Genomic DNA, 227387 nt, shown 5'->3' on the forward strand with positions numbered 1-227387 from the left:
CTGGCGTTGATTTTTGGCACGCTGTTGAGTTCTCAAGGAACGGTCGCTTCCTTTGTACTCACCCTCTCGGGCTTTCCTCCGGGCGCTTCCCTTCGGTCTTGCGTTTCCGACTCTATCAGATCTTTTTCTCGATCCGATTCCCTGTCGGCGGGTTGTCTGCGGGCCTTCTCGCTTTCGCTTGTCGGCCCTTCGACATTCACTACGTTAGCCCATTCCCTCGCGAGCTCATAATCGAACTTTCGCAAGTTCGAATTCAGGCATGCGGGCACGCCGAATTCGCCCCTGCTGAGGGGTGACCGTAGGTAGTGGTTTGGCCGCTTCCGGCTGCAGGCGATCGCCGTACCCGGTTCAAGCGGCTCGGGCTACATTACGCGCCTCCCCAAGACGCGTCAACTTCGCCTGCGCCGGGGGGTGTGGGCCCGGTAAGGGCTCACCGTGGGGTCGTCGGCGATCCAGAAGCGCCAGGGGTGGACCTCCCCGTCGCCGCCCTCGCCGGCCACACCGGTGCGCGGGCCGTTGCGCACCTGCTCAGGGGTGACCGGTGTGCCGTGCAGGATCCTCAGAGGTGTCTCCCCGGTGGCGCACGCGTCCGTGCCGTCCAGGGCCCGGTCCACGTCCAGGGCCGTGGCCAGGCGGGCCGGGCCTTTGGCCAATTCCTGATCGCTCCGGGCCGACAATCGACGTTTGCGGGCCTGTTCGGCGCCGTCGACGATCTCGCCGGCGCGCAGCAGGACCGCGCTCGCTGTGCCGTCCGGACCGCACACCAGGTTCATGCAGTGCCACATGCCGTAGGTGAAGTAGACGTACACATGTCCGGGCGGACCGAACATCACGCGATTGCGGGGCGTGCGGCCACGGTACGCGTGGGAGCCGGGGTCGTTCCGACCGTCGTAGGCCTCCACCTCTGTGAGGCGGAGGGTGATCGGACCGTCGGGGGTCGTACGGACGAGGTGGCGGCCGAGGAGGTCGGGGGCGACCTGGAGGACGGGCCGGTCGAAGAAGTCCCTCGGCAGGGGCGTACGGTCGGGGGTCGCGATCATGCTCTCCGAGCGTAATGCAGTCGGTGGGTGCGTCGGGGTGGTCAGAGCGCGTCCGGCTTGCCAGGGTGTGGGCGCGGAACCGGCCGCGTCCGGATCGCGTTGGTAGGGATCAAGGGACCACTCGCAAGGGTCCAGAGGACCAGTCGCACAGGTCGTAGAGGGAGAGTCATGGCGTTCAAGAAGCTGCTCGCGAGTCTGGGGGCCGGTGGCGCCTCGGTGGAGACGGTGCTGACGGAGGTCAACGTCGTCCCGGGCGGCGTCGTCCAGGGTGAGGTGCGGATCCAGGGCGGGTCCGTGAACCAGGCGATCGAGGGTCTCTCCGTGGGTCTTCAGGCGCGGGTGGAGGTCGAGACGCAGGACGGCGAGTACAAGCAGGACGTCGAGTTCACGAAGGTGTCGCTGGGCGGGGCCTTCGAGCTTCAGGCCGGTGCGGTGCACGCCGTGCCGTTCGGGCTGGAGATTCCGTGGGAGACGCCGATCACCATGATCGACGGCCAGGCGCTGCGCGGGATGAACATCGGGGTGACGACCGAGCTGGCGATCGCGCGGGCGGTGGACTCGTCGGACCTCGACCCGATCAATGTGCACCCGCTGCCGGCGCAGAAGGCGATTCTCGACGCCTTCGTGCGGCTGGGCTTCCGTTTCAAGAACGCGGACATGGAACGCGGTCACATCCGGGGTACGCGGCAGCGGCTGCCGTTCTACCAGGAGATCGAGTTCTTCCCGCCGTCGCAGTACCACGGGCTGAACCAGGTCGAGCTGAGCTTCGTCGCCGACGGCGACGCGATGGACGTGGTCCTGGAGATGGACAAGAAGCCGGGTCTGTTCAGCGAGGGCAGTGACACCTTCCGCTCGTTCCAGGTGGGGCTGCACGACTTCCACACGACCGACTGGGCGGCGTACCTCAACCAGTGGCTGTCCGAGGTCGGCAGCAAGCGCAACTGGTTCTAGGCTCGGTCCCGTACCGGACGCACCGATTCAGGAGGTACCGAGGTGACCGAGCTCAAGCGGCGGCCGCTCCCCCATGACTTCCATCCGCCCGTGCCGTCGTTCACGGTGACGAGCGAGGACATCGTGGAAGGGGCGACGCTCAAGGGCGACCAGGTCTACGCGCAGGGGAACGTCTCGCCGCAGCTGCGCTGGGAGGGTTTCCCGCCGGAGACCAAGAGCTTCGCCGTGACGTGCTACGACCCGGACGCGCCGACGGGCAGCGGGTTCTGGCACTGGGTCCTGTTCGACATCCCCGCCTCCGTGACGGAGTTGCCGGTGGGTGCGGGCAGCGGCAAGTTCGAGGGGCTGCCGGAAGGCGCCGTCCACGCGCGCAACGACTACGGGTCGAAGGACTTCGGCGGGGCCGCTCCGCCGCCCGGGGACGGGCCGCACCGGTACGTCTTCACGGTGTACGCGGTGGATCAGGAGAAGCTCGGTCCCGACGCCGACGCCTCTCCGGCCGTCGTGGGCTTCCATCTGCGGTTCCACGCGATCGCTCGCGCTCAGCTGATCGGGGAGTACGAGAATCCCGCAGAGGGATGAGTCATCTCATCGTTCACTGAACGTTTGCCCGTCTCTGGTCTTGGAAGTGATCAGGGGCGGGCATTTTTTATTGCGTTGTCCATCTCGGCGCGCCCGTCCAGAGTTGATCCAAGCCCGCCGGGGGGTGGGCAGACGCGCACGGGAGGTGGGCTGGTATGCGGGACACGCTGGTACTCAACGCGAGCTTCGAGCCGCTGTCGACGGTGACGCTGAACCGAGCCGTGGTTCTGGTGCTCCAGGACAAGGCCGTCGTCGAGCAGGCCCACCCCGAACTGCGGATGCGGGGCGCCGAGGTGGACATACCCGCGCCCCGGGTGATCAGGCTGTGCAGGTACGTACGGGTGCCGTTCCGAAGACAAGCTCCGTGGTCGCGGCGGGGGGTGCTGGTGCGGGACCGGCACCGGTGCGCGTACTGCGGCCGCAGGGCGACGACCGTGGACCATGTGGTGCCGAGGGCTCAGGGGGGTCAGGACACCTGGCTGAATACGGTGGCGTCGTGCGCGGAGGACAACCACCGTAAGGCGGACCGGACTCCGGAGCAGGCGGGGATGCCGTTGCTCCGGTTGCCGTTCGAGCCGACTCCCCAGGATGCGATGTTGCTGGCGCTGGGCCGGGACGACTTCGCCGCGCTGCCGGAGTGGTTGTCGGTGGAGGCGGCTTAGCGGTCGCCGGTGCGGGTTGTTCGTGGCTTGTCGCGCAGTTCCCCGCGCCCCTTTCCGGGGTGCGGGGAACGCTCGTTTTGAGGTCCCGTCAGTCGATGGACGGCTTCTCCCGGCGTTCCGTTCCCGGGTTGCCGTTGTTGCCGTTGTTGCCGCCGTTCGAACCGCCGCCCAGGGGGCCGAAGTTGCCCATGGCGCCGGAGAGGCCCTTGAGGGCGTCGCCGATCTCGCTGGGGACGATCCAGAGCTTGTTGGCGTCGCCCTCGGCGATCTTCGGGAGCATCTGAAGGTACTGGTAGGAGAGGAGCTTCTGGTCCGGGTCGCCGGCGTGGATCGCCTCGAAGACCGTGCGGACCGCTTGGGCCTCGCCCTCGGCGCGCAGGGCGGCGGCCTTGGCCTCGCCCTCGGCGCGCAGGATCTGGGACTGCTTCTCGCCCTCGGCCGTGAGGATGGCGGCCTGGCGGGTGCCTTCCGCGGTGAGGATCGCGGCGCGCTTGTCACGGTCGGCGCGCATCTGCTTCTCCATCGAGTCCTGGATGGAGGTCGGGGGCTCGATGGCCTTCAGCTCCACGCGGTTGACGCGGATGCCCCACTTGCCGGTGGCCTCGTCGAGGACGCCGCGCAGGGCCGCGTTGATCTCCTCGCGGGAGGTCAGGGTGCGCTCCAGGTCCATGCCGCCGATGATGTTGCGGAGGGTGGTGACGGTGAGCTGCTCGATGGCCTGGATGTAGCTGGCGACCTCGTAGGTCGCGGCGCGCGCGTCGGTCACCTGGTAGTAGATGACGGTGTCGATGTTGACGACCAGGTTGTCCTGGGTGATCACCGGCTGGGGCGGGAAGGGCACGACCTGTTCGCGCAGGTCGATGCGGTTGCGGATGGTGTCGATGAACGGGACGACGATGTTGAGCCCCGCGTTGAGTGTGCGAGTGTAGCGGCCGAAGCGCTCGACGATGGCCGCGCTGGCCTGTGGGATGACCTGGATCGTCTTGATCAGGGCGATGAAGACCAACACCACCAGAATGATCAAGACGATGATGACCGGTTCCATCGTGCTCCCCGTACCCTTCTCCGCCTCGGCGCTTTCGGAAGATCTTATGGTTGTTGAAGATCTTGCTGGTCGAGTCTGACAGACCGTCGTGCACCTCGGGGGGCGTTCCGGCGCAGTGCCGCGAACTGTCCGTCAAGTGTCCGTCGTGGAGCGTCACATGACGATCGCCGTGGCCCCCTCGATGTCCACGACATCGACCTCCTGGCCCGGTTCGTAGGCCTGGCCGCTGTCGAGCGCGCGTGCCGACCACACTTCCCCGGCGAGCTTGATGCGGCCACCCGAGCCGTCGACGCGTTCCAGGACGACGGCTTGTCTGCCTTTCAACGCGTCGATACCCGTGGCGAGTTGGGGCCGCTGTGAGCGGTGCCGGGTCGCGATGGGGCGTACGACGGCGATGAGGGCGACGGAGACGATGACGAAGACGAGCACCTGGGCGACGACGTCGAAGCCGAGTCCGGCGGCGACGGCAGCGGCGATGGCGCCCACCGCGAGCATGCCGAACTCGGGCATCGCGGTCACGACGAGCGGGATTCCGAGCGCGGCCGCGCCGACGAGCCACCACACCCATGCGTCGATGTCGTTCACACGGTCATGGTAGGACCGCGCGTCCTGCGCGGACAGGGCGCGACGGGGGCCTTCGGGGGCCGTTGGGGCCCTGGGCGGCCGGTCGCGGCGGGCGTCGGGGACCGGTCGGGGAGCGCGTCAGGACAGCGGCAGGCCCTGGGCGGTCCAGCGGTCGCCGACCTGCTCGACGACGAGCGGGAGGCCGAAGCAGTGGGAGAGGTTGCGGGAGGTGAGTTCGAGCTCGATGGGGCCGGCGGCGAGGACCTTGCCCTGACGGATCATGAGGACGTGGGTGAAGCCGGGGGCGATCTCCTCGACGTGGTGCGTGACCATGATCATCGAGGGGGCGATGGGGTCGCGGGCGAGGCGGCCGAGGCGGCGGACGAGGTCCTCACGGCCGCCGAGGTCGAGGCCCGCGGCAGGCTCGTCGAGGAGGAGGAGCTCGGGGTCGGTCATCAGGGCGCGGGCGATGAGGGTGCGCTTGCGCTCGCCCTCGGAGAGGGTGCCGAACTTGCGGTCCAGGTAGTCGGTCATGCCGAGGCGGTCGAGGAAGGCGCGGGCGCGCTGCTCGTCGACCTCCTCGTACTCCTCCTGCCAGCCGGCGGTCATGCCGTAGGCGGCGGTGAGCACGGTCTGCAGGACGGTCTGGCGCTTGGGGAGCTTCTCGGCCAGGGCGATGCCGGCCACGCCGATGCGGGGGCGCAGTTCGAAGACGTCGGTGCCGGGCTTGCCGAGGGTCTCGCCGAGGATCGTGGCGGTGCCCGTGCTGGGGTAGAGGTAGCTGGAGGCGACGTTGAGGAGGGTGGTCTTGCCGGCGCCGTTGGGGCCGAGGATGACCCAGCGCTCGCCTTCCTTCACCGACCAGGAGACCTGGTCCACCAGAGCCCGGCCCTCACGGACCACGGATACGTCCTGAAGCTCCAGAACATCGCTCATGAGCGCGTTGTCTCCCCTTGCAGTGTGGCCGGTCTCGGCTGTCGCGTACGCCTGTGGCTCGGTCCGCCGCGCCGGTGGGCACGGTCCTCAAGGAAATCTACGCCACCCGTCGGCCGGGCCGTTCCATCGGTCCGGTCCTTAGGGTGGGGGCATGCTCTCGGAACCGCGCTCTGGTCGCCTCGCCGCTTGGGGAAATGCCCTTTTGGCCGGACTTGTCTCTCCGGATGACGCCGTGCTCGCCATCGTCGGCGAGGACGCGGTGCATCGGGTGGAGGGTCTGCCCGGGGAATCCGCTCCCGTCGGACTGACGCTCGCGCTCGGGAGGTTGCGGGCGCTGGGCGTGGCCGGACTGCGGGTCGCGCTGCCCGCGCCGGGACATCCGCTGGGGCTGAGCGGGCCGCCGGACTTCAACGCGCGGGCGCTGGAGGCCGAGGAGGCGGTGATCTGTCACGGGGCGGCGCTGGGGCTGGTGCCCGAGGTGGACGAGGCCGGGCCCGAGGGCGATGTCCATGTCGAGGTGGTGTGGCACTGCCTCGCGGTACGGGAGGCGCCGCCCGCGGACGTGCCGTCGCTCGGGGAGGCGGAGCGGGAGCTCGCGGAGGCCCTGCGGGAGGCGACGGAGGTGCTGACGCGGCTGGACGTGGCGGGGTCGGGGCCGGTGGCCGCGGCGGCGATCGACGCGTACCGGGCTCGGGCCGAGCGGGGGCGGGAGGTGCTGGCGCCGGGGTATCCGCCGCGGGCGGTACGGGTGCTGGAGCTGGCGCAGCGGGTGGGGCTGTTGGTGTCGCTGGCCCAGCGCAAGGGTCATGGGGGTGCGGTCAGCTCCGCCGAGATCGCGGCTCGGTCCGAGGCGTTGCGGCCGGTGGAGCGGACGGCGCGCAGGGCTCAGGTGGCCGCGTACAACGCGTATGTGGAGGAGCGGGAGCGGGGCGCGCGGTGAGGCGATGCGGGCGCGGCCGGTGTCGCCGTGCCATGACGTAGGGCCCCGCCTGTCGTCGTCGACCTGCGGGGCCCTACGTCGTCCGGGAACGGGATCAGTCGTTGACGCCCGTGTTGCCGAAGGCCGGGTTCAGACCGGCGATGCCGTTGACCGTGTTGCCGACCACGTTGACCGGGATGTGGACCGGGACCTGGACGACGTTGCCCGAGCCGACGCCGGGGGACTTCACGGCCGCGCCCTCGGCACCCGCGTCGGCGACAGCGGCACCGGCGGAGGCGCCAGCGGCGATACCGGCGACGGTGAGGGCCACGGCGGCCTTCTTGGCGATGTTCATGAGAAGCGTTCCTCCTGCGTATGCGTACCGACCCGGCCGTGGGTCGTGTGCTTTTCAACGCGGGAGCGGTCATGAGCGGTACGGGAGACGACCGTAAGACAGCCCGTTCGGATCATTGGCGCGACAAACAGATCAGTGGTTGAGACCCAGGTTGCCGAAGGCCGGGTTCAGGACGCCGATGACGTTCACGCTGTTGCCGACCACGTTGACCGGGACGTGCACCGGGGCCTGGACCACGTTGCCCGAGGCGACGCCCGGAGAACCCTTGGCCTCACCGTGGGCCCACGCGCCGCCGTCGGTGGCGGAGGCCATCCCGGCTCCGGCGGCCATCAGTCCGCCGGCCACCATCGTCACGGCCGCCGCCCTCTTCAGGTTCTTCACTGTCCAACCCCTCCTCGTGATCACCGCGGCGGGTGCCGCGGTACGCACTGAAGAACGGCCCGGGCCGGCCGGGGTTGCGCCATCCGGGGGACATTCCCACGACGGTATGAATCTCCGACCAGCTGTTCTCAGCCGCTCACCCCATGGCGTACGGCCCACAGCGCGGCCTGGGTGCGGTCCGCCAGGTCGAGCTTCATCAGGATGTTCGAGACGTGGGTCTTGACCGTCTTCTCGGACAGCACCAGGGCGCGGGCGATCTCGCGGTTGGAGCGGCCGTCCGCGATCAGGCCCAGCACCTCCCGCTCCCGCTCCGTGAGGGAACCGGCCCTGCCCTGGCCGCCGCCGGTCTCCTCCTGCGACAACAGAGCGCCCGCGACCTCGGGTTGGAGCAGGACGTGCCCGGCGTGCACGGAGCGGATGGCGGCGGCGAGGGCGTCGGGGTCGACGTCCTTGTACACATAGCCGGCGGCGCCCGCGCGCAGGGCCGGCACGACGGTGCGCTGTTCGGTGAAGCTGGTGACGATCAGCACGCGCGCGGGGTTGTCGAGTTCGCGGAGTCGGCGCAGGGCGTCCACGCCGTCCATGCCGGGCATCTTGACGTCCATCAGGACGACGTCGGGCCGCAGCTCCTCGGCGCGGGCGACTCCCTCGGCGCCGTCGGCGGCCTCTCCGACGACCTCGATGTCGTCCTGGACCTCCAGGAAGGTGCGCAGGCCCCGGCGGACGACCTGGTGGTCGTCGACGAGCAGCACCTTGATTGCGTCAGCCACCGGGGACCTCCATCTCGATCGTGGTGCCCTTGCCGGGCGCCGATTCCACCGTCAGGGCGCCGCCGACCCCGCTGGCGCGGTCCCGCATGGAGACCAGGCCTAGGTGGCGTCCCGCGCTGCGTATCGCCTGGGGGTCGAAGCCGCTGCCGTCGTCCGTGACCCTCAGGACGGCGCCGGACCCGCGCTTGGCGAGGGTCACGTCGACGCGGGTCGCGCCGGAGTGGCGCAGGGCGTTGTGCAGGGCCTCCTGGGCGACGCGCAGCAGGGCCTCCTCCTGGGCGGCGGGAAGGGCGCGGACGCCTCTGCCGAGGAAGGTCACGCGCGCGGTGTGGGCGCGGTCGAGGACCTGGATCTGGGTGCGGAGGGTGGCGACGAGGCCGTCCTCGTCGAGGGCGGCGGGGCGCAGCTCGACGACGGCGGCGCGCAGTTCGTCGCTGGCCTCGGCGGCGAGGGCGGCGACCTGCTGGAGCTCGCCCTTCGCGCGCGTGGGGTCGCGGTCGACCAGGGCGGCGGCCGCCTGGGCCGTCAGGCGCAGGGAGAAGAGCTTCTGGCTCACCGCGTCGTGCAGTTCATGGGCGAGGCGGGAGCGCTCCTCGGCGATGGTCAGTTCGCGGCTGCGCTCGTACAGGCGGGCGTTGGTGAGGGCGATCGCGGCGTGCTGGGCGAGGATGGCGAGCAGCTCCTCGTCCTCCTCGGTGAAGCCGCAGCTGCCTTCCGGTTTCGCGCACCTCTTGTTGGCGAGGAACAGGGCGCCGATGGTCTCGTCGCCGTCGCGGATGGGCAGGCCCAGGAAGTCGGACATCTCGGGGTGGGCGGCGGGCCAGCCCTCGAAGCGGGGGTCCTTGCGGACGTCGGCCAGGCGCTCCGGCCTCGCCTCGTGCAGCATCGAGGCGAGGATGCCGTGCTGGCGGGGCAGGGGGCCGATGGCGCGCCACTGCTGCTCGCTGACGCCGTCGACCACGAACTGGGCGAAGCCGCCGTGGTCGTCGGGGACGCCCAGTGCGGCGTACTGGGCGTCGAGCAGCTCGCGGGCGGAGGCGACGATCGTCTTGAGGACGTCGCGCACCTCCAGATGCCTGCTCATGGCCAGCAGCGCGGAGCTCACCGCGGCGAGGCCGGACCGGGGACCTTGACTCATGCCCTCACGGTACCGGCGGCCGGTGACAGTCCGGATCGGACCGGTGACGGCACACCCCTGCGACCAGGGACCTAGGGCCGCGGGCCGGAGCCGGCCTAGGTCCCCGGTCCCGGGCGGACGGCGTAGGACGAAGGGACCCGGGGGGCTGGGGCTCGCGCCCGAGGTGGGGCTCGTCAGGGCGTTCCTACGGTGAGGGCACCGCCGGACGGAGGCGGTCGGGACGAGGGGACGGTTGTCATGCCGGTTGCGATCATCACGGGGGCTTCGAAGGGACTGGGCCGGGCGCTCGCCGAGGCGCTGGCCGCGCGCGGCTGGGATCTGGTGCTGGACGCCAGGGACGCCGGCCGGCTGAGGGAGGCGGCGCGGGAGCTCACGGTGTACGGGACGCGGGTGGCGGGCCTGCCCGGGGACGTCACGGACGCCGGCCACCGTGCCGAGCTGGTGGCGGCCGCCTGGCGGTTCGGGGGCGTCGATCTGCTGGTGCACAACGCCAGCGCGCTGGGCGCGGAGCCGCTGGTCCGGCTGGAGGGGCTGGCGCTGGACGGGCTGCGGCGGGCGCTGGAGGTGAACGTGGTGGCGGCGCTGGGGCTGGCCCAGGAGGCGCTGCCGCTGCTGCGGGCGGCACCGGCCGGCGCGGTGATCGCCGTCAGCTCGGACGCGGCCGTCGAGGCGTACGAGACGTGGGGCGGCTACGGGGCGTCCAAGGCGGCCCTGGACCAGCTGGCGGCGGTGCTGGGCGCGGAGGAGCCCGGGCTGCGGGTGTGGGCGGTCGATCCCGGGGACATGGCGACCGACCTGTACGCCACCGCCGTACCGGACGACGACGGTCCGCGGCCGGAGCCGGCCGGTGTGGTGCCGGCGTTCCTGCGCCTGCTGGACGAGCGCCCGGCGAGCGGACGGTACGGCGCTCCGGCCCTGCTGGAGTCGCGGTGACGGTGGCCATGGGGGTCCCCCGGCGCGAGCCTGTTCGAGCGTGGGGGAGGGTGCCTGAGGAGCTGTCGGCGCGCGTGCCGGCCGAGCAGCGCGGGGCCGGCCTGGACCGGGACGCCGTACGGCTGCTGGTGTCGCGCGGGACGGAGGTGGCGCATCACGCGTTCGGGGAGCTGCCGGGTCTGCTGCGGGCGGGGGACCTGCTGGTGGTGAACACCTCGCCGACGCTGGCCGCCGCGGTGGACGGGGTGATCGGGCACGCGCGTGTGGTGGTGCACTTCTCCACGCGGGGCGACGACGGGCGCTGGGCGGTGGAGCTGCGGGAGCCGGACGGACGGGGCACCACGCGTGCGCGTGCGGGCGGCCCGGCGGGGACGCGCGTGCGGCTGCCGGAGGGGCTGGGACTCGTCCTGGAGGAGCCGCTGAGCGGGCGGGGCGAGCGGTTGTGGTGGGCGAGGGTGTCGGGTGCCGCCGATGCCGGGCGGGGTGTGCTGCGGCTGCTTCAGGAGCACGGGCGGCCCATCCGCTACTCCTATACGGCGCGGGACCAGCCGCTGTCCGTCTATCAGACCGTGTTCGCCCTCCCCTCCCCCGACGGGTACGGCAGCGCGGAGATGCCGAGTGCCGCCCGGCCCTTCACGGCCCGACTGGTGGCGGAGCTGGTGAGCCGGGGCGTGCAGTTCGCGCCGGTCGTGCTGCATACCGGGGTGGCGTCGGCGGAGGCGCACGAGCCGCCGTATCCGGAGCGGTTCGCGGTCCCGGAGGCGTCGGCGCGGTCGATCAACGCGGTGCGGGCCGGAGGGGGGCGGGTGATCGCCGTGGGGACGACCGCCGTACGGGCGGTGGAGTCGGCGGCCGGTGCCGACGGGGTCGTGCGGGCGGCCGAGGGATGGACGGATCTCGTGGTGACGCCCGAGCGGGGGGTGCGGGCGGTGGACGGCCTGCTGACGGGTCTGCACGAGCCGGAGGCCTCGCATCTGCTGATGCTGGAGGCCGTGGCGGGGCGGGCGGCGATCGACCGGAGCTACGACGCTGCGCTGAGGGGGCTCTACCTGTGGCACGAGTTCGGCGACGTGCACCTCATCCTCCCGGACGAGGATCCTCACGCATCGCATTGCGCCCGCAACTCTTGGTGAGAGACCTATGGGGCTGATGTGAGGCCGCGCATAGGGCGCAGATCACGTACGAAGGTGGATAGGAGATAAAGCGGGCCCGTCCGAACGGGACAGACGGTGTGGTCTGTCCCGTTTTGCCCTTCCCCGATCCACTACCGGGCATCGTAGGTCACATCTTTGCCCGGTCATTTTGCGGCCGCTAAGAATGGCTTCCGTCGCTCAGCGCCGCGGGTCTCCACCCGCGGCGTTCGTGCCGCAAGCACCCCTGTCCCACTCGGACGACGGAGCGACCTCCGCGCTATTCGAAGAGGTCTATTCGCCATGCCCAAGAACACCCACAAGATCGCGATGGCCGGTGTCGCCGCGCTCGGTGCCACCGCCTTCGCCTTCTCGGTGGTGCCGGCCGACGCGCAGACGACCACGAGCGAGGCCGCCGCGTCGAACCGTGTGGCGTACAGCTCCGAGCAGCTCCACGGGGTCAGGGCCAGTGTGACCGACCGTCTCGCCGACGCCAGCGTCAAGATCGACGCCATCGAGGCGAAGAAGCAGGCCGCCGCGAACGCCGTCAAGAAGAAGGCCGAGGCCGCGCAGAAGGCCGCCGCCGAGGTCGCCGCGAAGAACGCGGCCGCGAAGAAGGCCGCGACCAACAAGGCCGCCGCGAAGAAGGCGGCCGCCAAGAAGGCCGCCGCGAAGCGGGCCGCCGCCGCGCGCAAGGCCAGGGAGGCCGCGAGCCGCTCCGCGAAGCGCGCCGCCATCAAGCGGGCCGCGGTCAAGAGCTACGCGAACAACCTCGACGGCTGGATCCGCGAGTCGCTCGACATCATGAAGAAGCACGGCATCCCGGGCAGCTACAACGGCATCTACCGCAACGTCATGCGGGAGTCCTCCGGCAACCCGATGGCGATCAACAACTGGGACATCAACGCCATCAACGGCATCCCGTCCAAGGGCCTGCTCCAGGTGATCCAGCCGACCTTCAACGCGTACCACGTGGCCGGCACGTCCTGGAACATCTACGACCCGGTCGCCAACATCACCGCCGCCTGCAACTACGCGGCCGACCGCTACGGCTCCATGGACAACGTCAACAGCGCCTACTGACCGACCCGGTCCTCCGAACACGAAGGGCGGCCCCCACCTGACCGGGGGCCGCCCTTCGGCGTCGTACGGAGAACGCTACTTGCGCATGACCTCGGGCTCGTGGCGGCGCAGGAAGCGGGCCACGAAGAAGCCGCAGATCACGCCGAGGACGATCAGGGCGGCCATGTCCATGCCCCAGGCGCCGACGGTGTGGTCCCACAGCGGGTCGGTGTCGCCACCGTCCTTCGGCGGGCTGATCTTGTTGAAGTCCAGCGTGGCGCCCGCGGCGGCCACCGCCCAGCGCGACGGCATCAGATACGAGAACTCGTTGACGCCGATCGAGCCGTTCAGGGTGAACAGGCAGCCCGTGAACACGACCTGGATGATCGCGAACATGACCAGCAGCGGCATGGTCTTCTCGGCGGTCTTCACCAGCGAGGAGATGATCAGGCCGAACATCATCGAGGTGAAGCCGAGCGCCATGATCGGGATGGAGAGCTCGACCAGCGTCGCGCCGCCGAGGACCAGGCCCTCGTCGGGGATCTCCCGGCTGGAGAAGCCGATGACGCCCACCAGCAGGCCCTGCGCCACGGTGATCAGGCCCAGCACGAACACCTTGGACATCAGATAGGCCGAGCGGGACAGCCCGGTCGCGCGCTCGCGCTCGTAGATGACCCGTTCCTTGATCAGCTCACGGACGGAGTTCGCCGCGCCCGCGAAGCAGGCGCCGACCGCGAGGATCAGCAGGACGGTGGTGGCCGTGCCGTTGGGGATGATCCGGCCGGTCTTCGGGTTGACCGGGTTGGGCAGCAGGCCGTTTCCGGAGTCGATGAGCAGGCTCACCGCGCCGAGGACGGCCGGCAGGATCACCATCAGGGCGAGGAAGCCCTTGTCGGAGACGATCACCGAGACGTAGCGGCGCACCAGGGTGACGAACTGCGACATCCAGCCCTGCGGCTTCGGCGGCTTCATCGCCTGCATGGGCGGCAGCTGTACGGACTGCGGCGCCACCGCGTCGATGTCCGCGGCGTACATCTGGTAGTGCTGCGAGCCCTTCCAGCGGCCCGCCCAGTCGTAGTCGCGGTAGTTCTCGAAGGCGGAGAAGACATCGGCCCAGGTGTCGTAGCCGAAGAAGTTCAGCGCCTCCTCCGGCGGGCCGAAGTACGCGACGGAACCGCCCGGAGCCATCACCAGGAGCTTGTCGCAGATCGCCAGTTCGGCCACGGAGTGGGTGACGACGAGGACCGTGCGGCCGTCGTCGGCGAGTCCGCGCAGCAGCTGCATGACGTCGCGGTCCATGCCCGGGTCGAGGCCCGAGGTCGGCTCGTCCAGGAAGATCAGGGACGGCTTGGTGAGCAGCTCCAGGGCCACGGAGACACGCTTGCGCTGGCCGCCGGAGAGGGAGGTGACCTTCTTCTCCTTGTGGATGTCCAGCTTCAGCTCGCGCAGCACCTCGTCGATGCGGGCCTCGCGCTCGGCGGCCGTGGTGTCGGCCGGGAAGCGCAGCTTGGCCGCGTACTTGAGGGCCTTCTTGACGGTCAGTTCCTTGTGCAGGATGTCGTCCTGCGGGACCAGACCGATGCGCTGGCGCAGCTCGGCGAACTGCTTGTACAGGTTGCGGTTGTCGTAGAGGACGTCGCCCTGGTTGGCGGGACGGTAGCCCGTCAGCGCCTTGAGCAGAGTCGACTTGCCGGAACCGGACGGTCCGATGACCGCGATCAGCGACTTCTCCGGGACGCCGAAGGAGACGTCCTTGAGGATCTGCTTGCCCCCGTCGACCGTGACGGTCAGATGGCGGGCGGAGAAGGACACCTCACCGGTGTCGACGAACTCCTCCAGGCGGTCGCCGACGATACGGAACGTCGAGTGACCGACGCCGACGATGTCGGCCGGGCCCAGCAGTTGCGATCCGCCCTTGGCGATCGGCATACCGTTGACGTACGTGCCGTTGTGCGAGCCGAGGTCGCGGATCTCCATGCGCCCGTCGGGCGTCGAGTGGAACTCCGCGTGGTGGCGCGAGACCTGCAGGTCGGAGACGACCAGCTCGTTCTCCAGGGCACGACCGATGCGCATGACGCGGCCGATCGAGAACTGGTGGAACGTGGTCGGGCTGCGGTCGCCGTAGACCGGCGGCGCCCCCGCGCCGACGCCGGGGCCCTGCTGCGGGATCTGCGCGGCCTGCTGCTGCGGCTGCGGCCAGCCGGCCTGCGGTGCCTGCGGCTGCGGCGCGGGAGCCTGCTGGGCCCAGCCCGCGTTCGCGGCCTGCGCGGCGAACGGCTGCTGCTGGGGCTGGGCGACCGCCGCGGCGGCGCCGGAGAGGTTCAGGCGCGGCCCGTCGGTGGCGTTGCCCAGGTGCAGAGCCGTGCCGGGCGCGAGTTCCAGCTGGTGGACGCGCTGCCCCTGCGCGAACGTGCCGTTGGTGCTGCCATGGTCCTCGATGACCCAACCGCGGCCGTTGAAACTGACCGTGGCGTGCCGCCAGGAGACCCTGGCGTCGTCGAAGACGATGTCGCCCTGCGGATCGCGTCCGAGGGTGTATGACCTGGACGGATCGAGCGTCCAGGTACGTCCGTTGAATTCCAGTACGAGTTCCGGCACTCCATGCCCCACTGAGTTGTCCCCCGAGTTACCCCCATCACAGGGAGTCTAGGGATGTCGAACATCGGGGGGAACTATTTCAGGAGCGGCCCCCTGACCGAAAGTCGGGCCTTGTGAAGGGAGCGCGGACACTCATCGGCCGTTCCCGTTGACGGGGTTGAAACCGGCCCGGAGAGTGGTAAACGCACGCGAGGGGGACATGAGCGGCCGTCCCGCACGGAGGACAGCCGCTTCGCCCCGCGGATCGGGGGGTCTGCATGAGTGCCGGCACGGGTGTTGAGGGCGTCGGAGCCGCGCGGCGCGGCCGGGGGGTGCCGTGGGCGGACGTACTGCTGTCCGCGATCGCCGCGGTGAGCTGGGCGTTGATCGGGATGGCGGGCACGGCGGCGCTGGGTCTGCATCTGCTGGAGGCCGACTCCGCGGGCTCGCTCGGGACGATGACCGCGGCGGTGGTGGCCCTGGGGGCCGGTGGTTCGGTGTCGCCGTCCGGCGATGTGTCGGCCTTCGGGCTGACGGGCGCGGAGGCGACCACCGCCATCGAGATCACGCCACTCGGGGTGAGCCTGGTCGGGGCGCTGCTGCTGTCGTGGTTCTTCCTACGATCCCTGCGCGCGACCGGAGTTGTCGTCGCACCGGCCGAAATCCTCGCGCGCGCGGGCGCGGTGGTCGCCGTCTTCGTGGCGACGCTGGGCGGGCTGGCGTGGGCGGGACACGATGTGATCACGATCGACGGGGGCTCACTGGGCCTGGGCGACCTGCCCGGTGGCGGTGGTGGCGGAGGAGGTGGAGGCGGTGGCATCGCGATCCCCGGGCTCGGCGACCTGGGGAACATCGGAGGGCTGCTGCCGGACCGGATCGGTGACCTCGTCGACGCGCGGGCGGCGGTCGGCTTCACCGTGGACACCGGGCCGACGCTGCTCGGGGGGCTCGGCTGGTCGGCCGGGGTGCTGCTGATCGCCCTGCTGGCCTCGCGCCGCACGCCGCTGCCGCGCGGCTGGGAGGCGGTGCACCGGGTCGTACGGCCGGCCGTGTCCGCGCTGGTGACCGTGGCGCTGGTCGCGGTGGCCGCCGGGGTCGCGGCGGCGGTGTACGCGGCGATCGGGGACGCGCACCCCAAGCGGATCGCGGGGGCGGCGCTGCTGGGGGCGCCGAACGGGGTGTGGCTCGGCATCGACGTGGGCCTGTTCGTGCCGTGGAACGGGCGGGCGACGGGCGTCCTGACACACCTGCTGCCGGATCCGCTGGACGACCTGCTGCACGCGGGCGACCACCAGTCGGTGACGCTCGGCAGACTGGCCGAACTGGACGGCCGGGTGTGGCTGTTGGGGGTCGCGGCGGCACTGATGATGCTGCTGGCGGGGGTGTTGACGGCGGTACGGACACCGGTGGCGACGGGGGTGGAGGGGGTGACGGGGGCCGATGTCGGTGCGGGTGGTCTACGGGGTGAGGGTGCCCTTCGTTTCGTTCGGCGGTGTGCGCTGCGGCTGGGGGTGGCGACGGCACTGGCCCTGCCGCTGCTGGCGTGGCTGACGGAGGTGTCGGTGGACGCGTCCCTGTCCGTACTGGGCTTCGACGCGTTCGGTGCGGGGGTGGAGCTGCGGGGGCGTCTCGGGGTGGCGCTGCTGTTGGGGGCTGTCTGGGGGGCGGGGGCGGGAGCGCTCGGGGCGGCACTGGCGTGGGCCTTCGGGGCGGCGGGGGCACGAGCCTCGGGGTTGGCACGGGGTGCCGTGGGGGTGGGGGCGGGCGGCGGAGCGGGGGTTGGTGGCCAGGCGGGCGGCGGGGCGGAGCGTGGTGGCCAGGCGGGCGGCGGACCGTACACGCCGGGCGTGCCGCATCGCCCCCCGAATCCGGCGACCAATCCCTATCTGCGGGTCCCCGAGGAACTACGGGAGCCGGAGGACGCCCGGCCGGGGGGTTACGGGCGGGGAAGTCAGGGGGCGGGAAGCCAGGGGCTGGGAAGCCAAGGGGCGGGTGGCTGGGGGCCGGGTGGCTGGGGACCGGGAGGTCACGGGCAGGTGGGCCAGGGGGCCGGAAGCCAAGGGGAGGTGGGCCAGGGGTCGGGTGGCCCGGGGCCGGGAGGTCACGGGCAGGGAGGCCAAGGGGCGGGAACCCAGGTGCCGGGAAGCCAAGGGTCGGGAGAGGTGTCGGGGGACGCGGGGGGCGAGGCGGGGGCGCCGGACGATGTGTACGGGGCTCCCACGGTGGTGCGGCCGCTCGGGGCGCCTCCCCGGTCGTGGCCGCGTCCCCCTCGACCTCGGCCGGGTGGTCGGTCCCGCCCCTCGGACGAGGGTCCGCCGCCTCCCCCGCCTCCCCCGCCGCCCGCACCGCCGCGGCGGCCGAAGGGGTCCGGGTGAGTCGACGAGGGCCGTCCGGCGGGAGCGATCCGGCAGGGACGGCGACGCGGCCCGCGCCCGCTGACGGGGGCCGGTAACCAGGAGACGGCCGTGCGGCCCGTGCTCCGGGCGCGTCGGTCCTCGGCCGCCGAGTCGTCACCTCGATGTCATCCACTGTTCCGTGTCCGCCAGTCGGACCTGACCGGCGGGAGGCACTGGGTGCCGGATACGGTGGTTACACCATGAGTGATTCGCAGACTGCGTCCTCCGACGTCCCTACTCTCCTTGTCAAGATCTTCGGCAAGGACAGGCCGGGCATCACGGCCGGCCTCTTCGACACCCTCGCGGCCTACTCCGTCGACGTGGTCGACATCGAGCAGGTCGTCACCCGGGGCCGGATGGTCCTGTGCGCGCTCGTGACCGAACCGGCACGCGGCCTGGAGGGTGAGCTGCGCTCGACCGTCCACAGCTGGGCGGAGTCCATGCGCATGCAGGCGGAGATCATCTCCGGTACGGGCGACAACCGTCCGCGCGGTCACGGACGGTCCCTGGTCACCGTGCTGGGGCACCCCCTCACCGCCGAGGCGACCGCCGCCATCGCCGCGAAGATCACCAAGGCCGGCGGCAACATCGACCGCATCTTCCGCCTGGCCAAGTATCCGGTCACGGCCGTCGAGTTCGCCGTCTCCGGTGTGGAGACCGAGCCGCTGCGCACCGCCCTGGTCACCGACGCGGCCGCCCTCGGGGTGGATGTCGCGGTGGTCGCGGCCGGTCTGCACCGGCGGGCCCAGCGGCTCGTCGTCATGGACGTCGACTCGACGCTGATCCAGGACGAGGTGATCGAGCTCTTCGCCGCGCACGCCGGCTGCGAGGACAAGGTCGCCGAGGTGACCGCGGCCGCGATGCGCGGGGAGCTCGACTTCGAGCAGTCGCTGCACGCGCGCGTGGCCCTGCTGGCGGGGCTGGACGCGTCGGTGGTCGACAAGGTCCGCAGCGAGGTGCGGCTGACGCCCGGCGCCCGGACCCTGATCCGTACGCTCAAGCGCCTCGGCTACCAAGTGGGGGTCGTCTCCGGCGGATTCACCCAGGTCACCGACGATCTGAAGGAGCGGCTGGGGCTGGACTTCGCCCAGGCCAACACCCTGGAGATCGTCGACGGGAAGCTGACCGGCCGGGTGACCGGCGAGATCGTGGACCGGGCCGGCAAGGCGCGGCTGCTGCGCCGGTTCGCGGCGGAGGCGGGCGTGCCGCTGTCGCAGACCGTGGCGATCGGTGACGGCGCCAACGATCTGGACATGCTGAACGCGGCCGGCCTCGGCGTCGCCTTCAACGCCAAGCCGGTGGTGCGCGAGGCGGCGCACACCGCGGTGAACGTGCCCTTCCTCGACACCGTGCTGTATCTGCTGGGCATCACCCGCGAAGAGGTCGAGGCGGCGGACACGCACGTCGAGCAGTGACGGTTCCCCGGAGTCCGGGCGTCGGACGCGGGACGTCCCAGGGCCCGGTGCCGCTGCCGGCGCCGGGCCCTTGTGTCGGTGCGTGGGTCAGTCGGCGGGGGCCCAGTAGTCGCGCAGCGTGGCGACGCCCGGCTCCAGGCTCTTCCAGGAGCCGTCGAAGGTGAGGACGGCGAAGGCGGCGGCCGGGAAGCCGCGGCGGCCCATCCGCTCGCCCGCCTCCTCGTCGGCCGAGCCGGAGAGGATGTCGGCGAGGCCGTGCACTCCGGGGTTGTGGCCGATCAGCAGGACGTTCCGCGCGTCGTCGGGGGTCTCGTTGAGCAGGGCGATCAGCTCGCCCGGGGATGCCTCGTAGATCCGCTCCTCGTAGACGGTTTTCGGCCGGTGCGGGAACTCGTGGACGGCGAGCTTCCAGGTCTCGCGGGTCCGCTGCGCTGTGGAGCACAGGGCCAGGTCGAAGGCGATGCCGGTGTCGACCAGCCTGCGTCCTGCTTCGGCGGCGTCCGTGCGGCCCCGATCGGCGAGCGGCCGCTCGTGGTCGGTCACCTGGGGCCAGTCGGCTTTCGCATGCCGGAAGAGGACGATCCTGCGGAGTTCTGCGACGCTCATGCCACCCAGCTTCGCATGAAACACGCCACTGGGCGCAGGGAGTTGACATGGGGTTTCACGGGCGGGCCGAGGTGCGTGGGGAGCGCGCGGTCATCGCCTGACCAGCTGCTGCACCCGCTCGAAGAGGTGGGTGATCGCCGGGTCGCCGGAGGCCGCGTGGGCGTCGGCGGGGTTGAGTATCAGCAGGAGCAGGGAGACGAAGGCGAGGGTCGGCAGGGCGAGTGCCCACCAGGGCAGCCGGGTGCCGACGCCGCCCGTGGAAGCCGGGTGGGGCCGGGTGTGCGTACGGGCCGACATGGGTGCCTCCGCTGCTTCGCGAGTGGTCCGTGGACCGCGCCGCGCGGCCACATCTCGAAGCTACGGAATCCCGGGCCGCCAACCCATCCGGTGATCCACCCACTTGACCCTGACCCTCACCCCCTAGGGGGTGGGGGGTTAACCCCACCCTGGGCCGTGGCTCAGGGCGAGGCGATCGTCGCGATGACGGCGATGATCACGAAGATGGCGAGGAACGCGCCGAAGATCAGCAGCATCTTCTTCTGGCCGTTCTGCGGGTTCGGGTCGAGCACTGGCATACGGCAAGTCTCGCACCCCGCCGCCCGGCCCGGTCCGCCGGGGTGGGACGGTTCCCGGGCCTGTCTCTAGCCCTGTCGCCGGCGGGCGACGGCCTCGTCCTCGATCGTGCGGTCGCGGCCGGCCAGGACGCCCACGGCCATCTGCGGCACCATCAGGGTCGCCATGAGCGCGATCGGCACGCCCCAGCCGCCGGTGTGCTGGTAGAGCACGCCCACCAGGAGGGGGCCCGGAATGGAGATCAGATAGCCGGTGCTCTGTGCGAAGGCCGACAGCTGGGCCACCCCCGCGCCGGTCCTGGCCCGCATGCCGACCATCGTGAGGGCCAGCGGGAACGCGCAGTTGGAGACGCCGAGCAGGAGGGCCCAGGCCCAGGCGCCGGCGGCCGGGGCGACGTACAGGCCGGCGTATCCGGCGAGGCCGCAGGTGCCGAGCGCGAGCACGATCGGGCCCTGCCTGGGCAGTCGGCCGGCCAGGCGCGGGATGACGAAGGCGAGGGGCACGCCCATCACCATGGTGACGGCGAGCAGCAGGCCCGCCGTACCGGCGGGCACCCCGGCGTCGCGGAAGATCTGCGCCATCCAGCCCATGGTGACGTAGGCGGCGGTGGCCTGGAGCCCGAAGAAGACGGCGAGCGCCCAGGCGGTACGGCTACGAGTGACCCGCACCCGCGCGGACACCGCCTGCGGGGCGGCCGCCGTAGGGACGGTGGCGGCGGGGACAGGACCGACCGGGCTCGGGCCTACGGAGACACGGGCACCCGCGGAGCCGGGGCCGCCTGTCGAGACCGGACCGCCAGGGAGGGAGCCGGCGGGGGCCGGATCGGCAGGGGCGGAGCCGGCGGGGACCGGGCCGCCCGGGACGGGGCCTGCCGAGTCGGCGTCGGTCTGTGGGTGCCTGTCACGCGTGTGGGCCAGCCACGGCAGGACGGCCAGGGCGGCCGGGAGTGACCAGAGGGCGAGGCCGGACTGCCAATTGCCGCCCAGCGCATCGGTCATGGGCACGGTGACGGCGGCCGCGAGGGACGTGCCCAGGGCGAGCGCCATGGAGTACAGGCCGGTCATGGAGCCGACGCGGTCCGGGAAGTGGCGCTTGACGATGACCGGCATCAGCACGTTGCTGACGGCGATGCCCATCAGGGCCAGCGCGCTGGCGGCGAGGAAGGCCGCCGTGCCGCCCGCGTAGGGCCGTATGAGCAGGCCGGCGGTGATGGCGGCCATGCCCGCGCACACCACCGCGCCCGCGCCGAAGCGGCGGGCCAGGCGCGGGGCGGTGATGCCGAAGACGGCGAAGCACAGCGGGGGCACGGAGGTGAGCAGGCCGGCCACGCTGCCGCTCATGCCGAGCCCGTCGCGGACCTCTTCGAGGAGGGCGCCGAGGCTGGTGATGGCGGGCCGGAGGTTGAGGGCGGCCAGGACGATGCCGAGGACGAGCAGCCGGGTGCGCCACACGCGCGTGCCGGACGGGCGGGGCTGACCGGCGTTCGAGGCGCGGGCGGCCGGCGCGGGCACCGGCGTCACCGACATCGATGGCCTGGGCGGTGTAGGCCGTGCGGGCGAACCCGCGCGGGTCTCCGCGGTCTCCTCGGTCGTGTCGGTCTTCTCTGTCGCCATGCCGCCCATCATAGAATCATAGGATGATTGGTTGTCCATCCCCGGGTGGCCCTCCCCCCGCCCGCTCGTGCGAAGGTGTGCCATGGCCCTGACCCACCCCCGCCGCTCGGCCCTGTCCGAGCAGGTCATCGCCGAGCTCCGCCAGCAGATCACCTCCGGCGAGTGGCCGGTCGGCTCGCGCATCCCGACGGAGCCGGAGCTGGTCGAACAGCTGGGCGTCGCCCGCAACACGGTCCGCGAGGCCGTCCGCGCGCTCGCGCACAACGGCCTGCTGGACATCCGCCAGGGCTCGGGCACCTACGTCGTGGCGACGAGCGAGCTGGCGGGTGTGATGCACCGCCGTTTCGCCGACGCCGACCCCCGGCACATCGCCGAACTGCGGGCCACGCTGGAGTCGAGCGGGGCCAGACTGGCCGCCGAGCGGCGCACCGAGAAGGACCTCAAGCAGCTGGACGCGCTGCTCCTACGGCGCGAGGAGGCGTGGGCGTCGGGCGACGCGGAGGCGTTCGTGGTGGCGGACGCGACCTTCCACCTGGCGGTGGTGTCGGCGTCCCACAACGACGTGATGACGGCGATGTACGCCGACCTGGGCGAGGTGCTGCGGGACTGGCTGCGCGAGGACGTCGGCCGGGAGCTGACGCCGGAGACGCACATGGACCACACGCGGCTGGTCGACGCGATCCGCGCGGGCGACGCGGACGCCGCCGCGGCGGAGGCGGCGAGCTATCCGTTCCTGTGCCGGCCCGGGCGGTTCACAGCCGCTCGTGACTGACCCAGGCCGAGCCGACCTCCTTCCAGCAGCGGCCGGTGAGCCGAACGGTCAGGGCGGGCCCCACGTCGACGGGGGCGCTGTCGGTGTCGAGGTCCCACCAGCGGGCGCACTCGACGTGCAGACGGACGCGGTCCGTGCCGGCGTAGGGGTTGTGGCAGTAGGCGACCACATGGGAGCCGCGCACAGCGGTGCGGCACTCCGAGCCGAAGGGGTCGGCCGCCTTCACGCGCGCGTGCGGCGTGGCGTCGTAGGGCAGGGACAGGACGAGGGCGACCGCGAGGGTCACCGGGGCCAGGCTGCGGGACAGGCGCACAAGGGGACCTCCTCGGCCGTACGGCTGCGGGGCGGTGCGGTCCTCCCAGCGTGCGCGTCGGCGCTGGTCACCGCCCGGCCGGAGGGGCCGAAAGGGTGACGCCCCGCGCCCCGCGCGCTGCGGGGAACGGGGCGTCGGGCGCCGTGGCGGGAACGGTCAGGCGCCGATGGCGTGCAGACCGCCGTCGACGTGGACGATCTCGCCCGTGGTCTTCGGGAACCAGTCGCTCAGCAGGGCGACGACGCCGCGGCCGGCCGGCTCCGGGTCGCTGAGGTCCCACTCCAGCGGGGAACGGGTGTCCCACACCGCGGCCAGGTCGCTGAAGCCCGGGATGGACTTGGCGGCCATCGAGCCGAGCGGGCCCGCGGAGACGAGGTTGCAGCGGATGTTCTGCTTGCCCAGGTCGCGGGCGATGTAACGGCTGGTGGCCTCCAGGGCGGCCTTGGCCGGGCCCATCCAGTCGTACTGCGGCCAGGCGAAGGAGGCGTCGAAGGTGAGGCCGACGACCGAGCCGCCGTTCTGCATCAGCGGCAGGCAGGCCATGGTCAGCGACTTCAGGGAGTACGCCGAGACGTGCATGGCCGTGGCGACGGACTCGAACGGCGTGTTGAGGAAGTTGCCGCCGAGGGCGTCCTGCGGGGCGAAGCCGATGGAGTGCACGACGCCGTCGAGGCCGCCGAGCTCCTCGCCGACGATGTCGGCCAGGCGGCCGAGGTGCTCGTCGTTGGTGACGTCGAGCTCGATGACCTTGGTGGGCTTCGGGAGCTTCTTGGCGATGCGCTCGGTCAGCGTGGGACGCGGGAACGCGGTCAGGATGACCTCGGCGCCCTGCTCCTGGGCCAGCTTCGCGGCGTGGAAGGCGATGGACGCCTCCGTGAGCACACCGGTGATGAGGATGCGCTTGCCGTCGAGAATTCCGCTCATGGTGATCAGTGACCCATTCCCAGTCCGCCGTCAACAGGGATGACGGCTCCAGTGATGTACGAGGCGTCGTCCGAGGCGAGGAACCGCACCGTCGCGGCGATCTCCTCCGGCTGCGCGTAGCGTCCGAGCGGCACCCCGGCGAGGATGCCGGTGCGCTGCTCGTCCGTGAGCACCTTGGTCATGTCGGTGTCGACGAAGCCGGGCGCGACGACGTTGAAAGTGATGTTGCGCGAGCCCAGCTCACGGGCGAGGGAGCGCGCGAAGCCGACGAGGGCGGCCTTGGAGGCGGCGTAGTTGGCCTGCCCCGGGGAGCCGTAGAGTCCGACGACCGAGGAGATGAGCACGACGCGGCCCTTCTTGGCGCGCAGCATGCCGCGGTTGGCGCGCTTGACCACGCGGAAGGTTCCGGTGAGGTTGGTGTCGATGACCGAGGTGAAGTCCTCCTCGGACATGCGCATCAGGAGCTGGTCCTTGGTGACGCCGGCGTTGGCGATCAGGACCTCGACGGGGCCGTGCTGGGCCTCGATCTCCTTGTAGGCCTGCTCCACCTGCTCGGGGTCGGTGATGTCGCACTTGACGGCGAGGAAGCCGGCCGGCGGCTCACCCGAGCGGTACGTGATCGCGACCTTGTCGCCGGCGTCGGCGAACGCGCGGGCGATGGCGAGGCCGATGCCCCGGTTGCCTCCGGTGACGAGAACCGAGCGGCTCAACGGATCACCCTTTCGATAGAGGTCAGACACATCCGCCCGAACACCTGGATGACAGGCGGCTTCATCAGAAACCTATCGGTCGGGCCGAGGCGGCGGACATTGGGGCACCGACAGTGGCTCACCGGAGTCGCTGTGGGATCCCTACAGAAAGTTTGCGCGCCCCGGTCGGAAACGTGTGGTCCGCACGGCCGCTCCCGCGAAATGATCGGAGCCGACAGGTGACAGACGCATCGGAGCCGTCAGGCGACGACGACAGGGAGACCTCCGTGCCCCATACGATCGATGAAGCCTTCACGGCGCTTCCCCTACGCGCCCTGGCCGACGCCGCGCTCGCACGCGCGCGTGCGCTCGGGGCCGAGCACGCGGACTTCCGGTTCGAGCGGGTGCGCAGCGCGTCCTGGCGGCTGCGGGACGCCAAGCCCGCCGGATCGTCGGACACGACCGACCTCGGGTACGCGGTGCGGGTCGTGCACGGCGGGACGTGGGGGTTCGCCTCGGGGGTGGACCTGACGATGGACGCCGCCGCGAAGGTCGCCTCCCAGGCGGTGGCGATGGCGAAGCTGTCCGCGCGGGTGATCAGCGCGGCCGGGTCGGACGAGCGGGTGGAGCTGGCCGACGAGCCGGTGCACGCGGAGCGGACCTGGATCTCGTCGTACGAGATCGATCCGTTCACCGTGCCGGACGAGGAGAAGACGGCGCTGCTCGCGGACTGGAGCAACCGGCTGCTGGCGGCGCGGGGCGTCAACCATGTCGACGCCTCGCTGCTGACCGTGCATGAGAACAAGTTCTACGCCGACACCGCGGGCACGGTGACCACCCAGCAGCGCGTACGGCTGCACCCGCAGCTCACCGCCGTGTCGGTCGACGAGTCGAGCGGCGAGTTCGACTCGATGCGCACCATCGCGCCGCCCGTGGGACGCGGCTGGGAGTACCTCACCGGCACCGGCTGGGACTGGGACGACGAGCTGGAGCGGATCCCCGACCTGCTCGCCGAGAAGATGCGCGCGCCCAGCGTCGAGCCGGGGCTGTACGACCTGGTCGTCGACCCGTCCAACCTGTGGCTGACGATCCACGAGTCCATCGGCCACGCCACCGAGCTGGACCGCGCCCTCGGCTACGAGGCGGCCTACGCCGGCACCTCCTTCGCCACGTTCGACCAGCTCGGCACGCTGCGGTACGGCTCGCAGCTGATGAACGTCACCGGCGACCGCACCGCCGAGCACGGCCTGGCCACCATCGGCTACGACGACGAGGGCGTGCAGGCGCAGTCCTGGGACCTGGTGAAGGACGGCACGCTCGTCGGGTACCAGCTGGACCGGCGGATCGCGCGCCTGACCGGGCTCGGCCGCTCCAACGGATGCGCGTACGCCGACTCGCCCGCGCACGTGCCCGTGCAGCGCATGGCGAACGTGTCGCTCCAGCCGGACCCGGCGGGGCTGTCGACGGAGGACCTGATCGGCGGGGTGGACCGCGGGATCTACGTCGTCGGCGACCGGTCCTGGTCGATCGACATGCAGCGCTACAACTTCCAGTTCACCGGGCAGCGGTTCTTCAGGATCGAGAACGGGCGGATCACCGGGCAGCTGCGGGACGTCGCCTACCAGGCCACCACCACCGACTTCTGGGGCTCCATGGCGGCGGTGGGCGGCCCGCAGACGTACGTCCTCGGGGGCGCCTTCAACTGCGGCAAGGCCCAGCCGGGGCAGGTCGCGGCCGTCTCGCACGGCTGCCCGTCGGCCCTGTTCAAGGGCGTCAACATTCTGAACACCACGCAGGAGGCCGGTCGATGAGCGCCCGTACCAGCAAGCCGCACGAGATCGTCGAGCGGGCCCTCGCCCTGTCCCGGGCCGACGGCTGTGTCGTCATCGCGGACGAGGAGTCGACCGCCAACCTGCGCTGGGCGGGCAACGCGCTCACCACGAACGGCGTCACGCGCGGGCGTACCCTCACGGTCGTCGCGACGGTCGACGGGAAGCAGGGGACGGCCGCCGGGGTGGTCTCGCGGGCCGCCGTGACCGCCGACGAGCTGGAGCCGCTCGTACGGGCCGCCGAGGCCGCCGCGCGCGGTGCCGGGCCCGCCGAGGACGCCCAGCCGCTGGTCGGCGGGGTGCCGGAGTCGCCCGACTTCACCGAGCCGCCCGTGGAGACCTCCTCCGCCGTGTTCGGCGACTTCGCGCCCGCCCTGGGCGAGGCGTTCGCACGCGCGCGTGCGGGCTCGCGGGAGCTGTACGGCTTCGCCAACCACGAGATGGTCTCGACGTACGTGGGCACGTCCACGGGGCTGCGGCTGCGGCACGACCAGCCGAACGGGACGCTGGAGCTGAACGCCAAGTCGCCGGACCGCACCCGCTCGGCCTGGGCCGGGCGCGCCACGCGGGACTTCAAGGACGTCGACCCGGCGGCGCTCGACGCCGAGCTGGCCGTACAGCTGGGCTGGGCGGAGCGGCGGGTCGAGCTGCCCGCCGGGCGGTACGAGACGCTGCTGCCGCCGACGGCCGTCGCGGACCTGCTGATCTACCAGATGTGGTCGGCGTCGGGCCGGGACGCGGCCGAGGGGCGCACGGTGTTCTCCAAGCCGGGCGGCGGCACGCGCCTGGGCGAGCGGCTGACCGAGCTGCCGCTGACCCTGCGCAGCGACCCGAACGAGCCGGGCCTGGAGTCGTCGCCCTTCGTCATCGCGCACTCCTCCGGCGACGACCAGTCGGTGTTCGACAACGGGCTGCCCGTGCACGCCACCGAGTGGGTCGGCGAGGGCGCGCTGAAGAACCTGGTCACCAGCAGGTTCACGGCCGGTCTGACCGGACTGGCGGTGGCGCCGGGCTTCGGCAACCTGATCCTGGACGGCGGTGACGACCGCTCCCTGGAGGAGATGGTCGCGGCCACCGAGCGGGGGCTGCTGCTGACGTGCCTGTGGTACATCCGCGAGGTGGACCCGGCCACGCTGCTGCTGACCGGCCTGACCCGGGACGGCGTCTATCTCGTGGAGAACGGCGAGGTCACGGGCGCGGTGAACAACTTCCGGTTCAACGAGTCGCCGGTCGATCTGCTCGGGCGGGCCACCGAGGCGGGGCGCACGGAGAAGACGCTGCCCCGGGAGTGGAGCGACTGGTTCACCCGGGCCGCGATGCCCGCGCTGCGGGTGCCGGACTTCAATATGAGCTCTGTCAGCCAGGGCGTATAACCTCGTACCTGATTAAGAGACCACTCAAGGAGACACGAGAACCGTGACGGACATCGTCGACGAGCTGAAGTGGCGCGGGCTGATCGCCGTGTCCACTGACGAGGACGCATTGCGCAAGGCGTTCGCGGACGGTCCCGTCACGTTCTATTGCGGCTTCGACCCGACCGCGCCCAGCCTGCACCTCGGCAACCTCGTGCAGATCCTGACGATGCGCCGGATCCAGCAGGCGGGCAACCGTCCGCTGGGCCTGGTCGGGGGCGCCACGGGCCTGATCGGCGACCCCAAGCCGACGGCCGAGCGCACGCTGAACGACCCCGAGGTGGTGGCCGGCTGGGTGGCGCGGCTGCGCGGCCAGATCGAGAGGTTCCTCGACTTCGAGGGGCCGAACGCCGCGACCATGGTCAACAACCTGGACTGGACGCAGGGCCTGTCCGCGATCAGCCTGCTGCGGGACATCGGCAAGCACTTCCGGGTCAACAAGATGATCGCCAAGGAGGCCGTCGCCCGGCGGCTCAACTCCGACGCGGGCATCAGCTACACCGAGTTCAGCTACCAGCTCCTCCAGGGCATGGACTTCCTGGAGCTGTACCGCAGGTACGGCTGCACGCTGCAGACCGGCGGCAGCGACCAGTGGGGCAACCTCACGGCGGGCGCCGACCTGATCCACAAGGTGGAGCCGCACGTCGCGGTGCACGCCCTGGCCACGCCGCTGATCACCAAGGCCGACGGCACGAAGTTCGGCAAGACGGAGTCCGGCACGGTCTGGCTCGACGCCGAGCTGACCACGCCGTACGCCTTCTACCAGTTCTGGCTGAACGCCGACGACCGGGACGTCCCGACGTACCTGCGCATCTTCAGCTTCAGGTCCCGTGAGGAGATCGAGGAGCTGGAGCGGCAGACCGCGGAGCGGCCGCAGGCGCGGGCGGCGCAGCGGGCGCTCGCCGAGGAGCTGACGACGCTGGTGCACGGCGCCGAGCAGACGGCTGCCGTGATCGCCGCGTCGAAGGCGCTGTTCGGGCAGGGCGAACTGGCGGAGCTGGACGAGCGCACGCTGGCCGCGGCGCTCTCCGAGGTGCCGAACGTCCAGGTGGCCGAGCTGGGTCCGGTCGTGGATCTGTTCGCCGAGGTGGGGCTCGTCGCCAGCAAGTCCGCCGCGCGGCGGACCGTGAAGGAGGGCGGGGCCTACGTGAACAACGTCAAGGTCACGGCCGAGGACGCGGTTCCCTCCCGGGAGGATCTGCTGCAGGGGCGGTGGCTGGTGCTGCGGCGGGGGAAGAAGAACCTGGCCGCCGTCGAGGTGACGGGCGCCTAGTCGCCGTAGGGGTGCGGGTGGTCTGCCGGGTGCCGCGTTCGTCGTGGTCGCTCGCGCGGTTCCCCGCGCCCCTCTCAGGCGCGCTGCTTCCTTTTGCCCAGGGTGGCCATGTACACCATGTCGCCCACCGCCACGATGATGATCGCTGCGATCAGCTGGAAGAAGTGGCGGCTCCAGTCGATGCCGCGGGTGGCTTCCACGCCGAACCCCCGGGCGATCGCGTTGCCGGCCATCGCGCCCAGCATGCCGAAGATCGTCGTGAGCCAGAGCGGGCTGTGCTGTTTGCCCGGGAGCAGCGCCTTCGCGATCAGGCCCAGCACGAACCCCACGATGATCGCCCACAACCAGCCCATGGCTGCCTCCTTGTACGGCCTGCGAGAACAGTGCCCCCAGTCTCGACGCGGGCCCGCTACGCCGCATGTCGTGCGGGGCCGTACGCGGTATGGCGCACGGCCGTCGCCCGACGGGGTGGCGACCCGGTCTCGAAGGCGGCGGAGCCGCGGCGTAACGTGGAGGTTGTGCGGATCCGCGCCCGCCAGGCGGGTGCGGACCGGTCGTGGACGGGGAGAGCGCCGAGCGGGCGGACGGTGGAATGTGATGCGGAAGCAGGGTGGGGGCGGCAACGCCCAGGTGTTCCGGATCACCGGGGCCCGGCAGGGGCTCCAGGAGGATGTGCGCGGGCGGCAGCGGCGCTACATCATCTCGATGACGGTCCGTACGCTCGCGGTGATCCTCGCGGCCACGCTGTGGAACGTGGAACGGCACGTCGCGGTGGTCGCGCTGGTGCTCGGGGCGGTGCTGCCGTACATCGCCGTGGTGATCGCCAACGCCGGTCGGGAGAACGTCCCTTCCCTGCCGTCGACGTTCGTGGGCGCGCCGACGCGGCCGATGATCATGCCGCCGCAGGCGGAGGAGCCGTACGCGGAATCGGTCCCGGAGGACCGGACCGGCGATCAGGCCGAGCGTCGGCCATGAGTCGTCTGTGCGCCAACCTCAAGAAATCCTCAGATCAACATGTTCTTTGACTGCCCTGCGGGTGGTCGCGCGTGACATACTGCCTAGGCGCTCCGCATCCCCCGTCGGAGCGACGGACCGACGCCGGGCAGCTCCCCCCGTGGCTGCTCGGCGTCGCCTTTTTGGGTGCGGGAGTTGTGGGACCGAGCTGTGAGTGACGAGACGCCGATCTGTTCTGCCAAGGGCTGCCGGGTCACCGCCGTGTGGGTGCTGGCCTGGAACAACCCGAAGATCCACACCCCGGACCGCCGCAAGACATGGCTGGCCTGCGACGAACACCGGGAGCATCTCTCCCAGTTCCTGGGCGTACGGGGCTTCCTGAAGGACGTCGTCCCGCTGGCCGAGTGGGAGTCCCCGGAGGGCTGAGCCGTCTAGCCGCCGATCGCCGACATCGGGCGGTCCGGCTGGACGAACGACGGGTCGTCCAGGCCCGCTCCCGCCTTCTTGCCCCACATCGCCAGGCGCCAGACGCGGGCTATCTCCTCGTCGGGGGCGCCGGAGCGCAGGGCTGTGCGCAGGTCCGTCTCCTCCTGGGCGAACAGACAGGTGCGAATCTGGCCGTCGGCGGTGAGGCGGGTGCGGTCGCAGGCCGCGCAGAACGGGCGGGTGACCGAGGCGATGACCCCCACGCGGTGCGGGCCGCCGTCGACGAGCCAGCGCTCCGCCGGTGCCGAGCCGCGCGCCTCGTCGCCCTCGGGGGTGAGGGTGAAGCGGGTGCGCAGGGAGGCGAGGATGTCTCCGGCCGTCACCATGCCCTCGCGCTTCCAGCCGTGTTGGGCGTCCAGCGGCATCTGCTCGATGAAGCGCAGTTCGTAGTCGTGCTCCATCGCCCAGGCGAGGAGGTCCGGGGCCTCGTCGTCGTTCAGTCCCGGCATCAGGACCGTGTTGACCTTCACCGGGGTCAGACCGGCCTCGCGGGCGGCCCGAAGGCCCTCCAGGACGTCCTTGTGGCGGTCGCGGCGGGTGAGGGTCTTGAAGACGTCCGGGCGGAGGGTGTCCAGCGAGACATTGACCCGGTCCAGGCCCGCGGCCTTCAGGGCCGCCGCGGTGCGCTTGAGGCCGATGCCGTTGGTCGTCAGGGACATGCGGGGGCGCGGCCGGAGTCCGGCGACGCGCTCCACGATGCCGACGAGGCCCGGGCGCAGCAGGGGCTCGCCGCCGGTGAAGCGGACCTCCTCGACACCGAGGACGCGGGCCGCGATGTCGATCAGGCGGACGATCTCGTCGTCCGTGAGGAGATCCGGTTTGGCCAGCCACTGCAGGCCCTCCTCGGGCATGCAGTACGTGCAGCGCAGATTGCAGCGGTCGGTCAGCGAGACTCTCAGGTCGGTGGCCACCCGGCCATAGGTGTCGATGAGCACGCGGGCCCCCTCCCTCGATACCTGATCAAAGGTCTTCCGTCACCTGCGAGCCTACGTGACGGCACCGACAGAGGCCGAGAGCCGATCCCACGACGTGGGACGGACCGCGTCGTAGGGAGCTACGACGCGGCCCGTCCGGAGGAACCTCTCAGTGCGCGCCGGTGCCGGTCAGCGAACGGACCTCCAGCTCGGCGTACTTCTCGGTGTCGGGCTCCTCCTTCGACAGAAGGGTGCCGAGGACGCCCAGGAGGAAGCCGACCGGGATGGAGATGATGCCGGGGTTCTCCAGCGGGAACCAGTGGAAGTCGACGTCGGGGAACATCGAGCTGGGCTTGCCGGAGACGACCGTCGAGAACAGCACCAGGCCGACCGCGGTGAACAGGCCGCCGTAGATCGACCACAGGGCGCCCTGGGTGGTGAACCGCTTCCAGAAGAGGCTGTAGAGGATGGTGGGGAGGTTGGCGGAGGCGGCGACCGCGAAGGCGAGGGCGACCAGGCCGGCGACGTTCAGGTCGCGGGCGAGGGCGCCGAGGACGATCGACACCGCGCCGATGCCGACGGTGGCCCAGCGGGCCGCGTTGATCTCCTGCTTCTCGTCGGCCTGGCCGCGCTTGATGACGTTGGCGTAGATGTCGTGCGCGAAGGACGAGGACGAGGCCAGGGTGAGGCCGGCGACGACCGCGAGGATCGTGGCGAAGGCGACCGCGGAGATGGTGGCCAGCAGGATCGCGCCCCAGGTGGAGTGCACGCCGCCGAGATGCAGGGCCAGCAGGGGTGCGGCGGTGTTGCCCGCCTTGTTGGAGGCGATGATCTCGTCCGGCTTGATCAGCGCGGCGGCGCCGAACCCGAGGGCGAGGGTCATCAGGTAGAAGCTGCCGATCAGGCCGATGGCCCAGATGACCGACTTACGGGCGGCCCTGGCGGTGGGGACCGTGTAGAAGCGGATCAGGATGTGCGGCAGGCCGGCGGTGCCGAGGACCAGGGCGAGGCCCAGGGAGATGAAGTCCAGCTTGGTGGTGCCGGTGGCGCCGTACTTCAGTCCGGGCTCCAGGAACGCCGAGCCCTTCGCGCTGTTGTCGGCGGCCGAACCGAGCAGGTCGGAGACGTTGAAGTCGAACTTCAGCAGGACCAGGAAGGTCAGCAGCAGGGCGCCGGTCATGAGGAGCACGGCCTTGACCATCTGGACCCAGGTGGTGCCCTTCATGCCGCCGATGGTGACGTAGAAGATCATCAGCACGCCGACCAGCGCCACGATGCCGATCTTGCCGCCGTCGCTGGTGATGCCGAGCAGCAGGGAGACGAGCACGCCCGCGCCCGCCATCTGGGCCAGCAGGTAGAAGATCGAGACCACGATGGTGGAGGTGCCGGCCGCCGTACGGACCGGGCGCTGGCGCATCCGGTAGGCGAGGACGTCGCCCATGGTGTAGCGGCCGGAGTTGCGCAGCGGCTCGGCGACGAGGAGGAGGGCGACGAGCCAGGCGACCAGGAAGCCGATGGAGTAGAGGAAGCCGTCGTAGCCGAAGAGGGCGATGGCGCCGGCGATGCCCAGGAAGGACGCGGCGGACATGTAGTCGCCGGAGACGGCGAGGCCGTTCTGGAAGCCGGTGAACTGCCGGCCGCCGGCGTAGAAGTCGGCGGCGTCCTTGGTCTGGCGGCCGGCCCAGACGGTGATGACGAGGGTGGCGACGACGAACACGGCGAACAGACTGATGATCAACGGGCGGTGCTCGCTGGCCTCGCCGGCGGCGAGCAGGGTGTGCTGTGCGGGGCTCATGCGCCGCCCTCCATCCGTGACTTGATCGCGTCGGCCTGCGGGTCGAGCGTGGCGGCGGCGCGCCGCGCGTACCACCAGGCGATGAGGAACGTGGTGAGGAACTGGGCGAGGCCGAGCACGAGGGCCACGTTGATGTTGCCGACGACCTGGGTGCCCATGAAGTCGCCCGCGTAGTTGGACAGCAGGACGTACAGCAGGTACCAGGCGATGAAGGCCAACGTCAGCGGGAAGGCGAACGACCGGTAGGAGCGGCGCAGTTCACCGAACTCGGGGCTCTCCTGCACCGCGACGAACTCCTCGGTGGTGGGGAGTTGGGCTGTCGATTTCGCGGGGGGCGGTGTCTCGGTGGCCACGGAGTCTCCTCGCGTTGCGGATGGCTGGAATGGGGGGCTCGATCGTCCTCGGGCTCCCTGCTCAACGTCACGGCGCCACGCGTGGACCGGTTCAACTCGTTCGGGTTCTTTCGGAAGCCGCCGCACGACATCTCGGCAAGTCATTGCTGGCCAGCGGGTTCGCGGGATAGCTTCGGGCGAGCAAAACCGTCATGTACCTGCCCGAGCACCACCTGTGTCTCGGGCTCGTTTCGTTTCCGGATGATGTGGAGACCCCATGGCTCATCTGCCTTCCAGACGCCGTCTCGGGCTCGCGGTGCCCGTCGTGCTGTCGCTGACCGCCTCGCTCGGCTTCCTGCCGGCGGCGGCCTCGGCGGCGCCGGCCACGACCTCCACCACGCAGACGGCCGACGCCGTGAACCTGGCGTATGTCGTCAACACGAAGGTGGACCACCGCACGATCGAGTCGGTGAAGAAGGCGATCGCCGCGGCCGACGGCACCGTCGTCGCCACGTACGAGCAGATCGGCGTGATCGTCGTGCACTCGGCGAACCCCGCTTTCGGCGCGCAGATACGCGCGGTGCACGGCGTGCAGTCGGCCGGCGCCACCCGCACCGGGGCGCTGGCCGCCGCGGGCACGACGGACGAGGGCGCGGTGCAGGTCCTGTCGGACGACCAGGCGGCGAAGATCGCGACCGCGTCCGCCGCGGCGGGCGAGAGCGAGCCGCTGGAGGCCGACCAGTGGGACCTGCGCGCGATCGGTGCCGACAAGGCCGCCGAGATCAACCCGGGCAGCAGCAAGGTGACCGTCGCCGTGATCGACACCGGCGTCGACGACACCCACCCCGACCTGGCGCCGAACTTCTCCGCGTCCCAGTCGGCGAACTGCGTCGGCGGTGTGGCGGACACGACGCCGGGCGCCTGGCGGCCGTACAACCCGGCCGAGGACTACCACGGCACGCACGTCGCCGGTGAGATCGCGGCGGCCCGCAACGGCATCGGTGTCGCGGGTGTCGCGCCCGGCGTGAAGGTCGCCGGCATCAAGGTGAGCGACCCCAAGGACGGCCTCTTCTACCCGGAGAACGTCGTCTGCGCCTTCGTGTTCGCCGCCGACCACGGCGTCGAGATCACGAACAACAGCTACTACGTCGACCCGTGGCTGTACAACTGCCTGGACGACCCGGACCAGAAGGCGATCGTCGACGCGGTCAACCGCGCCCAGCTGTACGCGCAGCACAAGGGCACGCTCAACCTGGCGTCGGCGGGCAACTCCGCCCACGACCTCGACTCGGACGCGATCGTCGACAACACCAGCCCCGATGACACCACGGCGGTCGAGCGCACGATCGACCCGCACACCTGCTTCGACGTGCCGACCATGCTGCCGGGCGTCGTCACGGTGAGCGCGACGGGTGTGAAGAACGTCAAGTCGTACTACTCCTCGTACGGTTACGGCGTCGTCGACATCGCCGCGCCGGGCGGTGACCGCAAGTTCCAGATCCCGACGGACACCCCGTCGCAGAACGGCCGCATCCTGTCGACCATGCCGGGTGGCGGGTACGGCTGGCTGCAGGGCACGTCGATGGCGTCGCCGCACGCCGCGGGCGTCGCCGCGCTGCTGAAGTCCAAGCACCCGTGGGCGACTCCGGCGCAGCTCCAGGCGCTGCTCAAGGTGCAGGCGGACAACCCCGGTTGCGCGGCGTACGACCAGGACGGCGACGGCACGCCGGAAGCGACGTGCGTGGGCAACCCGCGGTTCAACAGCTTCTACGGCTGGGGCGTCGTCAACGCGCTGAAGGCGGTCAAGTAGCGGTCATGTGATCGGCTTGATCTCTTGAGGGCCGGGCGGGAACAACCGCCCGGCCCTTCTTATATCGATTTACGTATTGATTCAATCAATAATGCATAGTGAAGTCATGACTGCAATCAAGTTCGCTTGGTCGGAACTGGGCGGCGACCCCGCCCTGCCGTCCCGCGTGTCGACCGTGCCCCGGGAGGGCGCGTTGCCGGCCCGGCTGCCCGTACGGGAGCTGGCGCGGGCCTGTGTCGGCGTGTGCGCGCTGGCCGCCGCCGAGCTCGGGGCGCTGCGGGCCGGGCTGTCCCGGGTGCCCGGGGTGCGGGTGGACGACGGTGCGGTGGCCACGGCGTTCGCGAGTGAGCGGCTGCTGCTGGTCGACGGGCGGGCGCCGGAGCTCTTCGCGCCCCTGTCGCGGTTCTGGCGGACCGCCGACGGCTGGGTGCGCACCCACGCCAACTATCCGCACCACCGGGCCCGGTTGCTGCGGACCCTGGGTGTCGCCGACGATCCGGGCGCCGTCGAGGCGGCACTGAGGGAGCGGTCCGCCGTGGAGGTGGAGGAGGCGGTGTACGGCGCCGGGGGGCTCGCCGTCGCGCTGCGCACGCCCGAGCAGTGGGCCGCCCACGGGCAGGCGACGGCGCTCGCCGGACGGCCGCTGGTCGAACGCGCGCGGGTGGACACGGCACGCGCGCGGGTGCTGCCGCCCCTGACCGGCACTCCCCTGCTGCCGGCCGCCGGAGTGCGCGTCCTGGATCTGACGCGGGTCCTCGCGGGCCCCGTCGCCACGCGCACGCTGGCGCTGCTCGGCGCGGACGTCCTGCGCGTGGACCCGCCGCGGTTGCCGGAGCTGCCCGACCAGCACGCGGACACCGGTTTCGGGAAGCGGTCGACGCGGCTCGACCTGGTGGCCGACCGGTCCGCGTTCGAGGAGCTCCTCGCGTCGACGGACGTGGTCGTCGTCGGCTACCGGCCCGGCGCGCTGGACCGGTTCGGCCTCTCCCCCGAGGCGCTGGCGGAGCGCAGGCCCGGGCTGGTCGTGGCGCAGGTCTCGGCGTGGGGGGCGGAAGGGCCCTGGGCGGGGCGGCGCGGCTTCGACAGCCTGGTGCAGGTCGCCACGGGCATCGCGGCGACCGAGGGCTCGCCCGACCGCCCCGGCGCCCTCCCGGCGCAGGCCCTCGACCACGGCACGGGCTATCTCCTGGCGGCCGCCGTGCTCCGGGCGCTGACCGAGCGGACGCGGGAAGGGCACGGGCGGGTCGTACGGCTGTCCCTGGCGCGTACGGCGGCGTGGCTGACGGACGCCACCTGGACGCGGGAGACCGGGGGCCGCCCGTACGACGGTCCGGGCGCGTGGCTCACCGAGACCGACAGCGCCCTCGGCCGGCTGCGGCACGCCCGGCCACCGGTCGCCTTCGACGACGGCCCGGCCGACTGGGCCCGCCCACCGGGCCGGTGGGGCGAGGACGAGGCCCGCTGGACCTGAGCCACACGACCGCGCCCCGGCGCCGGCGTCCTAGGCGGTGACGAGGACCTTCAGGGCCGTGCGTTCGTCCATGGCCTTGTAGCCCGCCGGGACTCCCTCGATGTCGACCGTCATGTCGAAGACCGGCGACGGGTCGATCGTGCCGTCGAGGACGTCGGGCAGGAGGTCGGGGATGTAGGCGCGGACCGGGGCGACGCCGCCGCGCAGGGCGATGTTGCGGTCGAACATGACGCCGAGGTCGAGGCCGGTGCCGCTGCCGTGCGGGACGCCGACGAAGCCGATGGCGCCGCCGTCGCGGGTGATGTCCACGGCGGTACGCATGGACTGTTCGGTGCCGACCGCCTCGACGACGGCGTGCGTGCCCTGGCCGCGGGTCAGCTCACGGACGGCCGCGACGGCCGCCTCCCCGCGCTCGGCGACCACGTCGGTGGCGCCGAAGCGGCGGGCGATGTCGGTGCGGACCTGGTGCCGGCCGAGCGCGATGATCCGCTCGGCGCCGAGCCGCTTGGCGGCGAGCACCGCGCAGAGGCCGACCGCGCCGTCGCCGACGACGGCGACCGTCGCGCCGGGGCGGGCGCCCGCGCCGAGGGCGGCGTGGTGACCGGTGCCCATGACGTCGGACAGGGTGAGCAGCGCGGACAGCAGACGCTCGTCGGAGGCGGCGTCCTTGGGCAGCTGGACGAGGGTGCCGTCGGCGAAGGGCACCCGCACGGCCTCGCCCTGGCCGCCGTCGTGGCCGACGGAGCCCCAGAAGCCGCCGTGCTCGCAGGAGGTCGTCAGGCCCTCGCGGCAGTAGTCGCAGACACCGTCGGACCACATGAAGGGCGCGACGACCAGGTCACCGCGCCGGACGCCGGTCACCTCGGAGCCGGTCTCCTCCACGACGCCGAGGAACTCGTGACCGATCCGCTGCCCCGGCTGACGGGCGGCCTCGCCGCGGTAGGCCCACAGGTCGCTGCCGCAGATGCAGGCGCGCAGCACCCGCACCACGGCGTCGGTGGGCAGCTGCACCACGGGCTCGGGAACGTCCTCCACACGCATGTCGTACGGAGCGTGGATGGTGGTGGCGCGCATGGTGGGTCCTTCTCTGTCACGCTGTTGGGTGCGCTCAGGGGGTGGTCGAGCGCACTTCAACGTAACGCGCGGCCGTGGCCCGCCGCGCGCCGAGGGTGCCGTGGGCCAGGAGGAACTGTCCTGCGACGTAGGTGAGCATGATCCAGAAGTCGGGGCGGGGCGGCTGCGGCCAGTCGGCGACGCCGGTGGCGATGAGGGTGTCGGAGAGCAGGAACAGCGCGCCGCCCGCACCGGCGACGCGTCCCAGCCGGGCTCCGGAGCTGAAGGCCATGGCGGTCAGGAGCGCGCTGTAGCCGGCGACCGGGACGCGGAGGTCGGCGGGCAGGTCCGGCCAGAGCAGGACCAGGGTGAGGACGAGGGCGATCAGGTAGCAGGACAGGAGGAGGCCGGCCCGCGCGCGCAGGGGGCCGCTGCGCGCGAACAGTACGAGGTAGCAGACGTGCCCCGCCGCGAAGGACGCCATGCCGGCGAGGAAGGCGGGGTCGGCGTCGGACAGCAGCAGGACGTCGCCGCCCCAGCCGCACAGCAGGGCGGCGATCAGCGTCCGGGGGGCGCCCCGCAGGCCGGCCCAGACGGCCAGCAGGGGCATCAGCAGGGGTTTCGCCAGCAGGTGGCCCGGCTCGAAGCCGGCCGCCAGGGACACCAGGTCCACGGCGGCGGCGCATCCGAGGGCGGCCAGGACGGGGCGCGGTCTCATGCCGCCACGGACTCCTCGGCCGGCTCGGTCGCGGGCGGCGCCGGCTGCCAGCCCGGTCCGCGGAACACACGTCCCGCGCGCTCGCGCCAGCTGCGTGCCGCCCTCAGGTCCCTACCGATGGCCCGGTACTCATGGGTGGCCACCTTGATCGGATTGAATGTGTTGATGTTCTTGGTCAACCCGTAGACGGGCCGGTCAACCTCGGGCACGAAGGACCCGAACAGCCGGTCCCAGACGATGAGGATGCCGCCGAAGTTCCGGTCGAGGTAGCCGCCCTGGGAGGCGTGGTGGACCCGGTGGTGGGAGGGCGTGTTGAACACGAACTCGAACCAGCGCGGCATCTTGTCGATTCGCTCGGTGTGGATCCAGAACTGGTAGACGAGGTTCGCCGACGAGCAGAAGGCCAGCGCGGCCGGGTGGACACCGGCGGCGACGAGCGGGACGTAGAACGGCCAGACGGTCAGGGACGTCCAGGGCTGGCGCAGGGCGGTCGTCAGGTTGAACTTCTCGCTGGAGTGGTGGACGACGTGACAGGCCCACAGGATGCGGATGACGTGGTGGCCGCGGTGGGACCAGTAGTAGAAGAAGTCCTGGGCGAGCAGCATCAGCGGAACCGTCCACCACAGGACGGGCACGCGCAGCGGCGTCAGTTCGTAGATCGCCGTGTAGATCGCGACGATCGGGATCTTCCAGAAGAAGTCGAAGACCAGACTGCCGAGCCCCATGGTGACGCTGGTGGCGGCGTCCTTGGCCTCGTATCCGGCCGCCTCCTCGTCGGGATGGATCCGGACGCTGATCACCTCGACCACGGTGAGCAGCACGAATGCGGGTATCGACCACAGCACGACATCGGGCAGGTTCGGCATGTGGGCACCGTAGAACCGCCCGTCGCCTGCGACTAGACGTTGTTACCGACAAGTATTACCGACGGTACGCGCTTGCTTGTTGGTGATCTCCGCCAACGGCCGGCCGACGGTCAGCAGCGGCCCGTCGGGGCGAGCGCGCGGATCTCGGTGTACGGGATACGGGTCAGGGCCCGCTCCGCCCCGGCCGCCCGGAGGGTCACGGCGTCCGCGTCGCCCAGCACCAGTTCGCCGCAGCGGGTGCCGGAGTCCGTGGTCACCGCGACGTACGAGCCGGGCTTCGCGGGTTCGTCCGGCACCGGGACCAGCCACGACACCCCGATCGCGGCGACGATCGCGCACAGCCCCGCGACGGCCAGGCGGCGGGCGCGGACCAGCGCGTTCTGCGTGCTGTCCACCTCGTCGAGGACGGCGGCGAGGAGCCGGTCGCCGGTCAGCCAGGTGCGCTCGCCGAGCTGGCCGTGCGCGGCCCGTACGGCACCCAGCGCGCCGGTGAGCAGCAGGGCGAAGGCGAGCACGAGCAGCAGGGCCGTCGTCCACCGCCAGGCGTCGGGCAGACCGGCGACGGACTCGCGGCCCTTGAGGACGAAGACCACACCGACGAGTCCGGTGAGCCCGGTCAGCCCGTTGCGCCACCCCTCGGCCTGACGGCGTACGGTGCCCAGCTGGTCGAGTTGCAGCTGCTGTCCGACCTGGGCGTAGCGCTTCTTGAGCAGGTCGGTCATGGCGCGGAGCCCCGCTCGGGCGGCACGGGGACGTCCCAGAAGGCGCCGCAGCCGGTGTCGGGGGACTCCGGGGGGCGTTCGGGATGGGGGTAGCCGCACTGGCAGTACACGGTGATGGCGCCGGTCAGCGGCTCGGGCCGGTCGCCGGGCCGCTCCCGGCGTTTGGGCGGGCCGAGGACGCCGTACGCGACGCGGAAGACGACGGCCGACCTACAGGTGGGGCACAGGCCGGTCGCCTTGTACCAGCGGCCGTCGTCGGAGCGTACGACGGCGAAGGGTTCGTCCGCGCGGGGCGCGGTCTCGTGCTCGCGGAACTCGCTCTGGACGTGATCGGGCATGGCTCCTCAGGTGGCTGTGCCGGGCCGGTAGGGCTCGGCGGGCGGCGTCGGGGCGGGTTCGGCGGGCAGGGCGGGGGGCAGGGTGAGGCCGAACAGCGGGGCGTACAGGGCGAGTCGGTCGTACACCCACCGGGTCGGCTGCTCCAGCTCGCGGGCGCAGACGGTGATGCGGTCGGCGCTCACCTCGCCGGTCAGCGCGGGGGCCCGGCCCGTGTACCGCTCGGTGAGGAGGATCAGGTCCTGCCAGACCGGAACGGTCTCGGAGTCCGGCCGCTCGGTCGGGATCCTCAGCCCGAACGGGCGGTAGAGCGCGAGGCGGTCCCAGGCGCGGGACAGGGTCCAGCCGAAGCGGGCGGCGACCCGCAGCAGTTCGAGCGGACCGACGGGCCCGTCACCGACGAGGTCGGAGCGGAACAGGGCACTGTCGTGTTCGGTGGGGCGGTGCTCGCGCCAGGCGTCGGGGCCGTCGGCGGGCTCCCGCCAGGCGGCGCCCAGGGGGGCGTAGCGGGCCAGGACGGCCAGGCTCTCGCCGAGAGTCCCCTCGGTGGAGCGGGCGTGGGCCACGAGGACGGCGGGGTCGGGGCGCGGACGCCAGCGCGCGATGCCGTCGGCGGTCTCGCAGCAGGCCAGCAGATCGGCCCGGGTGGGACGCAGATCCTGTGGCATCGCCCGCACCGCCGACTCCAAGGGGGCCGTGTCGAGGCCCACGAGGGGGCCGAGACGGATCAGGCATTCCGCCGCGGAGGTGAGCGGTGTGCGCGTCATCGCCGCGGCGAGGAAGGCGAAGAAGACGTCGAGGCCCTCCGTCACGGCGGCGGACCGTACGGCTCCCTCGATCCGGTAGACGCTCGACGTGCCGAGTCGGTCCAGGGCGTCGCGCACGGTCACCCGGTTCTTGTCCTTGCACAGGAGGAGTTCCCAGTCAGCGAGCGGCAGCGCGCGCCAGGAGTCGAGGAGCCCGGGGGCGCGAGCGTCCAGCAGTCCCCGGGCGGCGAGTTCGGCGACGCGCTCCGCCGCCACCGCCGGGTCCGCCTGGACCCGGTTCACCGTCTGCGCGGTCTCCACCAACGGGGCCGGGCAGGCCCTCCGGTCGTACACCCACGCGCCGTCGAAGAACTCGCCCAGACACGCCCCGAGAAGGTCGCTGTCGAGTCGGGTGAAGACGTGTTCGGCATCCTCTCCCATGTCGGGCACGCGCAGGGCCCGTCCCGCGAGCACATCGGCGTACTTGTCGCTCACCTGTGCCACGGACAGGCCGAGCATCCCCGACGCGCGCGCCATCTGCCGCGGGGACAGCTCGGTGTCGACGACGTGCTCGTGGATGCCGAAGCTCTCGGTGAACTCGTCGCGTTGCTCCCCGGTCCAGGACGCGGGCAGGCGCTGGATCTGCCGCGCCTGGTGGGGGGCGGGGTCGGTGGCGGCGACCGGTCCCTCCGGCGGCCAGCCGAGCCACGCGTAACGCCGCAGGACGTCGTCGTACACCTCCTGCGGAGGCGCCGTCCCCTCCCGCCCTCGGCCCTCGTCGTGGAACCGGGGGTGCCAGCGCAGTACGTCGAGGTCGCCCTGTTCGGCGATCGTGTCGTCCGGAGCGCTCGCGGCGCCGTCCGGCACCTCCAGCGGGAGGCCGGCAGCGGCGAAGCGCCGGGCCCTGGCCAGCGCCTCCCTGATCGGGAGCGCCATCCGCGTGCTGAAGCCCTCCAGCACCGCGAGCACGTCCCACGAGCTCCTGCCGAAGCCGTATGTGTCACGGAACAGTTCGAGGGTGGAGACGATCTCCCGGTCGGTGGCGTCGAGCAGCAGACGGTGAGCGGCGTCGGCGTCCGTGACAGCGGGGACGCTCAGGCCCGCGATGGCATAGCGGCGCAGCCATCCGAGGAACCGCCCCAGACCGGCCCCCTCGGACCGTGCCAGGGCGGCCCGTGTCAGCGCTTTGGACAGCCGGACCTCGTTCGGGTCGAGGGCGGCCTCCCATGCCTGGGGCTCCGGATAGCCGTCCACCCGGTCCGGCAGGGCCAGTTCGTCCCGCAGGCTGTCCTTGAGTTCGATGCCCAGAGTGCGCAGCACTCCCGCCCGCCAGGACACGAGACCGCAGTCGTCCGGCATGTATCCCGGGTTGGACAGGCTGTACCTGGAAAGGCGCGTCATCAGCGCGTCGTTCGGGAAGCACCCCACCCGGCGGAAGTCGAGCACCGTGGCACGGTCCCAGCCCGTTCTGCTGGTCATCCGTGCCCCCGCCGCCAGCAGCCGCCCGGTGACCTCGACCGCCGCCTCGGGGTGTACGTCGGCGAGCGCCCAGAGCCACTCCAGCGTGAGCCAGGGCGGCGCCTCGAACGTGCCCGCGGCGTCGAGGATCAGTTCGTCCGCCCAGTGTCTGTCGTACGAGAGGATCCTGGTCCGGTCGGTGCTGATGTCGGGTGCGCGCGCGCCGCGCAGGTCCAGGACGACACCGAAGGGATGACCGCCCCACTGGTGCCAGTCCGTCCGTGGTCCGTGGCGTCGCCTGATCCGGTCGGGCGACCCCAGCCAGGCCCGCGCGCTGGCGTCCTTCGTGGCGTCCATCGTCCCCGGGTCCACCAGGATCCCGTCCGCCAGCAGGCACCCGTTCCCCTCCACCCACCAGGCGTCGGGCCCCACGGCGACCGGCCCCTGTGCGTCCCCGAAGTAGTACAGCGCGCCGCTCTCCCAGGTGCGGCGCACCTTCCCGTCGCGCTCCACCCGCATGGCGAACTCGGATCGCCAGATCCGCTTGGCGAGTTCCGCCGCCACGTCGATGTCGTCCTTCTGGAGGTAGAGCCGCACCAGGGTGCCGCCCGGATGCCGGGCCTCCTCGCTGTCCCTGATGCGGAACAGGCTGCCGGTGGAGGCCACATCGACGCGCAGCCCGCCCGCCGGGTCCGCGCGGCCGTACTCGTCGGTGGCCCGGGTCCATACGCTGATCTCGTCGGCCAGCATGAAGTAGCTGAACACGCCCACGCCGAAACGGCTGTTGGGGTGGATGCGCAGGGTGGGGTCGGCGCGCCGCCAGCGGGCCTGTTCGCTGCGGTACTCCCGGGACTGCTCGAACCGGCGGCCGGCCCGCGAGAAGGTGCCGCGCAGGGTTCCGCGGTTCATGCCGACGCCGTTGTCCTCGCACTCGACGTAGGGCCGGCCGTCGGCGTCCGTGCCCTGCCGGAAGACGATCTCGCCCCGCCAGGTGTACGGGACGTTCCCGGCGACCTGGCCGTAGCGCAGCCGCGCCTGGCGGTAGCGGCAGGCGTCGAGAGCGTTCTGGTACAGCTCGCGCAGGGCGAGGGCCGGGTCGCCGTACAGCTGGGTGCCCATGAGGAGTTCGCGCATCTCGTCCTCGGCGAGGCCGAAGCGCATCAGCGGCAGTCCGTACGCGTCGCCCTTGGTGGAGCTGTCGTAGCGCGGGCGCAGCTTGCGGCAGGTGATCCGCTCGGGGAGGTGGGCGAGGAGCGCGGCGGGCTCGGACGGGGCGAGGTGCCGGCGGATGTTCTGCACGGCCTCGTCGGCCCAGCCGGTGAGGGTCTCCAGGGCCGCGTGCACGGCGGGGTGGGGGCAGGGCAGGTCCAGGTCGAGGGTCCGGTTCAGGCGGTCGCGCGCCCAGCGCAGTTCCCGTACGGTCGCCACGGCCTCGCCGGGCCGCAGCCCGTCGGTGATGCCGATGTTGTCGACGAGGACGCCGGGCAGCTGGCGGAGGTCGCCGCCGAGGAGTCCGGCGACGCCGAGCAGCCAGGACAGTTCGCGCGGGCGCCAGCGCTCCGCCCTGCCGTCGGCGCGGACGATCCCGTCGAGGCGCCAGTGGGTGTCGGCGGTCGTCCGCTCGCCCTGGTACGGCTCGGCCGGGGCGATGGCGACGTGGCGGCACACGCGCACGAGTTCGTCGGTGAGTTCCTCGCGTCGGTCGGTCGTGGCGGCGGGGCCGAGCAGCGCCTTCGCGATCGGGTCGAGCAGTTGCCGGGCGTAGGTGTCCCACAGCTGCTCCTTGGCGCTCACATGTCGGTGCAGCAGCCAGGCCGCGACGGCGCGGGCGTCCTCGGCGCGGTGCCGGCCCGCCAGTTCGCGCCCCTTGCGCCACAGCAGGGCGTGCGCGGCGAACGTGTGCTCCAGGTCGGCGCGTTCGGGTTCGCGGCCCAGCGGGCCGGTGTCCTTGTCGAGCCGGAACGGTTCGACGGCGAGCGTCTCCTTGACGCCCATCGCGTAGACGGCCTCACGGACGAAGGGGGCGGCCGCGAGCACGGCGAACTCCCCGGGGTCCAGCAGCGGTCCGCCCTGGGTCTGCGACGGCGCGAGCAGGGGGCGCAGACCCTGGGTGAGGACGCGCACGGGGTAGTCGTCGTCCGACCAGGGGTCGGGGACGTCGGCGAGGGCGGTGGCCCGCCACCGGGCGCACTCGCCGACCAACCGCAGCAGGGCGTCCTGGAGTTCGGCGCCGTCGGGGGCGTCGCCACGGGAAGCGCCGGCGGGCGAGGCGTCGCCGTGCGCGACGTCGCCGTAGGACGCGTCACCCTGGTGGGCGTCGCCGCGGTCCACGGCCGCCCACAGTTCCGGGTCGCGGACCGCGACCGCCCACTCCTCGTGCAGCGTCCGGCCCGCGCACAGTTCGACCGCGCGGACGGCGTCCGGGCCGCTCGGCGCGTAGTGCGGGGTGGGGGTCTGGGGCCGACCCGCGGCACGGGCGAACTCGGCGGTCCTGCGGACCGTGTGGGTGATGACGTCGGCGACCGTGCGGGGCGCGGTGTCCGCGCGCAGGGCGTCGGCGAGCGCGCGCGTGAAGTGGCTGCCCCGGTCGTCGTCGGAGCCGCAGGTCTGGCCGGGGCCGCAGCCGAACAGCACGGCGACGCGGTCCCGTCCGGCGGGGAAAATGGTCGCCGCCCCGCCGTGGGAGGCGCCGTCGGAGGCGGCGCTGTCGCGGCAGGCGTCGACCGTGAACAGGACGGTGCCCGCGCGGCAGCCGCGGAGCAGTTCGGCGAGGTCGAGACCGACGAGGCTGTCGAGCGCGACCTCCGGCGGCGAGGTGGCCCAGGTCAGCTGGGCGTCGGCGGGCACCAGATAGTCGGCGCCGTCGACGGAGAGCCCGTGGCCGGTGAAGTGGATGAGCACGGTGCCCTCTTCGGGTGCCGTGGCGCACACCCGGCTGACGGCGCTGCGGATCCTGGACCGCAGGGCCGGTTCGTCCGGTGTGGCGCCGAGGCGTTCGACGCTGTATCCGGACGACTGCAGGGCCTCGGTCATCAGCTCGACGTCACGACCGACGGTGTGCGTCAAGTCGGTGAAGCGGTCGGAGAGTTCGTACTGCGGGGCCGCGATGATCAGCGCCTGCCTGCTCGCCATGTCCGGTGGCCTCCCCCGTTGCTCCACGCGACGCAGGCCAGAATGGCACAGGCCACCGACAGTGGTCCGGAAACGGGGGAAAACGTGCCAGGGGCGGTCCGGGGCCCGCCTGGTGCGGGCGGGAGTGTCGGTCCCGGCCCGTATCCTCAGTGACCATGCTCGAAGACCGTACGACCGCAGCGCCCTCCCCGATGGAGTGGCCGGCCGCGTATCCGCAGGGGTACGCGGTCGTCGACGTGGAGACCACCGGCCTGGCCCGCGACGACCGGATCATCTCCGCGGCCGTGTACCGGCTGGACGCGCGCGGTGAGGTCGAGGACCACTGGTACACGCTGGTCAATCCGGAACGGGACCCGGGGCCGGTGTGGATCCACGGGCTGACGAGCGAGGCACTGGAGGGCGCGCCGCTGTTCGGGGAGGTCGCCGGGGAGTTCTCGGAGCGGCTCGCGGGCCGGGTGCTGGTCGCGCACAACGCGGTCTTCGACTGGCAGATGATCGCCCGGGAGTACGCGCGCGCGGAGCGCGAGGCACCGGTGCGGCAGCGGCTGTGCACGATCGCGCTCTCCAAGGAGCTGGGGCTGCCGCTGCCCAACCACAAGCTGGAGTCGCTTGCCGCGCACTTCGGTGTGGTCCAGCGGCGGGCGCACCACGCGCTGGACGACGCGCGCGTGCTGGCGGAGGCGTTCCGGCCGAGTCTGCGGGCCGCCGCGGCGGGCGGGGTGCGGCTGCCGCTGCACGAGTGCCGGCCGCTGACGGAGTGGCAGGACCGGCCGGTGCCGGCGCCGCGCGGCGGATCCGGGGGGTACGGCGGGTATCGGGCGACCAGTTGGCGCCCCTCCCGCAAAAGACCTGCATGCCCCTATCCCAATCCGGGTCGGTACGAAGAGGGCAAAAGGCTCAAGCAGGGCATGCGGGTCGCCTTCTCGGGTGACACCTCGGTGGAACGCGAACTGCTGGAGGACCGGGCGACCGAGGCGGGGCTGCATGTGGCGACGAGCCTGTCGCGGCTGACCAGCCTGCTCGTCACCAACGACCCCGACTCGGGCACGTCGAAGGTGGTCAAGGCGCGGCAGTTCGGCACGCCGGTCATGGACGAGGCCGCCTTCGGACAACTCCTGCGCGATGTCGAACCGGCGGACGAATGAGCCGTACCGGCGTGGGCCGTCCGGTCCGCGCGGATCCGCGAGCGAGCCGTCCCTCCGGGTGATTGACGCGCGACTCGCCCGCCGCCGCCTCGCCCGCCCCGCCGGGACGGCCCACCCTGTGGCGCATGGCGAGATGCGAAGTTTGCGGCAATGACTACGGCATGACCTTCGAGGTGCACGCGCAGGGCGCGGTGCACGTCTTCGACTGCTTCTCCTGTGCGATCCACCGCATGGCCCCCATCTGCGAGCACTGCCGGGTGCAGGTCATCGGGCAGGGCGTCGAGGTCGAGGGTCACTGGTACTGCGGGGCCCACTGCGCCCGCGCCGAGGGGAAGGCGGGCATCGTCGACCGCGTCTGACCGGCACCCGCCCGCTCACACCCCACGACCGGGTTGTACGGTCGTGGGGTGTACCGCTTCCTGTTGTCCCGGCAGTGGGTGATCCTCACGCTGGTCGCCCTCCTCCTGATCCCCACCATGATCAGGCTGGGCTTCTGGCAGATGCACCGCTACGACGAGCGCACCGCGCGCAACCAGCTCGTCGCCGACGCGCTCGGCGCCGACCCGGTGCCGGTGGAGCGGCTGACCTCGCCGGGACACACCGTCACCAGGGACGAGCGGTACCGCGGTGTCACCGCCCGGGGCCACTTCGACACCGCGCACGAGGTCGTCGTCCGGCGGCGCGTCAACGCCGAGGAGACGGTCGGCTTCCACGTCCTCACCCCGTTCGTCCTCACGGACGGCAAGGTGGTCCTGGTCAACCGCGGCTGGATCCCCGCCGACGGTCCCAGCCAGTCGGAGTTCCCGAAGATCCCCGCGCCGCCGCGCGGCGAGGTCACCGTCACCGGGCGGCTGATGCCCGACGAGACGACCGCGGCGAGCGGCATCAAGGACGTCAAGGGCCTGCCCGACCGGCAGATCATGCTGATCAGCAGCGAGCAGCAGGCGCGGCGCCTCGGTGCCCAGGTGCTCGGCGGCTATCTCGTGCTGACGGCACCGGAGCCCGCCGGCGGCAGCCCGCAGCTGATCGGCAAGCCCGGCAACGAGGACGCCGCGCTGAACTACGCCTACGCCATCCAGTGGTGGCTGTTCTCCGCGGGCGTCCCCGCCGGCTGGGTGATCATGGCCCGCCGCGAGGCCCGCGAACGCGCGGAGAAGGCACGCCAGGAGACGCCTGCCGAGGACACCGAACCGACCCCGGTGTCCTGACCCCGGCCCCGGCACTCCCCGACCGGCGTCCCGGCCGGCAGCGCGTACTTCACTCCCCCGGCCGCACGCCTGGATTGCCCCCACCCCAGGCCGGGAACCCGCTACACCGTGCACCCCCGTATCGAGGACTACGCCCTCATCGGCGACGAGCAGACCGCTGCCCTGGTCGGCAAGGACGGTTCCGTCGACTGGCTGTGCCTGCCCCGGTTCGACTCCGGCGCCTGCTTCGCCCGGCTGCTCGGCGGCAAGGACAACGGCCACTGGCGCATCGCCCCCAAGGGCGCCCACGGCTCCTGCACGCGCCGCGCCTACCGCCCCGACACCCTTGTCCTGGACACCGAGTGGGAGACCGCCGACGGCGCGATCCGGGTGACCGACCTGATGCCGCAGCGCGACCGGGCACCCGACCTCGTGCGGATCGTGACGGGGCTGCGCGGCCGGGTCACCGTCCGCGGCGAGCTGCGGCTGCGCTTCGACTACGGCTCGATCGTCCCGTGGATGCGCCGCTCGGACGGCCACCGCGTCGCCGTCGCCGGCCCCGACTCGGTGTGGCTGCGCAGCGAACCCGAGGTGCACACCTGGGGCGAGGACCTGGGCACCCACTCCGAGTTCACCGTCGCCGAGGGCGAGCAGGTCGCGTTCGTGCTCACCTGGCACCCCTCGCACGAGCGGCGCCCTCCGCTCGTCGACCCGTACGACGCGCTGCGCGTCAGCGTCGAGGACTGGCAGGAGTGGGCGGCCCGCTGCCGCTACGACGGTCCCCACCGGGAGGCCGTGGTCCGCTCCCTCATCACCCTCAAGGCCCTCACCTACCGCCCGACCGGAGGCATCGTCGCCGCCCCCACCACCTCCCTGCCCGAGGAGCTGGGCGGGGTGCGCAACTGGGACTACCGCTACTGCTGGCTGCGCGACTCCACCCTCACCCTGGGCGCCCTGCTCTCCGCCGGCTACCACGACGAGGCGGCCGCCTGGCGCGACTGGCTGCTGCGCGCCGTCGCCGGCGACCCCGCCGACCTGCAGATCATGTACGGCGTCGCGGGCGAGCGCCGGCTCCCCGAGGTGGAGCTGTCGTGGCTGTCCGGCTTCGCCGACTCCGCCCCCGTACGCACCGGAAACGGGGCCGTGAAACAGCTTCAGCTCGACGTCTACGGCGAGGTCATGGACTCCCTCGCGCTGGCCCGCCACGCCGGACTGCCGACAAAGCCGCATGTGTGGGCGATCCAGTCCGCGCTGATGAAGTGGCTGAGGAAGAACTGGGAGCAGCCGGACGAGGGCCTGTGGGAGGTGCGCGGCGGGCGGCGCCACTTCGTGCACTCCAAGGTGATGGTGTGGGTGGCCGCCGACCGTGCCGTGCGCGCGCTGGAGGAGTACCCGCGGCTGCACGGCGACCTCGACGGCTGGCGGGCGCTGCGCGACGAGGTGCACCGGCAGGTGTGCGAGCAGGGCTTCGACGCCGAACGCAACACCTTCACCCAGTTCTACGGCTCCCGCGAACTGGACGCCTCCCTGCTGCTCATCCCCCGCGTCGGTTTCCTGCCGCCGGACGACCCCCGGGTCATCGGCACCGTCGACGCGATCCGCGACGAGCTGACCCACGACGGGCTGGTGCGCCGGTACAGCACCGACGGCACCACCATCGACGGCCTGCCCGGCGACGAGGGCACCTTCCTGGTCTGCTCCTTCTGGCTCGCGGACGCCCTGTTCCTGACCGGGCGCGCGAAGGAGGCCCGGGAGCTGTTCGACCGGCTGGTGGGGCTGGCCAATGACGTGGGGCTGCTGTCGGAGGAGTACGACCCGGTGACCGACCGGCACCTGGGCAACTTCCCGCAGGCGTTCAGCCACATCGGGCTGGTCAACACCGCCCTCGCCCTGTTCGGGGACGAGGGGGCAGGATAGGGCCATGGATCTTGGGCTGAAGGACAAGGTGTACGTCGTCACCGGGGCCACGCGCGGTCTCGGCAACGCCGCCGCGCGCGAGCTGGTCGCGGACGGGGCGCGGGTGGTCATCACCGGGCGCGACGAGAAGCGGGTCGCCGACGCGGCGGCGGAACTGGGCGCGGGCGCCGTCGGCCTGGCCGTTGACAACGCCGACCCGGGGGCACCGCAGCAAGTCATCGCCGCCGCGCGGGAGGCGTTCGGCGGGTTCGACGGTGTGCTGGTCAGCGTGGGCGGGCCCGCGCCGGGCTTTGTCGCCGACAACACGGACGAGCAGTGGCAGGCGGCCTTCGAGTCGGTGTTCCTGGGGGCGGTCCGGCTGGCCCGGGCGGCCGTGGCCGAGCTGGAGGACGGCGGTGTCATCGGGTTCGTGCTGTCCGGGTCCGTGTACGAGCCGATCCCGGGGCTGACGATCTCCAACGGGCTGCGGCCCGGACTCGCCGGGTTCGCGAAGTCGCTCGCCGACGAGGTGGGGCCGCGGGGCATCCGGGTGGTGGGGCTGCTGCCGTCCCGCATCGACACGGATCGCGTGCGCGAGCTGGACGGCTTGTCCGCGGATCCCGAGGCGACCCGGGCCGCCAACGAGGCGCGGATTCCGTTGCGGAGGTACGGGACGCCGGAGGAGTTCGGGCGGACCGCGGCGTTCTTGCTGTCGCCGGCCGCGTCCTACCTGACCGGGATCATGGTGCCCGTCGACGGCGGGATGCGGCACGGCTTCTGACGCCGCGTCGTCGTGTCACGTCACCCGTTCCGCCTTGTGCTTGGCCGTTCTCAGGCGGACCTCCGACGGGAGGGACTCCAGGGCCGCCGAGTTCCTCGCGTGGTCGAGGGCCCCGGCCGTCAGCTCGCGCAGCGCGGTTCCCGGGTCCACGTGGGGTTCCAGCATCAGCCGCACCCTGGTCTCCGGGGCCGTCCTGCGGCCCGTGAGGTGGACGTGGGCGTGGGAGACCCCGTCCAACTGGGCGGCCTGGGACGCCAGTACGTGTTCCAGGGCCCGGCCTCGCAGCAGGGCGCCCGCGCCGTCGCCGGTGTCGATCAGGACCTCCCGCAGCCTGCGGCGGCGCAGGTTGGCCACGAGCCACCACAGGGCCAGCAGCACCACTACGGCCAGCGCGGCGATGACGGTCGGCCACCACCAGCTCTCGTCGCGCCAGCGGGTGCGTTCGGCGGTGGACAGCAGCACGTCGTGCGGGCCGTCGTGCAGCCACCAGGAGGGCGGGGGCGCGCCCAGTCCCACGGCGAGGACGGCGCCGCCCACGGCGACCAGCACGAGCCCGACCAGGGCCAGCAGCAGCCGGTTGACGGTCCGCAGCATCGCCCTCACCCCTTCTTCCCGGGTCGCCGTACGTGCACCGACAGCCTCGGCGGGTGGGCCAGGCCCAGGCCCGTCACCGTCTCGGCGAGCACCTCGTCCAGGTCCGCCTGTACGTCGTCCAGTTCACGGAAGTGGGAGAGCGCGCGCACGTCCGCCCGGTGGCGGCCCACCCGGACCCGGACCGACTGCACACCGGCGACCTCCATAGCCCGGTCGCGCAGCACCAGGGCGGCGGCGCGCCGGAGGAGGCCGGCCCGGACGTCGGGGTGGACCGGGCGCATCGGCAGGACGGAGCGCAGGCCGGGGGTGGCGGCCAGCAGGATCAGCCAGAGGCCGAGCGCGGCGGCGACGCCCGCGCCGACCAGGACCCAGGTGTCGTCGAGCGGGCGTTCGGCGAGTTGCCGGGCGAGTTCGCGGCGCCAGGCCATGGCGCGCCGGCCCGCCCGTACGGCGGCGATGTCGTAGAGGAAGGCTCCCGCGACGACCAGCAGCAGCACGGCGACGACGGTGGCCGGGACGCGGCGCGCGGACCAGAAGCGGTGGGCGTGGCCGGGGGGCGGCGCCTCGACGGCCGGTTCCGGTTCCTTCTCCAGGACCGGCAGCCGCTGTGTGGTGCGCTCGACGCCCCCGGCCCCCTCCGGGCCCTCGGTGCCCCGGGGTTCGCTCATCGCGTCCTCCCCTGTGTCGCGCCGTGGGCCGCCGTCAGGTGGAGGCGTTCCACGTGGACGGCGACCTCCGGGACTTCCATGGACACCAGGGCGCGTACCCGTTCCGTGACGTGCCGACGCACCGCGTGGCAGCGCGCGCCGAGGTCGCTGGGGTAGTCGAGTTCCAGGTGCACGCGCACGTGTGCCGCGTCGTGGTGGACGACGACCGTGGCGTGCGGGTGGGACGCGCCCGGCGGGAGTGCGCCGACCGCCTCGCGCGCCGCCTGGGCGGCGATCTTCGCGACGACGCGGTCGGCGATCCGGGTCGCGCCGCGTTCACCCGGCGGGACGACGGCCGCACGTCTGCCGAGCGCGCCGGTCCCTTCGCTCACCGGTCACCGCCGCCGGTCGTCGCGCGAGCGGAAGAGGTCACCGAGATCGAGGTCCCCCTCCAGGAACCGGCCGACGATGAAGCCGATGGCGCCGAGCGCCGCCACCAGCAGGAAGGCTCCGAACCCGCCGAAGTATCCGGCGAAGCCCAGCGCCATGCCGGCGATCATGCCGACCACGGCCATGCTCAAGGTGTGCTCCCCTCAGCCGTATGCCCGGCCGGTCACTGGATCCGGGGTTCCGGCTCCTCTTCCTCTTCCTCGGGCAGTTTGACGTCGCTCACGGCGATGTTGACCTCCACGACCTCCAGGCCGGTCATCCGCTCGACGGCGGCGACGACGTTCTCGCGCACGGCCCGGGCGACGTCGGCGATCGACACGCCGTAGTCGACGACGATCTCCAGGTCGAGCGCGGTCTGCACCTCGCCGACCTCGGCCTTCACACCCCGGGTGACGGATCTGTCCCCGCCGCCGGGGACCCGGTCCCGTACGGCGCCGAAGGTGCGGCTCAGTCCGCTGCCCATGGCGTGCACGCCGAGGACGTCACGGGCGGCCAGGCCGGCGATCTTCTCCACGACTCCGTCGGCGATGGTGGTGCGGCCCCGGGTACCGGGGTCACCGCCGCCTCGTCTGGTGGCCTTGCGGGTCTGTACCGGCGACTCGGTCTCGCCCTCGGGCGTCTGCGTGCGGTTCCGGTCCGTCATCTCGGTCATCACCGAACGTCCCTTCCGGTCGTCGTCCTTTCACCACCGTAAGCGCGGTTGCCGCCGAGCGCCCCAGGGATGCGGCAGGCTGGAGGAATGACGGCGGGACGGATGGAGTACGAGGGGCGGCGTTCGGCGCCGTCGCACGGAGCGACGGCGGGTGCCGGGCGGGCCGTACGGAGTGTTCTGGGGCTGGGGCGGCTGCTGCCGCTGGGCGGTGCGGGGGACGGGGCGTGGATCGCGGAGGACGCGGCGGCCGGTGTCCTGCGGGAGGTGGTACGAGGGGTGCGCGGGGTGCGGCTGGGCGAGTTGCGGCTGGCGTCGGCGGATCCGGAGGGCGGTGCCGAGCCGGTCGTACCGGCGCCGCCGAGCGCTCTGCCGCCCGGGCCGCTGCGGGTGACGGCGGATGTGGCGGCGGGGCCGTCGGAGCCGCTGCCGGAGGCGGCCGCACGCCTGCGGACCGCCCTCGCCGAGGCGGCCTCGCGGCACCTGGGTCTGACGGTGACCGAGATCGATCTACGGGTCACGGCACTGTTGGACGAGGCCGACGGGACGGACGCCGGGGAGGAGACACCGGCGGCATCTGGGCCGGAGCCCGGGCATGCGGAACCGTCCGTTCGGGGGAAGGCGCCTGGTGGGGGTGACGAGGTGCGGGTCGCCGCCGTCGTGCTGGGCGTTCCCGGGGTGCGCGGGCTGGCCGGTGTCTTCGGTGGGGTGGGGAGCGCGGTGCACATCGTCGAGCGCGGCCAGGCGGTCGCCCTGCCGCGCCGGCACGCGCGCGTGGAGATCGCGGTGCGCGCGGACCACCGGGCCCTGGACGTGGCCCGGGAGGTCCGCGCGGCGGTGTCGGCGGGGCTGCCCGATCATCCGACCGTGGCGGTGGTGGTGACGGCGGTCGGCTGAGGGTTCAGCTCATTCGCCGAGCCCGGCCAGGTCCCGCAGCCTCCGGGCCTGCGCGGCCCGTTCGGCGGCACGCTGCTCGTCGTAGGTCCGGTCGCAGGCGCCCCGCAGCAGCGCCTTGGTCTCGATCACGGCCTCCCGGGGCGCGGCCAGGATCGCCGTCGCCAGCTCCCGTACCGTCTCGTCGAGCTGGTCCACGGGTACGGCGATGTTCGCGAGGCCGCAGCTCACCGCCTCCTCGGCCTGGACGAACCGTCCGGTCAGGCACATCTCGACGGCGCGGCCGTAGCCCACGAGCGAGACCAGGGGGTGCGTGCCCGTGAGGTCGGGGACGAGCCCGAGGCCGGTCTCGCGCATGGCGAACTGCACGTCGTCGGCGACGACGCGGACATCGCAGGCGAGGGCGAGCTGGAACCCGGCTCCGATGGCATGGCCCTGGACGGCGGCGATGGACACGACGTCGTTGCGTCGCCACCAGGTGAAGCCCTGCTGGAACTCGGCGATGGCGGCGTCGAGTTCGGTGTCGCCGCTGCGCGCGAGGTCGATGAACGAGGGCTCGCCCTCGATCCCCTCGGGCGTGAACATCTGCCGGTCGAGCCCGGCGGAGAAGGACTTGCCCTCGCCGCGCAGCACGACGACACGGACGGAGCCCGGCAGGAGCCGGCCGACCTCGGCCAGCGTCCGCCACATCGCGGGGCTCTGCGCGTTGCGCTTGGCCGGGTTGGTCAGCGTCACCGTGGCGAGGGTGTCCTCGACGGTGAGCCGTACGCCGTCCTTGTCGAGCAGGGGAACCGAGTCGGCCATGGGGCGCCTCCGATGGGTGCGGTCACTGGATGCCGTACAGCGGCACAGAATGCCGTACGGCGGCACAGCTAAGTGACTGCACAGTAACCACCCGGCCGATCACTCGACCGACCGGGTGGCCACCATCGAAGCCGATGGGCCGCCCGGGCTCAGGCCGAGGCGGCCTTCTTGCCCCGCGTCGCCCCGCCACGCCCACGGAGCGTGACGCCCGACTCACTGAGCATCCGGTGTACGAAGCCATACGAGCGGCCGGTTTCCTCGGCCAGTGCCCGAATGCTCGCACCGGAGTCGTACTTCTTCTTCAGGTCTGCCGCGAGCTTGTCGCGCGCGGCGCCGGTCACCCGGCTGCCCTTCTTCAGAGTCTCGGCCACCCGTGCCTCCTCATGGGAAGTGCGCTCTGGTCCCCTCATGATCACCCCTCCGGGGCGGGTTGGCCACCCATTCGGCAAGGTCCGTGCGACACGGTTTTGACGACAGGAGCGCGTCCCCACAAACGGACGATGTGATTCCACACACAGCCGTCCGCACCATCGAACGGCTTCCCGCCGGAAGCAGCAGGTCAGGGACGCACGACGGCCGATCCCCCGGCGATGGGGGGATCGGCCGCGAAATCGATGTAGGACACACCCCGATACGAGGAGATCTCACACAGATGATGGATCACCGATCGGCCGAATGATCCATAGCCAGGGGATCACCCATTCGATCAAGCCAGGGCGACGAGATCCGCGTAATCGGAGCCCCACAGGTCCTCGACACCGTCGGGCAGCAGGATGATCCGCTCGGGCTGGAGCGCCTCCACGGCACCCTCGTCGTGGGTGACGAGGACCACCGCGCCCTTGTAGGTGCGCAGCGCGCCGAGGATCTCCTCGCGGCTGGCGGGGTCGAGGTTGTTGGTGGGCTCGTCCAGGAGCAGCACGTTCGCCGACGACACCACCAGGGTGGCGAGGGCGAGACGGGTCTTCTCACCACCGGAGAGGACACCGGCCGGCTTGTCGACGTCGTCGCCGGAGAAGAGGAAGGAGCCCAGCGTCTTGCGCACCTCGACGAGGTCGAGGTCGGGGGCCGCCGAGCGCATGTTCTCCAGGACCGTACGGTCCGGGTCGAGGGTCTCGTGCTCCTGGGCGTAGTAGCCGAGCTTGAGGCCGTGGCCGGGCACGACCGCGCCGGTGTCCGGCTGCTCGGTGCCGGCGAGCAGCCGCAGCAGGGTGGTCTTGCCCGCGCCGTTGAGGCCCAGGATGACCACGCGGGAGCCCTTGTCGATGGCCAGGTCGACGTCGGTGAAGATCTCCAGCGAGCCGTACGACTTCGACAGGCCCTCCGCCATCAGCGGGGTCTTGCCGCAGGGCGCGGGCTCGGGGAAGCGCAGCTTGGCGACCTTGTCCTGCTGGCGGACCGCCTCCAGGCCGGACAGGAGCTTGTCGGCGCGCTTGGCCATGTTCTGCGCGGCGACCGTCTTGGTGGCCTTGGCGCGCATCTTGTCGGCCTGCGAGTGCAGGGCGGCGGCCTTCTTCTCGGCGTTCTGCCGCTCGCGCTTCCTGCGCTTCTCGTCGGCCTCGCGCTGCTGCTGGTAGAGCTTCCAGCCCATGTTGTAGATGTCGATCTGGGAGCGGTTGGCGTCCAGGTAGAACACCTTGTTGACGACCGTCTCGACCAGGTCCACGTCGTGGGAGATGACGATGAAGCCGCCGCGGTAGGTCTTGAGGTAGTCGCGCAGCCAGACGATCGAGTCGGCGTCCAGGTGGTTCGTCGGCTCGTCGAGGAGCAGCGTGTCCGCGTCCGAGAACAGGATGCGGGCCAGCTCGATACGGCGGCGCTGACCGCCCGAGAGCGTGTGCAGGGGCTGGCCGAGCACCCGGTCGGGCAGGTTGAGCGCGGCGGCGATGGTGGCGGCCTCGGCCTCGGCCGCGTACCCGCCCTTCGTGAGGAACTCCGTCTCCTGGCGCTCGTACTGCTTGAGGGCCTTCTCCCGGGTCGCGCCCTGGCCGTTGGCGATCCGCTGTTCGTTGTCGCGCATCTTGCGGATCAGGACGTCGAGGCCGCGCGCGGAGAGGATGCGGTCGCGGGCGAGGACGTCGAGGTCGCCGGTGCGGGGGTCCTGCGGGAGATAGCCGACCTCGCCGGAGCGGGTGACGGTGCCCCCGGCGGGGATGCCCTCGCCGGCCAGGACCTTGGTGAGGGTGGTCTTGCCGGCGCCGTTGCGGCCGACCAGACCGATGCGGTCGCCCTTGGCGATGCGGAAGGAGGCGTTCTCGATGAGGATGCGGGCACCGGCGCGCAGCTCGATACCGGAGGCGGAGATCACGGACAGACTCCAGGGCGGATGGGTGGGCGGGACAGGCGGATGAGGACGTTCCCGCCGTCTAATGCGCGAGGAGAATGGCCATGGGGCCAGTCTAACGGGCCCGTGCAAGCAGTTTTTGTGGCTTCGGTGTTCGATCTCCGGCAGAGGGAGTGACCGGCATGACAGGCACGAACGGCACGGGCGGCGGGCGTCCGAGCATCTACCCGGCCCTGCGGTACGCCGACGCGAAGGCGGCCGTCCGGCAGCTCACCGAGGCGTTCGGCTTCACCGCGCTCGCGGTGCACGAGGACGAGGACGGCCTGGTGCGCCACGCCGAGCTGGCGCAGGGCAACGGAGCGGTGATGCTCGGCTCCAAGGGCCACGGCGGCGTCTTCGACACGGCGATGAAGGACGCGGGCGCCGCGGCGGTGTACGTCGTCGTGGACGACGTCGACGCACACCACCGGCGAGCCGTGGAGCACGGCGCGGAGATCCTGATGCCCCCGGCGGACCAGGACTACGGCTCGCGGGAGTACCTGGCCCGGGACATCGAGGGCAACGTCTGGAGCTTCGGCACGTACGCCCCCGAGCTGCGGGGCTGAGCCGAGCCGGCGGTCAGTTGCCGCCGGTGTGGACCTGGAACGCGGCCCGGCGGACGGCCTTGGCGAGCGCCGGATCGGGGTGCGCGGCGGCCAGCGCGACCAGGACCTGCACGGTGCGCGGGTGACCGACGGCGCGGACCTCCTCCAGCAGGGCGGGCACGGTCGGCTGGAGCGCGGACTCCAGGTGCCGCACCAGCATCGGGGCCTCCCCGTGGTCGGCGACGGCGGCCGCGGTGTCGACCCACAGCCAGGTGGCCTCCTCGCGGGTCAGCACCTCGTGCGCGTCCTCGGGGTCGACGCCGTCATGCTCCGCGAGCCAGAGCAGGGCGTACGGCCTGAGGGCGGGGTCCTCGACGACGGCCCGGACGTCCGCCTCGGCCGGGGCGCCGACCACCCGCAGCGCCTCGAAGGCGAGGCCGCGCAGCAGGGCGTCCTCGCCGCGGGCGGCGGCCAGCAGCTCCGTGACGGCGCTGCCGACGGGGCGGGCGGCGAGCCAGGCGCGGTATTCGGCGCGGGCCGCGTTGGGGCGCAGCTGGGCGCAGCCGCGCAGCATGTCCTCGGCCCCCTGCTCGATGTTGCCGGCGGGGCTCTGCGCGGCGACACAGATCTGCTCCAGCTTGACCCACACGGCCCAGCTGCCCAGGGGCGTGAGGGTGGCCTGGCCGTCACCGCAGGTGAGGGCGCCCACGGAGGCGAGCGCGTGCAGCGCCCAGTCCAGGAGCGGCGCCAGCTCGGCCGCCTGCGCGGGCTCCGCCGGGTCGGCGTCGGCGGAGCGTGCGGGGGTGGCGGGGGCGAGGTGGCGGGCGGGGGCGGTCGCCGTCGCTGCGGCGGTGTCGGTCGCAGCGGGGCCCGGCGGGGTGTGCGGGGACTCCGGGTCGTAGACGACTTCGCAGCGTTCCGTGCGGAGTTCCGTGACGCGTTGGCGCAGGAGGTCCAGGAGCTGCTCGACCGGTACGGGGCCGGCGGACAACTGGAGGAACGACAGGACCTGGGGCATGGCCGAGACGACCTCGGCGACCGCGGCGGGCTCCTGGTCGGCGGGCTCGGGGGTGGCGAGGGACCAGGCGTCGAAGAGGGCCACCCAGCCGCGCAGGACGGCGCTGTCGTCGCGGTTCCAGGCGCGCAGCCGCCAGCCGGGGCGGGCGCTGGCGCCGTGCACCTCGATGAGGCCGGCGAGGCGGGCGGTGTCCCAGTCGGCGCGGACCTGGGCCGGGGTCAGGCCCAGATCCCGGGCCGCCCGTTCGGCGGTCGCGTCGGACAGGGTGGCCTTGCCGTCGGAGTGCGCCGCGTCGCTGCCGGGGCCGAGCGCCGCGTCGGCCCAGCGGGCGACACGGGCCGCGGCGGCCAGACCTGAGCGCGCCATTCTGGCCAGCTCCGCCGGTGCCGGGGTGCCCTCCGGCGGGCGGGGCGCGGGGCGGCGTGGGCGCCGCTGGTTCACAGCTGAGGGGGCGGCGGCCAGGGGTCGCGGGCGGACGAGTCGAAGCCTGGAGTCGCGCGGGATACGGGACGTCACGGGTGCAGTCTTCCGGTTGACGGTCCGAAAACCCAAACGGAATGTCACGGGGGGCTACGGGACTGGCCAAGGCACGGCGTTGCGTGGGGCCTCAAGGCCGAAAACCGGTCAGTGGTCCAGCGCTAAACGGAAGCATGGCGACCGGGTCCGGCACGGGGTGGCGCGGCGGGGGCGGACCCGGTCTCCCGGCGGCGGTGACGGCTCGGCGGAGCGGGGTCAGACCAGGGGGGTGAGGAAGCGGCGGAGGGCCTCCTCGTAGACCCCGGGGTCGCGGTTCCACATGGCGCCGTGCGGGGCGCCGTCGACGCGGTGCAGGTTCACCAGGCCGGGGCGGCGGTCGGCGAGGCGCCGGGAGAGCCGCCAGGGGGCGACGGTGTCACCGGGACCGTGGAAGATCAGCGTCGGCACGGTGAGGCGGGCCGGGTCGACGGCGTCGGTGTCCTCGGCGGGGCCGCCGTGCAGCCCGGCGCGGCCCTGCGCGGCGCGGACCGCGAGGGGCAGCAGGGCGCCGGGGGTGTGCCGGGCGGCGGCGAGGGCGCGCAGGGTGGTCTGCCAGCTGAGCACCGGGGAGTCCAGGACGAGCCCGGCGACACGGTCGCGCGCGCCGGAGTCGACGGCGGCGCGCAGCGCCATGGCGGCGCCGGTGGACCAGCCGAGCAGGACGACGCGCTCGGCGCCATAGCGCACGGCGTAGCGGATCGCGGCGTCCAGGTCGCGCCACTCGGTCTCGCCGAGGTGGTTGAGGCCGTCCGGGGAGCGGGGTGCGCCGAGGTCGCCGCGGTAGGACAGGGCGAGGACGGGGACGTGGCGTCGGTGCAGGAAGCCCATCAGGTTCAGGGCGTGTTCCCGGGTGGTGCCCAGGCCGTGCACGGCGATCACCCAGGTGCGGCGGCTGCTGGGCACGAACCAGGCGGGCAGGGGGCCGAGCTCGCCGGGGATGTCGATGTCGGCGTGGTCGAGACCGAGGGCGGCGCTGGGGTTGCCGATGTACACGGTCGGGGTGAGCCAGACCGCGTCGCCGGGGGTGAGGGTGCCGTGGGTGACGCGTTCCAGGCGGCGTACGACCGCGTCGGCGGGGTGGGCCGCGTGGCCGAGGACGGGGCCGACGACCGCGTGGCTGCCGTCGCCGGCGAGGCCGTAGATGCCGGGGCGGAGGCTGGCCAGGTCGCGGGTGAGGGTGATCTGGCCGGCGGCGGTGCCGTGCACGGTGAGCCGGGGTTCGGTCGGCAGGGGGCGGCCGGGGGGCGCCTTGAGCGCGGCGTCGCTGGCCAGCCGGCCGGCGGCGACACCGGCCGCGCCGGCGGCCAGGGCTGCGGTGAGGGCGACTGCCGTCGCGGTGACAGGACGCACACGACCAGTCTCGTGTGGCGGGCCGGGGACGGCCAGTGCGGCGGGGGTTTCGGGTGACGGGGGTTCGAGCGGTGGGGTGCTTTGCGTGCGGGGGGTGCGGTGCACGCGGTGGGTGCGGTGGGTGCGGTGCGCCTGGCACCGCCGGACGGCCTCGCGGTGGTGGAGCGCCGTCGCGGCGGACACGAAGGGCTGGCGGAGATGAACGGACGGCGGAAATGAAGGGACGGCGGAGGGGAGAGCGCGGACGTGGGGGCTGAGCGAGGGGGCAGGCGAAGAAGCCGACGGCACAGCAGGCGAGCCGCCGGCGAACGGCCGGGGCGGGGGTGCCCCCTCACGCGCCTTGCCCGTGTCCCCCGCCTCGCCCGTGCCCCGGCTTTGCCCCTATCCCCGCCTCGCCCGTGCCCCGGCTTTGCCCCTATCCCCCGTCCTGCCCGTACCCCCGTAGCTTCTCCTGGGCCTCTGCCAGTTGGTGGGGGGTGAGGAGCGTGGGGGTCAGGTGGGGGTGGGAGGAGGCCGTCAGCCAGAGGCGGCACATCCACTCCAGCTGGGCCGTGCGGTCGTAGGCCTGGTCGAGGGTGGTGCCGTAGGTGACGGTGCCGTGGTTCTGGAGGAGGCAGCCGGTGCGTCCGTCCAGCGCGCGCAGCATGTTCTCGGCCAACTCCTCCGTGCCGTACAGCGCGTACGGGGCCACCCGGACGGGTCCGCCGAGCGCGCCCGTCACATAGTGCACCGCGGGCACCTCGGGGACGAGCAGGGAGACGGCCGTGGCGTGGACGGCGTGGGTGTGGACGACCGCGCCGGCGTCGGTGGCGCGGTAGACGGCGAGATGCATGGGCAGTTCGCTGGTCGGGATCAGTGAGCCGAGGACCTGTCGTCCGTCGAGGTCGACGCCCGTGATGTCGTCCGGGGCGAGGCGGTCATACGGCACGCCCGAGGGGGTGACCAGCACGGTGTCCCCGACCCGCACCGAGACGTTGCCGGAGGTGCCGACGACCAGTCCGTCGGCGACGGTGCGGCGCGCGGCCGCCACGAGCGCCTCCCAGGCCCGGGCCTCCGCCTCACCGCCCAGCCGCCTCACCCTCGCCTCCCGCTGCTCCCCCGCCGCCCCCGCGTCGTCCCGGTCGTCCCGGGCTTTCCGCCGTTCACCTCGGTCCTCAGCCATGCCGTGATCCTGCCAGGGGGCGGCCCGCCGCGCCGGTGCGTGCGGGCACTGTAGGGCGGAGGCCGGGCGTCCGGGAGGGCGCATGTCAGGAAACGTCATGGTCCGTCGGGATTGGCCTGGAATCGACCAGTGTTGGTTGATCTTTCAGTAATCTCTCGGCGGACGTGACGTGCACACAGCCATGACGCGCACAGAGCCGTTCCGGGGGGACGCATGGCCCATGCCCGATTCCGCACCCGAGTCACCGCCTCGGCGGCCGCCCTGCTCACGGCCGCCGTCACCACCCTCACCGCACACCCCGCCTCCGCCGCCCCCGCACCGAGAGGCCATGACGTCTCGGCGCACCAGAGGGATGTCGACTGGGCCGCCGCGCAGTCGAGGGGCGCCCGGTTCGTCTACGTCAAGGCGACCGAGTCCACCGCCTACCGCAACCCTTGGTTCGCCCGGCAGTACGACGGTGCCCGCGCCGCCGGCCTGGTCCGGGGCGCCTACCACTTCGCCCTGCCGGACCACGGCACCGCCACGGCGCAGGCCGCGTTCTTCGTCCGTAACGGCGGCGCCTGGACCGCGGACGGCTGGACGCTTCCGCCGGCGCTGGACATTGAATACAACCCGTACGATCGCGGGAAGAGGTGCTACGGCCTGAGCCCGGCGAGGATGGTGGCCTGGATCCGGGCCTTCAGCGACGAGGTACGCAGGCTGACGGGCCGCCGTCCGGTGATCTACACGACCACCCACTGGTGGAACCTCTGCACGGGCGCCAGCCCCGCATTCGCCGCGGAGCACCCCCTGTGGATCGCCCGGCACGGCTCGGCGGACGCCGGAGCCCTGCCCGCGGGATGGTCGGCGTGGACCTTCTGGCAGTACGACAACAGCGGCGATCTGCCGGGTGACCAGAATCTCTTCAACGGCTCCGCGGCCCGTCTGAGGACGTTCGCCGGAGGGCGATAGCCATGGGGCGCCTGGGCCGTTACTTCCCAGCAGTACGAAAGCCCTGACCTTCGGACACCATGACGCCTGCCCCAGTTCACCTTCCGTTCACCCAGGTTGCCTACGGTCAACCAGCCAATGACTTCGAACGATTGCCTGGGTAAATGGAAAACTTCTCGCTGATCCTCGCGATTGTGGTCGTAACCGCACTCGCGTTCGATTTCACGAACGGTTTTCACGACACCGCCAACGCGATGGCCACGACCATCTCGACCGGTGCGCTCAAGCCCAAGGTCGCGGTGGTCATGTCCGCCGCGCTCAACCTGGTGGGCGCTTTTCTCTCCGTGGAGGTCGCCAACACGATCTCCAAAGGTCTCGTCGACGAGACGGGCATCCGTCCCGAGGTCATCTTCGCCGCGCTGGTCGGTGCGATCCTCTGGAACCTGCTGACCTGGCTGGTAGGACTGCCCTCCAGTTCCTCGCACGCCCTCATGGGCGGTCTGATCGGCGCCACCGTCGCCTCCGCCGGCTGGGGCGCGGTGCACGGTGACGCGCTGGTCACCAAGGTGCTGATCCCGGCGATCGCCGCCCCGATCGTGGCCGGTGTCGCCGCGATGGTCGCGACCCGGCTGTCGTACACCCTCGGCAAGAAGGCCGACGGCAAGGCCGCCGACAAGGGCTACCGCGCCGGCCAGATCGCCTCCGCGGGCCTGGTCTCCCTGGCCCACGGCACCAACGACGCGCAGAAGACGATGGGCATCATCACCCTCGCCCTCGTCGCCGGCGGCTCCATCGCCCCCGACTCCGACCCTCCCACCTGGGTCATCCTCTCCGCGGGCCTGGCCATCGCGCTCGGCACCTACCTCGGCGGCTGGCGCATCATCCGCACCATGGGCAAGGGCCTGACCGACCTCCAGCCGCAGCAGGGCTTCGCCGCCCAGACCAGTGCGGCCACGGTCATCCTGGCCTCCTCCCACCTGGGCTTCTCACTCTCCACCACGCACTCGGTCTCCGGCTCCGTGATGGGTGCGGGCCTCGGCCGCAAGGGCGGTGTGGTCCGCTGGTCCACCGCGACCCGGATGTTCGTCGCCTGGGGTCTGACCCTGCCGGCCGCCGCGCTGGTCGGCGCGCTCGCCGAGAGCGTCACCGACCTCGGTGACTGGGGCACGGCCCTGGTCGCGGTCTTCCTGGTGGCCTCCAGCGCCGCCATCTGGAAGCGGTCCCGTCGGGAGGTCGTCGACCACACCAACGTCAACGCCGCCGAGGAGCCGGCCGGTGTCGTCACCACCGCGATCGCCATGGTGACCCCGCCGCCCGCGGGCACCGTGTCCGACGACCTCACGGCGACGATCCCGGCGCCGGCGCCCGTCACGGTCACCGCCACCGCCGATCCGACGGCGCCGGCGGCACCGCCGGCCGCCGCCGTCTGAGCCCCGCCCACCCGGTTACGAAGGAAGCATCACCATGAAGATCGACTGGGCGGCCCTGGGCTCCGTCTTCGGCGTCAGCCTCGGCGTCACCGTGGGCCTCGTGGCCCTGTTCACCCTCGGCGTCATGGGCCTCTCGCGCCGCGAGCGCGCCACGGCGCAGGGCGGCTCGGCGGCCCTCGCGGTCACCGGTGCGTACGTCTGCTTCACCGGATGCGCGGCGGCGGTGGCGTACGGGATCTCCCTGATCGTCGCCTGACGCGGCACGGCTCCACGACTCCGCCCTGCCGGACGTTCCCTCACCGGGACTTCCGGCAGGGCGGAGTCATGTCCGCCTGCGCGGGGACGTCCCGGAAGGCCGTGGTCAGGATGTCGCCCACGGTCAGGCTCTCCGGACCGAGCCGACCGCACAGCGGGCTGACCGCGCCCGCACGAAGGCGGTCGAGGTCGTAGGAGAGCAGGGGCCCGTAGTCGGTGAAGCCGCGCAGGACATGACCGTCGAAGGTCCAGTCGACGTTGGAGGTGTCCAGCACCGCCAGGCGCTCGCGCCGGGTGTCCTGCCACAGCTCGCCGACGCCGTTGTCCGTGCTGAGCAACAATCGCCCCGTCTCGTCGTACGGCCCCACCAGTGAGGCGTGGGGGGCGAGCGGGACCGGTCTGTGTCCCTCCGGCCGCCAGAGCTCGATCCCGGCGACCGTGTCCACGGCGACCGTGTCACCGTCCGACCGGAACACCGCGGCCGGCTCCGCGTCCTGCTCGGCGGAGCTGAAGCGCATGGGCTTGACGAGGTGCGCGTGACCGTCGTCCACCCGCCAGAGCGCGGCGGTCCCGTCGGCTCTCAGGACGAAGACCTGACCCTCGTGTCCGCGACCGGGACGGCCCAGCACCGCGACGCAGGCACGCGGGTCGTGCCTCGCCGTGCGCGCGCAGCCGACGCCGGCAAGCGCGAGGTGCGTTCCGTCGTCACCGTCGACCACCGAGACGCCGCCCCTTTCGAGCACCAGGAAGTCCCGGTCGCCGTACGGCTGCACATCCTCGACGTCGGCCCGCCGCCCGGGCCCCGGCACCGGTTTCTCACCCTTGCCGAGCGTGGCTGTGCGGTGCAGCTCCCAGCCGTCGGCGCGCCACACGAGCGCTCTCGTTCCGTCGCGGCTGAGCTGCACGTCCTCCGCTTCGTCGGCGGGCTTCATGGCGATCTTCGTCTGTCGTGCGCCGTGTGCGTCGAAGACGGCCAGGTGGTCGGCGGAGTCGGCGTCCGCCCAACCCGGACCCCGCGTGTAGATCACGGCCACCACATCGGCGTCCGAAGCGTGACGCACCGTGTTCTGGGAGCCGAGGGCGAAGCCGCCGAGGGGATGATCCGTCGTCGTGGCCCGCAGGACGAGAACGTCCCGGCCCTCCACGCAGGACAGGCTCAGATGCCCCGCCACCTCTCGTGCGGCACAGTTGTCCGGGAGGGAGAGAGCACCGGGAAGCACGAGGGAGAAACGCCGCCCCGTGGCCAGGTCCTGGAGCAGGACTCCGTCCGGGAGCTCCGATTCCACATCGTCGCTGCCCCCCGCGTCCGAGGTCGCGTAGCGGCCCGTCAGGTCGGTGGCGAAGTGCCGATCGCCGGGCCAGCGGCCCTTGGCCTCGGTGACGTGCGGGGTGCTCCGCCGCACCTTCCAGAAGGGCTCACCCCGCTCCTGCGTGGCCAGTGCCCGGCCTGCCGCACCGAACTCCGCGTCCGCCAGCTGCTCCTGGTCCGCTCCCTCGCGGCCGCCGCGCACGGCGGTCACGGGGGGAGATCTCGGGTCCGCGGACTCCCGGTGGACGACCACGGTCAGGTCGCCCGCGTCCGCGGAACTCAGCGCCACACCGTCCCCGCACTCCCCCGGCGCCAGCCAGTCGGCGGGCCTGATGCTGTGCGGGACGAGCCGCGTCCCGTCGATCTCGACCATGCCCACCAGTTCCGCCATGTCGTTGTCGACGCAGCCGTGCGTGGTCGACGGTTCGACGCCGTGCACGAGTCCCCGGCCGTCGGCCGAGAAGTCCAGGGCCGTCGTCGACGTGTCGGCGGTCTGGTCCGCGTGCCACGCCCACCGCAACGGGTTGTCGATCCCCCGCACCCGGTCCTTGGCCACGCCGACCGACCAGATCCGCACGTCCCCGTCCGGTGCCGCCGCCGCGACCCTCGTGCCGTCGTCGCTGATCGCCACCCGGTCCACCGCGTCCGGCCGGCCCCCGAGGTCCACTCTCTTCGGTCTGCCCGTGTCGAGCCCCAGCAGCAGGACCACCCGCTTGCCGCCCTGGAGGTCCTCGTGCAGCAGCGCCATCCGGGTCCCGTCCACCGAGGCCCCCGCCGACCTCACGTTCCCCGCCGGGAGGATGCGGTGCACCGACTCCAGTGAGGCCAGCGGCATCTCCTGGCGCAGGACTGCGGCCCGGGTCTGCGCGTTGTCGCTCGTCCCGCGGGCCGCCAGGGCCAGCAGAGCGGCGTCCACCGGGTCGGTGGACATCTTCTCCTCCGCCAACTCGACGAGTTTCCGCGCGGCCTCGTCCTTGCGGCTGCGGTCCTCGTCCCGGAAGAAGCCCCAGACGCCGTATCCCAGGCCGGCCACCATCAGGGCCAGGCACACCACCAGCGCCACCCCCGTCCGCCCGCGCCGCACCGACCGCCGCTGCTCCCGCCGGCTCAGCTCGATGAACTCGCGTTCGGGGCCGGACAGTTCCGTAGGCCGCAGCGCCGAGGTCGCCCTCGCCGCCGTCAACTCACGTCCTCGCAGCAGCAGATCGCCGTGCCGCTCGCCCTCCTCCCACTCCCGCATCCGCCCGCGCAGCTTCTCGTGCCAGGCCAGGAACGTCCGCGAGTCGTCCAACCACGCGCGCAGCGTGGGCCATTGCCGTACCAGCGCCTCATGGGCCAGCGCCACGGTCTCCCGGCCCGCGCTGTCCCGGGCGATCACCAGCAGTCGGGTGCCCGCCAATGCCTGGGCCGCCGCCCGCAGTTCGGGAGGCAGCTGGTCGAAGGCACGGGCCACGCGCGCGTATTCGTTCCCCTTGACCGGGCGGGCCAGGCGTTCGAAGAGGCGGCGGGCGACGGTCTCGTCCACTCCCGCGGCCCCCTTGCAGACCTGCGTCAGCTGCTGGTCGGCGTACCGGGACAGCGCGCCCTCCACCCCGCCGATCTCCCGGTACGCCGCGTGGGTGAGACGGCCGTTCTCCTGGCGTTCCCAGAGTTCCGCCAGGGCGAACTCGACCAGGGGCAGGGCTCCCGGTTCGCCGCCCGCGTCCGTGACGATCCGTTCGGCCAGGCCCGGTTCGAACTCCACGCCCGGAATCGCCGCGACCGGTCTGCGTACCACCTCGTCCAGCTGGTCGCGGGTCATCGGCGCGATCATCTGGACCGTTCCGCTCAGGGACTCCGCCCGGCCGTCCGTGACCAGTTCCTCCAGCGACGCCGAGCGCAGGGTGGCCAGGACGCGGAACCGGCGGCCCGAGGGGTGGACGGCACGGGTCATCGGGAGCAGGACGTCCAGGAGCGCGCGGGCGTCGGCGGGGCGGGCGCCCACCGTCTCCTCGAACTGGTCGAGCAGGACGACGTGTCCTTCGGGGCCGGCCCCGGCCAGCACCCGGGCGCCCAGGAGGACCGCGGTCGGCGTGCGGTCGGACGGGTCCACCAGCTCCCTGGCCAGGTCCCGCGCCGCCGGGAACTGCTCGCCGAGCGCCTCCGCGAGCGTACGGACCGGGTCCGTGTCCGGCTGGCCCGCGAAGTCGGTCACCGTGTACCCGGACGCGCGGAGCAGGGGCAGTACGCCGGCCCGCACCAGCGACGACTTGCCCACGCCCGACGCCCCGGCCACCGGTACGAAGGAGTGGTCGCGCAGGGCCCGGGCGATGCGCTCGCTGTCCGCCCGGCGCGCGAAGAAGACGCCCGCGTCCTGTTCCCGGAAAGGCTCCAGGCCCCGGAAGGGGGACGGGCGCAAGGCGGGGTCCAGGCCCAGGAGGTGGGCGGCGGGGATGAGGTAGGCGGTGGTCGCGCCGGCGCCGGTCTCCGCGGCCACCGTCATGCCGGCCACCCCGCCCTGGTCGGTGTCCCACACGGGGCTGCCGCTGAAGCCCTGGCCGATGGGCGGGCCGCCGGGCAGCGGACGGGCCTCCATCGAGGTCCAGCCCTTGCCGACGGGGGCCCGCAATCGGCCGTCGACCCACACCCCGTGGTCGTCGGTGCGCCGCGGGAAGCCGAGGACGCGGAAGGCGTGGTCCCAGACCGCGGCGGAGCCGGCGAAGCGGACCGGGGCGGTGCCGGGGACCGGCTCGGCCAGGGTGAGCAGAGCGATGTCGCCGCCGCCGTCGGGGGTGACCGGCACCCAGTGGGTGACCGCGGCCCGCAGCCGGGCGGAGGGTCGCGTCAACAGGGGGAAGTCGAGGGTGACGGGGTCGGCGGGCGGCGTCGCGGCCGTCTCGTCCGTGCCCAGCGCGCCGGCCACCACGTGCGCGCAGGTGCACAGGGTGCGGTCCGCGACGAGGAAGCCGCTGCCGGTGACCCGGCCGTCCCGGCTCCACAGGCGGGCGATGGCCCGTGGGAGGTCGTCGTCAGGAGGTGCCGTCGGCATCGCGCTGCCCCGGAACCGTCGCCTCGTCCGGACCCGGCCAGTGCATGCTCACGGTGAAGTGCGCCTCCGTCGTGCCCTTCGCGACCACGACGCCCGCCTCGGCGCTGAGCGTGATGCCGAACTCGACGGTCACCGAGCCGGGCGGTCTCGGCAGGGTCCGTGCCCCGTCGAGGACCGCGCCGAGGGCGGGGCGCACCCGGGCGAGGGCCTGCTGGAGGGTCTCGGCCGCGCCGGCCACCACGCCCCCTCGGGAGACGCGCTGGACGCCGGACGGGCCCTCTCCGGTGACCTCCAGAAGGACGATGTGCCCGTCGTCCAGCAGCATTTCACCCACGTACGCCACGTCGTGCCCCTCTCGCACCTGTCACACCCCGTATGAGGGTGTACGCGCCATTGCAGGTGCTCCTGTTCCGCGCGCGCAACCGGATGCGGGCGAGGACCGCCAACACGAGGGGAATTCACCGGGACGCCGTCCGGGTGTGCCGTCCGCCGTGGTAGGGGTGTGGGCTTGTGCACACTCCCCCTGCGCAGGTCAAAGGCAAGTTGACGGCCCTTCCGGGCCCGTGGTGGACTGCCGGGGCCATGTACGGCGGCAGAAGAGGAAGCCGGTGCGAATCCGGCGCGGTCCCGCCACTGTCACCGGGGTAGGAACCCCCGGGAGCCAGGAACTCTCGCCGCCGGTCTCGTCGAACCAGGGCGTGGACACCCTGAGTGAGGACATATCGCCATGCTCGGTGGGCCGTTGACACAGGCTCTGAGGTACTCCGCCGGATCGCTGTCCGACTCCGCGGCCGGCTGAGCCGATGGGTGCCGATCGCGTCTTCGCGTACGGCGCCGCCGCCGGCCTCCTCGGTGACCAGCTGCTCGGCGATCCCCGCCGGGGGCATCCGGTCGCCGCGTTCGGCCGGGCGGCCGCGGCCGTGGAGCGGGTGCTGTGGCGCGACCACCGCGGCTGGGGCGCCCTGCACACCGCCGTGTGCGCCGGTGGCGCCGTCGCCCTGGGTGCCGTCGCCGCGCGCTCCGTACGCCCCTCCGCCGCCGCGTCCGTCGCGCTGACCGCCGCCGCCACCTGGGCGGTCGTGGGCGGTACGTCGCTCGCGCGCGAGGCGCGGGCCGTCGGGCGCGCCCTGGAGGCGGGGGACGTGGCGGCGGCCCGGGCCCGGCTGCCGCATCTGTGCGGGCGGGATCCGCAGGCGCTGGACGCCGACGGGATCGCCCGGGCGGTCGTGGAGTCGGTCGCCGAGAACACCTCCGACGCCGTCGTGGGCGCCCTGGTGTGGGGAGCCGTCGGCGGGGTGCCGGGGCTGCTCGGGTTCCGGGCCGTCAACACGCTCGACGCCATGGTCGGCCACAAGTCGCCCCGCTACCGGCGGTTCGGGTGGGCGTCCGCGCGCCTCGACGACCTCGCCGGATGGCCGGGGGCGCGGCTGACCGCCGTACTCGCCGCCGTGGCCGGGGACGATCCGCGCGGGGCTGTACGGGCGTGGCGGGCGGACGCGGACCGGCATCCGAGCCCCAACGCCGGTCCTGTCGAGGCCTCGTTCGCGGGGGCGCTCGGGGTGCGGCTGGGCGGGACCCTGTCGTACGGCGGGCGGGTGGAGCACCGGCCCGTGCTCAACGGGGAGGCGGGGCGCGCCGTGCGGGTGCCGGACATCGAGCGGGCCGTGCGGCTGTCCCGGCGCGTCGGACTGCTCGCGCTCGGCGCCACCGTCGCCGCGCGCCTGATCGTGAAGGGACGTGGGAAGTGAGCGGGGGTCTTCTCGTCGCCGGCACCACCTCCGACGCAGGCAAGAGCGTCGTGACGGCGGGGATCTGCCGGTGGCTGGTCCGGCAGGGGGTCAAGGTCGCGCCCTTCAAGGCGCAGAACATGTCCCTCAACTCCTTTGTGACGCGGGAGGGTGCGGAGATCGGGCGGGCGCAGGCCATGCAGGCCCAGGCGTGCCGGGTCGAGCCGACGGCGCTGATGAATCCCGTGCTTCTCAAGCCGGGTGGTGAGCAGAGCAGCCAGGTGGTGCTGCTGGGCAAGCCGGTGGGTGAGCTCAGTGCGCGCGGCTACCACGGCGGGCGTCAGCAGAAGCTGCTCGGGACCGTGCTGGAGTGCCTCGCCGAGTTGCGGGGCACGTATGACGCGGTGATCTGTGAGGGGGCGGGCTCGCCGGCCGAGATCAATCTGCGGCGGACCGACATCGTCAACATGGGGATCGCCCGCAACGCCGGGCTTCCGGTGCTGGTGGTCGGTGACATCGATCGCGGTGGGGTCTTCGCCTCCTTCTTCGGGACGGTGGCGCTGCTGTCGCCCGAGGACCAGGCGCTGGTCGCCGGGTTCCTCGTCAACAAGTTCCGGGGGGACGTCTCCCTCCTCGAACCCGGGCTCGACATGCTGCACGGGCTCACCGGGCGGTCCACGTACGGCGTGCTGCCGTTTCGGCACGGGCTCGGGATCGACGAGGAGGACGGGCTGCGGGTGTCGTTGCGCGGGACCGTGCGGGAGTCGAACACCGCCCCGCCCGTCGGCGAGGACGTGCTGCGGGTCGCCGTCTGCGCGATCCCCCTGATGTCCAACTTCACCGACGTGGACGCGCTCGCCGCCGAACCTGGCGTGGTGGTGCGGTTCGTGGACCGGCCGGAGGAGCTGGCCGACGCGGACCTCGTGGTGATTCCGGGGACGCGCGGGACGGTCCGGGCGCTGGAGTGGCTGCGGGAGCGGGGGTTGGCCGCCGCGCTCGTCAGAAGGGCTGCGGAAGGGCGGCCGATCCTCGGCATCTGCGGCGGCTTCCAGATCCTCGGCGAGCACATCGAGGACGAGGTCGAGAGCCGGCAGGGGCATGTCGAAGGGCTCGGCCTGCTCCCCGTGCGGGTGCGTTTCGCCCGCGAGAAGACCCTCACCCGGCCCGTGGGCGAGGCCCTCGGCGAGCGGGTCGAGGGGTACGAGATCCATCACGGGGTCGTCGACGTCACAGGGGGCGAGACCTTCCTGGACGGCTGCCGGGTCGGCCAGACCTGGGGCACGCACTGGCACGGCTCGCTGGAGTCGGACGGCTTCCGGCGGGCGTTCCTGCGCGAGGTGGCGGCCGCCGCGGGGCGCCGTTTCGTGCCGGCCCCCGACACCTCGTTCGCCGCGCTGCGCGAGGAGCAGCTCGACCGGCTCGGCGACCTGATCGAACAGCACGCGGACACGGACGCGCTGTGGCGGCTCATCGAGTCGGGCGCGCCGCAAGGACTGCCTTTCATTCCACCGGGAGCGCCCGCATGAGCACAGTGTTGTTGTTGTCGACCGCCGACACCGATCTGCTGGCGGCCAGGGCCGCTTCCGGCGCCGACTACCGGATCGGCAACCCGACCCGCGTCGACGTCGCGCAGGAGCTGCCCGGTCTGCTGGACGGCGCCGACATCGTCGTCGTACGGCTGCTGGGCGGCAAGCGGGCCTGGGAGGACGGGCTGGCCGTTCTCAAGGCGTCCGGCGTGCCGACCGTGCTGCTGGGCGGGGAGGCCGTGCCGGACGCGGAACTGATGGCGGAGTCGTCGGTGCCGGCCGGCGTGGTGGCGGAGGCGCTGAAGTATCTCGTCGAGGGCGGGCCCGCCAACCTGACCGAACTCGCCCGGTTCCTGTCGGACACCGTGCTGCTGACCGGTGAGGGGTTCGTCGAGCCGCGGAAGATGCCCGAGTTCGGGGTCCACGGGGAGCGTCCCGTCGTCGAGGGGCGGCCCACCGTGGGCGTGCTCTTCTACCGGGCGCACGAGCTGAGCGGCAACACCGGCTTCGTGGACACGCTGTGCGACGCGATCGAGGCGCGCGGCGCCAACGCCCTTCCCGTGTACTGCGGTTCGCTGCGCGGCGCCGACGCGGGACTCTACGAGCTGCTGGCGCGGGCCGACGCCCTCGTGGCGACCGTGCTCGCCGCCGGCGGCACGCACGCCTCGCAGGCGTCGGCCGGGGGCGACGAGGAGGCGTGGGACATCGGGGCGCTCGCCGAGCTGGACATCCCGGTGCTGCAGGGGCTCTGCCTCACCTCGTCGCACGCCGCCTGGGACGAGTCGGACGCCGCGCTCTCCCCCATGGACGCGGCGATGCAGGTCGCGATCCCGGAGTTCGACGGGCGGCTGATCACCGTGCCGTTCTCCTTCAAGGAGCAGGGCCCGGACGAGGTCCCGGTCTACGTCGCCGACCCCGAGCGGGCCGCGCGGGTGGCCGGGATCGCCGTGCGGCACGCGGAGTTGAGGCACAAGCCGAACGCGGAGAAGCGGATCGCGCTGGTCTTCACGGCGTACCCGACCAAGCACTCGCGGGTCGGCAACGCGGTCGGTCTGGACACGCCCGCGTCGGCGGTACGGGTCCTGGACGCCCTCAAGGACGCCGGGTACGCCCTCACCGAATACCCCGACAACGGCGACGAGTTGATCCACCGGCTCATCGAGGCCGGCGGTCACGACGTCGAGTGGCTGACCGAGGAGCAGCTGGCCGCCGCGCCCGCGCGGGTGCCGCTCGCCGACTACCGGGCGTGGTTCGACAAGCTGGACCCGGAGCTCAGGGACGGGATGCTGGAGGCGTGGGGCGAGCCGCCGGGCTCCCTCTACGTCGACGGCGACGACATCGTGCTCGCCTCCCTGCGGTTCGGGAACGTCGTCGTGATGATCCAGCCGCCGCGCGGCTTCGGCGAGAACCCGATCGCGATCTACCACGACCCGGACATGCCGCCGTCGCACCACTACATGGCCGCCTACCGGTGGCTGGAGAACAGTTTCGGCGCCGACGCCGTGGTGCACATGGGCAAGCACGGCACGATGGAATGGCTGCCCGGCAAGGGACTCGGGCTCAGCGGCGGTTGCGCCCCGGACGCCGTCCTCGGCGAACTCCCCCTCATCTACCCGTTCATCGTCAACGACCCCGGCGAGGGCACCCAGGCCAAGCGGCGCGGGCACGCCACGGTCGTCGACCACCTCGTACCGCCGATGGCCCGTGCCGACACCTACGGCGACCTGGCCAAGCTGGAGCAGCTGCTCGACGAGTACGCCCTGGTGTCCGACCTGGACCCGACCAAGGCGCCGGCCGTGCGCGCGCAGATCTGGACGCTGGTCAAGGCGGCCGAGCTGCACCACGACCTGCATGTCGACGAGCAGCCGGACGACGACGACTTCGACGAGTTCGTCATGCACATCGACGGCTATCTGTGCGAGATCAAGGACGTGCAGATCCGCGACGGACTGCACATCCTCGGCGGCGGCCCGGTCGGCGAGCCGCGGGTGAACCTGGTGCTGGCCGTGCTGCGCGCCGCGCAGGTGTGGGGCGGGCAGGCGAACGCGCTGCCGGGACTGCGGGCCGCGCTGGCCGAGCACTTCGGGCTCGTCGAGAAGGAGCTGCTGGCGGAGCCGGGCGCGCCGGTGAAGGTGCCGGTGGAGCTGACGGACCTGGTCGAGGGCCCGGCGCGTACCGGCGCCGACGCGATCGACCTGCTGGAGCAGCTGTGCCGGCGGGTCGCGGAGGGCATGGAGGAGCGGGCGTGGGACGTCACCGCCGTCCCGGCCCTCGTCCGTGACGTCCTCGGCACCGAACTCCCGGACGCCGTGGCGGTGTTGGAGTTCGCTTGCACCGAGGTGGTCCCCCGCCTGGCCCGCACCACCGACGAGATCGGGCACATCCTGAAGGCTCTGGACGGCGGTTACGTCCCGGCGGGTCCGTCGGGCTCGCCGACGCGCGGGCTGGTCAACGTGCTGCCGACCGGCCGGAACTTCTATTCCGTCGACCCCAAGGCCATTCCGTCGCGGCTGAGCTGGGAGGTCGGGCAGTCGCTCGCGGACTCGCTGGTCGCGCGGTACCTCCAGGACACCGGCGAGTACCCGAAGTCGGTCGGCCTCACCGTGTGGGGCACGTCGGCGATGCGGACGCAGGGCGACGACATCGCCGAGATCCTGGCGCTGCTGGGCTGCCGTCCCGTGTGGGACGACGCCTCCCGCCGGGTGACGGGCTTCGAGGTCGTGCCCCTGGAGGAGCTGGGCCGCCCCCGCATCGACGTCACGGTGCGAATCTCCGGCTTCTTCCGGGACGCGTTCCCGCACGTGGTCGGGCTGATCGACGACGCCGTCCGGGCGGTCGCCGAGCTGGACGAGCCGGCCGACAGCAACTACGTCAAGGCGCACGCCGACGAGGACACCGCCGAGCACGGCGACCGGCGGCGCGCCACGGCCCGGGTCTTCGGCTCCAAGCCGGGGGCGTACGGCGCGGGTCTGCTGCCGTTGATCGACGCCCGCAACTGGCGCTCGGACGCCGACCTCGCCGAGGTGTACGCGGTGTGGGGCGGCTACGCCTACGGGCGCGGGCTCGACGGGCGGGCGGCGCGCGGGGACATGGAGACGGCGTTCCGGCGGATCGCCGTGGCCGCGAAGAACGTGGACACCCGCGAGCACGACCTGGTCGACGCGGACGACTACTTCCAGTACCACGGCGGCATGGTCGCCATGGTCCGGCATCTGACGGGCGCCAACCCCGAGGCGTACGTGGGCGACAGCGCCACCCCCGACCAGGTGAGGACCCGCACGCTCGGCGAGGAGACCCACCGTGTCTTCCGGGCCCGGGTGGTCAACCCGCGCTGGATGGCGGCCATGCGCCGGCACGGCTACAAGGGCGCCTTCGAGATGGCGGCGACCGTGGACTACCTCTTCGGCTACGACGCCACGGCGGGCGTGGTCGACGACTGGATGTACGAGAAGCTGTCGGCCGAGTACGTCTTCGACCCGGAGAACCGGGACTTCATGAAGCAGTCCAACCCGTGGGCGCTGCGCGGCATCACCGAGCGGCTGTTGGAGGCCGCCGACCGGGGGCTGTGGGCGGAGCCGGACGCGGACACGCTGGAGCGGCTGCGGGCCACCTATCTGGAGCTGGAAGGCGACCTGGAGGGCGACCAGTGACAACCCCCTTCCCTTTCACGGCCGTTGTCGGCCAGGACGATCTGCGGCTCGCGCTGCTGCTGAACGCCGTGTCCCCGGCCGTCGGCGGTGTGCTGGTACGCGGCGAGAAGGGCACCGCGAAGTCGACGGCGGTGCGCGCGCTGTCCGCGTTGCTGCCCGAGGTCGATGTCGTCGCCGGCTGCCGGTTCTCCTGTGACCCGGCCTCCCCCGACCCGGGGTGCCCGGACGGGCCGCACGAGCCGGGGCCCGGCGCCCAGCGGCCCGCGCGCATGGTCGAGCTGCCCGTCGGGGCGTCCGAGGACCGGCTGGTGGGCGCGCTGGACATCGAGCGGGCGCTGGCCGAGGGCGTGAAGGCGTTCGAGCCGGGCCTGCTGGCCGACGCCCATCGCGGCATCCTGTACGTCGACGAGGTCAACCTGCTCCATGACCACCTGGTCGACCTGTTGCTGGACGCGGCGGCGATGGGTGCCTCGTACGTCGAGCGCGAGGGTGTCTCGGTGCGGCACGCGGCCCGCTTCCTGCTCGTCGGCACGATGAACCCCGAGGAGGGCGAGCTGCGGCCGCAGCTCCTCGACCGGTTCGGGCTGACCGTCGAGGTCGCCGCCTCCCGGGAGCCCGACCAGCGGGTGGAGGTCGTACGGCGGCGGCTCGCGTACGACGACGATCCGGCCGGGTTCGCGGCGCGTTGGGCCGACGAGGAGGCCGCGGTACGGCAACGGATCGTCGCAGCACGGGAGTTGCTGCCGTCGGTGCGGCTGGGCGACGGGGCGTTGCGGCAGATCGCGGCGACCTGTGCCGCGTTCGAGGTGGACGGCATGCGCGCCGACATCGTGATGGCCCGCACCGCCACCGCGCTGGCCGCCTGGGCCGGGCGGACCGACGTGCTCGCCGAGGACGTACGGCAGGCGGCGCTGCTCGCGCTGCCGCACCGACGGCGCCGTAATCCCTTTGACGCGCCGGGACTCGACGAGGACAAGCTCGACCAGACGCTGGAGGAGTTCTCCGGCGAGTCCCCCGACGACGACCCGGACCCGGACCCGGGCGGTCCCGGCGGCGGCGGTGGGCAGCCGGCGCCGGACGCCGGTCCGCAGGGCGGGGACACCGGGGCGCGGCCCGAGGAGGGCGACGGCGGGCAGCCGCAGCCGTCCGGCGCTCAGGAGCAGCCGGCCGCGCGTGCGTCGGAGCCCTTTCGCACCAAGGTGCTGAGCGTGCCCGGGATCGGTGAGGGTGCCGCCGGGCGGCGTTCGCGGGCGCGGACCGAGCACGGGCGGACCACCGGGGCCCGGCGGCCCCGGGGCGCCCTGACCAAGCTGCACCTGGCGGCGACCGTGCAGGCCGCCGCGCCCCACCAGCGGGCGCGTGGCCGGTCCGGGACGGGGCTGGTGATCCGGCGGGACGATCTGCGGCAGGCGACGCGTGAGGGGCGCGAGGGCAATCTCGTGCTGTTCGTCGTCGACGCCTCCGGATCCATGGCGGCCCGGCAGCGGATGAGCGCCGTGAAGGGCGCCGTGCTGTCGCTGCTGCTCGACGCGTATCAGCGGCGGGACAAGGTGGGGCTGGTGACCTTCCGGGGTTCCGCCGCCGACGTGGCGCTGCCGCCGACCTCGTCCGTGGACGCCGCCGCCGCCCGGCTGGAGTCGTTGCCGACCGGTGGGCGTACGCCGCTGGCCGCCGGGCTGCTCAAGGCGCACGACGTGCTGCGCGTGGAGCGGCTGCGGGATCCGGCCCGGCGGGCGCTGGTGGTCGTGGTGACCGATGGGCGGGCGACGGGTGGGCCCGAGCCGGTGGCGCTGGCCGGGCGGGCCGCGCGGCTGTTCGCCGCCGAGCAGGTCGCCTCCGTCGTCGTCGACTGCGAGTCCGGGCCCGTGCGGCTGGGACTCGCCGGGCAGCTCGCGGGTGAGCTGGGCGGTACGGCGGTGACGCTGGACGAGCTGCGGGCCGACAGCATCGCCGGACTGGTGAAGGACGTACAGAGGAGGGCCGTGTAATGCCGCAGGGGCAACCGAGTGTGGTGCCGGACGACGGGCTGACGACGCGTCAGCGCCGCAACCGGCCGCTGGTCGTCGTGCACACCGGCGTCGGCAAGGGCAAGTCCACCGCCGCGTTCGGGCTCGCGCTGCGGGCCTGGAACCAGGGGTGGCCCATCGGGGTGTTCCAGTTCGTCAAGTCGGCGAAGTGGAAGGTCGGCGAGGAGAACGCGCTGCGGGTGCTCGGCGCCTCCGGCGAGGGCGGGACCGTCGACTGGCACAAGATGGGCGAGGGCTGGTCGTGGGTGCAGCGCGATCAGCAGATGGACAACGAGGAGAAGGCCCGGGAGGGCTGGGAGCAGGTCAAGCGGGACCTCGCCGCCGAGACGTACAAGCTGTACGTGCTCGACGAGTTCGCCTACCCGATGCACTGGGGGTGGGTGGACACGGACGAGGTGATCTCCGTGCTGCGCGACCGTCCCGGGACCCAGCACGTCGTCATCACCGGGCGGAACGCGCCCGAGAAGCTCGTCGACCTCGCCGATCTCGTCACCGACATGTCCAAGGTCAAGCACCCGATGGACGTGGGGCAGAAGGGGCAGAGGGGCATCGAGTGGTGATGTCTTCCGTCCCACGGCTGGTCATCGCCGCGCCGGCCTCCGGCAGCGGCAAGACCACCGTCGCCACGGGGTTGATGGCCGCGTTCGCCGCGCGGGGGCTCGCCGTGTCCCCGCACAAGGTGGGGCCGGACTACATCGATCCCGGGTACCACGCGCTCGCCACCGGGCGGGTGGGGCGGAATCTCGACGCCTATCTGTGCGGGCCGGAGCTGGTCGCTCCGCTGTTCCTGCACGGGGCGCGGGGGTGTGACCTCGCGGTCGTCGAGGGGGTGATGGGGCTGTACGACGGGGCCGCCGGGCAGGGTGAGCTGGCGTCCACCGCGCATGTCGCCAAGCTGCTGGGGGCGCCGGTCGTGCTCGTCGTGGACGCGTCGTCGCAGTCGCGGTCGGTGGCGGCGCTGGTGCACGGCTTCGCCTCGTGGGATCCGGAGGTACGGGTCGGGGGCGTGATCCTGAACAAGGTCGCGTCGGACCGGCACGAGGAGTTGCTGCGGGAGGCGTTGGACTCGGCGGGGGTGCCGGTACTGGGGGCTTTGCGGCGGGCGGCCCAGGTGGATACGCCTTCTCGGCATCTCGGGTTGGTTCCTGTTGCCGAACGGCAGGGGGCTGCGGTTGAGGCGGTTGCGGCGATGGCCGCCCAGGTGGCCCACGGGTGTGACCTCGCGGCGTTGGAGGAACTTGCCCGGAGTGCCGGTGCCGTACCAGGGGGCTCCGCCCCCTGGACCCCCGTCCTGCCCACCCACGGCCACCCGACTCGGTCAGTTGAGAGGTCGGCGCCCCGCGTTGCCGTTGCCGGTGGGCCCGCCTTCACCTTCTCCTATGCCGAGCACAGCGAGCTGCTTGCCGCCGCCGGCGCCGAAGTGGTCACCTTCGATCCGCTCCGGGACGAACACCTCCCGGAAGGCACCGCCGGTCTCGTCATCGGCGGCGGGTTCCCCGAGGTCTACGCCGCCGAGCTGTCCGCCAATGAGCCGCTGCGCAAGGCCGTCACCGAACTGGCCCTCGGCGGAGCCCCCGTCGCCGCCGAATGCGCCGGACTGCTCTATCTCTGCCGGGAATTGGACGGGCAGCCCATGTGCGGGGTGCTCGACGCCACCGCTCGGATGAGTGAGCGGCTCACGCTCGGGTATCGGGACGCCGTCGCCGTCGGTGACAGCGTGCTCGCCGTCGCCGGGACCCGGATGCGGGGGCACGAGTTCCATCGGACCGTCGTGGAGCCCGGTGCGGGGGACGCGCCCGCCTGGGGTGTGCTCACCCCCGAGCGGCGCGTCGAAGGATTCGTACAACACGGTGTGCACGCGAGTTATCTGCACACGCACTGGGCCTCCGCGCCCGGTGTCGCCCATCGGTTCGTGGAGAGGTGCCGGACGTCATGAGCAGCATCAGGTTGATCGGAGTCGGGGTGGGCCCGGGCGATCCCGAGCTGGTGACCGTCAAGGGCGTCAACGCCCTGCGCGCCGCCGATGTCGTCGTCGTGCCGGTCATGGACACCCTGGAGCGCGGGCGGGCCGAGGCGACCGTGCTGCACTACGTGCCCGGGGACAAGGTCGTCCGGGTGGTGTTCGCGCTGAACGAGCGCAGCGACCGGGGGCGGCGCGAGGCCGCCTGGGACGCGGCCGGGGGGCGGGTCGCCGAGCTGCTGAAGGAGCACGGGACCGTGGCCTTCGCGACCATCGGCGACCCCAACGTGTACTCCACCTTCACCTATCTCGCGCAGACCGTCGTGGAGCTGGTGCCGGGGACGGTCGTCGAGACCGTGCCCGGGATCACCGCCATGCAGGATCTCGCCGCCCGGTCGGGGGCCGTGCTGACGGAGGGGACCGAACCGCTCACGCTGGTGCCGGTCACCGCGGGGTCGGCGGTCCTCAGGGACGCCCTGCGGGGGCCCGGAACGGTCGTCGCGTACAAGTTCGGGCGGCAGGCCGGCGAGGTCGCCGACGCGCTGCGCGAGACGGGGCGGATCGACGACGCCGTGTGGGGGTCGGCGCTGGGGCTGGACGCCGAGTCCATCCGGCCGGCCGCCGAGCTGGACGGGGCGCCGCTGCCGTATCTCTCCACGCTGATCGCGCCCGCCCGGCGCGAGGGTGGACGGGGCGGCAAGCTGTGACCCGGTCAGCCGGAGATGCCCACGACCAGCCAGATGAACAGCACTCCCGTCACCGTGCACAGCAGGGTGGAGCGGGCGGGGTGCTCGTGGTGCGCCTCGGGGAGGATCTCGGCGGCGGCGAGGTAGAGCAGGACGCCGCCGAAGAGGCCGAGATAGCAGCCGAGCGCCTTCTCCGGGATCGTGAAGAACGCCGTGGACAGCGCGCCGAGGACCGGTGCGCAGGCGTCCGCCACCAGCATCGCCACGGCCTTGCGGCGCTGGTTGCCGTACAGGGTGGTGATGGTGAAGGTGTTGAAGCCGTCCGCGAAGTCGTGGGCGATCACGGCGAGCGCGACGGCCGTGCCCATGCCGCCGCCGACCTGGAAGGCCGCGCCGATCGCCACGCCGTCCATCGCGCTGTGGCCGACCATGGCCGCCGCGGCCGTCAGGCCGACCTCCGGCGCCCGGTGACCGTGCTCGGCGCCGCCGTGCGCGGCCTGGCGCGCGGCCAGCAGCCGTTCCACCAGATGGGCCAGCAGAAAGCCGGCCACGAACAGCAGCAGTGCGGCGGGCACGCCGAAGACCTCGCCGCCGGCCGCGTCCAGGGCCTCCGGCAGCAGGTCCAGGCCGACCACGCCGAGCATCAGGCCGCCGGCCAGGCCCAGCACCAGGTGGCGGCGGTCGGTGACACGCTGTGCCGTCCAGCCGCCGGCCAGCGTCATGAGGAACGCGCCGAGCGCGACGAAGACCGCCATGGGCTCTTCGTATCCGATGAACCCCCTGCCGCGCACATCCGGACCCCCCGCACCCCCTGAAGTGACCCGAAGATGAGAGGACCCGAACCCATGGCCGATGCCCCCGCCGGCAAGGTGACCTTCGTCGGTGCCGGCCCCGGCGCCGCCGATCTGCTGACGTTCCGCGCCGCGCGTGCCATCGCCGAGGCCGACGTCGTGATCTGGGCCGCGAGCCTGGTGCAGGCGGAGGTGCTGGAGCACGCGCGCGAGGGTGCGGAGATCCTCGACTCGGCGACGATGTCGCTGGAGGACGTGGTCGCCGTCTACGGGCGCGCCCGGGCCGAGGGCCTGCGGGTCGCCCGGATCCACTCCGGCGACCCGGCCCTGTGGGGCGGCACGCAGGAGCAGCTGGACCGGTGCCGGGAGATCGGCATCGAGACGGAGGTCGTCCCGGGTGTCTCCGCCTTCTCCGCCGTGGCCGCGCTCGCGCAGCGCGAGCTGACCATTCCCGAGGTGGCGCAGTCCGTGGTGCTCACCCGGCTGGGCGGCGGCAAGACGCCGATGCCGCCCGGCGAGGAGGTGCGCGAGTTCGCCCGGCACGGCACGACGATGGCGATCTTCCTGTCGGCGGCGCGCAGCGGGCAGCTGGTGCGGGAGCTGCTGGAGGGCGGCTATCCGACGTCGACGCCGGTCGTCGTGGCCCATCAGGCGACCTGGCCGGAGGAGCTGATCGTGCGGTGCACGATCGGCACGCTGGAGGAGACGGTCAAGGAGCACAAGCTCTGGAAGCACACGCTGTTCCTGGTGGGCCCGGCCCTCGGCGCGCACGGCACGCGCTCGCACCTGTACCACCCCGGTCACTTCCACGGCTTCCGCAAGGCCGACCCCGAGGCCCGGCGGGCGCTGCGCGAGCGGGGGGCCAGTACATGATCACCGTGGTGGGCACGGGCACGGGGACACCGGTCCCCGAGGACGTCCTCGCCGGGGCCGAGCTGGTCGTCGGCGGGCGCCGGCACCTGGACGCCGTACGGCTGCCGGAGTCGGCCGAGCGGATCGTCCTCGGGCCGCTGGCGCCCGCCCTGGACGCGATCGAGGAGTACGACGGCAAGGACCGGCCGGTGCTGGTGCTGGCGTCGGGCGATCCGGGGTTCTTCGGGATCGTGCGGGCGCTGGCCGAGCGGTGCGGGGCGGGGCGGCTGGACGTCCGGCCGGGAGTGTCCTCGGTGGCGGCGGCCTTCGCCCGGCTGGGGCTGACCTGGGACGACGCGGTGGTCGTCAGCGCGCACGGACGGGAGGTGCGCACGGCGGTGCAGCTGTGCCGGGCGCACCCCAAGGTCGCCGTGCTGACGGGGCCGGGCGCCGGTCCCGCCGAACTGGGCGCGGCCCTGGTGCGGTCCCGGTCCCGGCGCGTGCTCGTGGTGGCGTCGGCGCTGGGCGATCCGGAGCGCGAGCGGGTGGAGCGGGTCACGCCCGCCGAGGCCGCGGGCCGCGACTGGGGCACGGCGGTCAGTGTCGTCCTGAGCCTGGACGAGACGCGGGTGCTGGGTCCCGTACGGACGGTCGCGGGGCTGTCGGCGCGGCCCGGGTCCTGGGCCCTGGACGAGGACGCGTTCGCGCACCGCGACTCGATGATCACCAAGTTCGAGGTGCGGGCGCTGGCGCTGGCCCGGCTCGGGCCGGGGCCGGGCGACCTGGTGTGGGACGTCGGTTCCGGGTCGGGTTCCGTGGCGGTGGAGTGCGCGCGGCTGGGCGCCGCCGTGTCGGCCGTCGAGCGGACGGCGGACGGGGTGGAGCGGATCCGCGCCAACGCCGCCGCGCACGGGGTCGATGTCGACGTGGTGCACGGTACGGCCCCGGGGGCGCTCGCCGGACTCGACGATCCGGACGCGGTGTTCGTCGGGGGCGGCGGCCGTGAACTGGCGGACATCGTCGGCGCGTGCGCGCGGCGGGCCCGGCGGAGCGTGGTCGTGGCCATGGCCGCGCTCGACCGGGTGCCGGCGGCGCGGGCCGCGCTGACCGAGGCCGGCTTCGGCTGCGAGGGAGTGCTGCTCCAGTCGTCCCGGCTGGCACCGCTGCCCGGGGATGTGACCCGGCTCGCGGCGACCAATCCCGTTTTTCTGCTGTGGGGCACCAGAAGCCCTGTTTCTCACGAAGGAGTTGCTCAGTGATCGGCCTCATTTCCGCCACCGCGGCGGGGGCGGCGGCGCGGGACCGGCTGGCCGCGGCGTGGCCGGAGCGCACGCGCGTGTACGACGGGCCCGTGGCCGACGCCGTACGGCGGGCGTTCGCGGAGTGCGAGCAGCTCGTGTGCTTCCTGGCGACCGGCGCGGTGGTCCGGCTCGTGGCGCCCCTGCTCGGGGACAAGGCGGGCGACCCGGGTGTGGTGTGCGTCGACGAGGGCGGCCGGTTCGCCGTGTCGCTGCTCGGCGGGCACGGGGGCGGCGCCAATGAACTCGCCGTGCGGGTGGGCGAGTTGCTGGCGGCGGCGCCCGTGGTGACGACCGCGACGGACGCGGTGGGCCTGCCCGGTCTGGACACCCTCGGACTCCCCGTGGAGGGGGATGTCGCGGCGGTGTCCCGGGCTCTCCTCGACGGCGAACCGGTGGCGTTGCGGGCGGAGGTGGCCTGGCCGCTGCCGCCGCTGCCGGTCCGCGCCGACGGCGCGTACGCCATCCGGGTCACCGATCGTCTCGTCGAGCCCGCCGGACGCGAAGTGGTCCTGCGGCCGCCGTCCCTCGTCGTCGGGGTCGGGGCCTCCCAGGGCGCCCCCGTCGAGGAGGTGCTGGAGCTGATCGAGTCCTCGCTGCGCGAGGCGGGGCTCTCGGTCGCGTCCGTCGCCGAGCTCGCCACCGTCGACGCCAAGGCCGAGGAGCCCGGCATCGTCGAGGCCGCCCGGCGCCTCGGGGTGCCGCTGGTGACGCACTCCGCCGGGGAGCTGGCGCGGGTCGAGGTGCCCAACCCGTCCGACGCGCCCCTCGCCGCCGTCGGTACGCCGTCCGTCGCCGAGGCGGCCGCGCTGCTGCGCGGCGGCGAACTCCTCGTCCCCAAGCGCAAGTCGGCCGGACGCCCGGCCATGGCGACCTGTGCCGTCGTACGGCGTCCGGGGCGGGGGCGGCTCGCGGTGGTCGGGCTGGGCCCCGGCGCCCGGGACCTGCTCACGCCGCGCGCGAAGGAGGAGGTGCGGCGCGCCTCCGTGCTCGTCGGGCTCGACCAGTACGTCGACCAGATCCGCGATCTGCTGCGGCCGGGCACCCGGGTGCTGGAGTCGGGGCTCGGGGCCGAGGAGGAACGGGCCCGGACGGCCGTCGAGGAGGCCCGCAAGGGGCAGGCCGTCGCGCTGATCGGCAGCGGCGACGCGGGCGTGTACGCCATGGCCTCCCCGGCGCTCGCCGAGGCGTCCGACGACATCGACGTGGTCGGGGTGCCCGGGGTGACCGCGGCCCTGGCCGCCGGGGCGATCCTCGGCGCGCCGCTGGGCCACGACCATGTGTCGATCAGCCTGTCCGACCTGCACACGCCGTGGGAGGTCATCGAGCGGCGGGTGCGTGCGGCCGCCGAGGCGGATCTCGTCGTCACCTTCTACAACCCGCGTTCCCGGGGCCGCGACTGGCAGCTGCCCAAGGCGCTGGCGATCCTCGCCGAGCACCGGGAGCCGACGACACCGGTGGGTGTCGTGCGCAACGCCACGCGCCCCGACGAGTCGAGCCGGCTGACCACGCTGGGCGCGCTCGACCCGGCGTGGGTGGACATGATGACGGTCGTGACGGTGGGCAACACCGCGACCCGTGACATCGCGGGGCGCATGGTGACGCCGCGCGGCTACCGCTGGCAGACAGCGCAGGAGGGCGCCGAGTGAACCGCGTTGTCCACCCGATCGAGGAGGAGTCCTACCGGCGGCTGCGCGCCCGCCTGGACACCTCGCACTTCCCGCCGCTGACCCGCGCGGTGGTGGAGCGGGTCATCCACTCCGCCGCCGACCTTGAGTACGCGAGCGATCTCGTCATGGACGAGGGCGAGTTGGCGACGGCGCACGCGGCGCTGCACGCCGGCGCGCCCGTCGTCGTGGACGTGGAGATGGTGGCCGCCGGGATCACCCGGCGGGAGACCGTCTGCCGGCTCCGCGACGCCGTGGCCGCGCCGGGGCTGACCCGCTCGGCGCACGCGATCCGGCTCGCCCACGAGCAGGTCGGCCCCGGCGCCCTGTGGGTGATCGGCAACGCGCCGACCGCCCTGGAGGAGCTGTTGACCCTGGACGCCTCCCCCGCGCTCGTGATCGGTCTGCCCGTGGGTTTCGTGGGCGCGGCCGAGTCGAAGGCCGCGTTGCGCGAGAGCGGGCTGCCCGCCGTGAGCAACGTGTCCGAGAAGGGCGGGTCGGCGGTCGCCGCCGCCGCGCTCAACGCCCTGCTGTACCACCCGATTTCCGCCGAGGAGACACCGTGACCACCCCGCCGCCCGCTCTGCTCATCGCCGGCCACGGCACCCGGGACGACGCCGGAGCCGAGGCGTTCCGCGCCTTCGTACGGGAGTTGGCGCGCCGCCATCCCGAACTTCCCGTCGCGGGCGGCTTCATCGAGCTGTCCCCGCCGCCCCTCGCCGAGGCCGTCACCGAGCTGGTCGAGCGGGGGGTGCGCCGGTTCGCCGCCGTGCCGCTGATGCTGGTGTCCGCCGGTCACGCCAAGGGGGACATCCCGGCGGCGCTGGCCCGGGAGAAGGAGCGGCACCCGGGGATCTCGTACACGTACGGGCGTCCGCTGGGCCCGCACCCGTCGCTGCTGTCGGTGCTGGAGCGGCGGCTGGACGAGGCGCTGGGCACGTCCGAGCGGTCCCCCGCCGACCGGTCGGACGTGACCGTGCTGCTGGTGGGGCGCGGTTCGACGGACCCGGACGCCAACGCCGAGGTGTTCAAGGCGGCGCGGCTGCTGTGGGAGGGGCGCGGATACGCGGGCGTGGAGACGGCGTTCGTGTCGCTGGCGGCGCCGGACGTGCCGAGCGGGCTCGACCGGTGCGCGCGGCTCGGCGCGCGGCGGATCGTCGTCCTGCCGTACTTCCTGTTCACCGGCATCCTGCCGGACCGGGTGCGGCAGCAGACCGCGGGATGGGCGGCCGCGCATCCCGAGGTCGAGGTGCTGTCGGCGGACGTCATCGGTCCGGAGCCGGAGCTGCTGGACCTGGTGATGGAGCGGTACCGGGAGGCCGCCGCGGGCGAGGTGCGGATGAACTGCGACACGTGCGTGTACCGGATCGCGCTGCCGGGCTTCGAGGACAAGGTGGGCCTGCCGCAGCAGCCGCACTTCCACCCCGACGACGACGGCCACCACCACGGCCATGGTCATGGACACGGGCATCAGCACGGGCATGGGCACGCCCATGCCCACTGAGCCCGATCTGCGGCACCACGGGGACGCGGAGGTCCGCGACGACGGTTCGGCGCTGATCGATCTCGCGGTGAACGTGCGCGCGGACACCCCTCCGGCCTGGCTGCGGCAGCACATCGCGGCCTCGCTGGAGGGGCTCGCCGCCTACCCGGACGGGCGGGCGGCGCGGGCGGCGGTCGCCGCCCGGCACGGGCTGCCGCCGGAGCGGGTGCTGCTGACGGCGGGGGCGGCGGAGGCGTTCGTGCTGCTCGCGCGGGCGCTGAAGGTGCGCCGACCGGTGGTGGTGCATCCCCAGTTCACCGAGCCGGAGGCCGCGCTGCGGGACGCCGGGCACAGTGTGGACCGGGTGCTGCTGCGGGAGGCGGACGGTTTCCGGCTGGATCCGGCGGCGGTGCCGGAGGAGGCCGACCTGGTGATCATCGGCAATCCGACGAACCCCACGTCGGTGCTGCACCCCGCCGGGACGGTCGCGGGGCTCGCGCGGCCCGGGCGGACGCTGGTGGTGGACGAGGCGTTCATGGACGCGGTGCCGGGCGAGCGGGAGGCGCTGGCCGGGCGGACCGACGTGCCCGGTCTGGTGGTGCTGCGCAGCCTGACGAAGACGTGGGGGCTGGCCGGGCTGCGGATCGGATACGTGCTGTCCGCGCCGGAGACGATCGCCGAGCTGGAGCGGGCGCAGCCGTTGTGGCCGGTGTCGACCCCGGCGCTGGCGGCGGCGGAGGCGTGTGTGGCGCCGCGGGCCCTGGCGGAGGCCGCCCACGCGGCGCACCGGGTCGCCGCCGACCGGGCCCATCTGGTCGCCGGGCTGGAGGAGTTCGCCGGGGACGGGGTGCGGGTGGTGGGTCCGGCGGAGGGGCCGTTCGTGCTGGTCCGTCTACCTCGGGCGGTGGCTGTACGACGTCATCTGCGGGACCTGGGGTTCGCGGTACGGCGGGGGGACACGTTTCCCGGGCTGGACGAGGAGTGGCTGCGGTTGGCCGTGCGGGACCGGGGGACGGTGAACCGTTTCTTGCAGGCGCTTGACCAGGCGATGGCGTTGGCGTCCGCTTGAGGGGCCGTACCAGGGGGCTCCACCCCCTGGGCCCTCGCCGTCAACGGGTGGCGGGTGGGCATAGGCCGGGGGCCTGGGGGCGGAGCCCCCAGGAGGGTCAACCCCGGCCCCGGCGCGCCAAGGTCACCGCTCCGGCTCCCACGGCCAGCAGCACCGCCGACCCCGCCGCCAGATACACGCTCAGTGAACTCCCGCCCGTCTCCGCCAGATCCGCCTTCACCGGCTTAGGGGCGTCACCCGGCGCCCCCTGGACCTTCACGTCCTCCGCCGGCGCGGACGGCGTCTCGCAGCTCGCCCTCGCCAGGGTCACCGTCCCCTCCACCTCGGCCACGTTCAGGTTCGACGGGTTCACCGTGACCGTGAGTTCGAGGGCGGTCGCCGCGGCCGTACGGGACGTCGTCTCCCGCTTCGACCAGTCCAGGCGCACCTCCCCCACACCGGGCACCTTCACGTCCGTCGGACCGCCCGCGGCGACCGTGACCCGCTTGCCGAACACGGTCACCGCCCCCGGCAGCGCGGCCGAGGCGACCGGCGTCCGCCCCGCCGCGCAGACGGCTCGGGACGTGATCGCGTCCACCTCGACGACCGACAGCAGCGGCAGCCCCGGGACATGCAGCTTCGCCCGCGCCAGACGCGTCGAGGCCTGGGCCACGCCCCCGCTCACCGTCGCCTTCGCCTCCGCCACCTCCGCCCGCAGCACGCTGAACGGCCTGCCGCCGTCCACCCCGTCCAACTCGGCCGTCAGCGCCGTCCTCTCGGCGCTGCTCGGCGCCTGGACCTCGTTGAGGGAGACCGCCAGCGGGACCTCGACGGTCTTGTCGAGGAGGGACACGTCCAGGCCGGCCCGCAGGACGACCGCGCTCGCGCGACCCTGGTCGGTGGTCGCGTGGGCGGGGCCCGCGCCGGCCAGGGCCACGGGAGCCATGGCCAGGGCCGTGGCCGCCGCGGCGGCGGCGAGGCGGCGTGCGGGCAGGCGGAAGGTGGTGCCGTTCACGGTGGGGACCCCCAAAGGAGACTTGCTCGGGACCCGCCAAGAATCGCCGACGGAGAGTGAACCGTCAGCGATCCTCCGTCACTTCACTCCATCGTGGAGTTTCCGCACACGCATGCGCATGCTTCGGTACGCGTGTTCCAGCCGTCCCCGCCCGCTCCGCTCTTCCGGGCGAGCCCCCGGTCGACGCGTCGGCGCGGAAGGGGGCGCGCACCCGCCCGCTCTCCCCGGACACACGCCTATCCGACGACGACGCCGTTGACGACCACGCGGCGCGGCGCCGCCAGCACCCGTACGTCCGCCCGCGGGTCGGACTCGTACACCACGAGGTCCGCCGGTGCCCCCTCCTCCAGCCCGGGCCGGCCGAGCCACGCCCGGGCCGCCCAGGTCGTGGCCGCGAGCGCCTCGAGGGGGGTCAGCCCGGCGGTGACGAGTTCCGCGACCTCCGCCGCCACCAGGCCGTGCGGCAGCGTGCCGCCGGCGTCCGTGCCGACGAACACCGGGATGCCGGCGTCATGGGCGTTGCGGACGGTGTCGTAGCGGCGTTCGTGGAGCCGTCGCATATGGGCCGACCAGCGCGGGAACTTGGCCTCGCCGCCGTCGGCGAGGCGCGGGAAGGTCGCGATGTTGACGAGGGTCGGGACGATCGCGACACCGCGTGCGGCGAAGAGGGGGATCAGGTCGTCCGTGAGGCCGGTGGCGTGCTCGATACAGTCGATGCCCGCCTCGACGAGGTCCTGGAGGGAGTTCTCGGCGAAGCAGTGGGCGGTGACCCGGGCGCCGAGCCGGTGGGCCTCGGCGATGGCCGCCTCCACGGCGTCGCGCGGCCAGCTGGGGGCCAGGTCGCCGAGGTCGCGGTCGATCCAGTCGCCGACCAGCTTGACCCAGCCGTCGCCGCGCCGGGCCTCCCGCGCCACGTACGCGACCAGGTCCTCGGGCTCGATCTCGTGGGCGTAGCCGCGGATGTAGCGGCGGGTGCGGGCGATGTGTCGGCCGGCCCGGATGATCTTCGGCAGGTCGTCGCGGTCGTCGACCCAGCGGGTGTCCGAGGGCGAGCCGGCGTCGCGGATCAGGAGGGTGCCGGCGTCGCGGTCGGTCAGGGCCTGCTTCTCGGCGATGTCCTCGTCGACCGGGCCGTGCGGGCCGAGGCCGACGTGGCAGTGGGCGTCGACGAGGCCGGGCAGGGCCCAGCCGTCGACGGTCCGTAGGTCACGGGCGCCGACGGGACGGTCGTAGGAGATCCGGCCGTCGACGATCCACAGCTCGTCCCGGACGTCGTCGGGTCCGACGAGAACCCTGCCCTTCACGTGCAGCACCGCGCGTTCGCTCATGGAGCGAAGACTAGTCAGCCGGGCCGCCGACCTGGTCGGAGGTCTCCTCCGGACTAGTCAGCCGGGCCGCCGACCTGGTCGGAGGTTTCTTCCTCTACGTCCGCCATCGCCGGGTCGAGGAGGCGGGAGAGGAAGTGGCGGGTGCGTTCGTGGGCGGGGTTGCCGATGACACGGGCCGGGGTGCCGTCCTCGACGATCACTCCGCCGTCCATGAAGACGACCCGGTCGGCGACCTCGCGGGCGAAGCTCATCTCGTGGGTGACGACCATCATCGTCATGCCCTCGTTGGCCAGCATGCGCATGACTGCCAGCACGTCCCCGACGAGCTCCGGGTCGAGCGCCGAGGTCGGCTCGTCGAAGAGCATCACCTCGGGGCCCATCGACAGAGCGCGGGCGATGGCCACGCGCTGCTGCTGGCCGCCGGAGAGGGAGGCCGGGTAGGCGTCCGCCTTCTCCGACAGGCCCACCCGCGCCAGGTTCTCGGCGGCCACGCGGGCGGCCGTCGCCTTGTCCCGCCGCAGGACGCGGCGCTGCGGAAGGGTGAGGTTCTCGGTCACCGTGAGGTGCGGGAAGAGGTTGAACTGCTGGAAGACCATGCCGATCCGGCGGCGCACGGCGTCGATGTCGACGTCCGGGTCGGTGAGTTCGGTGCCGCCCACGAAGACCTGGCCCTTGGTGGGCTCCTCCAGCAGGTTCACACACCGCAGGAGGGTGGACTTGCCGGACCCGGACGGGCCGATGACGCAGACGACCTCGCCCTGGCCGATCTCCAGGTCGATGCCGCGCAGCACCTCGTTGGCGCCGAAGGACTTGTGCAGACCGCGTACGTCGATTTCCGGACGGCTCATTTGACGGCCTCCTGGGCCTTGGCCTCCATGCGGCGCACGACGAAGCCGAGCGGGATCGTGATCAGCAGGTAGCACAGGCCGGCGACGAGGATCGGGGTGGAGTTGGCGGTCTGACTGGCCAGGTCGCGGCCGTACTTGGACAGTTCGCGCTCCTCCAGGGTGACACCGAGGAACAGCACGAGGGAGGAGTCCTTGAACAGCAGGACCAGTTCGTTGGTCAGCGGCGGGAGGATGATGCGGAACGCCTGCGGGACGACGATCGAGGCCATCGCGCGGGCCGGCGAGAAGCCCAGCGAACGCGCCGCCTCCATCTGTCCCTTGGGCACGGCCTGGATGCCGGCGCGGATCGTCTCCGCCATGTACGCGGCGGCGACCAGGCCGAGGGCGAGGGCGACCTTGCCGTAGGTGCCGCCGACGACCTCCGTGCCGGGGAAGGCGAGCGGGACGGCGACGCCGATGAAGATGAAGATCAGCAGGGCGGGCAGGCCGCGGAAGATCTCGATGTAGACGCCGGCGAGCCAGCGGTACGGGCCGACGGACGACAGCCGCATCAGCGCGATCACCATGCCGAGCGCCAGTCCGACGACGAAGCCGGACACTGTGTACAGCACGGTGTTCTTCAGGGCCAGGGTGATGACGTCCGGGAACATCTCCCGGGCGATGTCGCCCTGGGCGAACTGGTTCTTCAGCCGTCCCCAGTCCGCCGTGACCGCGACGGCGATCACGGCGGCGACGAAGAGGACGTACTGCGCGCCGCGTGACAGTCGGCGCTTCTGACGTCGCGTCAGTCCCTTTTTCTTCGGCTGGAGTTCTACGTCCGTCGCGGTCATGAGGCGGCCGGGGAGGCGGCGGACTGGTCGTAGGGACCGATCCACTGCTCGTACAGCTTCTTGTAGGTGCCGTCGGCCTTGGCGTCGGCGAGCGCCTTGTTGATGGCCTCGCGCAGCTTGGTGTTGCCCTTCTTCACCGTGAAGCCGTACTGCTCACCGGTGTTGATGTTGTCGGCGATCCGGAAGGCGTCCGCGTTGGCCTTGTCCTTGAGCCAGCCCTGGACGACCGGGTAGTCGATGACGACGGCCTTGACCTGGCCGGAGCGCAGGCCGTTGAGGACGGCGTCGGAGGACTCGAAGGAGACCGGGTCGAAGCCCTGGCTCTTGACGTAGTCCTCGCCGGTGGTCTGCGCCTGGGCGCCGAGCTTGACCTTCTTCGCCTTGGCGTCGGCGAGGGAGGTGATGCCGCTGTCCTTGTCGACGAGCAGGGCCTGGGTGGCCTCGAAGTACGGGTCCGAGAAGTCGACGTTCTTCTTGCGCTCCTCGGTGATGGTCATGCCGGCCGCGGCCAGGTCGCACCGGCCGGAGTTCAGGAAGGCGCCGGTCTTGAAGTTCTCGAAGGGGGTGTCGACGATCTTCTGCTTCACCCCGAGGTCCTGGGCGACGAGGTCGATCAGGGACACGTCGAAGCCCTGCACCTTGCCGTCGATCTCCGACTGGAAGGGCGGGTAGGGCAGATGGGTGCACGTGGTGAGCTGCCCGGCCTTGACCAGCTCGACCCCGCCGGCGGCGGTCTTCGATCCGCTGCCTCCGTCGTCGCTCGACGTGCAGCCGGCGACGAGGACCAGGCCGGCCGTCGCGGTGGTGGCGGCCAGGACGCGGGCCCGGCGGCCGAGGGCGATGTTCACGACGGTGACCTCCTGTGATGGAACAGTGGCTTCCGATTATAAGGATGAGTTTGAGGTACTCAAATCAAACCGTTGGTAACGAAGGCGTCTCGCCTAAGAATCTCGCCCCTCGGGCGGTGCGCGGCGCGGAAGATCGTCCCGGTTACCCTCGATTCCATGACGCACCCCTTCCTGGACCTCGCCCCGCTCACCGCCGCCCGCTTCGCCTCGATCGAGGACCGGGTGGCCCGGCTGCTCGGCACCCGGCAGGACGTGGTGATCACCCAGGGTGAGGCGCTGCTGCCGCTGGAGGGGGCGATCCGCGCGACCGCCGGTCCCGGCACCACCGCGCTGAATGTGATCACCGGCCCCTACGGGCAGACCTTCGGCGACTGGCTGCGGGACTGCGGGGCGACCGTGATCGACCTGGCGGTGCCCTTCCACACGGCGGTGAAGGCCGCGCAGATCCGGCAGGCGTTCGCCGAGCACCCGGAGATCGACTTCGTGTCGCTGGTGCACGCGGAGGCGGCCACCGGCAACACCAACCCGGTGGCGGAGATCGGCGAGGTGGTGCGGGAGCACGGCGCGCTGTTCTATCTCGACGCGGTCGCCTCGGTGGGGGCCGAGCCGGTCCTGCCCGACGCGTGGGGCGTGGACCTGTGCGTGATCGGGGCGCAGAAGGCGATGGGCGGCCCGGCGGGTGTGTCGGCGGTCTCGGTGAGCGAGCGGGCATGGGCCCGGATGGCGGCGAACCCGCGCGCGCCGCGCCGCTCCTACCTCTCCCTCCTGGACTGGAAGGAGCGCTGGATCGACGGCGGCCGCAAGACGCTGCTGCACGCGCCCGCGCAGCTGGAGATGCTGGCGCTGGAGGCGTGCGTGGAGCGCGTCGAGACGGAGGGCCTCGACGCCGTGATGTCCCGCCACGCCCGCGCCGCGGCGGCCACCCGCGCGGGCGCGACGGCCCTGGGCGGCGGCCTGGAGCCGTATGTGCACGAGGCGTCGGAGGCGGCGCCGGTCGCCACGACCCTGCGGACCCCGTCCGGGGTCGACGCGTCCGCGGTGGTGGCCAAGGCGCTCGCCACCGCTCCCGACCTGCCGCTGGCGGCCGGCGGCGGCGCCCTCGCGCGGGAGATGATCCGGGTGAACCACTACGGCTCCGCCGCCCGCCCGGACGTCGTCGACGCGTGCGTGGCCGCCCTGGGTTCCGCGCTCGCGGAGTTCGGCCCGGCGGTGGACGAGGCGGGCGCGCGACGGGCGGCGGCGGAGGCGTGGGCGCGGGTCTAGGGCCTCTCTTTCGGATCTTGCGGCTCCGAGCGACGGCTCCCCGCGACCCCGGCACGATCCGAAAGAAGGGCCCTAACCGGGCATCGGGTCCCGGACCTCCAGCACCGGGTGGCAGTCGGGAGCGGGGGCGAGCAGGGTGAACGTCAGTTCCACCTGGTGGGCGCCGTGCTCGCCGAGCCTGATCTTCTCGCTGCGGCCGAGCCGGATCTCGCCGGTGCGCGCGGCGTCGGCCCGCGATGCGTCCGGGGTCGCGACGCGGTAGCGGACGGTGGTCGACGCCGGGCAGCCGGACGCCGGTACGCCCCTCAAGGCGAGCGTGGCGGTGAAGTCGCCGTGGCCGGGGACGTCGTAGACCGTCCTCGTGGGGCGGGTGCCGAGGACGTAGGGGAACGTCGTGGCTCCCCTGCTGTCGACGCAGTCCGAATCGGCGGCGCAGACAGGGGTGTCCCCGGAGATCTGGCCGACGGTGACGGGCTCCCGCCTCCATGAGTCGGTCAGGCTGAACACGCCCCAGATCACCGCGACGGGCAGTGCGAGGATGCCGAGCAGAACCACCATGACCGTGAACCAGGTCGGCGGGCCGATCCACACCTTGGTGCCCGCGCAGGGCGGGGGCGGCGGGTCGGGGTTCGTGGGGGCGCGGTGCTCCGCGTAGTCCAGCGCGAGGAGTCCCACGGGCGTCGCGACGACCAGGCGGGGGCCGGCCACCGCGATGTCCTGGACGGGCAGGCCCAGCGGCAGGGAGTGCAGTGCGACGCCCGTGGCCAGGTCGTACGCCTGGATGACGTCGTGGTCGCAGGCGAGGACCACCGGGCCCGCGGCCGTGTTCATGAGCGCGCAACGCGGCTGGTCCCGATGGTGCGGGAACGTCACCGGCAGGGGTGCCGCGGTGCGGATGTCGCGGAGCCGGGGCGGGGCTTCGCCGTGCAGCAGGAACGCGACGGGCTCGCGATCGCCGTCGCCGCTGCGCAGGACGGTGAGGCCGCCCGAGACGGAGCGGAGGGGGATCGGGTCACCGATGCGGCGGCGGGTGGCCGGGATCCACAGCTCCGCCAGGTACTCGATCCGGTTGTCCTGCGTGTGTTGCGACGTCGTGACGAGCACCAGGCGCCCGTCCGGCTGCGGCAGGTGGCCCAGCCGTAGCACCGCCCGGCGCGCGGGCAGTCGCATCCCGGCTTCCCGCCCGGTGACGTTCCGGGCGCTCAGGATGTCCCACAGTCGGATCCGGGGACCTCGCGCGATGGCGACGGCCGGGTCCCCCGAGGACAGCCGCACGGTGGTCAGGGCGTCGACGGACCCGCCGTCGACGACGCGGAACCATGTGTCGGCCTCCAGGTCCCGCATCCACACGGTGCCGGAAGCCCCGTGCACGACCACCGGCTTGCCCGGCCGTTCCCAGACGACCCGGGCGACCGGTCCGGCACCACCCCGGTTCTCCCTTCCGTACAGGCGCTCACCCGTCCCGAGATCCAGGCACTCGATCTCCGCGTCCTGTCCCTCACCCCGCGCGAAGCGCACGGCCAGAGGGGTGTCCCGGTCCGGCGGCCAGTCGACGGACAGCTCGTCGTCGTGCTCCCCGTCCCTCGGGCGAAGGGGCGGGCCCGTCTCGCCGGTGTCGAGATCCAGTGTCCGGTACGTGGCGGATTCGGTCCGCGCGACGGCCCGGACGGTGCCGTCGGGGCCGGGGAAGAGGTGGATCCAGCCCGTGCTCCCCCACCGCAGGTACACCTCCCCCAGATCCGGCTCGGTACCCGCCGCGTGGGTGGACACATGGATGCGCCGAGCGCGCACCCTGACGTCCAGCCGCCTGCCGTCGTCGAGCGTGAGGTCGATCTCCGATGCCGGGCCGATGGCCCGCTGCCGTGCGGGCCGCCCGGCGCGACCTGGTTCCCACACCAGCAGGTGATCGAACTCGTTGATCAGGAGCAGCGCGTCGCTCCCGTCGGCGAGGGGGACGACGGCCAGCGGCCAGGTGCGGGCCTCCGTATCGATGAAGTGGGCCACCTCGGCGCCGGACCGCGCGTCGCGCAGACGCACCGTGCCCAGGTGGTTGCCGCAGGTGAGCACCCGGCGTCCGTCGGGCAGTCGCGTCGGGATCAGAGGTGGGCCGTCGCCGCCAGGGGTGTGCGGGACCGGCCGCCAGGTCCGCAGGTCGTAGAGGGCCACGCGTTCGTCCCACCCGGCGGCCACGAGAATCGTCCGCCCGTCCGGCAGCGTGACGACATAGAACCCTCCCGCGCCACCGGCGACCGCGAGGGGATCGGCCAGCGGCTCCCCGCTGTTCAGGTCCCAGAAGCGCAGGGCCGACGCGCCCTCGAAGGCCACCAGCGCCGTGCCGTGGTCGGGCAGCCGCAGGGCTGCCACACCGGTCACGTCCTCGCCGAGCGTCGCCGTCAGTTCGGTGCGTTCCAGGGCCGTCCACGCCAGCCGCCAGGGCGTGTCGCCGTACGACGGCCAGGGCACGGTGGTGCCGGTGAGGCGGGCGCCGGCCAGGACGCGCACCAGGGCGCGGTCGGCGGGGGCCAGCGGTGCGAGGTCCCGCCAGGCACCGAGCACGCCCAGGATCTCGGGCGGCAGGTCGGCCTGGCCCAGGGCGGCCCACTGGGCGCGGGAGGCGACCGTCTCCGGGGCGAGCCGGTCGAGGAGTTCGGGGGCGTCCGCCAGGTCCTGCCAGGCGGAGGCGGCGAAGACGTGCTCGACCAGGCGCCGGGCCACGTACGGGTTGAGCTCTTGCTCCGGCAGGTTCCGGGCCAGGTCCAACAGGCCGCGCGTCAGGGCCAGTTCGGCTGTCGTGGCGTCGTGCGCCGTGAAGTGCTCCTGGAAGGTGTGGTGGGCGAGGCGGTGCACCGTCTGGCCGTCCTCGACATCGAACAGGATGTACGGGGCCGCGTGGGCCAGGACCTCGTCGATGTCCTCCTCGCCCACCTCCCGGCCGTCCCCCAGCGCCGTCGCGGCCGCGGCCCACACACCGCCCGTCCGTGGCAGTCCCCGGCCACGGGACAGCGCGAGAGCGTGCAGCAGGGGCAGCGCCGCGCCGGACGTCCGGGCCAGGCGCCGGGCCATGGCCGCGAAGGTGGTCCGGTGGTGCTGGCCGAGCAGCTGGTCGAGCGCGTGCGCGTGCTCGGGGAGCAGCAGGTGCGGCCGGGCGATGATCTCGGCCACCGCGATCCGGGCGGACAGGAAGCTGGGGCTGAGCCGTGCGGCGCGCCGTACGACGTCCTTCAGCGCCGCGTCGGTGAGCTGGAGCAGCTCGGCCTTCCGGGCGGCTCGCAGACGCAGTCCCACGTACTCGGCGTGTGCGTCGGGGACGGGCTCCAGGACCAGGATCCTGCGGTGGGTGTCCGGCGCCGGGGCGAGACGGCCGATGAGGTCCTCGCCGGCGGAGCCCTCCGGGCGGGTGCCCACGACGATCCGGCAGTTGGGGAGTTCGGCGAGCCTGCGCAGCACCAGGACGGCGAGTTCGGCGGGCTCCTCGGCCTCGTCCAACGCGTCCGCCAGCACCGTGAACATGCCGGACCGGCGCCGCAGGTGGTCCCGCAGCCGCTCGACGGCCTGCCCGGACTCCCCGGCGGGCGGCGCGGGCAGGCCCGCCGCGAGGCCGATCCTGGTGACCAGGGCGTGCACGGTCATGCCCGCCAGGTGCACCACGGCGTCGAAGGCGTCCGCGGGCGGGAGGACCTGGGCGCGGGGCTCGGGGAGGACCTCGGCGTCCACCAGCAGCTCGAGCATCTCGCGGCGGGCGTGCACGGCGAGGTTGCCGAGGAGCGCGGACTTGCCGGTGCCGGGCGCGCCGGTGACGACGTACAGGCCGGGCGCCGTGCCGCACAGCCACTCGACGAGTGCGCGGCGCTCCCGCCACCGGCCGACGAAGAACCAGGCCAGCTCGCCGCTGTCGGCACCCTGGGCCTTGGTGAGGAAGTGACGGCGTTCATCGGGGCCGAGGCCGTCGAGGAAGTGCCGCAGGCGCTGGTAGTCGTCGACGGTCACGGTGACGCTCTGCTCGGTCCTGCGGATCAGGCGCAGCGTGCACTCGTCGGAGGGCTGGACGAGCTCCACCCAGCCGCGCCGCCCCTTTCTGAGACGGTTCCGCAGCCGCCGGGCGAGTTCCGCCAGATCGATCGCCTCGTCGTTCGGTTCGAACGAGGTGATGGTGGGCGCCAGGACCTCGTTGAAGGTGCCGAGCCGGCCCTCGCCGCCCTGGGCGCTCACCCCCACCAGCAGAAGCCGCTCCGGGACGTCCGGCATGGCGGACAGGGCGGAGTGGACCCCGCGGAGGAAGACGTCGGCGCCGCACGCCTCCACGACGACCATGACCCACGCGCCGGAGTCACCGGCCCGTACGTTCGCCCACTCCGCGCGGAGCCGTTCGGCCATCTGGGCCACCGTCAGTCCGCTGCTGGGCGCGTCCGTGGTGTTGGCGTAGGCCAGCCAGGCGTTGGAGCCGTCGGTCTCGCCGTGGCCGGTCCACAGCAGGACGGAGCTGCGCGGCTCGCAAGGTTCCTGCCAGGCGTCCAGCCGTGCGTTGACCTCGTCGAAGGTGACCAGCTCGGGCGGGTCCGGCCAGGGGCGCCGGGCTCCGCCGAGCTCACCGAGGAGCCGTACGGTCTCGGCGACGGTCTCCTCCACGCCCTCCAGGTCCGCGAAGGTGCGGTAGCGGCCGATCGCCACCGCCTCTACCTCGAAGTCGGCTCCCGGGATCACCTCAGTCCTCCTCGCGGGCCGCGTCGTCCGGTGCCAGCGCCATCAGCAGGGAGCCGACGGGCGAGGTGCCGCCGCGCCGGACCTCGACGCGGTAGATCCCGGGCCGGTGCAGAAGGGCGGTGGCGACGACGCGGCCGTCGCGCCGGGTGAAGGCCGGCCGGGCGGCCTGGCGGCCGTCGTGGGCGGTGACGACGCGGCAGCGCACCTCCGAGGCCGCGGCGTCGCCGTGCGCCACGATCTCGAAGGGCACCCCGGCCGTGACGAGGTCCGGAGCCTCCGCGCCGACTCCGGTGGCGGCGGGGAGGCGGGGTCCGAGGCGGGTCTCGGTCACGACCGCGCGGACATGGTCGACCACCTCGTCCATCCGGGCGAGGGCCGCGTGCTGCTGGGACCAGTACGCGGGCCGGTCGCAGAAGCCGGTCGCCGAGTGCCGGTAGACCGTGCCGTCGCCGCCGTGGTCCACGAGCCGCCCGTCCGGTCCCTCGGGCAGGCCGTAATGGGGTACGACGGTGCCGTCCCGCAAGTGGAGCGCCTGCGCGGTGGGCTGATCGACGCCGACGACCACGCGCAGCCAGTCCGGCACCGGCCCGGCCCGGCGGTCGGCCAGGGCGGGCGCGGCGAGGTCGGGGTCGCCGCCGATCGCCGCGATGTCACCGGGGGTCATCCGCCGCGGCTCCGTCCCCTCCACGACGCACCGGTAGCCGGGCAGCAGGTCGTACAGGCCGGGCAGGGTCCGGGCGAGCCGGCCCAGCCGCCGGGCGGACAGGGGGATCTTCACGCCCTTGCCCAGGTTGAGGATGCGGGCCGCCGCGACGGCTCCGTAGAAGGGGGTGCCGAGGGTGATCAGTGTGCGCAACGGGGCGCTGCCGCCGAGGTGTTCGGCGAAGTGGCGGGCGACGAGGCCGCCCATGGAGTGGGCCACGATCACGAGCCGGGCGTCCGGGCGTCCGCTGCGGCGGCGCCAGTCGGCGAGATGGCGGTCGGCCGCGTCGGCGAGCCGGGCCGCGTTGTACGTGACGGGCAGCCGCCAGTCGTAGGGGAAGCCGGTGACCGCGCGGGGGTCCTCGACCGCCGCGCGCAGCCCGGCCAGCAGGTTGCCGTAGGGTTCGACGCCGCGCAGCACCGGTGCGAAGGCGGGCGCCCTGAGCAGTCCGACCGGGGCGACGCGTCCGGTCCGGCCGGCGCGTTCGTCGTCGGTGAGGGCGAGCCGGTCCAGCGCCCGTCCGGTCGTCCACGCGTCGAGATACCAGCGGGGGTCGAGCGGCCCCCACAGCAGGTCACCCGACCGTGTGTCCCGCAGCTCGCTGCCCATGATGCCGGGCACCACCAGCATCGCGTCCGTACCAGCCACCGGGGCAGCATTCCCGCCCGGGGCGCGGGACAACCTCCTCCGCTTGCCAGGGAATTCTCGGCGAATAAAGGAAATAGGTTTCCCGAGTTCTCCTGCCCGGGTTCTCGACCGCTAAACCCGGTGATTTCCAGGGCCGGTCATGAATGGGTGACGCATAACACAGGGGAGGTGTTTTGTACTGTTTCGCACCGGTCAAAACCTCACATATCCGCCATCTGCAACTCCCGCATCACGGAATCGGCACGCCCCCTCCATGCATTCCTGAATTTCCCTGGGTAAGTTCAATCCGCATGACTGCCGCACAAGCAGACCTGTGTATCGACCGACCGTCGACGGCCGACGGTGCCGCACTCTGGCGTATCGCCAAGGATTCCGGAAAGCTCGATCTGAACTCGTCCTACAGCTATCTCCTGTGGTGCCGCGACTTCGCGGACACCTCGGCGGTGGTGCGGGAGGGCGGGGAGCCGGTCGGGTTCGTCACCGGATACGTACGGCCGGACGAACCGCGCACCCTGCTGGTCTGGCAGGTGGCCGTCGACGCCGCGCACCGGGGCCGCGGACTGGCCGGGGCCATGCTCGACGGGCTGGCCGGACGGCTCGCCGCCGAGCGGGGCGTGGACCGCGTGGAGACCACCATCACGCCCGGCAACACCGCCTCCGAGCAGCTGTTCACCTCCTTCGCGGCCCGGCACGGCGCGACCGTCACCCGTGCGGTCCTGTTCACCGCCGACCACTTCCCGGACGGCCCGCACGATCCCGAAGTCCTTTACCGCATAGGCCCGTTGACCCTTCCGTCGCATTGAGGAGCGATCCGTCGTGACCATCACCCAGCCGGACCTGAGCGTCTTCGAGACCCTGGAGTCCGAGGTGCGCAGCTACTGCCGCGGCTGGCCCGCCGTCTTCGACCGTGCGCGCGGCAGCCGCATGTACGACGAGGACGGCCACGAGTACCTCGACTTCTTCGCCGGGGCGGGCTCACTGAACTACGGCCACAACAACCCCGTGCTCAAACGCGCGTTGCTCGACTATCTGGCGCGCGACGGGGTCACCCACGGCCTCGACATGTCCACCGTCGCCAAACGGTCCTTCCTGCGGGCCTTCCAGGACCTGGTGCTGCGCCCGCGCGATCTCCCCTACAAGGTCATGTTCCCCGGCCCGACCGGCACCAACGCCGTCGAGGCCGCCCTGAAGCTCGCCCGGAAGGTGAAGGGCCGCGAGGCCGTCGTGTCCTTCACCAACGCCTTCCACGGGATGTCGCTCGGCTCCCTGGCCGTCACCGGCAACGCCTTCAAGCGGGCCGGCGCCGGCATCCCGCTGGTGCACGGCACGCCGATGCCGTTCGACAACTACTTCGACGGCACGGTGCCGGACTTCCTGTGGTTCGAGCGGCTGCTGGAGGACCAGGGTTCCGGCCTGAACCGGCCCGCCGCCGTCATCGTCGAGACCGTGCAGGGCGAGGGCGGCATCAACGTCGCCCGTCCCGAGTGGCTGCGGGCGCTGCGGGAGTTGTGCGACCGGCAGGACATGCTGCTGATCGTCGACGACATCCAGATGGGGTGCGGCCGCACCGGTGCCTTCTTCTCCTTCGAGGAGGCCGGGATCGTGCCCGACATCGTCACCCTCTCCAAGTCCATCAGCGGCTACGGGCTGCCCATGTCGCTGTGCCTGTTCCGGCCCGAGCTGGACGTGTGGGAGCCGGGCGAGCACAACGGCACCTTCCGCGGCAACAACCCCGCGTTCGTCACCGCGACGGCCGCGTTGGAGACGTACTGGAGCGACGGCTCCGCCATGGAGAAGCAGACCCGGGCGCGCGGCGAGCGGATCGAGCAGGGGCTCATCGAGATCTGCGAGGAGAACCTCGCCGACATCAAGGAGTACCGGGGCCGCGGCCTGGTGTGGGGCCTGGAGTTCCACGAGAAGGCGCGCGCCGAGCGGGTGGCGCGGCGCGCCTTCGACCTCGGGCTGCTCATCGAGACGTCCGGCCCGGAGAGCGAGGTCGTCAAGCTGCTGCCCGCGCTCACCGTCACGGCGGACGAGCTGGACGCAGGGCTGAGCGTCCTCGCCCGCGCCGTACGCGAAACCGTCTGACCAGACCGTCCGACAGCCCGTCCGACCAGGCCGTGCGACCGGCCCGTTCCGACCAGGAGGAAGTACAGCACCGTGATCGTCCGATCGTTCAAGGACATCGAAGGCACCGACCGGCATGTGAGGGCGGCGTCCGGCACCTGGGAGAGCAAGCGCATCGTGCTCGCCCGGGAGCGGGTCGGCTTCTCGCTCCACGAGACGATCCTCTACGCGGGCACCGAGACGTCCATGTGGTACGCGCACCACGTCGAGGCCGTCGTCTGTGTGGAGGGCGAGGCCGAGCTCACCGACCACGAGACCGGGACGACGTACTCCATCACTCCCGGCACCCTGTACCTCCTCGACGGGCACGAGCGGCACACGCTGCGCGTCAAGGAGGACTTCCGCTGCCTCTGCGTGTTCAACCCGCCGGTGACCGGCCGGGAGGACCACGACGAGAACGGCGTCTACCCCCTGCTCACCGAGCCCGAGGAGGTGTGACCGGCATGACCACCGTCACCAACCTGTACCCCAGCCGCGGCGCCACCGAGGTGTCCGTCCCCCGTCAGGACCCCGTCGTCTGGGGCTCCCCCAGCACCCCCGGCCCCATCCCGGCGGCCGATCTCCAGCGCTACGAGCGCGACGGCTTCCTCACCGTCGACCAGCTCATCTCCGACGAGGAGGTGGCCGTCTGCCGGCGTGAGCTGGAGCGGCTGATCGGCGATCCGGCGATCCGCGCCGACGAGCGGTCGATCGTCGAGCCGCGGTCGCGGGAGATCCGCTCGGTCTTCGAGGTGCACCGGCTCAGCCCGGTGTTCGCCGCGCTCGTACGGGACGAGCGGGTGGCCGGCCGGGCCCGGCAGATCCTCGGCTCGGAGGTGTACGTCCACCAGTCGCGGATCAACGTCAAGCCGGGGTTCGGGGCGAGCGGCTTCTACTGGCACTCGGACTTCGAGACCTGGCACGCGGAGGACGGTCTGCCGAACATGCGGACCGTGTCCGTGTCGATCGCGCTCACCGAGAACCACGACACCAACGGCGGGCTGATGATCATGCCCGGCTCGCACCGGACGTTCCTGGGCTGCGCCGGGGCCACGCCGCGGGACAACTACAAGAAGTCGCTCCAGATGCAGGACGCGGGCACGCCGTCCGACGCGGCGCTGACGGCCATGGCCGGCGAGTACGGCATCAAGCTCTTCACGGGCAGGGCCGGTTCGGCGACCTGGTTCGACTGCAACTGCATGCACGGCTCCGGCGACAACATCACGCCGTTCCCGCGCAGCAACGTCTTCATCGTGTTCAACAGCGTGGAGAACGCGCCGGTCGAGCCCTTCGCGGCCCCGGTGCGGCGGCCGTCGTTCATCGGGGCGCGGGATGTCACGCCGGTGAGGTAGGCGCGGAGGCGGGCGGGGTCACAGCCAGGCCAGTGACGCCGCCCGCTCCAGCACGCCGCGTACGACGCGCTCGTCGCCGGAGGCGTCGTACGGCACCGCGTCCGGGGCGTACCGGCCGCCGATCAGCAGGCAGAAGTCGACCGGGTCCAGGGCGAGTTCGGCGCGTACGGGATCGGCGTCGGAGCCCAGTACCCAGGCGTCGGCGCCGGTGACCTCGACGAGCACGGGTGGCGCGGTGGGGCCGAGGGCGGCGCCGAGGATCCGTACGGCCAGCCGGACCAGGCGGTCCAGGTGGGCGGCGGGCGGGGGCGGAACGGACAGGCCCAGCGCCCGCCCCAGGTCGTGGCCGTGGATCCAGGTCTCGAAGGCGCGGACGAGGTAGTGGTCGGCGATCGGCAGCCGCAGGCCCATCAACTCCACGGCTCGGGCGGCGCGTTCGGGATCGCCGGCCTCGGGTGCGGCGAGCAGCTCCGCCGCCTGGCCGGCCCACGCGGCGACGGTCTCGCCGGGCGTGCGCCGCCGCTCGTGCTCGATCACCTCCCGGGTACGCCGCTCCCAGGCCTCCTCCCATCCGGCGTCGCCCGCCCCGCCGGTGCCCGGTACGCGCGCCGGGATGCCGAGGCGTCCGGCGAGGGGTTCGTCGGCGGCGAGGAGGTGGGCGAGGGTGGCGTGCGCGTCCCAGTCGTGCACGACCGGGAGGGTCCAGCGCCCGTCCAGCTCGGGCAGCAGCGCCGTGAGTCCGGAGACGGCGGCGGCGTACGGCTCCGCGTGGACGGCGACCGACGGCCGGGCGGGACGGGCCCGCAGCGCGGCGCCGAGCACATCGACCGCACCGCCGTCGGCTCTGGTGTCGCCGCCCGCCCCCGTATCCGCGTCCCCGGCCGCTCCCGGGCCAGGCCCGTCCCAGCCCGGTGGCGGCCCGTCCAGCAGGCGTACCGTCTCCCGCAGGCGCCCCGCTTCCCGGGTGCACTCCTCGCACTCCGGCAGGTGGCGTCGGACCCGCGCCGCCTCCCCGGGCGGCAGCGCGTCGACGGCCCACGCGGGCAGCAGGTCTCGTAGCGCCTCATGGGCGGTGGTCACGGGTGGGGCCCTCCTCTCCGCGGCGCGCTCCGGTACACGGCCATCATGCGCCTTCCTCCAGGGACTGCGCCAAGGTGCGCAGAGCCGTGCGCAGGCGGGACTTGGCCGTGCCCTCGGGGATGCCCAGTTCCCGGGCCGCCTGCCGGTAGGTGCGGCCGGCGAAGTAGGCGAGGTGGACGATCTCCCGTTGCGGCTGCGGCAGTTCGGCCAGCGCGGAGTGCAGCAGCAGGGAGCGCTCGCGCTCGACGACGGTCTCGGCGGGACCGGGACCCGGCTCCGGAACGGCGTGCAGCGCGCTGTCGTCGGCGTGGGCGTCCTTGCGGTGTCTGGCCTCGCCGCGCACCCAGTCCACAGCCCGCCGGTGGGCGAGCAGGGACAGCCAGGTGCGCAGACTGCCCCGGCGCGGATCGAAGGCGTACGGTCTGCTCCACAGCTGGGCGAAGACCTCCTGGGCCACGTCCTCGGCGGCCCCGGGACTGCGGGTGACCCGCCCGGCCACCCGCCGCACCAGGGAACCGTACGCCGCGTACGCCTCGGCCAGCGCGGACTCCTCGCCGTACACCAGCCGCCGGTGCAGTTCGGCGTCGACCGCGGCGAGCGCCCCCTCCTCGACGTCCACCCGCACCACCCCCGGGTGACTGTCTAGCGTCAGCCCGCCAGCGCGTCCAGCAGGCGGTCGACGTCCGAGGCGGTGTTGTAGAGGTGGAAGGCGGCGCGCAGGTTGCCCGCACGGTCGGAGACCTCGATGCCCGCGCGGCTGAGTTCCGGCTGGCGGGAGCCGAGTCCGGGGACGGAGACGATGGCCGAGCCGGGCGCGGGCACGGGCGCGTGGCCGAGCGTCGCGAGCCCGGCGCGGAAGCGGTCGGCGAGCGCCAGGTTGTGCGCCTGGACGGCGGGCACGCCCAGTTCCTCGATGAGGTCCAGGGAGCGGCGCAGGGCGGCGTAGGTGAACAGGGCGTGGGTGAGGTCGAACCGCCGTGCGGAGTGGGCGAGTTCGGCGACCGGTCCGTAGCAGCTGTTCCAGGGTTCCTCGCCCGCGACCCAGCCCGCCAGCAGCGGGGTCAGCCCGCCGAAGTCCTCCGGGACCACGAGGAAGGCGGCCCCGTGCGGGCCGAGCAGCCACTTGAAGGAGACGGCGGCGGTGAAGTCGAAGGCGTCGGCGTCCATCGGCAGCCAGCCGGCGGCCTGGGAGAAGTCGACGTAGGTGCGTGCCCCGTGGGCGCGGGCGGCCTCGCGCAGGGCGGCCAGGTCGGCGATCCGTCCGTCGGCGGACTGTGCGGCGCTGACGGCGACGAGGGCGGTGCCGGGGCGCACGGACTCGGCGATCCGCTCCAGCGGCACGGTGCGGACCTTGAGGTCGCCGCGGACGTGGAAGGGGTTCAGCACGGAGGTGAAGTCGTCCTCGGCGGTGAGGACTTCGGCGCCGGCGGGCAGCGAGGCGGCGATCACCCCGGTGTGCGCGGCGACCGAGGCGCCCGCCGCCACCCGGGTGACGGGGACGCCGGCGAGCCGGGCGTAGGCGGCCCGGCAGGCCTCCACGTCCTCGTACAGCGGGGTCAGCGGCCGGCCCTCGGCGCGCAGGAGTGCCGCGTCGTGCAGGGCGGTGACGGCGCGGGCGGGCAGCAGGCCGTTGCTCGCGGTGTTGAGGAAGGTGCTCTTCGGGGCGAACTCGGCGCGGACGAGGCTGTCGAACGTCTCCGTGGTCTCCATGGGTCCACTGTGCGTCCCCATGAAGTCGTAGTCCATTGCGGATTTTTACGTGGATCCGCTTAGCAAGCCTTATACATCCGCGCCGACCTGCGCTTTTGCCGCGACTCAGCCCTGCGGTACGGCGCAGCCGTCGGGGCCGCACGCGTCGGCGTCGCCCTGGTCGATGAGCGTCAGCGGCGACCGCTCGCCCCAGGCCTGGGCGAGCGCCTGGGTGAAGAGCTCGGCCGGCTGGGCGCCGGAGACGCCGTACTTACGGTCCAGGACGAAGAAGGGCACGCCGGTCGCGCCGAGCTCGGCGGCCTCGCGCTCGTCGGCGCGGACCTCGTCGGCGTAGGCGTCCGGGTCGGCGAGGACCTCGCGGGCGGCGTCGGCGTCCAGGCCGGCCTCGACGGCGAGCTCCACGAGCCGCTCGTCGCCCTCGGTGAACAGGGAGCGCTCCTCGGCGAAGTTCGCCCGGTACAGGATCTGGATCAGCTCGTCCTGCCGGCCCTGCTCCTTGGCGAAGTGCAGCAGGCGGTGCATGTCGAAGGTGTTGCCGTGGTCGCGGCCCCGGGTGAGGTAGGCGAGGCCCTCTCCGGCGGCCTGGACGCCCAGGTTGTCCTCGTTGGCCTGGGCCTGCGCCTCGCTGATGCGGTACTTCTTGGCGATCATCGGGATGACCGGGCCGGTGTCGTCCTTGGCGCGGCCGGGGTCCAGCTCGAAGGAGCGGTGCACCACCTCGACCTCGTCGCGGTGCGGGAAGGCCTCCAGCGCCTTCTCGAAGCGGGCCTTGCCCACGTAGCACCAGGGGCAGGCGATGTCGCTCCAGATCTCGACGCGCATGTCTTCGGCTCTCTCCAGGTCGTGCGGGTACGGAGACTCCCTCCGCAGACTGGATGAACGTTCAAGCAGCCGTGGTCATTCCCCGGCGACGGCGAACCGCAGCTCCCTGTGGTGCTCGCCACGCTGCGGCGGCTCGCCGGCCCAGCCCATGCGGCCGTAGAAGTCCTGCGCCCTCCGGTTGTCCACGTGCACCTCCAGGACGGCCGTCCGGCGGCCGTCGGCCCGCCACTGCTCGACGCAGGCCGCGTGCAGGGCCGTGCCGACGCCGGAGCGCCAGCGGTCGGGGTCGACGTGGAACTGGTACAGCTTGACCGTTTCGGCGGATCCGCCCTCCGGGGTGCGGAAGGAGGCCAGGCCCACGATCCGGCCGTCCTGGACCGCGCACAGCACCTGTCCGTCCGGCCGCTCGATGGCACCGCGCCAGGCGGCGAGCCAGTCGATGCCGTCGTCCGGGAGGCCGTCCGGGTAGTACGTCGCCCGGGCGCGCCGGTGCAGCGCGGCGACGGGCTCCGCCTCCGCCCCCAGCACGGTGCGGATCACCAGGGCCCCGGTCACACGGTCATTGATCATGCCGTCGAAGACGTGATCGAACCCGCCCCGGTTCCGCCGGTCCCCCGTCCGGCTCAGCCGCCGTCCCTGAGGTCGTCCGGCCAGGTGTCCCGGAACTCGATGTGGTCGTACGTCACGACACAGCCCTCGCCCATCGGCGACTGGGTCATGAACCCGACGAGGGCGTCCCCGGTCTCCTTCTCGCCGCCGAGCGTGAACAGCCGGACGAAGATCCAGTGCTTGCCGTCGCGGGAGGCGTGGAAGGCGAAGGCCCGTCCGGTCCGGCTGACCCGCAGCCAGACCGAACTGCCGTCGACGGTGAAGGAGTTGGCGTCGTCGGAGTGGCCCCGGGTGACGACGGTGCACACGGTGGGCACGTCCGGCGAGTACTCCAGGCACAGCTTGGCCCAGGCGCGCTCGCCGACGTGGACGTACAACACGCCCGCGTCGAACGAGGAGTTGAACCCGACGGTGACCCGGGCGATGAGCTGGAAGTCCCCCTCGGGCGCCCCGAGCAGCCGCGGCGCGTCGGAGGCGGGATCCAACGCCTCCCCGGTGGGCGGGACGAACCGGTCCTGCCGTGCCCCGGCCCACCCGGAGAGCACGCCGTCCTCGTAACTCCAGTGCCCGTCGGGACCGTAGGTACGCAGGCCGAAGGGAAGCTCGGGCAGCGAAACGTCCATGTACCCCTTCTCTCAGGACCGGTCAGTCACCGCAAGAGGCCGGCGCTACCGCTCCAGCACCCCGTTGAACCGCCGGGGCAGCCCCAGCGCGTTCTCGTCCCGCAGCTCCGCCGGCAACAGCGCCTGAGGAGCGCCCTGGTAGACGACGGGCCGCAGCCACCGCTCGATCGCCGTGCCGCCCACGGAGGTCGACGTCGACGTCGTCGCCGGGTACGGCCCGCCGTGATGCTGCGCCGGCGCCACGGCGACGCCCGTCGGCCATCCATTGACCAGCACACGCCCGGCCAGCGGCGTCAGCTCCTGGAGGATCTCCGCCCCCCGCCCCTGACCCGCGGCCTCCTCGGCGGACAGGTGCACGGTCGCCGTGAGGTTGCCCGGCAGCCGGGACAGCACGGCCTCGACCTCGGCGTCGTCCTCGTAGCGGACCACGACGGTGACCGGGCCGAAGCACTCCTCCAGCAGCAGGTCGTACGCCCCCTCGGCCGCCAGCTTGCTCGCGGGCACCGTGAGGAAGCCGGCGCTGACGGTGTGCTCCCCGCCGGCGCCGGGCGTGACCGGCGACTCCACGCCGTCCAGCCCGGCCCGCTCGGCGACCCCGGCGATGAAGTTGTCGCGCATGCGGTGGTCGAGCAGCACGCCCGCCTCGGTGTCGCTGACGGCGTCGGTGAGGGACTTGATCAGACCGTCACCGGCGGCGCCGGCCGGCACCAGCACGAGCCCCGGCTTCACGCAGAACTGTCCGACGCCGAGGGTCATCGACCCGGCGAGCCCGGCTCCGATGGCCTCCGCGCGCTCGGCGGCGGCCGCCTCGGTCACCACGACGGGGTTCAGGGACCCCAGTTCGCCGTGGAAGGGGATCGGCGCCGGCCGGGCGGCGGCGGCGTCGAACAGCGCGCGCCCGCCCCGCACGGACCCGGTGAAGCCGGCCGCGGAGACCAGCGGGTGCTTGATCAGCTCGACGCCGGCCTCGAATCCGTGCACCAGGCCGAGCACGCCCTCGGGGACGCCCTGCGCGACCGCGGCCTTGCGCAGCACCTTCGCGACCAGCTCGGACAGCGCCGGGTGGTCGGGGTGGGCCTTGACGACGACCGGGCAGCCGGCCGCCAGCGCGCTCGCGGTGTCACCGCCGGCGACGGAGAAGGCGAACGGGAAGTTCGAGGCCGAGTACACGGCGACGACGCCCAGCGGCACCTTGTAGCGGCGCAGGTCGGGGATCGGCGGGGTCGCCGTGTCGTCGGGGTGGTTGATGACGACGTCGAGGAAGGCGCCCTCGTCGACGATGTCCGCGAAGGCCCGCAGCTGGTAGCAGGTGCGGGCGAGTTCTCCGGTGAGCCGGACCGGGCCGAGCGCGGTCTCCGCGTCGGCGGTCTCCACGAGGCCGTCCCGGGCCGCCTCCAGGGCGTCGGCGGCGCCGCGCAGGAAGGCCGCGCGGACCGTGCGGTCGGCGAGGGAGCCACGCGCGTCGTGCGCTGCGCGGACGGCGGTGTCCACCTCCTGGGCCGTGGCCTCGACCGCAACCTGTTCCCGCTGCTTCCCGGTACGGGGGTCGACACTCCAGACTGGTGCTGCTGCCACCGCGGGTCCCTCCACATGTATTGCCGCAGTACGTACGCTCACCACCAGGGCTGTTCGATATACTGAACACTGTCTCTGATGATGAATATGCTGGTCTCGGAGACTATTTCCCGTCGAACGAAGGGGTCAAGGGCGATGTCGGTGGGCGAGACGGGGGGCGGGGCGCAGGTCAAGTCCGCGGTGCGGACGGTCGAGCTGCTGGAATACTTCGCCGGCCGCCCCGGTATGCACTCCCTCGCGGCGGTCCAGGAGGCCGTCGGCTATCCCAAGTCCAGCCTGTACATGCTGCTGCGCACCCTGGTGGAGCTGGGCTGGGTGGAGACCGACGCGACGGGCACGCGGTACGGCATCGGGGTGCGGGCACTGCTCGTCGGCACCTCCTACATCGACGGCGACGAGGTGGTGGCCGCCGCCCGGCCGACGCTGGACCGGCTCTCCGACGACACCACCGAGACCATCCACCTGGCCCGCCTCGACGGCACGAACGTGGTCTATCTCGCCACCCGTCAGTCCCAGCACTACCTGCGCCCCTTCACCCGCGTGGGGCGCAGGCTGCCGGCCCACTCCACCTCGCTCGGCAAGGCGATCCTCGCCAGCTACAGCGACGAGCAGGTGCGCAAGATGCTCCCGGAGACCCTGCCCGCGCTCACCGAGAACACGATCACCGACCGCGAGCGGCTCATCGAGGAGCTGCACCAGGTCCGCGAGCAGGGCTTCGCCGTCGACCGCGAGGAGAACACCCTGGGCCTGCGCTGCTTCGGCGTGGCAATCCCGTACCGCACCCCGGCCCGGGACGCGATCAGCTGCTCGGTGCCGGTGGCCCGGCTGACCCCGGCGCACGAGCAGACGGTGAAGGACGCCCTGTTCGACGCCCGGGACCGGCTGACACTGGCCACCCGTAGGCTCTGAGGATGCGAATCGAACTGCGCGAGGTGCACGACAGCGATCTGCCGGTGTTCTTCCGGCAGTTGAACGATCCGGAGGCCCTGCACATGGCGGCCTTCACGCCCGCCGACCCGGCCGACCGGGAGGCCTTCGACGCCCAGTGGAAGCGGAACCGGGAGACCGCCCTGGTCCGTACGGTCCTGGCGGACGGGGACGTCGTCGGCAGCGCGGCGGTGTACGGGGAGCCGGGCGAGCGCGAGGTGACGTACTGGATCGACCGTTCCCACTGGGGGCGCGGGGTGGCCACGGCCGCGCTGCGGGGCCTGCTCAACGAGGTCACCGAGCGCCCGCTGTACGCCCGCGCGGCCGCCGACAACAAGGGCTCCCTGCGGGTCCTGGCCAAGTGCGGCTTCACGGAGACGGCCAAGGACCGCGGCTTCGCGAATGCCCGGGGCGAGGAGATCGACGAGGTCGTCCTGGTGCTCGCCGACTGACCCCCGTCCCCGCCCGGCCGGCGGGAACCGGATGAGAACCGGGTGAAAAGTCAGGCGTGAGGGAACGATCACCCGGTTCTCGTTCGTCTCTCCTGTCGTCATGAACAAAACGATCAGGCGTGCCTCTGTCTTCGCGTTGCTGCTGATCCTCGCCCTGCTGGTCCGGGCGACCTGGGTGCAGTTCTACAAGGGCCAGGTCCTCGCGGACGACCAGCACAACCGGCGCAACGCGATCGCGACGTACGCGGACCCACTGGGCAACATCATCGTGGCCGGAAAGCCGATCACCGGCTCGGCGGCCACGACCGGCGGCGACCTGAAGTACCGCCGCACCTACACGGACGGCCCGCTGTACGCGGCGGTGACCGGCTACGCCTCGCAGGCGTACGCGCCCACCCAGCTGGAGGGCATCTACGCCGACCTGCTCAACGGCACCGACAACCGGCTGAGGACCGTGCTGGACACGGTCACCAACCAGCGGGCCGAGCCGGGCCATGTGCTCACCACCATCGACCCGAAGGTGCAGAAGGCGGCGTACGACGCGCTCGGCGACAAGAAGGGCGGGGCCATCGCGATCGACCCGGCGACCGGGAAGATCCTCGCCGTGGTGTCGACCCCGTCGTACGACCCGTCGGCGCTGACCGACGCCAACACGGCGGGCACGGCGTGGAAGAAGCTCAACGCGGACGCCGACAAGCCGCTGATCAACCGCGCGCTGCGCCAGCCGCTGCCGCCGGGGTCGACGTTCAAGCTGGTCGTCGCGGCGGCCGCGCTGGAGGACGGGCTCTACCGCGACGTGGACCAGAAGACCACCAGCCCCGTCCCGTACACCCTGCCGCACACGACGACCGTCGTGCGCAACGAGAACGCGTCGGCGCCCTGCGCGGACGCCAGCATCCGGGTCGCCCTGCAGTACTCCTGCAACAACGTCTTCGCGCACATGGCCGTGCAGCTCGGCCAGGACAAGGTGCGGGCGATGGCGGAGAAGTTCGGCTTCAACGACGAGAGCCAGGACGTGCCGGTGCGGGCGTACACCAGCGTCTACCCGAAGGACATGGACGAGGCGCAGACGGGCCTGTCGGGCATGGGCCAGTTCGATGTCACCGCGACCCCGCTCCAGATGGCGATGGTCTCCGCCGCGATAGCCAACGACGGCAAGCTGGTCTCCCCGCACATGGTCGCGCAGATCACCGACGGTGGCGGCGACGTGCTGGAGAACTATGACAAGGGCGTCTCGGCCACCGAGGTGGTCAGTGCCCAGACGGCCGAACAGCTCCGGTCGGCGATGCAGACGGTCGTGGAGAAGGGCACCGGCACCAACGCCCTGATCGACGGGGTGACGGTGGGCGGCAAGACGGGCACCGCCCAGCACGGCGAGAACAACAGCAAGACGCCGTACGCCTGGTTCACGTCGTACGCGAAGTCCGGCGACCGGCAGGTCGCGGTCGCGGTGATGGTCGAACAGTCCGACGCGGCCCGCTCAGAGGTCAGCGGCAACGGCCTGGCGGCCCCCGTCGCCAGGGCGATGATGAAAGCCGCGGTGAGCTAGGGCCTTTCTTTCGGATCTGGTCGGCTCCGAGCGACGGCTCCTCCCGGCCCGCCCGAGCGGGGTCTGGTGCGTGCAGCTGCAAGGCGGAGGAGGGCGGCGACGCGGAGCGTCGGCAACCGACGACAACGCCGCAGATGTGCGTGCCAGACCCCGCGACCCCGGCAAGATCCGAAAGAGAGGCCCTAGCGCCCCCGGAGGGGCGCCGGCCCTACACACCGAGGATCTGCTCCACCGGATCGATCGCGAAGAACACCACGAACAGGGCCGAAACCCCCCACAGCAGCCAGTGGACGTCCCTCGCCTTCCCGGTGACCGTCTTGATCACGACATACGAGATGAACCCGGCCCCGATCCCGTCGGTGATGGAGTACGTGAACGGCATCGCGGCGATGGTCAGGAACGCCGGGATCGCGATCTCGTACTTGTCCCAGTCGATGTGCTTGACGTGAGTCATCATCAGGAAGCCGACGGCGATGAGCGCGGGCGCGGCGGCCTGGAGCGGCACGATGGTGAGCAGCGGCGTGAGGAAGAGCGCGAGGCCGAACAGACCGCCGGTGACCAGGTTGGCGAAACCGGTGCGCGCCCCCTCGCCGACGCCGGCGGCCGACTCGATGTACGCGGTGTTGGAGGAGGCCGAGCCGAGCCCGCCCGCGACGGCGGCCGCGCCGTCGATGAACAGGACGCGGCCGATGCCCGGCACCTGGCCCTGGTCGTCGAGCAGTCCGGCCTCCGCGCTGATGCCGACGATCGTGCCCATGGCGTCGAAGAAGTCGGACAGGATCAGCGTGAAGACCAGCAGCACGGCCGTGAGCACTCCGGCCTCGGCGAAGCCGCCGAAGACGTCGACGTGACCGACGAGCCCGAAGTCGGGTGCCTCCACGAGGGAGTCCGGCACCTTCGGGGTGGTCAGGCCCCAGCTCTTGATGTCGGCGACGGAGTTGATGACGATCGCGACGACGGTCATGGTCACGATGCTGATGAGGATCGCGCCCCGCACCTTGCGGGCGAGCAGCGCGATGGTCAGCAGGACGCCGAGACAGAACACCAGCACGGGCCAGCCGGTGAGCCGGCCGACGGCGCCCAGCTGCACGGGGACCGTGGTGTTCGCGGCGTCCGGGATCCGGCTGACGAAGCCGGCGTCCACGAAGCCGATGAAGGCGATGAACAGACCGATGCCGACGCCGATGGCCTGCTTCAGCGGCTGCGGGATGGCGTTCATGATGGCCTCGCGCAGACCGGTGAGCACCAGGACGCAGATGAGCACGCCCTCCAGGACCACCAGCCCCATCGCCTCGTCCCAGCTCATCAGCGGGGCCAGCTGGAAGGCGACGACGGCGTTGAGGCCGAGACCGGCGGCGATGGCGAGGGGCAGGTTGCCGCCCACCCCCATGATGATCGTCATCACGCAGGCCACCAGGGCGGTGGCGGTGACGAGTTGGCCGGTGTCGAGCTGGTGGCCGAACTTGTCCTTCGCGCTGCCGAGGATGATGGGATTCAGGACAAGGATGTAGGCCATCGTGAAGAAGGTGGCGAAGCCGCCGCGTATCTCACGGCCCAGGGTGGACCCGCGCTCGGAGATCTTGAAGAACCGGTCGAGGCCGTTCACCGGGAGCGGCGGGGCCGGGGCCCGGTCGGTGGCCTTCTGCGTTTCTGACATGGCGGACACTCCTCGACGCCTGGTGGATCAGTGTGCGGATGCTGGCTGGATTGTTCCCCTGTCGAACTCGTTTCAGGTTTTCGCCGTGTTACGGAATCGGGCTGCTCAACGTGCGGTCCCCCATACACCGTTCGAAGCCTCGTACGAATCCCGTCCGCGAACACTGCTACGCTTCCGCTCCTCGACCCGGATGATCTCCGGACGAACACATGTCATTCACATGCCACGCACAGGCAGGAGAGGTCACTCGTGGGCACAGTCGTCGACGACGCCGCCTCGGTGGAGTTCCATGCCTTCTTCGAACGCCACTACGCAGAACTGTCCCGTCTCGCCTATCTGCTGACCGGCGAGTCGGACACCGCCGACGATCTCGCGGCGGACGCGCTGCTCGCCCTGTGGCACCGCTGGGACCGGGTGCGGGCGGCCGACCACCCGGTGGCCTACGCACGCGGTGTCGTCGCCAACCTCGCCCGCACCCGCATCCGCAGCGCCGTCCGGGAGCGCCGGAGAATCGCCCTGTTCTGGTCACATCGCGAGGAGAAGACGGAAAATCCCGATGTGCCGGGCGTGCTGGACGTCCAGTCGGCACTGCGTAGACTCCCCTTCCGCAAGCGGGCCTGCGTGGTGCTGCGGCACGCCTTCGACCTCTCCGAGAAGGACACCGCGCTGGCCCTCGGCGTCTCGGTGGGTACGGTGAAGAGCCAGACCTCCAAGGGAATGGCCGAGCTGAAGAAGATGCTCGGCGCACAGGGAGCTCAGCTCAAGGTGCCCGCGATGGCGCGCACCGGCGAGACCTCGGGAAGGAACCGATGACCATGCGGCGGGACGTGCACGACGATCTGCGCGCCCGGCTGCACGAGGCGGCCGAGGCGCACGAACCGAACCGGGCCCGCATGCTGGCCCGGATCGAGCGGGGCATGGCGGCGCAGGCACGGCCCGACCACCGGGCGACCCGGCCGCCGGTGTGGGGTTGGTTGCGGATCGCGAGCGCCACGGCGGCGGTCGCGGGCATGCTGGCGGTCGGCGGTTACGCGGTCGCGTCCGCCGTGAAGGACGACACCCCCGCACAGGAGACGGTCTCGGTCTCCTCCCCGCCCGTGGAGTCCCCGGACGCCACGCGTCGGCCGCCGGCCTCCCCGAAGGCGACGCCGAGCAGGGGCGGGGCCGGGCAGCCGGAGCGGCCCAGCGGAAAGCCGACGGCCCCGGCGACGCCGTCCGCGCCCCCCGCGACCGTGCCGCCGGCCACCACGGGGGCCGAGGACGGCCCGCTGTGGTCGGACGGTTCGCTGGACACGCACAGCAACGAATTCTGGTCGCAGGCCAATGTGACCCTGAAGACGTCCGAGCAACTCACCTCCCTCACCGTGCAGTTGAAGGTCGCCCAGACCGGCGGGGTGGCCTCGACCGGCGCCTGGCGCTCCCTGCCCGAGGACGACTACACGCTGACGGTCCAGGAGCAGGACGGCTTCCTCGTCTACACCTGGGTGCTCAAGGAGGGCCGCACGGTCCCGAAGGGCACATGGGTGTTCGCCGGGCAGTACAACCATCAGCGGGGCGGCCGGGACGCCAAGGCCGACCGCTACACGATCAACGGCACGGCCTCCGGCAAGCAGCACACGGTGGGCGGCGACTTCGCGGCGGACACCGCGGGCGGCGGCTCGTAGGCATGCGTGTCCCGGGCGGACACGTACGCGTGGTCGCCGGCGATCGCCCCGAACGCGACGGGACCTCCCCGCTCGGCCCGTGGACCGAGCGGGGGACGATCGACCGGCTGTGGTTCGCCGCGGACGGTACCCTTCAGCCGGTCGTGCCGACCCTGGAGTCGGTTCAGCCCCTGCGCGGGGTCAGCTGACGAAGTACGTCGGGTTCGGCAGCTTGAACGTCTTGTCGGCGTAGCCGCCTTCGAGGTCGGAGTACTGGTCGCCGAAGTTGGCGATGATCTCGTACCCGAGGTCGTCCTCGATGTGCCGGCGGGTGCCGCCCTTGTACTGCACGGTCGTGCAGGTCCAGGCGCCCGGGGTGGCGCAGGCGCTCAGGTAGGCCGGCGGGTTCGCCTTGTCCTTGAGGAACATGTGGTCGGCGTCGAGGTTCACATCGGCGCCGATCTTCTTCAGGTTGGCGACGGCGGCGGTGCGCTGCGCCTCGCTGAGGCCCGAGTTGTAGAAGACCTCGACACCCTTGGACTCGGCGTACCGCACGAGCTCGGGGCTGCCGAAGACGGCCGGGCGGTCCGCCTTGTTCACGTACTCGGCCCAGGTGGTGCCGTTGTACGTGTAGTTGGTCTTCTTCTCGTAGTCGAGGCTGAGCAGCAGCGTGTCGTCGATGTCGAAGACGACGGCCGGCTTCTCGCCCCGGTGCAGCGCCTTGCGGGCCGCCTTGTCGATGTACTTCCGCGCGGCCGCGTCGATCGCCGCGAGGTCCTGGGCGTACGGGCTGTCCGTACCCGCCTGGTAGACACCGTTGGCGTCGAGCGTGGTGCCGTAGTAGGTGTCGATGTCCTTGACGAGGAGCCCGATGTTGTAGGGCTCGTGGGTGCTGTTCACGGTCGACTGGCCGGCCGTGGCCGCGCCGGCGCCGTACAGGGCGGCACCGGCGACGGCACAGGCCGCGACGGCGGCCGCGATGCGCAATTGCTTCTGCATGACAGGTTTCTACGCGCGTCATCCCTTTGGGCGCGATATCCGTTGCCCGATCGATACCCGATCACACGACAACCTGGGGAAAACCCTGTATCCCGCGCCCCTGTTCAGGGGCGGGGGCGCCAGAGGTGGCCGGTGCCCGCGTGGTGGTCGACGAGGGCCGGGACGGCCTTCGGTGGGTCGATCGTGGTGCGCAGGGCGGGGGTCCAGCCGGCGCCGGACCGGAGGGTCTCGGCGGGGATCTCCGCGTTGTGGACGGCGATCAGGTCGGTGAGCGTGCCGTTGACGTAGTTGTCGGAGGCGGTGAGGGGCGCATCCTTCCACTTCTTGAGGATCTTCGCGGCGGAGACGCCCTCGGAGAGCGTGAACGCGTTGTGCTCGGCGACGAGCTGGGACTCCATGCCGATGCCGTAGCTGTAGACGAAGCCGTCGCTCGCGACGAAGTGGTTGTTGTAGGAGTCGACCTGTCCGAAGCGGACGCGGGGTGCGCGCTCGACGAGGTCCGAGAACAGGTTGTGGTGGAAGGTGACCTTCAGGTGCCCCCGGTCGACGGCCGCCGTGGCGGCGCTGTCGCTGTTGCCGATGAGGATCGTCTTGTCGTGGTCGGCGAAGACGTTCCAGGAGGCGGTGACGTAGTCGGCGCCCTTGACGATGTCCAGTTCGCCGTCGTGCTGCTGATAGAGCATCCCGAAGTAGGTCGGGGCCGCGCCGTCGGGGTGGTCGCCGTCGGTGAAGGTGTTGTGGTCCAGCCACACATGGGTGGAGCCGTGGACCACGGCGCTGTCGTACTCGGAGTTCCAGTTGCCGGTGGAGCCGTCGGTGGGGTCCCACTGCGGGAAGCAGTCGAGCGGGCTCTCCAGCCGGAGGTTGCGGACGATGACGTTGTCCACGCCGGTGATCTGGAGGCCGGCGCCCTTGAACCCGGCGTCGCGGCCGACGCCGATGATGGTGGTGTTGGACGGGACGAACGCCTTGACGGCCTGGGACTGGTGGGCGGCGGAGACCCGGCGCAGCCCCTCGGGACTGTCGGCGGGCTCGCCCTCCAGATCGGTGCCGTGGCCCCAGACCTCCGGGGCGTACCTGGCCAGGTAGGCGTCGAAGTCGTAGCCGGGCGCGGCGAAGGCGTCGCAGCCCTCGGAGACGGCGTCGATGACGCCCTTCACCTTGATGATCTTCGGCGCGCTGCCGTCGGCGGCGAGGGCGGCCTTGAACTCGGCCCAGGTGGTGACGGTGTGGACGTGCTCGGCGGCGGCGGCCGAACCCCCGGTGGTACCGGTCCCGTACGCGGCCCAGCCGTCGCCGACGGGCAGCGTCTGCCGGGCGAGGTCGCGGGTCTGGGCCTGGGCGGCGACGCCGGTCAGGGACAGGACGAGGGCAGCGCATCCGACCACCGCGCCGACCCTTCTCACTGTGGCATGATCATGCCATTCCTGTACGTTCATGGTGCGGCTCTCTTTCTCGGGGACGGGGGGTGCGAAAGGGGCGCGGGGAACTGCGCGACAAAGCCATGACGCACAGACAGCCGACGAGCTATCCGTGCTGCTTCTTCCACTCGGCCTGAGCCTCATTGAGCTGATCGGCGAGCGTGTCCAGGAATTCCTTCGCACTCATCTTCCCCAGCAGCACCTTCTGGAAGTTCGGCTCGTTGTCGGCCTTGGAGATCGTGTTCCAGTCGGGCAGGTAGTAGGGCAGCTGCACGATCGTGGTCGACCCGTCGGTCAGCGCGGCGGCGGCCAGCTTCGTGGGCTCGGCCTTCCGCACCCACGCGTCCCCGGCCGCCTCCGTGTTCGCCGGGACCTGCCCCGCGGACTCGTTGAACTTCGAGTTCTCCGCGTGCGAGGCGGCGAACTCGATGAACTTCCAGGCCGCTTCCTTGTTCTTGGACGCCTTGAACAGACCCAGCCCGTCGACCGGGTTGGACACCTGCACCCGCTTGCCGTTCACCGTCGGCGAGGGAATGCCCTTGAACTTGTCGACGCCGAACGCCTTCACGTGATCCTTGTAGGACCCGAGGTTGTGATTGAGCATCCCGATCGTGCCGGAGTCCCACTGCGCGACCATCTTGGTGAAGTCGTTGTTGAGGTCGGCCGCCGGGGTGACCCTCTTGTACAGGCCGACGTACTTCTCCAGCGCGGCCACGTTGCGGGGATCGTTGACGGTGGTCCTGTCGCCGTTCCAGAACGAGGTGATCTGCGACTGCCCGTACGCCGCGTCGAGCGCCTGGGCGATGGAACCGGCGCCGCCGCGCATCGTGTAACCGAACTCGTTCTTGCCGGAGTTCGTGAGCTTCTCGGCAGCCGTGTAGAAGGCGTCCCAGGTGGTGGGCGGCTGGAGGTCCGCCTTCTGGAAGAGGTCGGTGCGGTAGTACAGCACGCCGTTGTTGGCGGACGTCGGCACGGAGTACAGCGTGTCGTCGCCCCCGCCGGCGGCCTTGAGGGAGGCGACCATGTCCTTGTTGAGCTTGCCGCCGAGGGAGGACGCGGCGAGCCGGTCGTCGAGCGGCTCCAGCGCGTTCTGCGCGGAGAACCCGGCGAGCATCGCCGCGCCGACCCCGCCGACGTCGGGCAGACTGTTGCCCTGGATGGCGGTGTCGACCTTGGACTGGTACTCGGTGGCGGCGATGCCGACGTACTCGACCTGGATGTCCGGGTTGGCCTTCTCGAAGTCGGCGATGATCTCCTTCCAGATGTCGGTGCGGACACCGCCGTTGTTGTCCCAGAAGACGATCTTGCCCTTGCCGCTGCCCTCGGAGCCCTTGTCTCCCCCCGACCCGTTGCCGTCGTCGCCGCAGGCGGTGGCGGTGAGGGCGAGCACGGAACCCAGGGCGACGGCCGCGGCGGCGCGTCTGCTGCTGCGCATGCTGATCTTCATCGGTCGGCTCTCTTCTTCTAGGCGGGCGACGCCCAGGGGGCGCCCAGTTCGGAGTAGAGGGAGAGGGTGTCGGCGGCGGTCGCGACCAGGCCGTCGATGCCGGGGACCGTCCGGCGCTCCTCGTCCGCCAGCAACTGCCAGGATCCGTCGGGCAGTTGGGCTGGCTCGGGGGCGGTGCGGATGGCCTCCACGACCTTCATGAAGGCGCCGGTCGCGTCCGGTGGGACCAGCAGGCCGGTGCCGTCGGTGAGGTGCTCGACGAGGTTCTCCAGCAGGTCGGTGCTGCCGTGCTCGAACTCCTCGGGGCCGTGACCGGCCCGCTGGAGCAGGACGCGGTCCTGCTTGTACCAGTAGGTGACGCGGCCCCGGCTGCCGTGCACGAGGACGTAGGGCTCGCCGGGGTGCTCGGCGCACAGGGTGGCGGCGACGGTGATCCGGCGGCCGGCCGCGGTGGTGACGCGGACGCAGGAGGTGTCGTCGGACTCGATGGCGTTGGCGTGCCACAGCTCGGTCTCGATACCGGCGACGTCCTCGGCGCGGGTGGCGCCGTCGAGGGCGAGGGCGGTGGCGACGGCGTGGGCGAGCGGATTGGTGAGCGCCCCGTCGATCACGTCGACGCCGTTCAGGCGCCGCTTGCCGGCCCAGGGGGCGCGCCGGTAGTACGCCTCCGGGCGGGCCCAGGCACCGGCCCCGCCGACCCCGGTGACCTCGCCGATCGCGCCCTCGGCGATCAGCTCCCGGATGGCGGGCACCGCGTGCGAGCCGAGCGACTGGAAGCCGATCTGACAGGCCACCCCGGCCGCGGCGACCCCGTCGGCCATCCTGCGGAACTCGGCGTACGAGGGCGCGGGCGGCTTCTCCAGGAGCAGGTGGACACCCCGGGCGGCGGCGGTCAGCGCCAGGTCGGTGTGGGTGGGGATCGGGGTGCAGATCACGGCGATGCGGGCGCCGGTGGAGTCCAGCAGCGCGCCGAAGTCGGCGGACTGCTCGGGCGTGCCCAGGCCCCCCGGGATCTCGTCGGGGGTGAGCGGGGTCAGCTCGCAGACGCCCGCGAGGCGGACGATGCCCTTGTCCGCCAGGCGGCGGATGTTCTCCAGGTGCCAGCGACCGTGGCCGCGCGCGCCCGCGAGAACGAGGGGTACGGCGATGCTCATGGGATCCTCCCTGCGCCCGCGCCGCGTGCCACCTCGCGGTCGGCCGCCGCGGCGCTGTCGATCTTTCACGGTGAACCGACTCTTCCTCATCCCTTCACCGCCCCCGCGCTGAAGCCGGTGATGAGCCACTTCTGGATGAACGCGAACACGATCACCACGGGGACGGCGGCGACGATGCCACCCGCGGCCAGGGCGCCGAGGTCGACGCTGTCCGCGCTCATCAGGGTGTTCAGGCCGACCGGGATCGTCTGCTTGTCCTGGTTGTTGAGGAACATCAGGGCGAACAGGAAGTGGTTCCAGGAGTGGACGAAGGCGAAGGAGCCGACGGCGATCAGGCCCGGCCGCAGCAGCGGGAGGACGACGATCCGGAAGGCCGTCAGCCGGTCGCAGCCGTCCACCCAGGCCGCCTCCTCCAGGGAGTACGGCACGTTCTTGATGAAGTTGCCGATCAGGATCATCGACAGGGGCAGCTGGAAGACCGTCTCGGCGATGATGACGCTGCCCAGGGAGTTGATCATCTGGAGCTTGGCGAAGATCTCGAAGAGCGGCACGAGCAGCAGGGCGCCCGGCACGAACTGGGAGCAGAGCAGGGCGAGCATGAAGCCGCGCTTGACCTTGAAGTCGAAGCGGGCGAGCGCGTAGCCGCCGGCCAGCGCGACGAGCGTCGTCATGACCAGGGTGGAGACGCCGACGAGGACGCTGTTCTGGAAGTAGGTGGCGAAACCGCGCTCGTTCCAGACCTTGTCGAAGTGGTCGAAGGTGATCGGCCAGGGCACGAGCCGGGTCGAGCCGGCCGGGCGCAGCGCGAAGAGCAGGATCCAGTAGAAGGGGACGAGGGTGAAGACGAGATAGATCGACAGGGGCAGATAGATCTGCCAGCGCGGGACCTCGTCCCAGGCGCGGCGCCGCTGGGCGGCCCGCGGGGGACGGGGCGCCGGGCGCACGGGGGCCGGTGCGGTCTCGGTGGCCTCCTCGGTGATCACTTGGACTCGCCTCCGAACTTGCTCAGGCGCAGATAGACGATCGAGCTGAAGAGCAGGATCACGAACGCGACCGTGGTGAGGGCGGACGCGTAGCCGAAGTTGTGGGCGTCCACGCCGGTATTGGCGATGTACAGCGGCAGGGTCGTGGTCTCGCCCGCCGGTCCGCCGCCGGTGAGGGTGTAGAGCAGGTCGACGTTGTTGAACTCCCACACCGCGCGCAGCAGGGTGGACAGGACGATGGCGTCCTTCAGATGAGGCAGGGTGATGTGCCAGAACTGCTGGACGCGGCCGGCCCCGTCGACCTCGGCGGCCTCGTACAGGTCCTTCGAGACGGACTGGAGGTCGGCGAGGATGAGGATCGCGAAGAAGGGCACCCCGCGCCACAGGTCGGCGACGATCGCCGCCGGGAAGACGGTGGAGGTGTCCGACAGCCAGCTGGTGCCGTAGGAGCCGATGCCCGCATCGGCCAGGTAACGGGTGATGCCGGTCTGGGAGTTGTAGAGCAGCACCCAGATCGCGGAGGTGAGCACACCGGAGACGGCCCACGGGGAGAAGACCAGGGCGCGCCCGACGGCCCGTCCGACGAAGGTCTGGTTGACGATGAGCGCCAGCGCCAGGCCGAACAGCAGTTGCAGGCCCACCTCGACGACGACCCACTTGGCGCTGAAGGTCAGGGTGTCCCAGAACTGCGGGTCGTCGGTGAAGATCTTGGTGAAGTTGTCGAAGCCCGCGTAGCCGTTGCGCCACGGCTTGGTGGGGTTGTAGTTCCGCAGGCTGTAGTAGAAGACGCTGATCACCGGGTAGGCGATGAAACCCAGCATGAGCAGGACCGCCGGGGCGATCAGCAGGTAGGGGAGCCTGCGCGGCGTGGCGGAGGCACGGCGCCGCCGGGGTGGCGCGGGCGGTTTCGCCACGGCTGCGGCTTGGGCCATGACTGGGTCTCCGTTCTCGGTACGTCGGAACAGGAAGCGCTTTCTCGACAGGCGGAGGTCGGCCCCCGCACTGCCAGGGGGCCGGTCAGCCGGTGTAGGGGTCCGGGGCCTTGCCCGGGCGGGCCAGGAACCTGAAGTCGCAGCCGGTGTCCGCCTGCGTGATCTGGTCGTCGTAGAGCGCGCCGTAGCCGCGTTCACAGCGGGTGGGCGGGGGTGTCCAGGCCGCCCTGCGCTGCTCCAACTCCTCGTCGTCCACGTGGAGATGGAGGGAGCGTGCCTCGACGTCGAGGGTGATGAGGTCGCCCGTGCGCACGAGGGCCAGCGGGCCGCCGACGTACGACTCCGGTGCCACGTGCAGGACGCACGCGCCGTAACTCGTGCCGCTCATCCGGGCGTCGGAGATACGGACCATGTCCCGCACGCCCCGCTTGAGCAGATGGTCGGGGATCGGCAGCATGCCGTACTCGGGCATGCCGGGGCCGCCCTTGGGGCCGGCGTTGCGCAACACCAGCACACTGTCGGCGGTGATGTTCAACTCCGGGTCGTCGATGGTGCGTTGCATGGTCCGGTAGTCGTCGAAGACGACCGCGGGGCCGGTGTGCTCGAGCAGGTGCTGTTCGGCGGAGATGTGCTTGATGACGGCGCCGTCCGGGCAGAGGTTGCCGCGCAGGACGGCGACCCCGCCCTCGTCGGCGACCGGGTTCTCACGGGTGCGGATGACGTCGTCGTCGTGGACGACGGCGCCCTCCAGCTGCTCACCCAGGGTGCCGTTGACCGTCGGCCGGTCCAGGTGCAGCAGGTCGGTGATCCGGGAGAGGAAGGCGGGCAGTCCGCCGGCGAAGTGGAAGTCCTCCATGAGGTACGTCCGTCCGCCGGGTCGTATGTTGGCCAGCACCGGGACCGTGCGGGCGATGCGGTCGAAGTCGTCGAGGGTGAGCGGGACGTGGCAGCGGCCCGCCAGGGCGATCAGATGGATGACCGCGTTGGTGGAGCCGCCGAGGCCGAGCACCGTGGTGACGGCGTCCTCGAAGGCCTCCCGGGTGAGGATCCGCGACGGCTTGAGGGCGGTCCAGGCGAGCTCCACGGCACGGCGCCCGGAGGCGGCGGCCATCCGCTCGTGCCCGGAGTCCACGGCCGGGATCGAGGAGGCGCCCGGCAGCGTCATGCCGAGGACCTCCGCCGCCGCGGTCATGGTGGACGCGGTCCCCATGGTCATGCAGTGACCGGGCGAACGGGCCAACCCGCCCTGGAGCTCGCGCAGTTCGCAGTCCGTCAGATTGCCGGCGCGGTGCTCGTCCCAGTACTTCCACATGTCGGTGCCGGAGCCGAGGGTCTCCCCGCGCCAGTGTCCCGGCAGCATCGGCCCCGCGGGGACGAAGAGCGACGGCACATCGGCCGAGGCCGCGCCCATGAGCAGCGCCGGTGTCGACTTGTCGCAGCCGCCGAGCAGCACGGCCGCGTCGACCGGATACGACCGCAGCAGCTCCTCGGTCTCCATCGCGAGCAGATTGCGGTAGAGCATCGGGGTCGGCTTCTGGTACGTCTCCGAGAGCGTGGAGACCGGGAACTCCAGCGGGAAGCCCCCCGCCTGCCACACCCCCCGCTTGACCGCCTCGGCGCGCTCGCGCAGATGCACGTGGCAGGGGTTGATGTCGGACCAGGTGTTGAGGACGGCGATCACCGGGCGGCCCCGGTACTCCTCCGCCTCGTAGCCGAGCTGGCGCATGCGCGCGTTGTGCGACCAGGTGCGCAGCCGGCCCTCGGTGCCGTACCACTGGTGGCTTCTGAGCTCCTCGGGGCGCATCCTCACCGAGCCGGTCACAGGGACCATCCGGCGGCGATCGCGGCGACCTCGGCGCGCTCTTCCTCGGGCAGCGCCCTGCTCGGCGGGCGGACGTCCCGGCGGCACAGGCCGAGCGAGGCGAGGGCCTCCTTGACGACGGTGACGTTGTCGGCGCTGCCGTTGGCGGCGCGCAGCTCCTCGAAGCGGCGGATCTGCTCCCAGATCTTCATGGCGGCCGGGTAGTCGCCGGATCGAAGCGATTCGATCATGTTCAGCGACACGGCCGGGGCGACGTTCACCAGGCCGGAGGTGAAGCCCGTGGCCCCCGCCGAGAAGTAGGACGGGGCGTACGGCTCGGCGAGGCCGGCGACCCAGACGAAGCGGTCCAGGCCGGCGTCCCGGGCGAAGGCGGCGAAGCGGGCCGCGTCCGGGACGGCGTACTTCACGCCGATGACGTTGGGGCAGAGGTCGGCGAGTTCGGCGAGGCGTTCGCCGCGCAGCTGCGCGGTGCGGATGTAGGGCACGACGCCCAGGTCGGGCACGGCCTCGGCGATGGCGCGGTGGTAGTCGACCCAGCCGCTCTGCGAGACGTAGGGGTGCACGGGCTGATGGACCATCACCATGGGGGCGCCCAGCTCGTGCGCGTGACGGGCGGAGGCGACGGCGGTCGGCACGTCGTGGCCGACGCCGACGACGATCGCGGCCCGGTCGCCGGCCTCGTCGAGGGTCAGCTCGGTGACCAGGCGGCGCTCCTGGGGTGTGAGGGCGTAGAACTCGCCGGTGTTGCCGTTCGGGGTGAGGGTGGTGATCCCGCCGTCGAGCAGACGGCGCAGCAGGGCCCGGTGGGCTTCCCGGTCGACGGAGCCGTCCTCGGCGAACGGGGTCACCGGGATGGCCACCACGTCGGCCAGCGCCGCCCGCTGGGACTCGAACGCCACGCCGCTCATTGCTGCCCTTCCTGTTCCCGGACCGCGGATCCGGCCCCGGGGAATGCTCGGAGCACGAAGGACGCGATGTGGTCGTGGAGGGCGCGCGCGGCGCCGTCGGCGTCTCCTTCCAGGGCGAGCCGCAGGATCTCCCGGTGCTCGCCGGCCTCCCGCTCCCAGGAGGGCGAGGACGCCCAGGCGACGGCGGAGACGAGGGCGGCCTGGTCACGGACCTCGTCCAGCATCCGGCCGAGCAGCGGGTTGCCGCACGGCAGGTAGAGGGCGCGGTGGAACTCCCGGTTGGCGAGGGAGCGTTCGGCGGTGTCGCCGGCCTCGTCGGCGCGGGTGAGCGCGTCCCGGGCGGCGTCGAGGGGGGCACCGCGGCGGACGGCCCGCCGCAGCGCCTCCGGCTCCAGGAGCAGCCGCACGTCGTACACCTCGCGCGCCATGTCCGCGTCGACCATGCGCACCGTGACGCCCTTGTACTGGTTCATGACGACCAGTCCGGTGCCGGCCAGGGTCTTGAGCGCCTCGCGCACCGGGGTCTTGGACACCCCGAACTGTGCGGCGAGTTCGGTCTCGACCAGGGCCTGACCGGGCGTCAGCCGCCCGGTGAGGATGCGGTGTTTGATCTCCTCCAGCACGTACTGCGTGCGGGACGGGATGGGCGTGGGCACAGAGGTCATGCGCGCCTCTCGGATATCTGATCTCACGTATCGCGTCTCATATATGACGTACGAAGTACGACGCGACGAAGGTAGGAGGGAGCGCATGGTTCGTCAATGCCTCTGACACAGCAACTGGGGATTTCCCCAAGGGAGTTCGGCCGCTACGGGGTCCAGCCCGGGTCGCGTCCGCTCAGGCCGACGGCGCGGTCCAGCAGTGAGACATCGGGCCGGACCGGGACGATCGGGCCGAAGGCGCCCCGGCCGTCGGGCTGGGCCGCACCCTCCAGGAAGTCGTGCGCCACCCGGAGCGCGGCCGGGTCCGGCGTGTACGTCTGGCCGGTGGCGCGGGCCAGGTCCCAGCCGTGGACGACCAGTTCGTCGGCGACGACGGCGGCCGCGACCGCGCCGGGCAGGTCGACGCCGCCCGCGCGCGTCATGCCGGTCCAGGCGGCCGGGTCGCGCCAGGCGTCGGCGAGATCGCCGAGGGCCTTGGGCAGCTCGGCGCGCCAGTCGGGGCCGATGTCGGGGACGGCCGCGTCGGGCGGGGTGTCGGTGGTCGGCCCGAAGTCCTTGCGGGCCGCGTCACGGAAGGCGACGGACAGGCCGATGAGGTGACCGAGCAGATGGCGCACGGCGTACGCCGGGCAGGGCGTCGAACCGGCGAGCTGCTCATCCACGACGGCCTCGGCAAGCCGAGCGACGACCAGGGTCTGCGGGCCGAGATCGAAGGCGGGGGGCTGGTCGGCGGCGGGGGTCGGGTGGGCGGTCATACGGGGTCCTCCGGGTTTCCGGGACATGGGGTCTACGGAAGGTGGACCCCACCCGTCCCGAAAACTCATCGCTCCCGGTGACCTCGCCCTCGGAAGCGGCCCTCAGATCCCCCTGAGCGCCTCGCGGACCTCCTCCAGGTCGGCGTCCGACGCGAGCCCCGCGTGGTACAGGCGGATCTCCGTGGCGCCGTGGTCACGCGCGCGGGCAGCGTCCGCGGCGAGGGTGCCGGGGTGGCCGCCCATGCCGGAGACGATGGGGAGGTTCGCGGCGAGGACAGCGTCCTGCCCGGTCTCCGCGAACGGGGTCAGGGCGCCCGGTCCGCCCGCGCACGGCACGACCACGCCGTCCGCGACGGACAGGATGTGCGCGGGGTCCACCCCGACGTTGGGGCCGCAGCGGTAGCTCAGCGGGTCGGCGTGCAGCAGGATCTGGAAGCCCTCGGGCGCGGCGGCGCGCACGGCCGCGACCGCAGCCTCCTGGAGCGTGCGCGCGGTCCCGTCGCGCCACGCGCGCGTGGCGGTGGCCCGGTCCTCCCCGAGCAGCTTCTCCACCCCCGCCCAGCCCTGGTCGTCGGGCGCCCCCCGCCACAGCGGCTCCAGGGCGGCGCGTACGGCGGCGGCGAGTTCGTCGGCGTCGAGGCCGTGCGTGGCGTAGCCGGCCCGGCAAGCGGGGCAGAAGCACAGCGACATCAGGTAGTGCCCGGCGTCGCCGAGGCCGACCCCGCTCGTCTTGTCGTGGGCGTGCAGATGCTGGAGGCCGTACCAGCCGAGGGATTCCAGCTCGGTGCCGGCCGCCCCCGGCCGTACGGCGGCCTCGGCGGCCAGGTCGACGAGGTACGCGCGCGTGGCGGGCTGCGCGATGCACGGCGCCCACGGGTAGCGGTCGCCGTAGGCGTTGACGACGGAGGTGTCGGGGTGCTCGGCGCCCAGCCGGGAGTTGTGCGCGAGGATCACCCAGGTGTGCACCTCCAGGCCGGCCCCGGCGAGCGCGGCGGCGGCCTCGCCGAAGGCGTCCCCGGGGGCCCAGTCGCCGGCCGGGTAGGGGCGCGGGGCGCGGCCCGCCCAGCGGCCGTCGGGGGGATACAGCACGGACGCGTACTCGGCGGTGACGATGCGGTGGCGGGGGTGGCGCGGGGTCAGCGCGCGCGTGGAGTGGTAGGAAGCGGCGAGCGTCGTCCGGGCCACGCCGAGCCCGGCGATCCGGGCGGGGGCCTCCGGGTCGCCGTTGACGTCCCACGGATAGACGAATGCCGAGGCCTTCACCGGGCGTCCTCCTCGGCGAGCAGCGCGTACCCGCGCTCGATCACCTGGGCGAGCCGCTTGACGTGGTCCTCGCTCGGTTCGTGCAGCGGGGGCCGCACCTCCCCCACGTCCAGGCCACGCAGCCGTACGCCCGCCTTGACCAGGGAGACGGCGTAGCCGCGGCCCTGGGCGCGCAGTTCGACGAAGGGGCGGTAGAACCCGTCCAGCAGCCGCCGGACGGTGTCGTCGTCGCCGGTCTCCAGGGCGCGGTAGCAGGCGAGGGCGATCTCGGGGGCGAAGCAGAAGACGGCGGAGGAGTAGAGCGGGACTCCGATCGCGCGGTAGGCGAGCTGGGTCTGCTCGGCGGTCGGCAGGCCGTTGAAGTAGAGGAAGTCGCCGGGGACCTCGGTGCGGACGGCGCTGACGATGCGCTGCATCAGGTCGAGGTCGCCGAACCCGTCCTTGAGGCCGATGATCCCCTCGGTGCGGGCCAGTTCGACGACGGTCTCCGGGGTGAACACGGCGTTGTCGCGCTGGTAGACGATGACGGGCAGGGCCGTCGCCGCGGCCACCTCGCGGTAGTGGCGCAGCAGGCCCTCCTGGCCGGCGACGACGAGGTACGGCGGCATGGCGAGCAGCCCGTCCGCGCCGGCGGCCTCGGCGAGGCGGGCGTAGCGCACGGCCAGCGCGGTGCCGTATCCGGTGCCGGCGACGACGGGCACTCGGCCGGCGGTCTCCTCGACGGCGGCCCGGACGCAGTCCTCGAACTCCTCCGGGGTGAGGGCGTGGAACTCCCCCGTGCCGCAGCACGCGAAGACGGCGGCGGCTCCCGCCTCGACGCCCCGGCGCACATGGGCGCGGTAGGTGTCGAGGTCGGGTGAGCCGTCCCGGCCGTAGGCGGTGACGGGGAAGAACAGCGGCCCGCCGGGGAGGGCGAGTCGGGCGGCGAGAGGGGCTGGCGTCACGGGCTCTCCCTAGGACGAGCGCCGTGCCCGACCGCGGCCCCGAACGCTCACGTCTGTGATTCATGTCTACATTTCTGAACACGACCACACTAAGGACCCCATCGGGGCAGGTCAAGCGGACCCCCTTGACGCGGCAGCGCCGGAATCCTTAGCTTGTCCACGCATGTGAATGACGATCATGCACGCGGCCGTCGACTCAAGGAGACCGAGGATGCCCGCTCCCCGCACCGTCCTGCTCACCGGCGCCGCCGGCGGCCTCGGCACCCTGATGCGGGACCTGCTCCCCGGCTACGGCTACGAACTGCGGCTGCTCGACCTGCTCCCCGTCGAGGGCGCCCCGGACGCGATCACCGCGGACCTCGCCGACAGGGACGCGCTGCGGGAGGCCGTACGCGGCGTCGACGCGGTCCTCCACCTCGCGGGCATCTCCCTGGAAGCCCCCTTCGAGAAGATCCTCAAGGCGAACATCGAGGGCACGTACAACCTGTACGAGGCCGCGCGCGAGGCGGGCGTGCCGCGCGTCGTCTTCGCCTCCTCCAACCACGCGGTCGGCTACACCCCCCGCCCCCGGGCCGGCGCCCCCCTCATCCCCGTCGACACCCCGCACCGCCCGGACACCTTCTACGGCCTGTCCAAGTCCTTCGGCGAGGACCTCGCCCAGCTCTACTGGGACAAGCACGGCCTGGAGACCGTCTCCGTGCGCATCGGATCCTGCTTCGCCGAACCCACCAGCGTGCGGATGCTCTCGCTGTGGCTGAGCCCCGCCGACGGCGCCCGCCTCTTCCACGCCGCCCTGACCGCCGAGAACGTCGGCCACACCGTCGTCTACGGCTCCTCCGCCAACACCCGCCTGTGGTGGGACCTCGCCTCCGCGCGGGCGCTCGGCTACGAACCCCGGGACGACTCCGAGCCGTACGCGGAGAAGCTGATCGCCGAACAGGGCGAGCCGGACCCGGAGAACGAGGCCCACGCCTACCTCGGCGGCCACTTCGTCAACGATCCCCCGATCTGGCCGCACTGACCGAAAACCCTCGCCGAGGGCGGCGGGCGGGCAGCGAACGGGCTCCCACGAGGGGTCTTCGGACATGACCGGCCGACGGAACAGCACCCCGGCAGGGGCGCCGCGAACCCCGCGACCAGCCACGACGTACCCGCGGCCGACGCGCGACCGAACGGGCACACACGGGCACACACGGGCAGCATCACCCCGGTAACAGACCTGGTCACCGCCCCGCCCCCGCTGTAGAACTTCCCCCATGAGCCCGAACGGGCAGCACGGCGAGGAAAGCGGGTGACGGCCATGAACAGAACCGCGGAGGAACGCCAGCGCGAGATCGTGCGCGCGGCCCGCGCCGGGGGTTCCGTCGACGTCGCCGCGCTCGCCGCGGAACTCGGCGTCGCCAAGGAGACCGTACGGCGCGACCTGCGCGCCCTGGAGAGCCACGGCCTCGTCCGCCGCACCCACGGCGGCGCCTACCCCGTGGAGAGCGCCGGTTTCGAGACGACGCTCGCCTTCCGCGCCACCAGCCATGTCCCGGAGAAGCGCCGCATCGCGACGGCCGCGGCCGACCTCCTCGGGGACGCCGAGACCGTCTTCGTCGACGAGGGCTTCACCCCCCGGCTCATCGCCGAGGCGCTCCCCCGGGACCGGCCGCTGACCGTGGTCACCGCGTCCCTGCCGGTCGCCGGCGTGCTCGCCGAGGCCGACGGCGTCTCCGTGCTGCTGCTCGGCGGCCGGGTCCGCGCCGGCACGCTCGCCACGGTCGACCACTGGACGACGAAGATGCTGGCCGGCTTCGTCGTCGACCTGGCCTACATCGGCGCCAACGGCATCACCCGCGACCACGGCCTCACCACCCCGGACCCGGCCGTCGGCGAGGTCAAGGCGCAGGCGATGCGGGCGGCGCGGCGCACCGTCTTCGCGGGTGTGCACACCAAATTCGGAGCGGTCAGCTTCTGCCGGTTCGCCGAGGTCGGCGCGCTGGAGGCGATCGTGACGAGCACGCTGCTGCCGGCGGCGGAGGCCCACCGGTACTCGCTGATGGGGCCTCAGGTCATCAGGGTCTGACCGCCCCACCCCCTCGCACCGTCACCCCGGACGTCCCACCCGTGGGGCACCCGCATGCCCCGCGGCACCCCTTGTCTGCCCTTATCTCCCTCACTCTCCAGGAGCGATCCATGCGAACCCCGAGCCGACGACGACCGCCGCGGGCCCCGCTCGCCGCGGTCGCCGCAGGGACGCTGCTCGCCCCGCTGCTCTCCGGCTGCTGGGTCGGGGCGGGCGGGGCGGGGTCGGGCGGCGACTCGATCAACGTCCTGATGGTCAACAACCCGCAGATGACCGAACTGCAGAAGCTCACCGCCGCCCACTTCACGAAAGCGACGGGTATCAAGGTCAGCTTCACCGTGCTGCCCGAGAACGACGTCCGCGACAAGATCAGCCAGGACTTCGCCAACCAGGCCGGCCAGTACGACGTGGCGACCCTGTCCAACTACGAGATACCGATCTACGCCCGCAACGGCTGGCTGCACGAGATGGACTCCTACGTCGCGAAGGACCCGTCGTACGACGAGCAGGACGTCCTCAAGCCGATGCGCGAATCCCTCACCGCCGACGACGGCAAGCTGTACGGCCAGCCCTTCTACGGCGAGTCGTCCTTCCTGATGTACCGCAAGGACGTGTTCGCGGCGAAGGGCCTCACCATGCCCCGGCGGCCCACCTGGACCCAGGTGGCCGACCTCGCCGCGCGGGCCGACGGCGCGAAGCCCGGTATGAAGGGCATCTGCCTGCGCGGACTGCCCGGCTGGGGCGAGGTGATGGCGCCGCTCACCACGGTCGTGAACACCTTCGGCGGCACCTGGTTCGACAAGGACTGGAAGGCCCGGCTGGACTCCCCCGCGTGGGAAAAGGCGACGAAGTTCTATGTCGACCTGGTGCGCGAGCACGGCGAGTCCGGCGCGGCCCAGTCCGGCTTCGCCGAGTGCCTGAACAACATGACCCAGGGCAAGGTCGCCATGTGGTACGACGCCACGAGCGCCGCCGGCTCCCTGGAGGCGAAGGACTCCCCGGTCAAGGGCAAGGTCGGCTACGCCCCGGCCCCGGTCGAGAAGACCGGCTCCTCCGGCTGGCTCTACACCTGGGCCTGGGGCATCCAGAAGGCGTCCCGCAACGCCGACAAGGCGTGGAAGTTCGTCTCCTGGGCCTCCAGCAAGGAGTACGAGCGGCTGGTCGGCGAGGAGATCGGCTGGTCCAACGTCCCGGCGGGCAAGCGCGCGTCGACGTACACCCAGGCCGCCTACGTCAAGGAGGCCGCCGCCTTCCAGGAGATGACCCGGGCGGCCATCGAGGGCGCCCGCCCCAACGACCCCGGCGTGCAGCCGCGCCCCGCGCCCGGCATCCAGTTCGTCGGCATCCCCGAGTTCACCGACCTCGGCACCAAGGTCTCCCAGGAGATCAGCTCGGCCATCGCCGGACGCCAGTCCGTCGGATCGGCCCTGAGGAAGGCGCAGGCGCTCGCCGAGAAGATCTCCGAGGAGTACGAGGGACGATGACCGCGACGACGACAACTCCCCTGGCCACCACGCCCGTTCGCACCATCCGGCAGCCCTCCGCCCGGCTGCGCGCCTGGGCCACCCGGGCCCCGCTGCTGCCCGCCCTGGTCTTCATGATCGCCGTGACCCAGCTGCCGTTCGTGGCCACGCTGGTGATCTCCTTCTTCGACTGGAACGCCCTCTACCCCGACGCCCGCCGCTTCACCGGCCTCGACAACTACCACCAGGTGCTCACGGACGCCGATCTGCGCCACTCGGTGTGGACGACCGTGCTGCTGACGGCGGCCGTGGTGCTGGCCAGCCTCGTGCTGGGCCTGGCCCTGGCGCTGCTCCTCGACCGCCGCTTCCGCGGCCGGGGCATCGTCCGCACCCTGCTGATCGCCCCCTTCCTGGTGGTCCCGGTCGCCGCCGCCCTGCTGTGGAAGCACGTGCTCTACAACCCCGAGTACGGCCTGTTCAACGGCCTGTTGCACTACGTCGGCGGGCCCCAGCCGGACTGGATCTCCCGCACCCCGCTGCTGGCCGTCGAGGCCGCGCTGGTGTGGCAGTGGACGCCCTTCATGATGCTGATCCTGCTGGCCGGGCTGCAGAGCCGGGACCATGAGCAGATCGAGGCCGCGCGGGTGGACGGCGCGAGCGACTGGCAGATCTTCCGCCATCTCACGCTCCCGCATCTGCGCCGCTATCTCGAACTCGGCGCCCTGCTGGGCTCGATCTACATCGTGCAGAACTTCGACGCCGTCTTCACGATCACGTCCGGCGGCCTGGGCACGGCCAACCTGCCCTACACCGTCTACCAGAGCTTCTACCAGGCCCATGAGAACGGCCTCGCCTCGGCGGCCGGCGTCCTGGTGGTCATCGGCTCGCTCGTCATCGCGACCTTCGCCCTGCGCGTGGTGTCGTCCCTGTTCCGCGAGGAGGTCTCCCGCGCATGAACACCCCGTCCTTGCGCCGCCACGGGCTCGGCCTGCTGGCCTGGCTCGCCGGGATCCTGTTCTTCCTGCCGATCGCCTGGATGGCGCTGACGTCCTTCCACTCCGAGAAGGACGCGGCGACCAACCCGCCGTCCTTCACGGCCGCGCTGACCCTGGACGGCTACCGCGAGTTCTTCGGCACCGGCGGCGGGGCGAGCCCCTGGCCCGCGCTGATCAACTCGACGGTCGCGTCGGTGGGTTCGACGCTGCTGGTGCTGTTCCTCGCGCTGCCGGCCGCGTACGCCCTGTCGATCCGCCCGGTGCGCAAATGGACGGACGTGCTGTTCTTCTTCCTGTCCACGAAGATGCTGCCGGCCGTGGCGGGCCTGCTGCCGCTCTACCTCTTCGCCAAGAACACCGGCCTGCTGGACAACATCTGGCTGCTGATCGTCCTGTACACCGCGATGAACCTGCCGATCGCGGTGTGGATGATGCAGTCGTTCCTGGCCGAGGTGCCGGTCGCGGTCGTCGAGGCGGCCCGGGTGGACGGGGCGCGGCTGCCGACGGTCCTCACCCGGGTGGTGGCCCCGATCGCGCTGCCCGGCATCGCGGCGACGGCCCTGATCTGCTTCATCTTCAGCTGGAACGAGCTGCTGTTCGCCCGGGTGCTCACCGGTGTGGTCGCCGAGACCGCGCCCGTCTTCCTGACCGGCTTCATCACCAGCCAGGGCCTGTTCCTGGCGAAGGTGTGCGCCGCGTCGCTCGTCATCTCCCTGCCGGTGCTCGCCGCGGGGTTCGCCGCCCAGGACAAACTGGTCCAGGGCCTGTCGTTGGGAGCCGTGAAATGAGGGCCGCCGTCATCGAGTCCGTGGGCCGGGCCGTCGTCGCCGAGGTCCCGGACCCGACGCCCGGGCCGCGCGAGGTCGTCGTGGAGGTCGCCGCGTGCGGCCTGTGCGGCACCGATCTGCACATCCTCCAGGGCGAGTTCGCCCCGAAGCTGCCGATCGTGCCCGGCCATGAGTTCGCGGGCGAGGTCGTCGGGGTGGGCACCCAGGTCACGGAGGTGTCGGTGGGCGACCGGGTGGCGGTCGACCCGTCGCTGTACTGCCACGAGTGCCGGTACTGCCGTACCGGCCACAACAACCTGTGCGAGCGCTGGGCCGCGATCGGGGTCACGACCGCCGGGGGCGCGGCCCGGTACGCGCTCGCCCCGGTCGCCAACTGCGTGAAGCTGCCCGAGCACGTCCGCACCCAGGACGCGGCGCTGGTGGAGCCCCTGTCGTGCGCGGTGCGGGGCTATGACGTCCTGCGCTCACGGCTGGGCGCCCATGTGCTGATCTACGGCTCCGGGACGATGGGCCTGATGATGCTGGAGCTGGCCAAGCGGACCGGCGCGGCCGCCGTGGACGTGGTGGACGTCAACCCGGCCCGGCTGGAGACGGCCCGGCGGCTCGGTGTGTCGGGGGCGGCGGCGAACGCGGACGAGCTGGACCGCCCGCGGGGCTGGGACGTGGTCGTGGACGCCACGGGCAACGCGGCGGCCATCCAGGACGGCCTCGACCGGGTCGCGAAGGCGGGCACGTTCCTCCAGTTCGGGGTCGCCGACTACGCGACCCGGGTCACCGTCGACCCGTACCGGATCTACAACCAGGAGATCACCATCACCGGCTCGATGGCCGTCCTGCACAGCTTCGAGCGGGCGGCGGAGCTGTTCGCGAACGGGGTCCTGGACCCCGAGGTGTTCATCAGCGACCGCCTGCCGCTGGAGCGCTACCCGCAGGCCCTGGAGCAGTTCGCGGCGGGCGTCGGCCGGAAGATCGTGGTGGTGCCCTAGGTCGTGCCCGGGAGTGCGTACTCGTCGCGGCGGCCGCACATGCCGTAGCCGCCGCGGCGGGTGGGTGTGGCCGCGTGGGCGCTCGCCCGGGTGAGGTGGGTGGGGTCCCCGGCCGCCAGCGCGTCGAGCTGGGCGCCGGTGCGCTCGGCGGCGGCGAGGGCGCCCGCCCGCCACAGCTCCCGCCAGGCCGGCGCCTTGTCGCGGACGAGGCGGGCGGCGGCCTCCAGGAAGGCGAGGTAGGGGCCGTCGTCGCCGCGCGCCAGCGCCTCGCGCAGGGCGAGGTAGCCCTCGACGGCCAGGTCCCTGCGGCGGCGGGCGGCGGCCTCCGTGTCCGCTCCCGTGCCGGGCGGCAGCGCGGCCGCGGCGGCGTACCGGGCGGGGTCGGCGAGGATCTCGGGCGGGAAGGTGAAGACGGCGTCCCCGGCCTCGGGCAGTCCGCTGTTCTGCATCAGCACGGTGACGCGCAGATCGCCGCCCTGCACCATGCGGTGCACGGTGCCCGGGGTGAACCAGGCGACCGTGCCGGGCTCCAGCGGGATGTCCCGGACGCCGTCGGGGCCGAGCGTGTGCACCGCCCCGCGCCCGCCGGTGACGACGTACGCCTCGGTGCACACCAGATGCAGATGCGGGCTGCCGCCGCAGACGCCGTCGGCGGCCTCCCAGGGGTAGGCGCTCAGGTGGGAGAGGCCGACGGCGCCCGGCAGCGGGTCGGGCAGGGTCACCACGGCAGGCTCTCCAGGTGGGCGGCGACCCGGTCGCGGTCCCAGGCCCCGTCGGCGATCACCACCCGGTAGCGGTAGCCGAAGGACTCCCCCGGCGGCAGCTCGAACTCCTCGAAGAACGCCCAGGAGAAGGCGACGCTCGGGATGGGCTCGGAGCGCACGAACCAGTGGGACTCGTGGATCGCGCGGTCGCCGTCGAGGTTCTCGGGCGCGTGCGCGAAGACGATCGTGGAGTGGGCGTCGACGTCGTCGTGCTCGGCGGTGAAGGCCAGCCACGGGCTCTGGCTGCCCATCAGCCCGCCCGCGTCGGCGTCGCCGCCGGGGGCCATGACGGCGCCGCCGGTGAAGTCGCGCGGTCCACGCCACTGCAGGCCCGTGTAGCCGGCCATCTCACGTCCCGCGGTGGTCGGGGAGCCGAAGACGAGCGGCTCTGCCCGGAGATTGGTGAGCCGGATCGACCAGTCCAGCGCCCAGGCGCCGGCCTCCTCGTCGACCGCGTGCACGACGATGTCGCGCACCTCGCGCGCCCACTCCTCGCCGGTGTGCGCGACCCAGGTCAGCTCCTCGGTGAGGGAGAGCCGTTCGTCCTCCGCCGCGATGCCGGTGAAGCGGTCGTGCCGCATGGAGCCGACCCGTTCCGGCAGGGCCAGATAACCCCGGCCGTGGACATAGGAGTTGCCGCCCCAGAAGTTCTGCCCGGACAGATGACTGGCCGTCATCTGCAGGCCCTTGTGCCAGCGGTGGTCGTTGGGGCGGTAGCCGGTGACGGTGCGGCCGCCCAGGGTGCGCAGCGGGTGGGCGTAGGGCTTGCGGGACTCGAAGGGGTCGGGGTCGGGCCGGTAGACGTAGCGGAGGATCTCGGTTCCGCCCGCCTCGACGGTGATGTGCTCGCCGTGGGTGTGGGTGACGCGGAGGGTCATGCGCTCTCCCCGGGGGCCCAGTCGGCGTGGTCGCCGTGCATGGCCGCGTAGAAGGGGTCGCCGGGGGCGATCTCTCCGGCGTGCACCGGGCGGCCGGTGAACGCGGCCTTGTACAGGGCGGCGGCGAACTCCAGGGTGGCGCGGGCGGCGGGGCCGCTGCCGGGGGGCCGTACGCCGTGGTCGTAGGCGTCGAGGAGGCCGGCCAGCTGCGCGGTGTGCGAGCTGGGCACGTCGGCGGCCGGGCTGCGCCAGGCGGCGGCGCGGTCGGCGGGGACGTGCGGGGCGGGGGTGTAGACCCAGCTGTCGTTGGTGTGGCCGTAGAGGTGGGTCAGTTCGACGGTCGCGTCGGCGCAGTCGATCCGGACACGGCTGACCTCGTCCGGGGAGAGCACGCTGTTGACGACGGTGGCGAGCGCGCCGCTGCGGAAGCGGACCAGCGCGGTGGAGACGTCCTCGCTCTCGGTGTCGTGGACGAGCCGCGCCGCCATGGCGCGGATCTCCTCCCACCCGCCGAGCAGGTCCAGCAGCAGGTCGTACTGGTGGATGCCGTGGCCCATGGTGGGACCGCCGCCCTCGGTGGCCCAGCGGCCGCGCCAGGGCACCGCGTAGTAGGCGGCGTCGCGGTGCCAGGTCGTCTGGCAGTGCGCGACCAGCGGGGCGCCCAGCTCGCCGCTCGCGATCAGCTCGCGCGCGTGGACGGCGCCGGAGCCGTAGCGGTGCTGGAAGACGACGGACGCGTACGCGCCGGACGCCTCCTCGGCCGCCGCGATCTCGTCGTATTCGGCGAGGGACAGGCACAGCGGCTTCTCGCACAGCACCCAGGCGCCCGCCTTCAGCGCGGCCACGGTCTGCTCCCGGTGCAGCGCCGGCGGGGTGCCGATGAGGACCAGGTCGGGCCGTACGGCGTCCAGCATCGCGCCGGTCGAGGTGTACCCGGCGACCTCCGCGCCCTGCTCGGCCGCCAGCGCGCGGAAGGCGTCCAGCCGGCCCGGGTCCACGTCGACGGCGGCGACCAGTTCGGTCCGGTCGGCGTGGGCTCTCAGCGCGGGCAGATGACTGCCGGCGACGATGGCACCGGTGCCGATCACGGCGACGCGGCGGCGGGCTGGGGGCAACGACATGCGGCGCTCCTCGGCGGGGGATCTCTGTTAGAAAGCGCTTGCTCCCTCGGGGAGGACCCTAAGCGTCCAGGTCGGGCCCGGACAAGCCCTGGTCCGTCCGGCGGACGGGCCGCGACCGGCGGGGGGACGGACGAGATCGGTAAGGGAACGGTAAAGCGGGCTGGATCGTTCACAGGGCATGACAGCTATGACGCCTGGCTCGAACATCCCTCTCTCCGCCACGCGCGTGACGGTGGACGTCACCGCACCGGTGCGGCTCGACGTTTCGGGCCTGCTGCTCACCGCCGACGGCAAGGTGCGCTCCGACGACGACTTCATCTTCTACAACCAGCCGTCGGGCCCGGGCGTGACCTACCGCTCGGGCGGCGGCACGTCCCCCGACGCGATCACCGTCGACACCTCGGCCGTACCCCCGGGCATCGAGAAGATCGTCGTCACCGCCAGCCCGGACGCGGCCGGCCAGACCTTCCAGGGCATCGAGCCCACGGCGACCCTGCGCAACGCCGACGACCACAGCGTCCTGGCCACCTTCACCCCGCCGCGGCTCGGCACCGAGACGGCCCTGGTGATCATGGAGATCTATCTGCGGGGCGGCGCCTGGAAGGCCCGAGCGGTCGGCCAGGGCTACGCCGAGGGGCTGGCGGGCATCGCGACGGACTTCGGCGTCACGGTGGAGGAGCCGGCACCGGCGACCCCGGCCCAGCCGGTCGCTCCCCCGGCACCCCCCGCTCCCCCCGCACCCGTCGCGCAGCCGCCGGCCCCGCCGATGACCACGCCTCCCGCGCCGCCCATGCCCCCAGCGCCGCCCGCCGCCGCGCCCGGCACCGGGAAGATCAACCTGGACAAGGGCCGGGTCAGCCTCCAGAAGAACCAGACGGTGTCGCTGATGAAGGGCGGGCGCCCGCTGCTGTCCCAGGTCCAGATGGGCCTCGGCTGGGAGCCGGCCTACCGCGGCAAGAGCATCGACCTGGACGCCTCGGTCATCGCCTACGGCCCGCAGCGCAACCACATCGACAGCTGCTACTTCGGCAAGCTGACCATCGTGGGCGGCGCGATCCGCCACTCCGGCGACAATCTCACCGGCGAGGGCGGGGGCGACGACGAGGTCATCACCGTCGACCTCGGCCGCCTCCCGCAGGACGTCACCGGTCTCGTCTTCACGGTGAACTCCTTCTCCGGCCAGAAGTTCACCGAGGTCGCCAAGGCCTACTGCCGCCTCCTGGACGCCGCGACCGGCGAGGAACTGGTCCGCTTCGACCTCACCAACGCCGAGCCGCAGACCGGCGTGATGATGGCCAAGCTGATCCGCCAGTTCTCCGGCGAGTGGGAGATGACGGCGATGGGCGACTTCGTGAAGGCCCGCACCGTGCGGAACATGATCAAGCCGGCGGCGGAGGCGCTGTAACGGCCGGTACGACGCAGGGGGCGCCCTCACGCGGGGCGCCCGCCGTCCGTCTCACGCGTCCGGAGCCCGCAGACCCTCGGTCAGCAGGGCCAGGTACCGGTTGATGTCCTTGCCCTCCCCGCTCGCCATCTCCGACGCCGTGGCCACCGCGTGGGCCAGCCGCAGGACCTCGATCGGCTCCACGTCGGCCCGCAGGCTGCCCTCCCGCTGAGCCGCCTCGACCAGCCGGGTCGCCGCCGCCTTCATCGACGTACCGCAGGCCGTGACCGCGACCGAGCTGCCGTCGGTCACCGCCGAGCCCAGCAGGGCCTTCAGGCCGCGCACCTGGAGCGTGCCGACGCAGAGTTCGTGCAGCCACTCCATCAGGGCCTCGCCGGGCGGGAGTTGGGCTCCCAGGGCGTCGGCGCGGCCGGCGAGCGCCTCGATCCGGTCGACGTAGGCCGCCTCCAGCAGTGCCTGACGGGTCGGGAAGTGCCGGTAGAGGGTGCCGGATCCGACGCCCGCGCGCTTGGCGATGTCGTCGAGCGACGCGCGTTCCCCATGCTCGGCGAAGGCCTCGGCCGCCACCTTCAACAAGCGCTCGTAGTTGCGCCGAGCGTCCGCGCGCATGGGCTTGACCTGCGTCATCCAGTAACTCCTTGCGAACCGGGGACTCTCTCCGTATTTTATCGGGCACTAACCGGAGACAGTCCCCGCTTATCCGGTCCGGCCGGCCCGCGACCACGGGCTGTTCGTGCTGCCCGCATGCTCCATCACTTCCCGCGGGGACACCAGACAGGGAGCGTCCTCATGTCCACCACCACACCCTTAACGACACCCAGGCCCGCCGCCGAGCGGCCCGGTGCCGTCCTGCTCGTCGTCGTGGCCGCGTACCTGATGGTCGGCGTCGACTCCACCGTCGTCAACGTGGCCCTCCCCGACATCCGGCACGACCTCGGCTTCAGCGCCACCGGTCTGGCCTGGGTGCTCAACGCCTACACCCTCGCCTTCGGCGGCCTGCTGCTCCTCGGCGGCCGCGCCGGAGACCTCCTCGGCCGCCGCCGCACGCTCACCGCCGGCGTCCTGCTCTTCGCCATCTCCTCCCTGCTGGGCGGGCTCGCGGGCGACGGCGGATGGCTGCTCGCCGCCCGCGCGCTCCAGGGCGTCGGCGCCGCGCTCATCGCGCCCAGCACCCTCGCCCTGATCACCACCAGCTTCCCCGAGGGACCGCGCCGCCATCACGCCCTCGGCGTGTTCTCCTCCATGGCCGGCATCGGCGCCTCCGTCGGCCTCGTGCTCGGCGGGATGCTCACCTCCTGGGCCTCCTGGCGCTGGTCCTTGCTGATCAACGTGCCCATCGGGGCCGCCGTCGCGCTCGCGCTGCCCCGCTTCGTCGCCGAGACCCCGCGCCACACCGGCCGGTTCGACGCGGCCGGCGCGCTGACCGGGACCGCCGGGACGACCTCGCTGGTGTACGCCCTCATCCGGGTCTCCGAGGAGGGCTGGGGCGACGCCCGGGCCCTGACCGGCTTCGGCGCGGCGGCGGTGCTGCTCGCCGCGTTCGCCCTCGTCGAGTCGCGAGCCGACCAGCCGATCGTGCCGCCGCGACTGCTCGCCGACCGCGCGCGGGCGGGCGCGTACGCCGTCGTCCTGCTGCTCCCGGCCGGCATGTTCGGCGCCTTCTACTTCCTCACCCTCGTCAGTCAGCAGGCCCTGCACTACAGCCCGTTGCGCACCGGATTCGCCTTCCTGCCGATGACGGTAGTGATGTTCACGACCGTACGGGCCGTGCCGAGGCTGCTCGCCCGCCTCGGCGCCCGGCCGCTCGCCCTCACCGGACTGACCCTGATGACCGCCGCCGGCGCCTGGCTGTGGCGGCTGCGGCCCGGCGACGGCTACGCGACCGGACTGCTCGGCCCCCTGCTGCTCGTCGGCGTCGGCATCGGCCTCGCGCTGATGCCGCTCAACGCCACGGTCCTCGCCCGGGTGCGCCCGCACGACGCCGGCGCGGCCTCCGGTCTGCTCCAGACCCTCCAGTGGCTCGGCGGCACGGTCGGCCTGTCCGTGCTGGTCACGGTCTACGGCACCGCCACCCGGCACACCACCGGCACCGCCGACACCGTGCTCACCCACGGCGCCGCCCACGCCTTCGGGGCCGGCGCGCTGATCTCCCTCACCGCGGTACTGGTGGCGGCGGTGGCGATCAGCGGACGGAAGGAGGAGCGGGCGGCCGCCTAGGCACTCAGAAGAGGGCGCTGTACGCGTTCAGCGCGGGCTGGCCGCCGAGGTGGGCGTAGAGCACGGTCGAGCCGCGGTCGATCTCGCCGCGTGCGACGAGGTCGATCATCCCGGCCATCGACTTCCCCTCGTAGACGGGGTCGGTGACCATGCCCTCGGTGCGTGCGGCGAGCCGCATCGCCTCCAGGGTTGAGGCGTCGGGGACACCGTACGTCCCCGCGTGGTACCGCTCGTCGAGTTCGACATCCGCCTCGGTCAACTCCCGTTTGACACCGATGAGTTGTCCGGTGCGCTGGGCGATCCGGGCGATCTGCGTCCGGGTCTCGGCGGGCTTGGCCGAGGCGTCGACGCCGATCACCCGCCGGGGCCGGCCGCCCGCCTCCTCCAGCGCGGCGAACCCGGCGACCATGCCGGCCTGCGTGGAGCCGGTCACCGAGCAGACGATCACGGTGTCGAAGAAGACGCCCGCCTCCCGCTCCTGCTCGGCCACCTCGTAGGCCCATCCGGCGAAGCCGAGCCCGCCGAGCGGATGGTCGGACGCCCCGGCCGGGATGGCGTACGGCTTGCCGCCCGCCTCCTCGACCTCCCGCAGCGCCTGCTCCCAGCTCTCCTTGAACCCGATCCCGAACCCGGCCTTCACCAGCCGTACGTCGGCCCCGGCGAGACGGCTGATCAGGATATTGCCGACCTTGTCGTACACCGCGTCGGGCCAGTCCACCCAACTCTCCTGCACAAGCACGCACTTGAGGCCGACGCGGGCGGCGACGGCGGCGACCTGGCGGGTGTGGTTGGACTGCACACCGCCGATCGACACGAGCGTGTCGCAGCCCTGCGCGAGGGCGTCGGCGACCAGGTACTCCAGCTTGCGCGTCTTGTTCCCGCCATAGGCGATCCCGGAGTTGCAGTCCTCCCGCTTGGCCCAGAGCGCGGCGCCGCCGAGGTGCGCGGTCAGCCGGTCGAGCGGATGCACGGGAGAGGGGCCGAAGAGGAGGGGGTAACGGTCGTACGAGGCGAGGGACATGGGTCCTCCCTGGGTCAGGTGCCGTCGGCGAGGTCGGTGAGGCTCCGCCAGATCTCCGCGGTGACGCCGACGGCCTCGTCCGTGTCGCCGGCCGCGCATGCCTCGATCAGGCGCTCGTGCAGCCCGGCCGAGCGGCAGCTGCCGCCCTCGCCGAAGCGGCGCCGCTCCAGGCGGCGGATGAGGGGGGTGTACCGGGCGACGGTGGCGGCGGCCGCGCGGTTGCCGCTCACCCGGACGAGGACGTCGTGCAGCTCGTCGTCCGCGCGCAGGGCGGCGTCCACGTCGCCGGTGCGTACGGCGGAGGCGAAGCGCTCGTTGGCCGCGCGCATGATCTCCGTGTCGGCGGCCGTCAGCCGGGGCACCGCCACCCGGGTCACCAGCTCGTGCATCGCCCCGACCACCGCGGCCGCGTCCCGCACGTCGGCGGTGACCAGCGGGGTGACGCGGGTGTAGCTCTGCGGCTTGCTCTCCAGCAGCCCCTCGTCGACCAGCCGCGAGAACGCCTCCCGCACGGGCGCCCGGGACAGCCCCAGCCGCTCGGCGAGCTCGCCGTCCCGGACCACCGCCCCGGGCGGGATCTCCCCGGCGACGATGGCGTCCCGGATGGCCGCGTAGGCGCGGTCCCTGAGCAGGGTGCGGCCGAGGGGTCGTAGGGCCTCCATGAACTGAAATGTTAGATGTCAGTCGGGGTCCGGGGAAAGGGGTGCGGCGGGAAAGGGGTGCGGCCCACACCCTCCGTACGGGTGCGGGCCGCGCATGGTGTGCCGGTCGCCGAATCGATTACCGCTTCTGCCGCTTCCACGGCCCCCTGATCGCCAGCATGATGCCCGGGGTCTGGATGTTGGCGTAGAGCGTCTTGCCGTCGGGGGAGAAGGTGACGCCGGTGAACTCGCTGTACTCGGGCTCCTCCGCGGTGCCGATGTTCAGCTCGTTGCGGGCGATCGGGTAGGTGCGGCCGCTGTCGGTGGCGCCGAACAGGTGCTGGACGCCCTCGCCGTCCTCGGCGATGACGAGGCCGCCGTAGGGGGAGACGGTGATGTTGTCGGGGCCGTCGAAGGCGCCGTCGGCGGACGGGTCGGGGTTGACGCCGAGCAGCACCTTCAGGGTGAGGGTGCGGCGGTTCGGGTCGTAGAACCAGACCTGGCCGTCGTGCTGGACGGGGCTCTCCTCACGGGCGAAGGAGGAGACGATGTACGCCCCGCCGTCGCCCCACCACATGCCCTCCAGCTTGCGGGCGCGGGTGATCTGGCCGGTGGCGAACTGCTTGCGGACCGACACCGTCTTCGCGTCGCGGTCGGGGACGTCGACCCAGTCGGCGCCGTACACGGTGCCGATCTTCGTGGCGCGGGAGAGGTCGTCGACGAACTGGCCCGCGGAGTCGAAGCACTTGACGGCCTGGAGGACGCCCGCGTCGTCGGGGAGGGCGCGCAGCTTGCCGCGGCCGTGCGTGAAACCGGCGGGCGGGGTCCAGCGGTAGAGCAGGCCGTTGGGGTTGGCGGCGTCCTCGGTGAGGTAGGCGTGGCCGCGCTTGGGGTCGATGACGACGGCCTCGTGGGCGTAGCGGCCGAGAGCCTTGATCGGCTGGGGGTCGCGGTTGGCCCGGCGGTCCTCGGGGTCGACCTCGAAGACGTAGCCGTGGTCCTTGGTCATGCCGTTCTTGCCGGCCTTGTCCTCGGTCTCCTCGCAGGTGAGCCAGGTGCCCCACGGGGTGCTGCCGCCCGCGCAGTTGGTGGAGGTGCCCGCGATGCCGACCCACTCGGCGACATGGCCGTGGCGCACCTCGACGACCGTGCAGCCACCGGCGGCGGCCGGGTCGTAGACGAGGCCCTCGGTGAGCGGTACGGGGTACGGCCAGTTGGCGCGCGGGCCCTTGAGCTCGTGGTTGTTGACGAGGAGGGTCGTACCGCGCGGGCCGCAGAAGGTGGCCGTGCCGTCGTGGTTGGACGGGGTGAACTCGCCGGACTCCAGCTTGGTCCTGCCGCTGTACGTGATGATCTCGTACGTGAATCCGGCGGGGAGCGCGAGGATGCCGTCAGGGTCCGGGATCAGCGGTCCGTAGCCGACGCTGTCGTGGCCGACCGCGAGCCCGTCCGCGTAGGTCTCCGCGTCCGTGGAGGCGAGGGCGTTGGGCGCGGTGGCGAGGGCGCCGACGCTGCCCGCGAGGGCAACCCCGGCACCGGTGATGGCGGACTTTCTGGCGAAGTCCCGCCGGCTGAGCGACATGGTGTCTCCTGGGAGAGTGGGTGCCATGGGGGGTGGCGGGCGACTGGTGCGGCCGCCACGGTCCCGCCCGTCTTTGAACACCAGTTGAACAACACCCCAGGCGCGCGGGGAACGGCGCGACAAGCCACAACGAACCCGCGCCCACCGACCGACGTCGACCGCCGACGAACCCGCCCCTGCCGACCGGCGTCAACCGCCAACGAACCCGCGCCCACCGACCGACGTCGACCGCCGACGGACCAGCCCCCACCGACCGACATCGACCGCCGACGGACCCGCCCCCACCGGCCGACGTCAACCCCCAACGAACCCGCGCCCACCGACCGACATCGACCGCCGACGGACCCGCCCCCACCGACCGGCGTCAACCGCCCTGCTGCGACCGCGCCTTGAACGCCGCCTTCCGCGCTTCCTTGGCGACCTTCTTGTCCGGGTGCAGCCGCCCCATCGCTTCGAGGACGTCCGCGGTGGCGGGGTGTCCGACCCGCCAGGCGGCCGCGAAGAACCCGTCGTGCTGGGCGGCCAGTCCCTCCACCAGGGCCAGCAGTTCCTCGGAGTTCCCCTCGGCGGCCAGCTGTGCGGCGAGCGTGTCGATGGTCAGCCAGAACACCAGGTCCTGCGAGGGGGCGGGGACGTCGGCGGCGCCCTGCTCGGTCAGCCACACGCGGGCGAGTCCGCCCAGTTCGGCGTCGTCGAGCACCTCCCGCAGCGCGGGCTCGGCGGGCGCCCCGACCAGCGACAGGGCCTGCTGGCAGCGCAGCCGCCTGAGCGGCGCCCCGGCGTCGGAGCCGCGGGCGGCGGCGAGCAACTCCCGCGCGGCGGCGACGGGTTCGCGCCGTGCGAGCCACTGTTCGGTCTCGGCGAGCGCGGCGGACGAGCCGTAGTGGGCGGTGCCGTCGAGCAGGGCGTCGGCGCCCTTGTCGGCGAGTTCGCCGACCGCGGGTGCCTCGAAGCCGGCCTCCAGCAGCCGTACCCGCAGGCCGTGCAGGCCGAGCGGGGTGAGGCGGACCATGCCGTAGCGGGTGACGTCGGTGTCGTCGACGGCGGCGGCGGGTTCCTCGTCGGCGTCGGCCATGAGCGCCTCGTCGACGGGCTGGTACGCGACGAGCCCGATGGGCTCCAGCAGCCGGAACTGGTCGTCCAGGCGCATCATGGCGTCGGAGACCTGTTCGAGGACGTCGTTGGTGGGCTCGCCCATGTCGCCGGGGACGATCATGGAGGCGGCGAGGGCGGGCAGCGGCACCGGGCTGTCGCCGGGTCCGTCCTCGCTGACGGTGAGCAGGTAGAGGTTGCCGAGGACGCCGTCGAGGAACTCCCCCTCGGCCTCGGGGTCCCAGTCGAGCTCGGAGAGGCCGATCGAGCCGCCCTCGTCGAGGGCGTCGACCAGGTCGTCGAGGTCGGGCACGCTCGCGTCGGCGAGCACGGCCTCCAGGGCGGACTGCCAGATGGCGAGGACGTCGTGCGGGGTGCCGCCGGTGAGCAGGGCGAGGTCCTCGCCGGCGGTGACGGTGCCGGCCTCCTCGTCGACGATCTCGACGAGTCCGGCGTCGACGGCGATCCGCCAGGCCTCGCTGGCGTAGGCGGCGGCGTCGTCGCCGGTCAGGCCGAGGATCTCGGCGGCGGCGGGCAGCTGGTCCTCGGCCAGTCCGCCGCCGGCGTCCACCCGGGTCTGCGGTCCGGCCCAGCGGGCGAGCCGTGCGGCCCGGGCGAGCAGGGGGGTGGACAGCGCGTCGCGCGCCAGCTCCGCTTCGGAGGTCAGCCGCGCCGGCGGCAGGGGGGAGCTGTCTGACATCGGCCGTTTCTCCTAGGGCGCCTTGGGAGCCGTACACATCACGGCTCAACCGCTCAGCCTAGACGGATTTCCACCCATGCCGCCCGGTTCATCTCTCGGACAGGTCTCGTACATGGCCGAAACCTTGACAACTGCTGTGATCACGCAGGAGATTGACGCGCGTAGAAATGGGGGGACAACTGTTCACTCGGTTCTACGCGTGTCACGCACATGTCAGCCGTACACCGTCACCGCCCTCGTCCCGGCGCTTCTGTACGTCCCCGGAGGGATCCCCTTGCCGAGCAAGAAGTCCGCGCGCGTCGCCGCGCTCACCGTCGCCGCCGTCTGTTCCGCGGCCTCCACCGTCGTCCTCACCTCCCCCGCGCACGCGGACTCGGTGCGCATCCACGACATCCAGGGCACGACCCGGATATCCCCGTACGCGGGCCAGAAGGTCGCGGATGTGGCCGGAATCGTCACCGGTGTGCGCACCTACGGCTCGTCCAAGGGCTTCTGGATCCAGGATCCGAACCCGGACGCCGACCCGGCGACCAGCGAGGGCGTCTTCGTCTTCACCAGCTCCACCCCGAAGGTCGCGGTCGGCGACTCCGTCACGGTCACCGCCACGGTCTCGGAGTACGTGCCCGGCGGCGCCACCTCCGGCAACCAGTCGGTGACGGAGCTGACCAAGCCGGTGGTCACGGTGCTGTCCAGCGGCAACGCGGTACCGGCCGCCACGGTCGTCGACGCGGACTCCGTACCGGACGCCTACGCCCCGGACGGCGACACCGCGGCGGGCGGCTCGGTCAACGGCCTCACGCTGCGGCCCGCCGACTACGCCCTGGACTACTACGAGTCCCTGGAGGGCATGAACGTCGAGGTCGCCGACACCCGCGTGGTGGGCGCCTCCGACCCGTACACCGAGCTGTGGGTGACGGTGAAGCCGGACGAGCACCCGAACCTGCGCGGCGGCACGGTCTACGGCTCCTACACCGCCCAGAACGGCGGCCGGCTCCAGATCCAGACGCTGGGCAAGACCGCCGACTTCCCGGCCGCGAACGTCGGCGACGTCCTGGAGGGCGCCACGACCGGCCCGCTGGACTACAACCAGTTCGGCGGCTACACCCTCGTCGCCAACCGGATCGGCACCCTGGACAGCGCCGGTCCGGAGCGGGAGACGACCCGTAAGCAGAGCAGCCGCGAGCTGGCGGTGGCGACGTACAACGTCGAGAACCTCGACCCGTCCGACGCCACGTTCGACCAGCACGCCGCCGCGATCGTGAACAACCTCCAGTCGCCGGACATCGTGTCCCTGGAGGAGATCCAGGACAACAACGGCGCCACGGACGACGGTACGACCGCCGCCGATGTGACGGTGAACAAGCTGATCGACGCGATCGTCGCGGCGGGCGGCCCGCGCTACGACTGGCGCTCCATCACCCCGGCCAACGACACCGACGGCGGCCAGCCGGGCGGCAACATCCGCCAGGTGTTCCTGTTCAACCCCGAGCGGGTGTCCTTCACCGACCGCCCGGGCGGCGACGCCACGACCGCCGTCGGCGTCACCAAGGTGCGCGGCAAGGCCGCCCTGACCGTCTCGCCCGGCCGGATCGACCCGACGAACGCGGCCTGGACGACCAGCCGCAAGCCGCTCGTCGGCGAGTTCGTCTTCCGCGGCAAGACGGTCTTCGTGATCGCCAACCACCTCAACTCCAAGGGCGGCGACCAGGGTCTGACCGCGCAGTACCAGCCCCCGACCCGCACCTCGGAGATCCAGCGCCACGCGCAGGCGACGGCGGTCAACACCTTCGTCAAGGAGCTGCTCGACACGCAGAAGAACGCGGACGTCATCGCGCTCGGCGACATGAACGACTTCGAGTTCTCCGACACCGCCAAGATCCTGGAGGGCGACGGCGAGCTGTGGTCGGCGATCAAGTCGCTGCCGAGGAGCGAGCGTTACTCGTACGTCTACCAGGGCAACGCGCAGGTCCTCGACCAGATCCTGGTCAGCCCCTCGATCCGGCGCGGCTGCGACCTCGACTACGACAGCGTGCACATCAACTCGGAGTTCCACGACCAGATCAGCGACCACGACCCGCAGGTCCTGCGCTTCAGGCCGTAGGGCTCGGGGTGGTTCAGGGCCGGCTGAACACGCCGTTCAGCCAGCCCTGCCAGGCCCTCTCGCACTCGCCGATGTCGGTGCCCGGCGCGAAGTCGTGCAGGGAGATGCCGACCGGGTGGCCCCAGTGGTTGCGCCCGAAGACGCGGGTGAGGCCCCGGTCGGTGCGCAGCCCGATGAAGTACGCGTCGCGGAAGTCGACCACGGCGTCGAACGTGTCGGGTCCGTGGACCGTCACCCGGGTGCCGGCGGTCACGTCCTCCCCGAGGCCCAGCGCCCTCGCCACGACGGCGAGGGCGTCGGGGGCCTTCGACGCCTCGGGCCCGTCGAAGGTGGCGAAGGCGGCCGGCCGGGGCGCGAAGTGCGCCAGGTACTCGCGCAGGGTGTGCAGATAGAAGTCGGTGTGCTTGGCGGCGCCGTCGTACTGGTTGTCCCAGTCGTCGACGAAGATGCCGCTGTGCACATAGCGCACCCAGGCGCGGCGTCCCTCGTCGCGCGGCTCGATGGTGTAGTCGAGCTGGTTGGCGCTCTGCTCGGCGATGCCCTCGACGTTCTCGACGCGGTTGGTGTAGCGGTGCGGCGGGTCCCAGGCGGTGACCGTGGACCCGAAGGGCCCCTTGCCGCCGACCTTCGGCTCGGGCGGTTCCATCGGCCAGAGATAGCCTCCGGTGCCGGTGGTGATCGCCTCCCACACCTCCTCCGGAGTGGCGTCGACCTCGAACTCGCGGGCGATCTCGAATTCCTTGGACATGGTGGGGTTCCTGCCTTACTCCGACTCGTTCTGCTTGAGCGTGGGATGGACGGCCACGACGATCCGGTGGTCGCGCCCGCCCTCGGCGTCGGGGGCGTCGTACTTGCGGATCAGGGCGGTGACGCCGGCCGTCAGTTCCTGGACGAACGCGGCCCGGTCGGCGGCCGAGGCGAAGCGCACCTCGCCGTCCAGCGCGTAGGTCGCCAGCCCCTTGCGGGCCCTGGCCGCGCCGGTGATCAGTGAGCCGACGTCCCGTACGAGACGGGCGCCCAGCGCCAGCAGCCAGCGTGCGGAGAGCTGGTCGCGGAAGCGGTCCGGGTCCGGCTGCACGGCGGCCAGGGCCAGGGGCGAGATGACGTACGACGCCGCCGTCGCCCGCATCAGCCGCTCGGTGACATTGCCCTTGCGGCGCTCGCCGGCCAGCTCGACCAGGCCGTGCCGCTCCAGGGCCTTGAGGTGGTAGTTCACCTTCTGCCGGGGCAGTCCGACCTGGCCGGCCAGCATCGCGGCGGACGCGGGCCCGGTCGCCAGCTCGGCCAGCAGCCGCGCCCGTATGGGGTCCAGGGAGGCGGCGGCCGCCTCGGGGTCCTCGATCACGGTGACGTCCAGCATGCGTCCACCGTCTCACCGAAAACTTTTTTTGTCCAGGAGGATGAAATTGTCGGAGGGTCGGGCTTGCGGCCGTCCGGTCGGCCCGTGCGCGGTCAGTCGGGGACGAGGCCGAGGGTGTGCTGGTAGCGACTGATGGCGGTGCCCTTCAGGCCCGGCCAGGTCTGCACGCGTTCCCACTCGGGGGTGGCCGCGCCGATGCCGACGCCGGGCTTGAGGGCCTCGATATGGGCCTCGGCGCTCTCCCAGCCGGCGTAGTTGAGGACCCTGGTGCCGTCGGTGCTGAGGTGGAACTGGGCGGAGATGCCGCCGGGGTGCGGGTCCGGGTGGGTCTCCAGGGCCTTCAGGACGGCGTCGACCCAGTCCCGCTGCCGCTCGGGGTCGGGGCCGTCGAACTCGATGTCGACGATCACGACGCATCCCGGGACGCGGCTGTCGCGGGCGTGGAAGCCGCGGTAGGGCCGGTAACGGCCGAGCCACAGCCGCTCGATCCCGGGCACGGCGGTGTCGACCTCGTCGACGCGCTCCTGGCGGTGCGTCTTCACATAGGAGCCGTACGCCTGCTCGCTCGTCCACTGCGAGTGGTGCAGCAGGGTGGAGCCGTCCAGGCCGGTGTAGAGGTGGTAGGAGAGCAGGTCGCCGGTGGGCCAGGGCCGGCGTTCCCAGGAGGCGGCGACGGCCTCGACCGCCGCCCGCTGCCGTTCGGGGGTCCCGAGGCGCCAGGTGCTGAAGAGGGCGGCGTCGGCGCGGGGGTCGGTGAGGTCGGGGTGGTCAGGGGTGCGGCGGGTCATGCCGGCCTCCTTCGGATCGGTGCGGACGGGCTGCGCCGATCAGCGTTCAACCTCCAGCGAGGTTGAGGTCAAGGAGGTACCGGTGGGGGCGCCGGGTTTCGGCCAGGGGGCGTGCGTCCGCCTGTGGGCGCGCGTCGAGGTGGCGGTGGGGGTGCCGGGGTTTCGGCCAGAGGGCGTGCGTCCGTTTCGGTCAGGGGGCGGCCGCCTAGTCGCGGGCGTTGCCGCCGAGGTGTCCCAGCTGGGTCTGGAACCAGTCCAGCCTGGCCTGCAACAGGGCGGCCTCGGCGGCGAGTTCGGGCACGCCCAGCTCGGCGGGGGCCGCGACCGGCGGAATCGTCCTCGGCGCGGCCACGACCCGCAGGCCGTCCCCGGCCAGCCGGGCGAAGGAGGCGAGCGAGACGGACGTACGGGCCCCGACGCAGCGCGCGCAGGCGGGCGCGAGGGCGATCCAGCCGGGGCGTCCCCAGCCGGCGTCGGCCAGCGCGACGGCCGGCGCCCCGCAGGCGCAGGGACCCACGGTCGCCGTACGCACCCGCTGGCGGGCGCTGCGGAAGCCCCGCTCGAAACGGATGTAGGCGCCGAGGACGGTGACGTCGAGGAGGACGGCGTCGCGGTGTTCGGCGGTGCACAGCAGCGCCTCGGCGGCCGCGCGGTCGTGCACGCAGTGGAAACCGCAGTCGCAGCGCCGGTGCGGGGGCCGGTGCCGCAGGCCGTACACGCAGGACGCGTCGGCCACCACGCCGTAGGGCAGTGCGCCGCCCAGCGACACCCCCGTGAAGGCCGCCCGGGTGCCGTCCCGGGACAGCACCGGGTGAGCGATCTTGTAGCCGGTGGGCGGCTCCGCGGGGCGCTCGCGCGGCAGCCGCAGCCTCATCGGACGGCCGGGGCCTCTTCCGGCACGGGGGTCGGGTCCTGGATCCCGATCTCCTCGGGCAGTTCGCGTGTGTCGTCGGCGCTCTCCGGCCGCTCCTCCGCGACGCCGGTGGCCAGTGCCTTGCCGAGCTTCATGGTGCCTCCCTGACGGGTCGGGCGCCCTGCCGTGGGCGGGGGATCCTGGCCATGGTGACCCATGACGCCCCTTTTGGACAGAGGACCTCGGCCGTCGGGCAGCGGGAGCCCACGACACGTATCGCAGCGATACTTACCAATACCCCGTAGAAGATTTAAGTAGAGCTTCACGCTGGAGTTGCCGAGACTGGCGTCCATGACGAACGCACGCTCCCCTCGCCCGCCCTTCGGCCGCGCCCTCTGCGCCATGATCACGCCCTTCACCGAGGCGGGCGGGCTCGACCTTGACGGGGCGCAGCGGCTCGCCGACCGGCTGGTGGCGCAGGGCTGCGACGGACTGGTCCTGTCCGGCACGACGGGCGAGTCGCCGACCACGACGGACGAGGAGAAGGCCGAGCTGATCCATGCGGTGCGCGCGGCGGTCGGCGACGGCGTGCCGCTGGTCGCGGGCGTGGGGACGGCCGACACCCGGCACACGGTGGAACTGGCCCTGGCCGCCGAGAAGGCGGGCGCGGACGGGGTGCTGGTGGTCTCGCCGTACTACAGCAGGCCTCCGCAGGACGCCCTCGCCGAGCACTTCCGCGAGGTGGCGGACGGCTGCGGAGTGCCGGTCATGCTCTACGACATCCCGGGCCGCACCGGCACGCGCATCGAGCCGGAGACGATGCTGCGCCTCGCCGAGCACCCCCGGATCGTGGCGGTCAAGGACTGCTCCTACGACCTGCTCGGCACCCAGAAGGTCCTGGCCCGCACCGAGTTGGCGTACTACGCGGGCTGCGACGAGCAGATCCTCGCCCTGTACGCCGTGGGCGCGACGGGCTATGTGAGCACGGTCGCCAACGCCGCCCCCCGCCCGCTCCGGGCGATCCTGGACGCGTTCGACGCGGGCGACACGGTCGGGGCCGCCCGCGCCCAGCGACGGGCGATGGAACTCATCGAGTCGATGATGGCCTCGGGCCTCCCCGGCACGGTCACCGCCAAGGCCCTGCTGACCGACCTCGGCCTCCCCTCGGGCCCGGTGCGCCGCCCCCTGCGCCCCGCCGACCGCACGACGACACAGGCCCTGCGCGAGGCGTACGACCGCCTGGTCTGAGCCCTGCGAAAATCCGGGTACGGGCGCCGCGCACCCGCGTACGGTGACCCCATGTCACCCTCCGCCGACCGGCCGCTGCTCTTCCTGGACGTCGACGGGCCGCTCAATCCGTACGCCGCGCAGCGCGAGCGCCGGCCCGAGGGGTACACGACGATCCGCGCCTCGGTGCGGCCGGGCCGGCCGCTGCGGGTGTGGCTGAACCCCGGGCACGGCCCCGTCCTGCTCGGCCTCCCCTACGAGCTGTGCTGGGCGACGACCTGGATGGCCCAGGCCAACCAGTGGATCGCGCCGGTCGTCGGACTGCCCGAGCTGCCCTACGTCGACTTCGGCGACCGTCTGTTCGCGGAGCGGCCCGGTGGGCTGCACTGGAAGACGGAGGCGTTGGTCGCGTACGCGGCGGGGCGGGCCTTCGCCTGGGTGGACGACGAGCACTCCCCCGTCGACGAGGCGGACGTGACCCGGCACCACCCCGGCGCCGCCCTCCTGCTCCGGGTGAACCCCCGGATCGGCCTGCGGGAGCCGGACTTCACGACCCTCAGGGAGTTCGCGGCCGGCCTCGGGACATGAGCGGGCGCCCCCTCCCGGCCGACGGGAGGGGGCGCCCGGGGGTCCGGCGGGCCGCTCAGTTGTGGCTGTGCAGGATCTCGTTCAGGCCGCCCCAGACCGCGTTGTTCGGGCGGGCCTCGACCGTGCCGGTGACCGAGTTGCGGCGGAAGAGGATGTTGGAGGCGCCGGACAGCTCGCGGGCCTTGACGATCTGGCCGTCGGGCATGGTGACGCGGGTGCCCGCGGTGATGTAGAGGCCGGCCTCGACCACGCACTCGTCGCCGAGCGCGATGCCGACGCCCGCCTCGGCGCCGATCAGGCAGCGCTCGCCGATCGAGATGATGACGTTGCCGCCGCCGGAGAGCGTGCCCATCGTGGAGGCGCCGCCGCCGATGTCCGAGCCGTCGCCGACCACGACACCGGCCGAGATGCGGCCCTCGACCATCGACGTGCCGAGCGTGCCGGCGTTGAAGTTGATAAAGCCCTCGTGCATGACCGTGGTGCCCTCGGCGAGGTGCGCGCCCAGGCGGACCCGGTCGGCGTCGGCGATGCGGACGCCCTTCGGGGCCACGTAGTCCGTCATGCGCGGGAACTTGTCGATCGAGGTCACCTGGAGGTGCAGGCCCTCGGCGCGGGCGTTCAGCCGCACCGTCTCGACGTCGTCCACGGCGACCGGGCCGAGCGAGGTCCAGGCGACGTTGGCGAGGTGGCCGAAGATGCCGTCCAGGCTCTGGCCGTGCGGCTTGACCAGGCGGTGGGAGAGCAGGTGCAGCCGCAGGTAGACGTCGTGCGCGTCGATCGGCTTGTCGTCGAGGGAGGCGATGACCGTGCGGACCGCGACCACCTCGACGCCCCGGCGGGCGTCCGGACCGATCGCCTTGGCGGCACCCTCGCCGAGCAGTTCCACGGCCCGCTCGGCGGACAGCCGCTCGGTGCCGGACGGTCCGGGCTCGGCGGTGAGCTCGGGGGCGGGGAACCAGGTGTCGAGAACGGTGCCGTCGGAGGCGAGGGTGGCGAGGCCGGCGGCCACCGCCCCGGTGGTGCGAGGTGCAGTCGTGTCGGTCATGAGGGAAACCTAACCGCCGGGGGGCAGTGGGGGCCAACCCGCCGGGGGCGCGTCTCAGGTGCCGGTCGCGGGCCGGCGCCGTGGGGGCCAACCCGCCGGGGGCGCGTCTCAGGTGCCGGTCGCGGCCGGGACCGTGGGGAGCCAACCCGCCGAGGCGCGCCCCAGGTGCCGGTCGCGGCCGAGGCCGTGGGGAGCCAACCCGCCGGGGGCGCGTCTCAGGTGCCGGTCGCGGCCGGGACCGTGGGGGGCCAACCCGCCGGGGGCGCGTCTCAGGTGCCGGTCGCGGCCGGGACCGTGGGGGGCCAACCCGCCGAGGCGCGCCTCAGGTGCCGGTCGCGGCCGAGGCCGTGGGGGGCCAACCCGCCGAGGTGCGTCTCAGGTGCCGGTCGGCGGGCGGAGCCCACCGGGGGGCTCGGCGCCCGCCCGTGGCCCTGCCCGTCGCCTCGGACGCCGTCCCGTCCGTCATCTCCCGGCTCCTGGAGCCGGGTGAGGCGGTTACGCCGGCCCGGTGGAGGCGTTCGCCTCGTGGCCGACCGGGACGGGTGGGGCGGTGGGCGGGTGGGGGGCTGGGGGCGGAGCCCCCAGGTGGCCCGCCGCGGCGCCGAGCACCGCGCAGCCCGCGACCAGCCCCACGCCCGCGCACACCGGCCACAGGATCCCGGGCGCCGCCTCGTACACCGCCCCGCCCAGCGGCGCGGCCAGCACCACCCCGCTGATCGACACCCCGGCGTACAGCGACTGGAACCGCCCCTGCGCGTGCTCCGGCGCCTGGTCGGCGACGTACGCCGTGGCGGTCGTCTTGTACAGCAGCTCCCCGAGGGTCAGCAGCGACATGGTCAGGACCGCCGTACCCACCCCCGCCCCGAGGACGAGCGCCCCGTACCCGGCGCCGACGAGCAGCAGCCCGGTCCCCACGATGTGCAGCGGCGACCTGCGGCGCAGGGCGAGCGCGGCCGGCAGCTCCAGGCAGAGCAGCACTCCGCCGTTGATCGCGAGCAGGGCGCCGTACACGCGGGCGTCCTGGCCGTGATCGGCGAGGAAGACGGGGAAGGTCGTGTACTGCTGCCGGTAGACGATGTCGACGAGCAGGATCGCGACGAGCAGCACGAGGACGGCTGGCCGGGCCCGCAGCGCCGCCCACAGCCCCTCGCCCCGGCGATCCGCACGACCGCCACCGGCACCCGCACCGGCCCGCGCCACCCTCTTGCGCGCCCCCGCGCCCGCCGGGATCACCCGGGCCACCCATCCGGCCAGCGCCACCCCGGCGACGCCCTCCCCCACGTACAGCCAGTCGTACGAGAAGCGGGTGGCGATGTACGCCCCGAGCACCGGGCCGACCGTGAACCCGCCGTTCGCCGCCGCCCGCACCACAGCGAACGCCTGCCGCCGCGCCCCCTCCGGCACGATCACCGCGACCAGCGCCGAGTTGGCCGCCCGCTGCACCCCGGACGCGTACTGGGCGAGCGGCAGGACGGCGTAGAGCGCCGCCGTCGGCATCAGCGGCACGGACACGAGGAGCAGCCCCGAGACGGTGGCCGCGGCGAGCAGCACCCGCCGGTGTCCGAACCGGTCCCCGTACCACCCGCCGGTGAAGTTCCCGGCGACCAGCCCCACCCCGCCGAGCCCGGCGAGCAGCCCGGCCGCGCCGGTGTCCAGGCCGCGGGGCCCGGTCAGGTAGAGGAAGAGATAGGCGAAGCAGACGCTCACCATCATGTTGGCGAACATGCCGCCCGCCAGCAGCCACACCGCCCGCGGCACATCCCTCAGCGCTCGCACCCGTCCGACCCCGCCCCCGTGTTCGAGTGAGTTTCCTTTGGGAACTCACTGTGCCAACATGACAGCCTCGGGGTCAACCGGCACGGCGGAAGAGCGGGACGAAGCGCAGGAAGGCGGGAGGGGCGACACATGGCACGCAGGACGAGCCTGGAGGACTCCACCTGCGCCATCGCGCAGGCGCTGGACGTCGTGGGCGACTGGTGGACGCTGCTGATCGTGCGCGACACCGCCCGCGGGGTGCACCGCTTCGACGAGCTCCAGAGGGAACTCGGCGTGTCCCGCAAGGTGTTGACCGAACGGCTGCGGCTGCTCGTCGAGGCCGACGTGCTCACCCGGGTGCCGTACCAGGACCGCCCGGTCCGCCACGAGTACCGCCTCACCGAGCGCGGCCGCGCCCTGCTCCCCGTCCTGATCGCCCTTCAGGACTGGGGGGACGCCTGGGTGCTGGGCGACGGCGGCCCCACGGCCACGGCGACGGAGGCCTCCGCCGAGGCCCAGCGCGTGCACGAGCTGATCGGCACCTCCGTCCCGGAGCTGCGCCTGCTGAACCACGAGGGCCGGCCGTGCGATCCGGTCAGCGAGGACACCCCGTTCACCGTCGTGTACTGCTTCCCCGGCGCCTACGCCCGCCCGGACGCCTATCCGCCGGGCTGGTCGGACATCCCGGGCACCACGGGCTGCACCTTGGAGTCCTGCACCTACCGCGACCATCTGCCGGAGTTCACCGCGGCCGGTGCCACCGTCCACGGCGTCTCCACCCAACGGCCCGACGAGCAGAGGGCGTTCGCGGAGAAGGAGTGGCTCGGCTTCACTCTGCTCTCGGACGCCGAGCTGTCCCTGATCGCCGCCCTGCGCCTGCCGACCTTCCGTGCGGCGGGCATGAACAAGCTGAAGCGGCTGACGCTGATCGTCGACCGGGACCGCACGGTCCGGGACGTGCAGTATCCGGTGACGGATGTCGCGGGGAGCGTGCGGGCGGCGCTGGACACGGTCAGGCGTCTGGGATCGGGCGGATGATCCGGCCCAGCATCCGCCGGGCGTACGCCGCGTCGTAGGGCACGTCCGTCAGCAGCACCTGGAGGCAGATGCCGTCCATCAGGGCGACCAGGGCGCGCGCGGTCGTCGGATCGGTGCGGCGGGCGAGCCGGTCGGCGAGCCCCTGGGCCCATTCGGCGGCGACCGGCCGCAGCGCGGGGCGGCGCAGCGCGGCGAGATACAGCTCGTACTCCAGCTCCACCCCGGTCCGTTCGCCGCCGAGCCACTCGCCGAGCAGCGCCGCCAGCTCGGCCGCCAGGTCCACCTGCGTATCCCCGAGGCCGCCGCGCGCCGCGATCAGGCTGTCGAAGCCCTCGTTCGCCTGCCGCAGCGCGGCCACCATCAGCTCGTCGAGCGTCGCGAAGTGGTACGTCGTGGAGCCGAGCGGCACATCCGCCTCGGCGGCGACACTGCGATGGCTCAGCCCGGCAAGGCCTTTCTCCCCCACCACCCGGATCGCCGCGTCGATGATCCGCCGGCGCCGCTCGGGGTCGTAGCGCCGGGCCATCAGTGGGCGCCTCCCAGGTTCAGTACGACCACTCCCCCGACGATCAGCACGATCCCGCCGATCTTCGCCGGCCCCAGCCCCTCCCCGAAGAGCGTCAGGCCGATGACGGCGATGGTCGCCGTGCCGACGCCGGACCAGATCGCGTAAGCGGTGCCGATCGACACCGACTTCAGGGTCTGGGCGAGCAGCGCGAAGGAGACGACATAGCCCACGGCGGTCAGCGCCGAGGGCCACAGTCTGCTGAAGCCGTCGCTGTACTTCATGGCGGTGGTCGCGGCCACCTCGGCGGCGATGGCTCCGGCGAGCGTCAGATATCCCATGTGTACGAGCGTACACATGAGGTGCGTACGCCCGTACACACCAGTCGTGCGGGGGGAGTTGGTCGACCGAAGCGTTATAGAAACCGCTCACCGAAACGGCTACCTCGGAGTAACAGCTTCCTCTAGTGTTTCACCGTTCATACACCGGGCCTTCGCAGCCGCGGCCGCCGTCATGCGCGCCGCTGGAGGAACAGCGCATGCCAAAAAACCAGACCCGGCCCTCTCAGGACAGACCTTGGGAGAACGGCTGGACCCCGGACACGTCCCGAGCCCCCGGCACCCGGCGCCTCTGGCTCGCGGGCACGCTCGCGATAGCCACCGTGGTCGCCTGTCTGACGGCAATAGCCGTCAACGACCCGCGTCCTGACGGATCGTCGGACACCGCGCGGCAGGACGCACCGCAGGCCGGCACCCGGTCCGGACCCGGCCTGATCTCCTTCCCCACCCCCACGGGCAGCGCGGCCGCCGGCGGGACCGCGGTCCCCTCCTCGGCGCCCCCCGCGTCCCCCTCCGCCTCCGCCTCCCCGAGCCCGCAGGGCGGAGCGACCCCCGGCCCGTCCGCGTCCGCCTCGGCGTCGTCCGCACCGGGCCCCAAGCCCCCCGCGCACCCCGGACACGCTTCCGCCGACCGATCGGTCCAGTCGGTCAACTACCCCGACCGCTACTGGCACGTCAGCGGTGGCGTGGTGCGGCTCGACCCGACCGCCTCCGTGTTCACCGCGGTCAAGGGCCTGGCCGACGCGGGCTGTTACTCCTTCGCCACCGCCGACGGCGGATACCTCCGGCACAGCGAGTTCGTCCTGCGCTCCGAGCACAACGACGGCTCGCGCCTCTTCCAGCAGGACGCCACCTTCTGCCCCCGCCCCTCCGCGTACTCCGGCGCGGTCATGCTGGAATCGGCGAACTACCCCGGCCGTTTCCTGCGCCACGCGAACTTCCAGCTGAAGCTCGACCGGTACCAGAACACCGCCCTCTACCTCGCGGACTCCTCGTTCCGCTTCGTGGCGGCGCGAGGACACTGACCCCGGACACACCAGTGGCCCCCGGCGTGATCGCCGGGGGCCACTGTCATGCGTCCGCTCAAACGGTGAAGCCCAGACGCTGAAGCTCAGACGTTGAAGCCCAGCGCCCGCAGCTGCTCGCGGCCGTCGTCCGTGATCTTGTCCGGGCCCCACGGCGGCATCCACACCCAGTTGATGCGGAGTTCGCTGACGAGGCCGTCCGTCGCGGACTTGGCCTGGTCCTCGATGACGTCCGTCAGCGGGCAGGCCGCCGAGGTCAGCGTCATGTCGACGGTCGCGATGTTCGCGTCGTCGACGTGGATGCCGTAGATCAGGCCGAGGTTGACGACATCGATGCCCAGCTCGGGGTCGACCACGTCCATCAGGGCCTCGCGGAGCTCCTCCTCCGAGGCCGGCTTCATCTCCACGGTGTCGCTCATGCCGTCTTCCTTTCGGCGTCGGCCCCGTCCAGAGCCTGGGCCGTCGCGTCCTTCCACGCCATCCAGCTGAGGAGGGCGCACTTGACCCGGGCCGGGTACTTGGAGACACCGGCGAACGCGACCGCGTCCTCCAGGACCTCCTCCATCGCGTCGTCGGGCTCGATCTTCCCCTTGGACTGCATCAGCTCCAGGAAGGTCTCCTGGATCTTCTGCGCCTCGGAGACGTCCTTGCCCACCAGGAGGTCGTTCAGCACCGAGGCCGAGGCCTGGCTGATGGAGCAGCCCTGGCCCTCGTACGAGACGTCCTCGATCTTCGTGCCGTCGTACTTCACTCGGAGGGTGATCTCGTCGCCGCACGTCGGGTTCACGTGGTGCACCTCGGCGTCGCCATCCCGAAGACCACGCCCGTGCGGGTGCTTGTAGTGGTCCAGGATGACTTCCTGGTACATCGAATCCAGCTTCACGGTCTCAGCTCACGCCCTTCAGCCGAAGAAGTTCCGTACGTGCTCCAGCCCCTCGACCAGTGCGTCGATCTCGGCCGGCGTGGAGTACAGATAGAACGACGCTCGCGTGGTCGCAGGAATTCCGTACCGCAGGCAGACCGGCCGCGCGCAGTGGTGGCCGACCCGGACCGCGATGCCCTGCTCGTCGAGGACCTGGCCCACGTCGTGCGGGTGGATGTCGCCCAGCGTGAAGGAGATCGCCGCGCCCCGGTCCTCGGCCGTGGTCGGGCCGATGATCCTGAGGTCCGGGATCTGCGTCAGGCGCTGGACCGCGTACTCCGTCAGCGCGTGCTCATGGGCGAGGATCCTGTCCATGCCGATCGCGTTGAGGTAGTCGATCGCCGCGCCCAGACCGACGGCCTGCGCGACCGGCGGGGTGCCCGCCTCGAACTTGTGCGGCGCCGGGGCGTACGTCGAGGAGTGCATCGACACCGTCTCGATCATCTCGCCGCCGCCGAGGAACGGAGGAAGGTCCTCCAGCAGCTCCTGGCGGCCCCACAGCACGCCGATGCCGGTCGGGCCGCACATCTTGTGGCCGGTGAAGGCCACGAAGTCGGCCTGGAGGGCCTGCACGTCCAGCGGCATGTGCGGCGCGGCCTGCGAGGCGTCGATGCAGACCAGCGCGCCGACCTCCTGCGCGCGGCGCACTATCGCCTCGACCGGGTTGACCGTGCCCAGGATGTTCGACACCAGCACGAAGGAGACGATCTTCGTCTTCTCGGTGATGATCTCGTCGATGTTGGACAGGTCGAGACGGCCGTCGTCGGTCAGGCCGAACCACTTCAGCTTCGCGCCCGTGCGCTGCGCCAGCAGCTGCCAGGGAACGATGTTGGAGTGGTGCTCCATCTCCGTGATGACGATCTCGGTCTCACGGTCCACGCGGTAGGGCTCGTCGGCCCAGCCCAGCATGTTCGCGACGAGGTTCAGCGACTCCGAGGCGTTCTTGGTGAAGATCACCTCGTCGCGGCTGGGCGCGTTGATGAAGTCGGCGACCTTGTCGCGCGCGCCCTCGTACAGTGCCGTGGCCTCCTCGGCGAGCACATGCACACCGCGGTGGACGTTGGCGTTGTAGCGCTCGTAGTACTCGCTCAGGGCGTCCAGTACCTGGCGCGGCTTCTGCGAGGTCGCCGCGTTGTCCAGGTACACGAGCTTCTTGCCGTCGTGGATCAGGCGTTCCAGGACGGGGAAGTCCTTGCGGATCGCCTCGGTGTCGAGGAGGCCCGGCAGTTGCGTCACTCGGATGCGCCGCCCTTCGTGTAAGCCTCGTAGCCCTCGTTCTCCAGCTTGTCGGCGAGCTCGGGGCCACCGGACTCGACGATGCGGCCGGCGGCGAACACGTGGACGTGGTCGGGCTTGATGTAGCGCAGGATGCGCGTGTAGTGCGTGATCAGCAGGGTGCCGACCTCGCCGGTCTCGCGGACGCGGTTGACGCCCTCGGAGACGATGCGAAGGGCGTCGACGTCCAGACCGGAGTCCGTCTCGTCGAGGATCGCGACCTTCGGCTTGAGCAGTTCGAGCTGGAGGATCTCGTGGCGCTTCTTCTCACCGCCGGAGAAGCCCTCGTTGACGTTGCGCTCGGCGAAGGAGGGGTCCATGTTGAGGCGCTCCATGGCCTCCTTGACCTCCTTCACCCAGGTGCGCAGCTTGGGGGCCTCGCCGCGGACGGCGGTGGCGGAGGTGCGCAGGAAGTTGGAGACCGAGACGCCGGGAACCTCGACCGGGTACTGCATCGCCAGGAACAGGCCCGCGCGGGCACGCTCGTCGACGGACATCTCCAGGACGTCCTCGCCGTCGAGCAGCACGGTGCCGCCGGTGATCGTGTACTTCGGGTGACCCGCGAGGGAGTAGGCGAGGGTCGACTTGCCGGAGCCGTTGGGGCCCATGATGGCGTGCGTCTCGCCCTGCTTCACGGTGAGGTCGACGCCCTTGAGGATCTCCTTCGTGGCGTTGTCGGCCTCGACGGTGACGTGCAGGTCTCGGATTTCAAGCGTTGCCATGGATGCCTCAGGACTCCTGGGTGAGGGAGACGAGCACGTCGTCCCCTTCGATCTTTACGGGGTATACGGGGACGGGGCGCGTCGCGGGAAGGCCGGACGGCTTGCCGGTGCGGAGGTCGAAGCTGGAGCCGTGCAGCCAGCACTCGATCTGGCAGTCCTCCACCTCGCCCTCGGAGAGCGAGACGTTCGCGTGGGAGCAGATGTCGTGGATCGCGAACACCTCGCCCTCGGTGTGCACGATGGACACCGGCGTGCCGTCGAGTTCCACCCGCTTCGGGGTGTCCTCCTCCAGCTCGCTCAGCGCGCACGCGCGGACGAAGGCTGTCATGCGACCGACGCCTCCAGCTCCTCTTCGATCTTGGCGAGGAGGCGCTCCTCGATGTCGTCGACGCCGATCTGCTGGACCAGCTCGGCGAAGAAGCCGCGGACGACGAGGCGGCGGGCCTCGTGCTGCGGGATGCCGCGGGCCATCAGGTAGAAGAGCTGCTCGTCGTCGAAGCGGCCGGTGGCGGAGGCGTGGCCGGCACCGACGATCTCGCCGGTCTCGATCTCCAGGTTCGGCACCGAGTCGACGCGCGCGCCGTCCGTGAGGACCAGGTTGCGGTTCATCTCGTAGGTGTCGGTGCCCTCGGCCTTGGCCTCGATCAGCACGTCGCCGATCCACACGGCGTGCGCGTCGTCGCCCTGGAGCGCGCCCTTGTAGACGACGTTGGACTTGCAGTGCGGGGCGTTGTGGTCGACGAGGAGGCGGTGCTCCTGGTGCTGACCGGCGTCGGTGAAGTACAGACCGAACAGCTCGGCCTCGCCGCCGGTGCCCGCGTAGGTGACGCGCGGGTGCAGGCGTACGACGTCGCCGCCGAAGGTGACGACCACGGACTTGAAGGAGGCGTCGCGGCCGAGGAGCGCGTTGTGCTGCGCCACGTGCACGGCCTTGTCGTCCCAGTCCTGGACGGAGACGACGGTCAGCTTGGCGCCGTCGCCCAGGAGGTAGTCGACGTTGGCGGCGAGGACGGCGTCACCGGTGTGGTCGATGACGACGACGGCCTCGGCGAAGGCGCCCAGCTCGATCACCTGGTGGGCGAAGGCGGTGCCGCCCTCGCCGTGCACGGCGATCCGGATGGGCTCGGTGAGGACCGTCTCCTTGGGGACGGTGATGACACCGGCCTTCTCGAACGCGGAGTACGCCTGGGCGGCGACGCGGTCCACCGGGGTGCCCGCCTTGCCGAGGCGCGCGTCGTCCCGGCCGACGGTCTCGACGGTGACGCCCTCGGGGGCCTGGACGTCGACCTTCAGGCCCTCGCCGGTGGCGACGGCGGTGCCGTCGTGCAGCCCGCGCAGGCGCTCCAGCGGGGTGAACCGCCACTCCTCCTCGCGGCCGTGCGGGACCGGGAAGTCCGCCACGTCGAAGGACGGGGGCGCGCTCATGCGCGTGGCGACGGTCGACTCGGCGGCGACCGCGATCGAGCCGGCGGTGGTGGACCCCACCGGGATGTTCTGAGCCTCAGCCATGGCTGTCGGTTTGCTCTCTTCCTGACGCTTGTAAGACTTACGACGGGGGCGTGGGCCGGTGTCGGCCCACCGGGCCGGTGTTAACCGACCGCACCCTCCATCTGGAGCTCGATCAGCCGGTTGAGCTCGAGGGCGTACTCCATGGGCAGCTCCTTGGCGATGGGCTCGACGAAGCCGCGCACGATCATCGCCATCGCCTCGAACTCGGTCAGACCGCGGCTCATCAGGTAGAAGAGCTGGTCCTCGGAGACCTTGGAGACGGTCGCCTCGTGGCCCATGGACACGTCGTCCTCGCGGACGTCCACGTAGGGGTACGTGTCGGAGCGGGAGATGGTGTCGACGAGCAGCGCGTCGCACAGCACGTTCGACTTGGAGCCGTGGGCGCCCTCGCCGATCTCGACCAGACCGCGGTAGGACGTACGGCCGCCACCGCGCGCCACGGACTTCGAGACGATGTTGGACGACGTGTTCGGCGCCATGTGGACCATCTTGGAGCCGGCGTCCTGGTGCTGGCCCTCGCCCGCGAAGGCGATGGAGAGGGTCTCGCCCTTGGCGTGCTCGCCCATCAGGTAGACGGCCGGGTACTTCATCGTCACCTTGGAGCCGATGTTGCCGTCGATCCACTCCATGGTCGCGCCCTCGTAGGCGACGGCGCGCTTGGTGACCAGGTTGTAGACGTTGTTCGACCAGTTCTGGATGGTCGTGTAGCGGCAGCGGGCGTTCTTCTTGACGATGATCTCGACGACCGCGGAGTGCAGCGAGTCCGACTTGTAGATCGGGGCCGTACAGCCCTCGACGTAGTGCACGTAGGCACCCTCGTCGACGATGATCAGGGTCCGCTCGAACTGGCCCATGTTCTCCGTGTTGATGCGGAAGTAGGCCTGGAGCGGGATCTCCACGTGGACGCCCGGCGGGACGTAGATGAAGGAGCCGCCCGACCACACGGCGGTGTTCAGGGAGGCGAACTTGTTGTCACCGACCGGGATGACCGTGCCGAAGTACTCCTTGAAGAGCTCCGGGTGCTCCTTCAGCGCGGTGTCGGTGTCCAGGAAGATGACGCCCTGCTCCTCCAGGTCCTCGCGGATCTGGTGGTAGACGACCTCCGACTCGTACTGCGCGGCGACACCGGCGACCAGGCGCTGCTTCTCGGCCTCCGGGATGCCCAGCTTGTCGTAGGTGTTCTTGATGTCCTCGGGCAGGTCCTCCCAGGACTCCGCCTGCTTCTCCGTGGAGCGCACGAAGTACTTGATGTTGTCGAAGTCGATGCCCGACAGGTCCGAGCCCCAGTTCGGCATGGGCTTCTTCTCGAACAGGCGCAGGCCCTTGAGGCGGAGCTTGGTCATCCACTCCGGCTCGGACTTCTTCGCCGAGATGTCCCGGACCACGTCCTCGTTCAGGCCACGCTTCGCAGAGGCACCGGCCTCGTCGGAGTCGGCCCAGCCGTATTCGTACTTGCCCAGACCCTCGAGTTCGGGGTGGGCAGTCTCCGTGGGGAGAGTCATGCGGGGTTCCTCCCGGCCGTGCTTGCAGATGCGTCAGTGGAATTGGGGGAAATCTTGGGGATGAACGTCGTGCACACGCCGTCACCGTGCGCGATCGTCGCCAGCCGCTGTACATGTGTACCGAGCAGCTCCGCGAAAAATTCCGTCTCGGCCTCGCACAGCTGCGGGAACTGCTCGGCGACATGGGCGACCGGGCAGTGGTGCTGACACAGCTGCTCACCCACGGGGGCGCTCCGCGCCGTAGCAGCGTACCCGTCGGCGGTCAGGGCCTTGGCCAGGGCTTCGGCGCGCTTCTCGGGGGCCACGCCGTCGATGGCCTTGCGGTACGTGCCCGACTGGGCGGCGATGCGGGCGCGGGCGAAGGCGGCGATGGCCTCCTGGCCGCCCTCGCGCTCGGCGATCCAGCGCAGGGCGTCCGCGGCGAGCTTGTCGTACGACTGATCGAAGGCGTCGCGGCCGCAGTCGGTGAGCGCGAAGACCTTGGCGGGGCGGCCACGGGTCCGGGCGCCGTACACCCGCTGCTCGCGTGCCTCCACGACGTCGTCGGCGGTCAGTGCGTCCAGGTGGCGGCGGACGGCGGCCTGGGTCAGGCCCAGCCGGGCGGCCAGCTCGGCGACGGTCGACGGCCCGTGGTCCAGGATGGAGCGCGCGACGCGGTTGCGGGTGCCCCGCTCCCGGGTCGCGAGTTCCTCGGGGGCCTCGCCGACGTTTTTCACAACGCCATTGTTGCGTAATTCCTCAGACGCGGGCAAGCCGCGTCCGGACCCCCGGACGGTGCCCTGCATCACTTAGGCATACCTAATCCGACCTGGGGAAATGATCTTCCGATCGGCCGGACCCGGCGCTGTCCGGCCACGATGGCACCGCCCCCGAGCCAACGAGGGCGCCGCCCTCCGACCGGTTCCCGCACCCCCCGGTCCGAGCCCCCGATTCCGTCCCTAGACTCTGGAGCCATGCGAACCGATCCCGTCGTCCAGGTCCAGGCCCTGGTGAAGCGGTACGGCACCAAAACCGCGGTGGACGGCCTCGACCTGACGGCCCGGGCGGGCGTGACCGCCGTCCTCGGCCCCAACGGCGCCGGAAAGACGACCACGATCGAGACCTGCGAGGGATACCGCAGAGCGGACTCCGGCACCGTGCGCGTCCTCGGACTCGACCCGGTGCGGCAGGCCGGCGCGCTGCACCCCCGGATCGGGGTGATGCTCCAGTCCGGCGGCGTCTACTCCGGCGCCCGGGCCGACGAGATGCTGCGCCACATGGCCAAGCTGCACGCCCACCCGCTGGATGTCGACGCCCTCATCGAGCGCCTCGGCCTCAACTCCTGCGGCCGGACCACCTACCGCCGCCTCTCCGGCGGCCAGCAGCAGCGCCTCGCCCTCGCCATGGCCGTCGTCGGCCGCCCCGAGCTGGTCTTCCTCGACGAGCCGACCGCCGGACTCGACCCGCAGGCCCGCCGCGCCACCTGGGACCTGGTCCGCGACCTGCGCGCCGACGGCGTCTCCGTCATCCTCACCACGCACTACATGGACGAGGCCGAGCAGCTCGCCGACGACGTCGCGATCATCGACGCCGGCCGGGTCATCGCCCAGGGCTCCCCCGAGCAGCTGTGCCGCGGCGGCGCCGAGAACACCCTGCGCTTCACCGGCCGCCCCGGCCTCGACGTCGGCTCCCTGCTCAAGGCGCTGCCCACCGACTCCCAGGCCGACGAGCTGACCCCGGGCTCCTACCGGGTCATGGGCAAGGTCGACCCCCAGCTGCTGGCCACGGTCACCTCCTGGTGCGCCCAGCACGGCGTGATGCCCGACCGCATCTCGGTGGAACGCCACACCCTCGAAGACGTCTTCCTGGAACTCACCGGCAAGGAGCTGCGCTCGTGACCGTCACCGGCATCTACGCCCCGAAGCCGGGTGCGGCGCCGCTTCCGCGCATGATCGCGGCCCAGGCGGCGCTGGAGACCAAGATGCTCCTGCGCAACGGCGAGCAGCTGCTGCTCACCGTCGTCATCCCGACGCTGCTGCTGGTCCTGTTCAGTTCCGTCGACATCGTGGACACCGGCAAGGGCGAGGCCGTCGACTTCCTCACCCCCGGCGTCCTCGCACTCGCGGTGATGTCGACGGCGTTCACGGGCCAGGCCATCGCGACCGGCTTCGAGCGGCGGTACGGCGTGCTGAAGCGGCTCGCCTCCTCCCCGCTGCCCCGCTGGGGCCTGATGACGGCGAAGACGGCGTCCGTGCTGGTCACCGAGGTCCTCCAGGTGATCCTGCTCACGGTGATCGCCTTCGCCCTGGGCTGGTCCCCGCACGGCAACCCCCTCGCCGTCCTGCTCCTGCTGGTCCTCGGCACCGCCGCCTTCTCCGGCCTCGGCCTGCTGATGGCCGGCACGCTCCGGGCGGAGGCGACGCTGGGCGCCGCCAACCTGGTGTTCCTGCTGCTCCTCGTCGGCGGCGGCGTCATCGTCCCGATGGACAAGTTCCCCTCCGGCGCGCAGGACGTGCTCGGGCTGCTGCCGATCTCGGCCCTGTCGGACGGTCTGCGGGACGTGCTCCAGCACGGGGCCGCCATGCCGTGGGGCGACCTGGGAATCCTGGCGGTGTGGGCGGTCGTCGGGCTGGCGGCGGCCGGGACGTTCTTCCGCTGGGAGTGAGCGGGACCACGCGACCCTCGTGAAAGCGTGCACAAGCGGCCCCCTACGATGGACCCCGTGCCAAAGCTGACCCGCGCCGACGCCACCGCCGCCGTGCGCAACCCGCTCGCCTTCATCGCCGAACGCTGGACCCCGCACCCCCGGACGGTTCAGCGGGCGGCCCTCGCCGCACTCGTCATGTCGGTGGTCATCGTGGTCACCGGCGGCGCCGTCCGCCTCACCGGCTCGGGCCTCGGCTGCCCGACCTGGCCCAAGTGCACCGACGACTCGCTCACCGCGACCAGCGCGATGGGCTTCCACGGGGCCATCGAGTTCGGCAACCGCATGCTGACGTATGTGCTGTGCGCGGCCGTCGGCTGGGCGATCATCGCCGCCCGATCCGAGAAACCGTACCGGCGCAGCCTGACCCGGCTGGGCTGGGCGCAGTTCTGGGTCGTCATGAGCAACGCGGTGCTCGGCGGCGTCGTCGTCCTGGTCGGCCTCAACCCGTACACGGTCGCCGCGCACTTCCTGCTCTCCTCGGCGCTGATCGCCGTGGCGGCGGTGATGTGGCAGCGGACCCGGGAGGGCGACGGGGCGCCCCGGCCGCTGGTCGGCAAGGCGGTGCAGCAGCTGGTGTGGTTCCTGGTCGCGGCGTCGACGCTGCTGATCGCGGTCGGCACGGTCGTCACCGGCGCCGGCCCGCACGCGGGCGACTCCAGCGAGGTCGACCGGATGCCGCTGGACTGGGAGACGGTGGCCAAGCTGCACGCGGTGCTGGCGTGGATCGTGGTGACGCTGACCTTCGCCCTGTGGTTCGTGCTGAAGGCGGTGGACGCCCCCAAGGGACCGCTGGACCGGACCCGGGAGCTGTTCCTCGTCCTGCTGGCCCAGGGCGCCATCGGCTACACCCAGTACTTCACGGACCTCCCCGAGGCCCTGGTCGCGGCCCATATGCTCGGCTCCGCCGTGATGTGGATCTGGGTGCTGCGCGTGCTGCTGTCGCTGCGGGAGCGGCCCGGGCCGACGGCGGACCTGCCGGGACCGTCCGCCGAGCCGATGCTGACCAACGCCTGACCCGCCGGGCTCGGCCGCCCCGTTCGCGTCAGTCGAGCCCGTAGACCCGGCGCGCGTTGCCCGCCGCCACCATCCCGGCCACCCGCTGGGCGTCCCCCAGGGACCACGCGCCCTCGGCGACCCAGCCGCCCAGCACCCGGCCGAGCGCCTCGCGGAACAGGCGGGCGCCCACCACGTGCAGCTCGGGCAGTCCTCCGGCGCCGCTGGAGAAGAGGATCTTGCCGAAGGGCGCCAGCTCCAGGATCTCGGCGAGGACGGTGGCCGCCCGGGCGCCGGTGCGGACCAGGGCGGCGCCGGAGTCGGCGTACACGTGCGGGAAGACCCCGGCGAGGTGCGCGGCGTTGCGGTGGTAGGGGTAGCCGTGCAGCAGGACCAGATCGGTCCCGAGGCCGGCGGTCGCCCGGACGAAGTCCGTCAGCAGCACCGGATCGGTGCGGTCGATGCGCGCCCCGGGCTCCGCGAGCCCCGCGTGCAGTTGCAGCGGCAGCCCGGAGGCGACGGCGATCCACAGCAGATGCCGCAGCAGCACCGGGTCGCTCAGCTCGCCGCCCACCCGGCGTCCGGCCAGCCAGCGGCCCGCCGCGCCGCGCACCTCGCCCGGCCCGGGCGGCTCGGGTGCCAGCGCCAGACCGTGCCGTACGCCCGCGACCGAGGTGAAGGCGACGGCGTTCCCGGCGGCCCCGTGCACCGACTCGGCGAGGTTGGCGAGGAAGGACTCGACGGTGCCGGAGGTGTCGGCGACCTGTTCGGCGAGGAGTTCGAGCCGCACGATCTCGCGGGCGTGGGCGCCGGCGGCGGTGGCCATCTCGGCGGGGCCGGTCAGATCGCCGGGCAGGCCGGTGTCGACGAGATAGGTCGTGATGCCGGATCCGCGCAGCAGCCTGCGGCCCGCTTCCAGTACGCCGAGTTCACGACGCCGGGCCAGATAGCGGGCGGGCGGGCAGTGCGGCTCCAGGCCGAGTAAGGGGGGACACCAGCGGCGTACGGCGAAGCCGGTCTGGGTGTCGAAGAGGGTGGTGCCGGGCGCGGGCGGGCCCTCGGTGCGGGCCAGCTGGGCCTCGAAGGTGCCGAGGCCCAGCTCGGTGCGCAGTATGCCATGGCAGTACTGGTCCACGAGGGACGGCGTTTCGATCATCCGGGCTCCCCGTGCAGACGGTGCTACCCGTCCGGTTGGACGGCGCTACCCGTCCTAACGGGTGAACCCGGGAGGAGGTGTTGGGGGCCGGCGGTTCAGCCGCCCACCTGAATGCCCGCCATGCGCTTCCACTCGTACGACCCGGTCGTCACCTTGGCGGCGAACTCGCCGTCGAACGCCTCGTGGCGGGTGAGCCCGGACTTCTCGACGGCCTGCTCGGCGATCTCGTAGGAGGGCGCCACCAGGTCGCCCCAGCCGCCGTCCTCGCCCACCAGGACGACGCGGGCGCCGCGCTCCCCGATGTACGCGATCTGGGCCTCGGCCCCGCCGTGCGCCTTGGAGAAGGCGCCGATCCTCTTGGCGAGGCGGGCCACGTCGCGGGCGGCCTTCGCGTCGGCCTTCGCCTCGGTCTGCTGCGTGTCTGCCTGCTGCGTGTCTGCCATGAGCAGGATGCTACTCACGAGTAGATCGACTGGCGAGAGCAGGGCGCTGTGACCTGCGTGTCAGCGCCGCGTCGGGGCGGGTGTCAGCGCAGGAAGGGGTCGACCGCCACCGCGACGAAGAGCAGCGAGACATAGGTGATGGACCAGTGGAACAGGCGCATCTCCTTCAGCTTCGCGCCCGTCACCTCCGCCTTGGCGCGGTTCTGCAGGGCGTGCGCCTCCCACAGCCACCAGCCGCCGGCGGCGAGCGCCACCGCCGTGTAGAACCAGCCCGTGTAGCCGAGCGGCGTCAGCAGCAGCGACACCCCGACCATCACCCAGCTGTAGACGACGATCTGCCGGGCGACGACCTTGTTGGAGGCGACGACGGGGAGCATCGGTACGCCCACGCGCGCGTAGTCCTCCTTCACCTTCATGGACAGCGGCCAGTAGTGCGGCGGCGTCCAGAAGAAGATCACCATGAAGAGGATGACCGGGGCCCAGGCGAGGGAGTCGGTGACGGCGGTCCAGCCGATGAGCACCGGCATGCAGCCGGCGATGCCGCCCCAGACGATGTTCTGCGCGGTCCGGCGCTTGAGGATCATCGTGTAGACGACGACGTAGAAGAGGAGCGCGGCGAGCGACAGCCAGGCGGACAGCCAGTTGACGGTGAGGCCGAACAGCAGCGTGGAGACCACGGCGAGGGCGATGCCGAAGGCCAGGCACTCGCGCGGGCTGACCATGCCGGTGACCAGGGGCCGCTGCGAGGTGCGGTCCATCAGGGCGTCGATGTCGCGGTCGATGTACATGTTGAGGGCGTTGGCGCCGCCCGCGGAGAGGTAGCCGCCGACGCAGGTGAGCAGCACCAGACCGAGGTCGGGCACGCCCTGCTCCGCCAGGAACATCACCGGAACGGTGGTGATCAGCAGCAGCTCGATGATCCGCGGCTTGGTCAGCGCCACGAACGCCTTGACCCGGGCCCCGATCGGCCGCCGGCTCGGGCTCTGGCTCGTCCCGATCATCCCCGCTGGACGGGATTCAACGGCCGTCACGCACACCCCTGACAGAGACATCCCAGCAAGCCTCCCCGTGTGAGGTCCCGGTAAAGGCTCGCGCGTACCACGCCACTGTAGACGTTGCCCAGACCCGGACATTCGCGGGGGTGGGGTCGTGTTGGTCGACCTGCTCCGACGTGCGTGTCGAGACCCGATTGAGCGGTCAGATGAGCGCCTCCGTATTCAGTTGCCGAACGCCTCTTCGGCCAGTCGGGAGGCGGATCGCGAGGAGTCCCGGCAGTCTGGAATGACTCGAAAAAATGCACGTCCCCACGGGGGTAGGCTCGACAGCGGCCGGTGGGCATCCAGTGCACCGGCAGCCGGTGGGCGCGCGCCCGGAACAGCCGGTATTCGACATGTGGAGAGGAGCCCTGACTCAGGGTGAGCACCAAGCCGACCACCACAGACCTCGAGTGGACCGAAGTGGACCAGCGGGCCGTGGACACCGCCCGCGTCCTGGCCGCCGATGCCGTACAGAAGGTTGGCAACGGCCATCCGGGTACGGCGATGAGCCTGGCGCCCGCCGCGTACACCCTCTTCCAGAAGGTGATGCGGCACGACCCGGCGGACGCCGACTGGGTCGCGCGTGACCGTTTCGTGCTGTCCGCGGGCCACTCGTCCCTGACCCTCTACACCCAGCTGTACCTGGCCGGCTTCGGCCTGGAGCTGGACGACCTGAAGTCCTTCCGCACCTGGGGTTCGAAGACCCCGGGCCACCCGGAGTACGGCCACACCGTGGGCGTGGAGACGACGACCGGTCCGCTGGGCCAGGGTGTCGCCAACGCCGTCGGCATGGCGATGGCCGCCCGCTACGAGCGCGGTCTGTTCGACCCGGAGGCCCCGGCCGGCGAGTCGCCCTTCGACCACTTCATCTACGTCATCGCCGGCGACGGCTGCCTCCAGGAGGGCATCTCCGCCGAGGCGTCCTCCCTCGCGGGCCACCAGCAGCTCGGCAACCTGGTCCTGCTGTGGGACGACAACCACATCTCGATCGAGGGCGACACCGAGACGGCCGTCTCCGAGGACACCGTCAAGCGCTACGAGGCGTACGGCTGGCATGTGCAGCGCGTCGAGCCGCAGGCCAACGGCGACCTCGACCCGGCCGCCCTCTACGAGGCGATCCAGAAGGCCAAGACGGTCACCGACAAGCCGTCCTTCATCGCGATGCGCTCGATCATCGCCTGGCCCGCCCCGAACGCGCAGAACACCGAGGCCGCGCACGGCTCGGCGCTCGGCGACGACGAGGTCGCGGCCACCAAGCGCGTCCTGGGCTTCGACCCCGAGCAGACCTTCGAGGTCTCCGAGGAGGTCATCACCCACACCCGCAAGGCCCTGGAGCGCGGCGCCGAGGCCAAGGCTGAGTGGGAGAAGCAGTTCCAGCTGTGGCGCGACAACAACCCCGAGCGCGCGGCCGAGTTCGACCGGATCAGCGCCGGTGAGCTGCCGGCCGGCTGGGAGGAGAAGCTCCCGGTCTTCGAGCCCGGCAAGGGTGTCGCGACGCGCGCCGCGTCCGGCAAGGTGCTCCAGGCGCTCGGCGCGGTGATCCCCGAGCTGTGGGGCGGCTCGGCCGACCTGGCCGGCTCCAACAACACGACGATCGACAAGACGTCGTCGTTCCTCCCCGCGGACAACCCGCTGCCGGAGGCGAACCCGTACGGCCGCACGATCCACTTCGGCATCCGCGAGCACTCCATGGCCGCGGAGATGAACGGCATCGCGCTGCACGGCAACACCCGTATCTACGGCGGCACCTTCCTGGTGTTCTCCGACTACATGCGCAACGCGGTGCGTCTGTCGGCCCTCATGCACCTGCCGGTGACGTACGTGTGGACGCACGACTCCATCGGCCTCGGCGAGGACGGCCCGACGCACCAGCCGGTCGAGCACCTGGCCTCGCTGCGCGCGATCCCGGGCCTGAACGTGGTCCGCCCGGCGGACGCCAACGAGACCGCGATCGCCTGGCGCGAGATCCTCAGGCGTTACACGAAGGTCTTCGGCAAGGGCGCCCCGCACGGTCTGGCGCTGACCCGCCAGGGCGTGCCGGTGTACGAGCCGAACGAGGACGCGGCGAAGGGCGGCTACGTCCTGTTCGAGGCCTCCAACGGTTCGCCCGAGGTCATCCTCATCGCCACCGGTTCCGAGGTGCACGTCGCCGTCGAGGCGCGCGAGCAGCTGGAGGCCGACGGCGTGCCCACGCGCGTCGTGTCCATGCCGTCCGTGGAGTGGTTCGAGGAGCAGGACCAGGGGTACCGGGAGTCCGTGCTCCCGCCGTCGGTGAAGGCGCGCGTCGCGGTCGAGGCCGGTATCGGTCTCACGTGGCACAAGTACGTCGGTGACGCCGGACGCATCGTTTCCCTGGAGCACTTCGGCGCTTCGGCCGACGGCAAGGTCCTCTTCCAGGAGTACGGCTTCACTGCCGAGAACGTGGCCGCCCAGGCCCGGGAATCCATCGCCGCCGCCCAGCGCTGACGCCCATATACGACACGTAGGAGATGTAATTCCATGACAGACGCACTCAAGCGCCTCTCCGAGGAAGGCGTCGCGATCTGGCTGGACGACCTGTCGCGCAAGCGGATCACCTCCGGCAATCTCGCCGAGCTGATCGACCAGCAGCACGTCGTGGGCGTCACCACCAACCCGACGATCTTCCAGAAGGCGATCTCGTCCGGCGACGGCTACGAGCAGCAGCTCGAAGACCTCGCCGCCCGCAAGGTCACCGTCGAAGAGGCCGTCCGCATGATCACGACGGCGGACGTCCGGGACGCCGCCGACATCCTGCGCCCGGTCTTCGACGCCACCGGCGGCCAGGACGGCCGGGTCTCGATCGAGGTCGACCCGCGCCTGGCGCACAACACCAAGGCGACCGTCGCCGAGGCCAAGCAGCTGGCTTGGCTGGTCGACCGTCCCAACACGCTGATCAAGATCCCGGCCACCAAGGCGGGTCTGCCGGCGATCACCGAGGTCATCGGCAACGGCATCAGCGTCAACGTCACGCTGATCTTCTCGCTGGAGCGCTACCGCGAGGTCATGGACGCCTACCTCTCGGGTCTGGAGAAGGCGAAGGCCAAGGGCCTGGACCTGTCCCTGATCCACTCGGTCGCGTCCTTCTTCGTGTCCCGTGTGGACACCGAGATCGACAAGCGGATCGACGCGCTGGGCACCGACGAGGCCAAGGCGCTGCGCGGCAAGGCCGCCGTCGCCAACGCGCGGCTCGCCTACCAGGCGTACGAGGAGGTCTTCTCCTCGGATCGCTGGAGCGCGCTGGAGAGCGCGGGCGCGAACAAGCAGCGTCCGCTGTGGGCCTCCACGGGTGTGAAGGACCCGGCCTACAAGCCGACCCTCTACGTCGACGACCTGGTGGCGCCGAACACGGTGAACACCATGCCGGAGGCGACCCTGGTGGCCACCGAGGAGCACGGCTCGATCACCGGCGACACCATCACCGGCGGCTACGCGCAGGCCCGCGCCGACCTCGACGCCGTCGAGAAGCTCGGGATCTCGTACAAGGACGTGGTCCAGCTGCTGGAGGACGAGGGCGTCGAGAAGTTCGAGGCGTCCTGGAACGACCTGCTGAAGTCGACCGAGGCGGAGCTGGAGCGCCTCGCCCCCTCGGAGGGCTGAAACTTTGTCAAGCAGCCATCCGCTGCTTTCGAGCAGCAATCCGCTGCGTGACCCCGCAGACCGACGGCTCCCGCGTATCGCGGGGCCGTCGGGCCTGGTCATTTTCGGCGTCACGGGTGATTTGTCACGCAAAAAGCTGATGCCCGCCGTGTACGACCTCGCCAACCGCGGGTTGCTGCCGCCGGGCTTCTCACTGGTGGGCTTCGCCCGCCGGGAGTGGGAGCACGAGGACTTCGCCGCCGAGGTGCACGACGCCGTCAAGGCGCACGCCCGCACCCCGTTCCGCGAGGAGGTCTGGCAGCAGCTCATCCAGGGCATGCGGTTCGTGCAGGGCACCTTCGACGACGACGATGCCTTCGAGCGACTGCGGGCCACGATCGAGGAGCTCGACAAGGCGCAGGGCACGGGCGGCAACTTCGCCTTCTATCTCTCGGTGCCGCCGCGTTCCTTCCCGGTGGTCATCCAGCAGCTGAAGAAGCACGGCCTGGCCGATCAGAAGCAGGGCTCCTGGCGGCGCGCGGTCATCGAGAAGCCGTTCGGCCACGACCTGAAGTCGGCCGAGGAGCTCAACGCGGTCGTGCACGAGGTCTTCTCCCCCGAGCAGGTCTTCCGCATCGACCACTACCTGGGAAAGGAGACCGTCCAGAACATCCTGGCGCTGCGCTTCGCCAACACGATGTTCGAGCCGATCTGGAACCGGTCCTTCGTGGACCATGTGCAGATCACGATGGCCGAGGACATCGGCATCGGCGGCCGGGCGGGCTACTACGACGGCATCGGCTCGGCCCGTGACGTCATCCAGAACCACCTCCTGCAGCTGATGGCGCTGACCGCGATGGAGGAGCCCGCCTCCTTCGACGCGGACGCCCTCGCGGCCGAGAAGACCAAGGTGCTCGGCGCGGTCCGGCTGCCGCGGGACCTGGGCCGGGACACCGTGCGCGGACAGTACGCGGCGGGATGGCAGGGCGGCGAGAAGGCCGTCGGCTATCTCGAAGAGGACGGCATCGACCCGCAGTCCAAGACGGACACCTACGCGGCCATCAAGCTCCAGGTGGACAACCGCCGCTGGGCGGGCGTCCCCTTCTATCTGCGCACCGGCAAGCGGCTGGGCCGCCGGGTCACCGAGATCGCGGTCGTCTTCCAGCGCGCCCCGCACTCCCCCTTCGACACGACGGCCACCGAGGAGCTGGGCTCCAACGCGATCGTCATCCGCGTCCAGCCGGACGAGGGCGTGACGGTCCGCTTCGGCTCCAAGGTGCCGGGCACGTCGATGGAGATCCGGGACGTGTCGATGGACTTCGCCTACGGCGAGTCCTTCACCGAGTCCAGCCCGGAGGCGTACGAGCGGCTGATCCTGGACGTGCTGCTCGGCGATTCGAACCTCTTCCCGCGCACCGAGGAGGTCGAGCTGTCCTGGAAGATCCTCGACCCGATCGAGCAGTACTGGGACGCGAACGGCAGGCCCGCCCAGTACCCGTCGGGTACATGGGGGCCGGTCGAGGCCGACGAGATGCTGGAGCGAGACGGACGGAGCTGGCGCCGGCCATGAAGATAGACCTCACGGACACCACCGCCAGCAAGATCAACAAGGCGTTGGTGCAGGGCCGCCGGGCCATCGGCACGCCGGCCGTCGGCATGGTGCTCACCCTGGTCATCGTCACGGACGAGGAGAACGCCTACGACGCGCTGAAGGCCGCCAACGACGCGTCGCGCGAGCACCCCTCGCGCACGCTGGTGGTCATCAAGCGCGTCTCGCGCAGTCCCCGCGACCGCACCTCGTCCCGCCTCGACGCCGAGGTGCGGGTGGGCGCGGACGCGGGCACCGGCGAGACGGTGGTGCTGCGGCTGTACGGCGAGATCGTGGACCACGCCCAGTCGGTGGTCCTCCCGCTGCTGCTGCCGGACGCCCCCGTCGTCGTCTGGTGGCCGGTGAACGCGCCCCTCGACCCGGCGAACGACCCGCTGGGCGCCCTGGCGCAGCGCCGGGTCACCGACACCTACGCGGCCGAGCAGCCGGTGCGGGAGCTGGGCGCGCGCGCCGAGACCTACACCCCGGGCGACACCGACCTGTCCTGGACCCGGATCACCCCGTGGCGCTCGATGCTGGCCGCCGCCCTCGACCAGGTCACCTGCACGGTGGAGTCGGTCGAGGTGGAGGGCGAGGAGTTCAACCCGAGCTGTGAGCTGCTGGCCATGTGGCTCGCGGATCGGCTGGCCGTACCGGTGCGGCGCTCGCCCTCCGGCGGGCCGGGGCTGACGGCGGTGCGCATGGCGACCGACTGCGGCCCCATCGTCCTCGACCGGGCCGACGGCTCGCTGGCGACGCTGTCGATCCAGGGTCAGCCGGACCGCGCGGTGGCGCTCAAGCGCCGCGACACGGCCGAGCTGATCGCGGAGGAGCTGCGGCGTCTCGACCCCGACGACACCTACGCCTCGGCGCTGCGGTTCGGGGTGGAGCGGCTGAACACGGAGGCGGAGGAGACGGTGGTGACCGTCACCGTGGCCGATGAGCCGACGGCCGCCCCCGAGGCCGGTGAGCCGGTTGCCAAAGGAGACGCCGAGGCTCCGGCCGAGGAGGCCGCTGAAGCTCCCGCGGGCCAGGAGGCGGCGCCGGAACCGGTGAAGAAGCCGGAACCGGTGAAGAAGGCGGCGGCGACATGAGCGCACCCCAGCTCGTCGTGCACCGCGACAAGGAACTGATGGCGCAGGCCGCCGCGGCCCGCCTGATCACGAAGATCGTGGACGCGCAGGCCTCCCGGGGGCAGGCGTCCGTGGTCCTCACCGGCGGCCGCAACGGCAACGGCCTGCTGGCCGCCCTGGCCGCCGAACCGGCCCGGGACGCGATCGACTGGGGCCGGCTCGACCTCTGGTGGGGCGACGAGCGCTTCCTGCCCGAGGGCGACCCCGAGCGCAATGTCACGCAGGCCCGCGAGGCACTGCTGGACGCCGTGCCGCTGGACCCGAAGCGCGTGCACGCCATGCCCGCGTCGGACGGTCCCCACGGCGCGGACGTGGAGGCGGCGGCCGCCGCCTACGCCGACGAGCTGGCCCGTGCGGCCGGCCCGGAGAACCACGGCGCCGTGCCCACCTTCGACGTCCTGATGCTGGGCGTCGGCCCCGACACCCATGTGGCCTCGCTCTTCCCCGAGCACCCGGCCGTACGGGAGACGGACCGCACGGTGGTCGGGGTGCGCGGCGCGCCCAAGCCGCCGCCGACCCGGGTGACGCTCACGCTGCCCGCGATCCGCGCGGCCCGCGAGGTGTGGCTGCTCGCGGCCGGCGAGGACAAGGCGCAGGCCGCGGCGATCGCCCTGTCCGGCGCGGGTGAGATCCAGGCCCCGGCGGCGGGGGCCCGCGGCCGGGCCCGCACCCTGTGGCTGCTGGACACGGCGGCGGCCTCCCGGCTGCCGCGCTCGCTGTATCCGCCGGCGTCGCCGTGAGCGGTGGGGGCGGCGCCCCGTGCCGCCGCCCCCACCGCCGCCTGTTCGACCGAACCGGGCGTCATCGCGGCCTACTTGACCGACCCGGCCATGACGCCCTGCACGAAGTGCCGCTGGAAGGCGAAGAACACGGCCACCGGCACGATCAGTGACAGGAACGCCCCCGGCGCCAGCACATCGATGTTGCTGCCGAACTGCCGTATCTGGGACTGGAGTTCCACGGTCAGCGGCTGCGACGAGCTGTCCGCGAAGAGCAGCGCCACCAGCATGTCGTTCCACACCCACAGGAACTGGAAGATCGCCAGCGACGCGATCGCCGGGCGCCCCACCGGCAGGACCAGCCGGGTGAAGATGCGCCATTCGCTGCCGCCGTCCATCCGGGCCGCCTCCAGCATCTCCTTCGGCATCTCGGCGAAGTAGTTGCGCAGCAGGAACACCGCGAACGGCAGTCCGTAGGCGACATGGAAGAGGACCACGCCCGGGATCGTGCCGAACAGGCCGAGTTCGCCGAAGAGTTTGGCGACCGGCAGCAGTCCGATCTGCACCGGGACCACCAGCAGGGCGACCACCAGCAGGAAGAGCGGTTCGCGCAGCGGGAAGTCCAGCCAGGCGAAGGCGTATCCGGCGAGCGCCGCGATGACGACGACCAGGGTCGTGGCCGGCACGGAGATCAGCACGGTGTTCCAGAAGGCCTGGGTCATCCCGGCGTTCTTCAGCAGCGCCGAGTAGTTGTCGAAGGACAGTTGCCCGGGGCTGGACAGGGCCGTCCACCAGCCGCCCTTCGCCGTGTCCTGGGCCGACCGCAGCGAGGAGACGAACAGTCCCGCGAGCGGCGTCAGCCAGACCAGGCCGATCACCACGAGGAAGGCCTGGACGAGACCGCTGGCCAGATACCGCCGGACGGCGTTCATCGCTGACTCCTTCGGAAGCGGCGGACGTTGAAGACCATCGCGGGGATCACCAGCAGCAGGAGCAGCACCCCGAGGGCGCTGCCGAGGCCCTGGTTGTTGCCCCCGCCGAAGGACACCAGCCACATCTGTGTCGCGAGCACGGTGGCGTCCTCCTGCACCGGCCCCGGCGCGATGATGTAGACGAGGTCGAAGACCTTCATCACGTTGATGACGAGGGTGACGAAGACGACCGTCAGGACCGGGGCCAGCAGCGGCACCGTGATCCGGCGGAAGATCTGCCACTCGTTCGCCCCGTCCATGCGGGCCGCTTCGAGGGCGTCCCGGGGCAGCGTGGACAGGCCCGCGCCGATCAGGACCATCGCGAAGCCGGTCCAGATCCACAGGTAGGCGCCGATGATCGCCGGGGTGACGAGCGTCGGGCCGAGCCACGAGACCCCGTCGTACGGCGGCGCGAAGTTGGCGGCGGGCAGCCTCAGCGTGTACGTGCCCGCGTCCAGCCCGGAGAAGCGGAAGGAGCCGTCGGACGCGGTGGTGGTGCTCGCGACCGTCCTCCCGTCGCGGACCGCCTCGACCCTGATCCGCGGGAGCCCGCTCTCGCGTGCGTCGACCCGGCCCTGTCGGCCTCCGCCGCCGGGTGTGAAGTCGAGGTAGACGACGCCGCGCAGTTCGTCCGCGGCGGCCTTGCGGGCGGCTGCCCCGGCGGCGGGTGCGGCGCCCTCGGGCAGGTCCTCGGGGAGCACCCCGACCAGGCCGAGCGCCGTCGTGGACCCGGGCGACACGCCGGCGGTCGTGGCGTACGAGCCGTCGCGGCCCGGCGCGAGTCCCTGCCCGTCGCGTGCCCGTGCCGTCGGATACGTCGACGTGCCCGTGAAGGCGTCGTGGACGGAGACCACCGCGGCGTTCAGCACGCCCTTGTCCGGGTCCTCGTCGTAGGCGAGCCGGAAGATGATGCCGGCGGCGAGGAAGGAGACGGCCATCGGCATGAAGAGCAGCAGCTTGAAGGCGGTGGCCCAGCGGACCTTCTCCACCAGGACGGCGAGGATCAGGCCGAGGCCGGTCAGCAGGGCCGGGGCGACGACCACCCAGATCGTGGTGTTGCGGATGGCCTTCAGCGTGGCCGGGTCCTCGAACATCTCGGTGTAGTTGTCGCCGCCGACGAAGCGGGTGCCGGAGGCGTCGAAGAAGCTGCGGCCGACGGAGAACAGCACCGGGTAGACGACGAGCGCGCCGAGCAGCAGCAGGGCGGGGAAGACGAAGAGGAGGGCGACGATCCGCCCCCGCCGCCGCGTGCGCCGCGCGCGGGCGGCGGGGGAGGTACGCGGCGGCGGGTGGCCCGCCTCCTTCTCGGTGACGAGGGTCGTGGCGGTCATCGTGGATCAGTTCCCGTACGCCTTGGCCGCCGCGGTCTCCAGCTTCGCCGCGGTTCCCTTCGGGTCGGAGGGGTCGCGCAGGAAGTCCTGGAGGATCTTCCACTCGCCGGTCCCCTTGGTGCCGCCGAAGGCCGCCGGGGCCTGGTCGGACATGTCGAAGCGGACCGAGTCGCCGGCCGCGATCAGGGACTTGGCGGTGGTCCGGGTGACGGCGTCGCCGTACGAGGCGGGGTTCAGCTTCTTGTTGGGCGACAGGAAGCCGCCCGCCTTCGCCCAGACGGCGGCGGCCTCGGGGGTGGCCAGGTACTCCAGGAGCTTCATGCCGGCCTCGGAGTTCTTGCCGTCCTTCAGGACGACGGCGGCGTCACCGCCGCTGACGACGGGGGCCTCGCCCGTGCCGACCGCAGGGAAGGGGAAGAAGTCCGCGTCCTCACCGATCGCCTTGCCGAACTGGTCCTTGGCGACACCGGCGACGAAGTCGCCCTCGTAGACCATGCCTGCCTCGGGCTTGGGTCCGAACACCTTCTCCACCGAGCCGGGGAAGTCGGTGTTCAGGGCACCGTTCTGGCCGCCGGCGATGAGCTGCTTGTCCTTGAAGAGCTGCCCGAGCGTGGTGAGCGCCTGGACCACGGAGGCGTCGGTCCACTTGAGCTTGTGCGCGGCGAGGGCGTCGTACTTCTCGGGGCCGGCCTGGGAGAGGTAGATGTTCTCGAACCAGTCGGTGAGGGTCCAGCCGTCCTGTCCGGCCACCGCGAAGGCGGCGAGCCCGGAGTCGGAGACGGTGTGCCCGGCCTTGAGCAGGTCGTCGTAGGTCTTGGGGGGCGTGACGCCGGCCTGGGTGAGGGCCTGCGGGCTGAACCAGACGGTCGACTTGTGGGCGGCCTTGAAGTACAGGCCGTAGAGGGTGCCGCCGACACTGCCGTACGTCTTCCACACCGGGGCGTAGTTGGCGTCGACCGATTTCTGGGCGGTCGCCGACAGCGGCTTGAGCCAGCCCTTCGCGGCGAACTGCTGGAGGACGCCGACCTGCGGGACCATCACGACGTCGGGCGCGTTGCCGCCCTCGATCTTGCTGCCGACGACGGTGGAGACGTTGTCGCCGGTGGACACGAACTGCGTCTTGGCGCCGGTCTTCTCGCTGAACGCGTCCAGCACCTTCTGGAAGTTCTTCTGCTCGCTGCCGGACCAGACTCCGGCGACGGTGACCGTCTGACCGCCCAGCGCCTTGTCGCCGCCGCCGGCCGAGACCGGCTCGTCGCCTCCGCAGGCGGTGGCGCCGAACGCGAGGGCGAGGGCGGTGCAGCCGGTGAGCAGGGTCGTACGTCGTCGCATCATCGTTGATGTCCCTTCGGGGATGGGGAATGGACGGTCGAACGGGGGGTGGACCGTCGAGCGGGGGGATCAGAGGTCGGCGAGCCACCAGGCCGCCGTCGAGCCGGGCAGGACCCCGGACGGGCAAGGGCCGCTGGACAGCAGCGGGGTGCCGCCGACCGGTGCGGGCGTGGGCGCCGTGGTGAAGTTGACGGCGCAGACCAGGCCGTCGCCGCGCACGAAGGCGAGGACGCCGGGCGGGGTGTCCAGCCAGCGCAGGGTTCCCTCGCCCAACTGGGGCAGCTGGGCGCGCAGTTGGAGACCGTCGCGGTACAGGTGCCAGAAGGAGCGGGTGTCGGCGAGGGCGCGGTCGGTGGCGTATTCGGCGAAGTACGGCGGCTGCGGCAGCCACGGTCTGGCGCCCTCGGCACCGGAGGTGAAGCCGAACGGCGAGGCGTGCCCGGACCACGGCAGCGGCACCCGGCAGCCGTCGCGGATGCGGGCCCGGCTGCCGGTGCGGCGGAAGATCGGGTCGGTGAGCACGTCGTCGGGCAGATCGACGACCTCGGGCAGCCCGAGCTCCTCGCCCTGGTAGATGTACGCGGCTCCGGGCAGCGCCAGCATCAGCAGGGCGGCGGCGCGGGCGCGGGCGGCGCCGAGACCGCTGCCCTCCGTCGCGGGTTCGCCGTAGCGGGTGACGGTGCGGACCTGGTCGTGGTTGTTGAGGACCCAGGTGACCGTGGAGCCGGTTCCGGCTATGTCCTGCATGGCCTCGGAGATGACCTTGCGGAAGGCGTCGGCGTTCCAGGGGGCGCTGAGCAGGTCGAAGAAGAAGGCCTGGTGGAGTTCGTCGGGGCGGACGTATCGCGCGTGTTCCCGTGCGGTCGGGACGGACACCTCGCCGACGAGCAGCCGCTCACGGCCGTCCCGGGCCGTGTACTCCTCGCACACCGACCGCCAGTGCCGCCATACGTCGTGCACCTCGGGCTGGTTCCAGGCGAGCGGGTTGACCGAGTCGCGGGTGCGGGCGTCCGCCTCGGGGTCGTCGGAGTCGGGCAGGTCCGGGTGCTTGAAGAGGCCGGCGGCGACGTCGATGCGGAAGCCGTCGATGCCCCGGTCGAGCCAGAAGCGCAGGACCTTGTCGAACTCGGCGGGTATCTCGGGGTTGCGCCAGTTCCAGTCGGGCTGCTCGGGCGCGAACATGTGCAGGTACCACTGGCCGGGCCGGCCGTCCGGCTCGGTCACCCGGGTCCAGGCCGGGCCGCCGAACATGGAGTACCAGTTGTTGGGCGGCTCGGCGCCGTCGGGTCCCCGGCCGTCGGCGAAGTGGAAGCGGGCGCGGGCCGGGCTGCCGGGGGCGGCGGCGAGGGCCTCGCCGAACCACGGGTGCTCGCTGGAGCAGTGGTTGGGGACGATGTCCAGGAGCACCTTGATGCCGAGCCGCCGGGCGGCCGTCATCAGCAGGTCGAACTCGGCGAGGTCGCCGAAGAGCGGGTCGACGTCGCAGTATCCGGCCACGTCGTAGCCGTGGTCGTGCTGCGGCGAGGGGTAGAAGGGGCTCAGCCAGATCCCGTCCACACCGAGCTTCCTCAGGTACGGCAGCCCGGCGCGGACCCCGGCGAGATCGCCGACGCCGTCACCGGTGCTGTCCAGGAAGCTGCGGACGTACACCTGGTAGATCACGGCGTCGCGCCACCAGTGGTGCTTACTCAACATGCATGCATGTTAGGTAGGCGTTTCCGGAGGGTGTCAATGAACGGAACAGAAGCTACTGAGCAGTTGCCCCGGAAAACGCGCATATATTGGGGCAAGAAGGTGCGAGATGAGACGTCGGCGTTACCTAACATGTAACTAGAGGCGGCTTAACGGCCGGAGATCGCGGCGAGCTCCCGCGCCAGTCGCCGCACGGCGGCCTCGGGCGTCTGCCGCCCGGTCATCGCGTCGTGCACGACCGCCTGCACGACCAGGCTCACCTGGTCGTAGCGCGGGCTCTTGGGGCGCGGCGCGGCGGCGAGCACGCTCTCGCGCAGGGTCGGCAGATACGGGAACCGCCGGACCAGCTCGGGATCCTCGTACAGCGCGGCCCGTACGGGCGGCAGCGCGCCGCGCGTGAGGACCTGGCGCTGGACGGGCTCGCTGGTGAGATACGCGATCAGACGCGCGGCGGAGTCGGGGTGCCGGGTGTGCGCGGTGACGGCGAGGTTGGAGCCGCCGAGCACGCTGGTGCCGGGACCGTCCGGCCCGGGCAGCGGTACGGCGCCGACCTTCCCGGCGACCGGGGAGCCCTCGGCGGACGCGACGACGTAGGCGTAGGGCCAGTTGCGCAGGAAGAGCAGCCGGCCGTCCTGGAACGCCTGCTTGGACTCCTCCTCCTTGTACGTCAGCGCCTCTCTCGGTATCCAGCCCTCGCTGACGCCGCGGGCGAGGAAGCCGATGCCCTCGCGGGCCGCCGCGGAGTTCACCGTGACGCGGGCGCCCTCGTCGCCGAGGATCGTGCCGCCCGCCGAGTAGACGACCTCGGCCGCGTTGACGGTGAGCCCCTCGTACGGCAGGAACTGGCCCGCGTAGCCGTCGAGGCCGTACTTCGGCGCGATGGTCCGCGCGTCCTGTTCCAGCTCGGCCCAGGTGCGCGGGGGCGGGACGCCCTCGGCGGCGAGCACGTCCTTGCGGTACAGGAGCAGGCCGGCGTTGGTGACGTACGGGACGGCGTACAGCTCGTCGTCGTAGGTCGCCGTGTCGACGACCGGCGGCAGGAAGGTGTCCAGCGGGAAGCGGTCGCGGGGCAGCGCACGGATCCAGCCGGCGGCCGCGAACTCGGACGTCCAGTTGACGTCGATGTTCAGGACGTCGAAGCGGCTGCGGTCGCCGCCGCGCAGGTCGGTCACCATCTGCGCGTGGGTCTCGTCGGCGGAGTCCGGGAGCTCGACGAGGGTGACCCGCTCGCCGGGGTGGGCGCGGTTCCAGCCCTCCAGGAGGGGGCCGAGGTAGCCGGTGAGGTCGCCGGCGGTGGCGAGGGTGAGCGGGCCCCGGCCGCCCGCGGCGCCCTCGTCGGCATGGGCTCCGGAGGCGACGTAACCGCTCAGGACGACGGCGAGAACGAGGAGGCCCCTACCCGCGGCATGGATCCACCGCATAGGTTCCTCCTTGCACACCGGCGCCGGGCACCGTCGCCCGGAGTCAGAGGCCATGTATACCTGTTAGGTATGGGCGATACTAGGGCCTGGAGCACATTGACCGGACAGGAGGACAGCACGCGTGCGCCTGCACCTCCTGGCTCTCCTGGCCCGCGGTCCGGCCCATGGCTACGAGCTCAAGCAGGACCTTGAGCAGATGCTGGGCTCCGCGTACCCTCAGCCCAACGTCGGCCAGATCTACGTAACCCTCGGACGCCTCGAGAAGCAAGGGCTGATCGAGGGCGAGGACGTCGAGCAGTCGAGCCGGCCCAACAAGAAGGTCTACCACCTCACCGACGCCGGGCGGGACGCGCTGCGCGCCTGGTTCGCGGAGCCCGAGGACGAGCCGCGGGTGCGGGACGAGTTCTTCATGAAGCTGGCGCTCGCCCCGCGCACGGGTCTCGCCGACCAGATCGCCCTCATCAACAAACAGCGGCGCCAGTACCTCAACACCATGCGCAACCTGTCGAAACTCGCCGCCGCCGAAGACCGGGACAACCGCATCGCCCATCTGCTGATCGAGGGCGCGATGCTGCACCTGCAGGCCGACCTCGACTGGCTGGAGCGGTGCCAGGAAGAGCTGGAGGAGCTGGAGTGAGCGACAGTCCCACGACAGCTGTCCTGCGCGCCGAGGGTCTGATCAAGACCCATCACGGCGAGGGCGCCCCGGCGCACGCCGTGCGCGGGGTCGGCCTGAGGGTGACGCCGGGCGAGTTCGTGGCCGTCACCGGCCCGTCGGGCGCCGGCAAGTCGACCCTGCTGCACCTGCTCGGCGGGCTCCAGCGGCCGGACGCCGGCACCATCTGGCTCGACGGCGCGTGCACCGACGCCTGGAGCGAGGCCCGCTGGGCGGTGGAACGCAGGAAGCGGATCGGGATCGTCTTCCAGTTCTTCAACCTCGTGTCCAACCTGTCCGTCGCCGACAACGTGGAGCTGCCCGCGCTGCTGGCGGGCCTGCCGCCGAAGCGAGCGCGCGCCGAGCGGGAGGAACTGCTGGCCGAGCTGGGCCTCGCGGGCAAGGAGCGGAGCATGCCGGGCGAGCTGTCCGGCGGTGAGCAGCAGCGGGTGGCGCTGGCCCGGGCACTGGTCAACCATCCCCCGCTGCTGCTCGCCGACGAGCCCGCCGGCAGCCTGGACAGCAAGGGCACCCGCGAGGTGATGCGGCTGCTCTCCCGCTTCCACCAGCGCGGCCAGACGATCGTGCTGGTCACCCATGACGCCCGGCTGGCCAGCGCGGCGGACCGGGTGATCAGCTTCTTCGACGGACGCATAGCCGACGACGCGGAGCTGGACGGCACCCCGGCCCGCAGGACCGGGATATCCGGAGTGCTGGAGCTCAGGGACTGACATGCGGCGGAGCGAGGGACGGCAGCAGCGGTACGAGCGGCGGCGCCATGATCGTGGCCGTGGGGCGGGGGGCTGATCCGGGTGCGGGCCACCTTGCGCTGGGCGCACTCCGATCTGCGCACGCATCGCGGCGAGGCACTGTTCCTGGTGCTGGCCACCGCCGGGATCGTCGTCTCGCTGCTGCTGGCCACGGCCCTGTTCGGCTACGCCACCAACCCCTGGCAGCGGGTCTTCACCCAGGCGCGCGGCGCCCATGTGTGGATCCACACCGGCGCCTCCGCACAGCTCGACAAGGTCGCCGGCCTGGACGGCGTCGACGCGGTCGCCGGCCCCTACCCCACGGCCTCCACCACCCTCGCCTCCCGGGGCGCCCGCGCCTCCGTCGAACTGCGCGGCACCCCCGAGCGCCCCTCCGTCGGTCGCCCGCTGCTCACCGCGGGACGCTGGCTGGAGCCCGCCGACCCGGACGGCGTGGTCCTGGAGACCCGTCTCGCCCGCGCGCTGCTTGCCGAACCGGGCGACACGCTCACCCTGCCGGACTCCGCGCGGAAGGTGACCGTCCTCGGGGTGGCCGACAGCGCCGAGCCGCGCTACCGCCCGGGTGAGCAGCCGGGCCTCGTCTGGGCGCTTCCGTCCGCCGTACCCCACCCCACCGGCCAGGTCATCGGAGTGCGCCTGACCGACCCGGACGACACGGGGTACGCCGTCCAGCGCGCCGTCACCGTCCTCGGCGCCGGCGCCATCGGCGAGGTCTCCACCTGGCAGCAGGCGCGGGCCGAGGCCCAGGGCGACAACCGGCTGCTGGGGCAGGTGCTGGGCCTGTTCGGGCTCGGCGCGCTGGTCGCCGCCGGGCTCGCCGTGCACGGGGCGATCGCCACCCGTATCCGCGGCCATCTGCGGGACCTCTCGGTGCTGAAGGCGATCGGCTTCACCCCGGGCCAGGTCGTCCGCGTCTTCCTGCTCCAGCACATCGCCTACGCGCTGCTCGGCGCCGTCGCCGCGGCCGTGCTCACCCAGGGCCTGGGCAGCAGGGTCCCGGGGCGGCTCGGGGACGCGCTCGGCGTGTGGCAGGGGCTGCCCGGGCACACGGTGGCGCTCTTCGCGGTGCCGGTGGCGGCGGTGCTGTTCATCGGGGCGACGACCGGGCTCGCGGCCTGGCGGGCGGGACGGGTGTCCCCGGTGCCGGTACCGCGGCCCGCGGCGGCGCCGGGCGGGCGGCTGTCGGGCGTCGCGCGGTGGGCACTGGGCCTGACCGTCACCTTCCCGTCGGCCACGACGACGGACCGCGACCGGGCCGTGGGGCTGCGGCTGCCGCCCGCGCTGGTCCTGGGCTGGCACAAGGCCTTCCCGCGCCGCCTGCGGTCACTGGCCACGGTGGCCCGGCTGGCGCTGCCGCTGCTGCTGATCGTGGTGGCGATGAGCGCGTGGGCCACCATCGACCGCTTTCACAGCCACCCGGAGCGGACCGGCCTGCCGGCCGCGCTCACCGTCCACGCGGACGCCGGCCTCGGCGACCGTGGCGCCCGCGCGCTCCTGGAACGCGATCCGCAGGTCGCCGCGGCCTATCCGGGCGTGGAGGTGGCCGCCCTGGTGCCGGGCCAGACGGCCACGATCGCCCTGCGCGGCCTCGGCACCCAGCAGGACCCCTACCCCTACACCCTGGCCGCCGGCCGCCCCGCGCGCGGCGCCGACGAGGCCGTGGCCGGACAGGGGCTGCTCGATCTGCTGGACATCCGGGTCGGCGACTGGGTGCGGATGACGGTCGGCGAGCAGCCGCAGATCCTGCACATCGTCGGCCGCAGCATCGAGCCGAAGAACGCCGGCCGGGTCATCTCCACCTCGCTCGACACCCTCCGCGAGAACGACCCGGGGCTCTCCCCCACCCTCTACCAGGTGCGGCTGCGCCCCGGCGCCGACCCGCACGAGGTCGCCGACCGCCTGGCCGGTGCCGGGCTCGGACACCTCGACGTGCACACCGTGCCCAACCCGGCCGACGGGCTCTCGCCCCTGCGCGGCGTCGTCGTCGGCCTGATCGCGGTGCTCGCGCTCATCGGGCTGATCGAGCTGTTGACGACGATCGGCGGTGCCGTGCGCGAGGGGGAGCGCGACCTGCTGGCGCTCAAGGCGATCGGGCTGTCCCCGCGCCAGATCACCGCCGTCACCGTCACCGCCACGGGCCTCACCACGCTGGCCGCCGTCCTCGTCGGCACGGCCCTCGGTGCGCCGCTCGCGCACTGGCTGATCGACGCCCAGGGCCGGTCGAGCGGCATCGGCAGCGGGATCGCGCGGGGTCCGTCGCCGGCCCTGCTGGTCCTGTTCGGGGCCGCCGCCGTCCTGGGCGCCGCCGCGCTGGCCGCGCTGCCCGCCGCGCGCGCGGCCCGCCGCCGTCTCGCGGACACGTTGAGCGCCGTGGCCTGAGCGGACCCGGGGCGCCGTGACCTGAGGGGGCCCGGGGCGCCGTGGCCCGAGCGGACTCGGGGGCGCCGGAACACGGCACCCCCGCTGTCCCGCCGCCCGGGCTCAGGAGCGACCGCGCAGTTCCCGGTACGTCGCCACCAGAGCCTTCGTCGACGCGTCGAGGCCGGGCACCTCGGCGCCTTCGGTGAGGGCGGGTTCGACGCGCTTGGCGAGGACCTTGCCGAGTTCCACGCCCCACTGGTCGAAGGAGTCGATGTTCCAGATCGCGCCCTGCACGAACACCTTGTGCTCGTACAGCGCGATCAGCTGACCCAGCACCGACGGGGTCAGCTCGCGGGCGAGGATCGTGGTCGTGGGGTGGTTGCCCTGGAAGGTCTTGTGGGCCACCAGTTCCTCGGCCACGCCCTCCGCGCGGACCTCGTCGGCGGTCTTGCCGAAGGCGAGCGCCTGGGTCTGGGCGAAGAAGTTGGCCATCAACAGATCGTGCTGCGCGGCGAGTTCACCACTGAGCTCGGCGACGGGCCGGGCGAAGCCGATGAAGTCCGCCGGGATGAGCTTGGTGCCCTGATGGATCAACTGGTAGTACGCGTGCTGCCCGTTGGTACCCGGCGTGCCCCACACGATCGGACCGGTCTGCCACTGCACGGGCCGGCCCTCGCGGTCCACCGACTTGCCGTTCGACTCCATGTCGAGCTGCTGGAGATACGCCGTGAACTTCGACAGATAGTGACTGTAGGGCAGCACCGCATGCGACTGCGCGCCATGGAAGTTGCCGTACCACACACCCAGCAGGCCCAGGATCAGCGGGGCGTTGGCCTCGGCCGGGGCGGTGCGGAAGTGCTCGTCGACGAGACGGAAACCGTCGAGCATCTCCCGAAAGCGGTCCGGACCGATCGCGATCATCAACGACAGGCCGATCGCCGAGTCGTAGGAGTAACGGCCCCCCACCCAGTCCCAGAACTCGAACATGTTGTCCGCATCGATACCGAACCGCGTGACCTTCTCGGCGTTCGTCGACAGCGCCACGAAGTGCCGCGCCACGGCCTTCTCGTCGCCGCCCAGCCCCTCCAGCAGCCACGAACGCGCCGACGTCGCGTTGGTGATCGTCTCGATCGTCGTGAACGTCTTGGACGCCACGATGAACAGCGTCTCCGCCGGATCCAGATCGCGGGTCGCCTCGTGCAGATCCGCACCGTCGACGTTGGAGACGAAACGGAACGTCATCTCCCGCGCGGTGTACGCCCGCAGGACCTCGTACGCCATCGCCGGACCCAGATCCGAGCCGCCGATACCGATGTTGACGACATTGCGGATACGCCGGCCGGTATGGCCCGTCCACTCACCCGAACGCACCCGGTCGGCGAAACCCGCCATCTTGTCGAGGACCGCGTGCACACCCGGCACCACGTTCACCCCGTCGACCTCGACCACCGCACCGCGCGGCGCCCGCAGCGCGGTGTGCAGCACCGCCCGGTCCTCGGTGATGTTGATCCTCTCACCACGGAACATGGCGTCCCGCAGCCCGAACACATCCGTCGCCGCGGCCAGCTCCCGCAGCAGCGTCAGCGTCTCGTCGGTGACGAGGTGCTTGGAGTAGTCGATGCGCAGGTCACCGACCTGGAGCGTGTATCCGGTGCCGCGGCCGGGGTCGGTGGCGAACAGGTCCCGCAGGGGTACCTCGCCGAGTTCCCGGCGGTGCTCCGCGAGCGCGGTCCACTCCGGCGTCCGGTTGAGCCTGATACGGCCGTCTGCGTTCATGTCGGACTTCAGCCTTCTTTCCTACACCTGTCCTGACCGCTGGCGGTCCCAACCTAGTTGATCAGCGGGGGACATGAGCTGTCGTGGCGTCGTCGTGCGGCGCGACAACAGGTACGTCCCGGCGGCCCAGGGGTATCAGCGCGGCGACGGACAGGACGAAGAAGGCGGCCGCGAGCAGGGCCGGGGTGCCGGCGCCCCAGGCGGTGGCGGCGGCCCCGCCGAGGAGGGCGCCGAGCGGGGTCCCGGCGACCCCGAGGGTGCGGAAGGCGGACGCGACCCGGCCCAGCATGCCCTCGGGGCTGCGCTGCTGCATCAGGGTGGTCGTGTTGACGTTCCACACCATGCCCATCAGTCCGAAGACCGCCATCGCGGCCACCAGGGCGGCGAGGCCGCGCACCGAGCCCATCACCACCAGGGCGCCGATCTGGACGGTCCCGGCGAGCAGCACCGCGCGGACCTCGCCGAGGCGGGTCACCAGAGGGCCGTTCACCACTCCCCCGGCGAGATTGCCGAGGGTGTAGGCCGTCAGGGCCGCCACATACCCGGCGTTTCCGGCGTCGAGCCATCCGGTCACGAGGACGACGAGGGTGGCGATCAGGGCGCCCATGCCGATGTTGCACAGGGCGGTGGCCGTGCACAGTCCGCGCAGGGCGCGGTCGCGCCACAGGGTGCGCAGTCCGTCGGCGATCTCGCGGCGCAGGGTGCTGCCCTCCGGTCTCGGCCGGTGCTCGGGAGCGCCGGCGCGCAGGGAGGCGACGAGGGCCGCGGCCACCAGGAAGGTGGCGGCGTCGGCGGCGAACGGCAGAGCGGTGCCCGCGGCGAGCAGCAACGGTACGGCGGGGGCGCCGAGGAGGCCGCCCGCCACCCGCTGACCGGTCATCAGCCGGGCGTTGGCGCCGCCCAGCGCCTCACGGGAGACCAGGGTGGGCAGCAGGGCCGTGGAGGCGTTGTCGAAGAGGGTCTGGAGGGTGGTGAGGACGAGGGCGAGGGCGATCAGGAGGGTGATCGAGGCGTGACCGAGGCCGACGGCGAGGGCGAAGGCGGCCATCAGCAGACCGCGCAGGGCGTCCACCGTCCACATCGCGCGCCGCTGGTCGACGCGGTCGGCGACGGCGCCGCCGAGCAGTCCGAAGACGAGCCACGGCAGTTGGCCGCAGGCGGTGACGGAGGCGATGAGCAGGGGCTGGTCGGTCAGCGTGGCCGCCAGGAGGGGCAGCGCGGACGTCCGCAGCGCGTCCCCGAAGCTGGACAGCACGGCGGCGCTCCACAGCCGTCCGAACCCCCCGCGCCACGTGGGCGCAAGCCCCTCCACCGCGTCGACCGCCGTCACGGCTCCCCCTTCCGGTCACGCATGTCATCGATGCACGAACCGTAAAGGGCACCACTGACAATCGGTCGGCGGCGAGGGGGACGGCGGCGCGGGACCGCGGGGGAAGCGAGGGGAAAACACGTCCGGCCAGGCGCCCATGGGCTCCCGGCCGGTCGTCAGTTCCTAGATCTCGCCCCGCAGCTTGGCGAGCGCCTCGGCGAGGATCGCCTCGCCGTCCGCGTCGCTGCGCCGCTCCCTGACGTACGCGAGGTGCGTCTTGTAGGGCTCGGTGCGCGGCGGGTCCGGCGGGTTGTCCCGGTCCTGTCCGGCCGGGAAGCCGCAGCGCGGGCAGTCCCAGGTGTCGGGTACCTGCGCGTCGCTGGCGAAGCTGGGCTGCGTCTCGTGCCCGTTGGAGCACCAGAAGGAGACGCGCAGACGCGGCGCGGACTCGCCCCGCTCGGCCTCGCCCATCGGCCCCGCCCCGACCCGGCTTCCTCGGATCGCGTTGCCACTTGCCACGGTCGTAACTCCCTGCGTGATGGTGCCGCGAAGCGAGTCGGCGTTTCGCTTCACTGCGAGCGCCTCAGTCTACGTAAGGCCCAACGCGCGTCCAGTGATTGGAGTTACAACCCGCACACCTAGACGCAAGCCCCATGATAGGCCGCGCACATGGGCGCGTACCGAACATGGGGCGTTACGTACGGAAAGTACGGATCAGTTCGTCTTCATCAGAATGCCGAGCACGATGATGGACGCGAACCAGAGCAGACCGATCACCAGGGTGATGCGGTCGAGATTGCGCTCGGCGACCGAGGAGCCGCCGACGGAGGACTGCATGCCGCCACCGAACATGTCGGAGAGGCCGCCGCCCTTCCCCTTGTGCATCAGCACCAGCAGCATCAGCAGCAGGCTGAAGACGATCAGGGCGATCGAGAACCCCAAAACCACGGCTGGACCAACTTCCTCGGACTCGGATGGACGACGGGGCCCAGCAAATCATGCTGGACCCCGCAAGGGTACGACGTATCGCCGCTACCGCATACTCACAGCTCGGCTCACTGGTCGCGGAAGCGGACGATCTTGACGAACTCGTCGGCGTCCAGGGAGGCGCCGCCCACCAGCGCGCCGTCGATGTCGGCCTGCGCCATGATCTCGGCGACGTTGCCGGCCTTGACGGAGCCGCCGTACTGGATGCGGACCTGGTCGGCCAGTTCCTGGGTGTACAGCTCGGCGATCTTGCCGCGGATGGCGGCGCAGACCTCCTGCGCGTCCTCGGCGCCGCAGACCTTGCCGGTGCCGATGGCCCAGACGGGCTCGTAGGCGATCACGACGGTCTCGGCCTGCTCGGCCGGGAGGCCCTTCAGACCGCCCTCGACCTGGGCGAGGGTGTGGGCGACGTGGTTGCCCGCCTCGCGGACCTCCAGCTCCTCGCCGACGCACAGGATCGGGGTCAGGCCGTGCTTGTAGGCGGCCTTGACCTTGGCGTTGACCAGCTCGTCGGTCTCGTTGTGGTACTGGCGGCGCTCGGAGTGGCCGATGGCCACGTAGGTGCACTTCAGCTTGGCCAGCATGGGGCCGGAGATCTCGCCGGTGTAGGCACCGCCGTCGTGCGCCGAGATGTCCTGGGCGCCGTACTTGATCTTCAGCTTGTCGCCGTCGACCAGGGTCTGCACGGAGCGCAGGTCGGTGAAGGGCGGCAGGACGGCGACCTCGACGGCCTCGTAGTCCTTGTCTGCCAGGGCGAAGGCGAGCTTCTGGACGTGCGCGATGGCCTCAAGGTGGTTGAGGTTCATCTTCCAGTTGCCCGCCATCAGCGGCGTGCGGGTGCTCATGCGGTTCAGTCCTCCAGTGCGGCGAGGCCGGGGAGCGTCTTGCCCTCGAGGTATTCGAGGGAGGCGCCGCCGCCGGTCGAGATGTGGCCGAATGCGGTCTCGTCGAAGCCCAGGAGGCGGACGGCCGCGGCGGAGTCGCCACCGCCGACGACCGTGAAGGCCGGGGAGTCGAGGAGGGCCTGGGCGACCGCCTTGGTGCCCTCGGCGTAGTCAGGGTGCTCGAAGACGCCCATCGGGCCGTTCCAGAAGACGGTGGCCGCGTCGGCGAGCTTCGAGGCGTACAGCTTGCGGGTCTCCGGACCGATGTCCAGACCCTCCTGGTCGGCGGGGATCGCGTCCGCGGCGACGGTGGTGGGGTTCGCGGGGGCCTTGGTCTTCAGGTCCGGGAAGTCGCGGGCGACGAGCACGTCGACGGGGAGGACCAGTTCGACGCCGGTCTTCTCCGCGCGCTCGATGTACTCGGTGACGACCGGGATCTGGTCCTCCTGGAGGAGGGAGATGCCGACCTCGTAGCCCTTGGCCTTGAGGAAGGTGTAGGCCATGCCGCCGCCGATGAGCAGCCGGTCGGCCTTGCCGAGGAGCTGGTCGATGACGGCGAGCTTGTCGGAGACCTTGGCGCCGCCGAGGGCGACGACGTAGGGCCGTGCGACGTCCTCGGTGAGCTTCTTCAGGACGCCCACCTCGGTGGCGATGAGGAAGCCGGCGTAGTGCGGCAGCTTGCCCGGGAGGTCGTAGACGGAGGCGTGCTTGCGGTGCACGGCGCCGAAGCCGTCACCGACGTAGACGTCGGCGAGGGCGGCCAGCTGGTCGGCGAAGGCGGCGCGCTCGGCGTCGTCCTTGCTGGTCTCGCCGGCGTTGAAGCGCAGGTTCTCGATGACCGCGACCTGGCCGTCGGCGAGGCCGGCGACCGTGGAGGTGGCCGAGTCGCCGACCGTGTCGGTGGCGAACGCGACGTCCGCGCCGAGGAGTTCGCCGAGGCGGGCGGCGGCGGGCGCGAGGGAGAAGGCCGGGTCCGGGGCGCCCTTGGGGCGGCCGAGGTGCGAGGCGACGACGACGCGCGCACCGGCCTCGGCGAGGGCCTTGACGGTGGGCAGGACGGCGCGGATGCGGCCGTCGTCGGTGATGGTGGTGCCGTCGAGCGGCACGTTGAGGTCGGCGCGGACGAAGACCCGCTTGCCGGTGACTCCTTCGGAGAGGAGTGCGTCGATCGTCTTCATGAAAAGGGCTCCCGGGAGGGCTGGTGGTGCTCCGTGATCGTAGACAGGGCCGTTCTGTACGCGAGTCAGGGCCCGGGCGACGCGTCCCTGCGCCGCCCGAGCCCTGCCCTCACATCGAGGTGTCTGCTCTGCCGATCAGAGCTGGTTGCCGACGAAGACCGTGAGGTCGACGAGGCGGTTGGAGTAACCCCACTCGTTGTCGTACCAGCCGATGACCTTCACGTTCTTGCCCTCCTGGACCATGGTCAGGGAGGAGTCGAAGGTGCAGGACGCGGGGGCGTTGACGATGTCCGAGGAGACGATCGGGTCCTCGGTGTACTCCAGGATGCCCTTGAGCTCGCCCTCGGCGGCCTTCTGGAAGGCGGCGTTGATCTCTTCCTTGGTGACCTCGCGGCCGAGCTCCAGGACGAGGTCGGTGACCGAGCCGGTGGGGACCGGGACGCGCATGGCGATGCCGTCCAGCTTGCCCTTGAGCTGCGGGAGGACCAGGGCGGTGGCCTTGGCGGCGCCCGTCGTGGTCGGGATGATGTTCTCCGCGGCGGCGCGGGCGCGGCGGAGGTCCTTGTGCGGGAAGTCCAGGATGCGCTGGTCGTTGGTGTACGCGTGCACCGTCGTCATCAGACCCTTGACGATGCCGAAGTTCTCGTCGAGGACCTTCGCCATCGGGGCCACACAGTTGGTGGTGCAGGAGGCGTTGGAGATGACGTGGTGGTTCGCCGCGTCGTACTTGTCCTGGTTGACGCCCATCACGATGGTGATGTCCTCGCCGGAGGCCGGAGCCGAGATGAGGACCTTCTTGGCGCCGCCGGCGATGTGCTTCTCGGCGTCGGCCTTCTTCGTGAAGATGCCGGTCGACTCGATGACGATGTCGACGCCCAGCTCGCCCCACGGGATGTCGGCCGGGTTGCGCTCGGACAGCACCTTGATGGTGTGGCCGTCCACGGTGATGGTGTCGGCGGTGTGGGACACCTCCTGCTTCAGACGGCCCAGGATGGTGTCGTACTTCAGCAGGTGAGCGGTGGTCGCGGTGTCACCGAGGTCGTTGACGGCCACGATCTCGATGTCCGCGCCCTGCTCCAACAGTGCGCGGAAATAGTTACGCCCGATGCGGCCGAAGCCGTTGATGCCTACGCGGATCGTCACGAACCGATCTCCTCGTTGGTACGCCGGCCATGCGGTGCCGGCGAGCTCTATTTGGGATGTCCCCGACCACCCACGACCCTACCTCCCTGAGGCCCCCGTGGTGACATCGAGTCGGCCCATACACGGCAGGACGGTCCGTACCCGCCAGTAGGGTACGGACCGCCCGGGCCGAAGGGCCCTATCGCCCATTTGAGCGACTATGCGCTCAGGGAAATTGACCGCTTTGTCTCACTCGTCGAGCGCGTCGAGCGCCTTGCCGAGCAGGGCGTTGCGGTCGGCCGCCGCGGTGACGTGCTCCAGGCCGAAGCCCAGCAGCACGGTGTCGTCCGTGGTGACCGCGCCGTACGTCTGGAACAGGGCGCCGGTGCGCGTCCAGTCCTTCAGGACGGCCGGGCTGCCCGCGGGCGGTCCGGCGGCCTGCCAGGCGCCGAGGGACGTCTCGAATCCCTCGGTCTGGGTGGCGCTGCCGCCGACCACGAGCGCGGCATCGTCGGCGAGCACACCGTGTCCGCCCGTGCCGGGGTCGGTGACATAGCTGATCGACACCTCGACGGTCCGGCCGGCGTACGCGCTCAGGTCGAAGTTCACCTGCTGCCAGCCGCTGGAGGCGCCGGTGAGGGCGTTCCAGGCGCCGGAGGTGCCGGTCGCTGCGCAGTCGTTGCCGGTCAGGGTCAGGTAGTGCTTCAGCCAGGGGTGCTCGCCGACGTAGAAGCCGCCCCCGCACTCCGCCGGTACGGCCGTACTGGTCGCGCCGCCCGTCTCCGGGAGCGTGGTCCAGTCGTCGGCGCCGGCCGTGTGGGCCTCGACCAGCGCGTTGTCGTAGCCGGGTTCCGTGTCCCACAGCAGCTGGGTGCGCAGGGTGGGCTTCTGGGCGGCGGTGACACCGGTGAGGTCGATGGTGCGGGTGAGGCGCTTGTAGGCGTCGTCGGTGTGCACGGCGGCGGCCATGTACGAACCCGCGTACGGCCCGTACGGGTTGACCGTGCCGGCGAACGTGCCCGCGCCCGCGCTCGCGAACTGCGGATACGTGGCGGCCGGCAGCTCGTCCGAGGTGACGCCGTAGGTGCCCGCCCTGTCCAGCGGGTTGCCGGTCGCGGCGCCGAGCGCGCCGCCGGCGCCGGCCAGCTCGCCCGAGCCGGTGAAGCCGGTGGCCCCGGGCGTGGACGTACGGCTGTAGGCGCCCAGGTAGTACTGGCTGAAGTCGTTCGACAGGGTGCCCCCGCCGAGGTCGACGCTGCCGCCGGCCTGCTCGCCCGCCTCGATCAGCTTGCCGCCCTCGTTGAGGAACGCGCGCAGTTGGAGCTGGGTGGCGTTGCCCGGGGTGCTCGCGCCCGTGTAGTGGACGACCGTGTCGAAGTGGCTCAGCACGCCGAGCGCGTCGGGCGCGCCCTGGGTGGCGACGTCCCAGACGATCGCCTTGCGGCCGTTGGCCTTCAGCGCGTCGACATAGGTCTGCGCCTGTGCGGCGGCCGCGCCCTCCTCGGCGACGACGAGGACGTCCGCGCGGGGCCGCTTGGCCACGGTGTAGGTGAAGTGCTCGCTGGAGACCTTCTTGCCGCTCCTGGTCTCGCCGGTGAACCACACCTCGACCTTGTCGCCCGGGTCGCCGTCCTGGACCTTGGCCCGGTACTCGTCGAAGTAGAGGTTGTCGTCGCCGCCGTACGTCTCGCCGCCCTTCCAGGGCCGCAGCGCCATGTCCTCGGTACGGCCGCCGTTGACGCGGTACTTGAGCTCCTTGTCGCGCACCGCCTTGCGGACGACGACGGAGACCTCCTGGTCACCGCCGCGCGCGTACGACGTCGTGAACGGCGCCGGGGTGAAGTCGGCGGACGTCAGGCCGACCGAGGACGACGGGGTGTCCGGGTGGGCGGCGGTCTCGGCGACGGAGAGCGCGAACGGGATGTTCTTGGCGAACTCCTGCTGGATCAGCTTCTCGTCGTCGGGGAAGTTGAACACCGACTGGCAGTCGGCCGCGTTCCACTGGTCGTTGGGGTCGATGGCGGAGGCCGTCTGGCACGTCGACATCTCGGGGGTGAACATCGCCATGCCGTTGACGTTGGCCGCGTGGCCGTCCGCCTCGCCGTTGGTGGTGTACAGCTCCGAGGAGACCTGCGGGTGGTAGCCCGGGACCGCGGAGTGCTCGGGCGTGCCGGCCAGCGCCTTGTAGAGGACGTCGTCCGGGGTCGGGGTGGCGACCTGCCAGCCGACGCCGTAGAGGAGGAGTTCGGCGGCGGAGTGGTAGTTGATGGCGTAGGTGAAGCCGACGCGCTTCTCGAAGGCGTCCAGGGCCCGGGTCTCCGGCTCGGAGGCCGGGGCCGCGCCGCGGTAGGTCTGGCTGGTGGGGTTGGGGGACGAACCCTCGTCGTCGTAGCCCCACTTGTAGGCGAAGTTGCGGTTGAGGTCGACGCCGTCGCCGGTGGTGATCACGCCGTCGCCGTTGACGTCCCGCAGGTTCTTGCGCCACAGGCGGGTCGTGGAGTCCTGGAACGTGTAGTCGTAGCCGTCGGGGTTGGCCGACAGCACGAACCACAGCTCGGTGGAGTCGACGAGCTTCTTGATCCGCTTGTCCGTCGCGTAGTTGTCCAGGTAGTAGTGCATCAGACGCCGGGTCATCTCCGGCGTGATCCACTCGCGCGCGTGCTGGTTGGACAGATACAGCACCGCGGGCTTGGCGCCGTCCGCGGTCTTCTTCGCGTTCTTCGTGAGCTTCAGGGCGAGGATGTCCTGGCCCTTGATCGTCTTGCCGATGGAGACGACCTTGGTCAGGCCGGGGTTCTCCCGGCCGGTGCGGACGATCTCCTCCTTCAGACCGCCGCTGCCGCTGTACGGGCGGAACACACCGTCGGCGGCCGCCTCGACGCGGTGCTCGGCCTTCGCGGACAGGGTGTGCTCGGTGAGGTGGACGCCCTGTTTCTTCAGCTTGGCCGCCTGGTCGTCGGTCAGATAGACCTCGACGGCGGCCTTGCCCGCGCCGGGCGCCGTCTCACCGAGTTCGTGGCCGTCCTGGCCGGCCGCGAGCAGCAGGGGCACCTGCTGCTGGGTGACCTCGGCGCGGAAGACCTTGACCTCGTTCGGGTCGTCCCCCTGGGAACTTCCGCTCTGCGCCTGGGCGATGGGCGCGATGCTCGCCCCGCCGATCAGGAGCGCGCCGACAGCGAGGATCGATCTCGCTCTACGTCTCATGAACCCCCCTAGCGTGGGTCCGCCACAGCAGCGAACAGATGCCAGGCTCATGACAGTTCATGATCGAGTCAAGGGCGCCTCGTGGACAGCGAAACGCCGGTGGATCCGCCCGATCGGGCGATTCCACCGGCGTTTTGACGGGCTGTCAGGCCGCCCGGTCCGGTCGGCGCGTCAGCCGACGAGGTTGTCGGCGAGCTCCTCCGAGAGGTTGGCCTCCGTGCCCGGGATGCCGAGGTCGGAGGCGCGCTTGTCGGCCATCGCCAGCAGGCGGCGGATCCGGCCGGCCACCGCGTCCTTCGTCAGCGGCGGGTCGGCGAGCGCGCCCAGCTCCTCCAGGGACGCCTGCTTGTGGTCCATCCGCAGCCGACCCGCGGCCGCGAGGTGCTCGGGCACCTCGTCGCCGAGGATCTCCAGCGCGCGCTGGACGCGCGCGCCCGCGGCGACGGCGGCGCGGGCCGAGCGGCGCAGGTTGGCGTCGTCGAAGTTGGCGAGACGGTTCGCCGTGGCCCGCACCTCGCGGCGCATCCGGCGCTCCTCCCAGGCCAGCACGGACTCATGGGCGCCCAGACGGGTGAGCAGCGCGCCGATGGCGTCGCCGTCCCGCACGACCACCCGGTCGACGCCCCGCACCTCGCGGGCCTTCGCGGCGATCGACAGCCGGCGGGCGGCGCCCACCAGGGCGAGCGCGGCCTCGGGACCGGGGCAGGTCACCTCCAGCGAGGAGGAACGGCCCGGCTCGGTCAGCGAGCCGTGCGCCAGGAAGGCCCCGCGCCAGGCCGCCTCGGCGTCACAGGTGGCCCCGGAGACCACCTGCGGGGGCAGACCCCGGATGGGGCGGCCCCGGCCGTCCACGAGCCCGGTCTGGCGCGCCAGCTGGTCACCGCCGGCGACCACCCGTACGACGTAGCGCGAGCCGCGGCGCAGACCGCCCGGGGCCATCACGATCAGCTCCGAGCTGTGCCCGAAGATCTCCAGGATGTCCCGCTTGAGGCGACGGGCCGCCATCGCCGTGTCCAGCTCCGCCTCGATCACGATGCGGCCGCTCACCAGGTGGAGGCCGCCGGCGAACCGCAGAATGGCGGAGACCTCCGCCTTTCTGCAGCAGGTCCGGGTGACGGGGAGCCGGGAGATCTCGTCCTTCACCGCTGCCGTCATCGCCATGGGCCGATCCTTCCATGCATCCGAAAAATACGGTCGTACGCGGCGGCCAGCAGCTCCGGATCATGCCGCGGAGTCCCGTCGGGCCGGGCCACGGGCGCCAGCTCGACCGCGGCCCCGAACCGTTCGGCGGCGTCGGTCAGGGACTCGCGGTCGGGCACGGCGGCCTCGTCGGCCAGCACCACGTCCAGGGCGAGTTTAGGGGCGTGTCGCCCCAAAACCTCCAAATGACGCTGCGGTGAGAACCCGTCCGTTTCCCCGGGCTGCGGGGCGAGATTCAGGGAGAGCACACGGCGCGCCTTGGTCTCCACGAGGGCGTCCAGCAGCTCGGGCACGAGGAGGTGCGGCATGACCGAGGAGAACCAGGAGCCGGGCCCGAGCACCACCCAGTCGGCGTCCAGGACGGCGGCCACGGCCTCCGGGACGGCCGGCGGGTCGTGCGGCACGAGGTGCACGGACTGCACATCGCCCGGCGTGAGCGCCACCGTGGCCTGTCCGCGCACGGTGTCGATGTCGTCGGGCCGTGCCGGGTCGTGCCCCTTGACCAGGGCCTGCAGCTCCAGGGGCACGGCGGACATGGGCAGCACGCGCCCTTGCGCGCCCAGCAGCTTGCCGACCAGGTCCAGGGCCTGGACATGGTCGCCGAGCTGCTCCCACAGGGCCACGATCAGCAGATTGCCGACCGCGTGCCCGTTGATCTCGCCCTGCGACTGGAAGCGGTGCTGGATGACGCGGGCCCAGGTCTGGCCCCAGTCGTCGTCACCGCACAGCGCGGCCAGCGCCTTGCGCAGATCGCCGGGCGGGAGCACGCCCAGCTCGTCGCGCAGGCGCCCGCTGGAGCCGCCGTCGTCGGCCACTGTGACGACGGCGGTGAGATCGCCGGTGATCCGGCGCAGCGCGGCGAGCGAGGCGGACAGCCCCATGCCGCCGCCGAGCGCGACGACCTTGGGCTGTGTGCCGCGGCGGCGCGGTCGGCCGCCGCGGACCTCGACCGGCCGGCCCGCACGCCCCTCGGGCACCGCCCTGCGCAGCCGGCCCAGCCGCGGAGTACGTCCTGTCATTCCCGTCCCATGTCCCGGTGTACGACCACCGTCTCCACACCCTCGGCCGCGAGGCGCGCGGCGAGCTTCTCCGACATCGCGACGGACCGGTGTTTGCCGCCAGTACACCCCACGGCGATGGTCACGTAGCGCTTGCCCTCCCGACGGTAGCCCGCGGCAATCAACTGCAGAAGCTCCGCGTACCGGTCGAGGAACTCCTTCGCGCCGGGCTGGTTGAAGACATACGCCGCGACCTCGTCGTTCAGGCCGGTGTAGGGGCGCAGCTCCGGGACCCAGTGCGGGTTGGGCAGGAAGCGCATGTCCACGACCAGGTCGGCGTCGACGGGGAGACCGTACTTGAAGCCGAAGGACATGACGGTGGCCCGCAGCTCGGGCTCCTCCTCGCCGGCGAACTGGGCGTCCATCTTGGCGCGCAGCTCGTGCACGTTGAGGCTGGAGGTGTCGATCACCAGGTCGGCGTCGCCGCGCAGCTCGCGCAGCAGCTCGCGCTCGGCCGCGATGCCGTCGACGATGCGGCCGTCGCCCTGGAGGGGGTGCGGGCGGCGCACGGACTCGAAGCGGCGCACCAGGGCCTCGTCGGAGGACTCCAGGAAGACGATCCGCCGGGTGACGTTCTTCGCCTCCAGGTCGGCGAGGGACTCGCGGAGGTTGTCGAAGAAGCGGCGGCCGCGGACGTCGACGACGACCGCGATGCGGGCCACATTGCCCTGGGAGCGGGCGCCGAGCTCCACCATGGTGGGGATCAGGGCGGGCGGCAGGTTGTCGACGACGAACCAGCCGAGGTCCTCCAGGCATTTGGCGGCCGTGGACCGGCCCGCCCCGGACATGCCGGAGATGATCACCAGCTCTGGGATGGCCGCCTCCGGGATCCCGGGGGGCGGCGTGCTGTCCGTACTCACCTGTGCTCCGTCGTCGTGCCGTGGGGTCTGCCGGGCTGTCGCCCCGTGCCGGGCGGCCGCCTCCTGCTGGGCGGCATTCTCGCCCGCGTTCCCCTGTGCCGGATCTCGCTGTGCTGTGGGCTGCTGTTCGTGCTCGGTCATGTCTCCTGCCCCCGTCGTTCCTCCGGGGCGCCGGTCGTCACCGGCTCCCCGCGGGAACCCGCCGTCGTTCCGGGTTCCTCGTCTTCAATGATCTCTCCGGTCGCCGTGTTCACCGCGGGGGCGGCCGGAGCGGCCTGGGCGAGGGCCGCGGCGATCGTCTCGGCCGTCTTGCGGCCTATGCCCGGCACCTCGCAGATCTGCTCGACCGTCGCGGCCCGCAGCTTCTTCACCGAGCCGAAGTGCTTGATCAGCGCCTGCTTGCGGCTCTCGCCGAGGCCGGGTACGTCGTCCAGGGGGCCGGCCCGGAACCGCTTGGCGCGCTTGGTGCGCTGGTAGGTGATCGCGAAGCGGTGCGCCTCGTCACGCACGCGTTGCAGCAGGTAGAGGCCCTCGCTGGTGCGGGGCAGCACGACCGGGTCGTCGTCGCCGGGCAGCCAGACCTCCTCCAGGCGCTTGGCCAGACCGCAGACGGCGATGTCGTCGATGCCGAGTTCGTCCAGCGCGCGCTGCGCGGCGGCGACCTGCGGCTGACCGCCGTCGACGACGACGAGCTGGGGCGGGTAGGCGAACTTCCGGGGGCGGCCGTCGTCGTCCTTGAGGGCGCTCGCGGGGGCTTCGGGGAGGGCGCCGTCGGGGCGGCCGGGGAGGACGCCGGGGAGCGCGCTCTCGGGGGCGCCGGGGAGGGAGCCGTCGGGGCGGCCGGGGACGGAGCCGTCGGGGGCGCCGGGGAGCGCGCCGTCGGGGGCGTCCGCCGTGGTGTCGTCCACCCACTCGCCGGTCCTCTCCTTCTCGGCGAGGTAGCGGCGGAAGCGGCGGGTGATCACCTCGTGCATGGAGCGGACGTCGTCCTGGCCGGAGAAGCCCTTGATCTGGAAGCGGCGGTACTCGCTCTTGCGGGCCAGGCCGTCCTCGAAGACGACCATGGACGCGACGACGTCGTCGCCCTGGAGGTGCGAGATGTCGTAGCACTCGATGCGCAGGGGCGCGCTGTCGAGGTCGAGGGCGTCGGCGATCTCCTCCAGGGCACGCGAGCGCGTGGTGAGGTCCGAGGCCCGCTTGGTCTTGTGCAGGACGAGGGCCTGCTGGGCGTTGCGCTCGACGGTCTCCATCAGGGAGCGCTTGTCGCCGCGCTGCGGAATGCGCAGGGAGACGGCGGAGCCACGGCGCCCGGTGAGCCACTCCTGCACCGGCTCGACCGGCTCGGGCAGGGCGGGGACCAGCACCTCCTTCGGGACGGAGTCCCCGCTCTCCTCGCCGTAGAGCTGCTGGAGGGCGTGCTCGACCAGGTCACCGGTGGTGACGGCCTCCACCTTGTCGGTCACCCAGCCGCGCTGACCGCGCACCCGGCCGCCCCGGACGTGGAAGATCTGGACGGCCGCCTCCAGCTCGTCCTCGGCGACCGCGATCAGGTCGGCGTCGGTCGCGTCGGCGAGCACGACCGCGTTCTTCTCCATGGCCTTCTTCAGGGCCTCGATGTCGTCGCGCAGACGGGCCGCGCGCTCGTACTCCATCTCCTCGGCCGCGTCCCTCATCTGCTGCTCCAGGCGGCGGAGGTAGGTGCCGGTGCGGCCGGTCATGAAGTCGCAGAACTCGTCGGCGAGTTCGCGGTGCTCCTCGGCGGAGACGCGGTCCACGCAGGGGGCGGAGCACTTGCCGATGTAGCCGAGCAGACAGGGGCGGCCGGTGCGGGCCGCGTTCCTGAAGACCCCGGCCGAGCACGTGCGCACCGGGAACACGCGCAGCAGCAGATCCACGGTGTCGCGGATCGCCCACGCGTGCGCGTACGGCCCGAAGTAGCGCACGCCCTTCTTCTTGTGGCCGCGCATCACCTGCACGCGCGGGAACTCCTCGTTCATCGTCACCGCGAGGTACGGGTAGCTCTTGTCGTCGCGGTACTTGACGTTGAACCGGGGGTCGTACTCCTTGATCCAGGAGTACTCCAGCTGGAGCGCCTCGACCTCCGTGGACACCACGGTCCACTCCACGGACGCGGCGGTGGTCACCATCGTGCGCGTGCGCGGGTGCAGGTTCGCCAGGTCCTGGAAGTAGTTCGCCAGGCGCTGACGCAGGCTCTTCGCCTTTCCGACGTAGATCACCCGGCGGTGCTCGTCGCGGAACCTGTACACCCCGGGAGAGTCCGGGATGTCACCCGGCCTGGGGCGGTAGCTGGAGGGGTCGGCCATGTCTCACACCCTACTGGCGCGGGGTGACACTCCGGCGGGCTGTGGACGACGGGTGAGCGGCGTGTTCGAGACACGACTCCCGTGTTCGAGTCCCGCCCGGCGCCGACGACCGCGCACGGGGCCGGGCCGCGCCGTTGGCAAGGCCCACGACTCGGCCAACCACGCCCCGGTCCGCCGCATCAGGTGTTGTCGGGACTTGGTCAACACGCTTCAATGCGGGGGAACTCGGGGCCGTGAATGACGCCGTACGGATGTGAAGAGGCCGGGCGTCCACGGGGAGGCCCCGAGCGCACCCTCGGGAAACGGTCTGACCAGCCGTTGTGAGCTTTCACAGAAAGGCCCCTGCATGCCGCACGCCACACAGCACGCGGACGCCGTCGACGATGCCGCCGACATCGCCGTCGCGGAACTGGACGCGGCCCTGCGGGGCGGCCCCTTCCATGTCGCGCTGCGGGCCGCCATCGCCGCCCGCGGCCTGCCCCTGCAGCGCGTCCAGCACCACCTGTCGCGCCACGGCGTGAAGGTGGGCGTCACCAGCCTGAGCTACTGGCAGCAGGGCGCCCGCCGTCCGCAGCGCCCCGAGTCGTTGCGCGCGGTGCGGGCCCTGGAGGAGATCCTGCACCTGCCGGAGGAGTCCCTGATCCGGCTGCTCGCGGAGACCGACGGCACATTGGCGCACGGCCGCCCCGCGGCCCGTTCCTACCGCTCCTACCTGGCCGCGTCCGACATCCTCCAGCGCCTGCTCACCGACCTCGGGGCGCCCCTCGACAGCGGTCTGCACACGCTCGGCCACCACGAGCGGGTCCGCGTCGGCCCGCGCCGCGAGCTGCTCGGCCGTGAGGCGCACCACATCGTGCGCGCCCACCGTGACGGGGTCGACCGCTTCGTGGCCGTCCACCACGGCGACCCCGGCTGCGCGCCGGAGCGCATGACGGTGCACGCCCTGGAGAACTGCCGCACGGGGCGCGTACGTTGGCACCACGACACCGGCGTCCTCGTCGCCGAGCTGCTCTTCGACACCCGGCTGCGCTCCGGTGAGACCTTCCTCTTCCGCTACGGCGTCGAGGACGGCACCGCGGGCGTGTCCCGGGAGTACGCGCGCGGCTTCGGGCCGGTCGGCGGACAGTACGCCCTCCAGGTCCGGTTCGACGCGAACGCGCTGCCGCTGCGCTGCCACCGGTTCACCCAGCACTCGGCGGCGGCTCCCCGCGGCGGCCGCCAGGAACTCCCCCTCAGCGACCACCACCGCTCCGTCCACCTCGTCGAACCCCGCGTACGCTCGGGCATCGTGGGGATCGGCTGGGACTGGGAGTAGCGGGAGGGGGCGACGGGGGCGGTCGGTCCCGGTAGACGGTGCTGTCCCGGCGGACGGCCCTGGCCCACCAGGCGGCCGGTCCGGGCGGATGACTGTGTCCCGGCGGACGGCCGGTCCGTCAGGCAGGCGGTCCCGCCACGACCGTGCCGTTCTCGGTCTTCACCGACAGCGTGGCCAGCCGCACGGACGCCGGACCCTTGCGCACCTCGCCCGTCGTCGCGTCGAACTCGCTGCCGTGGCACGGGCAGATCAGCGTCGTCCCGTCGAGCTTGTTGATGACACACCCCGCGTGCGTGCAGACCGTGCTGTACGCCGCCAGCGTGCCCTCGGCCGAGCGGCTGACCACCACGTTGTGGTCCCGGTAGAGCTTGGCGCCGCCCCGCGCGACCTCGCTCTCCGCGCCCAGCTCGACCGGCGCGGTGGGCGTGGCCGGCGTCGTCGTCCCGCCGAGCGGCGAGCAGGCGGCCGCGCCGATCCCGGCCACGGGGGCGAGCGCCGCCCCGCGCAGGACGGTACGGCGGGGCGCGGAAGGTCGGCCGGGCATGAGGATCTCCACTGTTCACGGGCGGTGCGGTCGGTCCGGCGGGACGCGCGGGAGCCGTGCGGACCGGGCGCCGGACGGGGTGCCGAGCGCACGATACCGGTCGGGATCGGACAGGACGGCGGCGGGTCGGGCGGGGAGCGGCTGCGGACCCGGGCACGGACGCCCTGCGGATCAGGCGCGGACGTAAACGTTTGCGCAAGCGTTTACGCCAGCCGCGAGATGGGATAGCTTCCCGGCCGTGGGGCCCACCGGAACCGGCGGCGCGAGAGGAGAGCGGGATGGCGACCATGGCCGACGTCGCACGACGGGCGGGCGTCTCCGTCGCGACCGTCTCGCACGTCCTCAACGACACCCGCCCGGTCCTGGCCCCCACCCGTCAGGCCGTCCTCGACGCGATCGACGAGCTCGGCTACACCCCGAACACCCTCGCCCGCTCCCTGGTGACGTCCCGCACCCGCTCGATCGGGCTCGCCGTGTCCGCGATCAGCAACCCGTACTTCACGGAGATCCTCCAGGGCGTGGAGGCGAGCGCCCTCCACCACGGCTACAGCCTGCTGATCGCCGACCCGCACGACGACCCCGAGCACGAACGCAAGGTCGTCCAGCTTCTGCACGAGCGCCGGGTGGACGGCGTGATCGTCGCGCCCTCCGCCGATCCGCGCGACCTCCTCGCCTATCTCACCCGGCACGCCGTCCCCACCGTCCTGCTCGACCGGACCGTGGACCCCCGGGACGACGGCACCCCGCGCCTCGACCAGGTCTGCGCCGAGAACGCCGAGCCCACCGCCCAGCTGGTCGGCCACCTCGCCGCCCTCGGTCACCGCAGGATCGCCCTGGTCGCGGGCCTGCCCGGCCTCAGCACCACCACCGAGCGCGTCTCCGGCTACCGACGTGGTCTCGCGGCCGCCGGTCTCCCCTACGACGAACGGCTCCTGGTCCACGGCGACTCCGCCTCCGCCGGCGCCGAACGGGCCACCGCCGCCCTGCTGTCCCTCGGCGCCCCGCCCACCGCGCTGGTCACCGCCAACAACGCGATGACCCTCGGCGCGCTGCGCACCCTGCGCGCGAGCGGCCTGACCGTGCCCGACGACATGGCGCTGTGCTGCTTCGACGACTTCGCCTGGGCGGACCTGTTCTCCCCCCGGCTCACCGCGATCGCCCAGCCCAGCCGGGAGATCGGCGCCCGGGCCGTCGACGTGCTCCTCGAACGCCTCGCCGCCCCGGACCGCCCCACCCGCACCGTGCGGCTCGACTGCTCCTTCGTCCACCGCACGTCCTGCGGCTGCCCCGAACAGCCCGCGGAACCGCCGGCCCGGCCCGCCGTCCCCGATCGTCCAGCCCGCGCACTCCCCGAAAGGAACCGCCCGTGATCGTCGTCGCCGGTGAGGCACTGATCGACCTGGTACCGCTGGGCGAGGGCGCCCTCGCGGGTCTGCGGCCGGCCCTCGGCGGCGGGCCGTACAACACGGCCGTGGCCCTCGGCCGCCTGGGCTCCCCCACAGCCTTCTCCTCCCGCACCTCCTGCGACTCCTTCGGCGAGGCCCTGCTGGACGGCCTGCGGCGGGCCGGCGTGGACGTCTCGCACGTACAGCGCGGCCTGGAGCCGACGACGCTCGCGGTCGCCACCATCGACAAGGACGGCTCCGCCCTCTACTCGTTCTACGTCGAGGGCACCGCCGACCGTCTGTACTCGACCCCGGCCGAGCTGCCCGCCGGAACCCGCGCGGTGTCCTTCGGCACCTGCTCGCTCGTCCTGGAGCCCGGTGCGAGCGCCTACGAGGAGCTGATGCGGTCCGTGTCCGGGCAAGGTCTGTTCACCGCGCTCGACCCCAACATCCGCCCCGGCCTGATCCCCGACGCGGACGCCTACCGGGCCCGGTTCAAGAGCTGGCTGCCCTCGGTGAGCCTGCTGAAGCTCTCCGAGGAGGACGCCCGCTGGCTGGGCGGCACCCCGCGCGAGTGGCTGGCCGCGGGCCCCTCGGCCGTCGTGATCACGCAGGGCGGCGAGGGGCTGACCGCGTTCACCCGGGACGGCGGGGTGTACGCGGTGCCCGGCGAGCGGGTCGACGTCGTGGACACCATCGGCGCCGGCGACACCGTGAACGCCGCTCTGCTGCACGGTCTCGCCCAGCTGGACGCCCTCACCCCCCAGGCCCTGGACGCGCTGGGCCCCGCGGGCTGGGAGCGCCTGCTGCGGTTCGCGGCGCGCGCGGCGGCGATCACCTGCTCCCGTGCGGGCGCGGAACCGCCGTACGACTACGAACTCGGCGCCTTCTGAAGGCGGTTGGGCTCGCCCGCGTCGGCACCGGGCCGGGGTGACCGACCGGGGAACGAGCGGCGCCCCGCGGGGAGTTCCCGCGGGGCGCCGCTCGTTCGCGCTCGGTCCTGGACCGACTCGCTAGGCCTTGCGGGCCCGGGTCGTCTTCTTCGCCGGAGTGGCCTTCTTGGTCGCCGTGGCCGCCTTCTTCGCGGCCGTGTTGTTGACCGTCCTGGCCGTCGCGGTCTTCTTCGCCGCCGCCCCGGCCGCGACCGTCTTCTTCGCCGCGGTCCTGCGGGGCGCCTTCACCGGCTCGGCGTCGCTGATCCGGTCGGCTCCGAGGATCTCCCGCAGGAACTTGCCGGTGTGGCTGGCGGGTACCGCGGCGACCTCCTCCGGCGTGCCCTCGGCGACCACGAGGCCGCCGCCCGCGCCGCCCTCGGGGCCCATGTCGACGATCCAGTCGGCGGTCTTGATCACGTCGAGGTTGTGCTCGATGACGATGACCGTGTTGCCCTTGTCGACGAGACCGCCGAGGACCTTCAGCAGCTTGCTGATGTCCTCGAAGTGCAGGCCGGTCGTCGGCTCGTCCAGGACGTAGACCGTGCGGCCGGTGGAGCGCTTCTGCAGTTCGCTGGCGAGCTTGACGCGCTGCGCCTCACCGCCGGACAGCGTGGTCGCGGACTGGCCGAGGCGGACGTAGCCGAGACCGACGTCGTTCAGCGTCGTGAGGTGGCGGTTGATCGCCGGGACGGCCTCGAAGAAGTGCATCGCCTCTTCGATCGGCATGTTCAGGACCTCGGAGATGGACTTGCCCTTGTAGTGGACCTCCAGCGTCTCCCGGTTGTAGCGGGCGCCGTGGCAGACCTCGCAGGGGACGTAGACGTCCGGGAGGAAGTTCATCTCGATCTTGATGGTGCCGTCGCCCGCGCAGTTCTCGCAGCGGCCGCCCTTGACGTTGAAGGAGAAACGCCCCGGCTGGTAGCCGCGGACCTTCGCCTCGGTGGTCTCGGCGAACAGCTTGCGGATGTGGTCGAAGACGCCGGTGTAGGTCGCCGGGTTGGACCGCGGGGTACGGCCGATGGGCGACTGGTCGACGTGCACGACCTTGTCGACGAGGTCGTCGCCGTCCACGCGCGTGTGGCGCCCCGGTACATTCCTCGCGCCGTTGAGCTCGCGGGCCAGGTGCGTGTACAGGATGTCGTTGACCAGGGTGGACTTGCCGGAACCGGAGACGCCGGTGACGGCGGTGAACACGCCCAGCGGGAACGAGACGTCGATGTCCTGGAGGTTGTTCTCCCGGGCGCCGTGCACCGTGAGCCGGCGGGTCGGGTCCTGCGGGCGGCGGATGTCCGGCAGCGGGATGGACTTCTTGCCGGACAGATACTGCCCGGTCTGCGACTCGGCGTTGGCGAGCAGCTCCTTCAGGGAGCCGCTGTGCACGACCTTGCCGCCGTGCTCGCCGGCGCCGGGGCCGATGTCGACGACCCAGTCGGCGACCTTGATGGTGTCCTCGTCGTGCTCGACGACGATGAGCGTGTTGCCCATGTCGCGCAGCCGGACCAGGGTCTCGATCAGCCGGTGGTTGTCGCGCTGGTGCAGGCCGATGGACGGCTCGTCGAGGACGTAGAGGACGCCGACGAGGCCGGAGCCGATCTGGGTGGCCAGGCGGATGCGCTGGGCCTCGCCGCCGGAGAGGGTGCCCGCGGCGCGGTTGAGCGAGAGGTAGTCCAGGCCGACGTCGACCAGGAAGCGCAGCCGCTCGTTGACCTCCTTGAGCACGCGCTCGGCGATCTTCTTGTCGCGGGCGTTGAGCTTCAGCTCGCCCAGGAAGTCCGCGCAGTCGCTGATGGACATCGCGGCGACCTCGGCGATCGACTTCTCCATGATCGTGACCGCGAGGACGATCGGCTTCAGGCGGGTGCCCTCACAGGTGGGGCAGGGCACCTCGCGCATGTAGCCCTCGAAGCGCTCGCGGCTGGCGTCGCTCTCGGCCTCGCTGTGGCGCCGCTTCACGAAGGGGACGGCCCCCTCGAAGGGCGTGGTGTACACGCGCTCGCGGCCGTACCGGTTGCGGTAGCGGACCTCGATCTGGGTCTTGTGGCCGTGGAGCAGGGCCTTCTTGGCGCGCTGCGGCAGGCCGGCGAAGGGGATGTCGGTGCGGAAGCCCAGCGCGTCCGCGAGAGCGTCGATGAGCCGGCCGAAGTAGTCCTTGGTGTGGCCGTGCGACCACGGGTGGATGGCGCCCTCGTCGAGGGTCTTGTCCTCGTCCGGGACGATCAGTTCCGGGTCGACCTCCATGCGCGTGCCGATGCCGGTGCACTCGGGGCAGGCGCCGAAGGGCGAGTTGAAGGAGAAGGAGCGCGGCTCCAGCTCCTCGAAGGACAGGTCGTCGTACGGGCAGTACAGGTGCTCCGAGTACATGCGCTCGCGCTCGGGGTCGCCCTCGGGGAGGTCGACGAAGTCGAGCACGACCATGCCTCCGGACAGGCCGAGAGCGGTCTCGACGGAGTCGGTGAGCCGGCGCTTGGCGGTGTCCTTCACCGTGAGGCGGTCGACGACCACCTCGATGGTGTGCTTCTCCTGCTTCTTCAGCGCGGGCGGGTCGGACAGCTGCACGGTCTCGCCGTCCACGCGCGCGCGGGAGTAGCCCTTGGTCTGGAGGTCCGCGAAGAGGTCGACGAACTCGCCCTTGCGCTCGCGCACCAGCGGCGAGAGCACCTGGAAGCGGCTGCCCTCGGGCAGTTCCAGGACCTTGTCGACGATGGCCTGCGGCGACTGGCGGGAGATCGGGCGGCCGCACTCGGGACAGTGCGGCTTGCCGATGCGGGCGAAGAGCAGCCGCAGGTAGTCGTAGACCTCGGTGATGGTGCCGACCGTGGAGCGCGGGTTGCGCGAGGTCGACTTCTGGTCGATCGAGACCGCCGGAGAGAGGCCCTCGATGAAGTCGACGTCCGGCTTGTCCATCTGGCCGAGGAACTGGCGGGCGTACGAGGAGAGCGACTCCACGTAGCGCCGCTGGCCCTCGGCGAAGATCGTGTCGAACGCCAGCGAGGACTTGCCCGACCCCGACAGGCCCGTGAAGACGATGAGCGAGTCGCGTGGCAGGTCGAGCGAGACATTCTTGAGGTTGTGCTCGCGCGCGCCACGGACGATGAGACGGTCGGCCACGCCGGTCCGCACCTTTCTTGAGAGAAGTGACAGGGGCGGGGCCCCCGTCATTTCTCAGACTAGGGGGAGCCACTGACAACGCCGGTCGGATTCACCGGTTGCAAACAATCCCCGGCCCTCCAGCATGCCCGACGCCACGACCGACCATATAGCACGCGCATTCGATTTACGGCACAGCTTCACCACCTTCACCCGAAGGGGTGGCGGGGCTAGGGTCAGGACCATGATTGATCACGCTCGTGACCTGGCGTCTGTACACGACGCGACGGAACGGCTGCTCAGCGCAGCGGCCAAGCTGGACAACGCGTCCGTGGGAGAACCGTCACGGCTCCCCGGCTGGAGCCGCGGCCACGTCCTCGCCCACCTCGCCCGCAACGCGGACGCCCTGGTGAACGTCCTCGAAGGGCGCCCCATGTACGCGTCCGCCGCCGCCCGGGACGCCGACATCGACCGGGACGCCCCGCGCCCCCTCGACGTCCAGCTCGCCGACGTGCGCGAGAGCGCGGCCCGCTTCCAGGACGTGGGGGCGGCCCCCGCGGACTGGTCGCGCACCGTGGAGCTGCGCAACGGGGTCACCGACGCGGCGGCCCGGGTGCCCTTCCGGCGCTGGGTCGAGGTCGAGCTGCACCACGTCGACCTGGGGATCGGCTACGAGCTGGAGGACCTGCCGGAGGAGTTCACCGAGCGGGAGATCGACTTCCTCGCGGACCGCTTCGCAGGACACCCCGACGTGCCGCCGACGCGGCTGACCGACGGCACGCGCGCGTGGAGCACGGGACGCGTCACGGACGCCGCCGAGGTCACCGTCACGGGTTCCGCTCCGGACCTCCTGGGCTGGCTCGCCGGGCGCCGCGACGGATCCGCGCTGACCGTCTCGGACGGGCCCCTTCCGGCCCTCCCCCCGCTATAGGCTGCCGCCATGATGTACAGCGGAGAGGTGACCGTCGGCGGCCCGGCGGACGTGCACGAGCTCAAAGACCTGATGATCACCAAGATCGCGGTCGGCCCGATGAACAACAACGCCTATCTGCTGCGTTGCCGGGCCACGGACGAGCAGCTGCTGATCGACGCCGCCAATGACGCGCGGACGCTCATCGGCATGATCGGCGACGACGGCATCGCGTCCGTCGTCACCACCCACCGGCACGGCGACCACTGGCAGGCGCTCGCCGAGGTCGTGGCGGCCACGGGCGCGCGTACGTACGCGGGACGGCACGACGCCGAGGGCATCCCGGTGCCGACGGACGTCCTGGTGGACGACGGCGACGTGATCAGGGTCGGGCAGGTGGAGCTCACGGCCCGCCATCTGGTCGGACACACGCCGGGCTCGATCGCGCTCGTCTACGACGATCCGCACGGGCATCCCCATGTGTTCACCGGGGACTGCCTGTTCCCGGGCGGGGTGGGCAACACCTGGAAGGATCCGGAGGCGTTCGCCAGCCTGATCCACGACGTGGAGACGAAGATCTTCGACGTGCTCCCGGACGAGACGTGGGTCTATCCGGGACACGGCAACGACACCACGCTGGGCGCGGAGCGCCCGCAGCTGCCGGAGTGGCACGCGCGCGGGTGGTGAGACCCGGGGCGCGCGTCGTCGTACGCGCGCCCCGTGTGAATCGCGCGCACGCGCCGGAGTTCCGCGCGCGCTCCCCACGGCCGCGGTTGCGCGGTCAACTGGTCGTAGCCCCGCGCGGGATGACGGCTCCCGCTCGGTATGGGTCGCCGGCCTTCCGATCCCCGCCCTCGGCCGGCGGCCCAGGCGGGCATCCGCCCCCTGTTCACACCAGCGCAACACTCGTTCCCACTATGCGGACAAATGTTGGTGTGACCTCGACAAACGCGGATTTCGCTGTCACTCTCCCGCCATGCACCTCGCCCCTCGCGCGCTGCGTCGCGCCGTCGCAGCCGCCACCGTCGCCCTGCTCGCCACCGCCGTCGGCTGTGCCCCGCAGCCCGAGGACGACGCGGCCGCCACGCCGTCCGGTTCCAGCGGAAACACCTGCGCCCAGGGCAAGTTGGCCACCAAGACCTCCGGCAAGCTCACGATCGCCACCGACACGCCCGCGTACGAGCCCTGGTTCAAGGACGACAAGCCCGCGAGCGGCGAGGGCTTCGAGTCGGCGGTGGCCTACGCCGTGGCGCAGCGCCTCGGCTACGACAAGAACGCGGTCGCCTGGCAGAGCGTTCCCTTCAACAAGGCGTTCGCGCCCGGTGAGAAGACCTTCGACTTCGACATCAACCAGGTGTCCATCAGCGACGAGCGCAAGAAGGCCGTGGACTTCTCCTCCGGCTACTACGACGTGCGTCAGGCCGTCATCGCGCTGAAGGGCACCAAGGCCGCCCAGGCGAAGACCGTCGCGGACCTCAAGGGCCTCAAGCTGGGCGCCCAGGTCGGCACCACCAGCCTGAACTACATCGACGACGTGGTGAAGCCGACGCGGCAGGCCGCCGCCTTCGCCAAGAACGACCAGGCCAAGTCGGCGCTGAAGAACGGTCAGGTGGACGCCATCGTCGTCGACCTGCCGACGGCCTTCTACATCACCGCCGCCGAGGTCACGGACGGCACGATCGTCGGCCAGTTCGAGAACCAGGGCGGTACGCCGGAGCAGTTCGGCCTCGTCCTCGACAAGGGCAGCGGGCTCACCGCGTGCGTGACCACCGCCGTGGACGCCCTGCGCAAGGACGGCACCCTGGCGAAGCTGGAACAGAAGTGGCTGTCCGACGCCGTCGACGCACCGGTGCTCAAGTGACGGTCACCAAGGAGGAGTCCGGGGAGGAGTCCGGAGAGGACGGCATGCGGGACGGTTACGTCCCCTCACGGCGGCGCCTCGACCGCGAGCGCTACCGGCGCACGCGGGCCCGCCGCGCCACCGCGATCGCCGCGCTGTCGACCCTGGTCACGGGAGTCGTCCTCTACCTGGTCGTCGTCAACGCGCCCGGCTGGCCGCGCACCAAGGAGACCTTCTTCAACGGGCAGTACGCGCGCGAGGCGCTCCCGAAGGTCCTGGACGGCCTGTGGCTGAACGTGCGGCTACTGCTGATCTGCGGCGCGGCCGTGCTGGTCCTGGGCATGCTCATCGCCATCGCGCGGACCCTGCGCGGGCCGGTGTTCTTCCCGCTGCGCTTCCTCGCCGCCGCGTACACGGACTTCTTCCGCGGGCTGCCCCTGATCATCAACCTGATGATCGTCGTCCTCGGGGTGCCCGCGCTGCGCCTGCAGGGCGTCACGGTCGACCCGGTGCTGCTGGGCGGTACGGCCCTGACGCTGACGTACTCGGCGTACGTCGCCGAGGTGTTCCGCGCGGGCATCGAGTCCATCCACCCCTCGCAGCGCGCGGCGGCCCGCTCGCTGGGCCTCACCAACCGTCAGGCCCTGCGCCACGTCGTCCTGCCGCAGGCGGTACGGCGCCAGGTGCCGCCCCTGCTCAACGATCTGGTGTCCCTCCAGAAGGACACTGGGCTCGTGTCGATCGGCGGCGCGGTGGACGCCGTACGGGCCGCGGACATCATCGTGGGCCGCAGCCTCAACTACACGCCGTACATCGTCGCGGGACTGGTGTTCGTGGCGCTGACCATTCCGATGACCCGCTTCACGGACTGGGTGACGGCCCGGATGGACCGTCGGCGCGCACAGGGAGGGACGGCATGAGCGAGGCTCCCGTGCTGCGGATGGAGTCCGTGCGCAAGACCTTCGGCGACTCCGTCGTCCTGCGGGACGTCGATCTGGAGGTGGCCCCGCACACGGTCACCGCGCTGATCGGCGCCTCCGGTTCCGGCAAATCCACGCTGCTGCGGTGCGCCAACCTCCTGGAGGACATCGACGACGGCGCGATCTGGCTGGACGGCGAGGAGATCACCGACCCGCGCGCCGACCAGGACGCGGTGCGCCGCCGAATCGGCGTGGTCTTCCAGGCGTACAACCTGTTCCCGCACATGACGGTGCTGGACAACATCACGCTCGCCCCGCGCCGGGTGCACGGCGTCGCCCGCGCGGAGGCCGAGGCACACGCGCGTGAGCTGCTGGAGCGGCTCGGGCTGGGCGACCGGGCCGGCGAGTATCCCGACCGGCTCAGCGGGGGCCAGCAGCAGCGCGTGGCCATCGTGCGCGCCCTCGCCGTACGTCCCCGGCTGCTGCTGCTCGACGAGATCACCGCGGCGCTCGACCCGGAGCTGGTGGGCGAGGTCCTGAACGTCGTGCGCGATGTGAAGGACGACGGCATGACCATGGTCCTCGCCACGCACGAGATGGGCTTCGCGCGTGAGGTCGCCGACCAGGTGTGCTTCCTGGACCAGGGCGTGGTGCTGGAGCACGGCACGGCGGAGCAGGTTTTCGGCGACCCGCAGCAGGAGCGCACCCGGCGCTTCCTGCGGCGGATCGTGGAGGCGGGCCGCCTGTGAGAAGGGCGCGCGACGAGGCGTGGCGCCTCGTCGACGCGCCTTCTTCGAGGGGAGCGTGTAAGGGGCGCCCCGCCATGGCGGGCGGGGCTTACACGTCGGCCTGTGCCGCGCCCACCAGCGCCGCGACCCGCTCCACACCGAAGACGTACCCCTGCACTCCGCACCCCGCGATGACACCGTCGGCGCGCAGCGAGACGTACGAGTGGTGCCGGAAGGACTCGCGCCGGTGGATGTTGGAGATGTGCACCTCCAGCACCGGCAGGCCGTCACAGGTGTTGAGCGCGTCCAGGATGGCGACGGACGTGTGCGAGTAGGCGCCCGGGTTGATGACGATCCCGCAGTGGTTCAGCCGCGCCTCATGGATCCAGTCGACGAGTTCGCCCTCGTGGTTGGACTGCCGGAAGTCCACCGTGCCGCCGTGCGCGGCCGCCGCCTTGGCGCACATCGCCTCGACGTCGGCCAGCGTGTCCTTGCCGTAGATCTCCGGCTGCCGCTGGCCGAGGAGGTTGAGGTTGGGGCCGTTGAGGATCATGATCGGGGCGTTGGCCAGGGTGCGGGGCACGGTTCCTCCGGTCCGGTGAGGGTGGGCGGTCGCCGAAGACCGCTGCTCACCCCCGGTTTATCACGGTGCGGCGATCGGGTGAGGGGCCCTACGATCCCCCGATGACGACGATCTCGTACCCGCCCAAGCCGTCACCCGGCGATCGTGTAGCCGTCGTCTCGCCCGGCGCCGGCCTCCCCCAGCTCTTCCCGCGCCCCTTCGAGCTGGGCCTGGAACGGCTGCGCGACGACTTCGGCCTCGTTCCCGTCGAGTACCCCACCACCCGCACGATGGGCGCGAGCCCCCGGCAGCGGGCCGCCGACCTCCACGCCGCGTTCGCCGACCCCGATGTGAAGGCGGTCATGGCGTCGATCGGCGGCGACGACCAGATCACCGTACTGCCCTTCCTGGACCGTGAGTTGATCCGCGCGAACCCGAAGCCGTTCTTCGGGATGAGCGACAACACCAACCTGCTGGCGTATCTGCGCAACGCGGGGATCGTCGGCTATCACGGCGCGACCGTGATGGTGCAGCTCGGGCGGCCCGTCGCCATGGACGCGCTGACCGCCGACTCGCTGCGGGCCGCGCTGTTCACCTCCGGCGCGTACGACCTCACGCCCGCCCGGCGCTGGAACGACGTCGACCGCGACTGGGCCGACCCGGCGACCTTCGAGGCGGAGCCCGAGACCCGGCCCGGCACCGGCTGGACCTGGGTGAACCCGGATCGCGTGGTCGAGGGCCGCAGTTGGGGCGGCTGTCTGGAGATCCTCGGCTGGATGCTGATGGCCGACCGGGAGATCGCGCACGACCTCACCGAGTACGACGGCGGCGTCCTGCTGCTGGAGACGTCCGAGGAGATGCCGAGCGCCACCGAGGTCTTCCGCACCCTGCGGAACATGGGCGAGCGCGGTCTGCTCCAGCGGTTCTCGGCGCTGCTGATGGGCCGGGCGAAGACCTGGTCGTTCGAGCGGCCCAACAGCCCGGAGGAAGCCCGCCGTTACGCCGACGAACAGCGCGAGGCCGTGCTGCGCGCCATGCGGGCGTACGCTCCGGACACGACGATCGTCCTCGACGTCGACTTCGGGCACACCGACCCGCAACTGGTCATCCCCTACGGCGGCTTCGTACGGGTCGACGGTCCCGCCCGGCGCATCACCGTCACCTACTGAGCCGACGGGGACGCCTCCGCACGCCCCCGTAACCCGCGATCACCGCGGGTAGTTGACGCGGCATGCACGATGTACGCACCGTAAAGGCCGTCGGCCCGCCCTCCATGCTGCGCCTCGCGGCCGCCTCGCTCGCCGGGACGGCCGTCGAGTTCTACGACTTCTTCGTCTACGGGACCGCGGCGGCACTGGTCCTGGGCCCCCTGTTCTTCCCGACGTTCTCACCGCTGGCGGGGACGCTGGCCGCGTTCGCCACCTTCGGTGTGGGGTTCGTGGCGCGGCCGTTGGGTTCGGTGCTGTTCGGGCACATCGGGGACCGGCGCGGGCGGCGGCCGGTGCTGGTCCTGTCGCTGCTGCTGACCGGCGGCGCCACGGTCGCGGTCGGCTGCGTGCCGACGTACGGCACGATCGGCGCGGCCGCTCCCCTGCTGCTGCTCGTGCTGCGCTTCCTGCAAGGACTCGGGCTCGGCGGGGAGTGGGGCGGGGCAGTGCTCCTGACAGCGGAGCACGCGCCGGTCGAGCGGCGTGCCCTGTGGTCGAGCTTCCCGCAGGTCGGGCCCGCGCTGGGCTTCCTGCTCGCGAACGGTGTGATGCTGGCGCTGTCGGTGACGCTGACCGGGGCCCAGTTCGCCGACTGGGGCTGGCGGGTGCCGTTCTGGGCGGCGGGGGCGCTGGCCCTCGCGGGGCTGTGGTTGCGGTCGTCGCTGGCCGAGAGCCCGAGGTTCCTCGAACTCGACGACCACGCGCGTGTGCCGTTCGCGGAAGTGGTGCGCGACCACTGGCGGCTGGTTCTGCTGACCGCCGGAGCGCTCGCGGTCGGGTACGCGATCTTCTACGCCGTGACGACGTGGTCCCTCGCCTACGGGACGGAACGGCTCGGGGTGAGCCGTACGGTCATGCTGGTCTGCATCATGGCGGCGGTCGCGGTGAAGGGCGCGCTGACACCAGTGGCGGCGGCCCTGGGCGACCGGTTCGGGCGGCGGCCCCTGTGCCTGGTGGGGTGCGCGGCGGCCGCGCTGTGGATGTTCCCGATGGTGGTGCTGCTGGCGACCGGCGAGCCGCTGCCGATGTTCCTCGGCTTCCTGGGCGCGCTGATCGCGTTCGTCACGATGTTCGCCGTGATCGCCGCCTATCTGCCGGAGCTCTACGAGCCCCGTGTCCGCTGCACGGGCGCCGCGGTGGGCTACAACCTGGGCGGGGCCGTCGGAGGCGCGCTGACACCGATCGCGGCGACCGCGCTCGCCGAACACGGCGGACGGGTGCCCTGGGGCGTCGGCGCCTATCTGACCGGGATCGCGCTGCTCAGCCTCGGCTGCTTCGCCCTGCTGCCGGAGACCCGCCCGGTGCCCGTGGCGGCGCCCGGCCTGGACCGGCCGTCACGCCGTCGTGAGGGCAGGGTCATGGATTGATCGCCAGCTCCAGGTAGGCGGCGAACAGCACCAGGTGGACGCCGCCCTGGAGCGGTGTGGCGCGGCCCGGTACGACCGTCAGCGAGCTCACCGCCACCGTCAGGGCGAGCAGCACCATGTGGGTCGGGTACAGGCCGAGCACGAGCGGGCCGGACAGCCAGACCGACGCCAGGGCGACGGCGGGGACGGTCAGGCCGATGCTGGCCATCGCGGACCCGAGCGCGAGGTTGAGGCTGGTCTGCACCCGGTCGCGGCGGGCGGAGCGCAGCGCGGCGATGGTCTCGGGGAGCAGCACGAGCATCGCGATGATCACCCCGACGACGGCCTGGTGCAGTCCGGCGGCGTCCACGCCGGACTCGATGGTCGGCGAGACGCCCTTGGCGAGGCCGACCACGCCGACCAGGGCGAGACCGAGGAACCCGAGGCTGATCCGCGCGGCGCGCGCGGACGGCGCGTGGGCGTGGTCGTCCGCGGCGACGGCGTCGCCCGGGCGGGTGACGGGCAGGAAGTAGTCCCGGTGGCGGACGGTCTGGGTCGTGACGAACAGGCCGTAGAGGATCAGCGAGGACAGTGCGGCGAAGGTCAGCTGGACGCCGGAGAACTCCGGGCCCGGCTTGCTGGTGGTGAAGGTCGGCAGGACGAGGCTGAGCGTGGCCAGGGTCGCCACGGTGGCGAGGGCCGCGCCGGTGCCCTCGGGGTTGAAGACCGCCGTGCCGTGGCGCAGCGAGGCGACCAGCAGGCACAGGCCGACGATGCCGTTGCAGGTGATCATCACGGCGGCGAAGACGGTGTCCCGGGCGAGGGTGGAGCTCTTGTCGCCGCCGTCCGCCATCAGCGTGACGATCAGGGCGACCTCGATGATCGTCACGGCGATGGCGAGCACGAGGGAACCGTAGGGTTCGCCGACCCGGTGGGCGACCACCTCGGCGTGATGGACGGCCGCCAGGACCGCTCCGGCGAGCACCAGGGTGACCAGCGCGACGACCGCGGCGGGCAGATCGCGGCCCCAGGTGAGGGCCAGCAGGACGACCGCCAGCACCGGCACGAGGGACGTCCAGCGGTCCATGAGCGGCCGGATCCGAGCGATCATGCAGCGATGGTCGCAAAGGTGGACGGGCCGCGCACATCGGCCGTGCCGGCCCGTCGACTCGCGCGTCCCGCGCTGTCCCGGGGCTACTTCAGGGCGCGGGCGTCCAGCAGATCGGCGTTGATGAAGCGGGGCGGGCGGGTACACAGGGCACCCAGCTGCTCGGCCATCTTGGTCGTCTCGGGCGCCTCGCTGTTGCGCATGGCCTCCTCGTACGAAGCGAACTCGATCACGGCGAGGTAGCGCCCCGGGTTGTCCCGGTCCTTGAGGAGCGTGCGGTGCAGGGGGCCGTCCTCCTTGTCCGCCAGGTTCTGCCTGGCCTCTTCGAGCAGTTGCTCCATTTCGTCGAACCGGTCGGTCTCGAAGTCGATGATCTGCACGAACTTCATGGGCACCTCCGCCGGGCCACGGCGCCCCCGGGCCGGGGAACGCGCACCCGACCAAGCAAGCACCGGGAGCGGCGAGCGGCAATGCGCCACGCACCGCCCCCGGGACGGTTGTTCCTACGCCGTCCGTCCTCAGGCGTCGATGCTGTCCTTCGGAGCGCCTTCGCTCGCCGTGTGCGCCGTGCCGGCCGCCACCCGGCGCTCCGCCTCCTGTGCCGCCTCCTGCACCGCCTGCTTCTTCGAGGCGCGCAGGCTGGTGAGGGTGGTGACGATCAGGACGGAGCAGATCACGCCGAGCGAGACCGGGATGCTGATCTCGGGGACGTGGACCCCGGACTCGTGGAGCGCGTGGAGCACCAGCTTCACGCCGATGAAGCCCAGGATGACGGAGAGGCCGTAGCTCAGATGGACCAGCTTCTTCAGCAGGCCGCCGATGAGGAAGTACAGCTGGCGAAGGCCCATCAGTGCGAACGCGTTGGCCGTGAAGACGATGTACGGGTCCTGCGTCAGGCCGAAGATCGCCGGGATGGAGTCGAGGGCGAAGAGCACATCGGTCGTACCGATCGCCAGCATCACGACGAGCATCGGGGTCATGACCCGCTTGCCGTTCTGCTGGATCCACAGCTTGGTGCCGTGGTAGCGGTCGGCGACGCCGAAGCGCCGCTCGGCGGCCTTGAGCAGCTTGTTCTCCTCGAACTCCTCGTCCTCCTCGTCGGCGCGGGCCTCCTGGATGAGCTTCCAGGCCGTCCAGATCAGGAAGGCGCCGAAGAGGTAGAACACCCAGGCGAAGCTGGCGAGGATCGCGGCGCCCGCGGCGATGAAGATCGCGCGCAGGACCAGGGCTATGAGCACGCCGACGAGCAGCACGCGCTGCTGGTACTTCGAGGGGACCGCGAACTTCGCCATGATCAGGACGAAGACGAAGAGATTGTCGACGCTGAGCGACTTCTCGGTGATGAAGCCCGCGAAGAACTCTCCGGCGGGCCGGCCGCCCCCGAAGACGAGGAGACCGAGGCCGAACAGGCCGGCCAGGGCGATCCAGACGACGGTCCAGATCCCGGCTTCCTTGAGGGACACGTCGTGCGGTTTGCGGCCGATGAAGAAGTCGACCGCGATGAGGGCGGCGAGGCCCACGATCGTCAGGACCCACAGGGTCACGGAAACATCCACTGCGCCTCCGGCATTACGTAACGGCAGGTAATCAGCGTCGTCGCGCTGCCGGAGGTCTCTTCCACCCGGGATGGGCCGACGCCCCGGGATCCGGCCGGATCCGTATTGACGGGGACGCCGCAGCAGGGAGTACTCCCCTCCGTACGGAAGACAGTACCCCAATCACCAAGGAAAGGTAAAGCGATTGGCAAAAGAAAGTTCAAATTAGCTGGTCAGGCGGCTTTACATGTACTTGGTGCGCGCCTCCGCGACCTGTGCGAGGACCTGCTGGAGCACCTGGCTGCCGGGCGGCACCAGCGCCGGCTCGTACGTCCAGGCGTGGCCGACCCAGGGGTCGGCGAGGTGGTCGTCGGGCACCGGGGTGAGGCGGAGCAGGGAACGCCACAACGGGTCCAGCAACGGACCGTAATCGGCGGCCTCCTCGCGGTCGGCGACCATCATCAGATGGACCCCGACGGCCGGGCCCTCGTCGGCGAGGTAGCGCAGCTGGGTCACGGCGCGGTCGTCGAAGCCGTGCGGGAAGTCGTTGACGACGAGCAGCTGCTGGGAGGTGTCGAAGCCCGGGGGCAGCGAGTCGGCCGCGCCGCCGCGCACCGCCATCTGCACCAGGTCGACGCGCTCGGTGAGCCGGCCCAGGACGTCCGCCACCCCCGCCGCACCCAGCGCGGGCGGACCCGCGAGCACCCCGCTGTCCACCAGCGGGCGAAGCGCCTGAGCCGCCGAGCCGGCCGGGTCGACGACATGCACGGTGAACTCCCCCGCCGGGTGGGCCGCCAGCAGCCGGGCCGCGTGCGCCACCGCCGACTCCATGGCCAGATGCCGCAGGTCGTAGGCGTCGGTGAAAGAGTCGTCGACACCGGGGGTACGCCCGCTGTCGATCCACAGTCCGCGCTCCAGCGGCAGCCGGACCAGCATCGGGATGCGCAGCCGGTCGCTCTCCGGGAGTCGCAGATCGCCCAGGCGCAGGGCCATCGGCATCTCCATGGGCGCCCGGTAGGCGTGCCAGACGGGGTTGTCCCAGCGGGCGTACGCCGGCGGCAGCGCGGGTTCGACCACGTCCGCCTCGGCCGTCAGCTGGGCCAGGTCCCGGTCCAGGGCCTGCCGGGCCTGGTCCACGAGCTGTGTGTACTTGATCTGGGCGGCCTCCCGGGCGGCGTCGCCCTGACCGCCGATCCGGCTGCGCGGGTCGGACAGGACCTGGTCGAGTTCCTTCTCCATACGGGAGTCGGCGAAGTCGATCGCGCTGCGGTACGCGGCCGTCGTACGGGCCAGGTCCTCGAACATGCCCCAGACCTGGTTGTAGAGCCGCTCCTCCATGGACCACCCGGTCGCGTCTCCCGCGACGGGCTGCGCGGGCTGCCCCGGCGCGGCCGGGGGCGCGGTGGGCGGCGGCGGAGGCGGCGCGGTGTTCTGCCGGCCCGGGTGCGTGTAGTCGATCGGGCCACCGGCGGCGGCCGGGACGGCGGAGGTGGCGTCGGCGGCCGTGCTCTGCGGCTCGTACGGGGCTGCCGGGACCGCGGACTGGCCGGCATCGGCGGCCACGCTCTGAGGGTCGTACGGGGCCGCGCCGCCCTGCGGTCCCGTGGTCTGCGCACCCTGCGTGCCGTACGGTGCGCCGCCCTGCTCCGGGCCGGGGGCCGATGGGGTCGTCTGGCGGGAGCGGTCGGGGTGGTCGGTGGTGCGGGGCGGCGGGGCCGGGACCGCGCGGGCCAGACCCTGGACCACGGCCTCGTTGATACCGGAGGCGAGCTGAGGGCCCTCAGGCAGACCCTGGTCCGTGAGGAGCGCGGCGAGACCGCCGGCGTAGCCCTGACCGACGGCCCGCACCTTCCAGGCACCCTGCCGTCGGTAGAGCTCCAGGGCGACGACGGCCGATTCCGCGTCCAGACCGGTGATCGTGTACGAGGCGACCCCGGTGCCGTCGAGGCCGGTGACCGCGACGAAGGGAGCGGCGAGACCGCCGAAGCGGACCGGCCCGCCGACGCCGACGGGCAGGGCGAGCAGCACGCTCACCCGGTGCACGCTCTCCGGCAGGGCGTCCAGGTCCACCGCGAGACGGTGGTCGGCGGCGGCCTGCCGGGAGACCTCCAGGCCGGGCAGCGTGGGCGCCCCCGGGTGGGCCACCCACTCGACTCCCCGCGTCCTGCCGTGCTCGTCACCGAGCGTGGCCCCGGCCACGATCGGCGTGCCGGCCGAGACCCTGATCTCCAGGCGGACCTGGGAGAGCGGATGGTTCTGCCCCCGCACCAGCTCGGCCGTCATCGCCCGTCGTCCCCCTGTGTCGCGTGTGGTGTTGTCGTGTGCTGCCCGCCGTCGTCCTGGAGCAGCGGCCGTCGTCCTAGAGCAGCGGCAGGACGGCCGGCATCAGGTCCTGGAACGTCCGGCCGTTGGCCGGGGTGCCGAGGGCCGTCATCGTCCAGCCCGTGCCGGAGCGGTGCACCTTCGCCATGATCTGGGCCGTGTACGCGCCGCCTCCGGCGAGGGTGTAGCGGGCCAGCTCCTGGCCGTTGGTCTCGTCGACCAGTCGGCAGAACGCGTTCTGCACTTCCTGGAAGGTCTGGCCCGTGAAGGAGTTCACGGTGAAGACGATCTGGTCGATGTGGACCGGGACGCGCGCGAGGTCGACCAGGATCGCCTCGTCGTCGCCGCCCTGGCCGACACCGCCGACGAGGTTGTCCCCGGTGTGCCGCACGGAGCCGTCGTCGCTCACCAGGTGGCGGAAGAACACCACGTCGACGGGCTGCTTGTCGGCGAAGAGAACGGCGGAGGCGTCCAGGTCGATCTCCCGGGTGCGGGAGCCGAACAGGCCGCGCCGCGGAGCCGCCTGCCAGCCGAGACCCATGCGCACCGCGGTCAGGCTGCCCCCGTCGTTCTTCTGCAGACTGATGGCCTGACCCTTGGTCATGTTGACGGTCACGCGCTGATTCCCCTCTCGAACGTCCCCTGTTGCCGCGACGATGCGCGGTTGACCAGAACCCTACGCAAGGGCGCTGACCGCGCCGAACCCGGTGGCCTACTTTGTGTCGGTCTTGCAACACAGCGCGTCCGAAGGGGAGACGGCGGAACAGCGAAGTCGCTGCGCGGGCGCCGGTTCCCTCTCGGTGACCGGCGCCCGGCCCGGGCCGTCAGGCCAGGCCCGCCTCCTTCATCTGGCGCAGTTCCTTCTTCATCTCGGAGACCTCGTCGCGCAGGCGCGCCGCGATCTCGAACTGGAGGTCCGCGGCGGCGGCCCGCATGCGCTCGGTCATCTCCTCGATCTGCTCGGCGAGATCGGCCGCGGGACGGTCGGTCGGCACGGTCTCCCGGGCCTTGCCCTTGGCCGGCTTGGTGGTCCTGGCGCCCTTGCCCGCCTTGTCGCCGAGAGACGGCACCGGCGCCTTGGTACCGCGACCGTCCTTCTTGGCCTTGCGGTAGCCCGAGCCGAGCAGCTGCTCCGTGTCGACGTCCTCGCGGGCGATCTGCGCCACGATGTCGTTGATCTTCTTGCGGAGCGGCTGGGGGTCGATGCCGTGGGCCGTGTTGTACGCGACCTGCTTCTCCCGGCGGCGGTTGGTCTCGTCGATGGCCTTCTCCATCGCCGGGGTGATCTTGTCGGCGTACATGTGGACCTGGCCGGAGACATTGCGCGCCGCGCGGCCGATCGTCTGGATCAGGGACGTTCCGGAGCGCAGGAAGCCCTCCTTGTCGGCGTCGAGGATCGCCACCAGGGACACCTCGGGCAGGTCGAGGCCCTCCCTCAGGAGGTTGATGCCGACCAGGACGTCGAACTCGCCGGAGCGCAGCTCGCGCAGCAGTTCGACGCGGCGCAGGGTGTCGACGTCGCTGTGCAGATAGCGGACCTGGATGCCCAGTTCCAGGAAGTAGTCGGTGAGGTCCTCGGCCATCTTCTTGGTGAGCGTGGTGACCAGGACCCGCTCGTCCTTCGCGGTGCGCTCCCGGATCTCGTGCACCAGGTCGTCGATCTGGCCCTCGGTGGGCTTGACGACGACCTCGGGGTCGATCAGGCCGGTGGGGCGGATGATCTGCTCGACGACGCCGTCCGCGCGCGACAGCTCGTAGGCGCCCGGGGTCGCCGACAGGTAGACGGCCTGCCCGATGCGCTCCTGGAACTCCTCCCACTTCAGGGGCCGGTTGTCCAGGGCGGAGGGCAGCCGGAAGCCATGCTCGACGAGGGTGCGCTTGCGGGAGGCGTCGCCCTCGTACATCGCGCCGATCTGCGGGACCGTGACATGCGACTCGTCGATGACCAGCAGGAAGTCGTCCGGGAAGTAGTCCAGCAGGGTGTTGGGCGGGGAGCCGGGCAGGCGGCCGTCGAAGTGCATCGAGTAGTTCTCCACGCCGGAGCAGGTGCCGATCTGGCGGAGCATCTCGATGTCGTAGGTGGTGCGCATCCGCAGACGCTGCGCCTCCAGGAGCTTGCCCTGCTTCTCCAGCTCGGCCAGGCGCTCGCCCAGCTCCTTCTCGATGTCGTTGACGGCCCGCTCCATGCGCTCGGGTCCGGCGACGTAGTGCGAGGCCGGGAAGACGTACAGCTGCTCGTCGTCGCTGATGATCTCGCCGGTGAGCGGGTGGAGCGTGGACAGCGCCTCGATCTCGTCGCCGAACATCTCGATGCGGACGGCGAGCTCCTCGTAGACCGGGAAGATCTCGATGGTGTCGCCGCGCACGCGGAAGGTGCCGCGGGTGAACGCCATGTCGTTGCGCGTGTACTGGATGTCGACGAAGCGGCGCAGCAGGTCGTCGCGGTCGATCTCCTCGCCGACCCTCAGGGGGACCATGCGGTCCACGTACTCCTGGGGCGTGCCGAGGCCGTAGATGCAGGAGACGGAGGCGACCACGACGACGTCGCGGCGGGTGAGCAGCGAGTTGGTCGCGGAGTGACGCAGGCGCTCCACCTCCTCGTTGATCGAGGAGTCCTTCTCGATGTAGGTGTCCGACTGGGGGACGTACGCCTCGGGCTGGTAGTAGTCGTAGTACGAGACGAAGTACTCGACCGCGTTGTTCGGGAGGAGCTCGCGGAACTCG

The 227387-nt window shown here is 72.0% G+C and carries 206 protein-coding genes and 1 riboswitch (1 of these 207 running past the window's edge); of the genes, 85 read left to right on the forward strand and 121 right to left on the reverse strand.

Annotated features, from left to right (window positions below; translation table 11 throughout):
• Positions 1-389 precede the first annotated feature (389 nt).
• A complete protein-coding gene (locus ACZ5NW_RS08495; protein ID WP_468743022.1) occupies positions 390-1040 on the reverse strand; it encodes a DNA-3-methyladenine glycosylase in 651 nt (216 codons plus the stop codon).
• Positions 1041-1208: 168 nt separating this feature from the next.
• Here ACZ5NW_RS08495 and ACZ5NW_RS08500 point away from each other — a divergent pair, with 168 nt between their 5' ends.
• The 3 genes from ACZ5NW_RS08500 (at position 1209) to ACZ5NW_RS08510 (ending at position 3235) form a co-directional block, all read left to right on the forward strand.
• Positions 1209-1991 (forward strand): sporulation protein, encoded by a 783-nt coding sequence (locus tag ACZ5NW_RS08500; RefSeq protein ID WP_468743023.1) that lies wholly within the window; start codon positions 1209-1211, stop codon positions 1989-1991.
• 42 nt (positions 1992-2033) lie between these two features.
• On the forward strand, positions 2034-2573 hold the full coding sequence (locus ACZ5NW_RS08505) for a YbhB/YbcL family Raf kinase inhibitor-like protein (protein WP_468743024.1): 540 nt from the start codon (positions 2034-2036) through the stop codon (positions 2571-2573).
• A 155-nt stretch (positions 2574-2728) separates the two neighbouring features.
• Positions 2729-3235 carry an HNH endonuclease gene (locus ACZ5NW_RS08510; RefSeq protein ID WP_468743025.1) on the forward strand — a complete coding sequence of 169 codons (507 nt, stop codon included), beginning with the start codon at positions 2729-2731 and terminating at the stop codon, positions 3233-3235.
• Positions 3236-3323: 88 nt separating this feature from the next.
• On the opposite strand, the gene ACZ5NW_RS08515 is transcribed toward ACZ5NW_RS08510, so the two are convergent.
• The 3 genes from ACZ5NW_RS08515 to ACZ5NW_RS08525 all read right to left on the reverse strand — a co-directional run bounded on the left by ACZ5NW_RS08515 (position 3324) and on the right by ACZ5NW_RS08525 (position 5780).
• Positions 3324-4280, reverse strand: a complete 957-nt coding sequence (locus ACZ5NW_RS08515) for an SPFH domain-containing protein (protein WP_468743026.1) — start codon at positions 4278-4280, stop codon at positions 3324-3326.
• Between the two features lie 153 nt (positions 4281-4433).
• The gene (locus ACZ5NW_RS08520) at positions 4434-4865 is read right to left on the reverse strand and encodes an NfeD family protein (protein WP_468743027.1); all 432 of its coding nucleotides are present in this window, start codon (positions 4863-4865) and stop codon (positions 4434-4436) included.
• A gap of 117 nt (positions 4866-4982) precedes the next feature.
• Positions 4983-5780 (reverse strand): ABC transporter ATP-binding protein, encoded by a 798-nt coding sequence (locus ACZ5NW_RS08525; protein ID WP_468743028.1) that lies wholly within the window; start codon positions 5778-5780, stop codon positions 4983-4985.
• A 151-nt stretch (positions 5781-5931) separates the two neighbouring features.
• On the opposite strand from ACZ5NW_RS08525, the gene ACZ5NW_RS08530 reads away from it, so the two are divergent.
• On the forward strand, positions 5932-6720 hold the full coding sequence (locus ACZ5NW_RS08530; RefSeq protein WP_468743029.1) for a hypothetical protein: 789 nt from the start codon (positions 5932-5934) through the stop codon (positions 6718-6720).
• A gap of 94 nt (positions 6721-6814) precedes the next feature.
• Here ACZ5NW_RS08530 and ACZ5NW_RS08535 read toward each other — a convergent pair whose 3' ends face one another.
• From ACZ5NW_RS08535 to ACZ5NW_RS08550, 4 genes are all read right to left on the reverse strand, one after another.
• The gene (locus tag ACZ5NW_RS08535; RefSeq protein ID WP_468743030.1) at positions 6815-7054 is read right to left on the reverse strand and encodes a chaplin; all 240 of its coding nucleotides are present in this window, start codon (positions 7052-7054) and stop codon (positions 6815-6817) included.
• A gap of 132 nt (positions 7055-7186) precedes the next feature.
• Positions 7187-7435 carry a chaplin ChpE gene (gene chpE, locus ACZ5NW_RS08540; protein ID WP_468743031.1) on the reverse strand — a complete coding sequence of 83 codons (249 nt, stop codon included), beginning with the start codon at positions 7433-7435 and terminating at the stop codon, positions 7187-7189.
• A 128-nt stretch (positions 7436-7563) separates the two neighbouring features.
• Positions 7564-8205, reverse strand: coding sequence for a response regulator (locus ACZ5NW_RS08545; RefSeq protein ID WP_468743032.1), 642 nt, complete (start codon positions 8203-8205; stop codon positions 7564-7566).
• Positions 8198-9343 carry a GAF domain-containing sensor histidine kinase gene (locus ACZ5NW_RS08550; RefSeq protein WP_468743033.1) on the reverse strand — a complete coding sequence of 382 codons (1146 nt, stop codon included), beginning with the start codon at positions 9341-9343 and terminating at the stop codon, positions 8198-8200. Before ACZ5NW_RS08550 ends, ACZ5NW_RS08545 begins: the two co-directional genes overlap by 8 nt.
• Positions 9344-9580: 237 nt before the next feature.
• Here ACZ5NW_RS08550 and ACZ5NW_RS08555 point away from each other — a divergent pair, with 237 nt between their 5' ends.
• From ACZ5NW_RS08555 to ACZ5NW_RS08565, 3 genes are all read left to right on the forward strand, one after another.
• Positions 9581-10276: an SDR family NAD(P)-dependent oxidoreductase gene (locus tag ACZ5NW_RS08555; protein WP_468743034.1), complete on the forward strand. Its 696-nt coding sequence runs from the start codon at positions 9581-9583 to the stop codon at positions 10274-10276.
• Between the two features lie 8 nt (positions 10277-10284).
• On the forward strand, positions 10285-11409 hold the full coding sequence (locus ACZ5NW_RS08560) for an S-adenosylmethionine:tRNA ribosyltransferase-isomerase (RefSeq protein ID WP_468743853.1): 1125 nt from the start codon (positions 10285-10287) through the stop codon (positions 11407-11409).
• A gap of 300 nt (positions 11410-11709) precedes the next feature.
• Positions 11710-12489 (forward strand): transglycosylase SLT domain-containing protein, encoded by a 780-nt coding sequence (locus ACZ5NW_RS08565; RefSeq protein ID WP_468743035.1) that lies wholly within the window; start codon positions 11710-11712, stop codon positions 12487-12489.
• Positions 12490-12564: 75 nt separating this feature from the next.
• On the opposite strand, the gene ACZ5NW_RS08570 is transcribed toward ACZ5NW_RS08565, so the two are convergent.
• Positions 12565-15066, reverse strand: coding sequence for an ABC transporter ATP-binding protein/permease (locus ACZ5NW_RS08570; RefSeq protein ID WP_468743036.1), 2502 nt, complete (start codon positions 15064-15066; stop codon positions 12565-12567).
• Positions 15067-15323: 257 nt separating this feature from the next.
• Between ACZ5NW_RS08570 and ACZ5NW_RS08575 the strand changes: the two genes are divergently transcribed.
• Together ACZ5NW_RS08575 and serB are read left to right on the forward strand one after the other, a co-directional pair.
• Positions 15324-17420 carry a streptophobe family protein gene (locus ACZ5NW_RS08575; protein WP_468743037.1) on the forward strand — a complete coding sequence of 699 codons (2097 nt, stop codon included), beginning with the start codon at positions 15324-15326 and terminating at the stop codon, positions 17418-17420.
• 221 nt (positions 17421-17641) lie between these two features.
• The gene (serB, locus tag ACZ5NW_RS08580; RefSeq protein ID WP_468743038.1) at positions 17642-18856 is read left to right on the forward strand and encodes a phosphoserine phosphatase SerB; all 1215 of its coding nucleotides are present in this window, start codon (positions 17642-17644) and stop codon (positions 18854-18856) included.
• An 87-nt stretch (positions 18857-18943) separates the two neighbouring features.
• Here serB and ACZ5NW_RS08585 read toward each other — a convergent pair whose 3' ends face one another.
• From ACZ5NW_RS08585 to ACZ5NW_RS08600, 4 genes are all read right to left on the reverse strand, one after another.
• Positions 18944-19462: a SixA phosphatase family protein gene (locus tag ACZ5NW_RS08585; RefSeq protein WP_468743039.1), complete on the reverse strand. Its 519-nt coding sequence runs from the start codon at positions 19460-19462 to the stop codon at positions 18944-18946.
• Between the two features lie 90 nt (positions 19463-19552).
• Positions 19553-19759: a hypothetical protein gene (locus ACZ5NW_RS08590; RefSeq protein ID WP_468743040.1), complete on the reverse strand. Its 207-nt coding sequence runs from the start codon at positions 19757-19759 to the stop codon at positions 19553-19555.
• Positions 19760-19920: 161 nt separating this feature from the next.
• Positions 19921-20037 (reverse strand): SGM_5486 family transporter-associated protein, encoded by a 117-nt coding sequence (locus ACZ5NW_RS08595; protein WP_468743041.1) that lies wholly within the window; start codon positions 20035-20037, stop codon positions 19921-19923.
• 66 nt (positions 20038-20103) lie between these two features.
• Positions 20104-21660 (reverse strand): CynX/NimT family MFS transporter, encoded by a 1557-nt coding sequence (locus ACZ5NW_RS08600; protein WP_468743042.1) that lies wholly within the window; start codon positions 21658-21660, stop codon positions 20104-20106.
• Between the two features lie 70 nt (positions 21661-21730).
• Here ACZ5NW_RS08600 and ACZ5NW_RS08605 point away from each other — a divergent pair, with 70 nt between their 5' ends.
• Positions 21731-22420: a FadR/GntR family transcriptional regulator gene (locus ACZ5NW_RS08605; RefSeq protein WP_468743043.1), complete on the forward strand. Its 690-nt coding sequence runs from the start codon at positions 21731-21733 to the stop codon at positions 22418-22420.
• Here the strand turns inward: ACZ5NW_RS08605 and ACZ5NW_RS08610 are convergent.
• From ACZ5NW_RS08610 to fabG, 3 genes are all read right to left on the reverse strand, one after another.
• Positions 22401-22733 (reverse strand): hypothetical protein, encoded by a 333-nt coding sequence (locus ACZ5NW_RS08610; protein WP_468743044.1) that lies wholly within the window; start codon positions 22731-22733, stop codon positions 22401-22403. The genes ACZ5NW_RS08605 and ACZ5NW_RS08610 overlap by 20 nt on opposite strands.
• A gap of 156 nt (positions 22734-22889) precedes the next feature.
• Positions 22890-23657 (reverse strand): enoyl-ACP reductase FabI, encoded by a 768-nt coding sequence (gene fabI, locus ACZ5NW_RS08615; protein WP_468743045.1) that lies wholly within the window; start codon positions 23655-23657, stop codon positions 22890-22892.
• Between the two features lie 5 nt (positions 23658-23662).
• Positions 23663-24367 carry a 3-oxoacyl-[acyl-carrier-protein] reductase gene (gene fabG, locus ACZ5NW_RS08620; protein ID WP_468743046.1) on the reverse strand — a complete coding sequence of 235 codons (705 nt, stop codon included), beginning with the start codon at positions 24365-24367 and terminating at the stop codon, positions 23663-23665.
• Positions 24368-24633: 266 nt separating this feature from the next.
• On the opposite strand from fabG, the gene ACZ5NW_RS08625 reads away from it, so the two are divergent.
• From ACZ5NW_RS08625 to tyrS, 3 genes are read left to right on the forward strand one after another with little or no spacing between them, the layout of a single operon-like run.
• The gene (locus tag ACZ5NW_RS08625) at positions 24634-26157 is read left to right on the forward strand and encodes a TldD/PmbA family protein (RefSeq protein WP_468743047.1); all 1524 of its coding nucleotides are present in this window, start codon (positions 24634-24636) and stop codon (positions 26155-26157) included.
• Positions 26154-27548, forward strand: a complete 1395-nt coding sequence (locus tag ACZ5NW_RS08630) for a metallopeptidase TldD-related protein (RefSeq protein ID WP_468743048.1) — start codon at positions 26154-26156, stop codon at positions 27546-27548. Before ACZ5NW_RS08625 ends, ACZ5NW_RS08630 begins: the two co-directional genes overlap by 4 nt.
• Positions 27549-27591: 43 nt before the next feature.
• Entirely contained in the window at positions 27592-28860 is a 1269-nt protein-coding gene (gene tyrS, locus ACZ5NW_RS08635; RefSeq protein ID WP_468743049.1) for a tyrosine--tRNA ligase, read from the forward strand.
• A gap of 74 nt (positions 28861-28934) precedes the next feature.
• Here the strand turns inward: tyrS and ACZ5NW_RS08640 are convergent, their stop codons facing one another.
• Positions 28935-29213, reverse strand: coding sequence for a GlsB/YeaQ/YmgE family stress response membrane protein (locus tag ACZ5NW_RS08640; RefSeq protein ID WP_468743050.1), 279 nt, complete (start codon positions 29211-29213; stop codon positions 28935-28937).
• 244 nt (positions 29214-29457) lie between these two features.
• Between ACZ5NW_RS08640 and ACZ5NW_RS08645 the strand changes: the two genes are divergently transcribed.
• Positions 29458-29835: a DUF3099 domain-containing protein gene (locus ACZ5NW_RS08645; protein WP_468743051.1), complete on the forward strand. Its 378-nt coding sequence runs from the start codon at positions 29458-29460 to the stop codon at positions 29833-29835.
• Positions 29836-30024: 189 nt separating this feature from the next.
• Complete coding sequence (locus tag ACZ5NW_RS08650; protein WP_468743052.1) at positions 30025-30240, forward strand: hypothetical protein; 216 nt, start codon at positions 30025-30027, stop codon at positions 30238-30240.
• 5 nt (positions 30241-30245) lie between these two features.
• Here the strand turns inward: ACZ5NW_RS08650 and moaA are convergent, their stop codons facing one another.
• The 3 genes from moaA to ACZ5NW_RS08665 form a co-directional block, all read right to left on the reverse strand.
• Positions 30246-31235 carry a GTP 3',8-cyclase MoaA gene (gene moaA, locus ACZ5NW_RS08655; RefSeq protein ID WP_468743053.1) on the reverse strand — a complete coding sequence of 330 codons (990 nt, stop codon included), beginning with the start codon at positions 31233-31235 and terminating at the stop codon, positions 30246-30248.
• Positions 31236-31383: 148 nt separating this feature from the next.
• A complete protein-coding gene (locus ACZ5NW_RS08660; RefSeq protein WP_468743054.1) occupies positions 31384-33009 on the reverse strand; it encodes a solute symporter family protein in 1626 nt (541 codons plus the stop codon).
• Positions 33006-33362 carry a DUF485 domain-containing protein gene (locus ACZ5NW_RS08665; RefSeq protein WP_468743055.1) on the reverse strand — a complete coding sequence of 119 codons (357 nt, stop codon included), beginning with the start codon at positions 33360-33362 and terminating at the stop codon, positions 33006-33008. The genes ACZ5NW_RS08660 and ACZ5NW_RS08665 overlap by 4 nt, the downstream gene beginning before the upstream one ends.
• Before the next feature lie 256 nt (positions 33363-33618).
• On the opposite strand from ACZ5NW_RS08665, the gene ACZ5NW_RS08670 reads away from it, so the two are divergent.
• Both ACZ5NW_RS08670 and ACZ5NW_RS08675 read left to right on the forward strand, forming a co-directional pair.
• Positions 33619-35151 (forward strand): S8 family peptidase, encoded by a 1533-nt coding sequence (locus tag ACZ5NW_RS08670; RefSeq protein WP_468743056.1) that lies wholly within the window; start codon positions 33619-33621, stop codon positions 35149-35151.
• Positions 35152-35257: 106 nt separating this feature from the next.
• Positions 35258-36622 (forward strand): CoA transferase, encoded by a 1365-nt coding sequence (locus ACZ5NW_RS08675; protein ID WP_468743057.1) that lies wholly within the window; start codon positions 35258-35260, stop codon positions 36620-36622.
• A 30-nt stretch (positions 36623-36652) separates the two neighbouring features.
• Here ACZ5NW_RS08675 and ACZ5NW_RS08680 read toward each other — a convergent pair whose 3' ends face one another.
• The 6 genes from ACZ5NW_RS08680 to ACZ5NW_RS08705 form a co-directional block, all read right to left on the reverse strand.
• Positions 36653-37696: a zinc-dependent alcohol dehydrogenase family protein gene (locus ACZ5NW_RS08680; protein WP_468743058.1), complete on the reverse strand. Its 1044-nt coding sequence runs from the start codon at positions 37694-37696 to the stop codon at positions 36653-36655.
• A 34-nt stretch (positions 37697-37730) separates the two neighbouring features.
• On the reverse strand, positions 37731-38393 hold the full coding sequence (locus tag ACZ5NW_RS08685; RefSeq protein ID WP_468743059.1) for a lysoplasmalogenase: 663 nt from the start codon (positions 38391-38393) through the stop codon (positions 37731-37733).
• The gene (locus ACZ5NW_RS08690; protein WP_468743060.1) at positions 38390-39259 is read right to left on the reverse strand and encodes a sterol desaturase family protein; all 870 of its coding nucleotides are present in this window, start codon (positions 39257-39259) and stop codon (positions 38390-38392) included. The genes ACZ5NW_RS08685 and ACZ5NW_RS08690 overlap by 4 nt, the downstream gene beginning before the upstream one ends.
• A gap of 110 nt (positions 39260-39369) precedes the next feature.
• Positions 39370-39981 carry a hypothetical protein gene (locus ACZ5NW_RS08695; RefSeq protein ID WP_468743061.1) on the reverse strand — a complete coding sequence of 204 codons (612 nt, stop codon included), beginning with the start codon at positions 39979-39981 and terminating at the stop codon, positions 39370-39372.
• Positions 39978-40319, reverse strand: a complete 342-nt coding sequence (locus ACZ5NW_RS08700; protein WP_468743062.1) for a hypothetical protein — start codon at positions 40317-40319, stop codon at positions 39978-39980. Before ACZ5NW_RS08700 ends, ACZ5NW_RS08695 begins: the two co-directional genes overlap by 4 nt.
• A 6-nt stretch (positions 40320-40325) precedes the next feature.
• Positions 40326-45653, reverse strand: coding sequence for an HD domain-containing protein (locus ACZ5NW_RS08705; protein WP_468743063.1), 5328 nt, complete (start codon positions 45651-45653; stop codon positions 40326-40328).
• Between the two features lie 155 nt (positions 45654-45808).
• On the opposite strand from ACZ5NW_RS08705, the gene ACZ5NW_RS08710 reads away from it, so the two are divergent.
• The 5 genes from ACZ5NW_RS08710 (at position 45809) to ACZ5NW_RS08730 (ending at position 50662) form a co-directional block, all read left to right on the forward strand.
• Positions 45809-46798, forward strand: coding sequence for a DEDDh family exonuclease (locus ACZ5NW_RS08710; RefSeq protein WP_468743064.1), 990 nt, complete (start codon positions 45809-45811; stop codon positions 46796-46798).
• 125 nt (positions 46799-46923) lie between these two features.
• Entirely contained in the window at positions 46924-47157 is a 234-nt protein-coding gene (locus tag ACZ5NW_RS08715) for a hypothetical protein (protein ID WP_151470430.1), read from the forward strand.
• A gap of 48 nt (positions 47158-47205) precedes the next feature.
• Positions 47206-48006 (forward strand): SURF1 family cytochrome oxidase biogenesis protein, encoded by an 801-nt coding sequence (locus ACZ5NW_RS08720; RefSeq protein WP_468743065.1) that lies wholly within the window; start codon positions 47206-47208, stop codon positions 48004-48006.
• A 108-nt stretch (positions 48007-48114) separates the two neighbouring features.
• Positions 48115-49902, forward strand: a complete 1788-nt coding sequence (locus tag ACZ5NW_RS08725) for a glycoside hydrolase family 15 protein (RefSeq protein WP_468743066.1) — start codon at positions 48115-48117, stop codon at positions 49900-49902.
• A 4-nt stretch (positions 49903-49906) separates the two neighbouring features.
• Positions 49907-50662, forward strand: a complete 756-nt coding sequence (locus tag ACZ5NW_RS08730; protein WP_468743067.1) for an SDR family oxidoreductase — start codon at positions 49907-49909, stop codon at positions 50660-50662.
• A 15-nt stretch (positions 50663-50677) separates the two neighbouring features.
• Here the strand turns inward: ACZ5NW_RS08730 and amaP are convergent, their stop codons facing one another.
• From amaP to ACZ5NW_RS08755, 5 genes are read right to left on the reverse strand one after another with little or no spacing between them, the layout of a single operon-like run.
• Positions 50678-51265: an alkaline shock response membrane anchor protein AmaP gene (gene amaP / locus ACZ5NW_RS08735; protein ID WP_468743068.1), complete on the reverse strand. Its 588-nt coding sequence runs from the start codon at positions 51263-51265 to the stop codon at positions 50678-50680.
• Entirely contained in the window at positions 51262-51924 is a 663-nt protein-coding gene (locus ACZ5NW_RS08740) for a DUF6286 domain-containing protein (protein WP_468743069.1), read from the reverse strand. Before ACZ5NW_RS08740 ends, amaP begins: the two co-directional genes overlap by 4 nt.
• A complete protein-coding gene (locus ACZ5NW_RS08745; protein WP_468743070.1) occupies positions 51921-52295 on the reverse strand; it encodes an Asp23/Gls24 family envelope stress response protein in 375 nt (124 codons plus the stop codon). Before ACZ5NW_RS08745 ends, ACZ5NW_RS08740 begins: the two co-directional genes overlap by 4 nt.
• 3 nt (positions 52296-52298) lie before the next feature.
• On the reverse strand, positions 52299-52484 hold the full coding sequence (locus tag ACZ5NW_RS08750; protein WP_468743071.1) for a hypothetical protein: 186 nt from the start codon (positions 52482-52484) through the stop codon (positions 52299-52301).
• Positions 52485-52516: 32 nt separating this feature from the next.
• Positions 52517-53005, reverse strand: a complete 489-nt coding sequence (locus ACZ5NW_RS08755) for an Asp23/Gls24 family envelope stress response protein (protein ID WP_468743072.1) — start codon at positions 53003-53005, stop codon at positions 52517-52519.
• Positions 53006-53107: 102 nt separating this feature from the next.
• Between ACZ5NW_RS08755 and ACZ5NW_RS08760 the strand changes: the two genes are divergently transcribed.
• Positions 53108-53899: a nucleopolyhedrovirus P10 family protein gene (locus tag ACZ5NW_RS08760; protein ID WP_468743854.1), complete on the forward strand. Its 792-nt coding sequence runs from the start codon at positions 53108-53110 to the stop codon at positions 53897-53899.
• Between the two features lie 9 nt (positions 53900-53908).
• Here the strand turns inward: ACZ5NW_RS08760 and ACZ5NW_RS08765 are convergent, their stop codons facing one another.
• From ACZ5NW_RS08765 to abc-f, 3 genes are all read right to left on the reverse strand, one after another.
• Positions 53909-54700, reverse strand: coding sequence for an enoyl-CoA hydratase/isomerase family protein (locus ACZ5NW_RS08765; RefSeq protein WP_468743073.1), 792 nt, complete (start codon positions 54698-54700; stop codon positions 53909-53911).
• A gap of 149 nt (positions 54701-54849) precedes the next feature.
• Positions 54850-55071, reverse strand: coding sequence for a helix-turn-helix domain-containing protein (locus tag ACZ5NW_RS08770; RefSeq protein WP_006123601.1), 222 nt, complete (start codon positions 55069-55071; stop codon positions 54850-54852).
• A 335-nt stretch (positions 55072-55406) separates the two neighbouring features.
• Positions 55407-57005 (reverse strand): ribosomal protection-like ABC-F family protein, encoded by a 1599-nt coding sequence (gene abc-f, locus ACZ5NW_RS08775; RefSeq protein ID WP_468743074.1) that lies wholly within the window; start codon positions 57003-57005, stop codon positions 55407-55409.
• Between the two features lie 158 nt (positions 57006-57163).
• Here abc-f and ACZ5NW_RS08780 point away from each other — a divergent pair, with 158 nt between their 5' ends.
• Positions 57164-57586 (forward strand): VOC family protein, encoded by a 423-nt coding sequence (locus ACZ5NW_RS08780; protein WP_468743075.1) that lies wholly within the window; start codon positions 57164-57166, stop codon positions 57584-57586.
• Positions 57587-57599: 13 nt separating this feature from the next.
• On the opposite strand, the gene ACZ5NW_RS08785 is transcribed toward ACZ5NW_RS08780, so the two are convergent.
• The 3 genes from ACZ5NW_RS08785 to ACZ5NW_RS08795 all read right to left on the reverse strand — a co-directional run bounded on the left by ACZ5NW_RS08785 (position 57600) and on the right by ACZ5NW_RS08795 (position 61611).
• Positions 57600-59099: a hypothetical protein gene (locus ACZ5NW_RS08785; RefSeq protein WP_468743076.1), complete on the reverse strand. Its 1500-nt coding sequence runs from the start codon at positions 59097-59099 to the stop codon at positions 57600-57602.
• Positions 59100-59315: 216 nt separating this feature from the next.
• Positions 59316-60449: an alpha/beta hydrolase gene (locus tag ACZ5NW_RS08790; protein ID WP_468743077.1), complete on the reverse strand. Its 1134-nt coding sequence runs from the start codon at positions 60447-60449 to the stop codon at positions 59316-59318.
• Between the two features lie 415 nt (positions 60450-60864).
• The gene (locus ACZ5NW_RS08795; protein ID WP_468743078.1) at positions 60865-61611 is read right to left on the reverse strand and encodes a class II aldolase/adducin family protein; all 747 of its coding nucleotides are present in this window, start codon (positions 61609-61611) and stop codon (positions 60865-60867) included.
• A 213-nt stretch (positions 61612-61824) separates the two neighbouring features.
• Between ACZ5NW_RS08795 and ACZ5NW_RS08800 the strand changes: the two genes are divergently transcribed.
• From ACZ5NW_RS08800 to ACZ5NW_RS08810, 3 genes are all read left to right on the forward strand, one after another.
• The gene (locus ACZ5NW_RS08800; RefSeq protein ID WP_468743079.1) at positions 61825-62562 is read left to right on the forward strand and encodes a lysozyme; all 738 of its coding nucleotides are present in this window, start codon (positions 61825-61827) and stop codon (positions 62560-62562) included.
• Positions 62563-62705: 143 nt separating this feature from the next.
• Entirely contained in the window at positions 62706-63971 is a 1266-nt protein-coding gene (locus tag ACZ5NW_RS08805; protein ID WP_468743080.1) for an inorganic phosphate transporter, read from the forward strand.
• 34 nt (positions 63972-64005) lie between these two features.
• Positions 64006-64227 (forward strand): hypothetical protein, encoded by a 222-nt coding sequence (locus ACZ5NW_RS08810; RefSeq protein WP_468743081.1) that lies wholly within the window; start codon positions 64006-64008, stop codon positions 64225-64227.
• Between the two features lie 40 nt (positions 64228-64267).
• Here ACZ5NW_RS08810 and ACZ5NW_RS08815 read toward each other — a convergent pair whose 3' ends face one another.
• Positions 64268-68563, reverse strand: a complete 4296-nt coding sequence (locus ACZ5NW_RS08815; RefSeq protein WP_468743082.1) for an nSTAND1 domain-containing NTPase — start codon at positions 68561-68563, stop codon at positions 64268-64270.
• Complete coding sequence (locus tag ACZ5NW_RS08820; protein ID WP_468743083.1) at positions 68544-68906, reverse strand: CU044_2847 family protein; 363 nt, start codon at positions 68904-68906, stop codon at positions 68544-68546. The genes ACZ5NW_RS08815 and ACZ5NW_RS08820 overlap by 20 nt, the downstream gene beginning before the upstream one ends.
• 207 nt (positions 68907-69113) lie before the next feature.
• Positions 69114-69253, forward strand: a riboswitch (cobalamin riboswitch).
• Between the two features lie 113 nt (positions 69254-69366).
• Between ACZ5NW_RS08820 and ACZ5NW_RS08825 the strand changes: the two genes are divergently transcribed.
• Genes ACZ5NW_RS08825 through cobI form a run of 7 tightly spaced genes read left to right on the forward strand, consistent with a single transcriptional unit; the run spans position 69367 to position 80160 of the window.
• Complete coding sequence (locus tag ACZ5NW_RS08825; RefSeq protein ID WP_468743084.1) at positions 69367-70311, forward strand: cobalamin biosynthesis protein; 945 nt, start codon at positions 69367-69369, stop codon at positions 70309-70311.
• On the forward strand, positions 70308-71816 hold the full coding sequence (locus ACZ5NW_RS08830; protein ID WP_468743085.1) for a cobyric acid synthase: 1509 nt from the start codon (positions 70308-70310) through the stop codon (positions 71814-71816). The genes ACZ5NW_RS08825 and ACZ5NW_RS08830 overlap by 4 nt, the downstream gene beginning before the upstream one ends.
• On the forward strand, positions 71813-75466 hold the full coding sequence (gene cobN / locus ACZ5NW_RS08835; RefSeq protein WP_468743086.1) for a cobaltochelatase subunit CobN: 3654 nt from the start codon (positions 71813-71815) through the stop codon (positions 75464-75466). The genes ACZ5NW_RS08830 and cobN overlap by 4 nt, the downstream gene beginning before the upstream one ends.
• Positions 75463-77454 (forward strand): putative cobaltochelatase, encoded by a 1992-nt coding sequence (locus ACZ5NW_RS08840; protein ID WP_468743087.1) that lies wholly within the window; start codon positions 75463-75465, stop codon positions 77452-77454. The genes cobN and ACZ5NW_RS08840 overlap by 4 nt, the downstream gene beginning before the upstream one ends.
• A complete protein-coding gene (gene cobO / locus ACZ5NW_RS08845; protein ID WP_468743088.1) occupies positions 77454-78053 on the forward strand; it encodes a cob(I)yrinic acid a,c-diamide adenosyltransferase in 600 nt (199 codons plus the stop codon). The genes ACZ5NW_RS08840 and cobO overlap by 1 nt, the downstream gene beginning before the upstream one ends.
• Positions 78053-79429 (forward strand): cobyrinate a,c-diamide synthase, encoded by a 1377-nt coding sequence (locus tag ACZ5NW_RS08850; protein WP_468743089.1) that lies wholly within the window; start codon positions 78053-78055, stop codon positions 79427-79429. Before cobO ends, ACZ5NW_RS08850 begins: the two co-directional genes overlap by 1 nt.
• Positions 79414-80160: a precorrin-2 C(20)-methyltransferase gene (gene cobI, locus ACZ5NW_RS08855; protein ID WP_468743090.1), complete on the forward strand. Its 747-nt coding sequence runs from the start codon at positions 79414-79416 to the stop codon at positions 80158-80160. The genes ACZ5NW_RS08850 and cobI overlap by 16 nt, the downstream gene beginning before the upstream one ends.
• A gap of 5 nt (positions 80161-80165) precedes the next feature.
• Here the strand turns inward: cobI and ACZ5NW_RS08860 are convergent, their stop codons facing one another.
• Complete coding sequence (locus ACZ5NW_RS08860) at positions 80166-80894, reverse strand: ZIP family metal transporter (protein WP_468743091.1); 729 nt, start codon at positions 80892-80894, stop codon at positions 80166-80168.
• 90 nt (positions 80895-80984) lie between these two features.
• On the opposite strand from ACZ5NW_RS08860, the gene cobM reads away from it, so the two are divergent.
• From cobM to cobC, 6 genes are read left to right on the forward strand one after another with little or no spacing between them, the layout of a single operon-like run.
• Positions 80985-81803, forward strand: a complete 819-nt coding sequence (gene cobM, locus ACZ5NW_RS08865) for a precorrin-4 C(11)-methyltransferase (protein WP_468743092.1) — start codon at positions 80985-80987, stop codon at positions 81801-81803.
• Positions 81800-83041, forward strand: a complete 1242-nt coding sequence (gene cbiE, locus ACZ5NW_RS08870; RefSeq protein WP_468743093.1) for a precorrin-6y C5,15-methyltransferase (decarboxylating) subunit CbiE — start codon at positions 81800-81802, stop codon at positions 83039-83041. The genes cobM and cbiE overlap by 4 nt, the downstream gene beginning before the upstream one ends.
• A complete protein-coding gene (gene cobJ / locus ACZ5NW_RS08875; protein WP_468743094.1) occupies positions 83038-84729 on the forward strand; it encodes a precorrin-3B C(17)-methyltransferase in 1692 nt (563 codons plus the stop codon). The genes cbiE and cobJ overlap by 4 nt, the downstream gene beginning before the upstream one ends.
• Entirely contained in the window at positions 84726-85313 is a 588-nt protein-coding gene (locus tag ACZ5NW_RS08880; protein ID WP_468743095.1) for a precorrin-8X methylmutase, read from the forward strand. Before cobJ ends, ACZ5NW_RS08880 begins: the two co-directional genes overlap by 4 nt.
• On the forward strand, positions 85310-86251 hold the full coding sequence (locus tag ACZ5NW_RS08885) for a sirohydrochlorin chelatase (protein ID WP_468743096.1): 942 nt from the start codon (positions 85310-85312) through the stop codon (positions 86249-86251). Before ACZ5NW_RS08880 ends, ACZ5NW_RS08885 begins: the two co-directional genes overlap by 4 nt.
• Entirely contained in the window at positions 86199-87299 is a 1101-nt protein-coding gene (gene cobC, locus ACZ5NW_RS08890) for an Rv2231c family pyridoxal phosphate-dependent protein CobC (RefSeq protein ID WP_468743097.1), read from the forward strand. The genes ACZ5NW_RS08885 and cobC overlap by 53 nt, the downstream gene beginning before the upstream one ends.
• A gap of 97 nt (positions 87300-87396) precedes the next feature.
• Here the strand turns inward: cobC and ACZ5NW_RS08895 are convergent, their stop codons facing one another.
• From ACZ5NW_RS08895 to ACZ5NW_RS08915, 5 genes are all read right to left on the reverse strand, one after another.
• Complete coding sequence (locus ACZ5NW_RS08895; RefSeq protein WP_468743098.1) at positions 87397-88293, reverse strand: SCO1860 family LAETG-anchored protein; 897 nt, start codon at positions 88291-88293, stop codon at positions 87397-87399.
• 236 nt (positions 88294-88529) lie between these two features.
• A complete protein-coding gene (locus ACZ5NW_RS08900) occupies positions 88530-89621 on the reverse strand; it encodes an amidohydrolase family protein (protein WP_468743099.1) in 1092 nt (363 codons plus the stop codon).
• Between the two features lie 53 nt (positions 89622-89674).
• Complete coding sequence (locus tag ACZ5NW_RS08905) at positions 89675-90469, reverse strand: amino acid ABC transporter ATP-binding protein (protein WP_468743100.1); 795 nt, start codon at positions 90467-90469, stop codon at positions 89675-89677.
• Positions 90466-91299: an amino acid ABC transporter permease gene (locus ACZ5NW_RS08910; protein ID WP_468743101.1), complete on the reverse strand. Its 834-nt coding sequence runs from the start codon at positions 91297-91299 to the stop codon at positions 90466-90468. Before ACZ5NW_RS08910 ends, ACZ5NW_RS08905 begins: the two co-directional genes overlap by 4 nt.
• Positions 91296-92147: a transporter substrate-binding domain-containing protein gene (locus ACZ5NW_RS08915; protein WP_468743102.1), complete on the reverse strand. Its 852-nt coding sequence runs from the start codon at positions 92145-92147 to the stop codon at positions 91296-91298. The genes ACZ5NW_RS08910 and ACZ5NW_RS08915 overlap by 4 nt, the downstream gene beginning before the upstream one ends.
• Positions 92148-92303: 156 nt before the next feature.
• Between ACZ5NW_RS08915 and ACZ5NW_RS08920 the strand changes: the two genes are divergently transcribed.
• Positions 92304-93410, forward strand: coding sequence for a pyridoxal-phosphate-dependent aminotransferase family protein (locus ACZ5NW_RS08920; protein ID WP_468743103.1), 1107 nt, complete (start codon positions 92304-92306; stop codon positions 93408-93410).
• A 72-nt stretch (positions 93411-93482) separates the two neighbouring features.
• Here the strand turns inward: ACZ5NW_RS08920 and ACZ5NW_RS08925 are convergent, their stop codons facing one another.
• Together ACZ5NW_RS08925 and ACZ5NW_RS08930 are read right to left on the reverse strand one after the other, a co-directional pair.
• Entirely contained in the window at positions 93483-98111 is a 4629-nt protein-coding gene (locus ACZ5NW_RS08925; RefSeq protein ID WP_468743104.1) for a hypothetical protein, read from the reverse strand.
• A gap of 1 nt (position 98112) precedes the next feature.
• Complete coding sequence (locus tag ACZ5NW_RS08930) at positions 98113-99462, reverse strand: esterase/lipase family protein (RefSeq protein ID WP_468743105.1); 1350 nt, start codon at positions 99460-99462, stop codon at positions 98113-98115.
• Between the two features lie 290 nt (positions 99463-99752).
• Between ACZ5NW_RS08930 and ectA the strand changes: the two genes are divergently transcribed.
• The 4 genes from ectA to thpD all read left to right on the forward strand — a co-directional run bounded on the left by ectA (position 99753) and on the right by thpD (position 102920).
• On the forward strand, positions 99753-100265 hold the full coding sequence (ectA, locus tag ACZ5NW_RS08935) for a diaminobutyrate acetyltransferase (RefSeq protein ID WP_468743106.1): 513 nt from the start codon (positions 99753-99755) through the stop codon (positions 100263-100265).
• Positions 100266-100278: 13 nt separating this feature from the next.
• Positions 100279-101550 (forward strand): diaminobutyrate--2-oxoglutarate transaminase, encoded by a 1272-nt coding sequence (ectB, locus tag ACZ5NW_RS08940; RefSeq protein WP_468743107.1) that lies wholly within the window; start codon positions 100279-100281, stop codon positions 101548-101550.
• Between the two features lie 72 nt (positions 101551-101622).
• On the forward strand, positions 101623-102027 hold the full coding sequence (locus ACZ5NW_RS08945; protein ID WP_468743108.1) for an ectoine synthase: 405 nt from the start codon (positions 101623-101625) through the stop codon (positions 102025-102027).
• 5 nt (positions 102028-102032) lie between these two features.
• A complete protein-coding gene (gene thpD / locus ACZ5NW_RS08950) occupies positions 102033-102920 on the forward strand; it encodes an ectoine hydroxylase (protein WP_468743109.1) in 888 nt (295 codons plus the stop codon).
• An 18-nt stretch (positions 102921-102938) separates the two neighbouring features.
• Here the strand turns inward: thpD and ACZ5NW_RS08955 are convergent, their stop codons facing one another.
• The 7 genes from ACZ5NW_RS08955 to ACZ5NW_RS08985 form a co-directional block, all read right to left on the reverse strand.
• Positions 102939-104000, reverse strand: coding sequence for a maleylpyruvate isomerase family mycothiol-dependent enzyme (locus tag ACZ5NW_RS08955; RefSeq protein WP_468743110.1), 1062 nt, complete (start codon positions 103998-104000; stop codon positions 102939-102941).
• A 43-nt stretch (positions 104001-104043) separates the two neighbouring features.
• The gene (locus ACZ5NW_RS08960) at positions 104044-104628 is read right to left on the reverse strand and encodes an RNA polymerase sigma factor (RefSeq protein ID WP_468743111.1); all 585 of its coding nucleotides are present in this window, start codon (positions 104626-104628) and stop codon (positions 104044-104046) included.
• A 20-nt stretch (positions 104629-104648) separates the two neighbouring features.
• On the reverse strand, positions 104649-105710 hold the full coding sequence (locus ACZ5NW_RS08965) for an aminotransferase class V-fold PLP-dependent enzyme (RefSeq protein WP_468743112.1): 1062 nt from the start codon (positions 105708-105710) through the stop codon (positions 104649-104651).
• 105 nt (positions 105711-105815) lie between these two features.
• Positions 105816-106532, reverse strand: a complete 717-nt coding sequence (locus ACZ5NW_RS08970; protein WP_468743113.1) for a DsbA family oxidoreductase — start codon at positions 106530-106532, stop codon at positions 105816-105818.
• 75 nt (positions 106533-106607) lie between these two features.
• Positions 106608-107102, reverse strand: a complete 495-nt coding sequence (locus tag ACZ5NW_RS08975; RefSeq protein ID WP_468743114.1) for a GNAT family N-acetyltransferase — start codon at positions 107100-107102, stop codon at positions 106608-106610.
• A gap of 53 nt (positions 107103-107155) precedes the next feature.
• Positions 107156-107764: a DUF1349 domain-containing protein gene (locus tag ACZ5NW_RS08980; protein ID WP_468743115.1), complete on the reverse strand. Its 609-nt coding sequence runs from the start codon at positions 107762-107764 to the stop codon at positions 107156-107158.
• A 45-nt stretch (positions 107765-107809) separates the two neighbouring features.
• Positions 107810-109339, reverse strand: a complete 1530-nt coding sequence (locus tag ACZ5NW_RS08985) for an aldehyde dehydrogenase (NADP(+)) (protein ID WP_468743116.1) — start codon at positions 109337-109339, stop codon at positions 107810-107812.
• A gap of 135 nt (positions 109340-109474) precedes the next feature.
• On the opposite strand from ACZ5NW_RS08985, the gene ACZ5NW_RS08990 reads away from it, so the two are divergent.
• From ACZ5NW_RS08990 to ACZ5NW_RS09000, 3 genes are all read left to right on the forward strand, one after another.
• Positions 109475-110248: an IclR family transcriptional regulator gene (locus tag ACZ5NW_RS08990; protein ID WP_468743117.1), complete on the forward strand. Its 774-nt coding sequence runs from the start codon at positions 109475-109477 to the stop codon at positions 110246-110248.
• Positions 110249-110250: 2 nt separating this feature from the next.
• The gene (locus tag ACZ5NW_RS08995; RefSeq protein WP_468743118.1) at positions 110251-110718 is read left to right on the forward strand and encodes a GNAT family N-acetyltransferase; all 468 of its coding nucleotides are present in this window, start codon (positions 110251-110253) and stop codon (positions 110716-110718) included.
• A 100-nt stretch (positions 110719-110818) separates the two neighbouring features.
• Positions 110819-112267, forward strand: a complete 1449-nt coding sequence (locus ACZ5NW_RS09000; RefSeq protein WP_468743119.1) for a peptidoglycan D,D-transpeptidase FtsI family protein — start codon at positions 110819-110821, stop codon at positions 112265-112267.
• 208 nt (positions 112268-112475) lie between these two features.
• Here the strand turns inward: ACZ5NW_RS09000 and ACZ5NW_RS09005 are convergent, their stop codons facing one another.
• Positions 112476-113924 (reverse strand): NCS2 family permease, encoded by a 1449-nt coding sequence (locus ACZ5NW_RS09005; RefSeq protein WP_468743120.1) that lies wholly within the window; start codon positions 113922-113924, stop codon positions 112476-112478.
• A 249-nt stretch (positions 113925-114173) separates the two neighbouring features.
• Here ACZ5NW_RS09005 and ACZ5NW_RS09010 point away from each other — a divergent pair, with 249 nt between their 5' ends.
• From ACZ5NW_RS09010 to ACZ5NW_RS09020, 3 genes are read left to right on the forward strand one after another with little or no spacing between them, the layout of a single operon-like run.
• Positions 114174-114737 carry a SigE family RNA polymerase sigma factor gene (locus ACZ5NW_RS09010; protein WP_468743121.1) on the forward strand — a complete coding sequence of 188 codons (564 nt, stop codon included), beginning with the start codon at positions 114174-114176 and terminating at the stop codon, positions 114735-114737.
• Complete coding sequence (locus ACZ5NW_RS09015) at positions 114734-115588, forward strand: hypothetical protein (protein ID WP_468743122.1); 855 nt, start codon at positions 114734-114736, stop codon at positions 115586-115588. Before ACZ5NW_RS09010 ends, ACZ5NW_RS09015 begins: the two co-directional genes overlap by 4 nt.
• Positions 115589-115590: 2 nt before the next feature.
• Positions 115591-115776, forward strand: coding sequence for a hypothetical protein (locus tag ACZ5NW_RS09020; protein WP_468743123.1), 186 nt, complete (start codon positions 115591-115593; stop codon positions 115774-115776).
• Here ACZ5NW_RS09020 and ACZ5NW_RS09025 read toward each other — a convergent pair.
• The 12 genes from ACZ5NW_RS09025 to ACZ5NW_RS09080 all read right to left on the reverse strand — a co-directional run bounded on the left by ACZ5NW_RS09025 (position 115769) and on the right by ACZ5NW_RS09080 (position 128857).
• Positions 115769-116566, reverse strand: coding sequence for an HAD family acid phosphatase (locus ACZ5NW_RS09025; protein ID WP_468743124.1), 798 nt, complete (start codon positions 116564-116566; stop codon positions 115769-115771). The genes ACZ5NW_RS09020 and ACZ5NW_RS09025 overlap by 8 nt on opposite strands.
• Positions 116567-116670: 104 nt before the next feature.
• Positions 116671-118005 carry a pectate lyase family protein gene (locus ACZ5NW_RS09030; protein ID WP_468743125.1) on the reverse strand — a complete coding sequence of 445 codons (1335 nt, stop codon included), beginning with the start codon at positions 118003-118005 and terminating at the stop codon, positions 116671-116673.
• A gap of 88 nt (positions 118006-118093) precedes the next feature.
• Entirely contained in the window at positions 118094-119434 is a 1341-nt protein-coding gene (locus ACZ5NW_RS09035; RefSeq protein ID WP_468743126.1) for an ABC transporter substrate-binding protein, read from the reverse strand.
• 17 nt (positions 119435-119451) lie between these two features.
• Complete coding sequence (locus ACZ5NW_RS09040) at positions 119452-120588, reverse strand: Gfo/Idh/MocA family protein (protein WP_468743127.1); 1137 nt, start codon at positions 120586-120588, stop codon at positions 119452-119454.
• Positions 120589-120674: 86 nt separating this feature from the next.
• On the reverse strand, positions 120675-121571 hold the full coding sequence (locus ACZ5NW_RS09045) for a carbohydrate ABC transporter permease (RefSeq protein ID WP_468743128.1): 897 nt from the start codon (positions 121569-121571) through the stop codon (positions 120675-120677).
• Positions 121568-122503, reverse strand: a complete 936-nt coding sequence (locus ACZ5NW_RS09050; RefSeq protein ID WP_468743129.1) for a carbohydrate ABC transporter permease — start codon at positions 122501-122503, stop codon at positions 121568-121570. Before ACZ5NW_RS09050 ends, ACZ5NW_RS09045 begins: the two co-directional genes overlap by 4 nt.
• An 85-nt stretch (positions 122504-122588) precedes the next feature.
• Positions 122589-124334 carry an L-arabinonate dehydratase gene (gene araD, locus ACZ5NW_RS09055; RefSeq protein ID WP_468743130.1) on the reverse strand — a complete coding sequence of 582 codons (1746 nt, stop codon included), beginning with the start codon at positions 124332-124334 and terminating at the stop codon, positions 122589-122591.
• On the reverse strand, positions 124322-125233 hold the full coding sequence (locus ACZ5NW_RS09060) for a dihydrodipicolinate synthase family protein (RefSeq protein WP_468743131.1): 912 nt from the start codon (positions 125231-125233) through the stop codon (positions 124322-124324). Before ACZ5NW_RS09060 ends, araD begins: the two co-directional genes overlap by 13 nt.
• Positions 125230-125898 carry a GntR family transcriptional regulator gene (locus ACZ5NW_RS09065; protein WP_468743132.1) on the reverse strand — a complete coding sequence of 223 codons (669 nt, stop codon included), beginning with the start codon at positions 125896-125898 and terminating at the stop codon, positions 125230-125232. Before ACZ5NW_RS09065 ends, ACZ5NW_RS09060 begins: the two co-directional genes overlap by 4 nt.
• Before the next feature lie 143 nt (positions 125899-126041).
• Positions 126042-126650 (reverse strand): TIGR03086 family metal-binding protein, encoded by a 609-nt coding sequence (locus tag ACZ5NW_RS09070; protein WP_468743133.1) that lies wholly within the window; start codon positions 126648-126650, stop codon positions 126042-126044.
• Between the two features lie 102 nt (positions 126651-126752).
• Positions 126753-127913 carry a hypothetical protein gene (locus ACZ5NW_RS09075; protein WP_468743134.1) on the reverse strand — a complete coding sequence of 387 codons (1161 nt, stop codon included), beginning with the start codon at positions 127911-127913 and terminating at the stop codon, positions 126753-126755.
• Positions 127910-128857 (reverse strand): 5-dehydro-4-deoxyglucarate dehydratase, encoded by a 948-nt coding sequence (locus ACZ5NW_RS09080; protein WP_468743135.1) that lies wholly within the window; start codon positions 128855-128857, stop codon positions 127910-127912. Before ACZ5NW_RS09080 ends, ACZ5NW_RS09075 begins: the two co-directional genes overlap by 4 nt.
• Before the next feature lie 211 nt (positions 128858-129068).
• On the opposite strand from ACZ5NW_RS09080, the gene ACZ5NW_RS09085 reads away from it, so the two are divergent.
• The 6 genes from ACZ5NW_RS09085 (at position 129069) to ACZ5NW_RS09110 (ending at position 135157) form a co-directional block, all read left to right on the forward strand.
• Positions 129069-129878: an NAD-dependent epimerase/dehydratase family protein gene (locus tag ACZ5NW_RS09085; protein ID WP_468743136.1), complete on the forward strand. Its 810-nt coding sequence runs from the start codon at positions 129069-129071 to the stop codon at positions 129876-129878.
• Positions 129879-130157: 279 nt separating this feature from the next.
• Positions 130158-130925, forward strand: a complete 768-nt coding sequence (locus tag ACZ5NW_RS09090) for a DeoR/GlpR family DNA-binding transcription regulator (RefSeq protein ID WP_468743137.1) — start codon at positions 130158-130160, stop codon at positions 130923-130925.
• A gap of 110 nt (positions 130926-131035) precedes the next feature.
• Positions 131036-132409 carry an ABC transporter substrate-binding protein gene (locus ACZ5NW_RS09095; RefSeq protein WP_468743138.1) on the forward strand — a complete coding sequence of 458 codons (1374 nt, stop codon included), beginning with the start codon at positions 131036-131038 and terminating at the stop codon, positions 132407-132409.
• The gene (locus ACZ5NW_RS09100) at positions 132406-133344 is read left to right on the forward strand and encodes a carbohydrate ABC transporter permease (RefSeq protein WP_468743139.1); all 939 of its coding nucleotides are present in this window, start codon (positions 132406-132408) and stop codon (positions 133342-133344) included. Before ACZ5NW_RS09095 ends, ACZ5NW_RS09100 begins: the two co-directional genes overlap by 4 nt.
• Complete coding sequence (locus ACZ5NW_RS09105; protein WP_468743140.1) at positions 133341-134171, forward strand: carbohydrate ABC transporter permease; 831 nt, start codon at positions 133341-133343, stop codon at positions 134169-134171. Before ACZ5NW_RS09100 ends, ACZ5NW_RS09105 begins: the two co-directional genes overlap by 4 nt.
• Complete coding sequence (locus tag ACZ5NW_RS09110; RefSeq protein ID WP_468743141.1) at positions 134168-135157, forward strand: zinc-dependent alcohol dehydrogenase family protein; 990 nt, start codon at positions 134168-134170, stop codon at positions 135155-135157. The genes ACZ5NW_RS09105 and ACZ5NW_RS09110 overlap by 4 nt, the downstream gene beginning before the upstream one ends.
• On the opposite strand, the gene ACZ5NW_RS09115 is transcribed toward ACZ5NW_RS09110, so the two are convergent.
• Genes ACZ5NW_RS09115 through ACZ5NW_RS09125 form a run of 3 tightly spaced genes read right to left on the reverse strand, consistent with a single transcriptional unit; the run spans position 135154 to position 137920 of the window.
• Positions 135154-135879 (reverse strand): cupin domain-containing protein, encoded by a 726-nt coding sequence (locus ACZ5NW_RS09115; RefSeq protein ID WP_468743142.1) that lies wholly within the window; start codon positions 135877-135879, stop codon positions 135154-135156. The genes ACZ5NW_RS09110 and ACZ5NW_RS09115 overlap by 4 nt on opposite strands.
• Complete coding sequence (locus tag ACZ5NW_RS09120) at positions 135876-136799, reverse strand: DUF6807 domain-containing protein (RefSeq protein ID WP_468743143.1); 924 nt, start codon at positions 136797-136799, stop codon at positions 135876-135878. Before ACZ5NW_RS09120 ends, ACZ5NW_RS09115 begins: the two co-directional genes overlap by 4 nt.
• A complete protein-coding gene (locus ACZ5NW_RS09125) occupies positions 136796-137920 on the reverse strand; it encodes a Gfo/Idh/MocA family protein (RefSeq protein ID WP_468743144.1) in 1125 nt (374 codons plus the stop codon). Before ACZ5NW_RS09125 ends, ACZ5NW_RS09120 begins: the two co-directional genes overlap by 4 nt.
• A 187-nt stretch (positions 137921-138107) precedes the next feature.
• Here ACZ5NW_RS09125 and ACZ5NW_RS09130 point away from each other — a divergent pair, with 187 nt between their 5' ends.
• The gene (locus tag ACZ5NW_RS09130; protein ID WP_468743145.1) at positions 138108-139325 is read left to right on the forward strand and encodes a TerD family protein; all 1218 of its coding nucleotides are present in this window, start codon (positions 138108-138110) and stop codon (positions 139323-139325) included.
• A 51-nt stretch (positions 139326-139376) separates the two neighbouring features.
• On the opposite strand, the gene ACZ5NW_RS09135 is transcribed toward ACZ5NW_RS09130, so the two are convergent.
• Positions 139377-139952: a TetR/AcrR family transcriptional regulator gene (locus ACZ5NW_RS09135; RefSeq protein WP_468743146.1), complete on the reverse strand. Its 576-nt coding sequence runs from the start codon at positions 139950-139952 to the stop codon at positions 139377-139379.
• A 162-nt stretch (positions 139953-140114) separates the two neighbouring features.
• Between ACZ5NW_RS09135 and ACZ5NW_RS09140 the strand changes: the two genes are divergently transcribed.
• Entirely contained in the window at positions 140115-141542 is a 1428-nt protein-coding gene (locus ACZ5NW_RS09140; RefSeq protein ID WP_468743147.1) for an MFS transporter, read from the forward strand.
• 4 nt (positions 141543-141546) lie between these two features.
• Here the strand turns inward: ACZ5NW_RS09140 and ACZ5NW_RS09145 are convergent, their stop codons facing one another.
• The 4 genes from ACZ5NW_RS09145 to ACZ5NW_RS09160 all read right to left on the reverse strand — a co-directional run bounded on the left by ACZ5NW_RS09145 (position 141547) and on the right by ACZ5NW_RS09160 (position 146578).
• Positions 141547-142563 (reverse strand): 1-aminocyclopropane-1-carboxylate deaminase, encoded by a 1017-nt coding sequence (locus ACZ5NW_RS09145; protein ID WP_468743148.1) that lies wholly within the window; start codon positions 142561-142563, stop codon positions 141547-141549.
• Positions 142564-142577: 14 nt separating this feature from the next.
• Positions 142578-143225 carry a GntR family transcriptional regulator gene (locus ACZ5NW_RS09150; RefSeq protein WP_468743149.1) on the reverse strand — a complete coding sequence of 216 codons (648 nt, stop codon included), beginning with the start codon at positions 143223-143225 and terminating at the stop codon, positions 142578-142580.
• Positions 143226-143343: 118 nt separating this feature from the next.
• The gene (locus ACZ5NW_RS09155) at positions 143344-144786 is read right to left on the reverse strand and encodes an alkaline phosphatase PhoX (protein ID WP_468743150.1); all 1443 of its coding nucleotides are present in this window, start codon (positions 144784-144786) and stop codon (positions 143344-143346) included.
• A gap of 364 nt (positions 144787-145150) precedes the next feature.
• Positions 145151-146578, reverse strand: coding sequence for a hypothetical protein (locus ACZ5NW_RS09160; RefSeq protein ID WP_468743151.1), 1428 nt, complete (start codon positions 146576-146578; stop codon positions 145151-145153).
• Positions 146579-146852: 274 nt separating this feature from the next.
• On the opposite strand from ACZ5NW_RS09160, the gene ACZ5NW_RS09165 reads away from it, so the two are divergent.
• A complete protein-coding gene (locus tag ACZ5NW_RS09165) occupies positions 146853-148679 on the forward strand; it encodes an endonuclease/exonuclease/phosphatase family protein (protein WP_468743855.1) in 1827 nt (608 codons plus the stop codon).
• Positions 148680-148692: 13 nt separating this feature from the next.
• On the opposite strand, the gene ACZ5NW_RS09170 is transcribed toward ACZ5NW_RS09165, so the two are convergent.
• The 5 genes from ACZ5NW_RS09170 to ACZ5NW_RS09190 all read right to left on the reverse strand — a co-directional run bounded on the left by ACZ5NW_RS09170 (position 148693) and on the right by ACZ5NW_RS09190 (position 151835).
• Positions 148693-149427, reverse strand: coding sequence for an SRPBCC family protein (locus ACZ5NW_RS09170; protein ID WP_468743152.1), 735 nt, complete (start codon positions 149425-149427; stop codon positions 148693-148695).
• 15 nt (positions 149428-149442) lie between these two features.
• Positions 149443-150039 (reverse strand): ArsR/SmtB family transcription factor, encoded by a 597-nt coding sequence (locus ACZ5NW_RS09175; RefSeq protein ID WP_468743153.1) that lies wholly within the window; start codon positions 150037-150039, stop codon positions 149443-149445.
• Positions 150040-150131: 92 nt separating this feature from the next.
• Entirely contained in the window at positions 150132-150827 is a 696-nt protein-coding gene (locus tag ACZ5NW_RS09180) for an antibiotic biosynthesis monooxygenase (RefSeq protein WP_468743154.1), read from the reverse strand.
• Between the two features lie 205 nt (positions 150828-151032).
• A complete protein-coding gene (locus ACZ5NW_RS09185; RefSeq protein WP_468743155.1) occupies positions 151033-151701 on the reverse strand; it encodes a hypothetical protein in 669 nt (222 codons plus the stop codon).
• Complete coding sequence (locus ACZ5NW_RS09190; protein ID WP_468743156.1) at positions 151698-151835, reverse strand: hypothetical protein; 138 nt, start codon at positions 151833-151835, stop codon at positions 151698-151700. Before ACZ5NW_RS09190 ends, ACZ5NW_RS09185 begins: the two co-directional genes overlap by 4 nt.
• 196 nt (positions 151836-152031) lie before the next feature.
• Here ACZ5NW_RS09190 and dapA point away from each other — a divergent pair, with 196 nt between their 5' ends.
• Together dapA and ACZ5NW_RS09200 are read left to right on the forward strand one after the other, a co-directional pair.
• On the forward strand, positions 152032-152928 hold the full coding sequence (dapA, locus tag ACZ5NW_RS09195; protein WP_468743157.1) for a 4-hydroxy-tetrahydrodipicolinate synthase: 897 nt from the start codon (positions 152032-152034) through the stop codon (positions 152926-152928).
• Positions 152929-152979: 51 nt separating this feature from the next.
• Positions 152980-153495 (forward strand): HAD domain-containing protein, encoded by a 516-nt coding sequence (locus tag ACZ5NW_RS09200; RefSeq protein WP_468743158.1) that lies wholly within the window; start codon positions 152980-152982, stop codon positions 153493-153495.
• A 55-nt stretch (positions 153496-153550) separates the two neighbouring features.
• Here ACZ5NW_RS09200 and dapD read toward each other — a convergent pair whose 3' ends face one another.
• The gene (dapD, locus tag ACZ5NW_RS09205; protein ID WP_468743159.1) at positions 153551-154540 is read right to left on the reverse strand and encodes a 2,3,4,5-tetrahydropyridine-2,6-dicarboxylate N-succinyltransferase; all 990 of its coding nucleotides are present in this window, start codon (positions 154538-154540) and stop codon (positions 153551-153553) included.
• 495 nt (positions 154541-155035) lie between these two features.
• Positions 155036-156316 (reverse strand): MFS transporter, encoded by a 1281-nt coding sequence (locus tag ACZ5NW_RS09210; RefSeq protein WP_468743160.1) that lies wholly within the window; start codon positions 156314-156316, stop codon positions 155036-155038.
• A gap of 129 nt (positions 156317-156445) precedes the next feature.
• On the opposite strand from ACZ5NW_RS09210, the gene ACZ5NW_RS09215 reads away from it, so the two are divergent.
• Positions 156446-157333, forward strand: coding sequence for a winged helix-turn-helix transcriptional regulator (locus ACZ5NW_RS09215; RefSeq protein ID WP_468743161.1), 888 nt, complete (start codon positions 156446-156448; stop codon positions 157331-157333).
• Here the strand turns inward: ACZ5NW_RS09215 and ACZ5NW_RS09220 are convergent.
• Entirely contained in the window at positions 157308-157859 is a 552-nt protein-coding gene (locus ACZ5NW_RS09220; protein ID WP_468743162.1) for a TetR/AcrR family transcriptional regulator, read from the reverse strand. The two genes, ACZ5NW_RS09215 and ACZ5NW_RS09220, sit on opposite strands and share 26 nt — an antisense overlap.
• Complete coding sequence (locus ACZ5NW_RS09225) at positions 157859-158179, reverse strand: DMT family transporter (protein ID WP_468743163.1); 321 nt, start codon at positions 158177-158179, stop codon at positions 157859-157861. Before ACZ5NW_RS09225 ends, ACZ5NW_RS09220 begins: the two co-directional genes overlap by 1 nt.
• Positions 158180-158376: 197 nt before the next feature.
• On the opposite strand from ACZ5NW_RS09225, the gene ACZ5NW_RS09230 reads away from it, so the two are divergent.
• On the forward strand, positions 158377-159201 hold the full coding sequence (locus ACZ5NW_RS09230) for an AbfB domain-containing protein (RefSeq protein ID WP_468743164.1): 825 nt from the start codon (positions 158377-158379) through the stop codon (positions 159199-159201).
• An 86-nt stretch (positions 159202-159287) separates the two neighbouring features.
• Here the strand turns inward: ACZ5NW_RS09230 and ACZ5NW_RS09235 are convergent, their stop codons facing one another.
• The 8 genes from ACZ5NW_RS09235 to ACZ5NW_RS09270 form a co-directional block, all read right to left on the reverse strand.
• Positions 159288-159620 carry a metal-sulfur cluster assembly factor gene (locus ACZ5NW_RS09235; RefSeq protein ID WP_131569140.1) on the reverse strand — a complete coding sequence of 111 codons (333 nt, stop codon included), beginning with the start codon at positions 159618-159620 and terminating at the stop codon, positions 159288-159290.
• Positions 159617-160084, reverse strand: a complete 468-nt coding sequence (gene sufU / locus ACZ5NW_RS09240; protein WP_468743165.1) for a Fe-S cluster assembly sulfur transfer protein SufU — start codon at positions 160082-160084, stop codon at positions 159617-159619. Before sufU ends, ACZ5NW_RS09235 begins: the two co-directional genes overlap by 4 nt.
• 18 nt (positions 160085-160102) lie before the next feature.
• Positions 160103-161359 (reverse strand): cysteine desulfurase, encoded by a 1257-nt coding sequence (locus ACZ5NW_RS09245; protein ID WP_468743166.1) that lies wholly within the window; start codon positions 161357-161359, stop codon positions 160103-160105.
• Positions 161356-162120 (reverse strand): Fe-S cluster assembly ATPase SufC, encoded by a 765-nt coding sequence (sufC, locus tag ACZ5NW_RS09250; RefSeq protein WP_468743167.1) that lies wholly within the window; start codon positions 162118-162120, stop codon positions 161356-161358. The genes ACZ5NW_RS09245 and sufC overlap by 4 nt, the downstream gene beginning before the upstream one ends.
• 7 nt (positions 162121-162127) lie before the next feature.
• Positions 162128-162448, reverse strand: a complete 321-nt coding sequence (locus ACZ5NW_RS09255; RefSeq protein ID WP_468743168.1) for a bifunctional 3-phenylpropionate/cinnamic acid dioxygenase ferredoxin subunit — start codon at positions 162446-162448, stop codon at positions 162128-162130.
• Entirely contained in the window at positions 162445-163629 is a 1185-nt protein-coding gene (gene sufD, locus ACZ5NW_RS09260; protein WP_468743169.1) for a Fe-S cluster assembly protein SufD, read from the reverse strand. Before sufD ends, ACZ5NW_RS09255 begins: the two co-directional genes overlap by 4 nt.
• Before the next feature lie 80 nt (positions 163630-163709).
• The gene (gene sufB, locus ACZ5NW_RS09265; RefSeq protein ID WP_386574061.1) at positions 163710-165131 is read right to left on the reverse strand and encodes a Fe-S cluster assembly protein SufB; all 1422 of its coding nucleotides are present in this window, start codon (positions 165129-165131) and stop codon (positions 163710-163712) included.
• The gene (locus ACZ5NW_RS09270; protein ID WP_468743170.1) at positions 165128-165847 is read right to left on the reverse strand and encodes a helix-turn-helix transcriptional regulator; all 720 of its coding nucleotides are present in this window, start codon (positions 165845-165847) and stop codon (positions 165128-165130) included. Before ACZ5NW_RS09270 ends, sufB begins: the two co-directional genes overlap by 4 nt.
• 237 nt (positions 165848-166084) lie before the next feature.
• On the opposite strand from ACZ5NW_RS09270, the gene ACZ5NW_RS09275 reads away from it, so the two are divergent.
• From ACZ5NW_RS09275 to ACZ5NW_RS09285, 3 genes are read left to right on the forward strand one after another with little or no spacing between them, the layout of a single operon-like run.
• A complete protein-coding gene (locus ACZ5NW_RS09275) occupies positions 166085-167008 on the forward strand; it encodes an ABC transporter ATP-binding protein (RefSeq protein ID WP_468743171.1) in 924 nt (307 codons plus the stop codon).
• Positions 167005-167775, forward strand: a complete 771-nt coding sequence (locus ACZ5NW_RS09280; protein WP_468743172.1) for an ABC transporter permease — start codon at positions 167005-167007, stop codon at positions 167773-167775. Before ACZ5NW_RS09275 ends, ACZ5NW_RS09280 begins: the two co-directional genes overlap by 4 nt.
• Positions 167776-167823: 48 nt before the next feature.
• Positions 167824-168831 carry a COX15/CtaA family protein gene (locus ACZ5NW_RS09285; protein WP_468743173.1) on the forward strand — a complete coding sequence of 336 codons (1008 nt, stop codon included), beginning with the start codon at positions 167824-167826 and terminating at the stop codon, positions 168829-168831.
• 28 nt (positions 168832-168859) lie between these two features.
• On the opposite strand, the gene ACZ5NW_RS09290 is transcribed toward ACZ5NW_RS09285, so the two are convergent.
• The 3 genes from ACZ5NW_RS09290 to ACZ5NW_RS09300 all read right to left on the reverse strand — a co-directional run bounded on the left by ACZ5NW_RS09290 (position 168860) and on the right by ACZ5NW_RS09300 (position 171410).
• Complete coding sequence (locus ACZ5NW_RS09290; RefSeq protein ID WP_468743174.1) at positions 168860-169966, reverse strand: amidohydrolase family protein; 1107 nt, start codon at positions 169964-169966, stop codon at positions 168860-168862.
• A 95-nt stretch (positions 169967-170061) separates the two neighbouring features.
• Positions 170062-170409, reverse strand: a complete 348-nt coding sequence (locus tag ACZ5NW_RS09295) for a hypothetical protein (RefSeq protein WP_468743175.1) — start codon at positions 170407-170409, stop codon at positions 170062-170064.
• 83 nt (positions 170410-170492) lie between these two features.
• A complete protein-coding gene (locus ACZ5NW_RS09300) occupies positions 170493-171410 on the reverse strand; it encodes a heme o synthase (protein ID WP_468743176.1) in 918 nt (305 codons plus the stop codon).
• A gap of 414 nt (positions 171411-171824) precedes the next feature.
• On the opposite strand from ACZ5NW_RS09300, the gene tkt reads away from it, so the two are divergent.
• The 5 genes from tkt to pgl are packed head-to-tail and all read left to right on the forward strand — an operon-like array spanning position 171825 to position 178504.
• Complete coding sequence (tkt, locus tag ACZ5NW_RS09305) at positions 171825-173912, forward strand: transketolase (RefSeq protein WP_468743177.1); 2088 nt, start codon at positions 171825-171827, stop codon at positions 173910-173912.
• A 33-nt stretch (positions 173913-173945) separates the two neighbouring features.
• Positions 173946-175064, forward strand: a complete 1119-nt coding sequence (tal, locus tag ACZ5NW_RS09310; RefSeq protein ID WP_468743178.1) for a transaldolase — start codon at positions 173946-173948, stop codon at positions 175062-175064.
• 22 nt (positions 175065-175086) lie between these two features.
• Complete coding sequence (zwf, locus tag ACZ5NW_RS09315) at positions 175087-176613, forward strand: glucose-6-phosphate dehydrogenase (protein WP_468743856.1); 1527 nt, start codon at positions 175087-175089, stop codon at positions 176611-176613.
• Positions 176610-177725: a glucose-6-phosphate dehydrogenase assembly protein OpcA gene (gene opcA / locus ACZ5NW_RS09320; RefSeq protein ID WP_468743179.1), complete on the forward strand. Its 1116-nt coding sequence runs from the start codon at positions 176610-176612 to the stop codon at positions 177723-177725. Before zwf ends, opcA begins: the two co-directional genes overlap by 4 nt.
• Positions 177722-178504 (forward strand): 6-phosphogluconolactonase, encoded by a 783-nt coding sequence (gene pgl, locus ACZ5NW_RS09325; RefSeq protein WP_468743180.1) that lies wholly within the window; start codon positions 177722-177724, stop codon positions 178502-178504. The genes opcA and pgl overlap by 4 nt, the downstream gene beginning before the upstream one ends.
• 71 nt (positions 178505-178575) lie before the next feature.
• On the opposite strand, the gene ACZ5NW_RS09330 is transcribed toward pgl, so the two are convergent.
• From ACZ5NW_RS09330 to ACZ5NW_RS09350, 5 genes are all read right to left on the reverse strand, one after another.
• Positions 178576-179415 carry a carbohydrate ABC transporter permease gene (locus ACZ5NW_RS09330; RefSeq protein ID WP_468743181.1) on the reverse strand — a complete coding sequence of 280 codons (840 nt, stop codon included), beginning with the start codon at positions 179413-179415 and terminating at the stop codon, positions 178576-178578.
• Positions 179412-180785 (reverse strand): ABC transporter permease subunit, encoded by a 1374-nt coding sequence (locus ACZ5NW_RS09335; protein ID WP_468743182.1) that lies wholly within the window; start codon positions 180783-180785, stop codon positions 179412-179414. The genes ACZ5NW_RS09330 and ACZ5NW_RS09335 overlap by 4 nt, the downstream gene beginning before the upstream one ends.
• 6 nt (positions 180786-180791) lie before the next feature.
• Complete coding sequence (locus tag ACZ5NW_RS09340; protein ID WP_468743183.1) at positions 180792-182120, reverse strand: ABC transporter substrate-binding protein; 1329 nt, start codon at positions 182118-182120, stop codon at positions 180792-180794.
• Between the two features lie 66 nt (positions 182121-182186).
• On the reverse strand, positions 182187-183812 hold the full coding sequence (locus ACZ5NW_RS09345) for a glycoside hydrolase family 13 protein (protein ID WP_468743184.1): 1626 nt from the start codon (positions 183810-183812) through the stop codon (positions 182187-182189).
• 146 nt (positions 183813-183958) lie between these two features.
• On the reverse strand, positions 183959-185230 hold the full coding sequence (locus ACZ5NW_RS09350) for an ABC transporter substrate-binding protein (RefSeq protein WP_468743185.1): 1272 nt from the start codon (positions 185228-185230) through the stop codon (positions 183959-183961).
• A 121-nt stretch (positions 185231-185351) separates the two neighbouring features.
• Here ACZ5NW_RS09350 and ACZ5NW_RS09355 point away from each other — a divergent pair, with 121 nt between their 5' ends.
• From ACZ5NW_RS09355 to ACZ5NW_RS09365, 3 genes are all read left to right on the forward strand, one after another.
• Complete coding sequence (locus tag ACZ5NW_RS09355; RefSeq protein ID WP_468743186.1) at positions 185352-185867, forward strand: PadR family transcriptional regulator; 516 nt, start codon at positions 185352-185354, stop codon at positions 185865-185867.
• Positions 185864-186616, forward strand: a complete 753-nt coding sequence (locus ACZ5NW_RS09360; RefSeq protein WP_468743187.1) for an ABC transporter ATP-binding protein — start codon at positions 185864-185866, stop codon at positions 186614-186616. The genes ACZ5NW_RS09355 and ACZ5NW_RS09360 overlap by 4 nt, the downstream gene beginning before the upstream one ends.
• Before the next feature lie 81 nt (positions 186617-186697).
• A complete protein-coding gene (locus ACZ5NW_RS09365) occupies positions 186698-189034 on the forward strand; it encodes an ABC transporter permease (RefSeq protein WP_468743188.1) in 2337 nt (778 codons plus the stop codon).
• 102 nt (positions 189035-189136) lie between these two features.
• Here the strand turns inward: ACZ5NW_RS09365 and pgi are convergent, their stop codons facing one another.
• The 12 genes from pgi to uvrC all read right to left on the reverse strand — a co-directional run bounded on the left by pgi (position 189137) and on the right by uvrC (position 204918).
• Positions 189137-190792 carry a glucose-6-phosphate isomerase gene (gene pgi / locus ACZ5NW_RS09370; RefSeq protein ID WP_468743189.1) on the reverse strand — a complete coding sequence of 552 codons (1656 nt, stop codon included), beginning with the start codon at positions 190790-190792 and terminating at the stop codon, positions 189137-189139.
• 61 nt (positions 190793-190853) lie between these two features.
• Entirely contained in the window at positions 190854-192122 is a 1269-nt protein-coding gene (locus tag ACZ5NW_RS09375) for an MFS transporter (RefSeq protein WP_468743190.1), read from the reverse strand.
• Positions 192123-192284: 162 nt separating this feature from the next.
• Positions 192285-192620 carry an RNA polymerase-binding protein RbpA gene (locus tag ACZ5NW_RS09380; protein ID WP_078066843.1) on the reverse strand — a complete coding sequence of 112 codons (336 nt, stop codon included), beginning with the start codon at positions 192618-192620 and terminating at the stop codon, positions 192285-192287.
• A gap of 195 nt (positions 192621-192815) precedes the next feature.
• On the reverse strand, positions 192816-193043 hold the full coding sequence (gene secG / locus ACZ5NW_RS09385) for a preprotein translocase subunit SecG (RefSeq protein ID WP_468743857.1): 228 nt from the start codon (positions 193041-193043) through the stop codon (positions 192816-192818).
• Between the two features lie 113 nt (positions 193044-193156).
• Positions 193157-193933, reverse strand: coding sequence for a triose-phosphate isomerase (gene tpiA, locus ACZ5NW_RS09390; RefSeq protein WP_468743191.1), 777 nt, complete (start codon positions 193931-193933; stop codon positions 193157-193159).
• A gap of 5 nt (positions 193934-193938) precedes the next feature.
• Positions 193939-195150, reverse strand: coding sequence for a phosphoglycerate kinase (locus ACZ5NW_RS09395; RefSeq protein WP_468743192.1), 1212 nt, complete (start codon positions 195148-195150; stop codon positions 193939-193941).
• A gap of 135 nt (positions 195151-195285) precedes the next feature.
• Complete coding sequence (gap, locus tag ACZ5NW_RS09400) at positions 195286-196293, reverse strand: type I glyceraldehyde-3-phosphate dehydrogenase (protein WP_468743193.1); 1008 nt, start codon at positions 196291-196293, stop codon at positions 195286-195288.
• A 228-nt stretch (positions 196294-196521) separates the two neighbouring features.
• A complete protein-coding gene (locus ACZ5NW_RS09405; RefSeq protein ID WP_468743194.1) occupies positions 196522-199476 on the reverse strand; it encodes a M14 family metallopeptidase in 2955 nt (984 codons plus the stop codon).
• Between the two features lie 171 nt (positions 199477-199647).
• Positions 199648-200637, reverse strand: a complete 990-nt coding sequence (whiA, locus tag ACZ5NW_RS09410; RefSeq protein ID WP_468743195.1) for a DNA-binding protein WhiA — start codon at positions 200635-200637, stop codon at positions 199648-199650.
• Positions 200628-201695, reverse strand: coding sequence for a gluconeogenesis factor YvcK family protein (locus ACZ5NW_RS09415; protein ID WP_468743196.1), 1068 nt, complete (start codon positions 201693-201695; stop codon positions 200628-200630). Before ACZ5NW_RS09415 ends, whiA begins: the two co-directional genes overlap by 10 nt.
• On the reverse strand, positions 201692-202735 hold the full coding sequence (gene rapZ / locus ACZ5NW_RS09420; protein ID WP_468743197.1) for an RNase adapter RapZ: 1044 nt from the start codon (positions 202733-202735) through the stop codon (positions 201692-201694). Before rapZ ends, ACZ5NW_RS09415 begins: the two co-directional genes overlap by 4 nt.
• A complete protein-coding gene (gene uvrC, locus ACZ5NW_RS09425) occupies positions 202732-204918 on the reverse strand; it encodes an excinuclease ABC subunit UvrC (protein WP_468743198.1) in 2187 nt (728 codons plus the stop codon). Before uvrC ends, rapZ begins: the two co-directional genes overlap by 4 nt.
• Positions 204919-205264: 346 nt before the next feature.
• On the opposite strand from uvrC, the gene ACZ5NW_RS09430 reads away from it, so the two are divergent.
• Positions 205265-206233 carry a hypothetical protein gene (locus ACZ5NW_RS09430; protein ID WP_468743199.1) on the forward strand — a complete coding sequence of 323 codons (969 nt, stop codon included), beginning with the start codon at positions 205265-205267 and terminating at the stop codon, positions 206231-206233.
• Between the two features lie 118 nt (positions 206234-206351).
• Here ACZ5NW_RS09430 and ACZ5NW_RS09435 read toward each other — a convergent pair whose 3' ends face one another.
• Positions 206352-206777: a Rieske (2Fe-2S) protein gene (locus ACZ5NW_RS09435; protein ID WP_468743200.1), complete on the reverse strand. Its 426-nt coding sequence runs from the start codon at positions 206775-206777 to the stop codon at positions 206352-206354.
• 278 nt (positions 206778-207055) lie between these two features.
• Between ACZ5NW_RS09435 and ACZ5NW_RS09440 the strand changes: the two genes are divergently transcribed.
• Positions 207056-208147, forward strand: a complete 1092-nt coding sequence (locus tag ACZ5NW_RS09440) for a LacI family DNA-binding transcriptional regulator (protein WP_468743201.1) — start codon at positions 207056-207058, stop codon at positions 208145-208147.
• The gene (locus ACZ5NW_RS09445; protein ID WP_468743202.1) at positions 208144-209055 is read left to right on the forward strand and encodes a carbohydrate kinase family protein; all 912 of its coding nucleotides are present in this window, start codon (positions 208144-208146) and stop codon (positions 209053-209055) included. Before ACZ5NW_RS09440 ends, ACZ5NW_RS09445 begins: the two co-directional genes overlap by 4 nt.
• A gap of 120 nt (positions 209056-209175) precedes the next feature.
• On the opposite strand, the gene uvrA is transcribed toward ACZ5NW_RS09445, so the two are convergent.
• A complete protein-coding gene (uvrA, locus tag ACZ5NW_RS09450; protein WP_468743203.1) occupies positions 209176-212205 on the reverse strand; it encodes an excinuclease ABC subunit UvrA in 3030 nt (1009 codons plus the stop codon).
• 223 nt (positions 212206-212428) lie between these two features.
• Here uvrA and ACZ5NW_RS09455 point away from each other — a divergent pair, with 223 nt between their 5' ends.
• The 5 genes from ACZ5NW_RS09455 to ACZ5NW_RS09475 all read left to right on the forward strand — a co-directional run bounded on the left by ACZ5NW_RS09455 (position 212429) and on the right by ACZ5NW_RS09475 (position 216603).
• Positions 212429-213115, forward strand: coding sequence for a maleylpyruvate isomerase family mycothiol-dependent enzyme (locus tag ACZ5NW_RS09455; protein ID WP_468743204.1), 687 nt, complete (start codon positions 212429-212431; stop codon positions 213113-213115).
• Between the two features lie 9 nt (positions 213116-213124).
• On the forward strand, positions 213125-213781 hold the full coding sequence (locus tag ACZ5NW_RS09460; RefSeq protein ID WP_468743205.1) for an MBL fold metallo-hydrolase: 657 nt from the start codon (positions 213125-213127) through the stop codon (positions 213779-213781).
• Between the two features lie 289 nt (positions 213782-214070).
• Complete coding sequence (locus ACZ5NW_RS09465; RefSeq protein ID WP_468743206.1) at positions 214071-214955, forward strand: ABC transporter substrate-binding protein; 885 nt, start codon at positions 214071-214073, stop codon at positions 214953-214955.
• Positions 214952-215854, forward strand: a complete 903-nt coding sequence (locus ACZ5NW_RS09470) for an amino acid ABC transporter permease (RefSeq protein WP_468743207.1) — start codon at positions 214952-214954, stop codon at positions 215852-215854. Before ACZ5NW_RS09465 ends, ACZ5NW_RS09470 begins: the two co-directional genes overlap by 4 nt.
• Positions 215851-216603, forward strand: a complete 753-nt coding sequence (locus ACZ5NW_RS09475; RefSeq protein ID WP_468743208.1) for an amino acid ABC transporter ATP-binding protein — start codon at positions 215851-215853, stop codon at positions 216601-216603. The genes ACZ5NW_RS09470 and ACZ5NW_RS09475 overlap by 4 nt, the downstream gene beginning before the upstream one ends.
• 88 nt (positions 216604-216691) lie before the next feature.
• Here the strand turns inward: ACZ5NW_RS09475 and aroQ are convergent, their stop codons facing one another.
• A complete protein-coding gene (aroQ, locus tag ACZ5NW_RS09480) occupies positions 216692-217165 on the reverse strand; it encodes a type II 3-dehydroquinate dehydratase (RefSeq protein WP_468743209.1) in 474 nt (157 codons plus the stop codon).
• A 101-nt stretch (positions 217166-217266) separates the two neighbouring features.
• Here aroQ and ACZ5NW_RS09485 point away from each other — a divergent pair, with 101 nt between their 5' ends.
• Positions 217267-218313, forward strand: a complete 1047-nt coding sequence (locus tag ACZ5NW_RS09485) for a S66 family peptidase (RefSeq protein ID WP_468743210.1) — start codon at positions 217267-217269, stop codon at positions 218311-218313.
• A gap of 62 nt (positions 218314-218375) precedes the next feature.
• Positions 218376-219719 carry an MFS transporter gene (locus ACZ5NW_RS09490; protein ID WP_468743211.1) on the forward strand — a complete coding sequence of 448 codons (1344 nt, stop codon included), beginning with the start codon at positions 218376-218378 and terminating at the stop codon, positions 219717-219719.
• On the opposite strand, the gene ACZ5NW_RS09495 is transcribed toward ACZ5NW_RS09490, so the two are convergent.
• From ACZ5NW_RS09495 to uvrB, 6 genes are all read right to left on the reverse strand, one after another.
• Entirely contained in the window at positions 219709-220809 is a 1101-nt protein-coding gene (locus tag ACZ5NW_RS09495) for a calcium:cation antiporter (protein ID WP_468743212.1), read from the reverse strand. The two genes, ACZ5NW_RS09490 and ACZ5NW_RS09495, sit on opposite strands and share 11 nt — an antisense overlap.
• A gap of 83 nt (positions 220810-220892) precedes the next feature.
• Positions 220893-221195 (reverse strand): antibiotic biosynthesis monooxygenase, encoded by a 303-nt coding sequence (locus tag ACZ5NW_RS09500; RefSeq protein ID WP_468743213.1) that lies wholly within the window; start codon positions 221193-221195, stop codon positions 220893-220895.
• Between the two features lie 129 nt (positions 221196-221324).
• Positions 221325-222362 (reverse strand): TerC/Alx family metal homeostasis membrane protein, encoded by a 1038-nt coding sequence (locus ACZ5NW_RS09505; protein ID WP_468743214.1) that lies wholly within the window; start codon positions 222360-222362, stop codon positions 221325-221327.
• A 222-nt stretch (positions 222363-222584) separates the two neighbouring features.
• On the reverse strand, positions 222585-224624 hold the full coding sequence (locus ACZ5NW_RS09510; RefSeq protein ID WP_468743215.1) for a TerD family protein: 2040 nt from the start codon (positions 224622-224624) through the stop codon (positions 222585-222587).
• Between the two features lie 76 nt (positions 224625-224700).
• On the reverse strand, positions 224701-225279 hold the full coding sequence (locus ACZ5NW_RS09515) for a TerD family protein (protein ID WP_468743216.1): 579 nt from the start codon (positions 225277-225279) through the stop codon (positions 224701-224703).
• A gap of 208 nt (positions 225280-225487) precedes the next feature.
• On the reverse strand, positions 225488-227387 hold the 3' portion of the coding sequence (gene uvrB, locus ACZ5NW_RS09520; RefSeq protein WP_468743217.1) for an excinuclease ABC subunit UvrB. 251 nt of this gene lie beyond the right edge of the window; only the last 1900 of its 2151 coding nucleotides appear in the window; its start codon lies off the right edge, out of view — the gene reads right to left on this strand; it ends in the stop codon at positions 225488-225490.

It is taken from the genome of Streptomyces sp. NPDC032126 (genome assembly GCF_055580085.1).

Coding starts and splice junctions, on each gene's coding strand:
- ACZ5NW_RS09000 (WP_468743119.1), top strand. CDS start 110,819: ATGAACAAAACGATCAGGCGTGCCTCTGTCTTCGCGTTGCTGCTGATC.
- cobC (WP_468743097.1), top strand. CDS start 86,199: ATGGTCATGGACACGGGCATCAGCACGGGCATGGGCACGCCCATGCCC.
- ACZ5NW_RS09040 (WP_468743127.1), bottom strand. CDS start 120,588: ATGAGCATCGCCGTACCCCTCGTTCTCGCGGGCGCGCGCGGCCACGGT.
- ACZ5NW_RS09430 (WP_468743199.1), top strand. CDS start 205,265: ATGCCGCACGCCACACAGCACGCGGACGCCGTCGACGATGCCGCCGAC.
- ACZ5NW_RS08760 (WP_468743854.1), top strand. CDS start 53,108: ATGGAGTACGAGGGGCGGCGTTCGGCGCCGTCGCACGGAGCGACGGCG.
- ACZ5NW_RS08595 (WP_468743041.1), bottom strand. CDS start 20,037: ATGCCAGTGCTCGACCCGAACCCGCAGAACGGCCAGAAGAAGATGCTG.
- ACZ5NW_RS09150 (WP_468743149.1), bottom strand. CDS start 143,225: ATGGAGGCCCTACGACCCCTCGGCCGCACCCTGCTCAGGGACCGCGCC.
- uvrC (WP_468743198.1), bottom strand. CDS start 204,918: ATGGCCGACCCCTCCAGCTACCGCCCCAGGCCGGGTGACATCCCGGAC.
- ACZ5NW_RS09510 (WP_468743215.1), bottom strand. CDS start 224,624: ATGACGGCCGAGCTGGTGCGGGGGCAGAACCATCCGCTCTCCCAGGTC.
- ACZ5NW_RS09220 (WP_468743162.1), bottom strand. CDS start 157,859: ATGGCCCGGCGCTACGACCCCGAGCGGCGCCGGCGGATCATCGACGCG.
- ACZ5NW_RS08535 (WP_468743030.1), bottom strand. CDS start 7,054: ATGAACATCGCCAAGAAGGCCGCCGTGGCCCTCACCGTCGCCGGTATC.
- ACZ5NW_RS08825 (WP_468743084.1), top strand. CDS start 69,367: ATGGGTGCCGATCGCGTCTTCGCGTACGGCGCCGCCGCCGGCCTCCTC.
- ACZ5NW_RS09020 (WP_468743123.1), top strand. CDS start 115,591: ATGCGTGTCCCGGGCGGACACGTACGCGTGGTCGCCGGCGATCGCCCC.
- ACZ5NW_RS08560 (WP_468743853.1), top strand. CDS start 10,285: ATGGGGGTCCCCCGGCGCGAGCCTGTTCGAGCGTGGGGGAGGGTGCCT.
- ACZ5NW_RS09180 (WP_468743154.1), bottom strand. CDS start 150,827: ATGACCCGCCGCACCCCTGACCACCCCGACCTCACCGACCCCCGCGCC.
- ACZ5NW_RS08600 (WP_468743042.1), bottom strand. CDS start 21,660: ATGATGGGCGGCATGGCGACAGAGAAGACCGACACGACCGAGGAGACC.
- ACZ5NW_RS08815 (WP_468743082.1), bottom strand. CDS start 68,563: ATGCCGACGGCACCTCCTGACGACGACCTCCCACGGGCCATCGCCCGC.
- ACZ5NW_RS09215 (WP_468743161.1), top strand. CDS start 156,446: ATGGCACGCAGGACGAGCCTGGAGGACTCCACCTGCGCCATCGCGCAG.
- ACZ5NW_RS09110 (WP_468743141.1), top strand. CDS start 134,168: ATGAGGGCCGCCGTCATCGAGTCCGTGGGCCGGGCCGTCGTCGCCGAG.
- cobO (WP_468743088.1), top strand. CDS start 77,454: ATGCCGCAGGGGCAACCGAGTGTGGTGCCGGACGACGGGCTGACGACG.
- ACZ5NW_RS09175 (WP_468743153.1), bottom strand. CDS start 150,039: ATGCTGGACGTCACCGTGATCGAGGACCCCGAGGCGGCCGCCGCCTCC.
- ACZ5NW_RS08500 (WP_468743023.1), top strand. CDS start 1,209: ATGGCGTTCAAGAAGCTGCTCGCGAGTCTGGGGGCCGGTGGCGCCTCG.
- sufB (WP_386574061.1), bottom strand. CDS start 165,131: ATGACTCTCCCCACGGAGACTGCCCACCCCGAACTCGAGGGTCTGGGC.
- ACZ5NW_RS08525 (WP_468743028.1), bottom strand. CDS start 5,780: ATGAGCGATGTTCTGGAGCTTCAGGACGTATCCGTGGTCCGTGAGGGC.
- ACZ5NW_RS08630 (WP_468743048.1), top strand. CDS start 26,154: ATGAGCGCCCGTACCAGCAAGCCGCACGAGATCGTCGAGCGGGCCCTC.
- ACZ5NW_RS09120 (WP_468743143.1), bottom strand. CDS start 136,799: ATGACCCTCCGCGTCACCCACACCCACGGCGAGCACATCACCGTCGAG.
- ACZ5NW_RS08695 (WP_468743061.1), bottom strand. CDS start 39,981: ATGACCGACCTGCTCAAGAAGCGCTACGCCCAGGTCGGACAGCAGCTG.
- ACZ5NW_RS09225 (WP_468743163.1), bottom strand. CDS start 158,179: ATGGGATATCTGACGCTCGCCGGAGCCATCGCCGCCGAGGTGGCCGCG.
- ACZ5NW_RS08730 (WP_468743067.1), top strand. CDS start 49,907: ATGGATCTTGGGCTGAAGGACAAGGTGTACGTCGTCACCGGGGCCACG.
- ACZ5NW_RS09340 (WP_468743183.1), bottom strand. CDS start 182,120: ATGATGCGACGACGTACGACCCTGCTCACCGGCTGCACCGCCCTCGCC.
- ACZ5NW_RS08605 (WP_468743043.1), top strand. CDS start 21,731: ATGGCCCTGACCCACCCCCGCCGCTCGGCCCTGTCCGAGCAGGTCATC.
- ACZ5NW_RS09475 (WP_468743208.1), top strand. CDS start 215,851: ATGAGCGAGGCTCCCGTGCTGCGGATGGAGTCCGTGCGCAAGACCTTC.
- opcA (WP_468743179.1), top strand. CDS start 176,610: ATGAAGATAGACCTCACGGACACCACCGCCAGCAAGATCAACAAGGCG.
- ACZ5NW_RS09070 (WP_468743133.1), bottom strand. CDS start 126,650: ATGACCGCCCACCCGACCCCCGCCGCCGACCAGCCCCCCGCCTTCGAT.
- ACZ5NW_RS09035 (WP_468743126.1), bottom strand. CDS start 119,434: ATGAAGATCAGCATGCGCAGCAGCAGACGCGCCGCCGCGGCCGTCGCC.
- ACZ5NW_RS08670 (WP_468743056.1), top strand. CDS start 33,619: ATGGCTCATCTGCCTTCCAGACGCCGTCTCGGGCTCGCGGTGCCCGTC.
- ACZ5NW_RS09235 (WP_131569140.1), bottom strand. CDS start 159,620: ATGAGCGACACCGTGGAGATGAAGCCGGCCTCGGAGGAGGAGCTCCGC.
- ACZ5NW_RS08765 (WP_468743073.1), bottom strand. CDS start 54,700: ATGGCCGACTCGGTTCCCCTGCTCGACAAGGACGGCGTACGGCTCACC.
- ACZ5NW_RS09185 (WP_468743155.1), bottom strand. CDS start 151,701: ATGAGGCTGCGGCTGCCGCGCGAGCGCCCCGCGGAGCCGCCCACCGGC.
- ACZ5NW_RS09050 (WP_468743129.1), bottom strand. CDS start 122,503: ATGGCCCAAGCCGCAGCCGTGGCGAAACCGCCCGCGCCACCCCGGCGG.
- ACZ5NW_RS09350 (WP_468743185.1), bottom strand. CDS start 185,230: ATGCGGTGGATCCATGCCGCGGGTAGGGGCCTCCTCGTTCTCGCCGTC.
- ACZ5NW_RS08990 (WP_468743117.1), top strand. CDS start 109,475: ATGTCGGTGGGCGAGACGGGGGGCGGGGCGCAGGTCAAGTCCGCGGTG.
- ACZ5NW_RS08690 (WP_468743060.1), bottom strand. CDS start 39,259: ATGCCGAACCTGCCCGATGTCGTGCTGTGGTCGATACCCGCATTCGTG.
- cbiE (WP_468743093.1), top strand. CDS start 81,800: ATGATCACCGTGGTGGGCACGGGCACGGGGACACCGGTCCCCGAGGAC.
- ACZ5NW_RS09300 (WP_468743176.1), bottom strand. CDS start 171,410: ATGATCGGGACGAGCCAGAGCCCGAGCCGGCGGCCGATCGGGGCCCGG.
- sufC (WP_468743167.1), bottom strand. CDS start 162,120: ATGGCAACGCTTGAAATCCGAGACCTGCACGTCACCGTCGAGGCCGAC.
- rapZ (WP_468743197.1), bottom strand. CDS start 202,735: ATGACCGAGCACGAACAGCAGCCCACAGCACAGCGAGATCCGGCACAG.
- ACZ5NW_RS08640 (WP_468743050.1), bottom strand. CDS start 29,213: ATGGGCTGGTTGTGGGCGATCATCGTGGGGTTCGTGCTGGGCCTGATC.
- ACZ5NW_RS08980 (WP_468743115.1), bottom strand. CDS start 107,764: ATGGACGTTTCGCTGCCCGAGCTTCCCTTCGGCCTGCGTACCTACGGT.
- ACZ5NW_RS08700 (WP_468743062.1), bottom strand. CDS start 40,319: ATGCCCGATCACGTCCAGAGCGAGTTCCGCGAGCACGAGACCGCGCCC.
- ACZ5NW_RS08965 (WP_468743112.1), bottom strand. CDS start 105,710: ATGGAGACCACGGAGACGTTCGACAGCCTCGTCCGCGCCGAGTTCGCC.
- ACZ5NW_RS08550 (WP_468743033.1), bottom strand. CDS start 9,343: ATGAGTCAAGGTCCCCGGTCCGGCCTCGCCGCGGTGAGCTCCGCGCTG.
- ACZ5NW_RS09255 (WP_468743168.1), bottom strand. CDS start 162,448: ATGACAGCCTTCGTCCGCGCGTGCGCGCTGAGCGAGCTGGAGGAGGAC.
- ACZ5NW_RS08910 (WP_468743101.1), bottom strand. CDS start 91,299: ATGACCGCGACGGACGTAGAACTCCAGCCGAAGAAAAAGGGACTGACG.
- serB (WP_468743038.1), top strand. CDS start 17,642: ATGAGTGATTCGCAGACTGCGTCCTCCGACGTCCCTACTCTCCTTGTC.
- ACZ5NW_RS09440 (WP_468743201.1), top strand. CDS start 207,056: ATGGCGACCATGGCCGACGTCGCACGACGGGCGGGCGTCTCCGTCGCG.
- ACZ5NW_RS08920 (WP_468743103.1), top strand. CDS start 92,304: ATGACGCACCCCTTCCTGGACCTCGCCCCGCTCACCGCCGCCCGCTTC.
- fabI (WP_468743045.1), bottom strand. CDS start 23,657: ATGAGCGGAATTCTCGACGGCAAGCGCATCCTCATCACCGGTGTGCTC.
- ACZ5NW_RS08685 (WP_468743059.1), bottom strand. CDS start 38,393: ATGAGACCGCGCCCCGTCCTGGCCGCCCTCGGATGCGCCGCCGCCGTG.
- ACZ5NW_RS09160 (WP_468743151.1), bottom strand. CDS start 146,578: ATGTCAGACAGCTCCCCCCTGCCGCCGGCGCGGCTGACCTCCGAAGCG.
- ACZ5NW_RS09005 (WP_468743120.1), bottom strand. CDS start 113,924: ATGTCAGAAACGCAGAAGGCCACCGACCGGGCCCCGGCCCCGCCGCTC.
- ACZ5NW_RS08565 (WP_468743035.1), top strand. CDS start 11,710: ATGCCCAAGAACACCCACAAGATCGCGATGGCCGGTGTCGCCGCGCTC.
- ACZ5NW_RS09465 (WP_468743206.1), top strand. CDS start 214,071: ATGCACCTCGCCCCTCGCGCGCTGCGTCGCGCCGTCGCAGCCGCCACC.
- ACZ5NW_RS09190 (WP_468743156.1), bottom strand. CDS start 151,835: ATGAAGCTCGGCAAGGCACTGGCCACCGGCGTCGCGGAGGAGCGGCCG.
- ACZ5NW_RS08970 (WP_468743113.1), bottom strand. CDS start 106,532: ATGCGCGTCGAGATCTGGAGCGACATCGCCTGCCCCTGGTGCTACGTG.
- ACZ5NW_RS09030 (WP_468743125.1), bottom strand. CDS start 118,005: ATGAACGTACAGGAATGGCATGATCATGCCACAGTGAGAAGGGTCGGC.
- ACZ5NW_RS09105 (WP_468743140.1), top strand. CDS start 133,341: ATGAACACCCCGTCCTTGCGCCGCCACGGGCTCGGCCTGCTGGCCTGG.
- ACZ5NW_RS09145 (WP_468743148.1), bottom strand. CDS start 142,563: ATGTCCCTCGCCTCGTACGACCGTTACCCCCTCCTCTTCGGCCCCTCT.
- ACZ5NW_RS08515 (WP_468743026.1), bottom strand. CDS start 4,280: ATGGAACCGGTCATCATCGTCTTGATCATTCTGGTGGTGTTGGTCTTC.
- ACZ5NW_RS09155 (WP_468743150.1), bottom strand. CDS start 144,786: ATGTCGCTCAGCCGGCGGGACTTCGCCAGAAAGTCCGCCATCACCGGT.
- ACZ5NW_RS08900 (WP_468743099.1), bottom strand. CDS start 89,621: ATGAGCGAACGCGCGGTGCTGCACGTGAAGGGCAGGGTTCTCGTCGGA.
- dapA (WP_468743157.1), top strand. CDS start 152,032: ATGACGAACGCACGCTCCCCTCGCCCGCCCTTCGGCCGCGCCCTCTGC.
- ACZ5NW_RS08575 (WP_468743037.1), top strand. CDS start 15,324: ATGAGTGCCGGCACGGGTGTTGAGGGCGTCGGAGCCGCGCGGCGCGGC.
- ACZ5NW_RS09285 (WP_468743173.1), top strand. CDS start 167,824: ATGGACCCCGTGCCAAAGCTGACCCGCGCCGACGCCACCGCCGCCGTG.
- ACZ5NW_RS08555 (WP_468743034.1), top strand. CDS start 9,581: ATGCCGGTTGCGATCATCACGGGGGCTTCGAAGGGACTGGGCCGGGCG.
- ACZ5NW_RS09335 (WP_468743182.1), bottom strand. CDS start 180,785: ATGACCGCCACGACCCTCGTCACCGAGAAGGAGGCGGGCCACCCGCCG.
- ACZ5NW_RS09130 (WP_468743145.1), top strand. CDS start 138,108: ATGACGCCTGGCTCGAACATCCCTCTCTCCGCCACGCGCGTGACGGTG.
- ACZ5NW_RS09015 (WP_468743122.1), top strand. CDS start 114,734: ATGACCATGCGGCGGGACGTGCACGACGATCTGCGCGCCCGGCTGCAC.
- ACZ5NW_RS09500 (WP_468743213.1), bottom strand. CDS start 221,195: ATGAAGTTCGTGCAGATCATCGACTTCGAGACCGACCGGTTCGACGAA.
- ACZ5NW_RS08805 (WP_468743080.1), top strand. CDS start 62,706: ATGGAAAACTTCTCGCTGATCCTCGCGATTGTGGTCGTAACCGCACTC.
- ACZ5NW_RS08905 (WP_468743100.1), bottom strand. CDS start 90,469: ATGAGCCGTCCGGAAATCGACGTACGCGGTCTGCACAAGTCCTTCGGC.
- ACZ5NW_RS08590 (WP_468743040.1), bottom strand. CDS start 19,759: ATGTCGGCCCGTACGCACACCCGGCCCCACCCGGCTTCCACGGGCGGC.
- ACZ5NW_RS08800 (WP_468743079.1), top strand. CDS start 61,825: ATGGCCCATGCCCGATTCCGCACCCGAGTCACCGCCTCGGCGGCCGCC.
- ACZ5NW_RS09495 (WP_468743212.1), bottom strand. CDS start 220,809: ATGATCGCTCGGATCCGGCCGCTCATGGACCGCTGGACGTCCCTCGTG.
- ACZ5NW_RS08810 (WP_468743081.1), top strand. CDS start 64,006: ATGAAGATCGACTGGGCGGCCCTGGGCTCCGTCTTCGGCGTCAGCCTC.
- ACZ5NW_RS09345 (WP_468743184.1), bottom strand. CDS start 183,812: ATGTTGAGTAAGCACCACTGGTGGCGCGACGCCGTGATCTACCAGGTG.
- ACZ5NW_RS08975 (WP_468743114.1), bottom strand. CDS start 107,102: ATGATCAATGACCGTGTGACCGGGGCCCTGGTGATCCGCACCGTGCTG.
- ACZ5NW_RS09455 (WP_468743204.1), top strand. CDS start 212,429: ATGATTGATCACGCTCGTGACCTGGCGTCTGTACACGACGCGACGGAA.
- dapD (WP_468743159.1), bottom strand. CDS start 154,540: ATGACCGACACGACTGCACCTCGCACCACCGGGGCGGTGGCCGCCGGC.
- pgl (WP_468743180.1), top strand. CDS start 177,722: ATGAGCGCACCCCAGCTCGTCGTGCACCGCGACAAGGAACTGATGGCG.
- ACZ5NW_RS08510 (WP_468743025.1), top strand. CDS start 2,729: ATGCGGGACACGCTGGTACTCAACGCGAGCTTCGAGCCGCTGTCGACG.
- ACZ5NW_RS09095 (WP_468743138.1), top strand. CDS start 131,036: ATGCGAACCCCGAGCCGACGACGACCGCCGCGGGCCCCGCTCGCCGCG.
- sufD (WP_468743169.1), bottom strand. CDS start 163,629: ATGGCTGAGGCTCAGAACATCCCGGTGGGGTCCACCACCGCCGGCTCG.
- ACZ5NW_RS09065 (WP_468743132.1), bottom strand. CDS start 125,898: ATGACCTCTGTGCCCACGCCCATCCCGTCCCGCACGCAGTACGTGCTG.
- ACZ5NW_RS09140 (WP_468743147.1), top strand. CDS start 140,115: ATGTCCACCACCACACCCTTAACGACACCCAGGCCCGCCGCCGAGCGG.
- ACZ5NW_RS09290 (WP_468743174.1), bottom strand. CDS start 169,966: ATGATCGAAACGCCGTCCCTCGTGGACCAGTACTGCCATGGCATACTG.
- ACZ5NW_RS09395 (WP_468743192.1), bottom strand. CDS start 195,150: ATGAAGACGATCGACGCACTCCTCTCCGAAGGAGTCACCGGCAAGCGG.
- ACZ5NW_RS09415 (WP_468743196.1), bottom strand. CDS start 201,695: ATGACAGGACGTACTCCGCGGCTGGGCCGGCTGCGCAGGGCGGTGCCC.
- ACZ5NW_RS08780 (WP_468743075.1), top strand. CDS start 57,164: ATGACAGGCACGAACGGCACGGGCGGCGGGCGTCCGAGCATCTACCCG.
- pgi (WP_468743189.1), bottom strand. CDS start 190,792: ATGAACGCAGACGGCCGTATCAGGCTCAACCGGACGCCGGAGTGGACC.
- ACZ5NW_RS08795 (WP_468743078.1), bottom strand. CDS start 61,611: ATGGCTGAGGACCGAGGTGAACGGCGGAAAGCCCGGGACGACCGGGAC.
- thpD (WP_468743109.1), top strand. CDS start 102,033: ATGACCACCGTCACCAACCTGTACCCCAGCCGCGGCGCCACCGAGGTG.
- ACZ5NW_RS09025 (WP_468743124.1), bottom strand. CDS start 116,566: ATGCAGAAGCAATTGCGCATCGCGGCCGCCGTCGCGGCCTGTGCCGTC.
- ACZ5NW_RS08680 (WP_468743058.1), bottom strand. CDS start 37,696: ATGCGCGCCACCACCATCCACGCTCCGTACGACATGCGTGTGGAGGAC.
- ACZ5NW_RS08660 (WP_468743054.1), bottom strand. CDS start 33,009: ATGAGCCCCGCACAGCACACCCTGCTCGCCGCCGGCGAGGCCAGCGAG.
- ACZ5NW_RS09275 (WP_468743171.1), top strand. CDS start 166,085: ATGCGAACCGATCCCGTCGTCCAGGTCCAGGCCCTGGTGAAGCGGTAC.
- ACZ5NW_RS08495 (WP_468743022.1), bottom strand. CDS start 1,040: ATGATCGCGACCCCCGACCGTACGCCCCTGCCGAGGGACTTCTTCGAC.
- ACZ5NW_RS09230 (WP_468743164.1), top strand. CDS start 158,377: ATGCCAAAAAACCAGACCCGGCCCTCTCAGGACAGACCTTGGGAGAAC.
- ACZ5NW_RS08715 (WP_151470430.1), top strand. CDS start 46,924: ATGGCGAGATGCGAAGTTTGCGGCAATGACTACGGCATGACCTTCGAG.
- ACZ5NW_RS09330 (WP_468743181.1), bottom strand. CDS start 179,415: ATGAACGCCGTCCGGCGGTATCTGGCCAGCGGTCTCGTCCAGGCCTTC.
- ACZ5NW_RS09295 (WP_468743175.1), bottom strand. CDS start 170,409: ATGGCAGACACGCAGCAGGCAGACACGCAGCAGACCGAGGCGAAGGCC.
- ACZ5NW_RS09490 (WP_468743211.1), top strand. CDS start 218,376: ATGCACGATGTACGCACCGTAAAGGCCGTCGGCCCGCCCTCCATGCTG.
- ACZ5NW_RS09090 (WP_468743137.1), top strand. CDS start 130,158: ATGAACAGAACCGCGGAGGAACGCCAGCGCGAGATCGTGCGCGCGGCC.
- tpiA (WP_468743191.1), bottom strand. CDS start 193,933: ATGAGCACCCGCACGCCGCTGATGGCGGGCAACTGGAAGATGAACCTC.
- ACZ5NW_RS08755 (WP_468743072.1), bottom strand. CDS start 53,005: ATGACCGAGATGACGGACCGGAACCGCACGCAGACGCCCGAGGGCGAG.
- ACZ5NW_RS09125 (WP_468743144.1), bottom strand. CDS start 137,920: ATGTCGTTGCCCCCAGCCCGCCGCCGCGTCGCCGTGATCGGCACCGGT.
- ACZ5NW_RS08645 (WP_468743051.1), top strand. CDS start 29,458: ATGCGGAAGCAGGGTGGGGGCGGCAACGCCCAGGTGTTCCGGATCACC.
- whiA (WP_468743195.1), bottom strand. CDS start 200,637: ATGGCGATGACGGCAGCGGTGAAGGACGAGATCTCCCGGCTCCCCGTC.
- ACZ5NW_RS09460 (WP_468743205.1), top strand. CDS start 213,125: ATGATGTACAGCGGAGAGGTGACCGTCGGCGGCCCGGCGGACGTGCAC.
- ACZ5NW_RS08530 (WP_468743029.1), top strand. CDS start 5,932: ATGCTCTCGGAACCGCGCTCTGGTCGCCTCGCCGCTTGGGGAAATGCC.
- ACZ5NW_RS08675 (WP_468743057.1), top strand. CDS start 35,258: ATGACTGCAATCAAGTTCGCTTGGTCGGAACTGGGCGGCGACCCCGCC.
- ACZ5NW_RS09435 (WP_468743200.1), bottom strand. CDS start 206,777: ATGCCCGGCCGACCTTCCGCGCCCCGCCGTACCGTCCTGCGCGGGGCG.
- ACZ5NW_RS09170 (WP_468743152.1), bottom strand. CDS start 149,427: ATGTCCAAGGAATTCGAGATCGCCCGCGAGTTCGAGGTCGACGCCACT.
- cobM (WP_468743092.1), top strand. CDS start 80,985: ATGGCCGATGCCCCCGCCGGCAAGGTGACCTTCGTCGGTGCCGGCCCC.
- ectA (WP_468743106.1), top strand. CDS start 99,753: ATGACTGCCGCACAAGCAGACCTGTGTATCGACCGACCGTCGACGGCC.
- ACZ5NW_RS08860 (WP_468743091.1), bottom strand. CDS start 80,894: ATGGCGGTCTTCGTCGCGCTCGGCGCGTTCCTCATGACGCTGGCCGGC.
- ACZ5NW_RS08995 (WP_468743118.1), top strand. CDS start 110,251: ATGCGAATCGAACTGCGCGAGGTGCACGACAGCGATCTGCCGGTGTTC.
- ACZ5NW_RS09135 (WP_468743146.1), bottom strand. CDS start 139,952: ATGACGCAGGTCAAGCCCATGCGCGCGGACGCTCGGCGCAACTACGAG.
- tal (WP_468743178.1), top strand. CDS start 173,946: ATGACAGACGCACTCAAGCGCCTCTCCGAGGAAGGCGTCGCGATCTGG.
- ACZ5NW_RS09200 (WP_468743158.1), top strand. CDS start 152,980: ATGTCACCCTCCGCCGACCGGCCGCTGCTCTTCCTGGACGTCGACGGG.
- ACZ5NW_RS08850 (WP_468743089.1), top strand. CDS start 78,053: ATGTCTTCCGTCCCACGGCTGGTCATCGCCGCGCCGGCCTCCGGCAGC.
- ACZ5NW_RS08705 (WP_468743063.1), bottom strand. CDS start 45,653: ATGGCGAGCAGGCAGGCGCTGATCATCGCGGCCCCGCAGTACGAACTC.
- ACZ5NW_RS09405 (WP_468743194.1), bottom strand. CDS start 199,476: ATGAGACGTAGAGCGAGATCGATCCTCGCTGTCGGCGCGCTCCTGATC.
- ACZ5NW_RS09085 (WP_468743136.1), top strand. CDS start 129,069: ATGCCCGCTCCCCGCACCGTCCTGCTCACCGGCGCCGCCGGCGGCCTC.
- cobN (WP_468743086.1), top strand. CDS start 71,813: ATGAGCACAGTGTTGTTGTTGTCGACCGCCGACACCGATCTGCTGGCG.
- ACZ5NW_RS08740 (WP_468743069.1), bottom strand. CDS start 51,924: ATGAGCGAACCCCGGGGCACCGAGGGCCCGGAGGGGGCCGGGGGCGTC.
- ACZ5NW_RS09485 (WP_468743210.1), top strand. CDS start 217,267: ATGACGACGATCTCGTACCCGCCCAAGCCGTCACCCGGCGATCGTGTA.
- ACZ5NW_RS09100 (WP_468743139.1), top strand. CDS start 132,406: ATGACCGCGACGACGACAACTCCCCTGGCCACCACGCCCGTTCGCACC.
- ACZ5NW_RS09060 (WP_468743131.1), bottom strand. CDS start 125,233: ATGAGCGGCGTGGCGTTCGAGTCCCAGCGGGCGGCGCTGGCCGACGTG.
- ACZ5NW_RS08585 (WP_468743039.1), bottom strand. CDS start 19,462: ATGAGCGTCGCAGAACTCCGCAGGATCGTCCTCTTCCGGCATGCGAAA.
- araD (WP_468743130.1), bottom strand. CDS start 124,334: ATGGTCCCTGTGACCGGCTCGGTGAGGATGCGCCCCGAGGAGCTCAGA.
- ACZ5NW_RS08710 (WP_468743064.1), top strand. CDS start 45,809: ATGCTCGAAGACCGTACGACCGCAGCGCCCTCCCCGATGGAGTGGCCG.